General features: G+C 66.5%; 203 protein-coding genes, 1 tRNA gene, 1 pseudogene and 1 riboswitch (2 of these 206 running past the window's edge). Of the genes and pseudogenes, 72 read left to right on the top strand and 133 right to left on the bottom strand.

The window, feature by feature from the left end; all coding sequences use genetic code 11:
* The 10 genes from tssI to tssB all read right to left on the bottom strand — a co-directional run.
* Window positions 1–629 carry the start of a type VI secretion system tip protein TssI/VgrG gene (gene tssI / locus AB4850_RS05745; RefSeq protein WP_414441637.1) on the bottom strand. It extends 1,258 nt beyond the left edge of the window, so the window shows 629 of its 1,887 coding nt (coding positions 1–629); it begins with the start codon at window positions 627–629; its stop codon lies off the left edge, out of view.
* A 108-nt stretch (window positions 630–737) separates the two neighbouring features.
* Window positions 738–1,754, bottom strand: a complete 1,017-nt coding sequence (locus tag AB4850_RS05740; protein ID WP_414441636.1) for a TcdA/TcdB catalytic glycosyltransferase domain-containing protein — start codon at window positions 1,752–1,754, stop codon at window positions 738–740.
* On the bottom strand, window positions 1,751–4,597 hold the full coding sequence (gene tssH, locus AB4850_RS05735; RefSeq protein ID WP_414441635.1) for a type VI secretion system ATPase TssH: 2,847 nt from the start codon (window positions 4,595–4,597) through the stop codon (window positions 1,751–1,753). The genes AB4850_RS05740 and tssH overlap by 4 nt, the downstream gene beginning before the upstream one ends.
* Before the next feature lie 116 nt (window positions 4,598–4,713).
* Complete coding sequence (tssG, locus tag AB4850_RS05730) at window positions 4,714–5,757, bottom strand: type VI secretion system baseplate subunit TssG (protein WP_414441634.1); 1,044 nt, start codon at window positions 5,755–5,757, stop codon at window positions 4,714–4,716.
* A complete protein-coding gene (tssF, locus tag AB4850_RS05725) occupies window positions 5,721–7,610 on the bottom strand; it encodes a type VI secretion system baseplate subunit TssF (RefSeq protein WP_414441633.1) in 1,890 nt (629 codons plus the stop codon). The genes tssG and tssF overlap by 37 nt, the downstream gene beginning before the upstream one ends.
* Before the next feature lie 5 nt (window positions 7,611–7,615).
* Window positions 7,616–8,128 carry a type VI secretion system baseplate subunit TssE gene (gene tssE / locus AB4850_RS05720; RefSeq protein ID WP_414441632.1) on the bottom strand — a complete coding sequence of 171 codons (513 nt, stop codon included), beginning with the start codon at window positions 8,126–8,128 and terminating at the stop codon, window positions 7,616–7,618.
* A 10-nt stretch (window positions 8,129–8,138) separates the two neighbouring features.
* Complete coding sequence (locus AB4850_RS05715; RefSeq protein WP_414441631.1) at window positions 8,139–8,951, bottom strand: type VI secretion system accessory protein TagJ; 813 nt, start codon at window positions 8,949–8,951, stop codon at window positions 8,139–8,141.
* 102 nt (window positions 8,952–9,053) lie between these two features.
* Entirely contained in the window at window positions 9,054–9,557 is a 504-nt protein-coding gene (locus AB4850_RS05710) for an Hcp family type VI secretion system effector (RefSeq protein ID WP_414441630.1), read from the bottom strand.
* Between the two features lie 105 nt (window positions 9,558–9,662).
* A complete protein-coding gene (gene tssC, locus AB4850_RS05705; RefSeq protein ID WP_414441629.1) occupies window positions 9,663–11,159 on the bottom strand; it encodes a type VI secretion system contractile sheath large subunit in 1,497 nt (498 codons plus the stop codon).
* Between the two features lie 7 nt (window positions 11,160–11,166).
* A complete protein-coding gene (gene tssB / locus AB4850_RS05700; protein ID WP_414441628.1) occupies window positions 11,167–11,688 on the bottom strand; it encodes a type VI secretion system contractile sheath small subunit in 522 nt (173 codons plus the stop codon).
* A gap of 348 nt (window positions 11,689–12,036) precedes the next feature.
* Between tssB and AB4850_RS05695 the strand changes: the two genes are divergently transcribed.
* The 5 genes from AB4850_RS05695 (at window position 12,037) to AB4850_RS05675 (ending at window position 16,031) form a co-directional block, all read left to right on the top strand.
* A complete protein-coding gene (locus AB4850_RS05695) occupies window positions 12,037–12,984 on the top strand; it encodes a hypothetical protein (RefSeq protein ID WP_414441627.1) in 948 nt (315 codons plus the stop codon).
* A complete protein-coding gene (locus AB4850_RS05690; protein WP_414441626.1) occupies window positions 12,981–13,901 on the top strand; it encodes a DUF3365 domain-containing protein in 921 nt (306 codons plus the stop codon). The genes AB4850_RS05695 and AB4850_RS05690 overlap by 4 nt, the downstream gene beginning before the upstream one ends.
* The gene (locus tag AB4850_RS05685; RefSeq protein ID WP_414441625.1) at window positions 13,898–15,313 is read left to right on the top strand and encodes a serine/threonine-protein kinase; all 1,416 of its coding nucleotides are present in this window, start codon (window positions 13,898–13,900) and stop codon (window positions 15,311–15,313) included. Before AB4850_RS05690 ends, AB4850_RS05685 begins: the two co-directional genes overlap by 4 nt.
* Before the next feature lie 124 nt (window positions 15,314–15,437).
* Window positions 15,438–15,716, top strand: coding sequence for a type II toxin-antitoxin system RelE/ParE family toxin (locus AB4850_RS05680; RefSeq protein ID WP_414441624.1), 279 nt, complete (start codon window positions 15,438–15,440; stop codon window positions 15,714–15,716).
* 18 nt (window positions 15,717–15,734) lie between these two features.
* On the top strand, window positions 15,735–16,031 hold the full coding sequence (locus AB4850_RS05675) for a HigA family addiction module antitoxin (RefSeq protein WP_414441623.1): 297 nt from the start codon (window positions 15,735–15,737) through the stop codon (window positions 16,029–16,031).
* 185 nt (window positions 16,032–16,216) lie between these two features.
* On the opposite strand, the gene AB4850_RS05670 is transcribed toward AB4850_RS05675, so the two are convergent.
* The 8 genes from AB4850_RS05670 to AB4850_RS05635 all read right to left on the bottom strand — a co-directional run bounded on the left by AB4850_RS05670 (window position 16,217) and on the right by AB4850_RS05635 (window position 27,338).
* Window positions 16,217–16,312 (bottom strand) — tRNA-Sec (locus tag AB4850_RS05670).
* Window positions 16,313–16,355: 43 nt separating this feature from the next.
* On the bottom strand, window positions 16,356–18,266 hold the full coding sequence (gene selB / locus AB4850_RS05665; protein ID WP_414441622.1) for a selenocysteine-specific translation elongation factor: 1,911 nt from the start codon (window positions 18,264–18,266) through the stop codon (window positions 16,356–16,358).
* Entirely contained in the window at window positions 18,263–19,699 is a 1,437-nt protein-coding gene (gene selA, locus AB4850_RS05660; RefSeq protein ID WP_414441621.1) for an L-seryl-tRNA(Sec) selenium transferase, read from the bottom strand. Before selA ends, selB begins: the two co-directional genes overlap by 4 nt.
* Window positions 19,700–19,713: 14 nt before the next feature.
* Window positions 19,714–20,649, bottom strand: a complete 936-nt coding sequence (fdhE, locus tag AB4850_RS05655; protein WP_414441620.1) for a formate dehydrogenase accessory protein FdhE — start codon at window positions 20,647–20,649, stop codon at window positions 19,714–19,716.
* 576 nt (window positions 20,650–21,225) lie between these two features.
* Window positions 21,226–21,870 carry a formate dehydrogenase subunit gamma gene (locus AB4850_RS05650; RefSeq protein ID WP_414441619.1) on the bottom strand — a complete coding sequence of 215 codons (645 nt, stop codon included), beginning with the start codon at window positions 21,868–21,870 and terminating at the stop codon, window positions 21,226–21,228.
* Window positions 21,867–22,781: a formate dehydrogenase subunit beta gene (gene fdxH / locus AB4850_RS05645; protein ID WP_414441618.1), complete on the bottom strand. Its 915-nt coding sequence runs from the start codon at window positions 22,779–22,781 to the stop codon at window positions 21,867–21,869. Before fdxH ends, AB4850_RS05650 begins: the two co-directional genes overlap by 4 nt.
* 12 nt (window positions 22,782–22,793) lie before the next feature.
* Window positions 22,794–25,865 (bottom strand): formate dehydrogenase-N subunit alpha, encoded by a 3,072-nt coding sequence (fdnG, locus tag AB4850_RS05640; RefSeq protein ID WP_414441617.1) that lies wholly within the window; start codon window positions 25,863–25,865, stop codon window positions 22,794–22,796.
* 447 nt (window positions 25,866–26,312) lie between these two features.
* Window positions 26,313–27,338: a succinylglutamate desuccinylase/aspartoacylase family protein gene (locus tag AB4850_RS05635; protein ID WP_414441616.1), complete on the bottom strand. Its 1,026-nt coding sequence runs from the start codon at window positions 27,336–27,338 to the stop codon at window positions 26,313–26,315.
* A 299-nt stretch (window positions 27,339–27,637) separates the two neighbouring features.
* On the opposite strand from AB4850_RS05635, the gene AB4850_RS05630 reads away from it, so the two are divergent.
* Together AB4850_RS05630 and AB4850_RS05625 are read left to right on the top strand one after the other, a co-directional pair.
* Window positions 27,638–28,570: a YihY/virulence factor BrkB family protein gene (locus AB4850_RS05630; RefSeq protein WP_414441971.1), complete on the top strand. Its 933-nt coding sequence runs from the start codon at window positions 27,638–27,640 to the stop codon at window positions 28,568–28,570.
* Between the two features lie 400 nt (window positions 28,571–28,970).
* A complete protein-coding gene (locus AB4850_RS05625) occupies window positions 28,971–30,122 on the top strand; it encodes a porin (protein WP_414441615.1) in 1,152 nt (383 codons plus the stop codon).
* Window positions 30,123–30,393: 271 nt separating this feature from the next.
* Here AB4850_RS05625 and AB4850_RS05620 read toward each other — a convergent pair whose 3' ends face one another.
* Window positions 30,394–30,840: an HU family DNA-binding protein gene (locus AB4850_RS05620; protein ID WP_414441614.1), complete on the bottom strand. Its 447-nt coding sequence runs from the start codon at window positions 30,838–30,840 to the stop codon at window positions 30,394–30,396.
* Between the two features lie 256 nt (window positions 30,841–31,096).
* Between AB4850_RS05620 and AB4850_RS05615 the strand changes: the two genes are divergently transcribed.
* Complete coding sequence (locus AB4850_RS05615; RefSeq protein ID WP_414441613.1) at window positions 31,097–32,236, top strand: acyltransferase family protein; 1,140 nt, start codon at window positions 31,097–31,099, stop codon at window positions 32,234–32,236.
* Between the two features lie 291 nt (window positions 32,237–32,527).
* Here the strand turns inward: AB4850_RS05615 and galU are convergent, their stop codons facing one another.
* On the bottom strand, window positions 32,528–33,415 hold the full coding sequence (gene galU, locus AB4850_RS05610; RefSeq protein WP_414441612.1) for a UTP--glucose-1-phosphate uridylyltransferase GalU: 888 nt from the start codon (window positions 33,413–33,415) through the stop codon (window positions 32,528–32,530).
* 115 nt (window positions 33,416–33,530) lie between these two features.
* Window positions 33,531–33,668 (bottom strand): hypothetical protein, encoded by a 138-nt coding sequence (locus AB4850_RS05605; RefSeq protein WP_414441611.1) that lies wholly within the window; start codon window positions 33,666–33,668, stop codon window positions 33,531–33,533.
* A 236-nt stretch (window positions 33,669–33,904) separates the two neighbouring features.
* Between AB4850_RS05605 and AB4850_RS05600 the strand changes: the two genes are divergently transcribed.
* Entirely contained in the window at window positions 33,905–35,071 is a 1,167-nt protein-coding gene (locus AB4850_RS05600) for an acyltransferase family protein (protein ID WP_414441610.1), read from the top strand.
* A 156-nt stretch (window positions 35,072–35,227) separates the two neighbouring features.
* On the opposite strand, the gene AB4850_RS05595 is transcribed toward AB4850_RS05600, so the two are convergent.
* Genes AB4850_RS05595 through AB4850_RS05585 form a run of 3 tightly spaced genes read right to left on the bottom strand, consistent with a single transcriptional unit; the run spans window position 35,228 to window position 41,355 of the window.
* Window positions 35,228–37,648 (bottom strand): glycosyltransferase family 4 protein, encoded by a 2,421-nt coding sequence (locus AB4850_RS05595; RefSeq protein ID WP_414441609.1) that lies wholly within the window; start codon window positions 37,646–37,648, stop codon window positions 35,228–35,230.
* The gene (locus AB4850_RS05590) at window positions 37,645–39,111 is read right to left on the bottom strand and encodes an oligosaccharide flippase family protein (RefSeq protein WP_414441608.1); all 1,467 of its coding nucleotides are present in this window, start codon (window positions 39,109–39,111) and stop codon (window positions 37,645–37,647) included. Before AB4850_RS05590 ends, AB4850_RS05595 begins: the two co-directional genes overlap by 4 nt.
* Window positions 39,112–39,168: 57 nt before the next feature.
* Window positions 39,169–41,355 carry a hypothetical protein gene (locus tag AB4850_RS05585; RefSeq protein WP_414441607.1) on the bottom strand — a complete coding sequence of 729 codons (2,187 nt, stop codon included), beginning with the start codon at window positions 41,353–41,355 and terminating at the stop codon, window positions 39,169–39,171.
* Between the two features lie 509 nt (window positions 41,356–41,864).
* Between AB4850_RS05585 and AB4850_RS05580 the strand changes: the two genes are divergently transcribed.
* From AB4850_RS05580 to AB4850_RS05570, 3 genes are read left to right on the top strand one after another with little or no spacing between them, the layout of a single operon-like run.
* Window positions 41,865–42,941 (top strand): acyltransferase family protein, encoded by a 1,077-nt coding sequence (locus AB4850_RS05580; protein ID WP_414441606.1) that lies wholly within the window; start codon window positions 41,865–41,867, stop codon window positions 42,939–42,941.
* Window positions 42,938–43,984: a GDP-mannose 4,6-dehydratase gene (gmd, locus tag AB4850_RS05575; RefSeq protein ID WP_414441605.1), complete on the top strand. Its 1,047-nt coding sequence runs from the start codon at window positions 42,938–42,940 to the stop codon at window positions 43,982–43,984. The genes AB4850_RS05580 and gmd overlap by 4 nt, the downstream gene beginning before the upstream one ends.
* The gene (locus AB4850_RS05570) at window positions 43,971–44,975 is read left to right on the top strand and encodes an NAD-dependent epimerase/dehydratase family protein (protein ID WP_414441604.1); all 1,005 of its coding nucleotides are present in this window, start codon (window positions 43,971–43,973) and stop codon (window positions 44,973–44,975) included. The genes gmd and AB4850_RS05570 overlap by 14 nt, the downstream gene beginning before the upstream one ends.
* Window positions 44,976–45,056: 81 nt before the next feature.
* Here AB4850_RS05570 and AB4850_RS05565 read toward each other — a convergent pair whose 3' ends face one another.
* The 13 genes from AB4850_RS05565 to asd form a co-directional block, all read right to left on the bottom strand.
* A complete protein-coding gene (locus tag AB4850_RS05565) occupies window positions 45,057–46,247 on the bottom strand; it encodes an O-succinylhomoserine sulfhydrylase (protein WP_414441603.1) in 1,191 nt (396 codons plus the stop codon).
* Between the two features lie 253 nt (window positions 46,248–46,500).
* Window positions 46,501–48,033 carry an amidophosphoribosyltransferase gene (gene purF, locus AB4850_RS05560; protein ID WP_414441602.1) on the bottom strand — a complete coding sequence of 511 codons (1,533 nt, stop codon included), beginning with the start codon at window positions 48,031–48,033 and terminating at the stop codon, window positions 46,501–46,503.
* A 46-nt stretch (window positions 48,034–48,079) separates the two neighbouring features.
* Window positions 48,080–48,574, bottom strand: a complete 495-nt coding sequence (locus AB4850_RS05555) for a CvpA family protein (RefSeq protein WP_414441601.1) — start codon at window positions 48,572–48,574, stop codon at window positions 48,080–48,082.
* A gap of 7 nt (window positions 48,575–48,581) precedes the next feature.
* Complete coding sequence (locus tag AB4850_RS05550) at window positions 48,582–49,406, bottom strand: SPOR domain-containing protein (RefSeq protein WP_414441600.1); 825 nt, start codon at window positions 49,404–49,406, stop codon at window positions 48,582–48,584.
* 23 nt (window positions 49,407–49,429) lie between these two features.
* Window positions 49,430–50,740, bottom strand: a complete 1,311-nt coding sequence (folC, locus tag AB4850_RS05545) for a bifunctional tetrahydrofolate synthase/dihydrofolate synthase (RefSeq protein ID WP_414441599.1) — start codon at window positions 50,738–50,740, stop codon at window positions 49,430–49,432.
* 120 nt (window positions 50,741–50,860) lie between these two features.
* A complete protein-coding gene (gene accD / locus AB4850_RS05540; RefSeq protein WP_414441598.1) occupies window positions 50,861–51,733 on the bottom strand; it encodes an acetyl-CoA carboxylase, carboxyltransferase subunit beta in 873 nt (290 codons plus the stop codon).
* 108 nt (window positions 51,734–51,841) lie between these two features.
* Entirely contained in the window at window positions 51,842–52,654 is an 813-nt protein-coding gene (gene trpA, locus AB4850_RS05535) for a tryptophan synthase subunit alpha (protein WP_414441597.1), read from the bottom strand.
* Window positions 52,655–52,692: 38 nt separating this feature from the next.
* The gene (locus tag AB4850_RS05530) at window positions 52,693–53,553 is read right to left on the bottom strand and encodes a DNA-methyltransferase (RefSeq protein WP_414441596.1); all 861 of its coding nucleotides are present in this window, start codon (window positions 53,551–53,553) and stop codon (window positions 52,693–52,695) included.
* 6 nt (window positions 53,554–53,559) lie between these two features.
* Window positions 53,560–54,753 carry a tryptophan synthase subunit beta gene (gene trpB, locus AB4850_RS05525; RefSeq protein ID WP_414441595.1) on the bottom strand — a complete coding sequence of 398 codons (1,194 nt, stop codon included), beginning with the start codon at window positions 54,751–54,753 and terminating at the stop codon, window positions 53,560–53,562.
* 49 nt (window positions 54,754–54,802) lie between these two features.
* Entirely contained in the window at window positions 54,803–55,486 is a 684-nt protein-coding gene (locus AB4850_RS05520) for a phosphoribosylanthranilate isomerase (protein ID WP_414441594.1), read from the bottom strand.
* 77 nt (window positions 55,487–55,563) lie between these two features.
* Window positions 55,564–56,394, bottom strand: coding sequence for a tRNA pseudouridine(38-40) synthase TruA (truA, locus tag AB4850_RS05515; protein WP_414441593.1), 831 nt, complete (start codon window positions 56,392–56,394; stop codon window positions 55,564–55,566).
* Window positions 56,394–58,604: a FimV/HubP family polar landmark protein gene (locus tag AB4850_RS05510; RefSeq protein ID WP_414441592.1), complete on the bottom strand. Its 2,211-nt coding sequence runs from the start codon at window positions 58,602–58,604 to the stop codon at window positions 56,394–56,396. The genes truA and AB4850_RS05510 overlap by 1 nt, the downstream gene beginning before the upstream one ends.
* A gap of 381 nt (window positions 58,605–58,985) precedes the next feature.
* On the bottom strand, window positions 58,986–60,107 hold the full coding sequence (gene asd, locus AB4850_RS05505) for an aspartate-semialdehyde dehydrogenase (protein ID WP_414441591.1): 1,122 nt from the start codon (window positions 60,105–60,107) through the stop codon (window positions 58,986–58,988).
* Here asd and AB4850_RS05500 point away from each other — a divergent pair.
* A pseudogene (locus AB4850_RS05500) lies at window positions 60,106–60,268 on the top strand (3-isopropylmalate dehydrogenase). The gene asd and the pseudogene AB4850_RS05500 sit on opposite strands and share 2 nt — an antisense overlap.
* Before the next feature lie 212 nt (window positions 60,269–60,480).
* On the opposite strand, the gene leuB reads toward AB4850_RS05500, so the two are convergent.
* The 5 genes from leuB to AB4850_RS05475 form a co-directional block, all read right to left on the bottom strand.
* Window positions 60,481–61,548: a 3-isopropylmalate dehydrogenase gene (gene leuB, locus AB4850_RS05495; RefSeq protein WP_414441590.1), complete on the bottom strand. Its 1,068-nt coding sequence runs from the start codon at window positions 61,546–61,548 to the stop codon at window positions 60,481–60,483.
* Window positions 61,549–61,620: 72 nt separating this feature from the next.
* On the bottom strand, window positions 61,621–62,271 hold the full coding sequence (gene leuD / locus AB4850_RS05490; RefSeq protein WP_414441589.1) for a 3-isopropylmalate dehydratase small subunit: 651 nt from the start codon (window positions 62,269–62,271) through the stop codon (window positions 61,621–61,623).
* A 17-nt stretch (window positions 62,272–62,288) separates the two neighbouring features.
* The gene (locus AB4850_RS05485) at window positions 62,289–62,438 is read right to left on the bottom strand and encodes an entericidin A/B family lipoprotein (protein ID WP_414441588.1); all 150 of its coding nucleotides are present in this window, start codon (window positions 62,436–62,438) and stop codon (window positions 62,289–62,291) included.
* A gap of 7 nt (window positions 62,439–62,445) precedes the next feature.
* Complete coding sequence (gene leuC / locus AB4850_RS05480) at window positions 62,446–63,852, bottom strand: 3-isopropylmalate dehydratase large subunit (RefSeq protein ID WP_414441587.1); 1,407 nt, start codon at window positions 63,850–63,852, stop codon at window positions 62,446–62,448.
* Window positions 63,853–64,033: 181 nt separating this feature from the next.
* The gene (locus tag AB4850_RS05475) at window positions 64,034–64,687 is read right to left on the bottom strand and encodes an alanyl-tRNA editing protein (RefSeq protein WP_414441586.1); all 654 of its coding nucleotides are present in this window, start codon (window positions 64,685–64,687) and stop codon (window positions 64,034–64,036) included.
* Between the two features lie 177 nt (window positions 64,688–64,864).
* On the opposite strand from AB4850_RS05475, the gene AB4850_RS05470 reads away from it, so the two are divergent.
* Entirely contained in the window at window positions 64,865–65,932 is a 1,068-nt protein-coding gene (locus tag AB4850_RS05470) for a threonine aldolase family protein (protein WP_414441585.1), read from the top strand.
* Between the two features lie 46 nt (window positions 65,933–65,978).
* Here AB4850_RS05470 and AB4850_RS05465 read toward each other — a convergent pair whose 3' ends face one another.
* From AB4850_RS05465 to AB4850_RS05415, 11 genes are all read right to left on the bottom strand, one after another.
* Window positions 65,979–66,788: an AraC family ligand binding domain-containing protein gene (locus AB4850_RS05465; protein ID WP_414441584.1), complete on the bottom strand. Its 810-nt coding sequence runs from the start codon at window positions 66,786–66,788 to the stop codon at window positions 65,979–65,981.
* 120 nt (window positions 66,789–66,908) lie between these two features.
* Entirely contained in the window at window positions 66,909–67,298 is a 390-nt protein-coding gene (locus AB4850_RS05460) for a hypothetical protein (RefSeq protein WP_414441583.1), read from the bottom strand.
* 46 nt (window positions 67,299–67,344) lie between these two features.
* The gene (locus AB4850_RS05455; RefSeq protein WP_414441582.1) at window positions 67,345–67,872 is read right to left on the bottom strand and encodes a hypothetical protein; all 528 of its coding nucleotides are present in this window, start codon (window positions 67,870–67,872) and stop codon (window positions 67,345–67,347) included.
* 89 nt (window positions 67,873–67,961) lie between these two features.
* Window positions 67,962–68,351, bottom strand: coding sequence for a VOC family protein (locus tag AB4850_RS05450; protein WP_414441581.1), 390 nt, complete (start codon window positions 68,349–68,351; stop codon window positions 67,962–67,964).
* Between the two features lie 195 nt (window positions 68,352–68,546).
* Window positions 68,547–69,848, bottom strand: a complete 1,302-nt coding sequence (gene gltA, locus AB4850_RS05445) for a citrate synthase (RefSeq protein ID WP_414441580.1) — start codon at window positions 69,846–69,848, stop codon at window positions 68,547–68,549.
* Window positions 69,849–69,901: 53 nt separating this feature from the next.
* Window positions 69,902–70,174 (bottom strand): succinate dehydrogenase assembly factor 2, encoded by a 273-nt coding sequence (locus AB4850_RS05440; protein WP_414441579.1) that lies wholly within the window; start codon window positions 70,172–70,174, stop codon window positions 69,902–69,904.
* A gap of 11 nt (window positions 70,175–70,185) precedes the next feature.
* The gene (locus tag AB4850_RS05435; RefSeq protein WP_414441578.1) at window positions 70,186–70,887 is read right to left on the bottom strand and encodes a succinate dehydrogenase iron-sulfur subunit; all 702 of its coding nucleotides are present in this window, start codon (window positions 70,885–70,887) and stop codon (window positions 70,186–70,188) included.
* Window positions 70,888–70,908: 21 nt separating this feature from the next.
* Window positions 70,909–72,684 (bottom strand): succinate dehydrogenase flavoprotein subunit, encoded by a 1,776-nt coding sequence (gene sdhA / locus AB4850_RS05430; protein ID WP_414441577.1) that lies wholly within the window; start codon window positions 72,682–72,684, stop codon window positions 70,909–70,911.
* Window positions 72,685–72,687: 3 nt separating this feature from the next.
* The gene (gene sdhD / locus AB4850_RS05425; protein WP_206128919.1) at window positions 72,688–73,056 is read right to left on the bottom strand and encodes a succinate dehydrogenase, hydrophobic membrane anchor protein; all 369 of its coding nucleotides are present in this window, start codon (window positions 73,054–73,056) and stop codon (window positions 72,688–72,690) included.
* 4 nt (window positions 73,057–73,060) lie between these two features.
* Complete coding sequence (gene sdhC / locus AB4850_RS05420) at window positions 73,061–73,477, bottom strand: succinate dehydrogenase, cytochrome b556 subunit (RefSeq protein ID WP_414441576.1); 417 nt, start codon at window positions 73,475–73,477, stop codon at window positions 73,061–73,063.
* A 192-nt stretch (window positions 73,478–73,669) separates the two neighbouring features.
* Window positions 73,670–74,488, bottom strand: a complete 819-nt coding sequence (locus AB4850_RS05415; protein WP_414441575.1) for a GntR family transcriptional regulator — start codon at window positions 74,486–74,488, stop codon at window positions 73,670–73,672.
* A 280-nt stretch (window positions 74,489–74,768) separates the two neighbouring features.
* Between AB4850_RS05415 and AB4850_RS05410 the strand changes: the two genes are divergently transcribed.
* The 5 genes from AB4850_RS05410 (at window position 74,769) to acnA (ending at window position 81,140) form a co-directional block, all read left to right on the top strand.
* Window positions 74,769–75,752 carry a malate dehydrogenase gene (locus AB4850_RS05410; RefSeq protein ID WP_414441574.1) on the top strand — a complete coding sequence of 328 codons (984 nt, stop codon included), beginning with the start codon at window positions 74,769–74,771 and terminating at the stop codon, window positions 75,750–75,752.
* Window positions 75,753–75,942: 190 nt separating this feature from the next.
* A complete protein-coding gene (locus AB4850_RS05405; RefSeq protein WP_414441573.1) occupies window positions 75,943–76,947 on the top strand; it encodes an HpcH/HpaI aldolase/citrate lyase family protein in 1,005 nt (334 codons plus the stop codon).
* A gap of 265 nt (window positions 76,948–77,212) precedes the next feature.
* On the top strand, window positions 77,213–77,731 hold the full coding sequence (locus AB4850_RS05400) for a hypothetical protein (protein WP_414441572.1): 519 nt from the start codon (window positions 77,213–77,215) through the stop codon (window positions 77,729–77,731).
* A gap of 58 nt (window positions 77,732–77,789) precedes the next feature.
* Entirely contained in the window at window positions 77,790–78,368 is a 579-nt protein-coding gene (locus AB4850_RS05395) for a hypothetical protein (RefSeq protein ID WP_414441571.1), read from the top strand.
* A 54-nt stretch (window positions 78,369–78,422) separates the two neighbouring features.
* Entirely contained in the window at window positions 78,423–81,140 is a 2,718-nt protein-coding gene (gene acnA / locus AB4850_RS05390) for an aconitate hydratase AcnA (RefSeq protein WP_414441570.1), read from the top strand.
* Between the two features lie 272 nt (window positions 81,141–81,412).
* Here the strand turns inward: acnA and AB4850_RS05385 are convergent, their stop codons facing one another.
* From AB4850_RS05385 to AB4850_RS05325, 13 genes are all read right to left on the bottom strand, one after another.
* Entirely contained in the window at window positions 81,413–82,762 is a 1,350-nt protein-coding gene (locus AB4850_RS05385; protein WP_414441970.1) for an MFS transporter, read from the bottom strand.
* 297 nt (window positions 82,763–83,059) lie between these two features.
* Entirely contained in the window at window positions 83,060–84,082 is a 1,023-nt protein-coding gene (locus AB4850_RS05380; protein ID WP_414441569.1) for a lipase secretion chaperone, read from the bottom strand.
* Window positions 84,082–85,158 carry an alpha/beta hydrolase gene (locus tag AB4850_RS05375; RefSeq protein ID WP_414441568.1) on the bottom strand — a complete coding sequence of 359 codons (1,077 nt, stop codon included), beginning with the start codon at window positions 85,156–85,158 and terminating at the stop codon, window positions 84,082–84,084. The genes AB4850_RS05380 and AB4850_RS05375 overlap by 1 nt, the downstream gene beginning before the upstream one ends.
* A 376-nt stretch (window positions 85,159–85,534) precedes the next feature.
* Window positions 85,535–86,071, bottom strand: coding sequence for a cytochrome b (locus AB4850_RS05370; RefSeq protein WP_414441567.1), 537 nt, complete (start codon window positions 86,069–86,071; stop codon window positions 85,535–85,537).
* 318 nt (window positions 86,072–86,389) lie between these two features.
* On the bottom strand, window positions 86,390–87,169 hold the full coding sequence (locus AB4850_RS05365) for a peptidoglycan DD-metalloendopeptidase family protein (protein WP_414441566.1): 780 nt from the start codon (window positions 87,167–87,169) through the stop codon (window positions 86,390–86,392).
* Between the two features lie 104 nt (window positions 87,170–87,273).
* Entirely contained in the window at window positions 87,274–87,585 is a 312-nt protein-coding gene (locus tag AB4850_RS05360) for a cupin domain-containing protein (protein ID WP_414441565.1), read from the bottom strand.
* A gap of 335 nt (window positions 87,586–87,920) precedes the next feature.
* Window positions 87,921–88,250 carry a DUF4148 domain-containing protein gene (locus tag AB4850_RS05355; protein WP_414441564.1) on the bottom strand — a complete coding sequence of 110 codons (330 nt, stop codon included), beginning with the start codon at window positions 88,248–88,250 and terminating at the stop codon, window positions 87,921–87,923.
* A 205-nt stretch (window positions 88,251–88,455) separates the two neighbouring features.
* On the bottom strand, window positions 88,456–89,868 hold the full coding sequence (gene gndA / locus AB4850_RS05350; protein WP_414441563.1) for an NADP-dependent phosphogluconate dehydrogenase: 1,413 nt from the start codon (window positions 89,866–89,868) through the stop codon (window positions 88,456–88,458).
* Between the two features lie 107 nt (window positions 89,869–89,975).
* Window positions 89,976–90,599: a DUF938 domain-containing protein gene (locus tag AB4850_RS05345; protein ID WP_414441562.1), complete on the bottom strand. Its 624-nt coding sequence runs from the start codon at window positions 90,597–90,599 to the stop codon at window positions 89,976–89,978.
* A gap of 124 nt (window positions 90,600–90,723) precedes the next feature.
* On the bottom strand, window positions 90,724–91,623 hold the full coding sequence (locus AB4850_RS05340) for an NAD-dependent protein deacetylase (RefSeq protein ID WP_414441561.1): 900 nt from the start codon (window positions 91,621–91,623) through the stop codon (window positions 90,724–90,726).
* 443 nt (window positions 91,624–92,066) lie between these two features.
* Entirely contained in the window at window positions 92,067–93,635 is a 1,569-nt protein-coding gene (locus tag AB4850_RS05335) for a purine-cytosine permease family protein (RefSeq protein WP_414441560.1), read from the bottom strand.
* Between the two features lie 200 nt (window positions 93,636–93,835).
* Window positions 93,836–95,227 carry an NAD(P)/FAD-dependent oxidoreductase gene (locus tag AB4850_RS05330; RefSeq protein WP_414441969.1) on the bottom strand — a complete coding sequence of 464 codons (1,392 nt, stop codon included), beginning with the start codon at window positions 95,225–95,227 and terminating at the stop codon, window positions 93,836–93,838.
* A gap of 183 nt (window positions 95,228–95,410) precedes the next feature.
* Window positions 95,411–95,755 (bottom strand): cupin domain-containing protein, encoded by a 345-nt coding sequence (locus AB4850_RS05325; protein ID WP_414441559.1) that lies wholly within the window; start codon window positions 95,753–95,755, stop codon window positions 95,411–95,413.
* 199 nt (window positions 95,756–95,954) lie between these two features.
* Between AB4850_RS05325 and AB4850_RS05320 the strand changes: the two genes are divergently transcribed.
* From AB4850_RS05320 to AB4850_RS05300, 5 genes are all read left to right on the top strand, one after another.
* A complete protein-coding gene (locus AB4850_RS05320) occupies window positions 95,955–96,785 on the top strand; it encodes a helix-turn-helix transcriptional regulator (RefSeq protein WP_414441558.1) in 831 nt (276 codons plus the stop codon).
* Window positions 96,786–96,948: 163 nt separating this feature from the next.
* Window positions 96,949–98,442: an aldehyde dehydrogenase family protein gene (locus tag AB4850_RS05315; RefSeq protein ID WP_414441557.1), complete on the top strand. Its 1,494-nt coding sequence runs from the start codon at window positions 96,949–96,951 to the stop codon at window positions 98,440–98,442.
* 203 nt (window positions 98,443–98,645) lie between these two features.
* Window positions 98,646–99,392, top strand: coding sequence for a hypothetical protein (locus AB4850_RS05310; protein WP_414441556.1), 747 nt, complete (start codon window positions 98,646–98,648; stop codon window positions 99,390–99,392).
* A gap of 87 nt (window positions 99,393–99,479) precedes the next feature.
* Window positions 99,480–99,785 (top strand): YciI family protein, encoded by a 306-nt coding sequence (locus AB4850_RS05305; RefSeq protein ID WP_414441555.1) that lies wholly within the window; start codon window positions 99,480–99,482, stop codon window positions 99,783–99,785.
* A gap of 500 nt (window positions 99,786–100,285) precedes the next feature.
* Entirely contained in the window at window positions 100,286–102,442 is a 2,157-nt protein-coding gene (locus tag AB4850_RS05300) for a TonB-dependent receptor family protein (RefSeq protein WP_414441554.1), read from the top strand.
* A gap of 73 nt (window positions 102,443–102,515) precedes the next feature.
* On the opposite strand, the gene uilS is transcribed toward AB4850_RS05300, so the two are convergent.
* On the bottom strand, window positions 102,516–103,376 hold the full coding sequence (uilS, locus tag AB4850_RS05295) for a UilS family quorum-quenching N-acyl-homoserine lactonase (protein WP_414441553.1): 861 nt from the start codon (window positions 103,374–103,376) through the stop codon (window positions 102,516–102,518).
* 226 nt (window positions 103,377–103,602) lie between these two features.
* Window positions 103,603–104,196 carry a cytochrome b gene (locus AB4850_RS05290; RefSeq protein WP_414441552.1) on the bottom strand — a complete coding sequence of 198 codons (594 nt, stop codon included), beginning with the start codon at window positions 104,194–104,196 and terminating at the stop codon, window positions 103,603–103,605.
* Window positions 104,197–104,348: 152 nt separating this feature from the next.
* Between AB4850_RS05290 and AB4850_RS05285 the strand changes: the two genes are divergently transcribed.
* Window positions 104,349–104,876: a MarR family winged helix-turn-helix transcriptional regulator gene (locus AB4850_RS05285; protein ID WP_414441551.1), complete on the top strand. Its 528-nt coding sequence runs from the start codon at window positions 104,349–104,351 to the stop codon at window positions 104,874–104,876.
* 41 nt (window positions 104,877–104,917) lie between these two features.
* Here the strand turns inward: AB4850_RS05285 and AB4850_RS05280 are convergent, their stop codons facing one another.
* From AB4850_RS05280 to AB4850_RS05250, 7 genes are all read right to left on the bottom strand, one after another.
* On the bottom strand, window positions 104,918–106,396 hold the full coding sequence (locus AB4850_RS05280; protein ID WP_414441550.1) for an aldehyde dehydrogenase family protein: 1,479 nt from the start codon (window positions 106,394–106,396) through the stop codon (window positions 104,918–104,920).
* 127 nt (window positions 106,397–106,523) lie between these two features.
* A complete protein-coding gene (locus AB4850_RS05275) occupies window positions 106,524–107,747 on the bottom strand; it encodes a porin (protein ID WP_414441549.1) in 1,224 nt (407 codons plus the stop codon).
* 140 nt (window positions 107,748–107,887) lie between these two features.
* Window positions 107,888–108,796, bottom strand: coding sequence for an intradiol ring-cleavage dioxygenase (locus AB4850_RS05270; RefSeq protein WP_414441548.1), 909 nt, complete (start codon window positions 108,794–108,796; stop codon window positions 107,888–107,890).
* Window positions 108,793–109,914 (bottom strand): maleylacetate reductase, encoded by a 1,122-nt coding sequence (locus AB4850_RS05265; protein WP_414441547.1) that lies wholly within the window; start codon window positions 109,912–109,914, stop codon window positions 108,793–108,795. Before AB4850_RS05265 ends, AB4850_RS05270 begins: the two co-directional genes overlap by 4 nt.
* Window positions 109,911–110,900 carry an amidohydrolase family protein gene (locus tag AB4850_RS05260; RefSeq protein WP_414441546.1) on the bottom strand — a complete coding sequence of 330 codons (990 nt, stop codon included), beginning with the start codon at window positions 110,898–110,900 and terminating at the stop codon, window positions 109,911–109,913. Before AB4850_RS05260 ends, AB4850_RS05265 begins: the two co-directional genes overlap by 4 nt.
* A 144-nt stretch (window positions 110,901–111,044) precedes the next feature.
* Window positions 111,045–112,478 carry an MFS transporter gene (locus AB4850_RS05255; RefSeq protein WP_414441545.1) on the bottom strand — a complete coding sequence of 478 codons (1,434 nt, stop codon included), beginning with the start codon at window positions 112,476–112,478 and terminating at the stop codon, window positions 111,045–111,047.
* A 306-nt stretch (window positions 112,479–112,784) separates the two neighbouring features.
* Window positions 112,785–113,099 carry a GntR family transcriptional regulator gene (locus tag AB4850_RS05250; protein WP_414441544.1) on the bottom strand — a complete coding sequence of 105 codons (315 nt, stop codon included), beginning with the start codon at window positions 113,097–113,099 and terminating at the stop codon, window positions 112,785–112,787.
* A 761-nt stretch (window positions 113,100–113,860) separates the two neighbouring features.
* Between AB4850_RS05250 and AB4850_RS05245 the strand changes: the two genes are divergently transcribed.
* Together AB4850_RS05245 and AB4850_RS05240 are read left to right on the top strand one after the other, a co-directional pair.
* Window positions 113,861–115,471 carry a DUF2957 domain-containing protein gene (locus AB4850_RS05245; protein WP_414441543.1) on the top strand — a complete coding sequence of 537 codons (1,611 nt, stop codon included), beginning with the start codon at window positions 113,861–113,863 and terminating at the stop codon, window positions 115,469–115,471.
* Between the two features lie 303 nt (window positions 115,472–115,774).
* Entirely contained in the window at window positions 115,775–116,278 is a 504-nt protein-coding gene (locus AB4850_RS05240; protein ID WP_414441542.1) for a hypothetical protein, read from the top strand.
* Window positions 116,279–116,398: 120 nt separating this feature from the next.
* Here AB4850_RS05240 and AB4850_RS05235 read toward each other — a convergent pair whose 3' ends face one another.
* Window positions 116,399–116,677, bottom strand: coding sequence for a hypothetical protein (locus AB4850_RS05235; RefSeq protein WP_414441541.1), 279 nt, complete (start codon window positions 116,675–116,677; stop codon window positions 116,399–116,401).
* Window positions 116,678–117,048: 371 nt separating this feature from the next.
* Here AB4850_RS05235 and AB4850_RS05230 point away from each other — a divergent pair, with 371 nt between their 5' ends.
* Window positions 117,049–117,231 carry a hypothetical protein gene (locus AB4850_RS05230; RefSeq protein WP_414441540.1) on the top strand — a complete coding sequence of 61 codons (183 nt, stop codon included), beginning with the start codon at window positions 117,049–117,051 and terminating at the stop codon, window positions 117,229–117,231.
* Window positions 117,232–117,258: 27 nt separating this feature from the next.
* Here AB4850_RS05230 and AB4850_RS05225 read toward each other — a convergent pair whose 3' ends face one another.
* On the bottom strand, window positions 117,259–117,585 hold the full coding sequence (locus AB4850_RS05225) for a DNA-binding protein (RefSeq protein ID WP_414441539.1): 327 nt from the start codon (window positions 117,583–117,585) through the stop codon (window positions 117,259–117,261).
* Window positions 117,586–117,909: 324 nt separating this feature from the next.
* Between AB4850_RS05225 and AB4850_RS05220 the strand changes: the two genes are divergently transcribed.
* Both AB4850_RS05220 and AB4850_RS05215 read left to right on the top strand, forming a co-directional pair.
* Complete coding sequence (locus tag AB4850_RS05220; protein ID WP_414441538.1) at window positions 117,910–118,296, top strand: hypothetical protein; 387 nt, start codon at window positions 117,910–117,912, stop codon at window positions 118,294–118,296.
* 135 nt (window positions 118,297–118,431) lie between these two features.
* Window positions 118,432–118,818, top strand: coding sequence for a copper-binding protein (locus tag AB4850_RS05215; protein ID WP_414441537.1), 387 nt, complete (start codon window positions 118,432–118,434; stop codon window positions 118,816–118,818).
* On the opposite strand, the gene AB4850_RS05210 is transcribed toward AB4850_RS05215, so the two are convergent.
* On the bottom strand, window positions 118,819–119,709 hold the full coding sequence (locus tag AB4850_RS05210) for a dienelactone hydrolase family protein (protein WP_414441536.1): 891 nt from the start codon (window positions 119,707–119,709) through the stop codon (window positions 118,819–118,821).
* 564 nt (window positions 119,710–120,273) lie between these two features.
* Here AB4850_RS05210 and AB4850_RS05205 point away from each other — a divergent pair.
* Window positions 120,274–121,686 (top strand): glycerophosphodiester phosphodiesterase family protein, encoded by a 1,413-nt coding sequence (locus tag AB4850_RS05205; protein WP_414441535.1) that lies wholly within the window; start codon window positions 120,274–120,276, stop codon window positions 121,684–121,686.
* 267 nt (window positions 121,687–121,953) lie between these two features.
* Window positions 121,954–123,210 carry a multidrug effflux MFS transporter gene (locus AB4850_RS05200; RefSeq protein ID WP_414441534.1) on the top strand — a complete coding sequence of 419 codons (1,257 nt, stop codon included), beginning with the start codon at window positions 121,954–121,956 and terminating at the stop codon, window positions 123,208–123,210.
* Between the two features lie 62 nt (window positions 123,211–123,272).
* On the opposite strand, the gene AB4850_RS05195 is transcribed toward AB4850_RS05200, so the two are convergent.
* Window positions 123,273–124,082 carry an alpha/beta fold hydrolase gene (locus AB4850_RS05195; RefSeq protein WP_414441533.1) on the bottom strand — a complete coding sequence of 270 codons (810 nt, stop codon included), beginning with the start codon at window positions 124,080–124,082 and terminating at the stop codon, window positions 123,273–123,275.
* Window positions 124,083–124,138: 56 nt separating this feature from the next.
* Window positions 124,139–124,501, bottom strand: a complete 363-nt coding sequence (locus tag AB4850_RS05190) for a DUF4148 domain-containing protein (protein WP_414441532.1) — start codon at window positions 124,499–124,501, stop codon at window positions 124,139–124,141.
* 334 nt (window positions 124,502–124,835) lie between these two features.
* Between AB4850_RS05190 and AB4850_RS05185 the strand changes: the two genes are divergently transcribed.
* The 3 genes from AB4850_RS05185 to AB4850_RS05175 all read left to right on the top strand — a co-directional run bounded on the left by AB4850_RS05185 (window position 124,836) and on the right by AB4850_RS05175 (window position 127,997).
* Window positions 124,836–125,603, top strand: coding sequence for a FadR/GntR family transcriptional regulator (locus tag AB4850_RS05185; protein ID WP_414441531.1), 768 nt, complete (start codon window positions 124,836–124,838; stop codon window positions 125,601–125,603).
* An 83-nt stretch (window positions 125,604–125,686) separates the two neighbouring features.
* Entirely contained in the window at window positions 125,687–127,000 is a 1,314-nt protein-coding gene (locus AB4850_RS05180) for an MFS transporter (RefSeq protein ID WP_414441530.1), read from the top strand.
* 31 nt (window positions 127,001–127,031) lie between these two features.
* Complete coding sequence (locus tag AB4850_RS05175) at window positions 127,032–127,997, top strand: 3-hydroxyacyl-CoA dehydrogenase family protein (RefSeq protein WP_414441529.1); 966 nt, start codon at window positions 127,032–127,034, stop codon at window positions 127,995–127,997.
* A 161-nt stretch (window positions 127,998–128,158) separates the two neighbouring features.
* On the opposite strand, the gene AB4850_RS05170 is transcribed toward AB4850_RS05175, so the two are convergent.
* On the bottom strand, window positions 128,159–129,433 hold the full coding sequence (locus AB4850_RS05170) for an epoxide hydrolase family protein (protein ID WP_414441528.1): 1,275 nt from the start codon (window positions 129,431–129,433) through the stop codon (window positions 128,159–128,161).
* A 558-nt stretch (window positions 129,434–129,991) separates the two neighbouring features.
* Between AB4850_RS05170 and AB4850_RS05165 the strand changes: the two genes are divergently transcribed.
* The 5 genes from AB4850_RS05165 (at window position 129,992) to AB4850_RS05145 (ending at window position 133,602) form a co-directional block, all read left to right on the top strand.
* On the top strand, window positions 129,992–130,471 hold the full coding sequence (locus AB4850_RS05165) for a DUF3331 domain-containing protein (protein ID WP_414441527.1): 480 nt from the start codon (window positions 129,992–129,994) through the stop codon (window positions 130,469–130,471).
* Window positions 130,472–130,677: 206 nt separating this feature from the next.
* Window positions 130,678–132,426 (top strand): cytochrome c biogenesis protein DipZ, encoded by a 1,749-nt coding sequence (locus tag AB4850_RS05160; RefSeq protein ID WP_414441526.1) that lies wholly within the window; start codon window positions 130,678–130,680, stop codon window positions 132,424–132,426.
* Between the two features lie 286 nt (window positions 132,427–132,712).
* On the top strand, window positions 132,713–132,946 hold the full coding sequence (locus tag AB4850_RS05155) for a DUF4148 domain-containing protein (RefSeq protein WP_414441525.1): 234 nt from the start codon (window positions 132,713–132,715) through the stop codon (window positions 132,944–132,946).
* A 79-nt stretch (window positions 132,947–133,025) separates the two neighbouring features.
* Window positions 133,026–133,259: a DUF4148 domain-containing protein gene (locus tag AB4850_RS05150; RefSeq protein WP_414441524.1), complete on the top strand. Its 234-nt coding sequence runs from the start codon at window positions 133,026–133,028 to the stop codon at window positions 133,257–133,259.
* A gap of 73 nt (window positions 133,260–133,332) precedes the next feature.
* Entirely contained in the window at window positions 133,333–133,602 is a 270-nt protein-coding gene (locus AB4850_RS05145; protein ID WP_414441523.1) for a hypothetical protein, read from the top strand.
* A 68-nt stretch (window positions 133,603–133,670) separates the two neighbouring features.
* Here AB4850_RS05145 and AB4850_RS05140 read toward each other — a convergent pair whose 3' ends face one another.
* The 6 genes from AB4850_RS05140 to AB4850_RS05115 all read right to left on the bottom strand — a co-directional run bounded on the left by AB4850_RS05140 (window position 133,671) and on the right by AB4850_RS05115 (window position 143,486).
* Window positions 133,671–134,750 (bottom strand): sensor histidine kinase, encoded by a 1,080-nt coding sequence (locus AB4850_RS05140; RefSeq protein WP_414441522.1) that lies wholly within the window; start codon window positions 134,748–134,750, stop codon window positions 133,671–133,673.
* 131 nt (window positions 134,751–134,881) lie between these two features.
* Entirely contained in the window at window positions 134,882–135,271 is a 390-nt protein-coding gene (locus tag AB4850_RS05135) for a response regulator transcription factor (protein ID WP_414441521.1), read from the bottom strand.
* Window positions 135,272–135,417: 146 nt separating this feature from the next.
* Window positions 135,418–136,080, bottom strand: coding sequence for a response regulator transcription factor (locus tag AB4850_RS05130; protein ID WP_414441520.1), 663 nt, complete (start codon window positions 136,078–136,080; stop codon window positions 135,418–135,420).
* A 102-nt stretch (window positions 136,081–136,182) separates the two neighbouring features.
* Window positions 136,183–141,246 carry an AAA family ATPase gene (locus AB4850_RS05125; protein ID WP_414441519.1) on the bottom strand — a complete coding sequence of 1,688 codons (5,064 nt, stop codon included), beginning with the start codon at window positions 141,244–141,246 and terminating at the stop codon, window positions 136,183–136,185.
* 105 nt (window positions 141,247–141,351) lie between these two features.
* The gene (locus tag AB4850_RS05120) at window positions 141,352–141,708 is read right to left on the bottom strand and encodes a hypothetical protein (protein WP_414441518.1); all 357 of its coding nucleotides are present in this window, start codon (window positions 141,706–141,708) and stop codon (window positions 141,352–141,354) included.
* Window positions 141,709–141,872: 164 nt separating this feature from the next.
* The gene (locus AB4850_RS05115; RefSeq protein WP_414441517.1) at window positions 141,873–143,486 is read right to left on the bottom strand and encodes a methyl-accepting chemotaxis protein; all 1,614 of its coding nucleotides are present in this window, start codon (window positions 143,484–143,486) and stop codon (window positions 141,873–141,875) included.
* Between the two features lie 259 nt (window positions 143,487–143,745).
* On the opposite strand from AB4850_RS05115, the gene AB4850_RS05110 reads away from it, so the two are divergent.
* Window positions 143,746–144,630, top strand: coding sequence for a hypothetical protein (locus AB4850_RS05110; RefSeq protein WP_414441516.1), 885 nt, complete (start codon window positions 143,746–143,748; stop codon window positions 144,628–144,630).
* A 43-nt stretch (window positions 144,631–144,673) separates the two neighbouring features.
* On the opposite strand, the gene AB4850_RS05105 is transcribed toward AB4850_RS05110, so the two are convergent.
* Complete coding sequence (locus AB4850_RS05105) at window positions 144,674–146,227, bottom strand: methyl-accepting chemotaxis protein (protein WP_414441515.1); 1,554 nt, start codon at window positions 146,225–146,227, stop codon at window positions 144,674–144,676.
* 240 nt (window positions 146,228–146,467) lie between these two features.
* Here AB4850_RS05105 and AB4850_RS05100 point away from each other — a divergent pair, with 240 nt between their 5' ends.
* Window positions 146,468–147,454 carry a LysR family transcriptional regulator gene (locus AB4850_RS05100; RefSeq protein WP_414441514.1) on the top strand — a complete coding sequence of 329 codons (987 nt, stop codon included), beginning with the start codon at window positions 146,468–146,470 and terminating at the stop codon, window positions 147,452–147,454.
* Between the two features lie 31 nt (window positions 147,455–147,485).
* Here AB4850_RS05100 and AB4850_RS05095 read toward each other — a convergent pair whose 3' ends face one another.
* From AB4850_RS05095 to AB4850_RS05080, 4 genes are all read right to left on the bottom strand, one after another.
* Window positions 147,486–148,724 (bottom strand): alpha/beta fold hydrolase, encoded by a 1,239-nt coding sequence (locus tag AB4850_RS05095; protein ID WP_414441513.1) that lies wholly within the window; start codon window positions 148,722–148,724, stop codon window positions 147,486–147,488.
* A gap of 267 nt (window positions 148,725–148,991) precedes the next feature.
* A complete protein-coding gene (locus AB4850_RS05090; protein ID WP_414441512.1) occupies window positions 148,992–149,759 on the bottom strand; it encodes a DNA-binding transcriptional regulator in 768 nt (255 codons plus the stop codon).
* Between the two features lie 109 nt (window positions 149,760–149,868).
* Window positions 149,869–150,585 (bottom strand): HpcH/HpaI aldolase family protein, encoded by a 717-nt coding sequence (locus AB4850_RS05085; RefSeq protein ID WP_414441511.1) that lies wholly within the window; start codon window positions 150,583–150,585, stop codon window positions 149,869–149,871.
* A gap of 57 nt (window positions 150,586–150,642) precedes the next feature.
* Window positions 150,643–151,962 carry an MFS transporter gene (locus tag AB4850_RS05080; protein ID WP_414441510.1) on the bottom strand — a complete coding sequence of 440 codons (1,320 nt, stop codon included), beginning with the start codon at window positions 151,960–151,962 and terminating at the stop codon, window positions 150,643–150,645.
* Between the two features lie 322 nt (window positions 151,963–152,284).
* Between AB4850_RS05080 and AB4850_RS05075 the strand changes: the two genes are divergently transcribed.
* The 4 genes from AB4850_RS05075 (at window position 152,285) to AB4850_RS05060 (ending at window position 155,992) form a co-directional block, all read left to right on the top strand.
* Window positions 152,285–153,466 carry a porin gene (locus AB4850_RS05075; protein ID WP_414441509.1) on the top strand — a complete coding sequence of 394 codons (1,182 nt, stop codon included), beginning with the start codon at window positions 152,285–152,287 and terminating at the stop codon, window positions 153,464–153,466.
* A 67-nt stretch (window positions 153,467–153,533) separates the two neighbouring features.
* Window positions 153,534–154,496 carry an amidohydrolase family protein gene (locus AB4850_RS05070; protein WP_414441508.1) on the top strand — a complete coding sequence of 321 codons (963 nt, stop codon included), beginning with the start codon at window positions 153,534–153,536 and terminating at the stop codon, window positions 154,494–154,496.
* Between the two features lie 29 nt (window positions 154,497–154,525).
* Window positions 154,526–155,152, top strand: coding sequence for a flavin reductase family protein (locus AB4850_RS05065; protein WP_414441507.1), 627 nt, complete (start codon window positions 154,526–154,528; stop codon window positions 155,150–155,152).
* 24 nt (window positions 155,153–155,176) lie between these two features.
* Window positions 155,177–155,992 (top strand): hypothetical protein, encoded by an 816-nt coding sequence (locus AB4850_RS05060; RefSeq protein WP_414441506.1) that lies wholly within the window; start codon window positions 155,177–155,179, stop codon window positions 155,990–155,992.
* 39 nt (window positions 155,993–156,031) lie between these two features.
* On the opposite strand, the gene AB4850_RS05055 is transcribed toward AB4850_RS05060, so the two are convergent.
* Window positions 156,032–157,030: a ketopantoate reductase family protein gene (locus AB4850_RS05055; protein ID WP_414441505.1), complete on the bottom strand. Its 999-nt coding sequence runs from the start codon at window positions 157,028–157,030 to the stop codon at window positions 156,032–156,034.
* A 154-nt stretch (window positions 157,031–157,184) separates the two neighbouring features.
* On the opposite strand from AB4850_RS05055, the gene AB4850_RS05050 reads away from it, so the two are divergent.
* Both AB4850_RS05050 and AB4850_RS05045 read left to right on the top strand, forming a co-directional pair.
* A complete protein-coding gene (locus tag AB4850_RS05050; protein WP_414441504.1) occupies window positions 157,185–158,063 on the top strand; it encodes a fumarate hydratase in 879 nt (292 codons plus the stop codon).
* Window positions 158,060–158,668 (top strand): fumarate hydratase C-terminal domain-containing protein, encoded by a 609-nt coding sequence (locus AB4850_RS05045; RefSeq protein ID WP_414441503.1) that lies wholly within the window; start codon window positions 158,060–158,062, stop codon window positions 158,666–158,668. Before AB4850_RS05050 ends, AB4850_RS05045 begins: the two co-directional genes overlap by 4 nt.
* Window positions 158,669–158,755: 87 nt before the next feature.
* Here AB4850_RS05045 and AB4850_RS05040 read toward each other — a convergent pair whose 3' ends face one another.
* Window positions 158,756–160,060, bottom strand: a complete 1,305-nt coding sequence (locus AB4850_RS05040; protein WP_414441502.1) for a hypothetical protein — start codon at window positions 160,058–160,060, stop codon at window positions 158,756–158,758.
* Between the two features lie 262 nt (window positions 160,061–160,322).
* On the opposite strand from AB4850_RS05040, the gene AB4850_RS05035 reads away from it, so the two are divergent.
* On the top strand, window positions 160,323–161,465 hold the full coding sequence (locus tag AB4850_RS05035) for a helix-turn-helix transcriptional regulator (RefSeq protein WP_414441501.1): 1,143 nt from the start codon (window positions 160,323–160,325) through the stop codon (window positions 161,463–161,465).
* A 134-nt stretch (window positions 161,466–161,599) separates the two neighbouring features.
* Here the strand turns inward: AB4850_RS05035 and AB4850_RS05030 are convergent, their stop codons facing one another.
* From AB4850_RS05030 to AB4850_RS05020, 3 genes are all read right to left on the bottom strand, one after another.
* Window positions 161,600–162,697 carry a porin gene (locus AB4850_RS05030; protein WP_414441500.1) on the bottom strand — a complete coding sequence of 366 codons (1,098 nt, stop codon included), beginning with the start codon at window positions 162,695–162,697 and terminating at the stop codon, window positions 161,600–161,602.
* Between the two features lie 143 nt (window positions 162,698–162,840).
* Window positions 162,841–164,142: a dicarboxylate/amino acid:cation symporter gene (locus AB4850_RS05025; protein ID WP_414441499.1), complete on the bottom strand. Its 1,302-nt coding sequence runs from the start codon at window positions 164,140–164,142 to the stop codon at window positions 162,841–162,843.
* Between the two features lie 159 nt (window positions 164,143–164,301).
* Window positions 164,302–165,165 carry an amidohydrolase family protein gene (locus AB4850_RS05020; RefSeq protein WP_414441498.1) on the bottom strand — a complete coding sequence of 288 codons (864 nt, stop codon included), beginning with the start codon at window positions 165,163–165,165 and terminating at the stop codon, window positions 164,302–164,304.
* A 128-nt stretch (window positions 165,166–165,293) separates the two neighbouring features.
* Here AB4850_RS05020 and AB4850_RS05015 point away from each other — a divergent pair, with 128 nt between their 5' ends.
* The 6 genes from AB4850_RS05015 (at window position 165,294) to AB4850_RS04990 (ending at window position 172,278) form a co-directional block, all read left to right on the top strand.
* Window positions 165,294–166,199, top strand: coding sequence for a LysR family transcriptional regulator (locus AB4850_RS05015; RefSeq protein WP_414441497.1), 906 nt, complete (start codon window positions 165,294–165,296; stop codon window positions 166,197–166,199).
* 176 nt (window positions 166,200–166,375) lie between these two features.
* Window positions 166,376–167,407 carry a TRAP transporter substrate-binding protein gene (locus tag AB4850_RS05010; protein WP_414441496.1) on the top strand — a complete coding sequence of 344 codons (1,032 nt, stop codon included), beginning with the start codon at window positions 166,376–166,378 and terminating at the stop codon, window positions 167,405–167,407.
* 4 nt (window positions 167,408–167,411) lie between these two features.
* Window positions 167,412–169,340, top strand: coding sequence for a TRAP transporter large permease subunit (locus AB4850_RS05005; protein ID WP_414441495.1), 1,929 nt, complete (start codon window positions 167,412–167,414; stop codon window positions 169,338–169,340).
* 19 nt (window positions 169,341–169,359) lie between these two features.
* Window positions 169,360–170,400 (top strand): LacI family DNA-binding transcriptional regulator, encoded by a 1,041-nt coding sequence (locus tag AB4850_RS05000; RefSeq protein ID WP_414441494.1) that lies wholly within the window; start codon window positions 169,360–169,362, stop codon window positions 170,398–170,400.
* 16 nt (window positions 170,401–170,416) lie between these two features.
* Window positions 170,417–171,451 carry an NAD(P)-dependent oxidoreductase gene (locus AB4850_RS04995; protein ID WP_414441493.1) on the top strand — a complete coding sequence of 345 codons (1,035 nt, stop codon included), beginning with the start codon at window positions 170,417–170,419 and terminating at the stop codon, window positions 171,449–171,451.
* A complete protein-coding gene (locus tag AB4850_RS04990) occupies window positions 171,448–172,278 on the top strand; it encodes an amidohydrolase family protein (protein WP_414441492.1) in 831 nt (276 codons plus the stop codon). The genes AB4850_RS04995 and AB4850_RS04990 overlap by 4 nt, the downstream gene beginning before the upstream one ends.
* 34 nt (window positions 172,279–172,312) lie before the next feature.
* On the opposite strand, the gene aqpZ is transcribed toward AB4850_RS04990, so the two are convergent.
* Entirely contained in the window at window positions 172,313–173,017 is a 705-nt protein-coding gene (gene aqpZ / locus AB4850_RS04985; protein WP_414441491.1) for an aquaporin Z, read from the bottom strand.
* Window positions 173,018–173,502: 485 nt separating this feature from the next.
* On the opposite strand from aqpZ, the gene AB4850_RS04980 reads away from it, so the two are divergent.
* A complete protein-coding gene (locus tag AB4850_RS04980; RefSeq protein ID WP_414441968.1) occupies window positions 173,503–175,416 on the top strand; it encodes a phosphatase PAP2 family protein in 1,914 nt (637 codons plus the stop codon).
* Window positions 175,417–175,573: 157 nt separating this feature from the next.
* Here the strand turns inward: AB4850_RS04980 and AB4850_RS04975 are convergent, their stop codons facing one another.
* Window positions 175,574–175,870: a DUF1330 domain-containing protein gene (locus tag AB4850_RS04975; protein ID WP_414441490.1), complete on the bottom strand. Its 297-nt coding sequence runs from the start codon at window positions 175,868–175,870 to the stop codon at window positions 175,574–175,576.
* Window positions 175,867–176,544 carry a GntR family transcriptional regulator gene (locus AB4850_RS04970; RefSeq protein ID WP_414441489.1) on the bottom strand — a complete coding sequence of 226 codons (678 nt, stop codon included), beginning with the start codon at window positions 176,542–176,544 and terminating at the stop codon, window positions 175,867–175,869. The genes AB4850_RS04975 and AB4850_RS04970 overlap by 4 nt, the downstream gene beginning before the upstream one ends.
* Before the next feature lie 375 nt (window positions 176,545–176,919).
* On the opposite strand from AB4850_RS04970, the gene AB4850_RS04965 reads away from it, so the two are divergent.
* From AB4850_RS04965 to AB4850_RS04930, 8 genes are all read left to right on the top strand, one after another.
* Complete coding sequence (locus AB4850_RS04965; protein WP_414441488.1) at window positions 176,920–177,522, top strand: amino acid synthesis family protein; 603 nt, start codon at window positions 176,920–176,922, stop codon at window positions 177,520–177,522.
* Window positions 177,491–178,312 (top strand): alpha/beta fold hydrolase, encoded by an 822-nt coding sequence (locus AB4850_RS04960; RefSeq protein ID WP_414441487.1) that lies wholly within the window; start codon window positions 177,491–177,493, stop codon window positions 178,310–178,312. The genes AB4850_RS04965 and AB4850_RS04960 overlap by 32 nt, the downstream gene beginning before the upstream one ends.
* A gap of 24 nt (window positions 178,313–178,336) precedes the next feature.
* Complete coding sequence (locus tag AB4850_RS04955; protein WP_414441486.1) at window positions 178,337–179,263, top strand: flavin reductase; 927 nt, start codon at window positions 178,337–178,339, stop codon at window positions 179,261–179,263.
* An 11-nt stretch (window positions 179,264–179,274) separates the two neighbouring features.
* Window positions 179,275–180,312: an LLM class flavin-dependent oxidoreductase gene (locus tag AB4850_RS04950; RefSeq protein WP_414441485.1), complete on the top strand. Its 1,038-nt coding sequence runs from the start codon at window positions 179,275–179,277 to the stop codon at window positions 180,310–180,312.
* A gap of 12 nt (window positions 180,313–180,324) precedes the next feature.
* Entirely contained in the window at window positions 180,325–181,794 is a 1,470-nt protein-coding gene (locus AB4850_RS04945) for an aldehyde dehydrogenase (protein WP_414441484.1), read from the top strand.
* A 124-nt stretch (window positions 181,795–181,918) separates the two neighbouring features.
* Window positions 181,919–183,337 (top strand): purine-cytosine permease family protein, encoded by a 1,419-nt coding sequence (locus AB4850_RS04940; protein ID WP_414441483.1) that lies wholly within the window; start codon window positions 181,919–181,921, stop codon window positions 183,335–183,337.
* A 248-nt stretch (window positions 183,338–183,585) separates the two neighbouring features.
* Entirely contained in the window at window positions 183,586–184,599 is a 1,014-nt protein-coding gene (locus AB4850_RS04935) for a hypothetical protein (RefSeq protein ID WP_414441482.1), read from the top strand.
* A 12-nt stretch (window positions 184,600–184,611) separates the two neighbouring features.
* Window positions 184,612–184,974, top strand: a complete 363-nt coding sequence (locus AB4850_RS04930; RefSeq protein WP_414441481.1) for a hypothetical protein — start codon at window positions 184,612–184,614, stop codon at window positions 184,972–184,974.
* Between the two features lie 67 nt (window positions 184,975–185,041).
* Here the strand turns inward: AB4850_RS04930 and AB4850_RS04925 are convergent, their stop codons facing one another.
* The gene (locus AB4850_RS04925) at window positions 185,042–185,410 is read right to left on the bottom strand and encodes a hypothetical protein (protein ID WP_414441480.1); all 369 of its coding nucleotides are present in this window, start codon (window positions 185,408–185,410) and stop codon (window positions 185,042–185,044) included.
* A 220-nt stretch (window positions 185,411–185,630) separates the two neighbouring features.
* Window positions 185,631–186,572: a LysR family transcriptional regulator gene (locus AB4850_RS04920; protein WP_414441479.1), complete on the bottom strand. Its 942-nt coding sequence runs from the start codon at window positions 186,570–186,572 to the stop codon at window positions 185,631–185,633.
* Window positions 186,573–186,674: 102 nt separating this feature from the next.
* Here AB4850_RS04920 and AB4850_RS04915 point away from each other — a divergent pair, with 102 nt between their 5' ends.
* A complete protein-coding gene (locus tag AB4850_RS04915; protein WP_414441967.1) occupies window positions 186,675–187,154 on the top strand; it encodes an N-acetyltransferase family protein in 480 nt (159 codons plus the stop codon).
* 143 nt (window positions 187,155–187,297) lie between these two features.
* On the opposite strand, the gene AB4850_RS04910 is transcribed toward AB4850_RS04915, so the two are convergent.
* The 12 genes from AB4850_RS04910 to AB4850_RS04855 all read right to left on the bottom strand — a co-directional run bounded on the left by AB4850_RS04910 (window position 187,298) and on the right by AB4850_RS04855 (window position 202,251).
* Window positions 187,298–189,088 carry a hypothetical protein gene (locus AB4850_RS04910; RefSeq protein ID WP_414441478.1) on the bottom strand — a complete coding sequence of 597 codons (1,791 nt, stop codon included), beginning with the start codon at window positions 189,086–189,088 and terminating at the stop codon, window positions 187,298–187,300.
* A 423-nt stretch (window positions 189,089–189,511) separates the two neighbouring features.
* The gene (locus tag AB4850_RS04905) at window positions 189,512–190,315 is read right to left on the bottom strand and encodes a hypothetical protein (RefSeq protein WP_414441477.1); all 804 of its coding nucleotides are present in this window, start codon (window positions 190,313–190,315) and stop codon (window positions 189,512–189,514) included.
* 39 nt (window positions 190,316–190,354) lie between these two features.
* Window positions 190,355–190,504 (bottom strand): hypothetical protein, encoded by a 150-nt coding sequence (locus tag AB4850_RS04900; RefSeq protein WP_414441476.1) that lies wholly within the window; start codon window positions 190,502–190,504, stop codon window positions 190,355–190,357.
* A gap of 648 nt (window positions 190,505–191,152) precedes the next feature.
* A complete protein-coding gene (locus AB4850_RS04895) occupies window positions 191,153–191,959 on the bottom strand; it encodes a hypothetical protein (RefSeq protein WP_414441475.1) in 807 nt (268 codons plus the stop codon).
* 870 nt (window positions 191,960–192,829) lie between these two features.
* Window positions 192,830–193,396 (bottom strand): hypothetical protein, encoded by a 567-nt coding sequence (locus AB4850_RS04890; RefSeq protein WP_414441474.1) that lies wholly within the window; start codon window positions 193,394–193,396, stop codon window positions 192,830–192,832.
* Between the two features lie 73 nt (window positions 193,397–193,469).
* Window positions 193,470–194,150: a response regulator gene (locus tag AB4850_RS04885; RefSeq protein WP_414441473.1), complete on the bottom strand. Its 681-nt coding sequence runs from the start codon at window positions 194,148–194,150 to the stop codon at window positions 193,470–193,472.
* Window positions 194,143–195,639 carry an ATP-binding protein gene (locus AB4850_RS04880; protein ID WP_414441472.1) on the bottom strand — a complete coding sequence of 499 codons (1,497 nt, stop codon included), beginning with the start codon at window positions 195,637–195,639 and terminating at the stop codon, window positions 194,143–194,145. The genes AB4850_RS04885 and AB4850_RS04880 overlap by 8 nt, the downstream gene beginning before the upstream one ends.
* A gap of 88 nt (window positions 195,640–195,727) precedes the next feature.
* Complete coding sequence (locus AB4850_RS04875) at window positions 195,728–196,297, bottom strand: TolC family protein (RefSeq protein ID WP_414441966.1); 570 nt, start codon at window positions 196,295–196,297, stop codon at window positions 195,728–195,730.
* A gap of 6 nt (window positions 196,298–196,303) precedes the next feature.
* On the bottom strand, window positions 196,304–197,230 hold the full coding sequence (locus AB4850_RS04870) for a TolC family protein (RefSeq protein ID WP_414441471.1): 927 nt from the start codon (window positions 197,228–197,230) through the stop codon (window positions 196,304–196,306).
* On the bottom strand, window positions 197,227–200,391 hold the full coding sequence (locus AB4850_RS04865; protein WP_414441965.1) for an efflux RND transporter permease subunit: 3,165 nt from the start codon (window positions 200,389–200,391) through the stop codon (window positions 197,227–197,229). Before AB4850_RS04865 ends, AB4850_RS04870 begins: the two co-directional genes overlap by 4 nt.
* Window positions 200,392–200,407: 16 nt before the next feature.
* The gene (locus tag AB4850_RS04860; RefSeq protein WP_414441470.1) at window positions 200,408–201,634 is read right to left on the bottom strand and encodes an efflux RND transporter periplasmic adaptor subunit; all 1,227 of its coding nucleotides are present in this window, start codon (window positions 201,632–201,634) and stop codon (window positions 200,408–200,410) included.
* A gap of 197 nt (window positions 201,635–201,831) precedes the next feature.
* Complete coding sequence (locus tag AB4850_RS04855) at window positions 201,832–202,251, bottom strand: tautomerase family protein (protein ID WP_414441469.1); 420 nt, start codon at window positions 202,249–202,251, stop codon at window positions 201,832–201,834.
* A gap of 93 nt (window positions 202,252–202,344) precedes the next feature.
* Here AB4850_RS04855 and AB4850_RS04850 point away from each other — a divergent pair, with 93 nt between their 5' ends.
* Complete coding sequence (locus AB4850_RS04850; protein WP_414441468.1) at window positions 202,345–203,199, top strand: LysR family transcriptional regulator; 855 nt, start codon at window positions 202,345–202,347, stop codon at window positions 203,197–203,199.
* Between the two features lie 28 nt (window positions 203,200–203,227).
* Here AB4850_RS04850 and AB4850_RS04845 read toward each other — a convergent pair whose 3' ends face one another.
* Window positions 203,228–204,223 carry an aldo/keto reductase gene (locus tag AB4850_RS04845; RefSeq protein ID WP_414441467.1) on the bottom strand — a complete coding sequence of 332 codons (996 nt, stop codon included), beginning with the start codon at window positions 204,221–204,223 and terminating at the stop codon, window positions 203,228–203,230.
* 142 nt (window positions 204,224–204,365) lie between these two features.
* Here AB4850_RS04845 and AB4850_RS04840 point away from each other — a divergent pair, with 142 nt between their 5' ends.
* Window positions 204,366–204,947: a TetR/AcrR family transcriptional regulator gene (locus AB4850_RS04840; RefSeq protein ID WP_414441466.1), complete on the top strand. Its 582-nt coding sequence runs from the start codon at window positions 204,366–204,368 to the stop codon at window positions 204,945–204,947.
* 369 nt (window positions 204,948–205,316) lie between these two features.
* On the top strand, window positions 205,317–205,793 hold the full coding sequence (locus AB4850_RS04835; protein WP_414441465.1) for a hypothetical protein: 477 nt from the start codon (window positions 205,317–205,319) through the stop codon (window positions 205,791–205,793).
* 19 nt (window positions 205,794–205,812) lie between these two features.
* Here AB4850_RS04835 and AB4850_RS04830 read toward each other — a convergent pair whose 3' ends face one another.
* Entirely contained in the window at window positions 205,813–205,935 is a 123-nt protein-coding gene (locus AB4850_RS04830) for a hypothetical protein (protein ID WP_414441464.1), read from the bottom strand.
* Window positions 205,936–206,010: 75 nt separating this feature from the next.
* Window positions 206,011–206,439 (bottom strand): winged helix-turn-helix transcriptional regulator, encoded by a 429-nt coding sequence (locus tag AB4850_RS04825; protein ID WP_414441463.1) that lies wholly within the window; start codon window positions 206,437–206,439, stop codon window positions 206,011–206,013.
* Window positions 206,440–206,546: 107 nt separating this feature from the next.
* On the opposite strand from AB4850_RS04825, the gene AB4850_RS04820 reads away from it, so the two are divergent.
* Window positions 206,547–207,320 carry an SDR family oxidoreductase gene (locus AB4850_RS04820; RefSeq protein ID WP_414441462.1) on the top strand — a complete coding sequence of 258 codons (774 nt, stop codon included), beginning with the start codon at window positions 206,547–206,549 and terminating at the stop codon, window positions 207,318–207,320.
* Between the two features lie 109 nt (window positions 207,321–207,429).
* Here the strand turns inward: AB4850_RS04820 and AB4850_RS04815 are convergent, their stop codons facing one another.
* The 8 genes from AB4850_RS04815 to AB4850_RS04780 form a co-directional block, all read right to left on the bottom strand.
* The gene (locus tag AB4850_RS04815) at window positions 207,430–207,813 is read right to left on the bottom strand and encodes an ATP-dependent protease (RefSeq protein ID WP_414441461.1); all 384 of its coding nucleotides are present in this window, start codon (window positions 207,811–207,813) and stop codon (window positions 207,430–207,432) included.
* A gap of 82 nt (window positions 207,814–207,895) precedes the next feature.
* Window positions 207,896–209,320: a DEAD/DEAH box helicase gene (locus AB4850_RS04810; protein WP_414441460.1), complete on the bottom strand. Its 1,425-nt coding sequence runs from the start codon at window positions 209,318–209,320 to the stop codon at window positions 207,896–207,898.
* 109 nt (window positions 209,321–209,429) lie between these two features.
* Window positions 209,430–209,627 (bottom strand): YqaE/Pmp3 family membrane protein, encoded by a 198-nt coding sequence (locus tag AB4850_RS04805; protein WP_414441459.1) that lies wholly within the window; start codon window positions 209,625–209,627, stop codon window positions 209,430–209,432.
* Between the two features lie 93 nt (window positions 209,628–209,720).
* Window positions 209,721–210,398 (bottom strand): hypothetical protein, encoded by a 678-nt coding sequence (locus tag AB4850_RS04800; protein ID WP_414441458.1) that lies wholly within the window; start codon window positions 210,396–210,398, stop codon window positions 209,721–209,723.
* 187 nt (window positions 210,399–210,585) lie between these two features.
* A complete protein-coding gene (locus AB4850_RS04795) occupies window positions 210,586–211,617 on the bottom strand; it encodes a FecCD family ABC transporter permease (protein WP_414441457.1) in 1,032 nt (343 codons plus the stop codon).
* A gap of 3 nt (window positions 211,618–211,620) precedes the next feature.
* Window positions 211,621–212,619, bottom strand: a complete 999-nt coding sequence (locus AB4850_RS04790; protein ID WP_414441964.1) for an ABC transporter substrate-binding protein — start codon at window positions 212,617–212,619, stop codon at window positions 211,621–211,623.
* A 19-nt stretch (window positions 212,620–212,638) separates the two neighbouring features.
* The gene (locus AB4850_RS04785; protein ID WP_414441456.1) at window positions 212,639–213,430 is read right to left on the bottom strand and encodes an ABC transporter ATP-binding protein; all 792 of its coding nucleotides are present in this window, start codon (window positions 213,428–213,430) and stop codon (window positions 212,639–212,641) included.
* A gap of 13 nt (window positions 213,431–213,443) precedes the next feature.
* Complete coding sequence (locus AB4850_RS04780) at window positions 213,444–215,675, bottom strand: TonB-dependent receptor (protein WP_414441455.1); 2,232 nt, start codon at window positions 215,673–215,675, stop codon at window positions 213,444–213,446.
* A 376-nt stretch (window positions 215,676–216,051) separates the two neighbouring features.
* Window positions 216,052–216,131: riboswitch (cobalamin riboswitch) on the bottom strand.
* Between the two features lie 294 nt (window positions 216,132–216,425).
* On the opposite strand from AB4850_RS04780, the gene AB4850_RS04775 reads away from it, so the two are divergent.
* Window positions 216,426–218,510 (top strand): putative bifunctional diguanylate cyclase/phosphodiesterase, encoded by a 2,085-nt coding sequence (locus AB4850_RS04775; protein ID WP_414441454.1) that lies wholly within the window; start codon window positions 216,426–216,428, stop codon window positions 218,508–218,510.
* Between the two features lie 102 nt (window positions 218,511–218,612).
* Here AB4850_RS04775 and AB4850_RS04770 read toward each other — a convergent pair whose 3' ends face one another.
* From AB4850_RS04770 to AB4850_RS04760, 3 genes are all read right to left on the bottom strand, one after another.
* Window positions 218,613–218,957, bottom strand: a complete 345-nt coding sequence (locus AB4850_RS04770) for a hypothetical protein (RefSeq protein ID WP_414441453.1) — start codon at window positions 218,955–218,957, stop codon at window positions 218,613–218,615.
* A 186-nt stretch (window positions 218,958–219,143) separates the two neighbouring features.
* Window positions 219,144–219,626 carry a hypothetical protein gene (locus tag AB4850_RS04765; protein WP_414441452.1) on the bottom strand — a complete coding sequence of 161 codons (483 nt, stop codon included), beginning with the start codon at window positions 219,624–219,626 and terminating at the stop codon, window positions 219,144–219,146.
* Between the two features lie 13 nt (window positions 219,627–219,639).
* On the bottom strand, window positions 219,640–220,215 hold the full coding sequence (locus AB4850_RS04760; RefSeq protein WP_414441451.1) for a hypothetical protein: 576 nt from the start codon (window positions 220,213–220,215) through the stop codon (window positions 219,640–219,642).
* A gap of 175 nt (window positions 220,216–220,390) precedes the next feature.
* Between AB4850_RS04760 and AB4850_RS04755 the strand changes: the two genes are divergently transcribed.
* Window positions 220,391–221,575: an iron-containing alcohol dehydrogenase gene (locus tag AB4850_RS04755; RefSeq protein ID WP_414441450.1), complete on the top strand. Its 1,185-nt coding sequence runs from the start codon at window positions 220,391–220,393 to the stop codon at window positions 221,573–221,575.
* Here the strand turns inward: AB4850_RS04755 and AB4850_RS04750 are convergent.
* Entirely contained in the window at window positions 221,551–222,456 is a 906-nt protein-coding gene (locus tag AB4850_RS04750; RefSeq protein WP_414441449.1) for a LysR family transcriptional regulator, read from the bottom strand. The genes AB4850_RS04755 and AB4850_RS04750 overlap by 25 nt on opposite strands.
* Before the next feature lie 122 nt (window positions 222,457–222,578).
* Between AB4850_RS04750 and AB4850_RS04745 the strand changes: the two genes are divergently transcribed.
* Window positions 222,579–223,469: an NmrA family NAD(P)-binding protein gene (locus AB4850_RS04745; RefSeq protein ID WP_414441448.1), complete on the top strand. Its 891-nt coding sequence runs from the start codon at window positions 222,579–222,581 to the stop codon at window positions 223,467–223,469.
* A 309-nt stretch (window positions 223,470–223,778) separates the two neighbouring features.
* Here the strand turns inward: AB4850_RS04745 and AB4850_RS04740 are convergent, their stop codons facing one another.
* The 4 genes from AB4850_RS04740 to cysC form a co-directional block, all read right to left on the bottom strand.
* Complete coding sequence (locus AB4850_RS04740) at window positions 223,779–225,212, bottom strand: TolC family protein (protein WP_414441447.1); 1,434 nt, start codon at window positions 225,210–225,212, stop codon at window positions 223,779–223,781.
* Window positions 225,202–226,620: an HlyD family type I secretion periplasmic adaptor subunit gene (locus tag AB4850_RS04735; RefSeq protein WP_414441963.1), complete on the bottom strand. Its 1,419-nt coding sequence runs from the start codon at window positions 226,618–226,620 to the stop codon at window positions 225,202–225,204. Before AB4850_RS04735 ends, AB4850_RS04740 begins: the two co-directional genes overlap by 11 nt.
* Before the next feature lie 11 nt (window positions 226,621–226,631).
* Entirely contained in the window at window positions 226,632–228,734 is a 2,103-nt protein-coding gene (locus tag AB4850_RS04730; RefSeq protein WP_414441446.1) for a type I secretion system permease/ATPase, read from the bottom strand.
* Window positions 228,735–228,832: 98 nt separating this feature from the next.
* On the bottom strand, window positions 228,833–229,008 hold the final stretch of the coding sequence (cysC, locus tag AB4850_RS04725) for an adenylyl-sulfate kinase (RefSeq protein WP_414441445.1). 391 nt of this gene lie beyond the right edge of the window; only the last 176 of its 567 coding nucleotides appear in the window; its start codon lies off the right edge, out of view; the stop codon is at window positions 228,833–228,835.

Genomic DNA, 229,008 nt, shown 5'->3' with positions numbered 1-229,008 from the left:
GCCTTCATGCGCTTGCCGCGCTCGGTGGGCGGCGCGTACGGAATCTGCTCGAAGCTCGGCACCGTGGTGTGCGCGCCGAGCGCGTCGGCCAGCACCATCGTGTGGGTGCCTTCGGTGTGCGTGAAGAAGTAGTAGATGCCTTCCTGCTCCATCAGGCGGCTGATGAAGTCGAAATCGCTCTCGCGGTATTGCACACAGTAGTCGCGCGGCGGATAGCTGCCGGTCAGGCTCGGCTTGAGGTCGCTGTAGCCGATGTCGCCCAGCACCGATTGCACGATCTGCGGCACGCTCTTGCCGCGATAGATGCGGCAATCGCGCCGCCGCGTGGCGAGCCACGGCTTCGGCACCAGCACGAAGCGGTACACGGCGTAGCGCACGCCGTCGATATTGACGAAGCCGGCCTGCTCGCCCTCGCACACGATGCCGTTGAAATAGCGCGTGTAGCCCTGCGGCGTGACCAGCTTGACCGTCATCGGCGTGCCGAGCAGCGCGCGCAGGTCCACCGCCGTGTTCTTGCTGATCGCTTCGAGACGGTAGGAAAACAGCCTGCCAAGCGCCTCGGTCGCGCTCAGGTTCGAGAACAGCAGGCTGCTGCCGACGTTGGAACCGAGTGTGATTGCGTGAGCCATGGAATGATTCGCGTGCCTGTGTCGATGAGCTTCACGACCAATAACAACCGGGGGCGGCGATCTATTCCATCGAGTTTTCGGCGCCGCCCGCGCGCGGGCGGCGGCGCTTCACAACCAGTCGTGAAAATACTGGTCGCGCACCTTGTACATGGGGAAGTACCAGTTGTCGCGCAGGAAGCGGGAATCCTCCAGCCGCTGGCCGGCGTCGGGCGACTGCAATTGCCGGTCGCCGAACGCGTCGCGGATTTTCTTGAAGCCCGAGCTTTCGGCCGCCGCGGTCGGGCCGGTCATCTTGACCGTGGAGTGGCGCACGCTCGCCGCATACAGGTCGCGCAGCTCGCCGGGCTTCTTCAGCGCCTTGTAATTGCTGTGGATCAGCGATTTGTAGGCGGTCAGGCCCCGGCAGCCCGCGTGCGACGCGATCACCGAATTGCTGATCTGCGGCTGGTCCGCGCCGGTGACGGTGCGTTGCCACCACTCGTCGCTGTTCCAGCCCTGCTCGTCGACGGTCTTCCAGCTCGCGCTGGCATAGCTGGACGAGAAGCGCGGGTACGACTGGTGGCAGATGATCTCGCCGAGCGCCTGCACGCAGCGGATGTCGGTATCGACGTAGATGCCGCCGTGTTGCAGCAGGATCTCGATGCGCAGGATGTCGCTGGCGGCGCCGAAGTTGCCGCCGCGATTGACCAGTTCCTGGCGGTAGATCGGCGCGTTCTTGCCGATCTTCAGGTCGCGCTGCACCTCGCGCAGCTTGATCCGGTTGGCCTCGCAAAACATCATGATCGAATTGGCGTTGCGGCTGCGTTTGCCCTCCAGCGCCTCGCCGCGCCGGCCCAGGTAGGTTTCGAGATAATCGATCGTGGCGTTGTCGCCACCCCGCTCGCCGAGCGTGTCGGCCGACTGTTGCCAGTGGGCAGCCGGTACCGCCGCGCCGTTGTGCGCGGCCTTGTATCGCTCGCTGATCTGCTGGCGGCGCTCGCCGGTCAGCAGCTGGTTCGCGTCGATCCACAGGTTGATCTCCCAATCGGGGTTCAGCTTGGTGAACGACGTGATGCATTCGCGGTTGCGCGTCGGGATGTCGCCGCCGATCCAGATGATGTGGAGGCGCTTCGGAATGGCTTTCATGCGGTGGCTCCCGATTCGATGATTGGCGCCTCGAACCGGTAGGCGAAATCGCCGCCCTCGACGCTCACGCTCACGCATTCGAGCGCGTCGCCTTCCAGCGTGCGCGTCAGGAACGCGCGGCTGACGGCCGGCAGCAAGGTGTTCGTCAGGATCGCGTCGATCATCCGGCCGCCCGATTCGCTTTCGGTGCAACGGCTCACCACCCGTTGCACGACGGCGTCGTCGTACGTGAACGGCACGCGGTAGCGCGCCTCCACGCGCCGCTTGATGCGGTCGAGCTGCAGGCGCACGATGCGCGCCAGCATCTCGCCGCTGAGCGGGAAATACGGGATCGTCACCAGCCGGCCGAGCAGCGCGGGCGGAAACGCCTCGAGCAGCGGCGCGCGCAGCGCCTGCGCCAGGCCGTCGGCGTCGGGCATCAGGTCGGGGTCCTGGCACAACCGGGCGATCAGGTCGGTGCCGACATTGGTGGTCAGCAGGATCAGCGTGTTGCGGAAGTTGATGGCGCGGCCCTCGCCGTCCTCCATCGCGCCCTTGTCGAACACCTGGAAGAACATCTCGTGCACGTCGGGGTGGGCCTTTTCGACCTCGTCGAGCAGCACCACCGAATACGGCTTGCGGCGCACCGCCTCGGTCAGCAGGCCGCCCTCGCCGTAGCCGACATAGCCCGGCGGCGCGCCCTTCAGCGTGGAGACGCTGTGCGCCTCCTGGAACTCGCTCATGTTGATCGTGATGAGGTTGTGCTCGCCGCCGTACAGCGCGTCGGCCAGCGCCAGCGCCGTCTCGGTCTTGCCGACGCCCGAGGTGCCGGCCAGCATGAACACGCCGATCGGCCGGTCGGGGTTGTCGAGGCCGGCACGGGAGGTCTGGATGCGCTTGGCGATCGCCTCCATCGCGTGATCCTGGCCGATCACGCGCTCGCCGATCAGGCTCGCGAGGTTCATCACGGTGCGCAGTTCGCTGCGCATCATCCGGCCGACCGGGATGCCGGTCCAGTCGGACAGCACGGCCGCCACGGCCTGGTAATCGACGCTCGGCAGGATCAGCGGCGTCTCGCCCTGCAAGGCGGCCAGCTCGGCTTGCAGGCGTTGGAGATCGGCAAGTGTGGCGGCGCGGGTGGCGGCGTCGAGGGGGGCGTCGGCCAGCGTTTCGGTCAGTGCTTGCGGCCGTGCTACGGCGGGCATTTCAGCCAGTGCTTGCGGCCGTGCCGTGGCGGGCGCTTCTGCCGACGCGGCGTCCCGCGCTTCGTTCGCCACCGCCTTCGTTGCGCTGCCAACGTCGTCCACCGCCTCCCCATCGCCGCGCAATTGCGCACGCAGCGCCAGAATCCGCTCGACCAACGCCTTTTCCCCGGCCCACGCCGCCTCGCGCAGCACGAGCCGCGCGCGCTGCGCATCGAGCGCATCTTGCACCTGCGCCTCGCGCGCGGCCGTGTCGATGCCGATCCGCGCCTCGCGCGCGATGATCCGCTGCTCGGTTTCGAGCGCCTCGATGCGCTTGAGCGCATCGTCGATCTCGGCCGGCACGGCGTGCTGGCTGATCGCGACACGCGCGCAGGCGGTGTCGAGCAGGCTCACCGATTTGTCGGGCAACTGCCGCGCCGGGATATAGCGATGCGACAGCCTGACGGCCGCCTCCAGCGCCTCGTCGAGGATCTGCACGCGATGGTGGCGCTCCATCACGCCGGCCACGCCGCGCATCATCAGGATCGCCTTGTCCTCGCCCGGCTCGTCGACCGGCACGGTCTGGAAGCGCCGCGTCAGCGCCGGGTCCTTCTCGATGTGCTTGCGGTATTCGGCCCAGGTGGTCGCGCCGATGGTGCGCAGGTTGCCGCGCGCGAGCGCCGGCTTCAGCAGGTTCGCCGCGTCGCCGGTGCCGGCCGCGCCACCCGCGCCGACCAGCGTGTGCGCCTCGTCGATGAACAGAATGACCGGTTGCGGCGAGGCCTGCACGGCTTCGATCACGAGCCGCAGCCGGTTCTCGAATTCGCCCTTCATGCTCGCGCCGGCCTGCAACAGCCCGATATCGAGCGTGCGCACCACCACGTCCTTGAGCGGCGGCGGCACGTCGCCGCGCGCGATGCGCAGCGCGAAGCCCTCCACCACCGCCGTCTTGCCCACGCCGGCCTCGCCCACCAGCATCGGGTTGTTCTGCCGCCGCCGCATCAGGATGTCGACCACCTGCCGGATCTCGCCGTCGCGCCCGACGATCGGATCGAGGCTGCCGTCGCGCGCCTGCGCGGTCAGGTCCACGGTGAACTGCCGCAACGCCTGCTGGCCGCTCGCCTGCGGCGGCGCGAGCGCGCCGCTGGCGTCGCCGGGCGCGGCCGCCTCGGCGCGAAAGCCGTCGGTGGCGGGCAGGCTGTCCTCGGGCGAGCCGGCCACGATTTGTGCGAAGCCGTCGGCCAGCGCCTCGGGCTTGAGCTTCGCGAATTCCGCCGACAGCGCCTGCAACGCGTGACGCAGATGGCGCGTGCGCAGCAGCCCCACCAGCAGATAGCCGGTGCGCACCTGCGATTCGCCGAACATCAGCGTGGCGAACACCCAGCCGCGCTCCACCGCCTCCTCCACGTCGGCCGACAGGTCGGAGATCGACGTGCTGCCGCGCGGCAGCCGGTCGAGCGCGACGCTCAGGTCGCGCGCCAGATTCGACGGGTTCACGTCGAAGTGCCGGACGATGCGGTGCAGATCCGAATCCTGCAATTGCAGGATCTGATGCAGCCAGTGCGCCAGTTCGACATCGGGGTTGCCGCGCAGCTTGCAGAACACGGTGGCGCTTTCGATCCCGCGGTAAGCCAGCGCATTGAGCTTGCCGAACAAGGCGCCGCGACTGATTTCGGCCATGATCCATCCTGTAGACAGTGAGGCGGCCGCTCGGCGGCCACCGGTTCAAAGTGACGAAGCGCCGGCCGCGCCGCGCTTCATTGCGTTCCACCCGGGGCAAGCCGGGCCGCCCGGCGCTAGTCCACCGGCGTCAATACCACCTCGTCGGCGTCGGCCGGCTTCGGATAGCGGCCCATCCAGGTGCTGAAGCCCATCCGCCCGGCGCGGCCCAGGTGCATGCCCGGCACGTCTTCCTTCTTCAGCACCAGTTGCACGTCCCAGCCCTTTTCGCCGCCCACGTACAGCCGCACGGCCGCCACCAGCTCCTCGAGCGCATCGCCGCCGGGCAGGAAGCGGTTGAACTGGTTCAGGCTCAACGGCCCGATGCGCAGCCGGAAGCGGTGCTGCGCGCCGCGCACCTGCGCGCCGAGCGTGGCGTTGCGGCCCATCTGCGCCATCGCGCCGCCCATGCGCAGGTGCGCTTCCGGCGGCAGCGCCATCCAGCCGATCACGAACTCCTGCACCGCCACCGGCACCTCGAAGTAGTGTTCGAGCAGGCCCTCGAGGCCTTCGGCGTTGCGCGCCTGCGGCACCAGCCGCCCGGCGAAGAAGCGCTTGTAGGCATCGGGCAGCGCGTCGCGCCCCTCCAGTTGCGGCGAGCCGATGCCGATCAGCGCGCCGACATAGGTGCGAAACCGGTCCTGCGCCGGGCGGTCGAACTGCACGGTCGGCTGCGCGTCGGCCCAGGCGCGGTAGAACAGGCTCAGCATCCGGTGGTGAAACAGGTCGGCGAACGCCACCAGCGTCGGATCCTTGGCGTTGCGCTGCCGATCGACGGCGTGCTCGGTCAGGTGCAGCGGCAGCGGCCCGTTCGGCCCGAACAGCCCGAGGAACAGCCCGTGCAGCCGCCCCGGCTCGCCGTTTTCGCTCGGCTCGAAGCGCTCGATGCTGCGCGCCGGGAATTCGAGCGAGGCGGCGTGGGCAAGCCGCACCGGGTCTTCGGCCGGCTTGATCGAATGGCCGAAGCGCGGCTGCGCCGGATACGCGCATTCGAGCCGCCGCATCGCCTCGAAGAATTCGAAATCGAACGGACGCGCGTGCAGCGCCGCCTCCAGCTCGGCGGCGGCCTCGCCGGCGCGGGCCGTCACAGGATCGGACGCTTGCCGGGGGTCGCGGGCCATCGGGCTACCTCGTTGCGTTCGAAGGTGCGCAGCGCCGTTTCGGTGAACGAATTCAGCGAGACGTAGCGCGCGAAGAAGTGCTGGAGCACCGAGCCGAGCAGGAACGCGCTGCCGCCCTCGAACGCGGCGTCGGCGCAGGTCAGCGTGATTTCGAGCCCGCGCCCGTAGGTGATCGGCCCCGGCACCGGAATGCGGCGCGTGGCGGGCCGCGCGACTACCTGCTTGATGCCCTCGATCTGCCGGCGCGCGGCGGCGTCGAACTCGTCGTGATAGAGGCCGAGCATCTCGCGCAGCGCCGCCGCGCCCTGCTCGCCATCCTCGCCGAGCAGCGAGAGGTAATTCAGTTGCAGATGGCTGATCAGCCGCCAGGCGGTGTCGCCGATCGCGGTGGGCGCGCGCGGCCGGGTCGGGCCGGCCACGCAGCGGATCGAGGCCACCGGCGCATCGGTATCGAGCGTGAAATCGGTGTACGACTTGCCCACCGGCATGTGCAGCGGCAGATCGCGGTTGGTGCACAACACGCGCAGGCCGAGCTGGCGCAGCGAGGTGGCGTACGGCGCGTCGTTGGCGTCGACCAGCGCGATGAAGGTCTCGCTGCCGACGTAGCTCGACCGCGCGCCCTTCTCCTTCTGGCGGCTCGACAGCAGGCGCGGCTCGCGGCGCAGCGTGTGGAACGCCGCCTGCCCGCCGTGCCAGGTGCGCGCGTTGCCGCCGTAGAACGGCAGGAAGCTTTGTTCGGGCTCCTGGCGATCGCCGTAGCCCTGCACGTCGAGCACGCTGTGCACCTCGAAATCCATCGGCCGCGTGCGATCGCCGATCACGTGATATTCGGTCTTGCCCGTCTGCAGATGGATGCGGTCCGCGCGCCGCTCGAACAGGTTGACGGCGGGCGTGCAGAACAGCCGGAAATTGCCCGCGTCGATCGCGTTGTGCAGGCGCGGCACGCTGCGATCGAGCCACACCACGATCTCGAACTCCGTGCCGCGCGCACGCGCGAGCAGCGCGCGCAGCCCGGTGAACTCGACGAAACGGAAGCGCTCCGGGCACGCGAAATACTCCTGCAACAGCCGGTAGCCGCTGAACGAGCGATCGCCGTACGGCAGCATGCCCTCGTGCTCGTCGAAGCCGAGCGGGCGCAGCGCCGTAGCGTCGTGGTGGTCGGCGAGCCATTCGCCTTCACTGGATGCCGCGGTACGCACCGTGTAGCCGGCGCAGTTCGCCAGCAATTGTTCGTGGATCAGGCCCGGCAGTTCGTCGGCACCGGCCAGAAATACCGGCAGCCGGTCGAGCGCGAGCATGTTGGCCTGCACGCCGGCCAGCGTGCGCAGCCGCAGCCGCAAGCCCGCGCGCACCGGGCGATGGCGCGGCGGCACGAGGCCGGCGGCGGCCAGCGCGGCCGGCGTATCGAAGTAGCGCGCCTCGCTCAGTTCGAGCGGCCACAGCGTCACCTCGTGCGCGCTGCGGTATTCGCAGGCGGTGCGCTCACCGAAGCCGGTCAGGCTGCGCATCACCGTGTGCCGCGCCACCGCGTGCCCGGCCGGCGGCAAGTCCTCGCTCGCATCGGGATGCAGTTGCACCACCGCCATCGACGGAATCGGCGCGAGGTAATGCGGATAGATCATCTCCAGCAGATGCTGGGTGAACACCGGGTATTGCGCGTCGAGCTTCAGTTGCACGCGCGCGGCCAGGAACGCGAAGCCTTCGAGCAGGCGCTCGACGTAGGGGTCGGCGCATTCGAAGCCTTCCATGCCGAGCCGGCCGGCCACCTTCGGGTAGGCGCGCGCGAATTCCGCGCCCATTTCCCGGACGTGCTGCAATTCGCGGTTGTAGTAACGAAGAAGACGAGGATCCATAGCCATCAGCCGAAATGTTGCGCGACGCGGAACTCGCCGGTTTCGAGATCGACGTCGGTGCGCAGGTAGAGGCCGAGCGGCATCGGCTGCGCCCACATCTGTGCGTCGATGCGGAAGCTCAGCGAACGGCTGTCCATGCGTGCCTCGTCGGCATGCACGCTCACCTGCACGGTGTCGGCGATCAGGCGCGGCTCGAAATCGAGCAGCGCGACGCGGATGCGCTCCTGCAAGGTGCCCGCGTCGATGCCCGACAGCGTCGCGCCGGCCAGGTCGGGAATGCCGAAATTCAGCACCGAGTTGCGCACCTGGTCGAGGCCGTCGAGTTCGTCGAGCCGCTCGCCATCCCATTGGCGCGTGCAGTTCAGCAGCGCGGCGATGTCGCGCGTGACGCACTCGCGCAGCCGCGCGGCGGTGATCACGCGCTGCTCGCGGCTTTCGTCGGGCTCGTGCGGCGCGAGGTCGGTGAGCCGGTCGAGCAGCGACGGCTGCAGGCGCTCCTGCGGGGTGAGTTCGGCCATGGCCGGGCGCCTAGCGCGCGTCGAACGTGATCGAACGCACGTCGAGCAGCGAATGCTCGGCGCGGTCGGTCACCAGCATGCGCTGGCCCTGGCCCACGAAGCAGTCCGCATCCTGCTCGACCCAGGCGGTGCGCGCGGCCAGCGTCAGCGCGGCGACGCTGCAATGCTCGCTGCCCGGATAGCGGCACGGCACGAAGCCGACCGCCTCGCCGCCGGCCTGCCAGCCAATGCGCACCGGCGCCCAGATCTTGTCGCGCAGGTCGCTGGGCGCTTCGAAATCGAGCGAGCGGACCTGCGAGAACGGCACCCAGGTATAGCCGGCCTTGAGAATCACTTCGAGGCACGGGCCGAAGCGCGGGTCGGCATCGGCGATCCACTCGAACGGCTCGCCGTCGATGTGCCCCGCCACCGTGGGCGCGGCGTCGAACGCATCGTTGCGCAGCGCCAGCGCGGCCTGCACGTGGCCGCTGCACAGCGCCGCCAGCGATTGCACGAGCGGTGCGTGCCATGGCTCCTCCGAGCCGACGAGCGGCGGCAGCGCGCTGCCGGCCATCACGGCGGCGCGCTCGATCTCGCCGTGCAGCGCGGTGCCGTAGGCGCTCGCCATCAGCGCGTTCTGCGCATCCAGCTCGTGCGCGACTGCCAATTGCCGTTCGGCGCGCGCCCAGTCGCCGAGCAAGGCCAGCAACTGGAACAGGAACACCCGCAAGCGGGCGTCGGCCGGACGGCTTCGAACCTCGGCGGACAGCGCGCGCAGCGCTTCGTCCAGTTGCCCGTTGGCGAGCAGCGTTTCGGGGCTGGCAGTGACAGGAAGGGGGCTCACGGCGAAACATTCCTTGATGGGCGGGCTGGGAACGGAGCCGGGCGCGAGGCCCGGCTCCGGCGCGCCGCATCCGCCGTCGCGGCGCGGATGCGGCTAGGCGGCTTACTGCTTGGCGACCTGCTGGATGTCGTACGTGAAATCCTTGGTGCCGCCGCTCGCCTTGCCTTCGTCGTCCTGCGGCTGGAACGAATACTTGAACTTGCCGAAGTGCAGCGTGATGTTCTCGGTCAGCCGTTCGTCCGAGCCGGTGCCGCCGGTGGACACCGAGGTGATCAGCACGCCTTCGCTCAGTTCGAGCGTCAGGAAGTCGGTCTGCTGGCCGGTGGCGTTGGTCACGTACAGGTACGCGTTGTCGAGGCGCGCGCCGGTGCAGCAGGCGTTGAGGATCGCGTTCGAGCAGCTGTCGATGTACTTCGTGATGGTGATGTCCTGGATGTTGGCCTTGCCGCCCGACGCGTAGCCCGCGCCGGTGTGCAGGTTGCCGGTATTGCTGACGCCCCACGACCACGCGATGATCGGCACCTCGTTCTTGTGCTTCGAGTGGTTGGATGCGCCCTGGATCGTGACCGAACCAGAGCCGAATTTCAGGTGCATGTCGAATGCCATAGTTGCCTCTGTGCGTTGCTGATGAGATTGCTCGCCGGTTCGACGAACGAGGGGACCGGCGCGTCGCCGCGCCGGCCGGAATGCCGGTTAGACCGCTGGAACCATTCAGGCCGCGCGCCCGGACGGCAGCCGCGACACGAGGCGCAGCGACACGGTCAGGCCTTCGAGCTGGTAATGCGGCTTCAGGAAAAACTTCGAGGTGTAGTAGCCGGGGTTGTCTTCCACTTCCTCCACCACCACTTGCGCGGCCGCCAGCGGCTTGCGTGCCTTGGTTTCCTCGCTGGAATTCACCGGGTCGCCGTCCACATAGTTCATGACCCAGTTCGACAGCCAGTTCTCCATCTGCTCGCGCGTGCTGAACGAGCCGATCTTGTCGCGCACGATGCACTTGAGGTAGTGCGCGAAGCGGCAGCACGCGAACATGTACGGCAGCCGCGCCGAGAGGTTCGAGTTCGCGGTGGCGGCCGGGTCGTCGTATTCCTCGGGCTTCGCCACCGACTGCGCGCCGATGAACGCGGCCACGTCCGAGTTCTTGCGATGCACGAGCGGCATCAGGCCCATCTTGTCGAGTTCCGCCGAGCGGCGGTCGGTGATGGCGATCTCGGTCGGGCATTTCATGTCCACGCCGCCGTCGTCGCTCGGGAACGTGTGCACCGGCAGGTTTTCCACCGCGCCGCCCGATTCCACGCCGCGAATGCGCGTGCACCAGCCGTACAGCTTGAACGAGCGATTGATGTTGACCGCCATCGAATACGCCGCGTTCTGCCAGGTGTACTTGGCCGAATCCGCGCCTTCGGTGTCTTCCTCGAAATCGAATTCCTCGACCGGGTCGGTCTTCGCGCCGTACGGCAGGCGAGCCAGCGTGCGCGGCATGGTCAGCGCCAGGTAGCGCGCGTCGTCCATCTCGCGCAGCGAGCGCCAGCCGGCGTAATCGGGCGTGGTGAAGATCATCGACAGATCGCGCGGGTTCGCCAGCTCGTTCCAGTTCTCCATGCCGAGCAGCGACGATTCGGCCGCCGAGATGAACGGCGCGTGCGAGGCGGCCGCGATCTGCGAGATGCCGCGCAACAGTTCGATATCCTGAGGACTGTGGTCGAAGTAATAATCGCCGATCAGGCAGCCGTAAGGCTCGCCGCCGAGCTGGCCGTATTCTTCCTCGTACACGCGCTTGAACACCGGGCTTTGATCCCAGGCCACGCCCTTGAAGCGCTTGAGGTTCTTGCCGAGTTCCTTCTTCGACACGTTCATCACGCGGATCTTCAGCATCGGATCCGTTTCGGAATTCGTCACGAGGTGATGCAGGCCGCGCCACGCGCCTTCCAGCTTCTGGAAATCGGCGTGATGCATGATGCGGTTCAATTGTTCGCTGAGCTTGCGATCGATTTCGGCGACGTAGGCGTTGATGGTTTGCGTCACGTCGTCGGACACGATGTTCGCGTCCTGCAGCACCTGCTCGGCGAGCGTGCGCACCGCGGCTTCCACTTCCTCTTTCGCGCGCTCGTTCTTCGGCCGGAATTCCTTGTTCAGCAGGGCCGCGAAATCGCTTGCGCCGCTCGTTTCGAGCTGCGCGCCGGCCGGGGCGAGTTGTTGCTGGCTGTCCATGTCGCCATCACTCCTGTTCGGGTTCGGTGCCGGCGGGCTTCGGCGCCGCGCTCAGCGATTGCAGCAGCGCCGGGTCCTTGAGCGCGCGCTCGATCAGCTTTTCCGCGCCGGCCTTGCCGTCGAGATAGGTGCCGAGGTTCGCCAGTTGGGTGCGCGCCTCCAGCAGCTTGGCGAGCGCTTCCACCTTGCGCGCCACGGCGGCCGGCGAAAAGTCGTCCATGCTCTCGAACGCGATGTCCACTTCCAGGTTGCCCTGGCCCGTCAGCGTGTTCGCCACGTTGAAATTGACGCGCGGCTTCATCGACTGCATGCGGCTGTCGAAATTGTCGACGTCGATCTCCAGCGCCTTGCGTTCCTCGATCGGCGGCAGATCGCCGGCATTGGCGCCGGACAGATCCGACATCACGCCCATCACGAACGGGATCTGGACTTTCTTCTGCGCGCCGTACAGCTCGACGTCGTACTCGATCTGTACGCGCGGCGCCCGATTGCGGGCAATGAATTTCTGACTGCTCTGCCTCGTTGCCATGCGCTGGTTCCTTTCAGGTGCATTGGGTTTCAGGGATTCGACGCGGCCAGCCGGCACGCCCCGATCGCGGTGGACTTGCGTCGTGCCGCGACCGTCGTCCACGTTCACAGAACAACGCAGGCTCGCCGTCTATTCCACTTTTTTTCACTCGGCCGAACCCGCGTGGCCTGCGTGCCGGGTTGCGTGAATCAGAACACCCGGGAAGCGCCGGATATTCCGTGGCGGGGTGCAACGCATGCTTTTCGGCGCTTTTCGTCACATCGCACGCCGATGGAATAAACCGGCGCGGCCGGCTGTTCAGTCAGTACCCGCGCGTCAACCGGGCGCGGATTCACTGCATCGCACGTCATGAAACTTTCAGGAACCTTCGAACGGATGGCAGGCAATACGGCGCTGCGGCTCGCGCCGCTGGTGTTGCTCGCTATCGCGCCGCTCGCGCGGGCCGACTGGACGCTGGTGCGCGCCGAGCCGTCGGGCGCGCCCGTCACGGCGATCCACGCGGCCAGCCTGTATACGGCGCAGGCGGGCCAGCGCTTTGCGCCGGACGACATCGTCGAGACGCCGCCCGACAGCGCGATCCAGCTTCAGGATGGGAACGGCAACCTGCTCGCGTTCGGCCCCGGCACGCGTGCGATGCTGACGCGCGATGCGCACGTCGCGCTGCTGCGCGGCTGGCTCAAGCTGGTGCGGGCGTGTACGGGGAATGGCGCGGGCTGCGCCGCGCCGGTGGTCGAGACGGCCGACACGCGCATCGTGCCGGCCAACGCCACCGCGCTCGTGATCGCCTCCGCGCCCGGCAGCGGCGGCGTGGACGCCGTGTTCTGCGAACGCGGCGCGGCGCAGGTGGTCACGCTCGGCACGCCGCATGGCAAATCGTCAGTCATCCATATCGATGCGCAAGGCGCCGCCTACGCCAGCCATCCGCGCCAGGGGGCGACGCTGCCGCTGTCGCGCGGCCCCGACCCGGCCTTCGTGGCCGCGATGCCGGTGGGCTTCCGCGACGCGCTGCGCCCGCTGCCGATGCCGGCCGCCACGCACGGCACGCCCGCGCGCGGCCTGCGCCCGGTGACTTATGCCGATGTGGCCGACTGGCTCGACAGCGCGCTCGCCGTGCGCACCGATCCGGCCACGCGGTTCGCGACGCGCTTCCGTTCGCGGCTGTCGGACCCGGCGTTTCGTGCCGAGGTGAAGCAGCACGTCGATGCGCTGCCCGACTGGCGCGCGCTGGTGTTTCCACCGCCGCGCCCGCTTCTCAAGCCGATCTCCGTCTACCCCTCGCTCTCCGGCCACCCATGAAGCTGTCACTCGCCATCAAGTTCAACCTCGTGTTCGTCGCGATCTTCGCGATCGGCCTGACCGCGGCCGGCATCGTCGCCGACCGCGTGCTGCAACAGCAGGCGCTCGACGAAACGCGCCACGACGCCAACGTGCTGATGAGCGCGGCCGAAGCGATGCAGAACTACACGGCGCAGCACATCACGCCGCTGCTGTCGACGCAGATCCAGTATTCCTTCGTGCCCGAATCGGTGCCGGCGTTCTCGGCGATCGAGATGCTCAACACGCTGCAAGGCACGTTTCCGAACTTCTCGTACCGCTCGACCATGGTCAACCCGACCAACCCGCGCGACCGGCCCAGCGATTGGGAGGCCGAAGTGATTGCGCATCTGCACGATCAGCCGGCCTTGCAGGAAGTGACCGGGCAGCGCCGCACGCCCGGCGGCGAACATCTGCTGTTCCTTGCGCGGCCGAGCCGCATCACCGATTCGAGCTGCATGCAGTGCCACAGCACGCCCGCCGCCGCGCCGCGCACCATGCTGGAGAAGTACGGCCCCGCCAACGGCTTCGGCTGGAAGATGAACGACGTGATCGGCGCGGAGTTCGTGTCGGTGCCGATGTCCGAATCGATCGCGCGAGGCCGCGCGCTGTGGCGCAGCTTCATGGCGGCGTTGAGCGTGGTGTTCGCGGTGGTGCTGATCGTGCTGAACGTGATGGTGCATCTGCTCGTCACGCGGCGCTTGCAGGCGCTGTCGCGCGCGGCCGACGAGGTGAGCCTCGGCCAGCTCGGCGAGGTGGCGTTGCCCACCCGTGGCAGCGACGAGATCGCCTCGCTGGCCGTCTCGTTCGGCCGCATGCGCACCAGCCTCGTGACCGCGTTCGAGATCCTCGACGAAACCGGCGCGGGCGACACCGCCCCGCCCGGCTCGCGGCCATGATCGCGCGCACCGAGGCGCTGCCGCTGCGGATCGGCCGCTACCAGGTCGAGCGCGTGCTCGGCCGGGGCGCGATGGGCACCGTCTATCTCGCCACCGATCCGCATATCCAGCGGCAGGTCGCGCTGAAGACGATCCGCACCGAGCTGCTGCACGACACCAGCGGCGCGGCCGCCGAGGCCGAGCTGCCGGCGCGCTTCATCAACGAGGCGCGCGCGGCCGGACGGCTCGTGCATCCGCATATCGTCGGCGTGTTCGACTACGGCGAGGCCGACGGCGTCGCGTTCATGTCGCTCGAATACGTGCGCGGCGAGACACTCGCCGCCCGGCTCGCGCAGCATGCCGCCAGCGGCACCGTGATGCCGCTGCCGCGCGTGCTGGTGTGGTTCAGCCAGTTGCTCGACGCGCTCGCCTATGCGCACGAAGCCGGGGTGGTCCATCGCGACATCAAGCCCGCCAACCTGCTGATCGCGCCGCGCGGCGAATGCAAGATCACCGATTTCGGCATTGCCCAGCTCGATACCGGCCGGCTGACGCAGGCCGGCATGATGATCGGGACGCCGAACTACATGTCGCCCGAACAATATGCCGGGGCCGAGGTCGATGCGCGCAGCGACCTGTTTTCCGCCGGCGTGGTGCTCTACGAAATGCTGACGGGGCGTTGTCCGTTTTCGGGTTCGTCGGCGGCGGCGATGCATCAGGTGCTGACCGCGATGCCGCCCGCGCCTTCGTCATGCGTGCCGGGCTTGCCGGCCGTGCTCGATGCGATGGTGCTGAAGGCGCTGGCGAAGGCGCCGGCGGAGCGTCATGCGTCGGCGCACGGCTGGCGCGTCGAACTGCTGGCGCTGCTCGACACGCTGGCCGCGCCGCGCGATCCCGATCAGACGGTGGTGGCCGTGCCGCTCGCGCGGCAGGCGCTGGCGCCGCCCGATCTGGCGAGCGCGCCTGCGCACGTGCCCGATTGGCCCGCGGAATTTTTGTCGCGGATCGAGCGGCAACTCGCGAGCCATGTCGGCCCGGTGGCGTCGCGGCTGGTGCGGCGCGCGGCGGCGCATGCCACCGATTCGCACGGGCTGGCCGCCGAACTGGCGCGGCATCTGCCCGACGATGCGGCGCGGCATGCGTTCGCGGCGCTGTTGGCGCGCGATGCGACGGCATCGGGGATTACGTCCGTGCGGGCGGCGCGGCGCGATGGCGGCGGGCTGGGTACGACGGTGGCGGCGGTGGCGGCTGTCGATCCGGCGTTGGTGGAACGCACCGCGCGGCGGCTCGCGACACATATCGGGCCGATCGCGCGCATCGTGGCGCAACGCGCGGCAGTGGGGGCGGATACGGCGGTGTTTCGGACAAGGATTGGGGAGGCGTTGCCGGAAGCGGTGGATCGGCGGGGGTTTTGGGAGGGGGTGGGGGGATGAGTGGGGTGGCGGAAGGCAGCGGGAGTCGAACCGATCCGGGAAACGAAGAAAACATCGCCAAGGGTGGCTGCAGTCTGATTAATATCGTTTGACGACACTACCGCCACGCGATAGCATTTACCTCATGATCTCGGACTTCAAATGCCCCGACACCGCGGAGATGTTCGCTGGCAAGCGCGTAGCGCGATTCGCCGACATCGAGACGGTTGCCATGCGCAAGCTTGCGATGCTCCAGCGTGCGGCGAACGTGAATGACTTGCGCATCCCGCCGAACAACCGGCTCGAAGCACTCAAAGGTAACCGCAAGGGCCAGTTCAGCATTCGCATCAATGACCAGTGGCGCGTGTGCTTCAAGTTCGAAAACGGCACCGTGTCCGACGTCGAGATCGTCGATTACCACTGATTGACTGGAGAAAACACCATGCCACGCGAAGTCAAATATCCGACTCCGGGCGAGATCCTTCAGGAGGAATTCCTGACCCCGATGGGGATCACCGCCTACCGGCTCGCCAAGGACATCGGCGTCACACAGATCCGCATCGGTGAAATCATCGCCGGCAAGCGCGCCGTGACTGTCGATACCGGCCTGCGCCTATCCCGCTACTTCGGGACGAGCGATGAATTCTGGACAGGCCTGCAACTCGACCACGACACCGCGACAGCCAAAGACCGCCTGGCGGAAGAACTGGAGAAGATTCCGCACTACGAACCGGCCTGACAAGTCCGCTTGTCGAGTGCCTTCGTGTGTGTGGCGACGCGCAAACAAAGGGGTTGATCGAGGAATACCGGCAAACGCGGTGCGGAGTCAAAAACCGACGCGCTGATCTCTTTTGCGGAACAGCGCATATTTTGCGGAACACGAATGGGGCGAAATTCCGAAACGGGAAACCCCGCAAAGCCTTGTGGCGGAAGGCAGCTGGAGTCGAACCAACCCAGGAACGTTTGACGTCCCCAACCAGATTTGAAGTCTGGCCGCACCACCGGATACGAATGCCTTCCGCGAACTTGAAGCTGAAACCTGAAGCAGCACTTGCCACCGCAATCAACCCGACTCCACCGCCGAACCTTCGGCGCGCAGCAAATGCCGGTCGCGGTGAAAGCGAGTATACCCAACGCGATCGAAGAACTCGAGAATCTGGATCGCGCGCTTGCGGCCCAGCCCCGTGCCATCGCGAAACGTAGCGGCATCCACACCGCCCGTGCACCCCGCCGCCAGCCCAGTCACAAGCTGCGCCAACTTCGCCACCACCGCCTTGTCGTAGAACAGGTCGCGCACCACCTGATGCACGTCGCCGCGCCGCGCCAGCTTGCGCAGCAGCACGCGCACGGCGTCTTCCGGCGCGCCGGTCGCGGCGGCCAGATCACGCACCCACGGCGGATCGAAACGGCCGGCCGCGATCAGCGGCAGCAGGCGCTGCGCGAGCGTCTCGTCGGCCGGATCGAGGCTCGCGGTATGCGTGACCAGGCGCACCCAGCGCCCCTCGCGCACGAGGCTGCCCTCGCCCGCCATCGTCTCGATCAGCGCACGCCACAAAGCGGCGTCGGCCAACGGCAACGCCATCCGGCGCAAGCGGTCGAGATCGGGGCCTGGCTCGTCGGGCGAGCGCTCGTGGAACGCCGCCAGCACCTCGATCACGCGCGCGCGGAACGCCGCGCGGCGGCGCGGTGCGATCGCGCGCGGGCCATCGGTGCCCGGCACCACCACGGCGTTTTCCGGCAGCGGCAACCGCTCGGCCGGCAAGCCGGTCAGGTGCATCAGCGTGGCGATCGGCAGGCCGAGCGGCGCCTCGTCGAGCAGCGCATCGATGCGCCCTTCGTCGAGCCACGCGGCAATCGCGCCGAGCCACGCCAGCCGCGCCGGCGCACGCCGCTTGTGCGTAGGGCCGAACGGATCGAGCACGCGGCCGCCGCCCACGGTGCGCGTCGCCTGGGCGTTGCGCACGATGAAGCGGTCGCCCGGCATCGCGAACACCGGCACGTCGAACACGAGTTGCACACGCCCGCGCTGGCCGGCCGCCAGCGTATCGATGTCGATCGGCGCGACGTGCGCCACATGGTGCTGCGTGCCCAGATGCACATGCAGCGGCGACCAGTGCGCGAGCGTCAGATCGGCATCGGCCAGCAGGCTCAGTTCGACGTCGATACGCGGTGAAGTGGCGGCGAGCCGCGCGTCGGCGATCACGTCGCCGCGCGACAGCGCCGCCTTGTCGATGCCGGCCAGATTCAGCGCGCAGCGCTCGCCGGCATGGCCGATTTCGGCAGGCCGGTTCTGCGCATGCAGGCCGCGCACGCGGACCGGCTCGCCGGTGCGCGCAACGTTGAGCGTCTCGCCCACGCCAACCCGCCCCGCGAACGCGGTGCCGGTCACGACGGTGCCCTGCCCGGCCAGCGTGAACACGCGATCGACGGCGAGCCGGAACAACCCGTCGTCGCGCCGCGCGCGCCACTGCGCGGCCAGCTCGCGCAACGCCGCGCCGAGCGCCGCGACGCCCGGGTCGCCGGGCTGCGTCGCGCAGGTTTCGACGATCGGCGCACCGGCCAGCGCCGTGGCATCGAGCCACGCGCGAATCTCGTCCGATACCTGCGCGCGGCGCGCGGCATCCACGCGATCGCATTTGGTCAATGCAACGATGCCGTGCGTGACGCCGAGCAATTCGAGGATCGCCAGATGCTCGCGTGTTTGCGGCATCACGCCGTCGTCGGCGGCGATGACCAGCAGCGCGACATCGATCCCGCACGCGCCGGCCGCCATCGTATGCACGAGCCGCTCATGGCCCGGCACGTCGATCATGCCGAGCACCTCGCCGTTGTCGAGCGGCGTGTACGCATAACCGAGCTCGATCGAGATGCCGCGCGCCTTCTCTTCCTTGAGGCGATCGGTGTCGACGCCCGTCAGCGCGCGCACCAGCGTGGTCTTGCCATGATCGATATGGCCGGCGGTCCCGACGATCATGAGCGTGCATCTCCGGCCGCGAGTTGTGCCGCGAAGGCCGGCTCGTCGCCGGCTTCGAGGCAGCGCAGGTCGAGCCGCAGGGCGTCGTCGGCAATCCGGCCGATGACGGGCCGCGGCAGCGCCCGCAGCCGTGCTTCGAGCTGACCGAGCGCGCGCCCGGCGCGCTTGCCCGAGGCGAGCCGCATCACGAGCCCATAGCTCGGCAGCACGTCCACCGGCAAGGCCCCGCTGCCGATCTGGCTGAACATCGGCTCGGCGCTGACGACAAAGGCCTCGCCCACCGCCCGCTGCATGGCCGGCAGCATGCGCTGCGCGGTGTCGGCGATCTCGGCCTGCGCACGCGTGAGCAGGCGCAGCGTGGTCAGCCGTTCGCGCAGGAATTCGGGCGCACGGTAAAGCCGCAGCACCGGTTCGAGCGCCGCGAGCGTCAGCTTGCCGACTCGCAACGCGCGCTTGAGCGGATGCTTCTTGATTTTCGCGACAAGCTCGCGCGATCCGACGATCAAGCCCGCCTGCGGGCCGCCGAGCAATTTGTCGCCGCTGAACGTGACGAGATCCGCGCCGGCCGCGATCGTGTCGCGCACGGTGGGCTCGTGCGGCAGCCCCCATTGCGCGAGATCGACGAGCGTGCCGCTGCCGAGATCGACCGCCACCGGCACGCCACGCTCGCGGCCGATCGGCGCGAGTTCGTCGATCGTCACTTCGCGCGTGAAGCCGGTAATCGCGTAGTTGCTGCAGTGAACCTTCATCAGCAGCGCGGTGCGCGGGCCGATCGCCTCGGCGTAGTCGCGCGCGTGGGTGCGATTGGTGGTGCCGACCTCGCGCAGCCGCGCGCCGGCGCGGCTCATGATGTCGGGAATCCGGAACGCGCCGCCGATCTCCACCAGCTCGCCGCGCGACACCACCACCTCCTTGCGCACGGCGAGCGCGGACAAGGTGAGCAGCACGGCCGCCGCGTTGTTGTTGACGACAGTGGCCGCCTCGGCGCCCGTCAGCTCGCAGATCAGCGCGTCGATCAGGTCGTCGCGATCGCCGCGGCGGCCCGTTTCCAGATCGAATTCGAGGTTCATCGGCCGCGTCAGCGCGGCCATCACGGCCTGCACGGCCTCGTCGGGCAGCAGCGCGCGACCCAGGTTGGTGTGCAGGACCGTGCCGGTCAGGTTGAAGACGGCCCGCATCGCGCTCGCGTCGGCAGCCGCGAGCCGGGCGCGCACGTCGGCGGCGATGCCGGCCTCGTCGGGCGTGGCGGCGCTTGCCGGATCACGCCGCACCGTCTCGCGCCATGCGTCCAACGAGGCGCGCACGGCAGCCAGCACACGAGTGCGGCCATGCGCCTCGACGAGCGGCAACACGGCCGACGACGACAGCACGCGATCGACGGACGGCGCGCGCGCGAGACGCGCGTTCAGGTCGTTGACGCCGGTATCGCTCAAGGGCGCCTCTCCGTTCACGCGTCGGACGACGGCAGTTCAGGCCACAGCAGCGGATTCGGCGAACTGCGCCGGTAGCCGGCCTCGTTCATCAGCAGATCGAGCGTGAGGCTGGCGAGATCGTCGGCCAGCGGCTCGAACGCGAAATCCTTGTCCTGATAGCCGATCTTCCGATAGGTGTGGCATTCGTCGCAGGATTCGGCCTTGATCGCCTCGCTGCCGCCTTCGATGCCGTGATACGCGATGCCCTTGGTTGAATCGCAGTGCGAACATTTGGTGCGCACCATGTGCCATTCGCTCGTGCACAGCGAGCATTGCAGGAAGCGATAGCCCTGATACTTGCCGCCGATGCGGATCACGCTCGCGACCGGATGCGAGCCGCACACGGGGCACAGGCCGGGTTGATCGAGATACGGCACGTCGGCGGGCTGCACGCGCGAGGCGAGATCGGTCCAGACCACCTGCAGCGCGGCCGCGATGAACGGCGCGGAGGCCGGCTCCACTTCGGCCACGCGCAGCGCGACGATCGCATCGGCCTGCGCGTCGAGCTGCTCGGCGGTTTTCAGGCGCAGCGCGTCGATCAGCTTGGCGAGCGGCGGCGTGACCAGGCCGCCCTGTTCGACGCTGTCGAGCAGGCGTTGCAGCACGTCGCGCCAGCGCGGATCGCGTGTGCCCGTCATGGCGGGCAGGATCGGCATCGAATGGGTTTGCGCGTGACGGATCGCGTCGGCATCGGGCAACGGCGCGTCGAGCGTGCCGAGCACCGCATGCTGCGCGTCGGCCAGCGTCGCCATCAGGCGCAGATAGCCCGAGATCGGATTGAGGTCGGCCAGCTTGCGCAGGCGCGCGGCGCGCTCGGCAAAGGCGCTCGCGCGCTCGGGCAGACGAAAGCGGGGAATCGCCGAATGATCGAGGGCCGTGATGTCATTCGGGTCGAGTATGCGTTGTGTCACGAGAATCACCTGAAACTGTCTGACCGGCGCCGCGATTTGCGCGCCGGAATCGGCTGCCGCCACCAGCCTGCGCGGGACGCGGCAGCCGCTGCGAAAGGGTTGACCGATCGGAAATGCACGCCGGCCCGCGAGCCGGCTTGGCGGCGGAGGCTGATGCATCATCGCCGTGAAGAATACAGCTTCCTGCAAGCATTCGCCAATGCGAGGCCAGGAATCGCCCGAATAGGCGAACACAGCTCGCGCAACGCGTTAGATCGGAGGAAGACATCGGGACGAATGGCTTTGGCAGGACGCGACCGCGCAAGGAAAGCACATGGGAAGCGAGTCGCACAACAAAATATCGCGCCAAATCATCGTTAGCAATTCAGTGCGACTCTTTTCACATTTCACGCATTGCAACCGCCTTGAACGGCAACGCGGTGAATGAAAACCGAGGACGCTAAACTAGCATGCAGGCACGAATCGACGCCGAAAACAGCCGATGAAATTTGATTCACTGCAAGGTGAAACCGAATGAAAAAGGCCATCCCGAGGGATGGCCTTCGCGTGCCGACCTCAATGCACCGGAACGCCGCGCTAACGCGTGCGCCTCGATTCCTTGACGGTCTGGCGGAACCATTTCGGATGATGCTTTCTCGCCCAGCCAAGCGTGGTGGTGCCGCGCACCATCGCGCCGATCGAGCCCTTCACCCACAGCGCCGCATAGATGTGGGTAATGATGCTGGCGATCAGCACGAAGGCCGCCGCCGCATGGGCCAGCGCCGCGAGACGGATCACCTCGATCGGGAAATAGATCGAGAAATACCGCCGCCAGATCACCACACCCGACAGCAGCAACACCAGCAGGCAGCACACCAGCGTGAAGAACAGCAGCTTCTGCCCGGCGTTGTAGCGCCCGACCGGCGGCAGGTTCTCCTCGCGGTTGTTCAGCACGTCGCCGATCTGCATCATCCACCGGCGGTCGTCGGCGTCGATCAGGTTGTGGTGCCAGTAGCGCACCACCATGATGATGAACGACACGAACATCACGACACCGGCGAACGGATGCAGAATGCGCGTCCACTGGCCACCGCCGAACAGCGCGGTCAGCCAGAACATCGACGGGTGAAACAGCGCCAGCCCCGACAGCGCGAGCAGCACGAACGTGATGGCGGTGATCCAGTGGTTCGAGCGCTCGTTCGCCGAGTAGCGGACGATCAGGTTCGGGTCGTCGTGGCTCATTTCACGTCCTCCTTGATCCGGCGTGCTTCGTCCCGGGCAGCAGCCTCCTCGCCCTCCGTCACCTCGTTCGGACCGACCCGCGTGTAGTGGAAGAACCCGGCCAGCGCGGTCAGCGCAATCCCGGCCATCGCGAGCGGCTTGGCGATGCCCTTCCAGAGCTTCACGAACGGGCTGATCGACGGATTCTCGGGCAGGCCGTGGTACAGCGTCGGCTTGTCCGCGTGGTGAAGCACGTACATCACGTGCGTGCCGCCCACGCCCTGCGGGTCGTACAGCCCCGCGTTGGCGAACCCGCGATCCTTGAGGTCGACGATCCGGTCGGCCGCCTGCTGCTTCATGTCCTCCTTGGTGCCGAACATGATCGCCCCGGTCGGGCAGGTCTTCACGCAGGCCGGCTCCTGGCCCACCGCCACGCGATCGGAGCACAACGTGCACTTGTACGCGCGGTGATCGGTCTTGGAGATCCGCGGGATGTTGAACGGGCAGCCGGTCACGCAATAGCCGCAACCGATGCAGTTCTCCTCGTGGAAATCGACGATCCCGTTGTTGTACTGCACGATCGCGCCCGGCGACGGGCAGGCCTTCAGGCAGCCCGGATCCTCGCAGTGCATGCAGCCGTCCTTGCGGATCAGCCACTCGAGGTCGCCGGCCGGGTTCTCGTATTCCGAGAACCGCATGACCGTCCAGGAATGCTCGGTCAGGTCGGCCGGATTGTCGTAGACGCCGACGTTCTCGCCGATCTCGTCGCGCAGGTCGTTCCACTCCATGCAGGCCGTCTGGCACGCCTTGCAGCCGATGCATTTCGATACGTCGATCAGCTTGGCGACGGTGCCCGTGACCGGGTCCCGCGCCGTGGGCGGCGGCGTGGTGGTGGCGGACAGCCGTTTGATGTCCAGCGATTGCAATGCCATCTCGTTTCCCCTTTATGCCTTTTCGACATTCACCAGGAACGACTTGAATTCCGGTGTCTGCGAGTTGCCGTCGCCCACGGACGGAGTCAGGGTATTGGCGAGATAGCCGGGCTTGGCCAGCCCCTTGAAGCCCCAGTGCAGCGGAATGCCGACCGTCTGCACCTTGCGCCCGTCGACCATCAGCGGCTTGATCCGCTTGGTCACGACCGCCACCGCGATGATGTAGCCGCGATTCGACGACACCTTGACCCTGTCGCCGTGCACCACGCCCACCTCCTTGGCGAGATCTTCCGAAATCTCGACGAACTGCTGCGGCTGCACGATCGCATTCAGCCGTGCGTGTTTCGTCCAGTAATGGAAGTGCTCGGTCAGGCGGTAGGTGGTGGCCGTGTGCGGGAACTTGTCCGGCTTGCCGAGCGCGGCCCGGTCGTCCGGGAACACGCGGGCGGCCGGGTTGTTCAGCGCTCGCGGGTTGCCGGGGTGGAACGGGTTCGCGGCCAACGGCGTTTCGAACGGCTCGTAGTGCTCGGGGAACGGGCCTTCGTTCATGCCGTCGCGGGCGAAGAAGCGCGCCACGCCTTCCGGATTCATGATGAACGGCCCCATGCCGTTTTCAGGTGGTTCATCCACCTTGAAATCGGGCACGTCGGCGCCGCCCCAGGCGCGGCCGTTCCAGCCGACCAGCTCGCGGGTCGGATCGAACGGCTTGCCGGCCGGGTCGCACGAGGCGCGGTTGTACAGAATGCGCCGGTTCGCCGGCCAGGCCCAGGCCCAGCCGAGCGTCTGGCCGATGCCGGTCGGATCCGAATTGTCGCGCCGCCCCATCTGGTTGCCTGCCGCCGTCCACGCGCCGCAGAAGATCCAGCAGCCGCTCGCGGTCGAGCCGTCGTCCTTCAGTTGCGCGAAGCCGGCCAGTTGCTCGCCGCGCTTGACGAGCACCTTGGTCGGATCCTTGGCGTCCGTCAGATCGACCAGCGCACGGCCGTTGAACTCCATCGCCAGTTCTTCCGGCGTGGGGCTTTCCGGGTTTGCGTACGGCCAGGTCAGGTTCACGATCGGATCGGGGAACTTGCCGCCGTCCTTCTTGTAGGCCTCGCGCATGCGCAGGAACAGGCCCGACATGATCTCGAGGTCGCTGCGTGCTTCGCCCGGGCCGTCCGCGCCCTGCCAGTGCCATTGCAGCACGCGGGCCGAATTGACGAGCGAGCCGCGTTCCTCGGCGAAGCAGGTCGTCGGCAGCCGGAACACTTCCGTCTTCACGGCGGCCGGATCGACGACGTTGAAATCGTCGTGCGGCTTCCAGAATTCGGAGGTTTCGGTGGCGAGCGGGTCCATCACCACGAGCCATTTGAGCTTGCCGAGCGCTACCGCCGTCTTCGCCTTCGCTGGTGCTGCCGCCAGCGGATTGAAACCCTGGCAGATATAACCGTTCATCTTGCCCTGGGCCATCAGCTCGATGGTTTGCAGCAGGTCGTACGGTTTGTCGAGCTTCGGCAGGTAGTCGTAGCCGAAGTTGTTCTCGGCGGTAGCCGCATCGCCCCACCACGACTTCATGAAGCTGACGAAGAACGCGCGGTAGTTCTTCCAGTAGCTGAGCTGGTTCGGCCGCAGCGGCTGCGAGGCGCGCTTCGCGATGTAGGCCTCGTAATCCTGCTCGGCCTGCGACGGCAAAGTCATGTAGCCCGGCAGCAGGTTCGACATCAGGCCGAGGTCGGTCAGCCCCTGGATGTTCGAGTGCCCGCGCAGCGCGTTCACGCCGCCGCCGGCGATGCCGACGTTGCCGAGCAGCAGTTGCACCATCGCGCCGGTGCGGATGATCTGCGCGCCGACCGAATGGTGCGTCCAGCCGAGCGCGTAGAGGATCGTGCCGGCGCGGCCGGGCACCGCCGTGCTGGCCAGCATCTCGCACACCTTGAGGAACTTGTCCTTCGGCGTACCGCAGATGCGCTCGACCATCTCGGGCGTGTAGCGCGAATAGTGCTGCTTGAGCAGGTTGTAGACGCAGCGCGGATGCGAAAGGGTTGGATCGACCTTCGCGAAGCCATCGTCGCCACGCTCGTAATCCCACGTCGATTTGTCGGGATAGGTGTGCGTGTCGGGGCTGTAGCCCGAGTAGATTCCGTCGTTGAACGCGAAATCGTCACGGACGATGAACGGGAAATCCGTGTAATTCTTGACGTACTCGTGCTGGATCTTGTCGTTCGTCAGCAGGTAGTTGATCACCCCGCCGAGGAATGCGATGTCCGTGCCGGTACGAATCGGCGCGTAGTAATCCGCCACCGATGCCGTGCGCGTGAAGCGCGGATCCACGACCACGAGCCGCGCCTTGCGGTGCGCCTTCGCTTCCGTGACCCATTTGAACCCGCAAGGATGGGCTTCGGCTGCATTGCCGCCCATGACCAGGATGATGTCTGCGTTCTTGATGTCGACCCAATGGTTCGTCATCGCGCCGCGGCCAAACGTCGGGGCAAGACCTGCCACCGTCGGGCCGTGTCAGACACGTGCCTGGTTGTCGAATGCGAGCATCCCCATGCTGCGGATGGTTTTGTGCGTCAGATAGCCGACTTCGTTGCTGCCGGCCGAGGCGGCCAGCATGCCGGTGGTCAGCCACCGGTTGACCTTCTTGCCATCGTCCGAGGTTTCGACGAAATTCGCGTCGCGATCTTCCTTCATCAGCTTCGCGATGCGGTCGAGCGCCGCGTCCCACGAGATCGGTTCCCACTTGTCGGAACCGGGCGCGCGGTATTCGGGCTGCGTGAGCCGGCTCGGGCTGTGGATGAAGTCGATCAGGCTCGCGCCCTTCGGGCACAGCGTGCCGCGATTGACCGGGTGGTCGGGATCGCCTTCGATGTGGATGATGCTCGATTTGGCGTTCTTGGCGCCGTCTCCGAGCGAGTACATGAGAATGCCGCAACCGACCGAGCAATACGGGCAGGTGTTACGGGTTTCGACGCTGCGCGCCAGCTTGTATTGGCGAACTTCCGCGAGAGCGTCGTCGGGCGAGAATCCCAGCAGGGCGAGACTCGATCCGGCGAGCGTAGACGCGGTCACCTTCAAGAACTGGCGCCGGGACATGTGGAGCATGGTGGTCTCGGCGAGGAGGTATTGAGGAACGTAATTCGTATGACGACGGAATTGCACGACGATTTTACGCCGTCCACTCCACGGTCGCATGTCGAAAAAATCAACATTACGCCATTTTGTTTATAGGAAATGGCGTTGCCGATGGAAAGTCGGATCGACACGAATTCATGGCCCCGGACATCGGCCTGCATGCGCACCGCCGCCTTCAAACCCTTGTCGACAAAGGATTTCAGCGAATTTCACCCCCTTCGCTGTATTTTTAAATACATAACGCCCCACGCCGATTTAACGATTCTCCACATCGTTTGACATTCAATTCGCGACGAATGCGATTGATTTCAGTCGGTCTCGTTGTATATATAAAAACATAACGAGCCATTAAGGCGGCCAAAAACAAACAGGCCGGCGACAATGCGCCGGCCTGCCGATTCGAAACGCCCCACAGCCTCACTGCGCGTCGCGCGGCTCCGCAATCTGGAACAGGCAATCGCCGCGCTGGGTTTGCGCGGGCACGCGGCGACACACCACCTCGCCGTTCGCCTCGAACACATGCACGACCGGCTCGCGCAGCGGCGTATCGGGGAAATGGATGCGCGCGGCGGGCTGCCCTTCGCGCACCACATCGCCAAGCTCGACGAGCGGCTCGTAGACACCCTGCTCGTAGGCGAACACGAAATGACTCGGGCCGCTCGTGCTCATAAAGCGCGTGACGGCGGGCGGGCCGTCCGGCACCAGCGGGCCGTGCACCGCGCCGATGAAGCCGAGGAAGTTGAGCAAGCCCTGCCAGCCCTGGCGCAGCAGCGTGGCATCGGTCATGCCGGCGCCGCCCAGTTCGGTCAGGATCGAGATCGCGCCCTGACGGCGCGCGGCGGCCGATGCATAGGTGGGGTTCGGCGCGGTGAGGTACGCGCGCGGCATGCCGAACGCGCTCAACACCGCCTTCACGTGCCGCGCCTCGTCGGCGTCGCGCGGTTCGAGCGCGATCAGGTTGCCGCCGTGATACAGCAGCGAGCTGCCGCCCGAATGCAGATCGACGAGGTAATCGGCACGCGCCAGCAACACGTGCTCGATATAGTCGGCAATGATTTGCGTGGGTGTGCCGGCAGGATCGCCGGGGAAGGTGCGGTTCAGGTTGCCGCCGTCGAGCGGCGACGTGCGCAATCCGGCCTCGGCGGCCGGGTAATTGGCCATCGGCAGCACGATGATCTGGCCGCGCACCTGCTCGGCCTCCAACTCGCGAATCAGCCGCGAGGTGAGGATCTGCCCTTCGTATTCGTCGCCGTGATTGCCCGACATCACCAGCACCACCGGCCCCTCGCCGTTGCGAATCGACGCGACCGGCACCGGCAGCCAGCCGTATGCGGAACGGTGCACCGAATGCGGCAGGCGCAGATAGCCCGCGTGCTTGCCATCGGCGTCGAGATCGATTTCACAGCGAATCGGGTTCGGATGTCGGGGGGATACGTCGGTCATGATCGGTAGGATCGGTTGGCATGCGCGAAATCAATCCCGCAGCTTACCGGCATTCGCACGGTTTCGGGGCGCGAGCCGCCGCGCCCTACCGCACCGAGCGCGGGCACGGCGTTTGCGCGCCAAATGGGCGACCGGCTGCCTTGTACCGGCCGCCCGTGTTTCGCCCGTGCTTCGCCTCGATGGCCTATGCTCATGACGCGGCCGGTTTCGCCCCCGATCGAATAAACTTTTCGGGACAGAATGCGTCCGATAGCAAAACAACTTTTCAGGCGCGCTCGCCGCGCCCCGCGCTCAAGCCCATGAAGCCCCTGCTCTCGCAACCACCGCAAAAGCTCGTCAAGACCAACGTGAACTGGGCGCTCGACGCGTTCAAACGCTTCTCGAACGACCACTGCACGACGATGGCCGCGAGCATCGCGTTCTATTCCGCGTTTTCACTGGCGCCGATGCTGGTAATGGTGATCGCCGTGGCCGGCTGGTTCTTCGGCGCGGACGCCGCTCGCGGCGAAGTGTTCAACCAGGTTCACAGCCTGATCGGCAACGAGGCGGCCGCCGGCGTGCAGACCATCGTCGAGAACGCGCATCGGCGCGACAGCAACGGCGGGGTCGCCGCCGCGATTTCGTTCGCCATGCTGGCGATCGGCGCATCGGCCACGTTTTCGTCGCTGAACACGGCGCTCGGCATCGTGTGGCCGACCAGCGAAAAGCGCTGGTCGTCGATGTTCGGGTTGGTGCGGGTGCGCTTGATCTCGTTCGGTCTGGTGCTGGGCGTGGCCTTCCTGCTGATCGTGTCGCTGCTGCTCGACACGGCGATCACGATCGTCGGCAAATGGCTGTGGGGCACGACGCGTTTCGTCGTGATAGGCAACGTGATCCAGTTCACGGTCGGCATCGCGATTCTTGCCTGCGCGTTCGCCGCGCTGTTGAAATTCCTGCCGGACGCACATGTCACGCGGCGCGATGCGCTGACCGGCGGCGTCGTATCGGCCGTGCTGTTTTCGGCGGGCAAGAAGCTGTTCGCGATTTACCTTGCGCATGCGGGTACCGCCAGTGCGTTCGGCGCGGCCGGCTCGCTCGCGGTATTGCTGATGTGGCTGTATTTCTCGGCGGCGGTGCTGCTGCTCGGCGCCGAATTCGCGGCGGCCCGCGGCGACGCCGAACACGCTCGCGCCGAGGCGCGATTGGCGCAATCGAACCCGCCATCTCCCCCGCAACCGCCCATCTCGTCCTGATTCGGTGACGGGTGAATCGCCCCGGATTCGCCCCACTCGAACCTCTCGGGGTTTTCCCTTAATCAATCGACGCATTCGCCGCCGTATCGACGGGATGCGCTCGCGACAAGGCACCGAAACATCGCGCGCAAACGTTTGGCATCGTGCTTTTTCGCCTCGAAACCGCCACCTTACGCCCCGCCGACACTACGATCCCCAATTCTCACAACAATCTCAGCGAGTCAATTCGCCTTTATTCCCGCAATTGCAATAATTTCGCAATTGCTTGATACCAAAGGACTTTTTACCGTTGTGACGTTTTGGAGACACTTTATTTTTTTGGGTTTCTTGCGCGATACGCACTGCGCTATTCTCCATTTCGCAACAAATAACGAATCACTTTGCGTGGAGAAAACTACCTATGAAAAAACTCGCTCTGTCTACCCTCTCGTTGGCACTCCTCGGCGCTGCCGGCGCAGCCCATGCTCAATCGAGCGTGACGCTGTACGGCGTGATCGACACGGCAATCCTGTATTCGCACGGCAATAACGGTACGGGCAACAACGGCTGGCAGATGAACAGCGGCAACATTCAGGGCAGCCGCTGGGGCCTGAAGGGCGCGGAAGATCTGGGCGGTGGCCTGAAGGCAGTGTTCCAGTTGGAAAACGGCTTTAACTCCAACAACGGCACGCTGGGCCAAGGCGGCAAGATGTTCGGCCGTCAGGCATTCGTCGGCCTGCAAAGCGACCAGTTCGGCACCGTGACGCTGGGCCGCCAATACGACCCGCTGGTCGACATGGTCCAGGCCGTGACGGCAGACAACTACTTCGGCAGCGTGTTCGCAACGCCGGGCGACGTCGACAACAACGACAACAGCCTGCGCGTGAACAACGCCATCAAGTACACGTCGCCGGTGTACGCCGGCCTGCAATTCGAAGGCTTCTACGCCCTGGGCGGCGTGGCAGGCTCGAACGGTTCGGGTCAAACGTGGTCGGCAGCCGTGGCCTACAACAATGGCCCGATCGGCATCGCCGGCGGCTACTACCAGGCTTCGAACCTGTACGGCACGGCACGTGGCGCAAACTGGGGCGGTTCGTCGGACGCGATCTTCGACGGCCCGATCAACAGCGGCTACACGAACGCGAAGTCGATCGGTATCGGCCAGGTTGCAGGCCAATACGCATTCGGCCCGTTCACGGTCGGCCTCGGCTACTCCAACGCACAATACAAGCGTGACAGCTTCTCGTCGTTCGCATCGACCGAGAAGTTCAACACGGGCCGCGCATTCGCCACGTACCAGGCAACGCCGGCTATCCTGCTGGGCCTCGGCTACTCGTACACGAAGGCAAGCGGCGACACGGAAGCCAAGTACCACCAAGCCTCGCTGGGCGCGGACTACTCGCTGTCGAAGCGCACCGACATCTACCTGGTCGGCGCGTACCAACACGCAAGCGGCACGCAACGTCTGGCCAACGGCACGACGCAAACGGCACAAGCTTCGATCGGTTCGTACGGCCTGGCCGGCACGAGCTCGCAAGAGATCGTCGCCCTGGGTCTGCGCCACAAGTTCTAAGCCATACCCGCTTCACGGCAATACGGCGGCGCCTTCGGGTGCCGTGCGTTGCCGGAGCGATCAAACCAGCCCGAGGCTTCGCCGACGGCTGGTTTTTTTTCGCCCGCGCGTTTTGCGCCGCTGCGCTCGCTCGTCCACTGCCTTCGCTCGCGCCGCGCGCGCATAAAAAAATCCCCGCGCGCTTGCCGCACGCGGGGATCTTTTTGGGCTGCGTCGATGGCACCGTGTAGCTGGGCCTCTCGGCAATTCCCCGTCCTGCTCGACGCTTCGCTTACGCTGCGGCGTCCTTCAGCTTCTTCAGCGCACGTGCCTTGACGCGCACGCTTGCCGGCTTGGCCGGGAACCAGCGCTCTTCACCCGTGAACGGGTCCTTGCCGAAGCGCTTCTTCTTCGCTGCGACTGCCGTTGCCGAGATCTTCAGCAGGCCCGGCAGCGTGAATTCGCCCAGACCCTTCTTGTGGATCGAGCCGAGAATCACGTTTTCGAGCTGGGCCAGCACGGCCTTGACCGTCTTCAGCTCGACTTCAGCCTTTTCGGCGAGGTGCGTAGCCAGCGAAGCCTTGGTGAAGCTGTCCTTGATCGGCGTCGGAGCGGCAGGCGCCTTCGCGACTGCCTTCTTCGCCACTACTTTCTTAGCCGGCGCGGCTGCCTTCTTTGCCGTCACTTTCTTCGCCGGTGCGGCAGCCTTGGTAGCCACCTTTTTTGCGGAAGTCGCCATTTTTCTCCTACCTGGTGTGGTCGTTGGATACGAAGCACGCAATGTGCATGCTCCAAGGCCGGATTCTACAAGCGGCGTGACGCTTCGTGCAGCACTTTTATGCGTAATTCACGGGTTTTCGGCAGGTTTTGTTGTCTTGTGCCGGCGCGATGCCCTGCCACGCGCGCTGGATGCGCCAAAACGCAAGCCGGGCGCGTCGAATTATGTTCGATATTTGCATCCCTATACTGAGGACGTTTTCCGCCCGGACATTCGCATGCGCAACCTCAAAACCGTGAGAGGTCTGGACGGCCTGCGCGCCGTCGCCGTCATTCTGGTTTTCCTGTCTCACAAGGCCCACGTCGACGCGATCGATGTCGGGCAGCTCGGCGTGTGGCTGTTTTTCCTGATCAGCGGCTACCTGATCATCGGCGAGCTGCACCGCGCGCGGCTCGCCGTCGAACACGGCACCTCCACCCGCCGCTACGCGTTGAGCCTGTTCCTCGCCAAGCGCGCATTGCGCATCTACCCCGTCTATTACCTGCTGCTCGCCGCGCTCGCGATCGCGCACGCCACGGTGTACCAGCGCGGCGTCGATCTCGGCCTCGCGTGGCATGCGGTGTTTCTGTCGAACTTCTGGATCGGCGTCGTCAAACAGGGCTGGCCGGGCAGCACCTCGCATTTCTGGAGCCTGGCCGTCGAGCAGCAGTTCTATCTGGCCGCGCCGGTCGTGCTGCTGACGACGCGCGCCTCGCGCCATCTGGCGTGTTGCGCGGTGGCCGTCGCGCTGGGTGCGGCCGGCCATCTGCTGCTGTACGACGCGAACGCGTCGCAGGTGCTGATCTATGCGTTCTCGCCTTGGAATTTCTCGTTGATCGCGCTGGGCGGCCTCGGCGGGATCGCCGCGAACCGGGCCGGCGGCCTGGCCGGCCTGCGCATCATGCGTGCGCCGCTCGCGCATTGGCTGCCGTGGCTCGCGACGGCCGCCGTGGCGCTGCTCGTCACGCTGCCGGTATGGGCGCCGCCGCTGTCGGGCATCGACGACGGGCTCGCCGACGTCGGCCTCGGCGCCGCACTCGGCGCACTGCTGCTGTGCGTGGTGGCGCTGCCCGATCATCCGATGGTCGGCGGGCTCGAATGGACGCCGCTCGCCTACCTCGGCACGATCAGCTACGGCTTCTACCTGTTCCACAACCTGATTCCGTCGCACTTCGGCGTGTGGCCGGCGCTCGACGCGCGGCTGGATTTTCCGCCGGCGGTGAACGACGCATTGCCGGTCGTGCTGCAGTTCGCCGTGGCGGTGGGCCTCGCGCATCTGTCGTGGCGGTATTTCGAGCGGCGGCTGCTCGGCTATCGCGAGCCGGTCAAGCGCGGGCTGCAGCGCGCGTTTCCGGCGACGGCCGTGCGCGGTCAATGATGCGGTGTGCGAAGCGACTGGCGAGGGCGGTGTCGTAGCGCCATGCCGGGCGCATTGCAGGCGCACCGGCCTGCTCGCACCGCCTGCATGCCGTACCACCACGCATCGTCGCTGCCGACATCGCAGGCCCTGTCGGCAAGCCGCGTCCTTCACGCCACCGCGATCGGCGGCTTGCGCCCACTGCCCGGCAATGCCTTCCCGAACAGCACCCACAAAAAAGCCCCGGCGCGAAGCCGGGGCGAATGCAACAACCACACCACATGGACGTGAAGAAACAGTAAGTGCGGCCCGTCAGGCGGCCTGGGCCAGCACGGCCAGACAGGTGCGCAGGTAGGCCTCGAATTCGCGGCTGACTTCCGGATGCTGGAGCGCCAGCTCGACGGTCGCCTTCAGGTAACCGATCTTGCTGCCGCAATCGAAACGCGTACCGAAGTAGCGATACGCCAGCACCTGCTCGTCGGCCAGCAGCGACTGCACCGCATCGGTCAGTTGCAGCTCGCCGCCCGCGCCCGGCTTGATCCGGCGCAGATGATCGAAGATGCTCGGCATGAACACATAGCGGCCGACCACGCCGAGGTTCGACGGCGCGTCTTCCGGCGCCGGCTTCTCGACGATGCCCGACAGCTTGATCACGTCTTCTTCCCACTCGCGGCCCTCGACGATCCCGTACGAACGGGTGTCCTCGCGCGCGACGGTTTCGACGCCGATCACCGAGCTGTGATAGTGGTTGAACACGTCGACGAGCTGCTTGAGCACGGGCTGTTCGCCGTGCAGCAAATCGTCGGCGAGGATCACGGCGAACGGCTCGCCGTGCACCAGCTTCTCGGCGCACAGCACGGCATGGCCGAGGCCGAGCGCCTCGGGCTGGCGCACGTAATAGCAATCGACGTTGCTCGGCTTGATGCCGCGCACGAGTTCGAGCAGCTTGTCCTTGCCGCGCGCTTCGAGTTCGGCCTCGATCTCATACGATTTGTCGAAGTGATCCTCGATCGCGCGCTTGCTGCGCCCGGTCACGAAAATCATTTCGGTAATACCGGCATTAATCGCCTCCTCCACCGCATATTGAATCAGCGGTTTATCGACGACCGGCAACATTTCCTTAGGACTGGCCTTGGTCGCCGGTAAAAAGCGCGTGCCGAGTCCGGCAACGGGAAACACGGCCTTTTTGACTTTGAGCATGGTGATGAAATCCCGGATAAATTGCGGGCCGCGACGGCGGCGCGGCCCGTTGATACGGCGTGTGCGTCGGCGCGCCGGGATGCGCCACCAGAGCGGCCCCGGCGAACCTCGGCGATCAGTCGAACTCCTCGACGAGCGCGTCGCCCTCGAGTCCGAAACGGCTGATCGGTTCGTTCTTCAGTGCATCGCGATAGGCCGACAACACGACCATCACGAGTAATACGGCGCCGCTGGCGATCCAATTCATATCCATGATGCATTCCTCGTCTGATTCGACCCGAAGCCAAACTATCAAAAAAAAATCGAGAAATAATTGGGCCGATTTCGCAACCCGGAATAGCACGCCTGTCGAAACGTCTTGTTGCAATTTCGTGGGTGTTTTTTTATTTCAATGTTCGATTTCTCACGCCTTAGGATGAACGCGCGCCCGCTGCGAGCCTTCGCTCGCGGCGGGCTTCCGATCCACTCTCAGGCCGAGGAATCCGACGCATGAACGCTCTCAGCGCGCCGACGCTCGCGCGCCCCGCCGCCCCCGACAACAAGGACGCCCTGATCGACGCGCTGCGCGGCTTCGCGGCGTTGCTCGTGGCCTATTTCCATTGCCGGCAGGTTGTATGGATCGGCATGCAGGCCTTCCATCACGGCCATCCCAAGCTGCACGATCCGGGCACGCTGCTCGCCTATCTGACGTTTCCGTTCGCGTGGGGCTCGGCCGGCGTGCCGGTGTTCTTCGTGATCAGCGGCTACTGCATCCATCGCAACATCGCGCTCAAGCAGGCCGCGTCGCCCGACTACCGGCTCGATACGCCGAACTTCTGGGCGCGGCGCTTCGCCCGCATCTATCCCGTGCTGCTGGCCGCGCTGCTGATCACGCTGGCGCTCGACCTGATCAGCCTGCAGTTCGCGCCGGTCAGTCACAAGATCCGCGAGATCGGCTGGACGGCGTTCGCGGTCAACCTGCTGTCGCTGCAGGGCATTGCCGGGCAAACCTACGGCTCGAACGGCGCGCTCTGGACGCTGTCGCTCGAGGTGCAGTTCTATGCGGTGTATCCGCTGTGGTTCGCGCTGCGCAAGCGGATCGGCATCGCGCCGCTGGTGGTGGCGGTGGCGCTCGTCAATCTGGCGTCGGCCTGGCTGTTCGAGCGTCACGACGTGCAGATCTTCACGTCGTATTGGCTGTCATGGACGCTCGGCGCGCTGATCGCCGACCTGCGCGCGCGCCGCACGGCCGGCACCGCGCCCTCGCGCCTCTGGTATCTGGCGGGCGCGGCCGGCATCGCGCTGGGCTGCGTGGTGTTCCATTTCGGGCAATACGGCGCGTTCCAGCTCTGGTCGATCGGCTTTGCCTGCTACCTGCATGCGGCGATCGCGCGGCCCGCGCCGGCCAATCTCGCCGTGCGCGGCTTCGCGTGGCTCGGCGATTTCAGCTATTCGCTCTATCTCGTGCATTTGCCGCTGTTCGTCTGCCTCGGCTCGGTGCTGTTCCGTTCGCAGTTGCAGACCTCGATCTGGCCGTCGTTCGCGTTCATGGCGGCCGCGATTCCGGTGGCGTGGGTGGTCTACCAGGTCGTGGAACGGCCCGCCATGCGCTGGGCGGCCAGCTTCAAGCCGTCGGCCAAGCCGGCGCGCACGGCGGCGCCGGCAGCGACGGTCTGAACCGCGTGAGTTGAGCGGGCATGCAGCGGCCGGGCGGAAACGTCCGGCCGCTTTTTGCGTGGATCGTGGATGGGCCTGCACGTAAAAAAGCGCGTTGCGCGGCTCCTGCATGCCGCGCAACGCGCTTTCGATTCGCGTCCTGCCTTCTGCCCCGTGTCAGCGCTTCTTGCACGCCACCTCGACCAGAATCCGCTCGACCGCCTCCACATAACCGCTCGTGCCGAAGCGGCGCACGGCCGTTTCGAAGCCGTTCGCCACGAGCCGCTCGCGGCGCTCGTGGTCGTAGCGCAGCGCGCCGAGCGCCTCCGACAGCGACACCGCGTCGCCCGGCTCGCAGAGCAGGCCGTTCACGCCGTCGTCGACGATCTCGACCACGCCGCCCGCCCGCGCCGCCACCACCGGCCGCCGCGCCAGCATCCCCTCGACGATCACGCGCCCGAACGGCTCCGGCGTGATCGAGGTGTGCGCCACCACGTCGACGGCCTTCATCCAGGCCGCGATGTCGCGCTGGAAGCCGGCGAACGTGACGCGATCGCCGAGCCCGCGCTGCGCGACGAGATCCTGCAGCTCGGCCGCGTATTCGTCCTCGCCGAACAGCGGTGCGCCGACCAGCACCACGTGCAGATCCGGGTCGCGCACGGCCGCGTCGAGCAGCAGGTGCTGGCCCTTCCAGCGCGCGAGGCGGCTGAACGAGCCGACGATCCACGCCGTTTCGGGCAGGCCGAGCCGTGCCCGCAGGGCGGCTTGCGGCGTGGCTTCGAGCGCCACGAACGGCGCGGCGTCGATGCCGTTGAACACCACGTCGACCGCTTCCTCCTCGCCGCCCGTCAGCGCCAGATACGCCTGCGCCGACGCGTTCGAATTGGCGATCACGCGCGTCACGCCGAGCCGCGCGCAATGGCGGATCGCGAACAGTTGCTTCGAACCGAAATGCTCGTGGCTGACGATGTCGCGCAGATGCCAGACCACCGGCTTGCGCGCGATCCGCCCGGCCAGCGCGCCCACCACCATCGCCCGCTGCGTGTTGGCGTAGATCACGTCGACGTCGCGCGCGCGACGCACCACCTCGCGCACCAGCGACAGCAGCCCGCCCACCGCGCGCAGCGATGCGCCGCCCTTCTTTTTCACGCGATCCATGCCGCGCGACTTCATCACGCTGACATCGACGCCGGCCTCGTCGAGCGCATCGCGAAACGGGCCTTCGTCGAACAGCAGCACGCTCGCGGTGCCGCGCCAGTGCGTCACGAATTCGAACAGCGACAACTCCGCGCCGCCGAGCACGCCGCTCTGGTCGAGCACCAGCGCGCGCACCTGGCTGGCCGCCACCGTGCCGGCCTCGCGTGCACCGGCGCGGGCGCGCGCCTGCGCGTTCGGCAGCAGGCTCTCGATCTGCTCGACCAGCCGGCGGCGGAAATGCGAGGTCGCGAAACGCTCGGCGTTCGCGCGGCAGGCCTCGGGCCGGAAGCGCGCGGGATCGGCCTCGAATGCGTCCACCGCGGCCACGATTGCCGGCACCTTCTGCTCGTCGAAGAAGATCCCGGTGGGCGCGGGATCGGACGCGGCGTCGCGCACCGTTTCCAGCGCGCCGCCCTTGCCGAACGCGATCACCGGCGTGCCGCAGGCCTGCGCCTCGACCACCGAGATGCCGAAATCCTCTTCCGCCGCGAACACGAACGCCTTGGCGCGGCGCATGTGATCCTGCAGCACCGAGAACGGCTGGTAGCCGAGAATCTCCACGTTCGGGCCGGCCTTGGCGCGCACCTTGCTCATTTCCGGGCCATCGCCGATCACCACCAGCCGCCGCCCCGGCATGCGCGCGAAGGCCTCCACGATCAGGTCGATCTTCTTGTACGGCACCATGCGCGAGGCCGTTACGTAGAAGTCCTCTTTTTCGGTCGACAGCGAAAAGCCGTCCACGTCCACCGGCGGAAACACCACCGCCGCGTCGCGCTGATAGACCTTGCGGATGCGCCGCGCAATGAACGCCGAATTGGCGATGAAGCCGTCCACCGAATTCGAGGTACGGATATCCCAGTTGCGGATGTAGTGCAGGATCAGCCGCGCCATCATCGACTTCATGCCGCGCGTGAGCTGCGATTGTTCGAGGTACTGATGTTGCAGATCCCACGCATAGCGGATCGGCGAATGCACGTAGCTGACGTGGATCTGGTCCGGCCCGGTCAGCACGCCCTTGGCCACCGCGTGGCTGCTGGAGATCACCAGGTCGTAGGCAGAGACATCGAGCTGCTCGATCGCCAGCGGCATCAACGGCAGATAGCTGCGGTACTTGGTGCGCGCGAACGGCAGCTTCTGGATGAACGAGGTCGTGACCGGCCGGCCGTGCAGGAAGCTGCGATCGTCGAGGAAATCGACCAGGCTGAACAGGTCGGCGTCGGGAAAGCACGCGATGATCTGCTCGAGCACACGCTCGGCGCCCGCATAAGTGACCAGCCAATCGTGGATGATCGCCACCCGCAGCGGGCGGCCGGCGGGCCTGCCGAGCGGGCGCGCCGCGCTGGCCGGCTGGATCTGGCGCGCGAGCGGCGCCGCCGTGCGTTCTACGAGTTCGCCTTTCATACGCTTTTCCCCGGAATGAGCCGCCCGATCACGCCGCGCACGAGTGCGCGCAGGCCGGGCGTCGTCAGAAGTGACCACGCGATGTTGAGCGCGGCAACGAGTGCGCAGAGCGCGATGGCTTCGAGCAGCGTCGGGCCCGTCCAGGCCAGCGCGAGGCTCGCGAACAGGAACGCCAGGTGGGCGAGCATGTCGAGTACGATGCCGCGCTGGCGCACCGAGGCCAGCACCAGCAGCACGCCGTAATCCACCAGCGCGCGCGCCACCACCACCACGGCCGCGCCGATCAGCCCGAACTGCGTGACGCCGAACCACAACGCGCCGACGAAGAACGGCAACTGGATCACGCCGGCCAGGCCCGCACGGGCCGGATTGAGTTGCGACTGGATCAGGATCCGCATCACGCTGGCCTGCCCGACCAGCCAGATGCCGATCACGAGAATTCGCCCGACCGGCGCCGACTGCATCGCCAGATCGTGGCCGACCCACAATTCGAGGAACGGCTGCAGCGCGAAGATCGCGGCGATCATGATCGGCGTGAACACGCCGTTCAGGAATTCGAGCGACTGGCGCACCAGATGATCGGCATGATCGCGATCGACGGCCGACAGGCGCGGAAACAGCGTGCGCACCACCGCGTTCGGCAGCATGTTCAGGCGCGTGACGAGGTTCTGCGGCACCGTGTAATACGTGACGTAGCGCGCGCCCAGATGCGCGCCGAGCAGCACGCGGTCGAGCGAATCGGACACCATGCTCGCGGTGCTGGCAATCAGCATCCAGCCGCCGAACGTGAACAGCTCCTTGGCGGTTTGCCAGCGCGGCGGCGCGACGCGCCGGATGTTCAGCACGCGCAGGCTGGCGCGGAACAGCAGCAACGCCGCGATCAGCCGCGCCAGCACGGCGGCGGCCAGCACGGCCGGCAGGCTCGGCGCGATCAGCCAGGCCGCGAACAGCGGCAGCAACTGGAACAGGAACGTGCCGAACGTCTGGTTTGCGTTGTAGATGCCGAAGCGTTCCGCACCGTTGATCGCGCCCGAGAACACCCACGACACGTTGGCGATCGGAATCGCGCAGGCCAGCCACGGCAGCGCGTGATACACCTCGTGCTGCAACTGCCCCGATACCTTGGTGAAATACGCCGTGTAGATGAACGCGCCGAAGTAGATCAGCAGCCCGCCCACGATGCCGGTGATCAGGTTCAGCCAGGTCGCGCTCCAGAACACGCGCTCGCACTGCGCCGGGTCGCCGCTGGCGATCGCCTTCGAGATCTGGTTCTGCGCGGCCATGCTCATGCCGAGATCGAGGATTCCGAAATAACCGATCAGCGTCCACACGAGGCTCACCACGCCGTAGCGATCGACGCCCAGCGCGTGAATATAGGCCGGCACCGTCACCAGTGAAACGAACGTCGGCAGGATCAGCCCGACGAAGTTCACCGCGACGTTCTTCAACATCCGTTTATCCATGCTTGCGTTTCGAGCGGATACGACGATCCGCTCTCCTCATTGATTCACGTCGATTCATCATCGCGGCGTCCAGCGGTACATCATCACCTTGCCGCGTGCGTCTTCCTCCACGAAGATCAGGTACTCGCCGTTATCGCGGCGATGCGCGCTGATCCCGAACGGCACGTCCACCCAGCCCGACGCTCGGCCCACTTCCGGCCCCGGCTTGATCACGCCGACCTCCTTGCCATTCTCCTTGTCGTACACGTGCACGATGCCGACCGGCTCCACGCCGAACAGGTAGCGCCCCTCCACGGTCAGGCCGATCAGGTTCAGGATCGGCTTCGCGTCGGGCGCCCACGGCAACGCCACCTGGTAGCGTTGCACCGGCTTGTCGCTCGACCATTTGTCGTAGCGCACCAGCACGCGGCCCACTTCCTTGTTGATGCCCGGCTTCGGCTGCGCGTCGGCCGTGTAGCCCGTCACGTAGAGCGTGTCGGTGGCCGGCTCGTAGATCGCGCGGCGCAGCTCGGTAAACGGCGCGGGCGTCGGGTAATTGGTCAGCTTGTCGTACGAATAGATCGGGTTGCCGGCCTTGTCGAGGCCGCCATAGCGGAAGCGGTGGATGCCGCGCGTCTCGCTGGCGCGCCAGATGTCGCCGTTGGTGTCGACCCACCAGCCCCAGCCGCCCGCGCGTGCCTTGGTGTCGGTGTTGATCGCGAATTCGTCGGCGTCGAAGCTGCCGTTGCCGTTCTTGTCGCGCCAGATCCAGTCGCCGCCCGAGGGCCGGTTCGGCACCTTGTCCACCGGCCGCGCGCGCCCGGCGATGAAGCCCGACGGAATCGCCGTTTCGCCATCGCGCTTGGCGTCGAAGCGGTAGATCTTCAGGTGATCGGCGTACATGTCCGTCAGATACAGGAACGTGTGGCCATCGAGCTGACGCGCGGTCGGCAGGCCAGGCCATTGATCGGTGTTGAACACCGGGTCCTGCGGATACTTGAAGCGATTGGACAGGAATCCGACATATTTCCATTCGTGCCCGGCCGGCTTCGAGAAATCGAGCTCGAAGCGCTTGTTGCCGGTGTAGACGCTGTTCGGCCGCGCCGGGTCGATGAATGCGCCGTCGACGAACAGCAGGCCGTCCACCTGCCAGCGCAGCTTGTCGTCGGCGCCATAGCTGGCGAGCGTCGCGCCGAGGCCCGCGCCGAGCGTGCCCTGCTTCGGGCCGATGCCGTTCATCGCCACATAGATATTGCCGGCGCGATCGGCGCCCACGCCCGTCAGGCCGTTGAAGCGCAGCGGGCCGGGCCGCCCCGCCACGCCCGAGAAGATGCCGCCGCGCTCGCCGAGCGTACCGCTCATCGCGTAGCTGCCGCCCTGCGCCGGCTTCGAGAAGATCAGGACCTGCTGGCGCGGGCCGTTGTCGGCGATCAGCACGCGGCCCTTTGCATCGACCGCCACGTCGACCGCGTCGCTGCCGGACGGCAGCGCGGGCGCATCATCGATCGCACGGCCGTCGGGGCGCACGTGCGCGAGCTTGGCCGGGCCGCCGAGCGTATCGGTCAGGAGCCACAGCGTGCCGTCGTTATCGAGCGCGATGCGGCCCGGTTGGTGCGCGCTGAACGTCGACAGCTTGTCCATCGATTCGGCGTCGTACACGTCGACGCTGTCGTGTTGCGGATCGGTCGCGTAAAGCCGCTTGGCCGAGGCCGCGAGGCCGGCCACTTCGGCGCGCGTATCGACCGGCGTGTCGTTGACCTTCAGGAAGCTCGCGGCCATCTTCGCGCGCGCATCGCCGGCCGCCGCGGCACGAAACGGCGCGGGCTGGCGCATGTCGCCGATCGCGCGGCGCGAGATGCCCCACCACTGACGGCCCTTGTCGGGCCACACGCCCGGGCTGACCAGCCGGCCCTTTTCATTGCCGACGCCGATCGCCACGTAGGCGTAGCGGTCGTTGACCGCGATCGCGCTGCCGCCCGCATTGCCCCAGCCGTGCGTGCCGCCGGCGAAGCCGAGCATTTTGCCGTCCTGATAAACGCTGGCCTCGGCGCCGCTCTCGTCCCAGGGGGCATTCGTATACACCTTGCCCTGCGGGGTGACTGCGATCGCGCGGATGTCGATCTGCGTCCAGCTACCGTCGCCATAGCCATGGGTATTGCCGATCCACGACGTGGTGGCGTCGAGCACGGCTTCGGCCGAGGTGCGGCCGGGCAGACACACGGCGGGAACGATGACGGCAAGGGCGATCAGGAGCGAACGTCGCAATGCAACTCTCCGGAGTGGACGGATGGACGGACGGCCCATATCCGGCCGAGCGGTTCGCGGCAATGCACCACGATACGGCGCAACGTCGGACCGGCCCGGGCGGCAGGGTGCGACGCAGGTTACAAGCGAAAATAATCACAAGAAATTCCGAATTCTTTTCCGCGGCGCATCGTTACATGTGGTTTCGAATTCGCATGAAAAACCCGCAGGCTTTCAGCAAATTCGAGGCATGTCGCATTTAATCGGCCGTAACTTGTACCGATAACAGCCACGGGATAGCTCCCTTAAAAGCCGTGCACGCCATCACCGCTCCGCTTGGCAGCCGGTTTTATATCGCCATTTTTTATCGATTTCTTTTCCCTAGAATCCCACACGGATCATTCCCGGATTTACAGATTGCATTCGCCCGCCCTTGGGACCTACGCAATTTGACTTTCAGATTCGTCCAATTGACCCGGAGTAGTCGCCCAGACATGATGCGCGACGCGCCATAACCCTGACAGGCCACGATGTCGCTCGACACACCCGCTTCACCGCCCCGCCATACAAGCCGCATCGTTCAGCTCGATGGCTTGCGCGCGATCGCCGTGATGGCCGTGTTCCTGCAACACGCGGTCAAGGCGCCGCTCTGGATGGGCGTCGATCTGTTTTTCGTGTTGAGCGGCCTGCTGATCACCGGCATCCTGCTCGACCGCAAGGAGCGCGGCCTGCCGCTGTTCCGCCATTTCTACGTGCGTCGCGCGCGCCGCATCCTGCCGTCGTACGTCCTGCTGTTGATTGTCTCCACGCTGCTGTTCGGCGCGGGCTGGCTCGCGCACTGGCCTTGGTATGCGTTCTTCTCGACCAATATCGGGCTGTCGATCGGCGGCATCGGCCATGAAAGCCTGAACGTGCTGTGGTCGCTCGCGGTGGAGGAGCAGTTCTATATTTTCTGGCCGTTCGTGGTGCTGTTCTGCCCCGAGCGCGTGCTGGCCTGGGTCGCGGCCGCGCTGGTGATTGCGGCGCCGCTGCTGCGTGCCGTAGCCACGCCGTGGTTCGATTCGTTCTGGCCGATCTACTACCTGACGCCGTTCCGCATGGATCTGCTCGCCGCGGGTGCGCTGCTGGCCGTCGTGCTGCGCCGCGACCGACGCGCGCTGGAGCCGTACACCGGCCTCGCCGTGGCGGCCGCCTGCGTCGCGCTCGCGTTGCTCGCGTGGCTGCATCTGTCGAACCCGCGGTTCCGCGCCGCCAATACGCCGCTGTCGAACGCCGCGCTCTACAGCATCTCGCTGGTGCTCTGCACCTCGATCGTGGTGATCGCGCTGCGCGGCCGCGGCATCGTGCAGCGCGTGCTGACGAACCCGGTGCTCGTCTATATCGGCACCATCAGCTACACGATTTATCTCGTTCACCTGAGCGTTTTGTATGCGCTCTGGCCATGGCATCTCGGCCGTTACCCGACCGCCGCGCTCGCGTTGGCCGTCACGCTCGCCTACGCGACGCTCACCTGGTTCGGTTTCGAACGCCGGCTCACGCGTGGCCCAGCGCCATCCGTGCCGGCAGTGCCCCAGCCCTCCACTCGCTCCCTCAGGAATCCGTTATGAGTTCAGCACGCAAGAAGGCGATCATCACCGGCATCACCGGACAAGACGGCGCCTATCTGACGAAACTCCTGCTCGACGCCGGCTACGAGGTCACCGGCACCTACCGGCGCACGAGTTCCGTCAATTTCTGGCGCATCGCCGAACTTGGCGTGGCCGATCACCCGAATCTGTCGCTGGTCGAGCACGACCTCACGGACCTCGGATCGAGCCTGCGCCTGATCGAACGCGTCCAGCCCGACGAGCTCTATAATCTCGCCGCGCAAAGCTTCGTCGGCGTCTCGTTCGACCAACCGGCGACCACGGCCAGCGTGACCGGGATCGGCGCACTGAACCTGCTGGAAGCGCTGCGCGTGGTGAGCCCGCGCACGCGCTTCTATCAGGCCTCGACGTCGGAAATGTTCGGCAAGGTGCAGGCGATTCCGCAAATCGAGTCGACGCCGTTCTATCCGCGCAGCCCGTACGGTGTCGCCAAACTCTACGCGCACTGGATGACGGTAAATTACCGGGAGTCGTACGGCCTGTTCGCGTCGAGCGGCATTCTGTTCAATCACGAATCGCCGCTGCGCGGCCGCGAATTCGTCACACGGAAGATCACCGACACCGTCGCCAAGATCAAGCTCGGCAAGGCCACGCGGCTCGAACTCGGCAATCTCGATGCCAAGCGCGATTGGGGCTTCGCATTGGAATACGTCGACGGCATGCGCCGCATGCTGCAAGCCGACGAACCCGACACCTTCGTGCTCGCCACCAACCGCACCGAAACAGTGCGCGACTTTGCACGCATGGCGTTTGCCGCGGCCGGCTTCCAGATCGAATGGTCCGGCAAGGACGAGCACGAACGGGGCATCGACATGGCAACCGGCAACGTGCTCGTTGCGATCAACCCGCGCTTCTATCGGCCCGCCGAAGTGGAGCTGCTGATCGGATGCGCGGACAAGGCAAAGGAAAAACTCGGTTGGCAGCCGCACACAAGCCTGGAACAACTGTGCACTATGATGGTTGAAGCGGATCTCACGCGGAATCTTCATCATGAAACCTTCTGATCTGCCGCACGCTCGCCGCGCGCTCGTTACAGGCCTCACTGGATTCACCGGCCGCTACGTCGCGCAAAGCCTCGAAGCCGCCGGCTACGAGGTGTGGGGCACCGTCGCCCCCGGCACCGCGGCGCGACGGCGCGCGCAGATCGGACATCGCAGGGTCGTCGAAGCCGACCTGCTGGACCTCGCCTCGCTTCGCTCGGCGGTTGAGCAATCAAGGCCGGACGCCGTCATCCATCTGGCCGCGTGCGCACACGTCGCCAACAACGATCCGCGCGATCTCTACCTCGTCAATGTGGTCGGCACGCGCAATCTGCTGACGGCACTGGTCGACGCCGGCGCGGCACCGCGTTGCGTGCTGCTTGCGAGCAGCGCCAATGTCTACGGCAACGCCGATGTCGAATCACTGGACGAAAGCGTGCCGCCTCAGCCCGCAAACGATTACGCGGTCAGCAAGCTCGCCATGGAACACGCGGTTCGTCAGTGGTATGACAAGCTGCCGATCGTGATTGCGCGACCCTTCAACTACACCGGCGTCGGCCAGCTCGACACCTATCTGCTGCCAAAACTCGTGACGCATTACGCGAATCGCGAGCCGCGCATCTCGCTCGGCAACCTCGACGTGAGCCGGGATTTCTCGGACGTTCGCGATGTGGCCGCGGCCTATGTGCGCTTGATCGAGGCGGCACCGGCCGGCCAGACGTTCAACGTCTGCTCGGAACACGCCTATTCGCTGAAGGAAGTCATCGCGATGCTGTCGAGCATGGTCGGCTACGTGATCGACGTGACGATCGATCCACGCTTCGTTCGTGGCAACGAAGTGAAAAAGCTGGTGGGTTCGCGTGAAAAGTTGCGCACCTGCCTGGGCGAGTTGCCCGTGACGGCGCTCGACGAGACCTTGCGCTGGATGGTCGATGCGCTCAGGCCTCGCCCGTCGCCGAGCGATATGGCCTCCCAGGCGGGCGGAGGCTTCCAGCAACGCATGGCGGCCGGCTGAATCGCAACCGCCGACGTTCCCGCGTGAAGCATATGCAAAAAGGCCGGCAAACGCCGGCCCTTTGCATTCCAACCTGCCGACTTACTGCCCCAACCCGCGCGCCAGATCGTTACGCAGGTCATCCACCCCTTCCAGCCCCACCGCAACCCGCAGCAGCCCTTCGCTGATGCCCGCCGTGGCCCGCGCTTCCGGCGTGATGCGCGAATGCGTCGTGGTGGCCGGGTGCGTGATGGTGGTACGCGTGTCGCCGAGGTTGGCCGTGATCGATACGATCTTGGTGTTGTCGATCACGCGCCAGGCGTTCGCGCGCTGCACCTCGGGCGACTCGCCCTTCAGTTCGAACGACACCACCGCCCCGCCCGACTTCTGCTGGCGCTTGGCGATCGCGTACTGCGGATGCGATTCGAGGCCCGGATAGAACACGCGATTGACGGCCGGATGCTGTTCGAGCCAGCGGGCGATTTCGAGCGCGCTGGCCGACTGGCGGTCGACCCGCAGCGACAGCGTTTCCATGCCCTTGAGCAGCACCCACGCGTTGAACGCCGACAACGTCGGGCCGGCGCTGCGCACGAACGGGAACACCTTGCCCGTGATGAATTCCTTCGAACCGACCAGCGCGCCGCCGAGCACGCGGCCCTGGCCGTCGAGGAACTTGGTGGCCGAGTGCATCACCACGTCCGCGCCGAGCTTGAGCGGCTGTTGCAACGCCGGGCTGCAGAAACAGTTGTCGACCACGAACAGCGCCTTGACCGACTTCGCGATCGCGGCGATCGCCTCGATGTCGGCGATTTCGGTCAGCGGGTTCGACGGCGTTTCGAGGAAGAACATCTTCGTTTCGGGCCGCACGGCCTCGCGCCACGCGTTCAGATCGGTCGGATCGACGAACGTGGTGGTGATGCCGAACTTGCTGAAGATCTGCGAGAACATGCCGAGCGTCGAGCCGAACAGGCTGCGCGAGCTGACCAGGTGATCGCCCGCCTGCAGCGCCGACATCACGACCGACATGATGGCCGCCATGCCCGAGGCCGTTGCGATGCACGCCTCGCCACCTTCCAGCGCCGCGAGGCGGTCCTGGAACATCGTGACGGTCGGGTTCGTGAAGCGCGAATACGTGTAGTTGTCCTCCGAATTCGCGAAGCGCGTCGCGGCGTCCTGCGCGCTCGTGAAGCAGAAGCTGGAGGTCAGGAACAGCGCTTCGGAATGTTCGTTGTATTCGCTGCGCAAGGTGCCCGCGCGGACGGCGAGCGTATCGAGGCTAAAGGAGTCGTCCATGGTTCGGTCATCCGGTTTCATGTGCGTCGCGCCGCAGGCGCGCCGCTTTTGGCGAAAAGCCAACGAAAAAGCCCGCGACGCGTCGGCATCGGCGGGCTTCAGATAGGCGGTCAACAGCGTTCGACTCGGGCCGGCATAACACACCCGGCCTCCGCTTTAGCTGTTTCGGGGCATCGCCCCACGTCCGCAAGCTGATATCAAATCGACGCAGGGCACATCGTAACACGCGAATTCCAACGATGCGCCCCGGGCCTCATTCGACCGACAGTTGCAGGTTCATCTGCGAACGCGCCACGTCGCCGTTCTGGTCGCGGTCCAGCTGCGAAGCCGGTGCGAGACGCGCGCGTTCGAGCGAGTCGAGATATTCCGGCGTGACGTGGCCCGTGATGTAGTTGCCGTCGAAGCACGACGCCTCGAAGCTGGTGATCTCGGGGTTGATGTCGCGCACCGCGCGGCGCAGGTCATCCACATCCTGATAGATCAGGTAATCGGCGCCGATCATCTTCGCCACTTCTTCGTCGGTGCGGCCATGGGCGACCAGCTCGTTGCGGGTCGGCATGTCGATGCCGTACACGTTCGGGAATTTCACGGGCGGTGCGGCCGACGCGAAGATCACCGATTTCGCGCCCGAATCGCGCGCCATCTGCACGATCTCGTGCGAGGTGGTGCCGCGCACGATCGAATCGTCGACGATCAGCACGTGCTTGTCCTTGAATTCGATGCTCATCGCATTGAGCTTCTGGCGCACCGACTTCTTGCGTACGGCCTGGCCCGGCATGATGAAGGTGCGGCCGACGTAGCGGTTCTTGAAGAAGCCTTCGCGGTATTCCACGCCGAGCTTGTTCGCCACCTGCATCGCAGCCGGCCGCGACGAGTCGGGGATCGGCATCACGACGTCGATCGGCACGCCCTTCAGCTCGCGCTTGATCTTCTCGGCGAGGTAGTCGCCCATGCGCAGGCGCACGTTGTAGACCGGCACGCCGTCGAGGCAGGAATCCGGGCGGGCCAGGTAGACCCACTCGAACATGCACGGGTTCAGGCTCGGATTTTCCGCGCACTGCTGGCTGTGGAAGCTGCCGTCGTTGCTGATGAAGATCGCCTCGCCCGGCGCAACGTCACGCACGAGTTCGAAGCCGATGCCTTCGACCGCCACCGATTCCGACGCCACGATCCACTCGACGCCCTGCTCGGTTTCGAGCTTGCCGATACACAGCGGGCGGATGCCGAACGGGTCGCGGAACGCCACCATGCCGTGGCCGGCGATCTGGGACACGATCGCGTACGAGCCTTGCGCGCGGCGGTGCACGCCCGACACGGCCTTGAACACGGCGGCCGGATCGAGTTCGAGGCCGGTGGTCGCCAGTTGCAGCTCGTGCGCGAACACGTTCAGCAGCACTTCGCTGTCCGAATTCGTATTGATGTGACGGCGATCGATGCGGAACATCTCGTCCTTAAGCTGTCCCATGTTCGTCAGGTTGCCGTTGTGCGCAAGCACGATGCCGAACGGCGCGTTGACGTAGAACGGCTGGGCCTCGGCTTCGCTCGACGCCGAACCGGCCGTCGGATAACGCACCTGGCCGATGCCGCTGGCACCCGGCAGGCTGCGCATGTTGCGCGTGCGAAACACGTCGCGCACCATGCCATTGGCCTTGTACATATGGAAGTTGCTGCCGTCCGCGGTCACGATGCCGGCTGCGTCCTGACCGCGATGCTGCAGCAGCAGCAGGCTGTCATAGATGAGCTGATTGACCGGGGAATGAGAGATAACGCCTACGATGCCGCACATGGCATGGTCCTTCAAGGATACAAAAACGGTTTCGGCTGCTGCGTACTCAAATATGGATATACGCAGCCAGCCCGTCGGGCAAGTATGGCTTCAGCTCATGCACGCCTTGCACGGCGAGGGGACGCAACAGCGCGTTGCGCCAGAAATCCTGTTTCGGCAGATCGGTCAGCCCCGCTGCCGCCACCAACGCCAACACCAGCAGCACGCCGCGCATCAGCCCGAACAGCAGCCCGAGCGAGCGGTCCACGCCGCCGAGGCCGGTGGCCTGCGCCAGCCGCGAGAGCAGCGCATTCGCCACGCCCGCCACCAGCACCACGCCGATCACCAGCCCGCCGAACGCGATGACCCACTGGGTCAGCGCGCCGCCCGGCCAGTTGGACGGGATGAACGGCAGCACCACGCCGACGTAGCGGCACGCGATGATGAACGCCGCGATCCAGCCAATCAGCCCGAACACCTCGGACACGAAGCCGCGCCACGCACCGCGCAATGCCGACAGCAGAATCACCGCCATCACGGCGTAATCGAATACTGTGAACATCGCCGCCTTACTGAGTCAGGCCCGCATCGCGCACCTTCGCGATGGCGGCCGATGCCGCCGCGCGATCGGCGAACGGGCCTGCACGCAGCAGTGTAGCGACGCTGCCGTCGGCCTGCTTGCGACGTTCGACATATGCGGGTACCCCCGCCGATTTCAACTTGGCAGCCCAGCCGCGGGCCGTGGCCTCATTCGTAAACGAACCCAGTTGCACCGCGAATCGCGCGCCGGCCGGCGAGGACGGCGAGGCGCCGTTGGCTGCCGCGGCCTGCTCGGAATCGGGTTGGGACTGGGGCTCGACGGGCGGCTTGGCCTGCGCGACCGGCGGCTTCACCGCGGGCGCCGGCTTGGCGGCGGCCTGCTGCTGCGGTTTTGCGGCCGGTGCGGCGGGCGGCGCGGCCTTCGAGCCCGCGCTCGCCACGTCGGGCGCCTGCGCCGTCTGGGTGTCGTCGGTTGCACCGGGCGGCGCGTCGTGCGCGACGCCGGCCTGCGTGTCGACGGGATCGTCGTCGCGGGCCGGGGCCGCTTTCGCCGGCTTGTTCGGGATATCGATCGCGATGTCGCTGGTGACCGGCTTCGGATGCGCATCGAGCATCATCGGCAGCACGATCACGGCGGCGACCACCAGCGCGATCGCACCGACGAGACGCCGGCGCGCGCGTTGTTTCTCGGGGAGGGTCGGATCGAGCAGCAACGCGTCCGATTCAGGACGCTCCGCGCGACGCGTGCGCCGCTCCGGGCGTTCTCCGCGAGCGGCCCGTGAGGAGCCGGACCTTGACCCGCGCCGGGGCGGCGCGTCGTCGTCTTTCTTTTTGCCGAACGAGAAGATTCCCATGTATGGCTGATCCGAACTGCCCGTCAGTGTTGCTGCGATTTACGGTAGGCGATCACACCCGCTACCGTATAAAAACTACCAAAGACCACGATTCTATCATTCTCCGAGGCCCGTTTCAGGGCATCTCGAAAAGCGTCCGCGGGCGTTGCGTAATGCGTGACGCTGCTGTCGGGCCCTTCCTCGACACCGGCTTCGCGCAACGCAGCCTCGAGCGACGCGGCCGAGGCCGCGCGCGGCAACGGCAGATCGGTCACGCACCAGTGATCGATTTCGCCCTTCAACTGCTTGAGCACGCCCGCGATGTCCTTGTCGCGCATCGCGCCGAACACCGCGTAAGTGTACGGAAAGAAACCCATATTGCCGAGGTTTTGCGCGAGAACGGCCGATGCGTGCGGATTATGCGCAACATCGAGCACGATCGCGGGCTTGCCCGGCAACACCTGGAAGCGTCCGGCCAGCTCGACGGTCGCCAGACCGAGACGGATGTCCTGCGCCGACACCGGCAGGCGCGAGCGCAGCGATTCAAGCACGGCCAGCGCGGCCGAGGCGTTGATCAGCTGGTTCGCGCCGCGCAGCGCCGGATAGGCGAGCGCCGGATAGCGCTTGTCGCGGCCCAGATAGCTCCACTGCTGGCGCTCGTTGCCGGCCTGCGCTTCATAACGGAAATCGCGCCCGACCAGCCACAGATCGGCGCCGATCGCGGTGGCATGATCGATCAGCGTCTGGGGGGGCGACGGATCGCCGCAGATCGCCGGCGTATCGGCGCGGAAGATGCCGGCCTTCTCGAAGGCAATCTTCTCGCGCGTATCGCCGAGGTATTCGGTGTGATCGATGTCGATGCTGGTGACGACCGCGCAATCGGCGTCGAGGATGTTCATCGCGTCGAGCCGCCCGCCCAGCCCCACTTCGAGGATCACCGCGTCGAGCCCGCTTTCGGCGAACAGGCGCAGGATCACCAGCGTCGTGAATTCGAAGTACGTGAGCGTGACCGGCTGCGCCAGGCTCAAGCGCGCCGCCTCGACGGCCTCGAAATGCGGCAGCAGCACGTCGTCGGCCACGTTCTCGCCGCCGATTCGCGCGCGCTCGTTGAAGGCGATCAGATGGGGCGACGTATGGCAGCCGACGCGATAGCCCGCCTTGAGCAGGATCGTTTCGAGAAACGCGCAGGTCGAACCCTTGCCGTTGGTGCCGCCGACCGTGATCACCGGGCACGAAAACGACAGCCCGAGGGCGTCCTTGACCTGGCTGATACGGTCGAGGCCCATGTCGATGCCGACCGGATGCGCGGATTCGAGATGCGAAAGCCACGCGTCGAGAGTAGGAAATGTGCTCATCTGTGCGACTGCGAACCGGAAAAGAAGCGGGAAAAATGCGAATCGGCGAATCACGCCGAAAAACGAAAAACGCGCCGCCCGGCCGGGCCGGACGACGCGTCGGCGGATGCCGCGCGGCGCTTACGCCAGCGCGTCGGCCGGCTGGCGCTGCAGCAGCGCCAGCAATTGCGCGATTTCATCGCGCATCTTGCGGCGGTCGACGATCATGTCGATCGCGCCCGACTTCAGCAGGAATTCCGCGCGCTGGAAGCCTTCCGGCAACTTCTCGCGCACCGTCTGCTCGATCACGCGCGGGCCGGCGAAGCCGATCAGCGCCTTCGGCTCGGCGATCACCACGTCGCCGAGGAACGCAAAGCTGGCCGACACGCCGCCCATGGTCGGATCGGTCAGCACCGAGATGAACGGCAGCTTGGCTTCGGCCAGCTTGGTCAGCATCGCGGTGGTCTTGGCCATCTGCATCAGCGACAGCAGGCTTTCCTGCATGCGCGCGCCGCCCGAGGCCGTCACGCAGATGAACGGAACGTGCTGCTCGAGCGCGTTCTGCGCGCCGCGCGCGAAGCGCTCGCCGACCACCGACCCCATCGAGCCGCCCATGAACGAGAACTCGAAACAGGCCGCGACCACCGGCAGCGTGCGGATCGCGCCGCCCATCACCACCATCGCGTCGGTTTCGCCCGTCTCGTCGATCGCTTCCTTCAAACGATCCGGATACTTGCGGCTGTCCTTGAACTTCAGCGTATCGACCGGCAGGACTTCCTGGCCGATTTCATAGCGGCCTTCCGGATCGAGCAGCGCATCGAGGCGCTCGCGCGCGCCGATCCGCATGTGGTGATCGCACTTCGGGCACACATGCAGATTGGCCTCGACGTCGGAGCGGTACAGCACCGCCTCGCAAGACGGGCACTTGACCCACAACCCCTCGGGGATGCCCTTGCGGCTCTTGGGGTCGGTCTGCTTGATCTTCGGCGGCAACAGCTTGTCGAGCCAGCTCATGTGTGGTTTCCCTGTTCAAGACGGGCCGGATCGATCCGGCTCGTATTCGGTGTTTCTGATGATGCGCGTGGCGGCCGGGGCCACCCTGCAACAACCCCGGCGGCCTTTTTACGTGGCCTTGGCCTCGCCGTCCAGCGCGGCACGCAACTCGGCGATGAACGCCTTCAGCGTGCCCACGGCCGCTTCCGGCGTGGCTTCCTCGAGCAGTTGCACGAGGCGGCTGCCGATCACGACGGCATCGGACACTTCGGCCACCGCGCGCGCCGTGGCGGCGTCGCGAATGCCGAAGCCGACGCCGACCGGAACCGGTACGCGCGACTTGATGGCCGGGATTTTACCTGCAATGTCGGAAACATCCAGATTTCCGGCGCCGGTCACCCCTTTCAGCGACACGTAATACACGTAGCCGCTCGCGATCCGCCCGACTTGCGCCATGCGTTCCTCGGTAGAAGTGGGCGCCAGCAGGAAAATGGGGTCGATGCCGGAAGCGCGCATCGTGGCGGCGAACTGCTCCGCCTCCTCGGGCGGATAGTCGACCACCAGCACGCCGTCCACGCCGGCCGCGCCGGCAGCTTCGGCGAAGGCTTGCGCACCCATGCGCTCGATCGGATTGGCATAGCCCATCAGCACGACCGGGGTGGCGTCGTCGCGCTCGCGAAAGCGCTTGACGTCGTCGAGCACGTGCTTGAGCGTGACGCCGCGCGCGAGCGCGCGTTCCGACGAGCGCTGGATCACGGGGCCATCGGCCATCGGGTCCGAGAACGGCACGCCGAGCTCGATCACGTCGGCGCCGCCTTCAGCCAGCGCATGCATGAATTCGACGGTTTTCGCCGGGTCCGGGTCGCCGGCCGTCAGAAACGGAATCAGGCCCTTACGGCCCTGGGCGGCGAGTGCTGCGAATGTTTTCTGGATACGGGACATGGTGTCACTTTCCTGGATTCGGTCGCGATCGGCGGGCGTCAGTCGTCGACTGGCGCAGCCGCCGGCGCGGCGAGCGCGCTCACGCGTTCGCGCGCGATCGCGCAATAGCTTTCATTGATCTCGTAGCCGACGAAGCGGCGTCCGTGTCGCGCGCATGCCACGGCCGTCGTGCCGCTGCCCATGAACGGGTCGAGCACGAGGCCGCCCGGCGGGCAGCTCGACAGCACCATCCGCTCGACCATCTCGAGCGGCTTCTGGGTCGGATGGTCGACGCGCTCCGCGTGCTGCCGGTGCAGGCGCGAAATCGACCAGACGTCCTTCGGGTTGTAGCCCATCTCGAGCCACTTGCTGCCTTCGAACAACTTGCGCGAACGGGCCTTCTTCGTTTCGGCGTCGTAGGGAATGCGGATCGGATCGAGATCGAAGTAATAGCCCTTCGACACCGCGAAAAAACCGATGTTGTCGTGCACCGACGTGTAGCGGCGCGTGGTGCCGCCCATGCTCGGCACGCGCCGATCCCAGATGATCTCGTTGATCATCGTGAGGCGGGTCTTCAAATAGCTGAAGATTTCGGGCGCGTATTGCCACGTGCAGAACACGTAGAGCGAGCCGCTCGGCTTGAGCTTCGGAATCGCCAGGTCGAGCCACTGGCGCGTCCACGCGAGATGCGCGTCGCCCTGCAGCTTGTCCGAGTCGTTGCCGTAGTCCTTGCCGAGCCCGTAGGGCGGATCGGCGACGATCAGGTCGATCGACGCATCCGGCAGGTTCGCCGCATCGGTCAGGAAATCGCGGTGATGAAGGTCGAAGCCGGGCGGCAACGCGCGCGAGGGCGCCGCGGCCGAAGCCGCATCGCTCTCGCTTGCCGCGCCGCCGCCCGGCGCATCGATCAGATCACGCACCGGGCGTCAGAGCACGATGCCGCCGCGCTCGGCGACGGTATGCATGTCCTTGTCGCCTCGGCCCGACAGATTGACGAGGAGGATCTTGTCCTTCGGCAAGGTGGCGGCAAGCTTCGCACCATAGGCGATCGCGTGGCTCGATTCGAGGGCCGGGATGATGCCCTCGATCCGGCAGCAATCGTGGAATGCCTTCAGCGCTTCCTCGTCGGTGATCGGCACGTACTGCGCCCGGCCGCTGTCCTTGAGCCAGGCGTGTTCGGGGCCGACGCCCGGATAGTCGAGGCCCGCCGACACCGAATGCGTCTCGATGATCTGGCCGTCCGCATCCTGCAGCAGATAGGTGCGATTGCCGTGCAGCACGCCGGGGCTGCCGCCCGTCAGCGAGGCCGCGTGACGGCCGCTGTCGAGGCCGTCGCCGGCCGCTTCGACGCCGATCAGTTGCACCGAGGTGTCGTCGATATACGGATAGAAGATGCCCATCGCATTCGAGCCGCCGCCCACGCAGGCGATCACGGCGTCGGGCTGACGGCCCGTCATTTCGGGCATCTGCACCTTGCATTCGTCACCGATCACGCGCTGGAAATCGCGCACCATCATCGGGTACGGGTGCGGGCCGGCCACCGTGCCGATGATGTAGAACGTCGATTCGATGTTCGTGACCCAGTCGCGCATCGCTTCGTTGAGCGCGTCCTTCAGCGTGCGCGAACCCGATTCGACCGGCACCACGGTCGCGCCGAGCAGCTTCATGCGGTAGACGTTGGCGGCCTGGCGGCGCACGTCCTCGGCGCCCATGTAGACCACGCACTCCATGCCGAAGCGCGCGCAGATGGTGGCCGTGGCCACGCCGTGCTGGCCCGCGCCGGTTTCGGCAATCACGCGCTTCTTGCCCATCCGGCGCGCGAGCAGCGCCTGGCCGATCACGTTGTTCACCTTGTGCGCGCCCGTGTGGTTCAGGTCTTCGCGCTTCAGGTAGAGCTGCGCGCCGCCGAGCATTTCGGTCCAGCGTTGCGCGTGGTAGATCGGCGACGGACGGCCGACGAAATGCTTGAGTTCGCGGTTGTATTCGGCGACGAATTCGGGGTCGGCCTGGTAGCGCTCGTAGGCGGCACGCAGCTCGTCGAGGGCGTGAATCAGCGTTTCGGCGACGAACACGCCGCCATACGGGCCGAAATGGCCGCGATCATCAGGAAGGTTGTACATGCTTGTCTCTCTATCGGACGGCGCGGCAGGCGCCGCGCCGGCATTCAGCTCACCGGGCGTCCGCATCGCGCACTGCGCTCACGAACGCCGCCATCCGGGCGTGATCCTTCACGCCCTTCTCGCCCGGTACTTCGATGCCACTGGAGACATCGACCGCGTACGGGCGGATCTGGCGTATTGCGTCACCGACGTTTTGCGCGGCCAAGCCACCACTCAAAACGGCCCGACGCGCGAGCTCTGCGGAAATAAGAGACCAATCGAAGACCTTGCCGCTGCCGCCGTAGTCCGGCACATGGGTGTCGAACAACAAACCGCAGGCTGTCGAATAGTGAAGTGCCGATTCTACCAAATCGGCGCGCTGCGTCGAGATGCCAATGCGCAACGCGCGCATCCACGGCAAACGCGCCGCACCGGCCAGCTCGATGCATTGCGCCGGGGTTTCGTCGCCGTGGAACTGCAGCATGGTGAGCGGCACGGCGTCGAGCACGCGCGCGAGTTCGTCGGCCGTCGCGTTGACGAACAGGCCGACCGCCGACACGAACGGCGGGATGCGCCGCACCAGCTCGGCCGCCTGCTCGATCGTCACCGCGCGCGGGCTTTTCGGGTAGAACACGAAGCCGACCGCATCGGCGCCGAGCGCGACGGCGTGATCGACATCGGCGGGACGGGACAGTCCGCACAGCTTGATGCGGGTGCGGGCCTGGGGAGCGGTGGCAAGCGGCGTGGCGGTCATCGTGGTGCGTCCTGCGAGGGGTACGGCGGATTCGATTGCAACGGTGTTCTGGCGCTCAAAACGGCGCGGGGCATCGATCAGGGGCCGGCGAGCCCATCCGGCGGCGCGTCGAGATCGGCCCAGACGGTGCTCCACGGCACGCTGCCGAGCTGCGCCGGGGGCACGGCGAATTCGTCAGGATAGCCGACATGCGCGAGATACAGGCCATCCGGCATGAAGGTCGGCGCGGCGCGGTCGCGGTTGCGCGCGGCCAGCACCTCCGCCATCCAGTCGGCAGGATAACGGCCGCGCCCTACCGCCACGAGGCAGCCCATCAGGTTGCGCACCATGTGATGCAGGAACGCGTTGGCGCGAAACCGGAAATGGATGAAGCTGCCCGACGGCCGGATATCGATCTGGTACAGATGCTTGACCGGCGTTTTCGACTGGCACTCCGACGAGCGAAACGACGAAAAATCGTTTTCGCCGATCAGGTGCTGCGCCGCTTCGCGCATCGCGTCGACGTCGAGCGGCGTGTGAACCCAGCCCGCGCGCGCGTTCAGCATCGGCGAGCGGAACGCATGCACGTAGAGCGCGTAGTAATAGGTGCGCTCGAACGCGGCGAAGCGCGCATGGAACGCGTCCGGCATCGGCTTGGCCCACTGCACGGCCACCGTTGCCGGCAGGAACGCATTGGTGCCGCGCACCCAGGAAAAATCGGCGCGCGAAAGCTCGGTGTCGAAATGAACGACCTGGCCGAGGCCATGCACGCCCGTATCGGTCCGCCCCGCCACCACGGTTTGCAGCGGCACCAGCGCGAATGCCTTCAGCGCCTGTTCAAGCGTGTCCTGCACGGTGTTGCGGTGCGGCTGGGATTGCCAGCCGCAGAACGCGGCACCGTCGTACTGAATGCCCAGTGCGATTCGCATTACGTGGCGTCGGCGAGCTTGGCCAGCAGGGCGCGTGCTTGATCCCGCGTGCCCGGGCGGTTGGCGTCGATCACTTCGCCGAGCAGCGCGCGCGCGCCGTTCAGATCGCCGAGTTCGACGTATTCGGACGCCAGGTCGAGCTTGTTGTGGGCGATGCGATCGAGCACGGCATCACTCGGCGGCGGAATCGACGCACCCGGGCCAGCCGGCAGATCCAGATCGAAGTCGAGGCTCAGCGCGCCGAACTGCGCCGCGCCGAGCGGCGCAAAGCCGGCTGGCGCGTAACTGCCGGGAGCCGATGCCGCGGCATCGTCGTCGAGCGGTAGTTCATCGTCGAGCGGGTCCGGCAGCGAATCCAATCGATGCGGATCGCTACCCGCCTGCCCTGCAGGCTCGGTGGCCGCCGACGATGCGGACAAATCGCGACCGAATGCCGGAAGGGTCGACGCGGATAGACTGTTAGTTGCGTTGCGGGGCGTGAAATCAAAGTCCGCTGCCGGCGTGCCCGTGCGCGGCGGCAGGGGCATGTCGAGGCTGTCGAGCGCGGAAATCGCATCGGCCGGGAATTCGTGCGTGGGCACGCCGGGCGAGGCGCTACTGGTCAATTCGTTCAATTCGGTCAAGGTGGTGAGATCGATGGGCGCCGCCGGCGCTGCCTCGATCGGCGCGGGTGCGGTCCCGTAATCGGGTTGGCCCGGCTGCGGTGCGATCGCGTCGGGCGTGTCGTCATGGGCGGCTGCTTCGGCCGCCGGTACCGCGGGTTCAACCACCGCGGGCGGCGGCAGTGAGTCGGAAACGGCAAGGATGGCGTCCGGGATCGGGGAAACGGGTTCTTCCGCCGGCGCCTCGTGATGCGCCGTTTCGGGCGGTTCGACGTGCGTTGCCACCGGCGTTTCGGCAGGTGCCGACGGCGACGGTACTGCATCCTGTTGATGCGTCACGGTTTCGGCCGCGACCGCTGCGGCAGCAACGGCGCCTGCGGCCGTCGCCGGAGACGATGGCGGCGGCGTATCCGTACCCGTTTGCGGCTCGACTTCCGGCTCGGCACGCTTGCGGCGGCGGAACAGGAAACCGAGAACCAGCGCAGCAGCCGCAACGCCGACGGCGATCGCGGCTGTCCGGTCGAACGGCACGGCAGGTGCTGAAGGCTGAACGGCGGCCGGCTTGGCAGCCGGTGCCGAAGCAGGCTTGGCGACCGGTGCCGACGCAGCCGCTGCGGGCACCGACGCGCCCGACGCCGCATCCGCCGCGCTGCCGGCCGTCGACGGCGCGGCAGCCGGTGCGGGTTTCGCTTCCGGCGCCGTGGCTTCCGGCGCCGGCTTGCCGATGCCGTGCTTCTGCAGATCCATCAGCACACGATTCTTCAGTGCCAGCAGTTGCTGGAGGCTCGACGGCCGAGCCTGCGCGGCCGACGCCTCGGCGTTGCCGCTGGTCGCCGCGCGCGCTCCGCTGCCCGGCGCCAGCAGCGCGGCTTCCGCCTCGCTCGACCCGACCGGCGGCGCGGTCTGGATCGACCCGCTCCAGCTGTGCGGACCGGTCGAACCGGTGGTCGAGCCGCTGTTCGCGGCATTCGCATGCGGAGCGGCAACGGCCGGCGCCGCTTGCGCCGCGGCCGCTGCAACCGACGAGGACGGCGCGACGATCGCCGCCGAAGCACCCGGCGCAGCCGCCGGCGCCGAAGCGCCCGCGGCAACGGCACCGCTCACGGCATTGGCCGGATGCGGCGCCGACCCGCCGATGGGCGCAGCCGGGCTGGCGCCATGCGCGGCCGACGCGCTCGCAACCGGCGCCGCGGCCGGCACGGCGGGCGCCGAAGCACCCGCCACCCGCGCCGGCGCAGCCGCCGTCGCGCCGGAAGCAGGAGCAGTACTCGTGGCCGCCGGTGCACTCGCCGGAGCGGCAACGGCCGCGCCGGTCGCATCGAGCGGCGGCACGGTCAGCGTCGCCCCGAGCCGCAGCCGGCTCGGATCGTTTTTCATGAACGCCCGCGGGTTCGCGGCGAACAGTGCGCGACCGGCCCGGCCCAGCACCACGGGATCGTGCGATTGAGTGACGGCGATGGCGAGATCGTTGAGCGACTGGCCCGGCCGGACCGTGACCGATTGCGGCGCAGCCGCGAGGGCCGGTGCCGCCGCGTCCGATGCCGCGGCCTGCGCGAGCGGCGCGGCGGCCGACAGCAGCGCAACGGCGGCGGCCGCGATCGCACGCATCGCTAACGCGCGGGAAATCAGGGCGGGAAACGAGGCAACGGAAGCCTTACCGGGGGGAAATCGCAGCATCATCGGTACATTCGCCGCGGCAGCGCGCGGCCCTGGTTCACGTTGGAGGGAGGACAGGATTCGGGACGTTCGCGCCGGCGCACCGAGAGAAAGGCCGCACCACGCGACGCCGGATTGCGTCGTAGCCGCGTAGTTTACTTTACCCGCCGCCCGTTTCGTCGGAATTGTCTTGCGCGGCATGACACAAGCAAACTGCAAGCCTTGCTCACCTCCCGCCGCGCGACCCAAAACAAAGCGGCGTTCGCCGCGCCCGGCTTGGCACCGGGCACCACGAACGCCGCCGTCGTCCTTACGGACGCGAGCCGCGCCGGCTTACTTGTCGAGCAGGATGCGCAGCATGCGGCGCAGCGGCTCGGCAGCGCCCCACAGCAGCTGATCGCCAACCGTGAACGCGGACAGGTATTCACCACCCATCGCCAGCTTGCGCAGGCGGCCGACCGGCACCGACAGCGTGCCCGTCACCACGGCCGGCGACAGATCGCGCATCGACGCTTCGCGCTCGTTCGGCACGACCTTCACCCAGTCGTTGGCCGAGGCGAGAATGCCGTGCACTTCGTCGAGCGGCACGTCCTTCTTCAGCTTGATGGTCAGCGCCTGCGAATGGCAGCGCATCGCGCCGATCCGCACGCACAGGCCGTCGACGGGGATCGAACCCGGTTCGCCCATGGCCGGCTTGCCGAGGATCTTGTTGGTTTCCGCGCCGCCCTTCCATTCTTCCTTCGACATCCCGTTGCCGAGATCCTTGTCGATCCAGGGGATCAGCGAACCGGCCAGCGGCACGCCGAACTGGCTGGTGGGCATGGCGTCGCTGTTCATCGTGGCCAGCACGCGGCGGTCGATGTCGAGGATCGCCGACGACGGATCGGCCAGTTGCTCGGCCACGGCGCTGTTCAGCGCGCCCATCTGCGCGAGCAGTTCGCGCATGTTCTGCGCGCCGGCACCCGACGCGGCCTGATACGTCATGGCCGTCATCCAGTCGACCAGGTTTTCGCGGAACAGGCCACCCAGCGCCATCAGCATCAGGCTGACCGTGCAGTTGCCGCCGACGAAATTCCTGGTGCCCTTGACGAGCGCGTCCTTGATCACGTCGAGGTTGACCGGATCGAGAATGATGACGGCGTCGTCCTTCATGCGCAGCGACGAGGCCGCGTCGATCCAGTAGCCGTTCCAGCCGGCCGAGCGCAGCTTCGGGAACACCTCGTTGGTGTAGTCGCCGCCCTGGCACGTGATGATCACGTCGCACTTGCGCAGCTCGTCGATGTTCGTCGCGTCTTTCAGCGTGGTCTCGTTCTTTGCGAAGGCCGGCGCCTTGCCGCCCGTGTTGCTGGTGCTGAAAAACACCGGCTCGATCAGATCGAAATCGCCTTCTTCCTGCATGCGCTGCATCAGCACGCTGCCGACCATGCCGCGCCAACCTACGAGACCTACGTTCATGACTAACCCTTTGCTTGAGAGCTTCCCCGCCTTTTCCGTCCCCCGGCGCAACCGCGCGGGGAAATCAGGCGGGCACGACGGACGACGATCAGCTTTTCGTGATCGTTTTCGTGATGATGATTTTCGTGGAGACGATGGCGCGCGCACCTGCACGGGCTTGAGTGCCGTGGAGGTTCAGGACCGGGGAGATCGAGAGATTCTGCGCCATGCGAAGGAGTCTACACAAACCTGATGGGCCGTACAACGACCCGCCGAAACTATCGTGCCCGATGTTGTTCGCACACCCCGCAACCGGAGCCCGCGCACGAAAAACGTACCGGAACACCTCTGTCGAACGGAGCGTCACCCGCGCGGGTGCCGCCCCGCCCTGGCCTTACAGCGCCGCGATAACCGCGTCGCCCATCTGCGCCGTGCCCACCTGCCGGCAGCCCGGCGTGGCGATGTCGCCCGTGCGGTAACCCTGCTCCAGCACCTTCTGCACCGCGCGCTCGATGCGCTCGGCCTGCTCGCCGCGATTCAGCGAATAGCGCAGCAGCATCGCCGCCGACAGGATGGTGGCCAGCGGATTGGCGACGCCCTTGCCGGCGATGTCCGGCGCCGAACCGTGCGACGGCTCGTACAGGCCCTTGTTGTTCTTGTCGAGCGAGGCCGACGGCAGCATGCCGATCGAACCCGTCAGCATGGCCGCTTCATCGGACAGGATGTCGCCGAACATGTTGCCGGTGACGATCACGTCGAATTGCTTCGGCGCCTTGGCGAGCTGCATGGCCGCGTTGTCCACGTACATGTGCGACAGCTCGACGTCCGCGTATTCCTTCGACACGTCGATCATGATGTCGCGCCAGAACTGCGAGGTTTCGAGCACGTTCGCCTTGTCCACCGACAGCAGCTTCTTCTGGCGCTTCTGCGCGGCCTGGAACGCGACGTGCGCAATGCGGCGCACTTCCGGCTCCGAATAGCGCATCGTGTCGAAGCCTTCGCGCGCACCGGCGAACGGGCCGTCCGGCGCTTCGCGTGTGCCGCGCGGCTGGCCGAAGTAGATATCGCCGTTCAGTTCGCGCACGATCAGGATGTCGAGGCCCGAGATCAGTTCCGGCTTCAGCGGCGAGGCGTCGACGAGCTGCTCGTAGCAGATCGCCGGGCGGAAGTTCGCGAACAGTTCGAGGTGCTTGCGCAGCCCGAGAATCGCCTGCTCAGGACGCAGCGCACGTTCGAGCGAGTCGTATTTCCAGTCGCCCACCGCGCCGAACAGGATCGCGTCCGCTTCCTTGGCCAGCTTCAGCGTGGCGTCCGGCAGCGGATGGCCCGCGGCCTCGTAGCCGGCGCCGCCGACCGGCGCCTGTTCGAGTTCGAACTTTTCGTCGAGGGCGTTCAGCACCTTCACCGCTTCGGTGACGATCTCCGGGCCGATGCCGTCGCCCGGCAGCACTGCAATCTTCATGCGATTTCCTGATATGGGTTGGTTCGAATCGGGAGCGTACGATGCGTGCCGCGCATCACGCGCGGCACAGCATCATCCGATCAGGCGGTTGTTGAGCCAGGGCTGCTTGGCGAGCCGCTCCGCCTCGAACTGGCGGATCTTGTCGGCGTGGCGCAGCGTCAGGCCGATATCGTCGAAGCCGTTCAACAGGCAGTACTTGCGGAACGCCGCGACCTCGAATGGATACTCGCGACCGTCGCCGGAGCGCACCAACTGTGCCTCGAGATCGATCGTCAGCTTGAAGCCGTTGAACGCGTACGTCTCGTTGAACAGGTGATCGACCTGCTGTTCGCTCAGCACGATCGGCAGCACGCCGTTCTTGAAGCAGTTGTTGAAGAAGATATCGGCGAAGCTCGGCGCGATGATCGCACGGAAGCCGTATTGTTCGAGCGCCCACGGGGCATGCTCGCGCGAGCTGCCGCAGCCAAAGTTCTTGCGCGCCAGCAGCACCGAGGCGCCTTGGTAACGCGCCTGGTTCAGCACGAAATCGGGGTTCAGCGGGCGCTTCGAGTTGTCCTGGCCCGGCTCGCCGTGATCGAGGTAACGCCATTCGTCGAACGCGTTCGGGCCGAAGCCGGTGCGCTTGATCGACTTCAGGAACTGCTTCGGGATGATCGCGTCGGTGTCGACGTTTTCACGATCGAGCGGCGCCACGACGCCGGAATGCACTGTGAATTTTTCCATGATCCGTTTCCAGATTGTCAGCTCGCGGCGCGCGAGATCGCGCGGCCTGCGGCATTGATGTCCTCGCCGACGCCCGCCACCGTATTGCAGGCGGCCAGCCCGAGCACGACGCCCGCCAGGGCGAGCGCCGCGACCAGGCGGCTCACGATGATGCTGTTGCGGCGCATGCGTTTATCAGAGCCGGCGAATATCGACGAAATGGCCTTCGATCGCGGCGGCCGCCGCCATCGCCGGGCTGACCAGATGGGTGCGGCCGCCCGCGCCCTGACGCCCTTCGAAATTGCGGTTCGACGTGGACGCGCAACGCTCGCCCGGCTCGAGCCGGTCCGCGTTCATCGCGAGGCACATCGAGCAGCCGGGCTCGCGCCATTCGAAGCCGGCATCCCGGAACACCTTGTCGAGCCCTTCACGCTCGGCCTGCGCCTTCACGAGGCCCGAACCCGGCACCACCATCGCCAGGCGCACGTTCGACGCGACGCGGCGGTTCAGCTTCTTGACCACGTAGGCGGCCGCGCGGATATCTTCGATGCGCGCGTTGGTGCACGAACCGATGAAGATCTTGTCGACCTTGATCGACTCGATCGGCGTGTTCGGTTCGAGCGCCATGTAGGCCAGCGCGCGCTCCATCGCGCCGCGCTTGACCGGGTCCTTCTCGCGCTCGGGGTCCGGCACGCGGCTGTCCACCGCCGTGACCATTTCCGGCGACGTGCCCCAGGTGACCTGCGGCACGATATCGGCTGCCGTCAGCTCGACCACGCGGTCGAATTGCGCGCCGTCGTCCGACTTGAAGGTGCGCCAGTACTGCACGGCCTGATCCCACTCGACGCCGGTGGGCGAGAACGGACGATCCTTCAGGTACTCGATCGTGGTGTCGTCCACCGACACCATGCCGGCGCGCGCGCCCGCCTCGATCGCCATGTTGCAGACCGTCATGCGGCCTTCCATCGACAGCGAGCGGATCATCGAGCCGCCGAATTCCATCGCGTAGCCCGTGCCGCCGGCCGTGCCGATCTTGCCGATGATGGCCAGCACGATGTCCTTCGCCGTGCAGCCGCGCGGCAGTTGGCCGTCGACCTTGATCAGCAGGTTCTTGCTCTTCTTCTGCAGCAAGGTTTGCGTGGCCAGCACGTGCTCGACTTCCGAGGTGCCGATACCATGCGCGAGCGCACCGAACGCACCGTGCGTGGAGGTGTGCGAATCGCCGCAGACGATCGTCATGCCCGGCAGCGTCGCGCCCTGCTCCGGCCCGATGATGTGAACGATGCCCTGGCGCATGTCGTTCATCTTGAACTGGGTGATGCCGAAGCTGTCGCAGTTCGTGTCGAGCGTGTCGACCTGCAGCTTCGAGATCGGATCGGCGATGCCCTGCGTGCGATCGGTGGTCGGAACGTTATGGTCCGACACGGCCAGGTTCGCGCTGATCCGCCACACCGGGCGCTCGGCCATCTTCAGCCCTTCGAACGCCTGCGGGCTGGTCACCTCGTGCAGCAGATGACGATCGATGTAGAGCAAGGTGGTGCCGTCCTCTTCTGCGTGGACGACGTGCGAATTCCACAATTTGTCGTAGAGAGTCTGTGCCATGGTATGCGGGGTTGTAGTGACGACAAGTCCTTCTGGTGCAGACGATTATGCCACCAAGATGACGGCGCGGCACTACCAGGATGAGAAAAAACCCAATAAAAACAGTGAGTTGAGTAGTAGTTTCGATACCTGGATAAGTTTTACCGGGCAATCGGGGCCACCTTGGCGCACGCCGTCGCGATCAGGCGGCGACGTCGTACTGCACCGTCAGTTGCCCTTTCTTCTCCTTGACGCGGGCGATCGTGACCGCCCCCACCGCGGCGGTATCCGCCACGTGCGTGCCGCCGCACGGGCTGGCGTCGAGCGTGCCGTAGGCCAGCATGCGCATGCCGTCGCGCTCGGTCAGCACGCGCGGCAGCGCCGCCGCGATCAGTGCATTGACCGCATCGGCCAGCGCCTGCGCGTCCATCTCGCGGGCGTCGGCGTCGCGCTCCATCACCACGCGCGCCTCTCCGGGCCAATGGTGCCCCTTCACCGCGCGCCAGCCGAACGTGGCGCCCGCGTAGGCGATCAGATGGCCGGCCGAATGCAGCCGCGCATGCAATGCACGCGGCCCGGCATCGACCTCGATCGACACCTCGCCCGCCGGCACCGCGCGATCGGTGAAATGAACGACCGTGTCACCCTCGATGGCCACGTGCAGCACGTTTGCCTCGCCGATGCGGCCGGTGTCGGCGCGCTGGCCGCCGCCCTGCGGATGAAACAGCGTCTCGGCCAGCACGACGCGAAAGCGCGCGGCGCTCCCGCCCGGCTCGGCCGGCGCCTCCGGTTCGCTGGCAAGCACCTGCGTGGTCAAGGTCAGCGCATCGCTGTCGAAATAGCGGCGGATGGTCATCGTTACTCCTGCTGGCGTGGATTCGAGGCTCCGACTATGCGGGCGGCGCGCCCGTCGCTCAAGGGGGGCGCGCCCTTCAATTTTTTACAATCCCTGCCCGCTTCGCTCGGCTAGTGTGAGGCTCATTCCCCCGATTCCGCCCTCGATGGGCCTTTCTTCAGTCAGGATTCACGTCCCATGGAACACGCTTCGACGCCGGACCAGCCGGTCCTCAACTTCAGCAGCGACAACATTGCCGGTGCGTCCCCCGCCGTGCTCGACGCGCTGGTGGCCTGCGCGGCCGGCCACGCCGCCCCGTACGGCAACGACCCGTGGACAACGCGCGTCGAGCAGCGCCTGGCCGAACTGTTCGAGCACGAAGTGGCGGTGTTCATCGTCGGCACCGGCACGGCCGCCAATGCGCTCGCGCTGGCCGCGCTGACGCCGCCCTGGGGCAGCGTGCTGTGCCACCCGGACAGCCACATCAACAACGACGAATGCGGCGCGCCGGCGTTCTATGCCGACGGCGCGAAGCTGATCACGGTGGACGGCCCCGCCGGCAAGCTCGATCCCGATGCGCTGCGCGCGGCCTCCCGCGCAAAGCTCGGCGATGTGCACACCACGCAGCCGTCGGCCGTCAGCATCACGCAGGCCACCGAGATCGGCAGCGTCTACACGCTCGACGAAATCGGCACGATCGGCGAACTCTGCCGCGCCGCCTCGCTGCCGCTGCATATGGACGGCGCGCGCTTCGCCAACGCGCTGGTGTCGCTCGGCGCCTCGCCGGCCGACATGACCTGGCGCGCCGGGGTGGACGTGGTGTCGTTCGGCGCGACCAAGAACGGTGTGCCCGGCTCCGATGCGGTAGTGGTGTTCGATCCGCGCCGCGCCCAGGAGCTGGCGTTCCGCCGCAAGCGCGCCGGGCATTTGAGCTCGAAGATGCGCTTCCTGTCCGCGCCGCTCGACGCCTACCTGACCGACGACCTGTGGCTGCGCAACGCGCGCCACGCGAACGCGATGGCGCAACGGCTCGCGGCCGGGCTGGCGAGCGTGCCGGGCGTGGACATGACGGGCGGCGCCGATGCGAACATCCTGTTCTGCCGCCTGCCGCAGCCGGTGATCGCCGGCCTGCTCGCGGCCGGCGTGCGCTTCTATCACGATCGCTGGGCGCCGGGCGTGGCGCGCTTCGTCACGTCGTTCGCGACGACGACGCAGGAAGTCGATCGCCTGATCGAATTGGCGCGCGGCGTGAAGGGGGCGATGTGAAAAAATCGGCCTGAAGGTTTCGCCTGAAGCGCGGCCCGCGCGCGCCTCAGTAGCGCGACGGCGCGCAGCCGAACGCGCGCCGGAATGCACGGTTGAAGTGGCTCTGGTCGTAGAAACCGACGGCCTGCGCCACTTCCGCGATGGATTGCGTGCCGCGATGCAGCATCATGCACGCACGTTCGAGACGCAGCCGCACGAGCCACGCGTGAGGCGTCATGGACGTGGTCTGCTTGAACAACTTCAGGAACGCGAAGCGATCGATCTCGCAAAGGGCCGCCAGTGCTTCGAGCGTGATCTTCTCGGCCAGATGCGCCTCGCAATAGTCGCGCACGCGCCGCCATTGCGCATCGGCCAGGCCACCGCCCACCTCGCGCAGCACGAAACCGCGCGACTGCACGAATAGCCGTTCGAGCGCGAGCAGCCACGCCGACTGCAGGCCGAGCGGGCCGTCAAGATCCTCGCTGCGCAACGCCGTGTGAATCGTACTGAGCCGTTGCGCCAGAGCCGGATCGGTCAACGTCGCGCCGTGCAGCACCGGCCCGTTCGCGCCGCCTGCCAGCTCGTCCGCGATGTCGGCGAGCCATGCCGGCGGCAACCTGAACGTTTTCAGCGAATATGCGGCGTCGCCCACGCGTGTGCCGTCGTGCACCTCGCCGGGCGGCATCAGGGAAATGCTGCCGGGACCGAGCAGCAGGCTGTTGCCGCCGACCTGCTGGCGCTGCACGCCGTCGGTCACGATACCGACGTGGAAATCCAGGTGGTAATGACGATCGAAGCGGTATTCGCTGAAACGCGCGTCGCCGAGCACGAGTCCGGGGACATCGCGGCTGCGGGTGTATTCGACGCGGTCTTTCATCGGCGGCAGGCAAAAAACGGAGGGGAAGCAAAGCGCGCGCCGCGTTGCGGTGACATGCGGCGACCGAAATCGTGCTCGGCACGCATTGTCGCCGAGGCCATGCCGGCGGCGTGTTGCGATTTATTGCACGCGGTTGAACGACTTGCTCGGGAATTGTGACGGCGTGAGTTGCATCGCCAACGGATCAGTCCCATTGCTCGCCACCCCGGGCTTCGTCACGCATGGCGATTTGAGCAAGGCATCGGCATGCTTGCGCGAGGAGATCATCGACGCGATCGCCAGCGAAGCGAGCCCGAATCCCGCCGTGGCGAGCCCTTCCCCTGCACCCATTGAATGGTATTGATTCGGACGAAATGCCACCGGATCGCAGGTAGTGGACAAGGCTGGCGGCGCCACGAGCCCATTTGCGGCGTCGCGGACATTTTGCTCGGCGATGCCGGCATTCGCCGTCGACGCCGTTGCCAATATGGCGATAACGAGCAACGACGAGCGGATGAGTGAATTCTGCATGAACGGCCCCCAGTTTTTATTTGATAACGACCAACGTTGAATTGGATTAATTCCACCCCAAACGGACACCCGCCTTATTACCATCCTGATCGTAGCCGGCCCGGCGACGCACGCACAAATCACGATGATTCATGTTTTCCGGGCAATGCTGAGCAGCATACAGCCTGTCTTCGGCGCTCATCTCCCACGCATGGGATTGTTTCACCGTCACGCCCAACCCCGATTCAGCCGCCGGTAGCGTAATTTGCTTCCGTGCCGAGGTCAACGGGATCTCCTTCGCCACACACGGCGCATCCGCCACGGCGTTTCCCGCTTGCTGCGACATCGCCAACGCAGCAGGCGACAGCATGACATTGCCCGCCACCCCGGCAGCGCTGCCGCCTACGCCAGTCGCCGGAGCGGGGCGAAACTTCGGGGAATCGCAGGTCACCATCGTATTCGCTCGCGCCACGATACGTCCGTTCGCAGCGTCGTCGAAATTCTTCTCGATCGCGCCGGCCTGCGCGGCAGCCGAGACGATCGCCATCATACCGGCGATCATCGAAAACGACAGGAATTGAGCGTTGCGTTGCATACGGTTACCTTTCATCAGTGAATAACGAAAGTGTAATCCTGCGGTATGCCTCGATTGTCAAGATTTGTGATAGTTCTGTGCCGACGTATTTATTCAGGGTCGTGACAGCAAATACAGAGCTTATTACCGTCGGGATCACGAAAATAAGCGCCGTAATAATTCGGATGATAATGCGCACGCAATCCCGGCGGCCCTTCGCATACCCCGCCCGCCTGAAGCGCCAGGGCATGACATCGGTCCACCGTTTGCCGATCCGGCGCGAGCAACGCAATCATCTGACCATTTCCCGGTGTCGCGACCTGGCCGTCGAACGGCCGGCAAATCAGGAATAGCGGGCGCGGCGCGTCAGCCGGCATCCAGCCGGCCATCGTCGGCGGATCACGGAATTTCAACGGCATGCCGAGGGCGGCCATCAGCGGCGCATAGAACGCATGCGCTTGCTCGACATCGCGTACGCCGACACAGACATGAGACAACATGCGGCACCTCGTCGTGGGAATGACACCAATGATGCCACGGCGTCATGCCCACCACGTTGAACGCCAATCGGCAAACGCCGCGCGAGATTCCACCCCGCCAAAGCAACAGGCCCCGACCGCTTTCGCCGTCGGGGCCTGTTTTGCCGTTCAGTCAGGCGCGGCGCTCACGCACCTCGCTCGACCCTCGGAAATCGCTTAACGCTTGTCGATCGACGTCGCTTCGCGCGACGTTTCGCCGACGAACAGCTGACGCGGACGACCGATCTTCTGTTCCGGATCGGCGATCATTTCGTTCCACTGGCCGATCCAGCCCACCGTACGTGCCATCGCGAAGATGCAGGTGAACATGGCGGTCGGGATGCCCAGCGCGCGTTGAACGATACCCGAGTAGAAGTCGACGTTCGGGTACAGCTTGCGCGACACGAAGTATTCGTCTTCCAGCGCGATCTTCTCGAGCTGCATCGCGAGCTTGAACAACGGGTCGTCGTGCAGGCCCAGTTCGGTCAGCACTTCGTGGCAGGTTTCGCGCATCAGCTTCGCACGCGGGTCGTAGTTCTTGTACACGCGGTGACCGAAGCCCATCAGCTTCACGCCCGAGTTCTTGTCCTTCACTTGCTTGATGAACTCGGGAATGTTGTCCGGCGAACCGATCTGCTCGAGCATGTTCAGCGCGGCTTCGTTCGCACCACCGTGCGCCGGGCCCCACAGACATGCGATACCGGCGGCGATACAGGCGAACGGGTTCGCGCCCGACGAACCGGCCAGACGGACGGTCGAGGTCGATGCGTTCTGCTCGTGGTCGGCGTGCAGGATCAGGATGCGGTCGAGTGCGCGCACCAGCACGTCGTTGACCTTGTACTCTTCGCACGGGTTCGCGAACATCATGTGCATGAAGTTCGCGCTGTACGAGAGTTCGTTCTTCGGGTACACGAACGGCTGGCCGATCGTGTACTTGTACGCCATCGCGACCAGCGTCGGCAGCTTGGCGATCATGCGGATCGCCGACACATCGCGGTGACGCGGATCGTTGATGTCGAGCGAGTCGTGGTAGAACGCGGACAGCGCGCCGACTGCGGCGACCAGGATCGCCATCGGGTGCGCGTCGCGGCGGAAGCCACGGAAGAAGAAGTGCATCTGCTCGTGCACCATCGTGTGCTTCGTGACGGTCTCGACAAACTCTTCCTTCTCCGCGGCGTTCGGCAGTTCGCCCTTCAGCAGCAGAAAGCAGGTTTCGAGGAAATCCGCGTTTTGCGCGAGATTGTCGATCGGGTAACCGCGATACAGCAGCTCGCCCTTGTCCCCGTCAATGTACGTGATGGCCGAATTGCACGCCGCCGTGGACATGAAGCCCGGGTCGTACGTGAACTTGCCGGTCTGGCCGTACAGCTTGCGGATGTCGATTACGTCCGGGCCCAACGTGCCCTTGTAGATCGGCAGTTCGACGCTCGGCGAATTGTCGCTGAACGATAGCGTGGCTTTAACATCAGACGGAGTCATGGCACATCCTCAATCGAAAGTAGAAACGGGATTCGATAACGGGCGCGGCGTTGTTACGCGCTGCGCAGCATCTCCAGCAGCCGGGAAACATCCGGGCCGGCAAGGTCGCCTTCTGGTTCCTTGCGCGCGAGCAACAAGTCCATCAGGTCGTTGTCGGATAGTTCGAGCAGGCGGGTCAACGCGCCCACATCGGTATCGGTGAGGTCATGCTCGTATCGGTTGAGAAAACGATCGAGAATCACATCGTTTTCCAACAGACCCCGCCGCGCACGCCAGCGAAGGCGCGCGCGACGGTGCGGGTCGGACTGGTGCGACGAATCAGTCATGTCGTATCAGGTCAGACCGTGCGGCGAACCATCAATTCCTTGATCTTGCCGATCGCCTTGGTCGGGTTCAGCCCCTTCGGGCAGACGTCGACGCAGTTCATGATCGTATGGCAACGGAACAGACGGTACGGATCTTCCAGGTTGTCGAGGCGCTCGGCAGTGGCTTCGTCACGGCTGTCCGCGATGAAGCGATACGCCTGCAGCAGGCCGGCCGGGCCGACGAACTTGTCCGGATTCCACCAGAAGCTCGGGCACGACGTGGAGCAGCTTGCGCACAGAATGCACTCGTACACGCCGTCGAGCTCTTCGCGCTCTTCCGGCGACTGCAGACGCTCCTTCTCGGGCGGCGGCGTGTCGTTGATCAGGAACGGCTTGATCGAGTGGTACTGGTTGAAGAAGTGCGTCATGTCGACGATCAGGTCGCGCACGACCGGCAGGCCAGGCAGCGGGCGCAGCACGATCTTCTGCGGCAGGTCGTTCAGGTTCGTCAGACACGCCAGACCGTTCTTGCCGTTGATGTTCATCGCGTCCGAACCGCACACGCCTTCGCGGCACGAGCGACGGAACGACAGCGTTTCGTCCAGTTCCTTCAGCTTGACCAGCGCGTCGAGCAGCATGCGTTCATGCGTGATCTCGACTTCGTACGTCTGCATGCGCGGCGCCGCGTCCTTGTCCGGATCGTAACGATAGAGTTCAAAAATGCGTTTTGCCATTTCAAATTCCTTGGAGTCGGCTTAGAACGTACGCGCCTTGGGCGGCACCGATTCGACCGTCAGCGGCTGCATGTGCACCGGCTTGTAGTCGAGGCGATCGCCTTCGCTGAACCACAGCGTATGACGCATCCAGTTGTCGTCGTCGCGATGCGGATAGTCGTCCTGCGCATGCGCGCCGCGGCTTTCCTTGCGTGCCTCGGCCGACACCATCGTGGCGCGTGCCACTTCGACGAGGTTCTCCACTTCGAGCGCTTCGACGCGCGCCGTGTTGAACACCTTCGACTTGTCCTTCAGGTGGATGTGCTTCGCACGCTCCGTGACCTGCTTGATGTCCTGCACGCCTTCGGCCAGCAGCGCCGAGGTGCGGAACACGCCGGCATGCTTCTGCATCGAACCGCGGATCTCGTTGGCGACGCTTTGCGCGTATTCGCCCGAGGTCGAGCTGTCGAGCTTCGCCAGACGCGACAACGCGAAATCGGCGGCATCCTTCGGCAGCGGCTTGTGCTCGCGCTGCTTCTTGACGTGTTCGACGATGTGGTTGCCGGCCGCACGGCCGAACACCACCAGGTCGAGCAGCGAGTTCGTGCCCAGGCGGTTCGCGCCGTGGACCGACACGCACGAGCATTCGCCGACCGCGTAGAAGCCGTTGACCGGATCTTCGTGGCCCTTCGAGGTGCCCACCACCTGACCGTGGATGTTGGTGGGGATGCCGCCCATCTGGTAATGGATGGTGGGCACGACCGGGATCGGTTCCTTGATGCAATCGACGTTCGCAAACTTCAGCGCGATTTCGCGGATCGACGGCAGACGCTTCAGGATCGTCTCGGCGCCGATGTGCGACAGATCAAGCAGCACGTGATCCTTGTTCGGACCCACGCCGCGGCCTTCCTTGATTTCCTGGTCCATCGAGCGCGACACGAAATCGCGCGGCGCCAGATCCTTCAGGGTGGGCGCGTAGCGCTCCATGAAGCGTTCGCCGTCCGAGTTGCGCAGAATGCCGCCCTCGCCGCGCACGCCTTCGGTAATCAGCACGCCGGCACCGGCCACACCCGTCGGGTGGAACTGCCAGAACTCCATGTCCTGCAGCGCGATGCCCGAACGCGCGGCCATGCCGAGGCCGTCGCCGGTGTTGATGAACGCGTTGGTGGAGGCTGCGAAGATCCGGCCCGCGCCGCCCGTGGCGAACAGCGTGGTCTTGCCTTCGAGGATGTAGACGTCGCCCGTTTCCATTTCGAGGGCCGTCACGCCGAGCACGTCGCCGTCAGCGTCGCGGATCAGGTCGAGCGCCATCCATTCGACGAAGAATTGGGTCTTCGCCGCGACGTTCTGCTGATACAGCGTGTGCAGCAGCGCGTGACCGGTACGGTCGGCGGCCGCGCAAGCGCGCTGGACGGGCTTCTCGCCGTAGTTGGCGGTGTGACCGCCGAACGGACGCTGATAGATCGTGCCATCGGCATTGCGGTCGAACGGCATGCCGAAGTGTTCGAGTTCGTAGACGGCGTTCGGGGCCTCACGGCACATGAACTCGATCGCGTCCTGGTCGCCGAGCCAGTCGGAACCCTTGATCGTGTCGTAGAAGTGGTAATGCCAGTTGTCTTCGCTCATGTTGCCGAGCGAAGCGCCGATCCCGCCTTGAGCGGCGACCGTGTGCGAACGCGTCGGGAACACCTTCGACAGCACGCAGACCGACAGGCCCGCACGCGCCAGTTGCAGCGATGCGCGCATCCCGGAGCCGCCCGCGCCGACGATGACCACGTCGAACTTGCGACGCGGCAGGGAAGTATTGATTGCAGCCATTCTTTACACTCTCCAGAGAATCTGCGCAGCGTAGCCTGCGCACGCGAGCAGCCAGACGATCGTCAGCGATTGCAGCAGCAGCCGCACGCCGACAGGCTTCACGTAATCCATCCAGATGTCGCGAATGCCGACCCAGGCGTGATAGAACAGCGCCAGCAGCGTCACGAACGTCGCGAGCTTCATCCATTGCGTCGCGAAGATCGATGCCCAGCCGTCATACGAAAAATCGCGTGCCGTAAAGAACCAGGCGAGCAGGATCACGGTATAGACCGCCATGATCACGCCGGTGATCCGTTGCGCGAGCCAATCGCGCAGGCCGTAGTGAGCGCCGACGACGAGGCGCTTCGAGCCGATTCGGTTGTTGCCTGACATTTTCTTAGAATGCTCCGAACAGTTTGAGCGCGACGATGGCGGTCAGGGCCAGCGAGACGACGAACACGATGATGGCCGTGCGCTTGCCGCTTTCCTTCGTGACGGCGTCGTGGTTGACGTCCATCAACAGGTGGCGAATGCCGGCGCAGAAATGATGGAGGAACGCCCAGGACAGCACGAGGACGATCAGCTTGACGAGGATATTCGAGAGGAAGGCCTTGAAAACATCGAAGCTGAGCTCAGATGTCAGACTCTTGTCGAAGAGGAACAGCAGGAAAGGAAGAGCTAGGAACAGCAATGCGCCGCTGACTCGATGGAAGATCGACAATTGCCCCGCGATCGGCAGGCGATAGTTGCGGGTGATGTCTCCGATGCCGATATTCCGGTATTCCGGCCTCGGTTTTCTTACTGCTTCAGTCATGCTAGACCCCTACGATGTAGTCACACTAATCCGCGATTTTAGCGCCTTTTTATGTCGCGCTGCAGCGAAAACCTGCTCAGGATACTTGCTCTGCAGCGAACAAAAGGCGGCCCAAAACGTGCTTCGCATGTGGGCGCGAGCCGTTTCTCACTTGCCTCTCGGCCGTTTCGACGACGGCCTCGATCAACCCGATCAACTCAGATCGTTCTGATAGTAATACCCGGTTGTGACATACCAACCTCGCCGTACCTCGACCGGGCGGTCTCCATAGGTATAGGACACGCGCTCGACCGACAGCAAAGGAAATCCGCCGGACACGCCCAGCAATTCGGCCACCGCCGGCTCCGCCGCCACCGCGCGCACCTTTTCGGTCGCGCGAATCATGCGGGTGCCGAACTCCGACTCGAACATCGCGTAGAGCGGCCCTTTATACTCGCTCAACCGTTCGAACGTCAGCCCTCGAAAGGTCGCACCGGACAACCAGATTTCGTCGAGCACCGTCGCCACGCCGTCGAACTCCAGCAGGCGGCGCACCTGGATCACCGGATCGGCCGGCTTCAGGTCCAGTTGGCGTGCGATCTCAGCGGGAGCGCGGGTGCGACGGCATTCCAGCAGGCGGCTCACGTGCGGATGTTCGACGCCGTCCTCGGCCAACAGCCGCAGGAAACGGAACTGCGCGCGCTCCTCGCTGTGCGTGGCCACGAACGTGCCCTTGCCCTGCCGGCGCACCAGCAGGTTGTCGGCCGCCAGTTCGTCGATAGCCTTGCGCACCGTGCCCTGACTCACCTTATAGCGAGCCGCCAGTTCGACCTCGCTGGGAATGATCTCGCCCGGCTTCCATTCGCCCGATTCCAGCCCCTGCGTGATCAATGCCTTGATCTGCTGGTATAACGGGCTGAACGTGGCCGATGGCACCGGTGACGACGCAGGCGCTGGCTCGCCGCCAGCCGTGGCCGGGCCGGGAGCGTTCGGGTTCGCCGCATTCGCCTGGTTGGATGTCATGGCGCGCATTTCAACACAAAGCCGAGTTTTTCGTCCACTCATTTCCCGCAATACATCTGTCTTATATAAGACATATGTTACCGTTTGACTTTGACCCACCTCCCTCCTACACTCCGGGGCGAGCCGGGGATCGCGGTTCGAAAGCGTTCGGGCCTTGTCCCAGGCCGGTTTCCGGCCACGGCGCGACGGCATCGCGAATCCTCCGCCCTGCTTCAACGCATTGCTACGCGTAACGCGCATAGAATGGCGTTCTGTTAGTTTCCTACGCTCATCGTCTCGGAGATTTCTCATGGCTAAGCCCGCAAAGCGCGTTGCCGTTACCGGCGCCGCAGGTCAAATCGCATACTCGCTACTGTTCCGCATCGCGAACGGCGACCTGCTCGGCAAGGATCAACCGGTCATCCTGCAACTGCTCGACCTCCCGCAAGCACAAGGCGCCGTCAAGGGCGTCGTGATGGAACTCGACGACTGCGCGTTCCCGCTGCTGTCGGGCGTCGTCATCACCGACGATCCCAAGGTTGCGTTCAAGGATGCCGACGTCGCGCTGCTGGTCGGTGCCCGTCCGCGTTCGAAGGGCATGGAGCGCAAGGACCTGCTGTCGGCCAACGCCGAGATCTTCACGGTCCAGGGCGCCGCGCTGAACGAAGTCGCCAGCCGCGACGTCAAGGTGCTGGTGGTCGGCAACCCGGCCAACACGAACGCCTACATCGCCATGAAGTCGGCGCCGGATCTGCCGAAGAAGAACTTCACGGCCATGCTGCGCCTGGATCACAACCGCGCGCTGTCGCAACTGGCCGCCAAGGCAGGCAAACCGGTCGCATCGATCGAAAAGCTGGCCGTGTGGGGCAACCACTCGCCGACGATGTATCCGGATTTCCGTTTCGCATCGGCCGAAGGCGAATCGCTGCTGAAGCTGATCAACGACGACGTTTGGAACCGCGACACGTTCATCCCGACGGTCGGCAAGCGCGGCGCGGCGATCATCGAAGCGCGCGGCCTGTCGTCGGCTGCGTCGGCCGCCAACGCAGCGATCGACCACGTCCGTGACTGGGTCCTCGGCACGAACGGCAAATGGGTCACGATGGGTATCCCGTCGGACGGCACGTACGGCATCCCCGAAGACATCATCTACGGCGTGCCGGTGACCTGCGAAAACGGCGAATACAAGCGCGTCGAAGGCCTCGAAATCGACGCGTTCTCGCGCGAGAAGATGGACGGCACGCTAGCCGAGCTGCTCGAAGAGCGCGACGGCGTCGCCCATCTGCTGAAGTAAGGCAGCCCGGCGCGCGCGGCCCCGCCCCTGGCGGCCCGCGCGCCACACCGGCCGGCGCCCTCCCCCGTGGGGTGCGCCGGCCGGCCGGTTTACCGCGATCCGCAACCGATCCGCACACGCTTTGCCCGCCAAGCAGAGCCTGTCCGAATCCGGTGCCTTTCCGATCCTCACGATCCGACGCGTAACGACGATGCCCGCACTGTCCCCCGCCGAAGTGCTGTACGAGGGCGCTTCGCCCCCCGCGATCCTGCCCTGCTGCGATCATTACGCGGGCAGCGAAAAGCTGATGCGCAAGTCGTTCGCGCTGCAGGCCGAACTGGGCCCCGTGTTCGACATCACGCTCGACTGCGAAGACGGCGCCGCGGTGGGCCGCGAAGCCGAGCACGCCGAGCTGGTCGCCGCAATGCTCGGCGACCCGGCCAACCGCCACGGTCGCGCCGGCGTCCGAATCCACGATTTCAGCCACCCGCACTGGCGCGACGATGTCCGCATCGTGCTGCGCGCCGCCCGCGCGCCGGCTTACATCACACTGCCCAAAGTCACCCACGCGGCCGATGTCGCCGAGGCCTGCGCCTTCATCGAAGGCACGCGCCGCGAGCTCGGCATCGCGCAGCCGATCCCGGCCGACGTCCTGATCGAAACCCACGGCGCGCTCGAACAGGTGGCCCGGATCGCCGCCCTGCCGAGCGTCTCCACGCTGAGCTTCGGGCTGATGGATTTCGTGTCCGCGCACCACGGCGCGATTCCCGACAGCGCGATGCGCGCGCCCGGCCAGTTCGACCATCCGCTCGTGCGACGCGCCAAGCTCGAAATCGCCGCCGCCGCCCACGCGCACGGCAAGACGCCTTCGCACAACGTCACCACCGAAATCCGCGACATGTCGGTAGTGGCCGACAACGCGCGCCGCGCCCGCGACGAATTCGGCTACACGCGCCAGTGGAGCATCCATCCCGCGCAGATCCCCGAGATCGTGGCCGCGTTCGCGCCGCGCGACGAGGCCATCGCGCTCGCCGCCGAGATCCTGCTGGCCGCAGCCGCTGCCGACTGGGGGCCGACGCGTCACCGCGACACGCTGCACGACCGCGCCAGCTACCGTTTTTACTGGTCGGTGCTGCGCCGCGCCCATGCGACGGGCCGCGCGCTGCCGGCCGAGATCGCGCGCTGGCTGCCGGCGCCGGCCGGGACGCAGGCATGAGCGATGCCTGCCGCGTCTGCCGGGCGCCGATCGCGTGCCACCCGCACCATCCGCACGATGTGCGTGCCGGCGGCGCAGCAGCCGGACGCGAGATATCGTTGCATTCGCAAAATCGAGACAAACGCCGTGAATTCCCTGCAAAACATCGCGCGAATTAGGAGAAAATAGCGGCCGCTGCGCACATCGGGCGTGCGGTATTCCCCCCTCGAAGAACGGGCCGGCCGCGCTCCCTCACTCACCGTATCCAGAAAAAGGCTTTGAGCACATGAACAAACTGTTGATCGCCACCGCCATCGGCGCCTTGTCCGCGACGCTGCTGACCGTTGCGCCGGAAGCCTCGGCACAATCGACCACCACGACCACGGCCAAGAAGGCCGTCGCCAAGCGTCCGGCGCCGAAGCGCCACCTGATCCCGCGCAGCAAGCGCGCGCGGGCTGCGGCAGCGGCGAAGGTCGATCCGGCACCGGAAGGCGCGGTCAAGTGGACCTGCAAGGACGGCCTCTCGTACGAACTGGCCGGCGACATGAAGCGCGACCAGATCGTCACGGTGCACTGGGCGAACAAGAACTACAAGCTGCCGCGTCAGGCCACCACCACGGGCGCCGACGTGTTCTACGATCCGGCCAGCGGCCTGAAGCTGGTGGTGATCCCGACCAAGGGCATGCTGTTCAGCGACAAGGAAGACACCCGCCTGGCCGACGAATGCGTGACCGCCGAGATGGCCTCGAACGGCTCGCCGGCACCGACGCAGTCGAACGAACTGGCGCCGAACGTCCAGAAGTAAGCCGCCAGGCACCCCGCAGCACCCCGACCAGACAGGCTCCCCCACGACAGGAAACCTGATGTCCGCCCCGCAAACGACTGCCCGGCCCACGCCGGGCGCGGTACGCGTCGAAGCCCTCGACGCCGTGCCGGGTTTCGAGATCGGCCGTGCGATCGCGCCGGAAACGGCGCACCACGGCCGGCTCGGCACATGCGATGGCGGCATGAATATCCTGTTGCGGCGGGCCTGCCCGCGCCGGCCACGGCTGCCCGGCAACCTGCCGGGCGCCGTGCCCCGCCCCGATTTCGATCCCGCACCGTACGACGGCAAGCCGTCCCGCCTCCGGTGCACGATCCGGCGCCACGCCATCGCGAGCGCCTCGTTCGGCGATCTCGCGCCCCGCCCCGTATTCCGTGAATGGCCCGCCGCACGCCGGGCCGACTCGCGTTGCGCGCGCTTCGGCGCGCAGCATGCGATGATCCACGGCTTGCCCGCCGCCGGCACGACGCGGCGGGCTTCCGTTTTCTCGCCGGACGCCGCCGCGGCCAGCCCGCGCAGCGGGTTCCGGCGAAACCGCGACAAGCGATTCTCGACGTGTCGCTGGACCCGGCCCGGCTCGCTGCCGTGCCGGTCAATGAATACGTCGACTTGTATGTGATCCAGCCTTCAGATACAGGACTTCTTTCCTCGCCTTCACCCCAGGAAAAACATCATGGCCCACAATCTCCACAAGACCCTCAAGGAATTCGACAGCGGTTCCGGCAAAGGCAAGTTCTATTCGCTGCCCCAACTCGGCAAGGAACTGAAGATCAAGATCGAACGCCTGCCGGTGTCGATCCGTCTCGTTCTCGAGTCGGTGCTGCGCAACTACGACGGCAAGAAGATCACCGAGGAACACATCGAGCAACTGGCGAACTGGAAGCCGACCGCCAAGCGCGTCGACGAAATCCCGTTCGTGGTGGCCCGCGTGGTGCTGCAGGATTTCACGGGCGTGCCGCTGCTCGCCGACATCGCGGCCATGCGCGGCGTCGCGCTGCGCGCCGGCCAGGATCCGAAGAAGATCGAACCGCTGGTCCCGGTCGATCTGGTCGTCGATCACTCGGTGCAAATCGATTATTTCCGCCAGAAAGACGCGCTCGATCTGAACATGAAGCTGGAATTCCAGCGCAATAACGAGCGCTACCAGTTCATGAAGTGGGGCATGCAGGCGTTCGACACGTTCGGCGTGGTGCCCCCGGGCATCGGCATCGTCCACCAGGTCAACCTCGAATACCTGGCGCGCGGCGTGCACAAGAAGTCCGAAGGCGCGGACACCGTGTACTACCCGGACACGCTGGTCGGCACCGACAGCCACACCACCATGATCAACGGCATCGGCGTGGTGGGCTGGGGCGTGGGCGGCATCGAGGCCGAAGCCGGCATGCTCGGCCAGCCGGTGTACTTCCTCACGCCGGACGTGGTCGGCGTCGAGCTGAAAGGCAAGCTGCGCGAAGGCGTGACGGCCACCGACCTGGTGCTGACGATCACCGAAATGCTGCGCAAGGAGAAGGTCGTCGGCAAGTTCGTCGAATTCTTCGGCGAAGGCACGGCCTCGCTGTCGCTGCCGGACCGCGCGACGATCGGCAACATGGCGCCCGAATACGGCGCGACCATGGGATTCTTCCCGGTCGACGAGAAAACCATCGACTACTTCGAAGGCACCGGCCGCACGAAGGCCGAAATCGACGCGTTCGAAAGCTACTTCAAGGCGCAGAAGCTGTTTGGCGTGCCGAAGGCCGGCGACATCGACTACTCCAAGTCGGTCACGCTCGACCTCGCCACCGTCGCCCCGTCGCTGGCCGGCCCGAAGCGCCCGCAGGACCGTATCGAGATCACCAACGTGAAATCCACGTTTACAGACCTGTTCTCGAAGCCGGTGGCGGAAAACGGCTTCAACAAGAAGGCCGACGACCTGACCAAGCAGTTCACCACGAGCAACGGCGTGGACGTGAAGAGCGGCGACATCCTGATCGCCGCGATCACCTCGTGCACCAACACCTCGAACCCGAGCGTGCTGCTGGCCGCCGGCCTGCTGGCCAAGAAGGCGGTAGAAGCCGGCCTGACGGTTGCGCCGCACATCAAGACTTCGCTGGCCCCGGGCTCGCGCATCGTCACCGAATACCTGACCAAGACGGGCCTGCTGCCCTACCTGTCGAAGCTCGGTTTCGAACTGGCCGCCTACGGCTGCACCACCTGTATCGGCAACGCGGGCGACCTGACGCCGGAACTGAACGAAGCGATCGTCAAGAACGATATCGTCGCGGCGGCCGTGCTGTCGGGCAACCGCAACTTCGAGGCGCGCATCCACCCGAACATCCGCGCCAACTTCCTGGCTTCGCCGCCGCTGGTGGTGGCCTACGCGATCGCCGGCAACATCACGCGCGACCTGATGACCGAGCCGGTCGGCAAGGGCAAGGGCGGCCGCGACATCTACCTCGGCGACATCTGGCCGAGCAGCGACGAAATCCACGCGCTGCTGAAGTACGCGCTCGATCCGAAGGCGTTCGAATCGAACTACTCGAAGCTGACCAAGAAGGGCGACCTCTGGAGCAAGATCGAGGGCGAAACGGGCCAGGTCTACAACTGGCCGAAATCGACCTACATCGCGGAGCCGCCGTTCTTCGGCAAGGATTTCTCGATGCAGCCGTCGGATTCGATCGCGCCGGTCAAGGGCGCGCGCGCGCTCGGCGTGTTCGGCGATTCGGTCACGACCGACCACATCAGCCCGGCAGGCTCGATCAAGGAAGATTCGCCGGCCGGCAAGTGGCTCAAGGAAAACGGCGTGCAGAAGGCCGATTTCAACAGCTACGGCTCGCGTCGCGGCAACCATGACGTGATGATGCGCGGCACGTTCGCGAACGTCCGGATCAAGAACCTGATGATCCCGGCGAAGGCCGATGGCTCGCGCGTCGAAGGCGGCCTGACGATCCATCAGCCGAGCGGCGAACAGCAGTACATCTACGACGCCGCGATGCAGTACATCGCCGACGGCGTGCAGACCGTGATTTTCGCGGGCGAGGAGTACGGCACGGGTTCGTCGCGCGACTGGGCCGCCAAGGGCACGCAACTGCTCGGCGTGAAGGCCGTGATCGCGCGCAGCTTCGAGCGCATCCACCGTTCGAACCTGGTCGGCATGGGCGTGCTGCCGCTGCAATTCAAGGGCACCGACAGCGTCCAGTCGCTCGGCATCACCGGCGAAGAAACGTACGACGTGGAAGGCCTCGGCGACGACTTCAAGCCGCAGCAGGACGTCACGCTCGCGATCCACTTCAAGAACGGCGAAACGAAGCGCGTGCAGGTGCTGCTGCGCGTCGACACGCCGATCGAAGTCGATTACTACAAGCACGGCGGGATTCTGCCGTTCGTGCTGCGCTCGCTGCTGGCGGCGTAAGCGCGGTTTTTGCAGGGGCCGCGCACCGGCAACGGTGCGTGGCCGATTCGAGCCCGGCTCCGGCCGGGCTTTTTTTATGTCTGCGTCAAGGGGTTGGGGGTTTGCCGGCGGGGGGTGCCGGTGGAACGGCAGGGTCGGAGGCGGCGTGTGCGCCGCGAGCGGGCGCACCAGGCGCGATGTCCGGAGTTGATCGCTCGACAACCGACAAGCCGTGCCGATCCCGCCCCTTCCCGCGCCCCGCGAGGCGGCGCGCGCGTTGCGTTACTTGCGCGTTACTTCCCGCCCCGCTCCGACGCCACGGCCTGCCCCGAGCGATGCGACGGCGCGAACAGCCGCATCCCGCTCGCCAGGCTGGCGGCGGCCGAAAAGCCCGCGCCGATGCCGAGCGCCAGCGTCGGGCCGTGGCGCGACGCGATGCCGAAGCACAGCGCGACGAGCGCCGCGCCGGTCGCCTGGCCGATCAGCCGCGCGGTGGCGACGATGCCGCTCGCGCCGCCGCTGCGCTCGGGCGGCGCGCTCGCCATCAGCGCCTTCAGGTTCGGCGACTGGAAGAAGCCGAAACCCGCGCCACACAGCGCCATGCGCCAGATGATGTCGCCGACCTGCGGATACGGCGGCAGCATCGCCAGCAGTGCCATGCCGAGCGCCAGCAGGGCCAGGCCGATCGCGCCGAGCAGGCCCGGCGGATAACGGTCCGACAGGCGGCCCGCGATCGGCGCGGACAGCGCCACCACGGCCGACCACGGCGTCATCAGGAAGCCGGTTTCGACCGCGCTGCGATGCAGGACATCCTCGAAATAGAACGGCAGCGACACGAACGCCAGCCCCTGCGCCGCGAACGAGCACACCGCCGTGACCGCCGACAGCGCGAACACCGGCCGCCGGAACAGGTCGACCGGCAGCATCGGCGACGGGTGGCCGTGCTCGCGCCGCATCAGCAGCCAGCCGAACAGCAGCGCGACGCCCGCCGCGATCAGGCTGATCGACACCGGCCCGCGCTGCGCCGTTTCGCCGAGCGCGAAGATCAGCGCCGAGAACGTCACGACGTTGAACAGCGCCGCGACGCGGTCGAACGTGTGGCCGCCGCGCGCGGTTTGCGGCAGCGACGGAATCGCCACCGCCAGCGCGAGCACGCCGAGCGGCACGTTGACCGCGAACAGCCAGGGCCAGTCCGCCACCGACAGGATCAGCGAGGCGATGGTCGGCCCGATCGCGAACGAGGTGCCAACGATCAGCGCATTGAGCCCGAGCCCGCTGCCGAGCCGCTTGGCCGGGTACAGATAACGGATCAGCGCCGTGTTGACGCTCATGATCGCCGCCGCGCCCAGGCCCTGCACGACGCGCGCGGCGGTCAGCATCGGCAGCGTCGACACCAGCGCGCAGGCCAGCGACGCGCAGGTGAACACGATCAGGCCGCCGATATAGATGCGCCGGTGGCCGACGATGTCGCCGAGCGCCGCGAGCGGCAGCAAGGTGGCCACCATCGCGAGCTGGTAGGCGTTGATGATCCACACCGAGGCGGCGGGCGCCGTGTGGAGGTCGGCGGCGATGGCCGGCAGCGCGGTGTTGGCGATCGCGGTGTCGAGCGTCGCGAGCGCGACCGCGAGCAACAGCGCGAGCATCGCGCGCCAATTGAACGCCGGCTCCGCGGAGCCGCCGGCGAGGAGGGTTTCGGACAAGGCTGGACTCGGTGGGACGAGCGATGCGCGACGCGCATCGCGAATGGAACGGTACGGCGGTACGCTGCCGCTCCCGCATTGTTGCAGAGCGGAGCGAATCGTGCAGGCCCGCGTGATGCGAGAAAGCTGACCGAAAGGCAAGGACCACGAAATGAATGCGGCCTTGCCGACAGCCGTCGCTCAGGAAGACGAATCGATATCATGCGAGCCGGCCGCCGGGCATGCGCCTCGCCAACAACGCTACCCGCCCCGTCCGCTCGCGCCCGGCGCGGCCCGATCGAGCGCAGCAGCGCGGATCGCATCGCCCGGCGCGGTGAACGTCTGCTGCCGCAATTGCGCGATCTGCGCGTCGCGATCCTGCGGGGCCTGCGCCTGCGCGGCGATCCGGTCGCGCTCGGCCGCATAGGCACGGTACTTCGCCTGCCATGCGTCATCGTCGCGCTGCAATTGCGCGACGCGCACGGCGGCCTCGGGGCCGAGCGTCTGCGCGATCTGCGCGCGCATCGCGTCGGGCGTCGCGCCCGATTGCTGCAAGGCCGCGATCGCCGTCACCGCGTCCTGCTGCGCCTGCAACGCGTCGCGCCGGGCGCGCTCGGCCGGCGTCAGTTGCGTATCGAGCGCGGCGAGCCGCGCCGCCTTCTGCGCGTCGTTCAACGACGGATCGCGTGCAACGCGAATGCGTTCGAGATCGAGCCGCTGGTGGCGCTGCTCGTCGCCGAAAAACGGCGCCGCCCACTCGCCGAGCGTGCGGTTCGCCAGGTCCGAACGCTGGTCGAGCGCCAACTGCATGGCCGCCGGATCGAGCTTGTCGCCGAGCACCGCGCCGCCGCCGGCCAAGCGTGCGAGGCCGTCGAAATAGGCGCGGTAGCGTTGCCAGACGTCGAGCGCGTCCGATTGCGCCGGGCTGCCGTCGAGTTGCGCCGCGATCTCGCGGCGCACCAGCGTGTCGAGCGCGGCCGGCGTGAGCTGGCTCTGTGCGCTCAGGCAGTAATCGAAGAAATCGCGCACGGCGCGCGTCCTCGCGAGCCGGCCGCCCGCGTCGAGCGGCAAGCGCGGCGCTTGCGAGCCGGCCAGCGCGCTCGGCAACGACGCGGCCAACGTGGCCGGTACGCCGGATGCGTCGGGCGGCGCGCCGGCAACGGCAGCCTGCGCACCCGCCCCGCCCGCCTGCTCTTGAGGCGCCGGCGGCACCAGCCAGAAAACGATCGCGCCGGACGCGGCCAGGCCGCAGGCCGCGTACAGCGCCAGGCGGGCCACGCCCATCAGATGCCCTGCAGCTTCAGACGGTTCACGTGCGTGCGGATCACCGCGACCGGGTCCTCGGCCTTCGCGCCGCGCACGCCGAGCAACTGGTTGATCTCGTCGAGATGGTTCCAGTGATAGCTGGTGCCGATCACCTGCCCGAACAGCGCGCTGCATCGCGAAACAAGGCCGTCGTTCTGACCCGAGCCGCGATTGATCATGACCGCGCCGGTGCCGAGCAACGCCAGCGTGGACGGGTCGGTCAGATTCGCCGAATCGATCAGGTTGACGCTGGTATCGCTCGCGCCCGTCACGCCGAGCACCGTGGCGGTCGGCTGGATCGCCGTGCCGCCCCACGAATACAACAGATGGGTGTTGCCGCCGACGGTTTCGGTCGACGCGCCCGTCTGGCACGAACCGGGTGCGCCCAGGCCCGCGCTCGGGAAGTTCCGGTTGTAGGTGGCGGTCTGCGCCGTGGTCAGCGTCTTCAGCGCGGCGAGCGCGTCCTGGTTCGTGTTGTGCGAACTGCTGATCAGCGCGCCGAACGCATTGACGAAGCCCGCGATCACCGTCGACGAGAGGCCGGTCGGGTCGGTCTTCAGCACGTCCTGCACGAAATCGGCGAATTCGGAGCCGCGATGCGGCGTGCCGATGGTCGTGACCGACGCCACCAGTTGCGGCGCGACGGCCGCGACATAGCGCGAGGTCAGCCCGCCCTGGCTGTGGCCGATCAAATTCACCTTGGTCGCGCCGGTGGCGGCCAGCACCTGCTTCACGTAGGCCAGCAGTTGCTCGCCGCGCCCGTTCGGGCCGTCGTCGCTCTGGAATCCCGACACGTTGGCCACGTACACCTGCGCGCCGTGCGATTGCAGATCGCTCTGGATTCCGTACCAATAATCGACGACGTTGGCGAACTTGTCGGTGCCGGACAGGCCGTGCACGAGGATCACCGGATAACGCGTCGCCGCGTAGGTATCGGCCGCCACGGCCGCCGGGGCCACGGCCATCGTCACCGCTGCCACGCCCGCCAGCGGCATCGCCGCCACGGCCCACGCCACTGCCCTCGCCACCAGCCTGGAACGCATCGATCTGCGCATGCTTGTCTCCATCGTTATGAGATGTATCGATGTGGATGCAACAAGTGCGGAGTGAAACACGGTGGGGCGCGGCTTGTCCGCACTCGGACGGCTGTTTGGAAGCGCGTCTCTACTCGATTGACGGGGGCGGTGCGATCGGGCGGGCACGCGCGAGGCCGCGTGGTGTTGCGATGCCGCATCGATTCATGTGGGAATGCGAAACGATTCGAGGAAGGCGCATCGTGAAGCGCGGCAAGCGCGAGATGCGATCACAGCCGGGGGCGACCCGCCGTTTGAACCCGACGATATGTTGCGGGCGCAACATCCCGCGATGGCGCGGCCCCGGAAAACAGGCCCCGTATACGGAAACCGAAACGATCGGGCCGTGCTGTCGCGCTTACGGCAGGATTCGGCGCAAGGTGGTGTCGCGCTTCACGAAGTGATGCCAGAGCGCGGCCAGCGCATGCAGGCCGATCACGTAATAGAACAGGTTTCCGAGCAGCTCGTGGGTTTCCTTGAGCGGGCCGCGCAGGGCCGGATTGGCGTCGAACAGCGTGAACGACAGCCCGAGCGGCGCGATCGTGACCGGATGCCCACCCATGTTGACGAACGCCATGCCGAGCAGCGGCTGGCCGAGCGTGAACAGATACAGCGCGAGATGCGAGAGCTTGGCGAGAAACCTCAACACGGCCGGCTGCGGCAGCGGATCGGGATGACGCGAGCCGAACCGCCAGAACACCCGCAGCACCGACAGCAGGAACACGGTGGTGCCCGCGCAGAAATGCACGTTCATCCAGAACGTGCGGCTATCGGTGCCCTTCGGCCCCCGGATCTCGATCGCCAGGTAGGCCAGCGCGATGCCCAGCACGATCGCCCAGTGAAACGCAATGGCCGGGCGGTTATAGCGAGGCTGGGTCGCTAGGATGTTCTTCATCGGGGCTCCGTTGGTCTTTCTTTATTGTGGAATCGCCTCCGGCGCTTGGCGGGCCGGGGCTGAAGCCGCGATTGTACCGGGCCGAAATGACGCGAGGCAGATCGAAACGCAAGGAATTCGGCGAGAGAAAACGCGCTGCGACAAGACGCCGGGGGATGGGCCGCGTGCAGCATCGAACGTTCCGTCAACGTCGCGCCGCGGGGCCTTTCGGGATGCGCCGCGAGTGGCGCTGCGGGAACAAAAAACCCGCATCGCGCGAGCGCACGATGCGGGCAGATCGAAGCGGAACGGGCACGCGGTGGCGCGTGCCCGCCTGCCTCAGTTGTTGCGCGGCAGGAACGTGATCGGATCGGCCGGCTTGCCGTCCTGGCGCACTTCGAAGTCGAACGACGCACGGCCATCCGGATTGGTCGCCATTTCGGCGATCGGCTGGCCCGCTGTCACGGCATCGCCTTCGTTGACGAGCAACTGGCCGTTATGGCCGTAGGCCGTGATCAGGCCGCTTTCGTGCTTGAGGATCACGAGCGGGCCGTACTTCGCGACACCGGTGCCGGCATACACGACGCGGCCCGGCGCGGCGGCGCGCACGGTCTTGTCGCCCGTCGAGGTGATCGTGATGCCGCGCGTCTTGCCGGGGATGAAGCGCGAGGTCACGGTGCCCTGCGCGGGCCAGGCCAGCGGCGTGGTCTGGGTTTGCGCCTGCGCCGCTTGCGTGTCCGGCAATGCGGAGACGGACGGCGCGGCGCCGGACGGCACGGGCGACGTCACGACGGTCGCACCGGGCGGCGGCGAGACGCGCAGCACCTGGCCCGGCGTCAGCATGTCGGTGGGCGCAATGCGGTTCCAGCTCGCCAGATCCTGCACGCGCTGGCCGAAGCCGGCCGCGATCGACGGCAGCGTATCGCCGGGATTGACGCGGTAATAGCCGGCCAGCACGCCGGCTTGCCGGGTGGGTTGCGGCGCGCTCGACGGCTGGTACGAGTCCGTCCACGGCGTCATCGTGCAACCGCCGACGAGCGCGGCGCCCGCGGCGAGCAGCGTCGCACGGGACACGGCGCGACGGTACGTGGTGGTTTCGGTGAAGATCGTTCTTCTCAAGCTGCCTCCCTGGTTTCGCTTCGCTTCGCTGCGCCCGGCCGCGCATCGCATACGCGAGCCGGACGCGTGGCCCGGATCGGGCCGCCCCCGTGGGTGTGGGGGCTTCAGACGCTGCCTTCGGTTTCCACGACGAGAATACGAGCTTCTCCGCGCGGATGGGCGACGTGCTCCGTGCCCACCGTGGCATGAAAGATGTCGCCGGTTTCGAGCAAGGCTACCTGCTCGCCGGCGGCATCGCGATAGTGCATGTCGACTTGTCCGTCGAGGACGACGAACACTTCCTCGCCGTCGTTCACATGCCAGATGTAGGGCTGGTCGGTCCAGTGGAGCCGCGTGGTAATGCCGCGCATATTGGCGATATCGAGCGCGCCCCAGGCGCGTGACGCGGTAAAAGTCTTGCTGCGAATGAGCTTCATGTCGGATTCCGGCATGGCGGCGGTGGCGCCGCCTTCTCGCCGCGCGGCCCGGCCAGGCCGCTGCGTGCCCGTCGGATAGTACCTGCTCGGCGCGAATTTCGGAACCATCGCACCCTGATTCCCCGCACGGTTGGACAATTTTGCATCGTTTCCGGACCGGTAGCGGCATCGTTCGCCGTTCGGCCAGGACGGCTGAACCGGGATGATTCACGCAGCAAAAAACAAGCCCGCGGTTCCTTTCGGAAACCGCGGGCTATGACTGCGACGTACTGCTACCACGTCAACCGGCTATCGGTGCGGATGGCTCGGCCTTGCGGCGCGCCACCCGCTTCCGATCAACGACCCTTGTAGATCGGGGCGCCGTCGGCGATGCGGCGAACCTTCGACGGCGTGCCCGATTCGGCGGCAGCGGCCGGTTGCGAACCGTAGCCGCTGGTGTCGGCGTTGGCGTAGTTTTGTTGCGGGTTGACGCGGGCTTCAGCAGCCTGGATGCCGGCCGGGTAGTCGGTGCGATCCGTACCCGGTTGGTAGCCGGCCTTTTCCAGTTGAACCAGTTGCGCCTTCACTTCAGCGCGGGTCAGCGGGCCGTTCGATTGTTGGGCGAACGAAATGGCCGGCACGGACAGAACAGCAGCGGCAGCAACAGCAGCGATCAGCGTTTTCATGATTAAACCTCCGAGACATTTTTTTTGCTTCACCGCACACACCATGTGGGCAGCGAGTGATGTGAAGTCTAGTCTCGTTCGAACCTAGGGAAAACCACTAATCGCCGAAAACACTGTTCTTCGAACGATAACAATCCGCCGATACCGGGGCTATAAACCCTATTGATGTTGCTGGTATCTGCAACAATTACCGTTCGTGTCCGCCTTACGCCCAATCGGCGTGGAAGCTGCCGGGCTTGTCGGTACGCTCGAACGTGTGCGCGCCGAAGAAATCTCGCTGCGCCTGCACAAGGTTCGCCGGCAGGCGTTCCGAGCGATAGCTGTCGAAGTACGCGACCGCCGACGAGAACGCCGGCACCGGCACGCCGGCCTTCACCGCGGCCACCACCACGTCGCGCAGCGCTTCCTGGTAATTCGTGGAGATGTCCTGGAAGTACGGATCGAGCAGCAGGTTCGCGAGTTCCGGGTTGGTCGTGTAGGCATCGGTGATCTTCTGCAGGAAGCGCGCACGGATGATGCAACCGGCGCGGAAGATGCGCGCGATTTCGCCGAGATCGAGCTTCCACTCGTATTCCTTCGAGGCCGTGTCGAGCTGCGCGAAGCCTTGCGCGTACGAAATCACCTTGCTCAGGTACAGCGCGCGGCGCACCGCTTCGACAAAGGCCGCGCGATCGCCGTCCGGCTTGGCCGGCGACGGCCCCTTGAGCACCTTGCTGGCGGCCACGCGCTGCGTCTTCAGCGACGACAGCACGCGCGCGAACACCGATTCCGTGATCAGCGGCAGCGGCACGCCCAGGTCGAGCGCGTTCTGGCTGGTCCACTTGCCGGTGCCCTTTTGCGCGGCGCGGTCGAGGATCACGTCGACCAGGTATTCGCCGGTCTCGTCGTCCTTCTTGTCGAAGATCTTCGAGGTGATCTCGATCAGGTAGCTGTCGAGCTCGCCCTGGTTCCACTCGGTGTAGACCTTGCCGAGTTCCTCGTTCGACAGGCCGGCCACCTGCTTGAGCACGGCATAGCTTTCGGCGATCAACTGCATGTCGCCGTATTCGATGCCGTTGTGGACCATCTTCACGAAATGGCCCGCGCCGTCCGGGCCCATGTAGGCCACGCACGGCTCGCCGTCGCCCGGCGCCTTGGCGGCGATCTGCTTGAGGATCGGCTCGACCAGGTCGTAGGCGTCGCGCTGGCCGCCCGGCATGATCGACGGGCCGTGCAGCGCGCCCTCCTCACCGCCCGACACGCCCGTGCCGATGAAGTGCAGGCCCGATTGCGCGAGTTCCTGGTTGCGGCGGATGGTGTCGGTGAAATGCGTGTTGCCGCCGTCGATCAGCACGTCGCCCTTGCCGAGCAGCGGCTTGATCGCCGCGATGGTGGCATCGGTCGGCTCGCCGGCCTTGACCATCAGCAGGATGCGGCGCGGCGTTTCGAGCGACGCGACGAACTCCTCGAGCGTGTAGGTCGGAACCAGCTTGCGATCGGGGAATTCGGCGATCAGCTCGTCGGTCTTGTCGCGGCTGCGGTTGTACACGGACACGGCGTGGCCGCGGCTCTCGATGTTCAACGCCAGATTGCGGCCCATCACGGCCATCCCGACTACGCCGATTGCTTGTTTGCCCATGGTTCATTCTCCGAAAAAATCCTGGCGCGGCCCGGCCGAGCCGCGCGCCTAGCCGTAAAGGATAAGGGAAAACCTGTCGGCGGCGCTTGGTCGCGCCGCGCAGGTGTTCAGCGCGCGCGGCGGCGAAACGCGACGCTCAGGTTGTTGGCCGGCATCTCGACGACGCGTTCCGGCTCGAATCCGTCAGCCTGCGCGAGTTCGGTCACGGCCTCCAGGTCGCGAATGCCCCATGAAGGGTCGCGGCGGCGCAACTGCGCGTCGAACGCGGCGTTCGACGGCGCGGTGTGCTCGCCGTTGCGACGGTACGGGCCGTACAGCAGCAGTACCCCGCCGTCGCCCAGCACGCGCGACGCGCCCGCGATCAACGCGCAGGCCGCGTCCCAGGGCGCGATATGGATCATGTTGATGCAGACCACCGCATCGGCCGCGTCGAGCGGCCAGGTGGTGGCGCGCACGTCGAGCTGGCGTGGCGCGAGCAGATTGGGCAGCGCGGCATCGGCAGACCAGGCGGCGATCGAGGCCAGCGCGTCGGGATCGGGGTCGGTCGGCTGCCACGCGAGATGCGGCAGCGCGGCGGCGAAATGCACGGCGTGCTGGCCGCTGCCGCTCGCGATTTCGAGCACGGTGCCCTGGGCCGGCAGCACCTCGCGCAGCACCGCGAGGATCGGCTCGCGGTTGCGTTCGGCGGCCGGCGCGTGCAGACGTTCGGGGGGCGTGATCGGGTGGCTCATGCGGGAAGCGCCTCGGTGCGAAAGGATGCGAAGCGCGCAGTGTGCCGGATTGGCGCGAGGCGCGATAGCGGGCGGGCGCGCGCCCTGCCCGCGCGGCCGCTTCGGGGCTTCGGGGCTTCGGGGCTCAGGCGCCGGCTTGCTCGCCGTGCGCCGTGTCGGCCAGGCCGAGCCGCGCGGCCAGCGCATCGAGCGCCGAGCCGCACGCCGCCTCGATCTTCAACGCGAGCAACGGATCGGCGCGCGTGCGGCCGAGGTTCAGCGCGGCGACGGGCTTGTCGCGCTGCTGCGCCCAGACGCAGAATCGGTAGCCCGAATAGACCATCAGCGACGAGCCGACCACCAGCACGGCGTCGGCTTCGTCGAGCGATTGGCTGGCGGCCGCCACGCGCTCGCGCGGCACGTTTTCACCGAAAAACACCACGGCCGGTTTCAGCATGCCGCCGCACAGCGGGCAGGCCGGCACGCGGAACGCGTCGAGCGTATCGAGTTCGAGTTGCGCGTCGCCGTCGGCCAGCGGCACGGCCTCCATCGCGAGCAGCGCGGGGTTGTCGGCCTCGAGCATCGGCTGGATCGCGGCACGCGCGTGATGGGCGCCGCAGCCGAGGCAGGTCACGCCGTCGATGCCGCCGTGCAGCTCGATCACGCCGGTGCTGCCGGCGCGCTGATGCAGGCCGTCGACGTTCTGCGTGACCAGCCGGCCCACTCGCCCGGCCGCGCCGAGCCGGGCCAGCGCACGATGCGCCACGTTCGGCCGGGCACGCCCGACAACCGGCCAGCCGAGCATGCTGCGTGCCCAATAACGGCGGCGCGCGTGCTCGGAACCGACGAATTCCTGGTACTGGATCGGTTGGGAGCGCATCCATTGGCCGTTGCGATCGCGGTAGCCGGGGATGCCGGAATCGGTGCTGATGCCGGCGCCGGTCAGCACGAACAGGCGCGGATGGCGTTCGACGAAGGTATGCAGCGCGTCGAGCGCTGCCGGGTCCGCCGTGTTGGCGTCGAACGTCGTATCGAGGTGGGTCATGGCTGGGTGGGGTGGTCCTGCCGGCGGCTTCGGGCGGAACGCCGCCTCGTGCGCCAGCGAGCGATCATCATACCGAAGCAGGTTGGCCCGCGTGACACGCCGCGCCAAGGCTCGATTACAACGGGGCCGGAACGAAAACGAATGGGATCGATGCCGGCTGAAACGCCCGAACGGCAGGCCTGGCAGGGCTTTGTCGTTGCACCAACACAACGAATGACGAAATCGCTTGCCAAGCCTAGTACTAACCCTTAGTATTGCGTCTGTCTCCTCCATGTCTCCAACATGGATTCAGCCCGCAACAGTGTTGCGGGCTTTTTCTTTTGTGCCGCCGGTTCTCTTCGGCACCGTTCCCCCGCCTACCCTCCGCCCAGCGCCACGGCGATCCCGAGCACGCTCCACTACGCAAACGCGACGATCGTGCCTACGCCTGAAGGCCCACGCGCCTACAGGGCGCCACGGCCGATCCGGGCCGCGCTGTCCGTTTCGCCTTCGCCGCGTGCGCTGCCGATATCACCACCGGTGCCGCCATGCAGCGCGCCGCGCACCAGCCGCCGCCCGGCCGGGCCGTAAACCGCATCCGGTTCCGGAAACATCGTCAGGAGTGCCAGATACAGCGCGCCGCCGAGCACCAGCGACACCGGCACGCTGAGGTCGAGCCCGCCCGCCAGGTTGCCGAGCACGCCCACGAACTGCCCCGGCAGATTGACGAAGGCCAGCCCGAGCAGCGCGGCCGGCAGCCACGCGCCCATCGCGCGCAGGTTCCAGCCGTGCGTGAACCAGTAATGACCGCCGCGCCCGCCGCGATTGAACACCTGCAGATCGTCAGCCAGGTAGAAACCGCGCCGCGTCACGTAGCCGATCACCATGATCGCCATCCACGGGCAACTGAACGTGCCGATCAGCGTCGAGAAGGTCGACACGCTCTCCACCAGGTTGAACGCGAAGCGCCCGACGAAGATGAAACCGATCGCCAGCGTGCCGATCAGCAGCGTCGCGCGCACCCGGTTCAGCCGCTTCGGGAACATGCTCGACATGTCGAGGCCGGTGCCATACAGCGCCGTGGTGCCGGTGGACATGCCGCCGATGATCGCGATCACGCAGGTCGGCAGCAGGAACCAGCGCGGCGACACGGCGAGCAGGCCGCCCACGTAGTCGTTCGACGCGATGAACGACGGCGCGTGGGTGGCGATGATGGTGGCCGTGGCCAGCCCGAAGAAGAACGGCACGAAGGTGGCCAGTTGCGCGACGAACACCGCGCCCACCACGCGATGGCGCGGCGTGGTGTCGGGGATGTAGCGCGTCCAGTCGCCGAGCGTCGAGGCGAACGACACGGGGTTGCTCATCGCCACCAGCGCCGCGCCGCAGAACGCCGCCCAGAAGCCGGGGCCGCCGGCGTGCAGCGTGCCCGCGTAAGCGGCGTCGAAGGCACCCGAGAACGCGAACGCGCCCACCACGAACATCAGGCTCGCGGCCCACACGGCGATCTTGTTCACCCACAGCATGAAGCGGAAGCCGTAGATGCAGACCACCAGCACCAGCACCGCGAACACCAGGTAGGACAGCCCCACCGTCGCGCCGTTGACGGGCAGCCCGACCAGGCTGTGCGCGCCGCCCACCAGCGCATCGCCCGAGCTCCAGACCGCCAGCGAGAAGAACGCCACCGAGGTCAGCAGCGCCAGGAACGAGCCGACGATCCGGCCATGGATGCCGAAGTGCGCGCCCGACGACACCGGATCGTTGGTGCCGTTGCGCGTGCCGAACAGGCTCATCGGCGCGAGGATGCAGGTGCCGGCCAGCACCCCGAGCAGGATCGCGAGCGCACTGTCGCGAAACGACAGCCCGACCAGGATCGGAAAGCTGCCGAGCACGCAGGTGGAGAACGTATTGCAGCCGCCGAACAGCAGCCGGAACAGGTCGATCGGCCGCGCGTAGCGCGAGGCGTCGGGAATGCGTTCGAAACCGAAGGTCTCGACCCGCGTCATGCTGGTGTCGTGGTGGGAGGTGTCGTTCATTGTCTCGCTCCATTCGGGCGTCGGTCCGGCCGCGTTCGCGGCCTGGCCGGCGTGTTGTGCCGATCGCTTGTCATGCGGATGCGCGCGGGGCGTCGCGCCCGCGCGGGTCGTGCGGTGTCAAAAACATCGGAGAACGAATCGATGGCCCGATGCGGGCGTGGCGCGGCGGCCTGCCGGCCCACCACGCCACGCGCCACGCGTCACATCGGGAAACCCATCGCCTTGATGCCGCGAATCCAGGCGCGCTTCCAGCCGCCCTCTTCATCCGCGCCATCGAACGCATGGAACGTGAGCTTCGCGGCCAGCCAGCGCACCGGCTCGGGCGGGATGTAGGTCGGGCTCTGGTTCGCGATGTCGAGCCCGCGCTCGGGGCTGTCGCGATCGAACAGGATGTTCAGGCCCATGAACGCGCCGAAGCGGCTGGCCGCCACGCCGAAGCCCGTATAGCCGGCCACGAACACGGCCTTGTCGCCAAGATAGCGCTTGGCGAACACCGAGCCGCGCGAGCAATAGTCGATCGGGCCGCCCCAGGCATGCGAGAAGCGCACGTCGGCCAGTTGCGGAAAGGTGCGGAAGAACGCCTGCGCGAGCCGCGTGTAGGTGTCGTGCCGGCCGTCCTGCTCGGGGTTCGGGTTGCCGTCGAAGTGATAGCTGACCAGCCCGCCGAAGATGATGCGGTTGTCCTTCGTCAGCCGGAAATAGTTGAGCTGGGTACGCGTGTCGTAGATGCCCTGGCGGTTGCGCCAGCCGATCCGCGCCAGTTGCGCCTCGCTCAGTGGCTCGGTGGCGAGCACATGGTCGCGCACCTGCAGCACGCGGCGGTTGATGTCGGGAATCCCGACTTTCGCCGTGCCGCTGCCGAACAGCACGCGCGGCGCGCGCACGCTGCCGTTCGGCGTGGCCGCCAGCACGGTGGCGCCCTCGTCGCGCACGTCCTGCAACGGCGTGTGCTCGTAGAGCCGCACGCCGAGCGACAGCGCGGCGCGCTTGAGGCCCCAGGCCAGCTTGGCCGGATGCACGATGCCGCTGCGGTTGCGCGACCACAGCGCGCCGGCGAACAGCGGCGAGTTCAGTTGCTCGAGCGTCTGCTGCCGGTCGAGCAGCACCACGTCGTGGCCGTAGCGCGTGTGCAGCGCATGATCGTCGCGCAGGTGCGCGACATGCTCCGGCTCGACCGCCACCGTCATCTCGCCGTTCCATTCGATATCGGCATCGATGCCGTAGCGCTCGAGCGTGGCCTCGAAGCCGTCGAGGTTGTGATGGCCGAAACTTTCGAGTTGCGCGATGTCGTTCGGAAATACGCGCACCGCGTTCGGCAAGCCGTGCATCACCGAGGTCGAGATGATCCCGCCCGCGCGGCCCGACGCGCCATGCGCGACGCGCCCCGCTTCGATCACCACCACGTCCAGCTCCGGCATCTGCTCCTTGGCCTGCACGGCGGCCCACAGGCCGGTGAAGCCGCCGCCGACGATCAGCAAGTCCGCCGTGGTGTCGCCCGACAGCGCGCCTTCGGCCGGCGGCTCGGCCGGATTGTCGAGCCAGTACGGCATCAGCTTCGCACCGGACAGCGCGCGCGCCGCGTCGGCCGGCATGGCCTCGGGCGCGGTGGATGGGGATGCCGTCGCGCGCGACGGTTCGGCGCCGGCCCCGAGGCCGGCTTCACGATGGTTCGCAGTGTCGAGCATCGCGAGCCTCCTGACGAAAAACGCCGCCGCCGGCGGCGCGGGTGGAACGGGATCGCGTGGCGCGGCGCGCGAGGCGCCGCACCGCCGCGCTCAGGCCTTTTCGAGCACGACGTAGAACTTCTTCGCGTCTTCCAGCGTTTCCCAGCGGCCCGCGAAGCCGGCCGGCAGCAGATAACCCTGCCCCGCCGCGAATTCCTTGCGCGTGCCTTCGGCATCGGTCAGCGCGATGCGCCCTTCCACCAGCCACACCGCCTCGTCCGCTTCGGTGGCGGGGAAATCGACCGCACCGACCTTGCCCTCCCACCAGCCGACCACATGGCCGCCGCTCTTGCCGGCGCTCGCGCGCCAGTCGCATTCGTCCATGCCGTAGTCGAGCCGCGTGAAATCGCCGAGGCCGGCGCCGAGGGGAACGATGTCCTGAACCAGTTTGCTCATGTGCGTGATTCCGTGAATGAAGTGTGGTGAGGACTGTACCCACGAGGCGCGGGCCGGTATGCCCCCCCTCAGGGGGGGCAAGCCGCGTTTCGTCGGTGCGCGATGCGCGCGGGGCGCGGCGAATGCATTGGAAAACCCTGCTTGCCGGTGCCACCGGAGCGTGCTCTATAATCGGTTCGCCTCCATTCCGGCACGCATCATGGCCGTTCAAGCCCTTTCTTCTCCCGCCGATTCCGCCCCGATCCCGATCTCGTTCCAGACGCTCGGGCGCGTCATCGATTCCGTCGGGACACCTGAATTCGTGCCGCGCCTGACCGTGCTGCTCAACGAGATCGTGCCGGTCAACGTGGTCCATATCGAGCGCTCGCGCACCGATTCAGCCATGCCGAGCGGGTTTCGCGCCGAATGGGTCGGCAGCGGCGGCGTGGGCATGGACACCAGCACGATCGCCGACGTGATGACGCTCTACTACGACCGCTTCTACGATCGCGATCCGCTGTTCGCCGGGATTCGCGGCGAGGTGGGCACGCTGCTGGTGGTGCGCGACGTGGGCGCGATTCCGCCCGGCGAATTCCGCCAGCGGCTCTACGACGAGGTGCAGATCGCACACGAATGCGTGCTGGCGCGCGGCACGCGCCACGCCCAGCACTCGATCGCGCTCGAACGCGACACGCGGCAGCCGGCCTTCTCGCTCGCCGAAATGCAGCGCTTTCGCACCGTCAGCGATTGCCTGTTCCCGCTGCTCGAATTGCACGCCTCGACCACCGCCGCGCGGCGCATCGCGCATTTCACGCCGCATCTGCACCCGCTCGCGCAGTTCGATGCACGCATCGCGCGCGACGGCTTGCGGCTCTCGAAACGCGAATACGAGATCTGCGCGCACCTGATCGGCGGCAAGACGGTGCCCGAGGCGGCCGACATCCTGAGCGTGCGCGTGGCGACGGCCGAATCCTATGTGAAGCGCGCGTTCGCCAAGCTCGGCGTGCGAACCAAGCGCGAGCTGATCACCTGGGGCCAGCTCGAACGCTGACGCGGCCTTGCCCGACGTTCCACCGTTTAGCATTCCCGAACGCTTGCATCGATCCGTATCGATGTGGACATTGTCATTTCACGATTCGTCCGCCGTGCGAACTCCCCTACCATCGTCGCGACGCGGGCGCTCGCCCCGTGCATCGAACCACGGAGACATCCCGATGAGCCTTGTTCCGACCCGTCGCGCCCACGATGGGCTCACCGTCTATCCCGCCGCCACCATCGCCGGCACGCCGCGTTTTCTGAGCACCGATGCCAGCGAGGCGAGCGAGGCGCACACGCCGCTGCATCACGCAGCCACGGGCGCGGCCGCCGGCTGGCAGGAGCACGCGAACGCGGCACTGATCGGCGAGGCCGTCAGCACCGCGCGCGCTGCCTTGCCGGGCTGGCGCGCCACGCCGGCCGCCGAGCGCGGCCGCTTGCTGCGCGCGATCGCCGACGGCATCGACGCCGATCGCGAGGCCCTGGCCGCGCTGCAATGCCGGATCAGCGGCAAGCCGCCCATGGAAGCCGAGATCGACGCGAGCGACGCGGCGGCAACCTTCCGCTATTACGCCGGGCTGTGCGACGACACGGCGATGTTCGCGCCCGAGCCGATCGCGCTGGATGGCGCTGACGTATCGGCCGAACGCAGCTACGACGCGCTCGGCGTGGCCGCGCTGATCGTGCCGTGGAATTTCCCGATGGTGACCACCGCCTGGAAGCTCGCGCCCGCGCTGGCGGCCGGCTGCACGGCCGTGCTGAAGCCGTCGGAGCTGACCTCGCCGGTCGAGCATCGCCTGATCGCGTTGGTGCACGCGGCCGGCGTGCCGGCGGGCGTGGTCAACGTGGTGAACGGCGGCGCCGAGGTCGGTGCGCAACTGAGCACCCATCCCGGCATCGACAAGATCTCGTTTACCGGCAGCACCGCCGCCGGGCGGCACGTGATGCGCGCCGCCGCCGAACGGATGACGCGCGTCACGCTCGAACTCGGCGGCAAGTCGGCGCTGATCGTTCGTGAGGATGCCGATCTATCACTGGCCGTCTCGCTTGCGGTGGGCGGCGCGTTCACGAACGCCGGGCAGATGTGCTCGGCCACGGCGCGCATCCTGGTGCATCGCAACGTGAGCGCCGCGTTCATGGCGGCGTTCGAGGCGGCCGTGAAGGCGCTGGTGGTCGCGCCGCCGCACGTGGGCGGCGTGTCGATGGGGCCGCTGATTTCGGCCGCGCACCGCGCGCGCGTGGACGCCACCGTCGAGGCCGGCCTGGCGGCCGGCGCGCGCGTGGCGTTCTCGGGGCAACTCGATGCGGCCTGCGAGGACGGCTTCTTCCGCGCGCCGATGGTGGTGGCCGAACCGGCCACGGACAACCTGCTGTGGACCGACGAGGTGTTCGGCCCGGTGGCCTGCGTGAAGTCGTTCGAGCACGACGACGAAGCCGTCGCGCTGGCCAACGATACGGACTACGGATTGGTCGCCACGGTCGTCACGCGCGACGAAGCGGCCGGCCGGCGCATGACCCGGGCGCTGCGCGCGGGGCTGGCGTGGCTCAACACGCCGCAACTGATCTTTCCGCAGGTGTGCTGGGGCGGCCTCGGCCTCAGCGGCATCGGGCGCGAACTGGGCGTGGCCGGCTTGCGCAGCTATCAGGAACTGCGGCACCGGATTTCCGCCTGAGCGGATCGGAGCCAATCGGATCAGATCGGGCCGGCCGGGCGCCCCGCGGCGCAAAACCGGCCCGCGCCGCCGCCCTGCAATATGACGTCGTCATGTCGGCGGCGCACGCCGAGCACCCGCGCCACAGTCCCGCCCGATCGAAGGCCAGTCGAAAGCTGGCCTCAATAGAATCGGCGCCGGACCAACCCGGGATGCCCGAAACAATGAAATTGAAGACTTGCTGGATGCTGGCGCTGCTGGCCGCACCGATGCTCTCCCACGCCGAAACGATCGCCGCCCCCGCCATCAAGGCCGGCGATACGTGGGCCTACCTGAACACGCTGCAAACCGGCGCGGACACCACCAAGCAATCGCATGACAGCATCGTCGCCCTGCGCACCGATGCCGATCACATCTACTTCGAGATCGAGACGGCCGGCTCCACGCAACCGCCGCTGCAATCGGTGGCCGGTGCAAACTGGAGCCGCTCGCGCGAGCTGAACGGCGTCGAGACGGTGATCAGCGAGCCGCTGTCGTTCCCGCTGACGGCCGGCAAGCAATGGCGTATCAAGTACACCGAAGCGCAACCGAACGGGCAAGCGGTCACCCGTACCTACGACACCACGCTGCGCGTGGTCGGCCACGAGGCGGTGGACGTGCCGGCCGGCCATTTCGACGCGATCAAGATCGAAGGCAACGGCCAGTGGACCAACCACACCGCGCCGGCCCAGCCGAACGGCAAGCCGGCCGATGTGTCGGGCAAGCTCTACAAGGCGTTCTGGTACGTGCCGAAGATCAACCGCTGGGTGAAGTCGATCGAGCAGTTCGACAACCCCAACGGCAAGCACTCGCAACGCATGACTTCGGAACTGGAGTCGTTCCAGGCCGGCAACGGCAAGGTCGACGCCACTGCGGCGCCGGCCGCACCGGCCAGGAGCAAGGGCAAGACGCCCGGCGCCTCGATGATCTAAGCGCGGCGGCGCATCGCGGTGCTGCGCCGAGCAGCCCGCGGTGCTAGGCTTGGGGCCTTCGTCCCTTCTCCAGCCCCAAGGCCGCCCATGCTCTTCGCCATCACGCTGCTCGACCGTCCGAATTCGTTCGAACTCCGCACTGAAACCCGCCCCGCCCACAAGGCCTATTTGTCGGCCGCCGGCGAGCGCATCGCGTTTGCCGGCCCGCTGTTCGGCGACGACGGCAAGACCCCCGCCGGCAGCCTGCTGGTGATGGATTTCGACTCGCGCGAAGCCGTGCACACCTGGCTCGACGGCGAGCCGTACACGCGGGCAGGCGTGTATGGCTCGCGCAGCGTCCTCCCGTTCAGCAACCTGTATCCGCAGAAAGTCGGCTTCCCGCCCGAGGCCTGATTCGCCTGTCAACAAGCCGCCCGGCCCCGCGCCCGGCGGCCCCGCCCGATTCATCCACCGGGTAGATGGCAGTCATCAAAATATTTCATATACCGAAATAAAATCGATGGCATAGGGCCGATGCCTCGATTTCTCCCCGGTCGCTCGACCGCCGGGAACGCCCAGCCAGTTCGTCGCCGTACGACAGCCACGCATCGACCCATTCAGCCCGACCCGCGAACGACGCCACGACCGTCGAGCCCGCGGCGTCGTGCCGAGCCGTAGTACCTGCCGGCCTGCGCCGGTCGCTCGAACCCGGTGGTGCCCGGATCCCTGACCCGTCATCGCTTCACACTCGTCCGACCGGCCGCAATCCGTCTGCAAATAGACATGATTCTCATTCCGATAACGCCGATCATTCGCCGTCAAGCCCGGCGAACGATGCGCGGCCCGGCAGGTTCGCTACCCGCGAAGCCGGCGGCAACACCGTTTCGAAACACAACAACAGGACACACCGCATCATGGCAAGGACTGGCCGCCATTTCACCGACACCACCCGGCTGACCCGCTGCGCGGCGCTCGCCGCACTCGCCTGCGCGGCGCTGGTCGATCCGGCATTCGCTCAGGAATCCGACACGACGTCGCAGGACACGCCTCGGGAAGCACGCAAGGAAGCCCCGAAGGAAACGCTGAAGAACACCACGCTCGACGCCATCAACGTGTCGGGCGACTGGCTCGGCAGCGGCTTGCAGAACAGCGTGAAGACCTTCGCGGGCGCGCGCACCGTGGTGAACCACGACACGATCGAACAGAGCGGGGCGTCCAGCATCGGCGACGTGCTGCGCCGCGTGCCCGGCGTGCAGGCCACCGACAACTCCGGCTCGGCCGGCAGCGCGATCTCGCTGAACATCGGCGTGCGCGGCCTGACAGGCCGCTATGCGCCGCGCTCGACGATCCTGCTCGACGGCATCCCGCTCGCGTTCGCGCCGTACGGCCAGCCGCAGATGTCGTTCGCGCCGATCAGCCTCGGCAACATCGAATCGATCGACGTGGTGCGCAGCGGCGGCTCGGTGCGCTATGGCCCGCAGAACGTGGGCGGCGTGATCAACTTCCGCACCCGCGAGATTCCGAACACGCCGGGCCTGACCGCCGACGCCACGATGCGCGAGAACATCTACACGCACGGCGGCGCGAGCACCCAATACAGCACGTTCCTCGGCACGCAGCTCGACAACGGCCTCGGCGTGGCGCTGCTGTATTCGGGGATGGCCGGGCGCGACTGGCGCGTCGGCAGCGACGAGAGCGTCAACGATCTGCAATTGAAATGGCGCTTCGAGCTGACGCCCAGCTCCGAGCTGTACGGCAAGTTCTCGTACTACGACGTCAAATCGCACACGCCGGGCGGCCTGACGGTGGCGCAATACAACGCCGATCCGTTCCAGAACACGCGGCCCACCGACTTCTGGTACGGCGACCGCAAGGGCTTCGACGTCGGCTACCTGAACACCATCTCGGCCACCCAGGAATTCGAAGTCCGAACCTTCTACAACGAGAGCTACCGCACCAGTTCGCTGATCAATGCGGCGCGCACGCAGTTGCAGGACCAGCCGCGCACGTATTCGGTCTACGGCATCGAGCCGCGCTACACGCAGCGCCTGACGCTCGGCCCGACCGCGCACGACGTGACGGTCGGCTACCGCTACATTCGCGAGCGCGGCACCGACAACAGCTTCAACCAATCGATCCTGACCGGCCTGATCAGCAGCCCCACGCGCTTCGACAATTCGACCGATGCGAACGCCGTCTATATCGACGATCGCATCGCGTTCGGCCGCTGGCGCCTGACGCCGGGCATCCGCTACGAGCACATCGAATCGACGCGCCGCGACGACATCCTGAATCAGAGCTTCGGTTCGAAGAACAACAAGCCGCTGCCGGCCGTGAATCTGTCGTACCTGCTGACGCCGACGCTGACGCTGTTTACCGACTACAGCACCTCGTTCGGCCCGGTGCAGAACCTGCAGCTCAATTCGCAGTCGTCCGGCAACCCGTTGCAGCCGGAAACCGCGAAGACGTTCGAAGTGGGCGCGCGCTGGACCAGCCGCCAGGTGCATGCCGAAGTGACCGCGTTCAACATGCGCTTCGACAACCAGATCCTGCAGGTGGTGGGCTCGGTGCCCGCGACGTTCCAGAACATCGGCGCGACACATCACCAGGGCATCGAAACGGCGTTCGACTACGAATTCGCCGACGACGGCCCGCTGCGCGGCCTCGACGCCTACGTCAATTTCACCTACACGAAGGCGATCCAGGAATCGGGGCAGTTCGCGGGCCGCGACGTGCCGTTCTATTCGCGCTTCACCGACACGCTCGGCATGCGCTACAAAACCGGCGCGTGGACCTTCAACGTCTCGAGCACGCACCAGAGCGCGCAATACTCGGACACCGCGAACACGGTGGCCGAATCGGCCGACGGCAGCGTCGGGCGCGTGCCGGGCTTCCGCGTCTGGAACCTGCAGGCCGACTGGAAGATTCCGAAGATGAAGGGCAGCACGCTGACGGCCGGCATCAACAACGTGGGCGACGCGCGCTACTACACGCGCAACGTCGACGGCAACGCGGGCCGGATGGTCGGCGCGCCGCGCACGGTGTACGTGCAGGGGCGCTTCGTCTATTGAGCGTCGCATGAAAAACGGGGGCGCGCCGGCATGACCCGGCGCGCCCCCGCTGGCTCGAATGCTCAGGCGTGCTTCAGATATGCGCGCCGAACCATTCGAGCTGGCGCGCGATGCTGCTGTCGAAATGCGCGCCGTCATACATGTCGTAGTGGCCCGCACCGGCCTCCACGTGCAGCGCCTTGTTCGCCGCGCCCACCGCTTCGTACAGCGCCGTGCCCTGCTCGGGCGGGTTGACGCCGTCGTCGCCGGCCACCACCACCAGCACCGGGCACGCCACCTGGGCCGCATGCGCGGCCGGCCGGTAGTTCAGCATCTCGCGCACCGTCAGGAACGGGATCTTGATGTCCATCTGCGGATAGCGCTGGCGCGCATCCTCGACGAACGCCTTCGATTGCGGGTCGGTCAGCACCTTGGTGATGGCGACGAACATCTCGCGGCCGGTGGCCGCCTTCTTCTCGTGCATGCGCGCAAGCGTCGACACGAACGCCTGCTTTTCCTCGGCGCTCATGCTGCGCGTGACGACCTGCTCGCCGTCGGCGAAGCTCAACTGGCTCACCACCGCCTTGACGGCCGGATCGGCCGCCGCCGCGGCCAGCACGTGGCCGCCGCCGAGCGAGGTGCCCCACAAGCCGATACGCGCCGCATCGATGCCGGGTTGCGCGCGCACGAACGCCAGCACCGTGGCGATGTCCTCGATCTGCATCGCCGGCACCAGGCGCCCCTGCTCGCCGCCGCTCGCGCCGAAGCCGCGATAGTCGAACGTGACGGCGGCATAGCCGGCCGCGACGAACGCCTCGGCGAAGCGCGGCAGCAGCACCTCCTGGATGCCGCAGAAACCGTGACACAGCACGATGACGGGCGCGTCGCCCGCGGTTTCCGGGCGGCGCAGCGTGATCGCGATGTCGTTGTCGGTGCGATGAGTGGTAATCGGCATGGAATTGAAAGCTGGGAATGAAGGGGCGTGAAATCCGGCGGCGCGAAACGCTTCGCGATCCGAAGCGTCGCTCCGGCAAGGGCCTGGCGCCGGATGCGGACGACCATGATACAAGAGACCCGCGTTTCTCGGGCAGCGCCTCGTCATGCGCCGCTTCGTGCGCTTCGCCCCGCCGTCGCGCGGTTCGCACGACAGGAGCCGCCGGGCCGATGCCGGCGGGCGCCGGTCAGTCGCCGTCGCGCACGGCCGTGCCGAACGCCTGCGGCGAAGCGCGCCCCCGCCCCGGCAGCATCCGCACCAGGATCTCGTCGCGATCGATGAAATGATGCTTGAGCGCGGCCAGCACATGCACGACGATCACCGCGCCGGCGCTCCAGGCGAACGCGCGGTGAATCCACATCCAGCGGTCGTAGCTCGCGTGATCGACGGCCGCGAGCGGCGGCAGGTTGAACAGGCCGAGCACCGGCACGGGGTGCCCCGCCACCGAACTCCAGATCCAGCCCGACAGCGGCGTGGCCATCATCACGCTGGCATACAGCACGATGTGCACGCCGGTGGCGACCGCGCGCATCGGCGGCGAGAGGGTCGGCGGCAACGCCGGATAGGCGCGGCGCCTGAGCCAGCGATAGACGAGCCGCGCCATCACCAGGAACAGCACGGTCGAGGCGATCGCCTTGTGCACCAGCAACGGCGTGCCGCCGCGCGGTGCATCGCCGCGCCAGTGCGACGAGCCGAAGCCGATGAACCAGACGGTGACGATGATGGCCGCCATCAGCCAGTGAAACAGCCGTGCGCCGCCGGGGTATCGCGGTTGAGACATGATTTCTCCTCCTATATAATCGCCACGCGCAATAATTGAATTTGCAAACAGACGGCGGCCCGCTGCGCGTCGCGCCCTCGTCCCTATTCTTGCCCGGCGCCCGGCACCCGCCGACGCGCATCACTCCGCCTGCCGCACGCCGATATCCCGACATGCCCGATTTCGATCACTACCGGTTCACCGAAGCGTTTCCGTACCTGCTGGCCAAGGTCGGCGTGCGCATGGAACAACTGTTCACCGCCGAACTGCGCGAGGCCGGCCTGACGCTGCCGATGTATCGCGTGATGGCCGCCCTGCGCGAGCAGGAAGACCAGCGGCTCATCGATCTGGCCGAGATGGTGTCGAGCGAACTGTCCACGCTGTCGCGGCTGGTCGGCAAGATGATCACGATGCGTCACGTCACGCGCAAACGGCTGACCGACGACGGCCGCACCGTGTGCATCGCACTGACGCCGGCCGGCCGCGCGCTGGTCGAGCGCTGGATTCCGCGCGCGATCTACTACGAGCAACTCGCCACGGCCGGGCTCGAGGGCGCGCAGCTCAAGCAACTGAAGCGGCTGATGGATCACATCTTCACGAACCTGCACAGCGTCGAGATCGGCACGTCGCTGCCCGAGCCCGAACCGGCCGCGCCGGCGCGCAAGCGCGCAAGCCCGGCAGCGCGCAAGACGCGCGGCTGAGGCCGCTTTAGCCGCGTCAAGCGCGGTTCGTGGCCTGTGCCTCAGGCCGAAGCCGCGTACGTCTGCGTGATCTGCTTGCGCTCGACGAAATCCTCCAGCGACGCCACGCCGCCCAGCCGGCCCAGCCCGCTCGACTTGTAGCCGCCTTCCTCGAATTCCACGGCGATGTTGGCCCAGCCGTTGATCGAGATGAAGCCCGCCTCCAGCCGCCGCGAGACGCGCACTGGCCGATCGACGTCGCGGCTCCACACGCAGGCGCTCAAGCCGTACTCGCTGTCGTTCGCCAGCGCGACTGCTTCGTCCTCCGTATCGAATACCTGCAGCGTCTGCACCGGGCCGAACACTTCCTGTTGCGCGATGGCGATCGAGGCGTCGCTGATTTCCAGCAGCGCCGGCCGATAGAAGTTGCCGTCGGCCAGCGGCGGCTCGGTCACGATCCCGCCGCGCACGATGGCCTTGGCGCCGGCCGCCAGCGCAGCCTCGACCATCGCGTCGATGCGCGCCAGCGAGGCGCGGTCGATCAACGGCCCCATGTCGCTCGCCGGGTCGGCGGCCGGCCCCGGCCGCACGGCGCGCAGCCGTGCCGCGAGGCCTTCGCGCACGCGCTGCGCGATGCCGCGCTGCACCAGGATGCGGCTGCCGCACATGCAGAACTGCCCGGCGAACACCGTGGACGATTTCTCCAGCACCGGCAGCAGCGCATCGAGATCGGCGTCGTCGAAAATCAGATGCGGGGTCTTGCCGCCCAGTTCGAGGCCCACCCGCTTCAGCCGCTCGGCGGCAGCCACGCCGATGGCGCGGCCGGTACGCGTGCTGCCGGTGAAGCTGACCGTTTGCACGTCTGGCGCCTCCACCAGATGCCGCGCACCGTCGGCGCCCGATTCGATGAACACGTTGACCGCGCCGCGCGGCAGCTCCGCCACCGAGCCGATGATCTCGCTCATCAACGCGGCCGTTTGCGCGGCCTGCATCGGCATCTTGACGACCGCCGTGCAGCCGGCCGCCAACGCAGGCGCGAGCGAACGCACCGATAGATAAGCCGGCGAATTCCACGGCACGATCAGTCCCGCCACGCCGATCGGCTGGACGATGCTCATGCCCTGGAAACCCGGGTAAGGATCCATCACGCGCCCGAAGTTCTGCAGCGCCAGGCCAGCCGCGAAGCGCAGCCCGCGCACGATCAGGCCCGCTTCGAAACCGGCCTCGTAGCGCAGCTTGCCGTTCTCGCGGCACAAGGTGTCGACGATGTCGTCGCGGCGCGCTTCATATGCGTCGGCCAGGCGCATCAGCGCCACCGCGCGGCGCTGCGGGTCGGCCGTCCAGCTCGGGTCCTGGAACGCACGAGCGGCGGCGGCCACGGCGCGCGCCGCTTCCTCGGCGCCGCCATCGTGATAGATGCCGATCGGCCGTCCCGTGGCCGGGTTCACGCTCTCGCCAGTGCGGGCCGAACCGACCCATTCGCCGTCGATCCAATGGCGCGCCTCGATCGGCGCACCGCCCTGTTGCTTGTCAATTTCCATTGCACTGCACTCCTCAGCTTCGGTGATTCCGTGAATCGGCAAATCGGTCCGGGGCATCTTACCCAGCAATCACAATAGTTGCAATTGCAAATGTAAGGCGGTTATTGCATGCCCCGGCGTACCACGCTCAGAACCGCTGCCGCAAGCCGACGCGCACCACCACCTGCTTGTTGGTGGCCGATGGCGTGAAGCCGCCGATCGTCGCCACGGCCGGTTGATTGAGCGAATCTCGCCCGCTCGCGCGTTGCAGGATCGCGGCCAGATACACATCGGTGCGGCCCGAGAACGCGTAATCGGCAATCGCGTCGAGTTGCAGATATTTCGCGCCGCCGTCGCCGTCCACCGAGCTGCGGCGCGTGTAGTCGAACGCGATGCCGGTTTGCAGCGCGGGCGTGATCAGGGTGCGCACGCCGAGTTCGGCGCTCGTAAACACCGCATTGCCGGTATAGCCGAACGGGTTCGGCCCGGAAGCCGAGCCGAGCGAATCGAAGCGCGTGCGCGTCAGCACCCCGCTCACGGTGGTCGTGCCGAACGTGTAGCTGCCGCCCAGCCCCATGATCTCGAGCGTATTGGCCGATGCATAGCCGGCGAAGGCCGGCATCGATTCGGGCGCGGTGGCGGAGCCGGCCGAGCCGATGTTGTTGGCGGAGGTCAGCCCCTTGTTCGGCGTATTGCCGTAGAACGACACGTTGGGATTGCGAGCGTTCAGGTAGCCCGCGCCGAACCCGAACGGGCCGTGCTCGTAGCTCGCACCGAGCGACCACACCTGGTTCTGGCCCGACGCGCCGGGCACGCCGCCGAAGCTGTAGAGCGCGCTCACGCGCAACCCGCCGAACACCGGCGTGACGTACTTCACGGCGTTGTTGATGCGGTACAGCAGGCCGAGGTCGTCGACGTCGCCCACGTGCGACGACATCCAGCCGGCCCACGCGGGCGCCGAGAAACGCTGGATCGAATCGAGCAGCGTGTCGTACTGGCGCCCGAACGTCAGCGTGCCGAGGTGCGACGACGCCAGCCCGACGAAGGCCTGCCGGCCGAACTCCGCGCCGCCCTGGGTCAAGGCGCCGTTGTTGATGGTGAAACCGTTCTCCAGCGTGAAGATCGTCTTCAGGCCGCCACCGAGATCCTCCACGCCGCGAAAGCCCCAGCGGCTACCCGACAGGCCGGCCGTCAGGCCGTCCGCGAACGCCACGCTGCTCGCGCCCGTCGGCCGGCCGCCCGGCTTCGCCGTCTGCACGTCGTTGGTGTACGCCACGCCGGCGTCGATGATGCCGTACAGCGTCACGCTGCCTTGTGCCTGCGCGCAGACGGCAAAGAGCGCAGCGACGGCGCCCGCAATGCAATGCTTCATGACCAGTTGTCTCCGTCTTCATCTTAATAATTAGTTGTATTGAGTATTACGGTCTTGCCAGGGCGATGCGATGGGCGAGTATCGGTTCGATCACCTCCTTGCGGGCATGGTCAGGTCATGGCGGCGGCGTCAATCGAGCATCAATCCGCCTTGCGTTGCAGGACGAACGGGCGCGAGGTGCGCCAGCACGGCGCACCGGCGTCGAAGCCGTAGGCGGCCGCTTCCTCGGCGCGCTCGATCCGCTCGAACTCGCCGATCAGGCTTTCCTTCACGCCGAACACGGTGTCCTCGGCGAGCCACGGGCAATCGGGAGAGAAGATGTGCGTGATGACGGTTTCATAGCCCGCCGCGCGGATCATGAAATGAATGTGCGCGGCGCGGTTCGGATGGCGGCCCAGCGTGGCGAGCAGCTTGCCCACCGGCCCGTCGTCGGGAATCGGGTAATCGCGCGGGCGCACGCTGCGGAACCAGAACGCGCCGTCCGGCCCGCTCTCGAACTTGCCGCGCAGGTTGCCGTCGGGCTGCACGCCCTGCTGCTGCACGTCGTAGTAGCCGTCGTCGTTGGTCTGCCAGACGTCGATCGTCGCGCCGGCCACCGGCTGCCCGTCGGTATCGGTCACCGTGCCCGTCACGACCAGCGGCTCGCCCTTGCCGTCGAGGCAGATGTTCGCGCCGGCCGGCAGCACCGGCAGGCCATCCACGTAGAACGGCCCGAGGATGGTGTTCTCGGTGGCATTGCCGGGGCGGCGGTGGTTGATCGCATCGACCAGCATCGACACGCCCAGTACATCGGACAACAGAATGAATTCCTGGCGCCAGTCGGTGCACATCTGCCCCGTCTCGGTCAGGAAGCGGATCGCGGCGAACCACTCCTCGTGGGTCGGCTCGATCTCCTTCACGGCCGCATGCAGATGCCGCACGATCGCCGCGGCGATGCGGGCGGTGCGCGGTTCGACATCGGGGCCGATCCGCGCGTTGACGGCCTCGGCCGAATGTTCTTCGGAAAACAACGGGTAGTGGCGGTCGGGACGTCGGGAGGTATCGGTCATGATGCGGGTCCATCGTTGCAGAGAATCGCGAGCGGCTCGGCGCCGCGCCAGGCGCGATCGAGCAGCCCGTGCAGGCCGGCCGCGTCGAGCGGTTGCGGATTCCAATAGGGGTTCGCGAGCGTCAGTTCGACCGCGCGCGCAATGCCGGATTCGGGCATGCCGATCTCGGCCAGCGAACGCGGCGCGCCGATCGCCGCATTGAGCCGGTGCAGCGCGCGCCCGGCATCGTCCACGCCGAGCGCCGCCGCCAGCCGCGCGGTCACGTCGGGAATCGCCGGCGCGTTGTAGGCCAGCGCATGCGGCAATACCAGCGCGTGGGTTTGCGCATGCGGCAGGTCGAACGCACCGCCGAGCACGTGGCACAGCTTGTGGTGCAGCGCCATGCCGACCGAGCCCAGGCAGACGCCGGCCAGCCATGCGCCGTAGAGCGCATCGGCGCGCGCCGCACGGTGGCCCGGCTCGGCCGCGATGACCGGCAGCGCCGTGAACAACGCGCGCACGCTGTCGAGCGCGAGCGCGGCGATGATCGGGTTGGTGTCGCGCGCATAGAGCGCCTCGACCGCGTGCGCGATCGCGTTCATGCCGCTCACGCCCGACATCGACGCCGGCAGGTCCAGCGTCAGATCCACGTCGTACAGCACGCACTCGGGCAGGATGCGCGGGCTGCGCTGGGTGGTCTTGACGCCGTCGCACGTCTCGCCGAGGATCGGCGTCATCTCCGAGCCGGCATAGGTGGTGGGCAGCACGATCTGCGGCAGGTCGGTGCGTAGCGCGAGCGCCTTCGACAAGCCGGTGGTCGAACCGCCGCCCACCGACACGATGCCGTCGATGTCGTGCGCCTCGACGATCGCCATCGCGGCATCCGTCACGTCCACCGGCGTATGCATGCGCGCACCGTCGAAACGGGCCGCATGGCGCGTGCCGAGCCGCTCGGCCAGCTCGTCGGCCAGTTGCGCGTGCGGCGGCCCGTAAAGCAGCAGCGCGCGCGAGATGCCGAACCGGGCGGCCGCCTCGCCCACCAGGGCGCGCGTGCCGTGGCCGAAGCTCACGCTGCCCGGCAGGCTCTCGTGGACGAACGGCAGCCGCGCGTTCACGGCCACATAGTTCGGGGTACTCATCGCGCCAGCTTCAGCAGTTGCTCGGCGTTGGTGCGGCCGATCTTGACGCGGTCGTTCTCGCTGATCGAGGCCGCATCGAACCAGTCGGCTGCGTGATCGATGTTCTCGAACGGCCAGTCGGCCGAGAACAGGATGCGGTCCGAACCGATTTCGAGCATTGCGTCGATCAGCGTCTGGGTGCGGAAATTGCCGGACGTGGTCAGCCAGAAATGCTTGCGGAAATATTCGGCGATCGGCTTCTCGGCCGGGTAGTTCGGCCGCGCCGACACCCAGGCGTTGCGATTGTCGATGCGCCACATGCTGTAGGGCAGGCCCTCGCCGAGGTGCCCGAGGATGATCTTCAGGCCCGGGTGTGCATCGAACAGGCCCGAGCCCATCAGGCGCAACGCATGCACGGCGGTTTCCTGACCGAACGCCCAGGTCGGCCCCATCAGCCACGGATGGCCGTCGTAGATCGGCGCGCGGCCCGGCAGCGGGTTGCGCGGGTGCAGGTAGAACGGCACGTCGAGCGCTTCGAGCGCGGCCCAGAACGGGCGATAGCGCGGCAGGTCGTAGTACAGCTCGCCGCCTTCGGCCGAATCGGTGAAGCCGTTGACGAGCGCCCCCACGAAGCCGAGCTCGCGCACGCAGCGCTCGGCCTCGCGAATCGCCAGCTCCGGCTCCTGCATCGGCAGCGCGGCAAACGCGCGGAAGCGGTCGGGGCGCTTGGCGACCTGCTCGGCCAGGAAATCGTTGGCGCGGCGCGCCAGCTCGTCGGCACGTTTCGAATCGCGAATCGCCTGCACGGCCGGCGCATTCAGCGACAGCACCATCATCTCGATGCCGCCACGGTCCATCTCGGCGATGCGGCGTTCGTGGATGTCGAGCAGCCGGTGGCGAAGTTCGACCCAATCGTCGTGCGGCACGAAGCCGGCCGAATCCTCGATCGTTTCGGCGATTGCGAAATGTTCCTCGAGCGCGATTTTTCCTACCTTGCTGAAAGCCATGCCATTCTCTCCAAGTTCAAGCAGCCGGTGTCGCCGCCGGGCCTCCGGCTCGGCGGCGACGCGATAAATCATCAGTACAACGAATTTCAAGCGTGATGCATCGAGATCCTGAACGCCACCCGGATCAGCGCCGCACGCGTGCCGTCACGAGCCGCACGACGAAGCCGTGACGCCCTCACGCGCCGCAGCCGGCGAGGCATCCGCCGCATCGTCGGGACGGAGCGCGCGGCGGCGGCGCGCCAGCGCCAGCGTCATCGCGCACGAGGCCAGCGCAATGGCGGCCGAGGCGACGAACATGATGCGGTCCGAACCGCCGAGCACCGCCAGTTGCCCGGCCGCCATCGGGCCGAGGATCGAACCGGCGCGGCCAATGCCGAGCCCCCAGCCGATGCCGGTGGCGCGAATGTGGGTGGGATAGACCGAAGCCGTCAGCGCATTGATCGCGGGCTGACCGCCGACGATGCACAGGCCGCTGACCGTCACCACGGCCAGCAGCGGCACGAGCGGCAGCCCGGGCAGGCCGATCGACACGATGGTCGCGGCCGCCACGACGAACGCCGGCACCAGCACGCGCGCGTAGCCGGCGCGATCGATCAGCAGGCCCATGCCGACGGTGCCGAGCGTGCCGCCAACCTGCAGCAGCGTGCCCACCGCGATCGCGACGCCGCGCGTATGACCGAGGTCGACGATGATGGTCGGCAGCCAGTTCGACAGGAAGAACAGGTTCAACAGGTTCGCGAAGTTGAGGCCCCAGAGCAGCAGCGTGATGCCGGCGCGGCCGCCTCGAAACAGTTCGGCCACGGGCGCGCCGGACGGCTTCGCTGCGCGCGTGCCGGGCAGGACGCCGCCGCTCGCAAGGCCGGGCGCTACCGCCGCGCCGCCGACGATACGCGCCACCAGCCGCGCCACCTGTTCGGGCCGACGGCCGCGCAGCACCATGAACTGCACCGATTCCGGCAACCACATCGCCATCAGCATGCCGATCGCGAGCGACACCGCCCCGCCCGCCAGGAACACGGCGCGCCAGCCGGCCAGCGGAATCAGCCAGCCCGACACCAGGCCGCCGAGCACCGCGCCGGCCGTGAAGCCGCACGACACCAGCATCATGGTCGACGCGCGCCGCCGCGCCGGGCTGTACTCGCTGACCAGCGCCATCGCGTTGCCCATGATCGCGCCCACCCCTAACCCGGTCAGCGTGCGCATCGTCAGCAGTTGCGCAACGCTGTGCGTGTGCCCGGTGCCGAGCATGCACACGCCGGCGAACAGCATGGACACCACCAGCACGGGCCGCCGGCCGATCCGGTCGGCCAGCACGCTCAACGCCAGCGAGCCCAGCAACATGCCGACCAGGCTCGCCGAGAACACCGAGCCGAGCGCGCCGCGCTCGATGCCCCAGTCGCGCACCAGCTCGGGCGCGACGAAGCCCATCGATTGCACGTCGAAACCGTCGATGATCATGGCCGCGCCGGCCAGCAGGAAGATGCCGAGCTGAAAGCGCCCGACCGGGCGCGCATCGATCAGGGCCGGGATGTCGATCGCCGTCGCCGGCTGCGCGTGTTGCGGGGAAGAAGTGTTCATCGTGATCGTCCGACTCGTCTGGCGGTGATGCGCGAAGCTTGACGCAATGGCCGGCAGCTTGCTGCCGCCAGCCGACATTTATTTGCAAACGCAAACATGTGTCGAAGTATATATTTGCTTTTGCAAGTAAATATAGGCGTTTACGCGGAGGCGCTCAGGCTTCCGAACGGAAGCATTCCGAAAGGAAAACAGGGAGGACGGCACGAGCGGCATGACAGCGGCAGCCGGCACGCCGTGATCAGTCACGCGTGCCGGAAACCAGGAAGGCGGGGATGCCGGTTGGTGCGCACCGGCGAGCGCGCGCGGTCAGCTCAGCGCAGGGTCGAGCACGAGCGTGCCGCGGCCGGCGAAGCCCTTGATCAGGCCGCGCCGCGCGACCTCGCGAAATGCGGCGTAAATCGTGTTCGGGTGAAAGCCGAGCGAATCGGCGATCGCCTGCTGGCTCGGCAGGCGATCGCCGGGGCGAAACAGGCCGGCGCGAATCGCTTCCTCGATCTGGTCGGCAATCGCCAGCGCGACGTGGCCGCGAATCCGGGAAAAATCGGGGCGCCAATCTTGCGCGAGCCGCGGCCCGCGCGCACCGTTCGTGCGGCCGAGTGCGGGTTCGGAGCATCCTTGCATGCGTCCTCCACGGTGCGAGTGTCCGTTCATGCCGGCGGCAAAAACCGGAAGCGGCGCGAGATTTGCCGGGGCGCCCAGCGTGCTGCCATGACGGTATCAAACCGTCATCGGAATCCAGCGTCAAGCGTCTTTGCCGATCTGTCGCGCAATCGACTCGCCCGGCGCTGAACAGACGCGCACCGTGTTTTCGCTTCACTGCACAATCGCGCCGGATTGATTGGCAGTCGAAACGATTGGTGCTCGCCCGCGCCTCGTGCCCCCGCAAGCTCGCCCCTGCTTCGTTTTAATTCCGCGCCAAGCCCTTCGATTTAAAGGGAAACGAGAATATCGATCCGTTTGGAATTGCCTGACCATTTACTTGCCATGCGGTCCGTATCATAGTTTCGCGAAACAAGTTTCACCAATAACGTGCAGCGCGTACCGACGGAGACATCGATGTTACGCACGCCAACACGGGGCCAACCGGGCGCTTGTCGCTCGTCATTCCCGCAGGATCGGACACCGCGCTCGAGGCGCAACGTGTCCGCCCTTTCGCCGACCCGGCATCCTTTTCCGCTTTTCAGCCGACGCACCGCTACCCGCGACGCGAACGGCGCCCGACTCATGCTTGCGTAATTCCAAGTGCGATCGCCGTCCGGCACCACCCGTGCCGCCGGCATCGCGCCCGGACATCGTCGATCGACCGCCGCACCGACGGGTCATTCCAAGGCCCGCGCCCCGATCGACATCGAGACACCCGGAATCATCAACAAGGAGGGGGTATGCCCCGTATCACCAAGCCGCGCACCGCGCTGCTGTCCTGTTTCGTGCTCGCGATTCCGTTCTTCGCCGGTTGTGGCGGCGGCGATGGCGGCGATCCGCCGGCAGCGATCCAGGTCCCGCAATGCTCGGGCAGCAGTTGCCCGGCCAGTGGGTCGACCACGACCCCGACCGTCACCAACAAGCTCTGCCCCGATACGCTCGACTACACCACCGTCTATACCGGCGGCTCGGGCAGCGGCGAATACGTGAAGCTGCAATTCGATTCGACCAAGCTCACGTATCAGATGCGATTCATCCTGTCGTCGGTGCCGACCAGCGCCGGCCAAGTCAACACCACGCGCGCCGGCCAGACCATCACCGGCACGTTCCACCGCGCCACCACGCTGCCGACGGCCGAACAGAACCGCTGCGCGTTCGTGCTCGACAACGGCGCGTCGGCCGATGGTTCGTACTCCGTGACGGTCAATCCGGCCGATCCGCCGATGCTGTTCGTCGGCAACGGCGTGGTGGGCGGCGGGATTCCGGGTGCCACCATCGAATTCGACGGCGTGGCCCTGCTCGGCAACCTCGGCGCCGTGCCGTCGCGCACGTTCGACTTCTTCCCGTTCATCGGCTTCACCGACACCGAAACCGATTTCACCAAGGTCGCGGGCAACTACAACGAGCTCGGCATCCATCTGTCGCCGACCGGCACCTCGTATCAGACGGCCAAGCCGGAAGGCTGGCAGCCCGATGTGGTCAACTGGAACGAGACGCTGAACGGCGACGGCTCGTGCACCATCACGCCGGGCAGCGACTACTCGTGCCGCACCACCGGCACGCCGTGGGCGCTGCGCACCAACACCGACGGCTCGGCCGACAACGTGTTCGTCAGCAAGCCGACCTCGTCGGGCTCGCCGTATCCGAGCGCCGGCCAGGGCCAGCCGATCGTGCTGCTCGCACCGAGCCAGGCGCAGGGCATCATGATCGTCGGCAGGCTGCGCGGGGCGTTGATTCCGATCGTGATTCGCGTCGGGCAGGCGTTCGTGCCGACCGACCCGGCAGCCCTGCTGAACACGGTGGCCGATGCGGAAATCGGCATCTCCGCGCTGGCGCCGGCCACCACCGTGGCCAAGAACTCGTTCACCGGCGGCTACATCGGCGCGACCAGCGCGTCGGCGTGCGGCATCGTGGCGAATGCGGGCAACTCCGGCGCACCGGCGGTAGGCGACGCGAGCTTCAACGCGTCGGTGGCGCATCCGAACCTGCCGGGCATCTACAGCGGCACGTTCTTCGAGCCGACCGCCGGCAACTGCGTGGACAACACGGCCGTCTCGACGCTGGCCGCGAACTACACCTCCACGCTGTTCAGCGGCGCAACGGCCGGCTTCATCGATCCGCAAACCTCGGCCGGCACCAGCACGTTCTCGCTCGACTACACGCAGGCCACCCCGGGCCTGATCGGCGTGACGGCGCTGCAGGATTTCAACGCCGGCAACAGCAGCGGGCCGGTCGCGATCTTCCACAAGGGCGACACCGGCTGGGCGATCAAGATCGGCGAGGTGTACGCGATGGTGGTGAACAACAACCAGTACAACCCGTTCTTCACGGTGGGCGCGTTCGTGCAGTAAGGCAGTCGAACCCGCGCAGGCAGACACGCAGCAAGACGGCAACGACCGGCGGCAGCATTCCTGCCGCCGGTCCGCCGAGTGAATAAATCAATAGGATACCTATTGATTCAATAGAACCTGAGAGACGCAGGGCCGTGCATCGCACGGACGGCTTACCAGCCAGCCCGACCTGCGGGGGTGCGGTTTCTACCGGGCGAGCCTGAGGGGGCGCCCGGTTTTACGCGCAACGCGGTAGCCGGAGGGCCGCCCGCATTGCGCTTACCCACGGCGGTTCGCCGCCATTCGTCAATTGAGGCACGCATCATGACTATTCGAAAAGTGGCTTCCCTTGTCGTTGCACTCGCTGTTTCGTCGGCGCTCGCCGCGCCGGCTTTCGCCGTCACGGTGTCGCTGGCCAACGGCAACCCGATGAATCCCAACGGTGAACCGTTCTCGGCCACCGGCAGCACCACACTATCCAAAGGATCGATCAACACCAGTTGTACCGCCACCTTCAACGGCACCATCACCTCGACCGGCATCGTCAACATCACGTCGACGACGTTCGCCGGTGGCGGCCTCTGCTCGCTGATCACCGGCAGTGCGACCAGCATGAACCCGTGGACGGGCCAGGCCGACACGCCGACCCAATTGACGATCAACAATGCGCAGGTCAGCGCATCGCTGCTCGGCACCTGCGGCCCGAGCTCGGTGGTGACCGCCTGGAACAACACGGCGTCGTCGCTGACGTTCAACAACGCGGTGCTGACGCCGAACTGCACGGTGACCGGCACGGTCACCACCTCGCCGGCCTTCAAGGTGCAATAAGCGGCCGCGCCGAGGTTCGGCAGGCCGTAACGAAAACGGGGTGGCGTCGCGCCACCCCGTTTTTCATGGAAGAAAAAACAACGGCGGGCCCGGATGGCCCGCCGCGATACCGTCAACCTGTCAGCGCGACAGCGCCGCAGCCGGCGCCGCAGCCGGCTCGGTGGCGAGCGAGATCATCAGCGCGATCAGCTCGACGAATTCGTCCTCGGGCAGCAGGCCCGCCCATTCGTGATATTCGTCCTCGGACATGTCGAAAAAACCCTGCCCGAGCGCACGGGTCTTGGCGACCACCCGGTCGCGCGCCTCGGCGTCGTCGAGCGACGCCGGCAAATTGTTGCCCAACTGCTGGAAACGATCCTGGATCCGCAGCTTCAGTTTGTACCCCGTAATACCTCTCATCGCCGGCCTCGATTATGGATTTCTGGCTCTGCCATCACGCGAACAGGGCCGCCGGTGCATCGTGCGGACTCCTGCACGACGCGCCTGCGGCCCTTCCGCCCCTCGGAATGACGCCCCATACCGGCCGGTATTCCGGCCACGCCGGGGCGACTCCCCAGTTAATCCATGGTGCTGCGATTGCGCAATCGGCCCGGCCAATTAGATTTGATCCAAATCAATTATTAGGTCAGCACAAAAAGGCGGGGTCAGACGGCCGCCGGCGCTGCAATCAGAAAACCTGAAGGCTCGAATAAAAATTACTCGCTTGGTTGCGGGCCGCGGTTCTGGGATAGTGGGCGCCATTCCATCCAGCCCGCACCGGAGACACCACGATGTTCGCCTTCCCGCCGCTCGACCGCGATTCCGCTCCCGCTGCCTCGCCGCAACCGGCCGCCCGCACCGCGCCCGCGTTCACGTCGTATCGCGCCGCGCTGCAAAATCCGACCTGCGCGCTGGCGTCCCACACCGGCGATCGTCCCGACATCGCGACCAGCGCGATCCTTGGGTACAACTAAGCAAGCCGGCGGGCCGCACCGGCCTGCTCACTCGGGATAGTTCGCATTCACCTCGAAGCGCGCCAGCTTCAGGATCGTGCGCAGCGTGCGCGGATGAATATCGCGGCAGGCAGCCAGCGACGTCAGGATGAAATCGAGCGCCCTGCCGTAGCGATAGAGCGTCAGCCAGCTTTCGGTGTCGCCCGGTTGCGCGTGCAACTGTTCGGCCACGCGCAGCATGTGGGTCGACAGCGCGCGTGCCATGTCGAGTTCGATCTGTTGCTTCTCGCTCCATTCGACCGGCTGCGGCTGGGCCAGCAGCTTCGTTAGGAAGGCCTGGAATTGGGTATCGGACTGGTTCGGCAGCGTATTCATGATTCGTTCCGTTCTGCGTTGGACGGGTCGCCGTGCGGCGCGCTCATGCCTGCTATCAGCAGAATTCGTACCAGCCTGCGGCGAGCGTGCCCGCGCGCCGCGCGATATCCGGCAAGTCCAGTCAGGATAAGGCTCCGCGCGAGATGCCAACGTGCGCTCGGCCGCATAGGCGGCAACCGCGGCGGCCGCTTTGTTGCGTCGACGTAACGTGACACGCATGTAAAAGCCGGAACATCGCCGCCCACGCGCCACCGTGCGCGATTTCGCCAGCCGCCATTTTTTTTGCGTGGCCGCCTGCCCGGCCCGGCCGCTATACTCCGGCCCATGCGATTGCTCCGAACCCTGCTCGTCCTGCTGCTTTGCATCGCGCTGCCGCTCGACGCGCTGGCCGCGAGCGGGCTGACGGGCGCGTGCCCGATGCACGACGGGCACGCGATGCACGGCGCGATGCCGGCGATGACGGCGATGACGGCGATGACGGCCATGTCCGATTGCGACGGCATGGCTACGCCGCCACCCGGCAAGCAGAAAACCTGCGACCACGCCTGCGGGATGTCGGCGCAATGCCAGTTCGGCAGCCTCCATCACCCGGCCATGCTCGCCGAAGTGCGCCGCCCCGCCGCGCTGATCCTCCCGGTTCGCTTCCATTACGCCGCCTCGCTCGCCGTGCGCGACCCGAACGGCCTGTGGCGCCCGCCGCGCGCCGCCTGACTTTCCTCCTCCCCTGTCGAACCCCGACCGACCGCGCCGGCCCGCCGCCCGCGCGGGTGCGTCGTCGCCTGTCATGCGCATGCCGGCCATGCCGGCGCCGCACTTCTCATTTCTTGTTTCAGACGGAGCCTGACCATGAATACGCTGTTCGCCCAATCCGCCCTCCTGCTCGCCGCCGCAACCAGCCTGGCCGCCGCGCCGGCCTTCGCCGACGACATGGCCGGCATGAAGATGGCCGCCCCGGCCAAATCTCAGCCCCAGGCGCAGTCCCAAACGCAGCCCCAGGCGCAGGCCGACGACGGCCTGACCGACGCCGTGGTGCGCAAGGTGGACCCCGCCACCGGCATGATCACGCTGAAGCACGGCACGCTCGCCAACATCGGCATGCCGGCGATGACGATGGCCTACAAGGCTGGCGACGCCGCGATGACGCAACACGCGCATGCCGGGGACAAGGTGCGCGTGCGCGTCGAAAACCTGAACGGCACGCCGACGATCGTCAAGCTCGACGATCCGTCCTGATCAGCGCCGCGCGCCGGCCGGATCGAACGGCAGGCCGAGCGCGCGGAAGAACGCCGCGACCTGCGGCAGCCAGATCGCCACCCCGGCCGGGGTATCGAAGAAGTCGTGCGAACTCCGGCCGAACACGCCGATGTCGACAAAACGCGCGGCGGCGGCCGGCCCGCGCGCCTGCGCGAGGTAGGCGTCGAACATGCGCCGCGGCAGTGGTTGCGGCCACAACGAATCGTTATCGCCGTAGAACCAGAGCGACGGATAGCGCGCGGCGCGGCCATAGCTCGCGTAGGCCGCCACCAGCGTGTCGTCCCAACCCTGGCAGGCGGATTTGCGCACGCCGCCCGAGAAATTGATCAGCCCGAGCACGCCCGGCATCGCCCGCGCGCCGAACGCGATGGTCGCCAGGCCGCCATCGGACTGGCCCGCGACCACGATCCGCGAGCGGTCGACGAAGGGCAGCGCGCCGAGCGCCGCGATCGCGCCGGCCACATCGGCCGCCTCGTCGATGCCGTGACGGCGGCTGTCGCAACCATCGCCGTGATAGAAGCCGCCCGAACCGGCAAACCCTTCCCGCATCGGAATCGCCACCGCATAGCCGCGCCGCACGAACACGGCCGCCACGCGCAAGTGCCGCGAGCGCGGCTGCCGGCTCGCGTCGCCGGGGTCCTTGCCGTGATTGAGCACGACCAACGGGAACGGCCCCGCGCCGGGCGGTTTGAACAGCGTGGTTTGCAGTTGAACGATCGCGCCGTTGCTGCGCACCGGCAGCAACAGCACCTGCTCGCCGAGTTGCGTGGCGAGCGGCGGCGGGTTGAGCGCGAGGCCATCGGCGCGCGAGGCCGGCGCATGCAGGCAGGCGGCGACGCCGATCGCGAGCGCCGCCAAGGCAGACACCATCCTGTTCAGGCTGCGTAGGCCGCGCAGGCGTGACGGCCGCGCAAGGCGACCGAGAGAGTCCGTCGATTTCAATGCCTTGGCGTGTCCGGTGGTGAAGCGACCGCGATTATTTCATCGATTCGGTGTACTGACGGCCACGCGCCGCCCGATGCGCCTGCCCCGCTTCGCATGGCGATACGCGCCTGCGGATCGGCCAGCCACGATCGATCGCACAGCGATTGAATGAAAACGAAAGAAAAATCGAACGCCGGAATGCCCCGACGCAATCGTCAATTCAGAAAAACAAATACAAATGAAAGACATGAGCACCCGCCGCAACTTCCCATCACGCTTGCTGGAAAACGATTTCACCGATGCACGTTGCCTTCCGACGTTCTGTCACATTACAAAAGTAGCATTCGCAAAATTACATAAAACGCACCGATAAAACCTATCCGTCAGGAAAGCGCACCACCCCGCATCTCCAGCTTTCAATGTTTACCGAATTCCGATTGCCGTTTAGTAACAGCAAACCCGCGTGTTGACGTTCGATAACCACTCAAACTGATGAAAAAGAACACCACCATGACTCTTTCAAGGACCGGTATTTCGTGTCTGATGCTGGCGCTCGTCGCCAGCATCACCCTGGCCGCTTGCGGCAACGACGACGATCCCGCACCGGCCACGTCGACGCAGGCGTCCACCCCGAGCGCGCTGAAGACGCTCGACGGCAACGCGCCGCTCGTGATCGGCCACCGCGGCCTGCCGGGCCTGTATCCGGAAGAAACGCAGGTGTCCTACGAAGGGGCCGCCAACGCCGGCGCCGATTCGCTGGAAGAAGACCTGCACCTGACCAAGGATTGCGTGCTGGTCGCGCGTCACAACCCCTGGCTCAGCGACAACACCAACGTGGCCGACGTGGCCAAGACCAACGCCACCGTGGCCGCGCGCAAGCGCACCGTGCCGGGCGTGCGCGTGCCGGTCAGCTGGACCACCACGGCCACCACCGGCCCGTCGAGCTACCTGAGCGACCTGACCGATCCGGCCGATCCGAAATCGGTGCTGAAATCGCTGATCGTCGACGGCGAGGATCACACCAACGACTGGTCGATCACCGATTTCACGGTGGCCGAGCTGAAGGCATGGATTCGCGGCACCACGTACGACGCCAAGGACGTGCGCCCGACGGCGCTGAACGGCCAGTACCCGATCCTGACGATGCAGGAGGTGTACGACATCGCGCGCGCGAAGTCGGCCGTCACCGGCAAGACCTTCACGATCTATCCGGAATCGAAGAACCCGATCTGGAATAACGAGCAGGCGATCGCCAACGGCTGCGGCGCAGCCGGCACGCGTCCGTTCGAGGAAGCCATCATCAAGTTCCTCAACGACAACAACCTGAACAGCCGCACCGCGCCGATCCTGCTGCAGAGCTTCGACCCGGCCAGCCTGAAGTACTTCCGTTCGCGCGGCGTGCTCACGCGCATGGTGCAGCTGATCGACGGCAACGCCGTCAACTACCAGACCGGCGCGATGATCTACCAGACCAACGACGACTACGCGTTCGTCGACGGCCGCCCGTACAGCTGGACCCTCAACGGCGATTCGCGCTGGTTCGGCGACATGTTGACGCCGGCCGGCCTCGCCGAGATCAAGACCTACGCCGACGGCATCGGCCCGTGGAAGCCGCAGGTGTTCGCCTGGAAGGTCACGCCGTGGAAGGACAAGAACGCCGACGGCACGGCCTACACCGGCTCGCTCACCGACGTGAACTCGGTCGAGCCGACCAGCCTGATCGCCGATGCGCACAAGGCCGGCCTGTTCGTGCACGCGTACACGTTCCGCAACGAAGCGCGCTACCTGCCCGGCAAGTACAAGGGCGATCCGGTCGGCGAGTACCTCGACGCCTATCGCGCCGGCATCGACGGCGTGTTCTCGGACTTCGCGAACACGGCCGTGGCCGCCCGCGCGCAGTACCTGAAGGAAACCGGCCGCTAAAACGCGCCGCCCCGCCCCGCTCGCCGGCGGCGGCTTTCGAGCCGCCGCCGGTCCCGCCCGCGTTTTTCATTCCGCGTTTTCATTCCGAATATTTCGTTTAGCTTGCGATTCGGCCGTGCCAAGCACGCGCGACCCCGGGTCCGCAATGGGGATTCGTATCGAGTTTCGAAACGACAGGCACAATACGCCCCGGCGACATTCGCGCCGAAGCCGTTCGGATATCGAACCGCCTCGGCGCCCCGCCGGTCCCGCCCTCACGATGCCGTCATGAACAACGAAACCCCGAGCCGTCCCGCCGAACGCGCCGTCAATTCGCCGCGCTTCCTGCTGTGCCTGATCTGCCTGCTGGCTTCCGCCGGACAACTGGCGATCGATATCTACGTGCCCGCGCTGCCGGCCATGGCGCATGCGTTCGGCGCCTCGCCGCAGGCGATCCAGTCGAGCGTGTCGGGCTACATGGTCGCGTTCGCGCTCGGCCAACTGATCTTCGGGCCGGTGGCCGATGCCTACGGCCGCAAGCCCGTGCTCGCGTTCGGCCTGATCATCTACACGATCGGCTGCGTGCTCTCGCTCGGCGCGCCGAACCTCGAAACCTTCGTGCTGGCGCGCTGCCTGCAAGGCTTCGGCATCGCCACCACCAACCTGCTCGCCAAGGCGATCATCACCGATACGTTCAAGGGCCAGGCGCTGGTTCACGCGTTCACCTACATGGCCACCGCCTGGGGGCTCGCACCGATCATCGCGCCGGTGATCGGCGCGCACTTGCAGGAATGGTTCGGCTGGAAGGCCTGCCTGGTGTTCCTGCTGCTCTATTCGCTGATCATGTGGGCGGTGCTGTCTCGCTACAAGGAGACGCTGCCGAAGCCGGTCAGGCTCGAGGTGCGCACGCTGATCGCCAATACCGGCAAGGTGCTGTCGAGCCCGGTGTTCCGCTGTTGCTTCCTCGCCCAGGGCGTGTGCTACAGCATCCTGCTGGTATTCAACATCGTCGGGCCGTTCATGGTGCAGACCACGCTGCACAAGCCGCCGACCTACTTCGGCTATCTCGCGCTCGGCATCGGCGCGATGTATTTCTGCGGCGGCCTGTCGAACCGGATCCACAGCGCGGCGCTGCCGACCTCGGAACAGCGCGTGCGGATAGGTGCCTACACCATGGCCGGCGCTTCGGTGGCGATGCTGCTGCTGGCGCTGACCGTCGGCCTGCAAGTGTGGACGCTGGCCGTGCCGGTGCTGGTGATGGGCTTCTGCGCCGGCGCGATGTACCCCACGCTGATGGCCAAGGGCAATTCGCTGTTCCCGCACATCGCCGGGCTGACCAGCGCGCTGCTCGGCTGCGCGCTGCTGCTGGTGTCGTCGCTGATGATGGGGCTGGCCGGCTTCGTGTCGATCCACACGCTCACGCCGCTTGCGCTGTTCTTCGTGATCCTCGCGGGGATCGTGGTGGTGATGGTCAGGAAGCTGCTGCGCTATCTCGCGCAAAGCAAGCCGGCCACGGTCGCCAGCCGGTCGAGCGAAGCGGCCTGAGCGGCGCGGCGAGGCGCCGGTCCGGATCGTTCGCACACCGGAAGCGGCGCGGCCCGTCGCGTTCAGTGCGAGGCCGCCTCGCCGTGCTTCACGCGCTCGGCCGCCGCGATGATGGCATCGGCCACCGCGCGCGGCTGGCTCAACATCGCCACATGGCTCGCGTTCACACGGGTGACGGTCGCGCCGATCCGCGCCGCCATCGCCTGTTGCAGCGCCGGATCGATCATGCGGTCCTGCGTGGTCACCACGAAGGCCGACGGCTTGGTGTGCCAGGCCGCCTGCGTCACCTTCTCGGCCGCGCAACCGCCGAACCACGGACCTTGGGTGGCGGCCACCACGTTCTGCTCGACGCGCGGCAGGTCCGGCGCGAAATCCTCGCGGATCGCCTTGTCGGACAGCGTCATGAAGCCCGCCGAATCCTTGCGCAGCTCGCCGACCCAGGCCGGCGGCGGCGCATCTCGGGTCAGGTCGGCGATCGACTGGCCGCTGTCCGGCGCGAACGCCGCCACGTAGACCAGCGACTTCACCTTCTCGTCGTTGCCCGCCTCGCTGATCGCGACGCCGGCCCACGAATGCCCGACCAGCACCACCGGCCCGGTCTGCTGCTCGATCGCACGGCGCGTCGCGGCCACGTCGCCGGCCAGCGAAGCGAGCGGGTTCTGCACCGCCACCACATGCAGGCCCCGCGCTTCGAGCAGCGGAATCACCTTGCTCCAGCTCGAACCGTCGGCGAACGCGCCGTGCACCAGCACGACGTCGGTGCCCTTCAGGTCCGCCACCGGCGCGGCCAGCGCCGGCGTGGCCGCCACGGCCGAGACCAGGCCACCCGCCAGTGCGGCGGACATCACAATGCGTTTGATCGTCGAATTCATCAGGATTCCCTTTTATTCAGTCGTGGAGAGATTTGAGGCGCGGTGCGGGCAGAGGCTCAGGAATGCGCATAGACATCGCCGAAACCGGGGATCGCGTCGCCGGCCTGCGCAGCGTGGGCCTGCCGTGCGGCGTGCTTCGCGGCCGGGCGACGTGCGGCCGGCGCGGCGCGATCCGCATCGGCCTCGCCGTCGGCCTGCGACAGCGACGCGCCGTTCTGGTCGCTGCGGACCTGCACGAGCGCGGCCTCCAGATCGGCCGGATATTGCGCGTCGCCGCTGATCGGCTGATAGCCGGCCCGTTCGACGCGAACCAGATCGGCGCGCACATCGGCGCGGGTCAGCGCCTGGGGCGCGGCGGCAAACGACAGGGCGGGGGCGGCAAGCAGCGCGGCAACGGCGAGCAATCGGGCGGCATTCATCAGTGTTCTCCTGGATCGGGTGGGGTTCGGTGCCGCGTCGCGTTGCGTGCGTCGCCGGCATGACTGCATTTGAACCGCCCGATGTATCCCGGATGTTTCCGGGCAAGCCGCGCCGTGCAAGCCAGTTTTTCCGGCGCGCTCGCCGATACAGAACGCTACAAAACCCCGCGCCCGCCGGCCGATTGCTTCGCCCTCCCCTGGTTTTCCCTGACTTGTGCCGCACCGGCCGCAGTGCGATTCTTCGCAAACCGGCCAACCGTTCGAACGGTTGACCGGTTGAACCGATAACGATCCCGAACCCAGCAAAGCCGGCCCGACCATGAAGACTGCGACGATGGAATTGACGAAACTGGACAGCGTGCGCGCGGAATCGACCGTCGAACGGATCGCCCAGCGCCTGCTCGACTTCCTGTTGTCGGGCGCGGTCGAGCCGGGCGACCGGATTCCGTCGGTCACCCGCCTGTCCGAGCAACTGGGCATCGCCCGTTCGTCGGTGCGCGAGGCCGTCAAGCTGCTCGAATCGCGCGGCGTGCTCGACGTGCGGCAAAGCAGCGGCTGCTATTTCAAGGGCAACGATCCGAGCGCGCTGTTCAAGACGGTCGAATGGGCGCTGCTGTTCGGCACCAAGGACATCACCGAATTCGTCGAGGCGCGCTGGCACATCGAGATGCTGCTGGTGGATCTGGCCGCGCAGCGCCGCACCGACGCGGATCTCGAACCGATCAAGGCCGCGCTCGACGCGATGCGCGACGCGCAAAGCGGTGAGGCGTTCAGCGAGGCCGACCTGACGTTCCACTTCGCGATCGCCGAAGCCGCGCACAACGCCGTGCTGCGCGACGTGCTGCGCGGCATCCGCTCGCTGACGATGAGCTGGATCGGCCGCAACCTGTCGCGCGCCACCACACCGCAAGCCGCCTATGTCGACCACGTGCCGATCTACGAAGCGATCGTCGCGCGCGATGGCCGCCAGGCCCGCATCGCGATGCACGAGCACATGGTGCGCGCGACGCGCCGCCTGGTGCAGACCATGACGGCCGCCGACGGCGCGGCGCTGCAGGAACGCATCGAAGCGCTCGCGGCCCTGCCCGCCAGCGCGATCTGATACACCCGGGGCGGCCGCGCGCCGCTCCGTACCCCCATCGCACGGTTACGCAGAGAACCGGCGAATCAACCAGGAGATAGGCCGTGAGCCAGACAAGCGCCGTAAATATTAAGGATTCCCAATCTGATGACGCATTGCGCCGCCACCGGCGCAATGCCGCGCTGGCGAGCCTGATCGGCACGTCGATCGAGTGGTACGAGTACTACATTTACGGCGCGGCGGCCGCGCTGGTGTTCCCGCCTGTGTTCTTTCCGAACGTCAGCCCGCAGCTCGGCCTGCTTTATTCGTTTGCTTCCTATGCAGTGGCGTTCATCGTGCGCCCGATCGGCGGTGCGATCTTCGGCCATTTCGGCGATCGCATCGGCCGCAAGCGCACGCTCGTCATCACGTTGCTGATCACCGGCCTTTCCACCTTCCTGGTGGGCTGCCTGCCCTCGTCGGCGCAAGCCGGGGCCATCGGGCCGATCGCGCTGGTGATCCTGCGCGTGCTGCAGGGGATCGGCGTGGGCGGCGAATGGGGCGGCTCGGCGCTTCTGTCGATCGAATGGGGCGACCAGAAGAAGCGCGGCATGTCGGGTGCATGGCCGCAAATGGGCACCTCGGTCGGGCTGATCCTGTCGACCGTCGCGATGATCGCCGGCAGCGCCGTGGCCGGCGACGCGTTTCTCGCCTGGGGCTGGCGCATTCCGTTCCTCGCCAGCTTCGTGCTGATCGTGGTGGGCCTGGTGGTGCGCATGAAAGTGCAGGAAACGCCGGCATTCGCCAGGCAGCAGCGCACCGGCAACGTGGTCGCGAACCCGGTGCGCGAGGCGATCCGCAAGTTTCCGAAGGAGATCGTATTGTCTGCATTCCTGCGCATGTCGGAGCAGATGCCGTTCTACGTGTTCACCGCCTTCACGCTCGACTACGCCACGCGCCAGGTGGGCCTCGACCGCCAGTTCGTGCTGTGGTGCACCGTGGCCGCGGCCGTGCTCGACATGTTCCTGCTGCCGTATTTCTCGATCCTGTCGGATCGCGTCGGCCGCCGCCGCATGTATTACCTCGGCTGCGCCGCGCTCGCGCTGCTGGCCTATCCGTATTTCGCGCTGATCAACACCGGCAACCATGCGCTGGTGTTCCTCGCGATCGCGCTGTCGATGCTGCCGCACTCGCTGCAATACGGCGCGCAGGCCTCGCTGATCGCCGAGCAGTTCCCCGCCAACATCCGCTATGCGGGCGCCGGCATCGGCTACCAGCTCGCCTCGGTGGTGGCAGGCGGCCCCGCGCCGCTGGTCGCCACCGCCCTGCTCGCCTGGTACGGCAGCGGCTACGCGGTCGCCGCCTACCTGCTGTTCGGCGCGATCGTCGCGGCCATCGCGCTGCGCCTGATGCCGGACCGCTCGCATCTCGACATGTAAGGCTTCTTCCCCCACACACCGGATCTGACCGATGAAGACAAGCACCATCAAGACCATCGCCGTTGTCGGCACGGGTTACATGGGCGGCGGCATCGCACAATGCCTCGCACTGACGGGCCGCAAGGTCTACCTGACCGACGCCGACCCGTTGCGTGCGCAACAGGCGCGCGCCCGGCTGCTGGAAGAAAGCGCCGCGTTCGAGAAGGCCGCGCTGTTTCCCGAAGGCAGCACGGCCCTCCTCGAAACCCACCTGGTGGCCGCCGATTCGATCGAGGCCGTCGGCCACGAAGTCGATTACGTGGCCGAGGTCGTGCCCGAGAATCTCGACCTGAAACTGAGCGTGCTCAAGCGCATCGAGGCGGCCGTGCGGCCCGACTGCATCATCGCGAGCAACACCTCGGCGATCCCGATCCACGAGATGGCCCGCGCGCTCGACACGCCGCAGCGCCTGTTCGGCGTGCACTGGATGAACCCGGCGCCGTTCGTGCCGGCCGTGGAGATCATTCCCGGCAAGGACACGCCCGAGGCCATGCTCGAAGCGGCCGAAACGCTGGTGCAGGAAGCGGGCAAGGTGACCGCGCGCGTGGCCGACGTGGCCGGCTTCGTCGCGAACCGCCTGCAGTTCGCGCTGTTCAAGGAAGCCGTGGCGGTGGTCGAGGAAGGGCTGGCGACGCCCGAGGACGTCGACAAGGTGGTCAGCAATTCGTTCGGCTTCCGGCTCGCGCTGTTCGGGCCGTTCGCGATCGCCGACATGGCCGGGCTGGATGTGTACGCGGCGTCGTATACGTCGCTCGAGAAGCAATACGGCCCGCGCTTCACGGTGCCCGCCGGCCTCAAGGCGCGCGTGGAGGCGGGCGACTTCGGGCTCAAGAGCGGCGGCGGCTTTCTCGGCATCGCGCCGGACGCGGCCAAGCCGCTGGCGGCGTATCGCAACCGGGCGTATCAGAGCCTGATGCAGTTGCGCAAGACGTTGGGGGCGCCGCCGTTCGAGGGGTGAGCGGCGCAAACACCAAGGCCACGCACCCGAACGACCCGAACCGGTGCGCGCCGAGCCACGGCCGCCGCGTTCTCGCAACGACCCGGTGACAGGCGGCACCGCGCCGGCAGCATCCGCGAAATGGACGCCGCCGGCACTGCGCCACGAGCCGACACGCCCCCTCACCCCCGCCGCATCGGCCGAAAACCGGCCCGCACTTCCTGCGCGAACAGCAACGGTTCCTCCCACGCCGCGAAGTGCCCGCCCTTGTCGACCTCGTTGAAATACACGAGCCGGTGATAGGCCTGTTCGGCCCAACTGCGCGGCGCCTGATAGATCTCGCCCGGAAACACCGTGATCGCGGCCGGCAGCGAAATATCGACGGCGTTGAAGTTGTTCGAGTGATCCTCCCAGTAGATCTGCGCGGCCGAGGTGGCCGAATCGGTCAGCCAGTACAACGAAATATCGTCGAGGATCTCGTCGCGCGTCAGCGAGCGCTCGGGCACGCCGCCGCTGTAGGTCCATTGCGAGATCTTGTCGTACATCCATGCGGCCTGCCCGGCCGGCGAATCGGCCAGCGCATAGCCGACCGTCTGCGGGCGCGTGACCATCATGGCCGAGTAACCGCAGTTGTCGCGATAGAACGTACCGAGCTTCGCGTAGGCGGCCGCCTCCTTCGGCGACAGCCCGGCGGGAGCCGGTGCATCGAGCTGCAGCAGCCGCGCGATATCGGGCGGCACGGTCGCCGGCATGTTGACGTGAATGCCGGCCAGGCCCTGCACCTTCTGTATCGCCATCCGGTGCGAGATCACCGAGCCGCAATCGCCGCCCTGCGACACGAAGCGCGTGTAGCCGAGCCGCGCCATCAGTTCGCCCCAGGCGCGCGCGATATGGTTCGAATCCCAGCCGGTGCGGGCCGGCTTGCCCGAGAAGCCGAACCCCGGCAGCGACGGCACCACCACATGGAACGCGTCGTCGGCGCTCGCGCCGTAGGCGGTCGGGTCCGACAGCGGGCCGATCGCCTTGAGCAGTTCGAACACCGAGCCGGGCCAGCCGTGCGTCATGATCAGCGGCATCGCATTGGCGTGACGCGAACGAACGTGGATGAACTGGATGTCGAGGCCGTCGATCTCGGTGATGAACATCGGAAAGCCGTTCAGCCTGGCCTCGCCCTTGCGCCAATCGTAATCGCTGCCCCAGTACTGCAGCAGTTGCTGCATGCGCGCGAGGCGCACGCCCTGCGATTCGTCGGCGACGGTTTCGCGCGACGGCCAGCGCGTCGCGGCAATGCGGCGGCGCAGGTCCGCCAGATCGGCGTCGGGCACCCGCGCACTGAACGGACGAATCGTGGCGGCAGCGGCGGCGCGCGCGGCGGCGGGCACCAGGCCCAGCGCGCCGGCGGCCATGGAAGCCCCCAGCAGGTGGCGGCGCATCGGTGAGAACGCAGAGGAAGACATCGTTCGTTATCCTTTTTTCCAGTGATTGATCGAACCGCGTTGCCGGCTCATCGCGCCTCGGACGCGTCGCGATGCAAGGCAGCCGCTGCGGTGACAGCCATTGGAAAGATTCGATGTATCTGGCTTGTGTTCGGCACGTACCGGTTTGTATCCGCATGGCCGGCCGAACGCCGCGTTGAATGACATCTCCGCGAACGTTTCGCATGCACCCCGCTGCCGCATCGATCGAATTCCTTCTTTTCATTCAAGCGCTTCCGCGCAAGCGGCAGCGCCGCACTCGCGCGGCCGGCGATCGCCGCGCCGAGGCACGGCGCGCCCTGCTTCTCATACGAACGTATGAGCGCGTCGATATCAAGGCATGGGAACGGGCAGATGCAGGTCTCATGGAAGACAGGCCCATGCCGCCGCTATGCTTTCCTCACCGGTTCAACGGCGTTTCACGATCGATTCGCAGTGCCATGCAATCGCCATCCGCAACGATCCGCCTCCCTGATCCGGCCCGCCCGGCGTCGCGACCGATGCCACCCACTACACGCTGTGCCCACCGGAGAGAACTCGATGATGCTGGCCTCCCACGACCTGCCCACGCTCGCGAACGACGACATCGTGGCGCGCGCGCTGCTCGACATGCTGTTTCCGCCCGCCCGCCTGCGCTTCGAGCGGCCGGTCCGGCAACGCGCCGCCCGCCGTGCCGCACCGGCCGCCCGCAATCTGTCGCCGAGCTTCGATGCGCACTGCTGCCCCGATCACGTCGCCGTGATCGATCGGCTGCCGTCGGGTTCGATCACGGTGACGTGGAGCGATTCGCGCTTCGGCAAGTACACCGAACAGATCTGGCACGCGGCGCTGGCCCATGAGCATGCGGTGTGTGCGCTGACCGGCCGCGAGATCGCGCAGGGCAGCCGTGTGTTCCGGCCGCGCAAGCGCGACGCGAACGTGCCGGCCGAGTACCCGTGGATGATCCTGTCGTCGGCGCTCGACACCGGCATTGAGTTGCCGGTGGAAAATGCGCCGCGTCGTCACGCGCCGGCCGACTGAGTCTCGCTCGCGCCCTCCCGTCCCCGCCGATTTGTATCGCCATGTGTCTCGCCCCCGCGCCGTTACACGCGCTTGCGCCAGCGCGGCACGGCGGACATGCCCCGGATACATCCGCACGCTGAAATCGCTTCCGTGTCACCCGCGCCGCGCCGGCCGTCGCCATCGCGCCGCCGCGCGGCTCCCCGCCCCTGACCCGGATAACGATCATGTCGCTGCTCATCGTCGCCTTCTTTGCCGGCGCGCTCACGGTACTGAGCCCCTGCATCCTGCCGGTCGTGCCGTTCGTCTTCGCACGCACCGACGTTTCCTTCGTTCGCAGCCGCCTGCCGCTGCTGCTCGGCCTCGCGGCCAGCTTCGCGCTGATCACGGGGCTGGGCGCGGCGGGCCTCGGCGGCATCGCCCAGTTCAGCCGCTACGGGCGCACGATCGCACTGGCGAGCTTCGCGCTGTTCGGCTGCGCGCTGCTGTTTCCCACCGTGGCCACGCGCATCGCCGGGCCGCTGACCAACGCTGCGAACGGGCTCATCGGCCGCTCGCAACGACTCGGCCCGCGCTATCGCGTGGCGGCGGCGGCGTTGACCGGCATCGCCACCGGCCTGCTCTGGGCGCCGTGCGCCGGCCCGGTGCTCGGCCTGATCCTGAGCGGCACGGCGCTGCACGGCCTCGGCTGGCGGACCGTGGCGGCGCTGGCCGCCTATGCCGCCGGCGGCGCGGCCTCGCTGCTGATCGTCTCCGGCCTCGGCCGGCGCGCGCTGCATGCGCTCAGGCAACGCGCCGGCATGAGCGAGCGCCTGCGCCGCATCACCGGCGCGAGCGTCCTGCTCGCCAGCGGCGCGATCGCGCTGGGCGTCGATACGCAAGCGCTCGCGCAACTGCCCTCGCCGCCCACCAACCGGATCGAGACGCGCCTCGTCGGCCTGCTCGACCGGCCCCATGCCGATCGCACGCCGGCCGCGCAGGCCGCCGAAGCGCCGCTGCGCCTGCCCGACGAAGGCGAACTGCCCGCGCTCGACGGCGCGACGGCCTGGCTCGATTCGCCGCCGCTCACACGCGACGCGTTGCGCGGCAAGGTCGTGGTCGTCAACTTCTGGACCTACTCGTGCATCAACTGCCTGCGCACGCTGCCCTATCTGAAGGGCTGGGACGCGCGCTATCGGCGCGACGGGCTGGTCGTGATCGGCGTGCATACGCCGGAGTTCGGTTTCGAGCGCGAGGCGGGCAACGTGCGGCGTGCGTTGAACGACCTCGGCATCCGCTACCCCGTCGCGACCGATAACGATTACCGCGTCTGGCAAGCGTTCGACAACCAGTACTGGCCGGCCTTCTATATCGCCGATGCAAGCGGGCGGATCCGCTATCACCACTTCGGCGAAGGCGGCTACGACGAGGCCGATCGCGTGATCCGGCAGTTGCTGGCCGGCAGCGGCCGCACCATGCCGCCAGCGCCGGGCAGCGGCCTGGCGGCATCGGCCGGCGGCGCGCTGGCGCCGGCCGACGCCGACGATATCGGTTCGGGCGAAACCTACGTCGGCTACCGACAGGCGCAGGGCTTCGCCTCGCCCGAACCGGTCCGGCCCGATCGCGATGCACGCTACAGCGCACCGGCACAACCGGCGCTGAATACGTGGGGATTCGGCGGAACCTGGCGGGTCGGCGCCGAGGCGGCGGTGGCCGCGGCGCCGGGCGCGCGGATCGTCTATCGCTTCCATGCCCGCGACCTGCACCTCGTGCTCGCGCCCGGGGCCGACGGCCGGCCGGTGCGCATTCGCGTCGCCATCGACGGCGCGCCGCCCGGCGATGCGCATGGCGCGGACATTCACGCCGACGGCAGCGGCATCGTCAACGCCGCGCGCCTTTACCAACTCGTGCGGCAGCGCGGGCCGGTGCGCGACCACACGTTCACGATCGAATTCCTCGACCCCGGCGCGCAGGCCTTCAGCTTCACGTTCGGTTGATTCGCCCGCGCCTTGCGCGCCCGCCCTTCGCCCCGAATCGCGCCACACGCGGTTCGGGGCGAATGCATTCCTGCATGCGCCACGGCGCCCCACCGGACAGGCAATGTGTTTCGCAACGTATCCGCCCGAGCAGGCGATACATGCGCATGCAACAAACCCTCGCGCAGAAATACACCCGATACGTGGGCCGGTTGTAATGCTTTCACGCCGGCAGCAAACGCAACGCGCCGCCGAGCAAACGAAGCCCTCACCGTTGAATCATCCACCACGTTTCAGGAGAAACATCATGCAAGTCTCGAAGCTCGCCGTCTCGTTCGCCCTGGTCGCCTCGCTTGCCGCCGCATCGAGCGCGTTCGCCGCCGCACCGGCCCAATCGGCGCCCGCCCAGGGCTGCACCGCCGCCAAGGTCGCCCAGACCATGAACGCGCCGCTGACGCGCGCCGAGGTGCGCCAGCAACTGATCGAAGCCGAGCACGACGGTCAGCTCGCCGCGCTGCAAGACCTCTATCGCGGCGGTTGATCGCCGCACCAGCGCGCCACGCCTGCAAGACCCGCATCACGCATCTACGCATCCCCCTCATCCATCCAGGAGAAACATCATGCAAGTCTCGAAGCTCGCCGTCTCGTTCGCCCTCGTCGCCTCGCTCGCCGCCGCATCGAGCGCGTTCGCCGCCGCACCGGCTCAATCGGCACCCGCCCAGGTCAGCGCCGAGGAGCAGGTCTCGCGCGCCATGAACGCCCCGCTGACCCGCGCCGACGTGCGCCGTCAACTGGTCGAGGCCCAGCAGAACGGCCAGATCGCCGCGCTGCGCAGCCTCTATCGCGGCAGTTGAGCATCGCAGCGGCGCGCGCCGCCGCGCGCCGCTCTTTTTTCGGAATATTCAGGATAACTGGAGGAATCGCATCATGATCAAGATCGGATTCGCCGCGGCCATCGCCGTCGGCATGCTTGCCGCCGCTTCGACCGCGTTCGCCAGCGGCTACGGCCCCGCACCGCATTACGATCCGCTGGCCGGCGCTCCCGCGTCGCAACGCGGCCAAAGCGCCCAGACGCTGCATGCCGAAGCGGCGCAGTGGATGGCGACGACGTCCTACGGCTCGGAGGGCCTCGCCAGCTCCGAATCGGGCGTGCGCACGGCCTGGCAAGACACCGCCTCGACCTATGCGCATCACTGAAGATGTCGACCCACGGCGCGCCGTTCTGCTTCGCAGTGCTGGATGCAGGACGCGCGCCGCTTCGCCTCTCAGCCCGGCGCCAGCGGCAGGATCAGCCGCGCCTCCAGCCCGCCGGTGCAACGATTGCGCAGTTGAAGATCGCCACGCATGGCGCGCACCAGCCGCCGCGCGATCGCCAGCCCCAGCCCCGAACCTTTCGCCTTGCTCGCCGATTCCGGCGCGCGATACCACGGCTCGAACACGGCCGCCAGTTGCGACGGCGCGATGCCCGGCCCCGAATCGAGCACGGCCAGCACGAGCTGCCGGGTGTCCACCCGCACGCTGAGCCGCACGTCCGAGCCGTAGCGCAGCGCGTTGTCGATCAGGTTCATCAGCACGCGCCGCAGCGCATGCGGACACGACACGATCGGCCGGCCGACACATCCGTCGAGTTCGACGATGCGCCCCGCGTCGCGATAGTTGTCGATCAGCGCGGCGAGCATGCGGTCGGCATCGATGCGGCGCGGCGATTCGACACCGACCGACTGCGTGCGCGCGCAGGCCAGGCTCGCCTCAACCAGTTCGTTCATCTCGGCCACGTCGGCCGCCACCGCCTCGCGCAGCGCCGCGTCGTCGAGCATCTCGCCGCGCAGGCCGAGGCGCGTCAGCGGCGTGCGCAGGTCGTGCGCGTAGGCCGCCTGCACCACCAGCATTTCCGCTTCGCGCTCGGCGAACTGCGCGCATGCGCCATTGATCGCACCGATCAGCCGGTCGAGCACCGGCGTGCCGTCGGCCGGCAGGACACCGCGCGCGCCGTCCCGGCCGTGCGCGTCGATGCGCGCCGCGAGCCGCATCACGCGGCGGCGTTGGGCGCGCAGCCGCGCCAGGCTCGCCGCCGCGATCAGCGCGAAGCCGGTGCCCGGCACGATCGCCACCGCCATCATCAGCAGATGCGCGAGCGGACGATGCATGGCGATGGCCGATATGGCGTTGAGCGCGAGCGTGGCCAGCATGAAAGCGATTCGCAGCAGCGCGGCATAGCGATGCCCGCGACCGGCGGCGGAGCGCAGCCGCGCACGCCATCGCACGAGCGGCGTCGCGACCAGCGCGCGCGGACGCGCCAGCACTTCGGAGGCATTGAGGCGCAACAGCGTCAGGGTTCTGTTCATTCCGTTTCTCCCGTCTGGATGGGGTCTTAGGCACGGAATGCATGACACCATGCGCGCCCGGTGGCGCGCTATCAGACGTCAGGGCGCTTACCCCCTACCAAGGTTTATCCCGGCATGGCGGAGGTTCAGGTTCAGCTCGAAACGGGCGGTTGCCCCAGCGCGCGGCCGATCCATGCTTCGAGCTCCGAAGCATCGATCGGCTTCTCGATCAGGCACAGCGCGCGGCTCGCCTGGGCGCGCTCCAGCGTGCGGCCGGTGGCGAATGCGGTGATGAAGACGGTGGGAATAGTCACGCCGCGCGCGGCCAGCCGCGCGAGCAGGTCGATGCCGTCGAGGCCGGGCATCTGGATGTCGCAGACGAGGCAGGCCGTGTCGGCCAGCGCCTCCGACGCGAGGAACGCATCCGCGGTCTCGAACACGCGCGCCTGCCAGCCGAACGAGCGCACCAGGCTGCTGGTGGCGGCGCGCACGAACGGATCGTCGTCGACGATGGATACGAGCTGGTGGACGGCTACGGACAAAAGGACTCTCGCTCAAAACTCCGGGGAACGAGCCGGTCAGGCAGACCGTCGTCCGGGAGCCCAGAATAGCGGGCCGCCAGCCGGGCCGCCATCATATCGAAGTATAGGGTCGGGCTGGCGCGGCCCGGCGCGACCCGGCCCGCGCCTCAGCGCGCCGCCAGCCGCTCGATGCCGAGCGCCTCCATCTTGCGCACCAGTTCGGCCACCGAGCGCGAATTCATCTTGCGCATCGCCTGCCCGCGATGGATCTTGGCCGTGATCTCGGCGATCCCCATGCTGGCCGCGATCTGCTTGTTCATGAGCCCGTCGGCCACGTGCTGGAGCACCTCGCGCTCGCGCGGCGTCAGCGACGCCCAGCAGGTGCGCGTCTCGCCGAGCGCGAGATCGGACGCGCGCCGCGCCGCATCGCGCTCGAGCGCGGCGATCACCGCATCGATCATGTCCTGATCGCGATACGGCTTGGCCAGGAAATCGACCGCGCCGGCCTTCATCGCCTTGACCGTCATCGGGATGTCGCCGTACGCCGTCATGAAGATGATCGGCATGTGCGGCGCGCCGTCGTCGAGCAGCGTACGCTGGAACGCCAGCCCGCTCTGCCCTTTCAGGCGCACGTCGAGCACCAGGCAGGCAGGCCCGTCGTGGCGCGGCGCGGCGACGAACTCCTCGATCGAGGCGAACGCGCGCACCTCCAGATCGATCGAGCGCAGCAGCCCCGACAGCGAACCGCGCACGAGTTCGTCGTCGTCGACGATATGAACGATCCGGGCATCGGGTCGGGAAGCGGCATGGGAAGGGCGGGAAGATGGCATCGTCGCGTCGGTGTCGTCAGTGAAGCGGCCGCGCCAGGCGCGGCCCGAAATCGAAATGGCGAAATGGGCGCGCGCACCGCGAGACGGCGCGCGCGGCCCGGCTCAGGGCTGTTGCAGCGGCAGCACGAAGCTCGCATGGGTGCCGGCCTCGGGCTCGCGCCGCGCCAGCGTCAGCGTGCCGCCGTGCGCCTCGACGATCGAATGCGAGATCGCGAGGCCCATGCCCATGCCGTTCTCCTTGGTCGTAAACAGCGGTTCGAGCAGGCGGCCGGCAACCTCGGGATCGATGCCGCTGCCATGATCGAGCACGCTGACGCGCGCCCAGCCGGCCTCGTCGGCCGTGCATGCCAGCGCCAGCGGCCGCGGCCGGGCATCCAGCGCGGTCATCGCCTCGGCGCCGTTCATCAGCAGGTTGATGACCACCTGCTGAAGCTGGATCCGGTCGCCATGCACCTGCACCGGCTGGTCGAGCCCGCGCAGCTCGAGCGCCACCTCCAGCGTTTCGAGCTGGCCGGCCACCAGTGCCGCGGCCTCGCGCAGCGCATCGCACAGATCGAGCGTCGAGAATTGCGGTTCGGCCTTGCGCGCCTTGGCCCGCAGCGCCTCGATGATGGTCTTGGCCCGCGTCGCGCTCATGCTGATGTAGCGGAGCATCTCGCGCGTCTCGTCGATGTCGGGCGGCGTGCGGTTCAGCCAGCGCAGCGCGGCGCTGGCCGACGTGTCGACCGCCGCGATCGGCTGCCCGACCTCGTGCACGATCGACGCCACCAGTTCGCCCATCGCCTTGAGCCGGCTCGCGCGGCCCAGCTCGGCCAGCGCGTTGCGCAACTGCTCCTCGGCGCGGGCGCGCTGGTCGTACTGCTCGCCGAGCGCTTCGTAGAGCCGCGCATTTTCGAGCGCGAACGCGGCCTGCCCGGCGATCACCTCGATCACGGCCGCCTTGGCCGCCGTGAACACCTTCGACGCGAGCTTGTTCTCCAGATACAGCACGCCGACCAGCGTGGCGTAGCGCATCAGCGGCACGCACAGCACCGAGCGCGGGCGGTAGCGGCGCACGTAGTCGTCCTCGGCGAACGCCGGGGCATCGCGCAGATCGTCGATCACGAGGCCGTCCTGCTTGCGCGCGACGGCCTGCACCAGCGACACGGGCAACACGTCGGGCGTGAAGCCGGCCGGCTCCTGCGTGACGCTGACCTCGCCCTCGCGCACATAGGCCTGCGCGGGCACGCGCCAGCCGTCGTCGCGCCGCAGCGCCAGCACGCCGTAGCCTGCGCCGGAATTCTCGAGCGCGGTGCGCAGCACGGTATCGACCAGCCGCGCCGGCACGATGTCGCGCGCCAGCGCGTTGGAAATGCGCAGCACGGCCTGCACGTCGAGTTCCTGCAGACGGCTGGCCATCGAGGCGCGCGAATCGGATTCGAACGCCTCGGCGTGCGCGGCCTGCAACTGCCGCACCTTGGCTACCGCCCCCCAGCGCTGCCAGGCGCCGCGCGCGTGCCGCAGATAGGCGCGGGCCGGCACGTCCTCGTGGCGCGCCAGATGGAAACGCGCCGCACGCTCGGCCGCGAACGCCTCGACCTGCGCGAAGCCGTGCCGGCGCGCGTGGGCCACGGCCGCCGCGTAGGCGGCGCCCGCCTCCGCGGCCTGCCCGCTCGCGCACAGCGCCTCGGCCTGCACCAGTTCGCGGCGCGCCACGAAATTCTCGGGGCAGGCTTCGGCCCACTGCATCAGTTGCGCGCGATGACGCTGCAACGCCGCTTCCTGGGCCGCGCTGCGCGCCGGCAGCCCGATCAGCGCCAGTGCGCCGTAGTACGCCAGATCGCCGCTCTCGGCGAACGAACGCCCGGCCTGCGCGCAGGCTTCGGCACGCCGCAGCGCTTCGAGCGCCTCGGCCTGCTCGCCGAACATCACGGCCGCCTGAAGGCGGTACACCCAATACGCCGCATCGACCAGCGTGGCCGGCGCACCCTCGACCGGCACCGGCGCGGGCGGTTCGCGGCGCGCGGGCGGATCGTCCTGCAGGCGCGCCAGCAGCGCCGACTGCGCCAGCAGCGCGTTGATCACGAGCTGGAAATTCGAATCGCGCGCCAGCACCAGCCCGCGCTGCACGGTTTCGCGGATCTCGTCGAGATACTCGCCCGCGAAAATCATGCCGGTTGCTTCGTTGGGATTGCAGTAGTTCGCGAACGTGTGGTCGCCCGATTCGAGCGCCACCGCATAGGCCCGCCGCACGTAGTCGCGCGCCGAACGCGCCGGCAAGGTCCACGGCACCACGAACACGCCGAACACCATGTAGACGCGCGCGCGGTAGCGCGACAGCCCGCAATCGTCGACCAGATGCAGCGCGAGCCGGCCGAAGTCGAGCGTGTAGCGGTAATCGCCGTAACGCACGCCGAAAATCTGGTTCATGCAGGTGTAGACGTCGGCCGACGCGTCCGAGTGGCCGTACTCGATCGACAGCATCACGAGCCGCAGCACCATCATGTCGACGAGGTTCGCGTCGGTAAACAGCGCGGGCGGGATCAGGTCGGCGAAGATGTCCATGATCGCGCGGCGCAGCGGATCGTCCACCAGCGGCAGCGCGCGCAGGCCGTCCACGCCGTGCACGTCGAGCCAGCCGCGCACGCGCAGGTACTCCTCGTGCACGTCGGGCTCGCCGGGATGCAGCGGCACGTCGATGCCGGCCCGCCGCGCAAACGATAGCCCGACGGCCAGCGCGAGATCGTAGCGGCCGAGCGTGGTGTAGAGCGCCGCGCGCAGGCGCGCCAGATCCGCGCCGAAGATGCCGTCGCCGGCCAGCGGTTCGAGCGCGGCCAGCCGCGCCTCGGCCGCGTCGAGCGCGCCAGTCATGAATTCGGCCTCGCCGCACAGCCGCCGCGCGGCCAGCCCGGTTTCGCTGGTGTCGTGCTCGCCGAGGAAATCGAGCGCGGCGCGGAAATAGACCAGCGCCGAATGATGCGCGGTGGCCGCCTTGGCGCGCCGGCCCGCATCGAGATTGATCGCGGCGAACGCGGCCCGTTCGCTCGCGCTGTCGACCGCCGTGCGCGCGAGGTTGAGCTGCGCGGCCATCGCGAACGGGTCGGTTTGCGTGCCGGGGTGGTCGAGCAGCCGGCGGGCGATGCGCAGATGCAGCGGCGCACGCTGCGCTTCGGGGATCGACGCATAGGCCGATTCGCGCATGCTGTCGTGGCCGAACACGTAATCCTCGCCATCGCGCAGCACGCTGCCGGCATTGAGCGCCGGTTGCAGCTCGCGCGCCACCTCGTCGGGCGCCATGCCGGCCGCCACCGCCAGCAGGCCGCTGCCGGCGCGGTCGCCGAGGCAGGCCAGCAGGCGCGACAGCCGCTGCGCGGCGGGCGGCAATTGTTCCAGCGTGTGCGCGAGCAGGCCGGGCATGTCGTCGAGGCCGCGATGGCGCGTGATGCGTTCGAGGTTCCAGCGCCAGGTGGCGACGTCGTGGTCGTAGTCGAGCAGGCCGTCGTCGGCCAGCACGCGCAGCAGATGGCGCGCGAAGAACGGATTGCGGCCCGACTTGCGGTCGATCTCGGCCACCAGCGGTTCGAGCGCGGCGGCATCGCCATTGAGCGCGCCGGCCACCAGCTCGTGCAGCGCCAGCCCGTCGAGCGGCCCGAGCGCGATCGTGACGGCGGCGAGCCGCTCGGCGGCCAGCAACGCATGCAGCGCATGGCCTTCGCCGAGTTCGTGGCCGCGAAACGCGCCGATCATTGCGATCGCAGCCTCGCCGTGCTGCAGCAGCACGCGCTCCAGCACCTGCAGCGTGCCGGTGTCGGCCCATTGCAAGTCGTCGAGCAGCAGCACCAGCGGCCGTTCGGGCGTAGCGAAGCTGGCGATCAGGCGCGCCATGCCCTGCAGCACGCGCTCGCGCTCGAACGCGGGCTGCACCTCGTCGGCCGCCGGCAGCGGCTGCGCGCCGAGCACGGCGGCCAGCGTCGGCAGGAATTCGCTCAGGGTGTGGGACGCCGGGCCGGCCGCCTCGCGAATCCGTTGGCGCCAGGCCTCGAACGCGTCGTCGGGGCTTGCCAGCACGTATTGCAGCAACGGTTCGAGCGCCTGGATCAGGATCGCGTAAGGCGTGCCGCGCCGGCCCTCCTCGCTCTTGCCGCGCGCGAGCAGCGGCGTGCCCTCGCGCTGGATGCGCGCCACCGCCTCGCCGAGCAGCGTGGATTTGCCGATGCCCGACGGGCCGGACACCCACGCCACGCGCGACCGGCCGCGCGACGCCACTTCGCGGTACGACGCCACCAGCGCCTCGACCTCGTGCTCGCGGCCCACCACGCGGGCGCTCTCGCGCAGCGATTGCATGGCCGCGCGCGTATCGAGCGCGAACGGATCGATGCGGCCGTCGCGACGATACAGATCCTCGCAGCGCGCGAGATCGGCCAGCAGCCCGGCCGCATTCGCGTAACGCTGCTCGGGGGCCTTCTCCAGCAGTTTCAGCACGACCCGCGACAATTGACGCGGCACGCCGCCGGCCACCTCGGGCAGCGGGCGCGGACGGCGCGTGGCATGCGCATGGATGCGGGTGTTGGCGTCGTCGGCCTCGAACGGCGGCACGCCCGCCAGCAGTTCGTAGAGCACGCAGCCCACCGAATAGAGATCGGCGCGCGCGTCGACGCGCACGTTCATGCGCGCACCCAGTTCAGGCGCCATGTAGGCGAAGCTGTCGTCGTCCCATTCGAGCGCGTCTTCGTCGCGATGCAGCGCGCCCTCGCCGCGCCGCACCGCCGAACCGAAACCGGTCAGCACCACGCGGCCGTCGCGATCGGCCAGCATGCGCCGCGGCGTCAGCGCGCGATGGACGATGCCGGCCGCGTGCATCTCGCCGACCGACTTCACGATCGCGCCCGCCAGCGAGAAAAACGCCGGCAGCCCGACGCCGCCCTTCGGCAGCGGCTCGCCGCCGCGATCGGCCAGCACCAGCACCATGCCGTCGCCGTAAGGCAGCAGCGCCTGCGGCGCCGCGCTCCAGGCCCCATCGAGCACGTCGCGCAATGCGAACTCGTGTTGCAGCGCGGCCACCGCCGCCGGCGTTGCGCTGCCGCGCCCGGCCACCAGCACCGGTGTCGCGTCCGGCGCATGGGCACGTTCCACGCGCGGCGTGCCGGCGCAAAGCTCGATGAAACGACACTTGAAGAGATCAATCATGGGACGAATCGAAACATGACGACTGACATCGCGACATGGCGATGCCGGTGAGAAGACCAGCAGATCGAGCGGATTATAGCGGCGGCCGCGGCAGGTTTTCTCATTTCAATTAATATTTTCTGACAATTTTCGATTGGCTATGAAGCAATGAAAATCGCTCTTTGGGTCGCGCGACCGATAACCATGCATGCCATTTCCGGCCGCGACCCGGTGGCATTCCGGCACGCCACCATCTCGCCAGAACCGTTGCTGCTCCAGCTTATCCACGCGATTTCGGATCACGGCCAGGCGCTCTTCATTCATCGGCACAAACTCACGCGCACAGATGAATTCCTCAGTCGATTGAGTGATATTCAGGCGAATCGACATCGAATTGAATGCGCCATTCATGCGTCCCACATTCTGATCGGCAAACGCAATACGGCAATGCGCGTGAAACCCGTCCTTCAATCCAGGCTTCACTCGGAAAGATGTCCGACGTCATGTACTGAAATGTATCTGTGCGCCGCCCGTGCATGAAAACGCGATCTGGAAATAAAAAAAGCGCCGGCAGAACCGGCGCTTCATCCGCTGACAAGCGGCGAATCAAAACATGCATTCAGCGAAGCCGGCGTCGGCCCCGCCGCTCAACCAAAACGCGGCGACAAACGCGTCGCGCCACCGCCGTACATCGCCGCCCCACCGCCCGGCTGCATCACCGCGTCCGACACCTCGAACACCGACACCGCCGCCTTCAGATGCTCGGTCTGCTGATGCAGCGACGCGGCCGCCGCGGCGGCCTGCTCGACGAGCGCCGCGTTCTGCTGGGTCATCTCGTCCATCTGCGTGACGGCCTGGTTGACCTGCTCGATGCCGGTGCTCTGCTCGCGCGACGACGCGCTGATCTCCTCCATCGTCTGCGCCACGCGCGAGATCGTGGTGGACACGTTGCCCATTGCCGCGCCGGCGTTTTCCACCAGCTCCGCGCCGCCGCGAATCAGTTCGACCGATTCGTTGATCAGCGCCTTGATCTCCTTGGCCGATTGCGCGCTGCGCTGCGCGAGCCCGCGCACCTCGCCCGCCACCACCGCGAAGCCGCGCCCCTGCTCGCCCGCGCGCGCCGCTTCCACGGCCGCGTTCAACGCCAGGATGTTGGTCTGAAACGCGATGCCGTCGATCACCGCGATGATCTCGGCAATGCGGTCCGAGCTTTGCGCGATGCTGTGCATCTTGTCGACCACCTGATTGACCACCGCGCTGCCCTGCGCCGTGGCGCTCAGCGCGCTGGCGGCCAGCGTGTTCGCCTCGCGGGCGTGATCGGCGTTTTGACGCACGGTGGAGGTCAGTTCCTCCATGCTCGACGCGGTTTCCTCCAGCGACGCCGCCTGGCTCTCGGTGCGCGCCGACAGATCGGCATTGCCGGTGGCGATCTCGTTCGCGCCCAGGTGGATCGCGTCGGCCGATTCGCGCACCAGCTTGACCGTGCCGGCCACGCTGGCCTGCATGTTGGCGAGGCCGGCGAACAGGTGACCGATTTCGTTGCTGCCGCGCGCGCCGATCGGCGTGTCGAGCTTGCCCTGCGCGATGCGGTCGAAGTGACGCCCGGCTTCCTCCAGCGGCGCGACCAGCCCGCGACGCAGCCCCAGGTGAATCACCACGGTCAGCACCGCGAGCACCAGCAGGATCGCCGCACCGACCATCTTGAACACCTCCACGCGCGTGTCGATCGCGTCGAGCGAGGCGCGGCCCGAGCTCACGGCGAACGCTGCGAAGTCGTGCACTTCCTTTAAGTAGGCATCCTGAAAGCCTTGCGTCGGCTGATCGAGGAAGGCCTGGATGTTGTTGGCGTCGAGGAACTGCGCGAGTTCGCCGAGCGCGCCGTGCAGCTTGCCGTAGCGATCCGCCAGCGCGGCGGCGTTGGCCGAGGTGCTGCCCTCGCGGCTCGCGGCCACGTAGCGCGCGAAGCTCTGATCGGCGGCGGCGAGCTGCTCGCGCGCGTGCTGCACGATCTGGGCCGGCTCGCCGCCGCCCTTGACCATGCGCGTGCCGGCGCGCGAGAGATTGATGCGGGCGTCCATCAACTGCTGAGTCGTCTCGTTGACGGCATTCATTTGCCGCACGGCGATATTCGACAGTTCACCGACGTTGTCGTGAGTCCGCGTGAGCGCCCAGTACCCGAGCGCGGCCGTGACGAGCTGGAATGCGCAGAATGCGATCAGCACGCAGAGCAAGCCGGTTGAAACCTTGATTTTGCTGAACATTTTGGGGGACGGATGAGCGTCGATTTATTTAGGGATAACGCTCAGGGTTTACGGCAGATACGGTGGGGAGCTTGAGTGCGATTCGCGCGGGCCGCGCTGGGGCGCCGTTCGTGACGAACGGAAATGATTGCCGCATCGACACGCCTGCCCAAAAAGCAGAGAATCGTCCACCTCATCCGGCCCCGCGACGTACAGCGGCACGACGCGCCAATCCGGTGTCTCACGGCTTCGCCCGAAGCGTTCAACCGTCTCGACCGACATGAAACACACAATCCCCTTGCTTCTCGCCTGCTTGACGGCAGGCCTGGCCGGATGCGCACATCTCGACAAACCCGCCACCCATGCAGCACCGCCGGCTGCGGCCACCGCCCCTGCCCCGGCCACGCCGCTGTCGGCCGGCGTGCCGTTCGTGCTCGGCACGCCGTCGGGCGCCGGTGGCCCGAGCGGATTGGGCGGATTGGGCGCCGGCCTCGATCCGTCGAAGGCCAGGATCGTGAAGGCATGGGCCGAAGCCTTGGTGGCCGACCCGGCCATCAAGGCCTACTTCCTGAACGCCCCGGGCAACCCCGGCGACACGCGCCGGCTGGCCTTGATGCGCGCCTTGGGCATGCTCAACGGCATGGAACGCATTTCGCCGGACGATCGCGAACAATTGCTGCGCATTTCGCAGCGCGCCATCGACAATGCGCCGGCCGATTGCGGCGGCAACAAGAACCTCATCGCGGTGATCGCGCGCTACCTGTCGTTGAATTCGGAGAGCGACGCCGCGCTGCGGGCGCAGTTGGATGCGATCAGCCATATGCTGCACGAGGCAACGCAAACCTCACCCGCACCGCAAATCACGCCGGTCCAGCGCCTGCAAGGCCAGCTCGCCGTTTCCGCGTCGATCGCGGCGGCACTGAAGCAGAACCCCGACGCCGCCAACGATCTCGCGCTGCTGATGAGCGGCAAGCAGGCCACGATGTCGCCCGTGGCCTGGTGCAAGGCAACCCGCGTCTATCGCAATGCGCTTGTCGCGACGCCCCAGCCGGCCCGCGACTGGGCGTTTCTCGCCGGGCTCGACGATCAGAAGCGCTTGATCGCGCTGATGCTGGCGCTGCCGAAGGCTCCGGCAGCGGCTGCTCCGGCGCCGGCTCCGCGTTGACGTGATGCTCGGAGGCGGTCAACACCACGACCGCCCCGCCCCCTCAAGCCGGCAACGCGAACTGCGTCACCGCCTCCCGCAACACCTCCGCCTGATCCTTCAACGAATGCGCCGCCGCCGCGGCCTGCTCGACCAGCGCCGCGTTCTGCTGCGTGACCTGATCCATCTCGCCCACCGCGCGGTTGACCTGCTCGATGCCGGTGCTCTGCTCGGTCGCGGCCTGGCTGATCTCGCCGAGGATCTCGTTGACGCGCTTCACCGATTGCACGATCTCCTGCATCGTCGAGCCGGCGCGCGACACGAGCGTCGCGCCTTGCTCGACGGTGGTGGTCGAGGTGTCGATCAGCGATTTGATCTCCTTGGCGGCCGACGCCGAGCGCTGCGCCAGCGAGCGCACCTCGGCGGCCACCACCGCGAAGCCGCGCCCCTGCTCGCCCGCGCGCGCCGCTTCCACCGCCGCATTGAGCGCGAGGATGTTGGTCTGGAACGCGATGCCGTCGATCACGCCGATGATGTCGGCGATCTTGCGCGAGCTGCCGGTGATCTCGTCCATGGTGCGCACCACGTCGCCCACCACGTCGCTGCCGCGCGTCGCCACCTCGGCCGCCTGGCCCGCCAGCGCGGCGGCCTGCGAGGCGCTCTCGGCGCTCTGCCGCACGTGCGAGGTGATCTCGTCCATGCTCGATGCGGTTTCCACCAGCGCGGCGGCCTGCTGCTCGGTGCGCTGCGACAGGTCGGTATTGCCGGCGGAAATCTCGGTCGCGCCCACGTTGATGTTCTCGGTGCCGAGCCGCACGCGCGACACCATGTCGATCAGCCCGGCCTGCATGCTGTGCAGCGCATGCAGCAGGCTCGCGCGATCGTCGCGCTGCAGCGTGACGTGCGCCGTCAGGTCGCCCTGCGCGATGCGGCGCGCCGTATCGACGGCCGATTCGAGGTTGCCGCCGAGGCTGCGCCGCACGCTGCGCAGCACGAACACCATCAGCACCGTGGACACGATGCCGAGCGCGCCTGAGGCGGCCAGCCACAGCAGCACGTCGTGAATCATCGCCGCGCGGATGTCGTCCATGTACATGCCGGTCACGATGTACCAGTCCCACGGCGCGAAGCGGCGCACCACGCTCGATTTCTCGACCGGCGCGTCGGCGCCGGGCTTCGGCCACAGGTAGCCGACATAGCCCACCTCGCCCGGCCCGTTGCCGGCCTTGACGATGTCCACGAACAAATGCGCGCCGTTCGGATCGGTGAAGCTCGACAGATTCGTGCCGTTCAGCTTGGGCTTGATCGGATGCATGATCATCACCGGCTGCGAATCGTTGATCGAGATATAGCCGTCGCTGCCGTAGCGCATCGCGCCGATCGCATCGAGCGCGCGGTGCTTGGCCTCGTCCTCGCTGATCGCATGCTGCTGCGACTGCTTGTAGTAATAGTCGGCCACGCCATAGGCCTCGCTGATCAGCGAAGCCAGCGCATCGCGGCGGCCGTCGAGCATCGTCTGGCGCGCGTGCCACGCGCCGAATCCCGCGATCAGCAGCAGGCCGATCCAGAGGATCGCGATCATCGACGTCAGTTTCCGGTTCAGAGTGAAGGAATGCATGGGATGAATGTCCGCCGTCGGGTCGTCTGGTCGTCGTGTGGTCTTCGCCGGCCGTGTGCGCGCGCCGGCTCCTGTCTTGACGGCACACGCGGCGCGCCGGCGCAGGCGGGAATTCCCTGAGAGATGCGCTGAAAACCCGCGATGGGCGCGATTTTGACGGGAAATCATCTGATCAATCGCGCGCCGCTATACTGGCCGGCCCGCGCGGGGCGGGACACCTGAAAACGGAGCGAGGCGAAAATGGATCGTTTGACCGGCATCGGCGTGTTCGTGGCGGCCGTGGAGGAAGGCAGCCTGGCGGGCGCGGCCCGGCGCTTCGGGCTGTCGGCCGCGATGGCCGGCAAATACGTGGGCGCGATCGAGGCCGAACTCAACGCGCGGCTGCTCCAGCGCACCACGCGGCGCCTGAGCCTGACCGATATCGGTCAGGTGTACTACGAACGCTGCAAGCGCATCCTCGAAGCCTGGGACGACGCCAGCCGCGAAGCCAGCGACGCCCAGGGCACCGCGCGCGGCACCTTGCGCGTGGCCGCGCCGGTCACGTTCGGCGCGATGCATCTGGGCGCGGCCGTGGCGCGCTTTCTGGAGGCGCATCCGCAGGTCGATGTGGAGGTCGCGCTCTCCGACCGTTACGTGGACCTGCTCGAAGCCGGCGTGGACGTGGCCGTGCGCATCGGCCGCCTGCCCGATTCCGGTCTCGTCGCGCGCCGCCTCGCGCCGTGCCGGATGGCGATCTGCGCGGCACCGGCCTGGCTCGAACGGCACGGCACGCCGCATCATCCCGACGATCTGCGCCATGCGCAGCGGCTCGGCTTCAGCGAGGCGGTGTCCGGCGGCGACTGGACGCTGGCCGGCCGGGACGGCCGCCTGCATGTGATCGACGGCCCGTGCCGGCTCGCCGCCAACAACATGCAGATGCTGCTGGCGGCCGCGCTGGCCGGCGCGGGCGTGGCGTTCGGGCCGACCTTCGTGCTGGGCGAGCAGATTGCGCGCGGCGCGCTCGTCGAGCTGCTGCCCGACTATCGCGCGCCGGACCTGACGATCCAGGCCGTGTATCCGAGCGCGCGCCATTTGCCGCTCAAGGTGCGGCGCTTCGTGGATTGCCTCGCTGCCGAGTTTGGAGACGCGCCGGCGTGGGACCGGTTCGCGCCTGGGAGGGCAGCCGAGGCCGTGCCGACGGCGGCAGCAGCCGGCGGCACGGCCAAGGGCCATAGACGCGGCGGCTAGGCCTTATTGCCGTTCGAGCCGTTCGAGCCGTTCAGGCCGCCACGGCGTCGTGCACGTCGCCCGCGCCGTCGCCATCGGCGGTGCCGAGCGGGTTGGAAATCCGCAGCGCCCATCGGCCGTCCGCGCCGCGCGCCATCACTTGCGTGGCGGTGCCCGATTGCGTCGCCTCGCGGCCGTCGGGCAGCGTCATGCGCACCGTCCAGTCGAGCAGCACCAGCGCGACGTCGCCGCTCGTCAGCGTGCGCCGCACGCGGTTGACGATGTGCGGGCGTCCCGCCAGCAACGGCCCCAGCGCGGCACGCAGCGCGGGCTTGCCATGCGCGGTGTGGATGCCGTCGGCCATGCGCATCGTGGCGTCGTCATCGAACAACGCCAGCACCGCCTCGACGTCCCCGGCATTGAACGCCGCGTCGAATGCTTGCGGCACCTGCTCGGGCATGAGTCGCACATTTGCTTCGCAAGCCGAATCGAGTTCATCGAGAAACGCGCCAATGCGCTGCACGAGCGCGTCCGGCGCTTCGAGCGGCAGCAAATGCCCGACGTCCGGCAGGACCTCAAACCGTGCGCCCGCGATACGCGGCAGCAACTCGCGACGCAAGACCTCGACGCGCTCGACCTGATCGCGCTCACCCGCGATCACCCGCACCGGCACGTCGATCCTCCCCACCGCGTCGCCGATATCCTCCAGCATCCCCGCGCCAGGCCACGCGGCCTTGGCTTGCGGCGCGCCGCGCAGGCTGTCGGCGATCGCCTGCTCGCGCAACGCCGCCGGCAACGGCCGCGACGTCAGCACTGCGTCCAGCACCTGCCCCACCGACTCGCGCGACGCATAGGCCTGCGCCATCGCCGCGCGCTGCTCGGCGGGCACGGCCATCGGCGACGGCGGCGACGGTGCGACCAACACCACGCCGGCCAGGCCGCGCGGCTGCCACGAGGCCAGCAATTGCGCGACCTTGCCGCCCATCGAATGGCCGACCAGCACGTAGCGCGTCAGGGCGAGTGATTCGATCACCGCTTGCGCGTCGCGGGCGAGATCGGCCATCGCGTAGCCATCGGCTGGGGCCGAGGAGTCGCCCCAGCCGCGATGGTCGATCGCGACGGTCCGGCAACGGGCGCGCAACGGCGCGACGACGGCGTCCCAGGTGCGAGACGAACCGCCCCAGTAGTGGAGGAACACGAGTGCGGGGGCGTTTGCACGGCTGCCGGCGGCGCGGTTGCCGCTGTCGCTGACGTGAATGTCGAGGTGAAGGCCGTTGGTCTGGATCTGCATGGCGGTGCTCCCTGAGGCGGTGCGCTTTGGCGCGATGGCGGGCGGACGGTTTGCCCGTCCGGCATGGGAGGCATCGTAGGCAAAGGAGCGCGGTGCGATAAGCCGCGCTGTGCGATCGGTTGTCGATCGCGGGGCGATCGAATGGGAGCGCGAATCGGTTTCGAGCCGGCCCGATGCTCGTCTCTCGGGCGCCACCCGCCATGCATCGTCGACCGCTTTTCTCGCCATGCTCGAGGCCGGCGAACCCGACGTCGAGTTGTGGCCGAACTACGCCTGCAACTGCGCGGAAATCTGCCGCGACACGTCGCGCAATTGATCGAGATACCGCTCCACGACCAGATCGACCGTCAACGCCGACGAAAACCACGTCAGGCCGATCGACGCGATCACGAAATCGTTCGCGATCACCGGCACCGCGAGCGTGCCCGACACCGGTCGCACCGTGGTGTCGCGCAGCGCATAGCCGCGCTGGCGGGTGGCGTCGAGCATCGCCTGCACGGCGTCGCGGTCCTGCGCGAGATGATCTTCGGGATGATGACTCTGGCGCACGATCTCCAGCAGCATGGCCTGCTCGTCGGCCGAGCAGAACGCCAGATAGGCGCGGCCGAGCGCGCGCGAGACCAGGCTCAGGCGCATGTTGATCGACGAGTGCAGCAACGAGAGCGGCGAATACGGAATCGTGCTGTAGCGCACCACCAGCGCATCGACGTCGAGCATGCCGACGGCGATCGGCCATTTGATCTTCTCGGTCAGCGCGCGCACCAGCGGCCCGGCCACCTCGACCACGCGCGGCACGTGGTGATACCCCGAGTTCAGCGCGTTGACGCCATCGAGCAGGCGATATTCGCCGGGCCGCGCGCCGCGCGCGACCAACCCGAGCTCCTCGAAGGTGCGCAGCAGCCGCACCAGCGTCGGCTTCGGCAGCAGCGTCGATTGATGCAAGCCGTCGAGCGTCGAAATCGGCATCTGGTTCAGCGCGCGCAGCAGGGTGATGGCCCGCTCTACTGCGCGGATCGACGAATCGCGTTCCGCCATCGTGTCAACCCGGTGTGTGCCCGGCAGCTTTCGCGCGCGAGCCTTGATGAAGCGAGGAATTATCCGCGAAAAACGCCCGGACGATCGCGGTTTGCCGGCACGCGCGCCGTCAAGCCATCAGCCCGAGCGCGCCCTTGCGCAGCAGCGACTGATCCGAACCGACCACGAACCACGACGCCCCCATCCGCGCGAATTCCTCGCGCTCGCGCGCGTCGCCCAGCGCGACGCCGCCGATCTTGCCCGCCGCTCGCGTGATGGCGAGCACGTCCACGGTCGCCTGCATGACTTCGGGCGCGCGCGCATCGGTCAGGCCGAACGAGAGCGCGAGATCCGCGCGGCCGACGAACAGGCCGGCCACCCCGTCCACCGCGGCGATCTCTTGCGCGGCCGCGCAACCGGCGCGGCTCTCGATCTGGCACATGACGGCGGTGCCGTTGCCCGCCTCGACGGCGTTTTTCATCGTCATCGAGCCGTATCCCGCGAAGCGCGGCGAGCTGGAAAAGCCGCGCTCGCCGTTCAGGAAACGGGTGCGGGCCACCAGGCGGCGCGCGTCGTCGGCGGAATCGACGTGCGGCACGAGCAGGCCCGACACGCCCAGATCGAGCGCGGACTGCACCGTCGCGGGTTGAATGTCGGGAATCCGAACGAACAGCGGCAAGCCGACCGAGCGCGCGGCGATCACCATGATGTCGAGCGTGGCGCGGTCAAACGGCGCGTGCTCGGCGTCGACGACCGCGAAATGAAGGCCGGCGCCGCCGAGGATTTCGACGATTTGCGGCGCGCCGGTTTTGACGAACGTGCCGATCTGATGCGTGGAATCGTGCATGACGATAAGGCCTGGAAAAAAGAGGTGAAGAAGCGCGACGTTGCGGCGAACGCGCGATCAGCGCAGGGCCGGCGCGACGGCGCCACGCCGGCTCGCGCGTTCCATCGCGTAGGCGGTGACGCCGAGCAGCAGCAGGCACAGCGCGGGCAGCAGCATCGCGTAGCCGGCGTGGCCGAGCGTCTTGCCGATCCAGGGCATCGCGTTCTGCGCGAGGAAGCCGCCGAAATTCCCGATGCTGCTGATGGCGGCGAGGCTGGTGGCGGCACGCCGCCCGCTGAAGTATTTCGACGGCAGCGACCAGAAGCACGGCAGCAGCAGCGAGGTGCAAGGCGTGCCGAGCACGAGCGCGATATAGCGATACACCGGATCGTCCACCAGCATGCTGACGAAGAACGCCACGCAACCGATCACGCCGATCGTGGTGGCGGCCCGGCGCACCTGGCTGTCGCGCTTGAGCCGGCGCGGCACGGTCAGCAACAGCACCGAGGTCAGCGCCCACGGCAGCATCGTCAGCAGGCCGTTGAGCGAGCTGGACACGCCGAAGCCGCGAATCACGGTCGGAAGCCAGTAGATGACGCCATAGAGCGAGGTCAGCAGCAGCGTGTAGCCGAGCGCGAACACCATCACGATGCGATCGCCCAGCACGCTCAGGACCGTGCCTTCATGGTTCGTGGAGGGCGCTTCGTCGCGCACCATCCTCGCCAGGCGGCTGCGATCGGCGGGTTCGAGAAAGCGTGCGGTCTCGATGCTGCGCGGCAGGCACAGCAGCACGATCGGCGCGAGCACGAGGGCGAATACGCCCGTCACGATGAACACCCACTGCCAGCCCGCGTGATCGAACGTGCCGTCGAGCGACAGCAGCAGGCCGCCGAACGCGGAGCCGAGCATGTTGCCGAGCGCGCTGCCGAGCGTGAGCAGCGCGACGGCGCGCACCTGGTAACGGCGCGGCAGCCACACGGTCAGGTAATAGACCACGCCCGGATACAGCCCCGCTTCCGCCGCGCCCACCAGAAAGCGCAGCGCCGCGAACATCGAGCCCGAGCTCGTATAGGCCAGCAGCACCGTGGCGATCCCCCAGCTCAGCATGATGCGGAAGATCCATTTCGGCGCACCGAAACGATGCACGCCGAGCGCGCTCGGAATTTCGAAGATCAGATAGCCGATAAAGAACAGCGACGACGCGAGGCCGTAGGCGGTCTCGGTCAGGCCGATCTGGTGCACCATCTGCAGCTTCGCGAAGCTGACGTTCATCTTGTCGACGACCGACACCAGATAAGTCACCATGATCAGCGGCATGATCCGCCACCAGACTCGCCGGATCAGGCGCTCGTCGTACTCGGCCACGGGTTTGGCCGTCTCGGCCTGCGAAATAGTCATGTCTCCTCCAACGGGGCGTTCTGTTTGCGCAGCGCGCTCTCCCCACGGCGGGCAATACTACGCGCCGCCCATTTCGGCCACCAGCGTGAAATCCCCCGATTCCGCACCGCGAAATCCTGCTGCACCACGGCAACGGCGAGCCAGGCTTTCGGGCCCTGACATTTCGCCCTGCGAAATGTTGTCGAAACGCGCTTGGCTCGCCGCGGCGCGCATGAAAATATTCGTCGCGTAAAACCGGCCGTGCATCAAACCGCAAACCGCGCACCGGCTCGCTTACCGCACCGCCCGTCGTGAACGGGGCGGCATAACAGGAGGAGACATCATGAAGAAATCGATGACGTGGTTGGTGGGCGCCGCCGCGTACGGCGTCGCATGCAGCGCGTTCGCCCAGAGCAGCGTGACGCTGTACGGCATCGTGGATGCCGGCTATCGCTATCTCAGCAACGCGGGCGGCAAATCGCAATCCGCCATTGCGGGCGGCAACGAGAGCGCGTCGCGCTTCGGCGTGACCGGCAGCGAGGATCTCGGCGGCGGCTACCGCGCGGTCTTCACGCTGGAAAACGGCTTCACGACCACCACCGGCGCGCTGCAGGCCGGCCTGTTGTTCGGCCGCCAGGCTTACGTCGGGCTTGGCACGCCTTTCGGCACGATCACGCTGGGCCGCCAGTATCTGACGCTGTCGAGCTATCTCGGCCCGTTCGAAGCGGGCACCGACTGGGCGGCGCGCGGCGCGGGCTGGGGCTATCACCCGGCCGGGCTCGACGATGTGGACGGCACCGAGCGCGCGAACAACGCGATCAAGTACGTCAGCCCGCGCTATCGCGGCCTGCAGGTCGGCGCGACGTACAGCCTGGGCGGCGTCGCGGGCGCCGCGACGCGCAACGAGATCATGTCGGCCGGCGCCGACTATGCGCAGGGGCCGTTCAAGATGGCGGCCGCCTGGATGTATGTGAAGAATCCGAATTACGCGCTGTTCGGCAACAACGCCACCAGCAGCGCGACCGGGAACAACTTTACGAGCCCGATCTTCAGCGGCTATGCCACGGCGCGCTCGCAGCAGGTGCTCGGCGCGGGCACGTCGTACGACATCGGCCGGTTCACGCTCGGCGCGATCTACACGAACACCCGGTTCGCGGGCCTCGGCGCGACAACCGTGGCGGGTGCCGCCCTGCCCGCGGGCGAAGCCGGCAAGAGCGTGACGTTCAACACCGGCGAGGCGAACCTGAAGTACCGGCTGACACCGGCGCTGCTGCTCGGCGTGGCTTACGCGTATACCCGCGCCAGTTCGTTCAACGGGCAAAGCGGTGCGAGCTATCAGCAATGGAATCTCGGCGCAGACTATTCGCTGTCTAAGCAGACCGACCTCTATGCCGTGCTGCTGCATGAAAAAGCCGGCGGCTTCGATTCGACCGGGCACCGCGCCGTGGCCGCCATGTTCGGCACCACGGCCTCGGCCAGCGACGCGCAAACCGGCTTCACGGTCGGCATCCGCCACATGTTCTAGCGGTTCCTGTTTGAGAGCCCGGCCAGGCCGGGCGTGACGAAACACCCTGCATTTGAATGGAGACGACATGCGTTCCACGCAACCCTCAACGCCCGGCCAGCCCGGCCAGACCGTGAAGCTGTTCGATTCGCACGCGCACCTCGTGGCGGACGATCTTGCGCGCTACCCGCGCAATCCGATGAAACGCTCGCCCAATGCGCCGCCGCGCCTGCCGGGCGTGATCGGCCTGCCGGGGGGCCATCACGGCGCGAACCCGATCAACGAAGTGCCCGACGTCTCGCGCATGTTGCCGTGGATGCGCGAGGCGGGCGTGGTCGAAGCCGTCGCGGTGCAGAAGCGCATGGTCTACCGTTTCGACAACAGCTACATCCTCGATTCGTCGGATGCGCACCCGGAGCTTTTTTCCGCCGTCGTGATTCTCGATGCCGAGGACGAAAGCACGCCCGCGCTGGTGCGCCGCTACGTCGACCGGCACGGCCTGGCCGGCGTGCGCCTGTTCGGCGGACGCGAGCCGGATGGCACGATGCCGTGGCTGGAATCGCCGCGCGCGCTGGAAACCTGGGCCGCCGCGAACGAACGCGGGATCGTCATGGATATCGAAGTGCTTGCCGCGGGCGGCGGCGGCCCGTCGGTGCCGACCCTCATCGCGCTGGCGCGGCGCTTCCCGAATTTGCGCGTGGTGCTCGACCACATGCTCGAACCGGAAGCCGAGGACGAGAACTTCGGTTTCGACGAACGCTTCGTGCCGCTCGCCGCCGAGCCGAACCTCTACTTCAAGTTCACCTCGATCAATCTCGACATCTATCGGGAAACCGGCACGCCCGCCGATCAGGCGCTGCGCAGCGCGGTCGACATGTTCGGCGCACACAAGATCATGTGGGGCTCCGATATCGGCACCTCGTCGGGCACCTATCGGGACATGGTGCAACGCATGCTCGACGCGACGGCGCTGCTCACCGAAGCGGAACGCCATGCGGTGTTGTACGAAACCGGCAAGACCGTGTTCGTGAAGGGCGGCGCGCGCGCGTGATGCGTGCCGGAAAGGACAAGGAGACATCAATGTTTATCGATCCGGCGAACACGCCCGGCTTCAAACGCACGCTGTTCAACGCCATCGTCGCGCCGCGCCCGATCGGCTGGATCAGTACGATCAACGGCCAGGGGCAAGTCAATCTCGCGCCGTTCTCGCACTTCAATCTCGTCTCGACGGCGCCGCCCGTCGTGATGTTTTCGTGCAACGCACCGGCCGACCGGCACGAAAAGGACACCGTCACGAACATTCGCGAGACCGGCGAGTTCGTGACGAATCTCGTGTCATGGGCGTTGCGCGAACCGATGAACATGAGTTCGATCGACGCGCCTTACGGCACCGACGAGTTCGAGCTGGCGGGCCTGGAAAAAGCGCCGAGCGTGATGGTGAAGCCGCCGCGCGTGGCCGCCTCGCCGGCCAGCATGGAGTGCCGGCTGCTGCGGATTCTCGACATCGAGCCGACCGGCCCCGGCGAGACCTTCAGCCGGGTGGTGTTCGGGCGCATCGTGGGTGTGCATCTGGACGAGCGCTTCGTGGGCGCGGACGGCCGCTTCGACACCGTGCTCGCCGAACCGCTGACGCGCCTCGACGGCAATCGCTACGCGACGGTCGGCAAACTCGACGAACTGGGCCGCCCGAGCCCGCGCAACGCTTGATATTCGATCAATAAGGATTCCAACATGACTCTCTCCACGGATGCCGGCGTGCGCAGCACCGCCGTCTACGATCTCGCGCCGGGTGCTGTGGCGCGCGGCCAGAACTTCTTCGTGCAATGGCTGCAAGGTGACGGCGCGACGTTCGACGCGAACAGCCCGCGCGAAATGATGCTGCTGCTTCCCGAGGACGGCGCGGAAGTCAGCGTCGGCGGCGGCCCGGTGCAGGCCGTGCCGGGACGCAGCATCTGCGTGGTGCCGGCGGGCGCGGTCAGCGTGCGGCCCGCGAACGGCGGCCGCGCGGTGCTGCTCGCGTCGTCGCGGCCGGACCTGGCGGCCGATGCCGCGTGCAATGCGGCCGATTACGCGGTGCCCGATGCGCGCATCGCCGCCAGCGAAGCCGGGTATCGGCGCACGCACGGCGCGGGCGAATTGCAGGTGATCGAAATCGACCGCATCACGCCGCCCGCCGACAAGCCTCGGCTCAAGATGCTGCAAACCGACACGCTCAGCATCAACTGGGTCGAGTACCAGGACGCGCGCGACCGCTCGAAACTGAGCCCGCACAGTCACACGGATTTCGAACAGGGGTCGCTCGCCATCGAAGGGCATTTCATCCATCACCTGCGGGTGCAATGGGGCCCCGACGCGAACGCGTGGCGCGACGACGAGCATGTTTCGGCCGGGCCCGCTTCGATGATCACCGTGCCGGTGCAACTGATTCACACCACGGAAGGCGTGGGCGACGGCCGCCATCTGCTGATCGACGTGTTCTCGCCGCCGCGCCACGACTTCATCGGCAAGGGCTGGGTCGCGAACGCGGGCGACTACGTTCGCGATTGATTCGCAAAACGAATCATGACAAGCCACGGCGTGCGTGCATCAAGCATCGGCGGGCGTCGCGCGCAGACGGGTGAGCGCCAGCACGGCGTGCATCAGCGGCGCGTCGATGCCGAGCCGCGCCGCGCATTCGAGCGGCGCGCCGAGTATCGCGTCGAGTTCGAGCGCGCGGCCGGCTTCGAGGTCCTGCAGCATCGAGGTCTTGACCGCGCCGAGCGCGCGCGTTTGCGCGATGCGCTGCGCAACGTCGATATCGAGGGCCAGCCCCGCCGCCTTGCCGATGGCGAGGCACTCGTTCATCACCTGTTCGTAGACGTGCAGCGTGTGCGCGTCGTCGAGCAGGCGGTCGGTGCTCGCCTGGGTGAGCACGCTCAGCGGATTCGAGCATGCGTTGCCGAGCAGCTTGATCCACAGATCGCGCCGGATGTCGTCGCTCGCGGTGGTGGGCAGGCCGGCCTCGGTGAAGACTTCGGCCCACTCGGCGGCGCGAGCGCTGACACCGCCGCACGGCTCGCCGAGCGTGATGCGGCCGCCGCTGTGATGGTGCACGACGCCGGGCGCGGGCGCGCTGCACGACGCCATGACGCTGCCGCCGAGCACCTGGGCGAACGGCAGCGCCGCTTCGATGCCGCCCTGCGGATCGACGCTCGCCAGCCGCAACCCATGCAGCGGATGGCCGGGCGCGAGGCAGTACCACCACGGCAGGCCGTTGCCGACCGGCAGCACGACAGTATTCGCACCGATCAGCGGTGCGAGCGACGCGGCGAGCGCGGGCAACGCGTGCGCCTTGAGCGCGATCACGACGAGTTCCTGCGCGCCAAGCTCGGCGGCGTGCGCGCATGCGCTCACCGCGACGCTGCGTTCGGACTCGCCGGGGCAGGTGTAGCGCAGGCCGCGCGAGGCGATCGCGTCGAGCGTTCGGCCGCGTGCGAGCACCGACACGCGATGGCCGGCGAGCGCGAGGCGGGCTGCGAGATGGCCCCCGATCGCGCCTGCGCCGACGATGGCGATGCGGCGCGCGGTGTGGGAATGGACGTTCATGGCAAGCGTTTCAGGTGGGTTGGCGTTCGCGCATTGTCGCCGCAGGCCTTTGGCCGCATGTTCGCTTTCTGCAAGCTTTTCTCCAGGCGGAATCCGCCGCTGCCGATGGCGCGAGCGTTCCGCATGACTGCATCACTTATGAGGAATACCGACGATGTCGATTGACAGTGCGACAGTCCGGCGCGTCACCGCGCAACTCTACGAGCGCTCGCTCAAGGCGATTCCCGCCGATACGCGGGCGTTCCTGCAACAGGCGTCCGAGCGGGAAACCCACCCCACCGGCCGCGCGACGCTGAAGATTCTCGTCGAAAGCGCCGATGGCGCGCGCCGCGACGATTCGCTAGTGTGCAGCGACGTCGGCATTCCCACCTACAGCGTCAAGGTCGGCACGCGCGTGCAATTCGACGGGCCGGTGCGCGCGGCGATCCGCGACGGCTTTGCCGACCTGGCGGCGTCGATCTCGCCGCCGATCCTCAAGATGGTCACCAACCCGCTGACGCACGAACGCGGCTACGCGGGCAAGGACATGCCGATCGTCAGCTTCGACCTGATCGACGACGCCGATTACGTCGACATCGTGTGCTCGCCGAAGGCGATGGGCACGGGACGCTGGGAGGCGATCGAGGCGTTCGTCTACCCGACGCACGATCAGATCGAGCGCTTCGTGCTCGACACGATGTTGCGCGCCGGTTCGCAGCCGTGCCTGCCGCTGGTGATCGGGGTGGGCATCGGCGGCACGTTCGATTACGCCGCGCGTCTCGCGAAGGAGCAGATGCTGCGGCCGTTCGGGCAGACCAACCCGGAGCCGGCCCTCGCGAAGATGGAGCAACGCCTGCTCGATGCGGTCAATGCGATGGGATTCGGGCCGATGGGCACCGGCGGCGACACCAGCGCGATGGCCGTGCATATCGACTACGCGGCGAGCCACGGCTTCGTGCCGATCGCGGTCTGCTTCAACTGCTGGATCAACCGCCGCACGGCCGCGCGCATTCACGGCGACGGCCGCGTGGAATTCCTGGAGGGCGGGCAATGAGCCGCATGCACGATCTGACACTGCCGCTGCGCGCCGAACAGGTGCTCGATCTCCAGCTCGGCGACATGGTGCGGCTGTCGGGCGAGATCACCGTGAGCATCGGCTTGCCGACGCACAAGCGGCTCGCCGAATCGATCGACAATGGCACGCCGTTGCCGGTCGATCTGCACGGCGGCGCGTTCTTTCATCTGAGCACCTACGTGAACGAAACGGCCGACGGCCCTGAAGCGCTCTACCTGAATCCGAGCACCAGCACGCGCTACAACGCGTGGATGCCGACGCTGATTCGCGGCCTCGGCGTGCGGCTGGTGGGCGGCAAGGGCGGCCTCGACGACGCCAGCGCCGCGGCGCTGCGCGAATGCGGCTGCGCCTACCTGTCGTTTCCGGGCGGCGGGCTGAACCTGCTGTCGCGTGCGCTGCGCCGCGTGGTGGCGATGCACTGGACCGAATACATCTCGCAGTTCCGCCTGCTCACGCTCGACGTCGAGCAACTGGGGCCGGCGACGGTGGCAATCGACGCGCGCGGCAACAGCCTCTACGCGCAATTGCACGAGCAGGCCGTGGCGCGCATGCCCGACATCGTCGGGAAACTCGGCCATCGTTGAGCAGCCGTCGAACCGGTTGTCTTGCGCCGCATCGTGCCGCGACGCAACGGCGTTCGCGGCACGACGTCCGGCTTGCAACAGCGGCGCTTACGCCGGATTCGGCTGCTTCGTGCACAACCCCTGCACGAAGAAGCCGTCGCCGTTCGGTTCGTCGGTGTAGTAGATATTGGTGGACGACACCGGCAGGAACACCATCGTGCTCTGCACCTGCTTGCCGTTCGACACGTTCGGCAGCAAGCCGGCCATCAGGCCGTTCACGCCGGCGGCATAGGTCGGCGTGGTGGTCGAGGCGGCGGCGTTGAACGTGCTGTTCAGGTTCAGCGTCATCGGGCTGGCGCTGGTGCCCGACGGCGTGAGCGTGGTGCCCGAGATCGTGACCGTCGACGCGATGATATTGCCGAGCAACTGATCGTTGTCGTTGGTGTTCGGCTCCGAGCACACCCAGCGGCCGTCGTAGCTGCCGCTCGTCAGCGCGGCGGTGGTTTGCAGCACCCACGAGCCGGTGCGCACGGTGCCGCTGCTGTTGACGTTGGCCTGGTCGAGCAGGATGGTGTTGTTGCCGCCGCTGGTGCTGACGAACATCCGGCCGAGCGGCAGGCCGTTGACGCTCATGTCGAACGCGCCCGGGTAGGTGGTCTGGTCCGGATCGACGCTGACGGTGCCGGTATCGGCCACGTTCGGATTCTCGTCGTCCATGCAGGTGTTCGAATACGGCGCGCCCAGGCAGACGCGCAGCGAGCCGTCGGCATTGATGCGCATCTGGCCGGAATTCACGTCCTGGGTGCCGACCGGCACGCCGTTCGACGAATAATCGCCCGACAGCTTGATGAAGCTGTAGGTGCCGGCCAGGCCCGCCACGGTGGTCACGCCGTTGTTCGAGGCGCTCACCTGGCCGGCCAGCAGGCCGCTGCCCGCCGACACGTTCGGCACGTTGCTGAGCTGGCCGCTCAACACCCCGTGATTGGCCGCGTCGGCGCTCACCGTGAACTGCATGCCCACCGCGCTCGCGCCGGCCGACAGCGTGGCCGGCACGGTGCCGCTCGCCTGGAACCCGCTCACCACGTAGTTGCCGTTGGTCACGGTGTAGCTGCCCACCAGCTTGCCCGACAGGCCGAACTGCGAGCTGACGAAGGTGGTCGTCACCTGGCCCTTGGCGGGCGCGTCGATCTGCACCGAGATCGTGTCGCCGAAGCTGACCGAGCCGATGTAGGTCTGCTGCGCGGCCAGCGGCTGCGCGGTGGCGGCGGTGCCGCCCGTCGAGCCGCCCGTGGAGCCCGAGGTCACGCCCGACGTGCCGCCCGAATTGGCAGTCGCCCCCGAATTGTCGTCGCCCCCGCCCCCGCAGGCCGTCAGCACTGCGCACACCCCGAGGCAAATCCAAGTCTTTTTCATATTGGTCTATCGTTCCAGATTAAAAACCGTGGCGCTCACTCGCCGTTCCTATTGCCCGCTTTGAATCGCATCGCTTTCAATACGTAAACATTGCGGAATCGTTTTCGCCGACTTTGATTTATTTCGCATGGCATCGACGTTGTGGCATTCTGCGGAGTCGCAAATCGAGACGCATGATCAAAATGCGTCATGACAAAGCAGAGAAATCGCCACGCACGCCAGGATGCGGGCCGGGGTCGGGGGATCGATGGCATTACGGGAAGTGAAAACGGGTAAACCGGAAGCGCTCGAAGGGCTGCTGGCCGGGTTTTACGACGCGGTGCTGGAGCCGGATGCCTTGCTGGGCGCGCTCACGGCGTTCGACAACTGGATCGGCAGCAGCGTGGCCCATATGGTGGGCTGGGATCGCGTGACCGGCGCGGCGCCGATCAGCATCATGACGCGGCCCGAATTCCTGCCGGCCGGCGACGCTTATGCGAATTACTACGGCCATATCGATCCGCGCCGCCTGCTCGCGCAAGCGCGGCAAGTGGGTGAGGTATTTAGCTGCGAAGATTATTTCGACGCGCGCTTCGTCTCGCGCAACGAGTTTTATCAGGATTTACTGATTCCATTCGGCGTCCGTTATGTGCTCGGCAGTTGTGTTTATCGCGAAGGCGGGCTCGATGTTTATCTGGTCTTCAATCACGCGGTGGGGCAGCCGTCGTTTTCACCGATGCAACGGCAGGCGGTCGGACGCCTGATGCCGCACCTGCGCCAGACCATCCGCCTGATGATGCGCAACGCCTCGTTGCGGGCCGGCATCGCTTCGGGCGAGGCCGCGCTCGACGCGCTCGGGCAAGGTGTGATCGCAATCGATTCGCACAACGGCATCGTGTTCTGCAATCGCGGCGCGGAAGCCTGGCTCGGCAGGCAGCGTCAGGTCGAGACGGCCGGGCGCCGGCTCGAATCGACCGGCGCGTGGAGCCCGGCGCTCGGCGACGCGATCGCCCGCGTGCGCCTGGCCCATCACCCCGTCAGCCTCACGGCGCGCACCGGCCGGGACGTCTGGCACCTGAGCGTGCTGCCGATGCCCCACGCCGGCCGCACCCCGCACCCGCTCGCCGCGCGGCCGCTGCTCGCGCCGCTGCGCGCCGACCTGATGATCACGGTGCGGCACGCCGAGCGCGAGGCCGCCGCCAGCGAGGGCCAACTGGCGCAATTGTTCGGGCTGACGCCCGCCGAGGCGCGGCTCGCGCATGCGCTGGCGCGCGGAATGTCGCTCGACGAATTCGCGGCATCGGCGGCGATCACCGTCACTACGGCCCGCAATCAATTGCGCGCCGTGCTGTCGAAAAGCGGCCACCGCCGGCAGCAGGATTTCGTGCGCGCGGTGTCGTCGCTGCCGGCCTTCGAGGACGCCTGAGCGCCGCCTGAGCCGCCGCCTCGTTCGCATGACCGCGCGTCATGCGAAGCGCAAAAGAAAGCGCGTTGACGCTGTTTTTCGGCCCGTCGAACCGAGCGGCAGCCTGGAAGGCCGGATCGGCCGCCCCCTCCACTTCAGAACGTGTGCTGCATGCCCACGCCGAGCGTGTTGCCGGTGGGGTTGCCGCTGAGTTTGTCGTAGGAATACACGGCATACACGAAGGTGCGCCGCGACAGCACGTATTCGTAGGCCAGGCTCGCCGTGTTGCGCACGTCGCTCTGGTCGAGCGGCTTGCTGTGCGCGGTGCGCGCCCATTCGGCGAGGATCAGGTTGGTGGGCGTGAGCCGCACCGTCGCGCCCAGTTCATAGGTGTGCGAACCGGTTTGCGCGCTGACGTTGCTGGTGGTTTGCGCGGCGGCGTACAGCTTCACGTATTTCGTGTCGTAGGCCGCGCCGGCCAGGTACAGGTACTGATCCGAACTCGGCGCCACCACCGCCGTGCGCACGCGCTGCGCCGTGAACACGGCCGTCAGCGGCCCCTTCGCATAGGTCAGATGCAAGCCGAAGTTGTCCTTGCCCTGGTGGCCGGTGGTGCTGCTCACGCCGTAGATCGCCGTGGCGGTCAGCCCGCCCAGGTTCGGCGAGACGTATTCCACCGCGTTGTCCCACACGGTGTCGCCGATTTCCGTGTTGTCGTAGGTCGTGGTGTACGACTGCACGATCAGCGGCGAGAACACCACCGACGAGCCGAACGGGTTCACCAGTTGCTGGTTGATGTAGGTGGGGTTGGTCTGCTCGCCGATCCTGACGGTGCCGAAGCGCGCCGAACTCAGCCCCACGTAGGCGTTGCGCGAGAACAGGCCGTCGGTGGTGTTGCGCCCCATCTGCCCGGTGTTCGGCCGGAAGAAGCTCTCCAGCGAGAAGATCGCCGCATTGCCGCCGCCCAGTTCCTCGCGGCCGCGAATCCCCCAGAACGAGGTGGTCATGCCGCCGCCGCCGACCTGCGCGGTGCTGGCCTTCGAGGTGCTCAGTTTCGAGGTGTCCACGTACATGCCGATCAGGCCGTACATCTGCACCGAGCCCGAGGCGGTATCGAGCGCGGCGGCCTTCGCTGCGCTGTAGTCCTCTGCGTGCGCCGCGCTGCTCAGGCCAGCAATCAGGATTCCGAACCATGCCGGGTGCGGGCGGGCGTGGCGCGCGCGGCGGGCAGCCGCAGCCAGGGGTGCGTTCATGACGAAAGTCTCCAATATGATTTTTTATGAAGCGAGTTGCGCCGCCACCTGCGCCAAGCGCGGGCGGACGGGTCATGCCGTTCAGGGGATGCCCGGGCGTCGCGCCCGGGCCAATGCATCAGGACATCGAAGGAACCGGCCGATCAGGGCGATCGGCGGCGGGCCATCTCGGCGTTGAGCTTGTCGCGATCGAGCTCGCGCTCCCAGGCCGACACGGCCAGCGTGGCGACGCCGTTGCCGATGGTGTTGACGATCGCCAGGCCGGTGCCCATGAAGCGGTGGATGCCGAGGATCAGCACCATGCCCGACACGGGAATCAGCGGGAACACCAGCAGCGTGGAGGTCAACATCACGAACGCCGCGCCGGCCACGCCGCTCGCGCCCTTCGAGGTCAGCATCGCCACGCCGATCAGCGTGATCTGCTGGATCAGGCTCAGTTCCACATTGAAGGCCTGCGCGATGAACAGCACGGCCATCGTCAGGTAGATGTTGGTGCCGTCGAGGTTGAACGAATAGCCGGCCGGAATCACCAGGCCCACCACCGATTTCGAGCAGCCGAGCCGTTCGAGCTTCTCCAGCATCTGCGGCAGCGCCGCCTCCGACGAACTGGTGCCCAGCACGATCAGGATCTCTTCGCGGATATAGCCCATGAAGCGGAAGATGCTGAAGCCGAGCGCGCGCGAGATCAGCCCGAGCACCACCACGATGAACACCGCGAGCGTCAGGTAGAACGCGCCGATCAGCTTCAGCAGCGGCAGCACCGCGCCGATCCCGTAGGTGCCGATGGTGAACGCCATCGAGCCGAACGCGCCGAGCGCCGCCACCTTCATGATGATGTGGACGATGCCGAAGAACGAATGCGCCACCTGGTCGATCAGTTGCGTGAGCCCGCGGCCGCGTTCGCCGAGCGCGGCGAGCGCCGCGCCGAACAGCACCGACACCAGCAGCACCTGCAGCACGTTGCCCGTCACGAACGCGCCCATCACCGAATCCGGAATGATGTGCATCAGGAAATCGACGGTGTTCTGGTGATGCGCGGCGGTGGTGTAGCCGGCCAGCGCCTTGGTGTCGAGCGTGGCCGGGTTCAGGTCGAAGCCGGCGCCGGGCTTGAGCAGATGGCCGCCGATCAGGCCCACCACCAGCGACAGCGTGGACACCACCTCGAAATACAGCATCGCCTTGCCGCCCACCCGGCCGACCTTCTTCATGTCGCCCATGCCGGCGATGCCGGTCACCACGGTGCAGAAGATGATCGGGCCGATCACCATCTTGATCAGCTTGATGAACGCGTCGCCGAGCGGCTTCATCTGCACGGCGAGCGACGGCGCGAAATGGCCGAGCAGCACGCCCAGCGCGATGGCCACGAACACCTGGAAATACAGCGCGCGATAGAACGGCTTGCGAGGGCTGCGGGTGGCGGCGGTCATGGTGACGCTCTCGCTCATGACGCCACTCCCGTGCGGGACGTCGGCTTGTCGATGCGGGTCATACCTGTCTCCTTCATGGATGCGTCGGCGGCGCGCGTGCGCCGCCGGCCTTGCCTCGTCCGCCGTCTGACGCGGCGGATCTCCTTGAAACGGGGTCGTACGGGTGAATCGTGCGGCTTACCGGCCGTACAGCCGGAGCGGATTATCGACCAACAGCTTGCGGCGCAGTTCCGGATCGGGACAGAAGCGGAACATCAGGTCCACCAGGCCGCCGTCGTTCGGCATGTCGCGCGTGATGTTCGGATGCGGCCAGTCGGTGCCCCACAACACGCGGTCGGGCGCGGCCTCGATCAGCGCCTGCGCGAACGGAATCGCATCGTCGAACGGCCGCGTGCCGGCCGACACGCGCTCGCCGCCGCACACCTTGACCCACGCGAGCGGGTTGCGCATCAGTTCGAGCAGTTGCGCGAACGGCTGCTGATCGACGCCGGCCTCGGCGCGCACGCGGCCCATGTGGTCGATCACGAACGGCACCTGGATACGCGCGATGCGATCGGCATAGGCGACGATGTCCTGCGCGTCGAGGTGCAGCACGACGTGCCAACCCAGATGCTGGATGCGCTCCAGCACGCGGTCGAACACGTCCAGATCGGGCGCGCCGCCCAGGTGCGCGACGAAGTTGAAGCGCACGCCGCGCACGCCGGCCGCGTCGAGGTCGGCCAGTTCGTTGTCGGTCACGCTGCCGTCCACGATCGCCACGCCCATGTAGCGGCCTTCGCTGCGGGCGATCGCGTCGAGCATCGCGGCGTTGTTCGTGCCGTGGCAGCTTGCCTGCACGATCACGCCGCGCGCCAGGCCCAGGAAGTCGTGCAGTTCGACCAGGCGCTCGAACGGCGCGTCGGGCGGCGTGTAGCTGCGGTCCGGCGCGTACGGGAACACGGCGGCCGGGCCGAACACGTGGCAATGGGCATCCCAGGCGCCGGCGGGCAGCACGTGCGCGGGGCGGACCGGATGGGGATCGGGGGGCAGGCAGGATTTCATCGGCTGTCTCGTGGCTGGCCGCTCGCGGCGGCCGTCGTTCGGGAATGGTGTGCATTGTGGTGGCTCCGCTGCCTCGCTACAATCGCCATACCAAACTAGCTGTTATACACATTCCACATATCTCGATCATGGATCTCCGGCAGCTCGACGCATTTGTCCACGTGGCGGAACTCGGCAGCTTCACGCGCGCCGCCAACACGCTGAACACCAACCAACCCGCCCTGAGCCGCCTGGTGCGGCAACTGGAGGTGGAACTGCGCCACACGCTGCTGGAGCGCAACGGGCGCGGCGTGACGCTGACGCCGGCCGGCCAGCGCATGCTGGCGCATGCCAAGGGGCTGTTGCAGCAGGTGCAGCGCGCCTCGCAGGATCTCGACGAACTGCGCGGCACGCTCGGCGGCCATTTCGGCATCGGCATCACGCCGAGCTTCGCGCGGGTCGGCACGCTCGAACTGGTGCGGCACTTCCGCGGCACGTTTCCGGGTGCCACGCTGTCGGTCGCGCAGGGGCTGTCCACCTACCTGACCGAATGGCTGATGATGGGCCGCATCGACGTGGCCGTGCTGTACGACACGTTCGACACGCCCTCGATCGACAAGCGCACGATCCACACCGAGGAGCTGTTCCTGGTCGGGCCGGGCCACGCCGCGCCGGTCGAATCGATCACGCTGCGCGAGATCGTGCGCTACCCGCTGGTGATCCCGGGCCGCATGCACGCGATCCGCCACATGGTGGAGGCCGCCGCCGCCGAACAGGGCATCCGCCTGAACATCGAGCTGGAAGTGGACGGCGTGGCCTCGATCCTCGATCTGGTCAACGAGGGGATCGGCCACGCGGTGCTGTCGCTGAACGCGATTCCGGCCGACCTGCCGCCCGGCCATTTCCGCCTGACACGGATCACCGAGCCGACGCTGTACAGCCGCCTCGCGATCGCCACCAGCCGCCGCCATCCGTTGCCGCAACTGGCGCGGCAGGCGATCGCGATGCTGGAGGCGCAGGTGCTGCCGCTCTATGGGGCCGCGCGCGGGCGCTGAACGCGCCGCCGCCCTGCTCCGTCTCCGAACCGCCCCAAACGCGGGAAAACACCAATGCCGTGCAGGCGTTTCGACGTTTACTGTATCGATACACTAAATCGATACAGTCGCCGCGTGGCCGTCGCGCCGACCCAATAACCGGCTCGCGCAGCGCGCGGCACCCAGGAGACACCACCATGCAGTCGAATTCCCGCAGACGCTTTCTTCAAACCGCCTCGGCGGCCTCGCTGGCCGCGGCCGGCATCGGCCTGCCGGCCATCGTGCGCGCGCAGGCGCCGATCGCGCTGCGCGTGTCGTCGTCGATGCCGGCCAACGACAACGCCGCGCACTACGTCTGGTATCAGCACCTGGCGGCCAACCTGAAGGCGAGCGTGGGCGATCGCATCCGCATCGATTTCTTCCCGAACAACCAGCTCGGCAAGGAAAGCGACGTGGTGCAGCAGGTCAAGGTGGGCGCGGTGGACATGATGGTGTCCGGCTCGTCGATCTGGGCGACGGTGCTGCCCGAGCTGGGCATGCTCGACCTGGGCTACCTGTTCGACGGCTTCGACCACGTCGGCCGCGCGATGGACCGCTCGGTGGGCGCCTCGTTCGACACGCTGCTGCAACAGCGCGCCGGCTGCTCGGTGGTGGGCTGGGGCTATTCGTTCGGCGGGCGCAACGTGTTCACCAAGAAGCCGGTGCACACGCTGGCCGACATCAAGGGCCTCAAGCTGCGCGTGCTGCCCACGCCGGCGTTCATGGAAACCTTCAAGCTGATGGGCGCGGTGCCCACGCCGATTCCCGTCGGCGAGCTGTACATGGCCGCGCAAACCGGCGTGGTGGACGGCTTCGAGCACGACTGCGCGACGGTGCTGGCCAGCAAGTTCGACGAGGTGGTCAAGTCGTGCTGGGAAACCCAGCACGTGTTCAGCCCGATCGTGGCCGTGATGGGCCGCCGCTCGCTGGCCAAGCTGCCGGCCGACCTGCTGCCCGCGTTCCAGGCCGCGGCCCGCAATGCCACGCTGCAGCAGCGCCAGGCCGCGATCCAGACGGCCGCGCGCGCCGCCGACGCGCTCAAGCAGCGCGGCATGCAGTTCTCGCCGATGTCGGCGGCCGATCGCGCCACCGTGCGCGGCGAGATGCAGGCCAAGCTCTACGCCAGCTTCGCGAAGCAGTATCCGGCCACCGCGCCGCTGTTCCCGGCCATCGCGGCCGCGCGGAGCTGAGTTCATGCGCGCCCTGTCCACCGATTCCACGGCGGCGGCCACGGCTGCCGGCGTCGCCGCCGATGCAGCCACCGCTGCCGATGCCGCCAACGCTCCGCCCTCGACGCGGCTCGCGCGCGGCCTGAGCCGCCTGCTGCACGCGATCGAATACTTCTGCGCGGCGGTGCTGGCGGCCGACGTGGCCGTGGTGTTCATCTCGGTCGTGTACCGCTATTTCCTGCACGATCCGGTGGACTGGGCCGAGGAAGTGGCCGGGGCGCTGATGATCGTGCTGGTGTTCTGCGGCGCGGCCACGGTGCTGGCGCGCAGCCAGCACGTCGGCGTCGACCTGTTTCGCGGCATGCTGCCCGCGCGCTGGCAGCCGGTGCTGGTGCAGGCCGGCCACTGGGTGATCGCGGGCGTGGCGGCCAACCTGTGCGTGTCGTCGTACCTGCTGCTGCTCGATTCGTTCGGGCAGATGACGCCGAGCGGCCTGCCCGCCTGGATCAACGTCTATCCGCTGGTGGCGGGCAGCGCGTTCATGGCGCTGTTCGGCTTCGTCAACGCGCTGAACGGCCCGCGCCGCGCGGTGCTGCAGGCGCTGGCCGGCTGCGTGCTGGGCGTGGCCGCCGTGCTGGCCTGGAACGCGCTGGTACCCGCGCACGCGCTGCGGCCCGGCGTACTGCTGGCGATCGGCTTCTTCGGCGGGCTGCTGCTCGGCGTGCCGATCGGCTTCGTGCTCGCGTTCAGCGCGCTGCTCTACTTCCTCGCCGAGCCGTCGCTGCCGATGCTGGTCTACGCGCAGCAGGTGGTGGCCGGCACCGATCACTTCGTGCTGCTGGCGATCCCGTTCTTCGTGCTGGCCGGCCTGCTGATGGAAAGCAACGGCATGTCATCGCGGCTGATCGAGCTGCTGCTGCGCCTGTTCGGCCGCGTGCGCGGCGGGCTCGGCCTGATCACCATCATCGCGACCGCGTTCTTCTCGGGCGTGTCCGGCTCGAAGCTGGCCGACATCGCGGCGGTGGGCGGCGTGGTGATGCCGGCCGTGCGCCAGAGCCGCGAGGATCCGAACGAGGCCGCCGCGCTGCTCGCCGCCAGCGCCGTGATGGCCGAGACGATCCCGCCGTGCGTGAACATGATCATCATGGGCTTCGTCGCCAACATCTCGATCGCCGGGCTGTTCCTGGCGGGCGTGGTGCCGGCGGTGGTGCTGGCGGTGGCGCTGGCCGCCGTGGCCGTGATCGCGGGCCGCCGCATCGACCTGGCCGCCGCGCTGCCGAACCCGCGCACCTGGCTGCCGCTGCTGGGCGGCGCGCTGGTCGCGCTGATCATGATCGCGATGATCGGCAAGGGCGTGACCTCGGGCGTCGCCACCTCCACCGAGGTGTCCGCGTTCGCCGTGGTGTATGCGCTGCTGGTGGGCTGGCTGGCGTTCCGCGAACTGACGCCGCGCTCGATCGCCCGCGTGTTCGTGCGCTCGGCGTCGATGGCGAGCAGCATCCTGTTCATCGTCGCGGCCGCGTCGAGCGTGTCGTTCGCGCTGACCATCGAGCAGATTCCCGCGCTGGTGTCCGATTCGATGATCGCGTTCGCGCATCAGTACGGCCCGACCATGTTCATCCTGCTGTCGGTGCTGCTGATGATCGTGTTCGGCGCGGTGCTCGAAGGCGCGCCCGCGCTGATCATCTTCGGCCCGCTGCTCACGCCGATCGCGATGCAGTTGGGCATCAACCCGCTGCACTTCGGCACCGTGATCGTGGTGGCGATGGGCCTGGGCCTGTTCGCGCCGCCGATCGGGCTGGGGCTGTTCGCCACCTGCGCGATCACCGGCACCGACGTCAAGGCGGTGGCGCGGCCGATGCTCAAATATCTGCTGGTACTGTGCGCGGCTCTCGTGGTACTGATTCTGGTGCCGTCGTTTTCCCTGTGGTTGCCGACCCGGCTCGGCCTGTAACCGGATTTCACTGTCAGACATGAGCACCATTCAGGATGTCGCCCGCCACGCCGGCGTGTCCGTCAGCACCGTCTCGAACGTGCTCAACGGCCGCACCGACCAGATGCGCCAAGACACGCTGGCGCGCGTGCAGGCCGCGATGGACGCCCTGCAATACCGCCCGAGCACGCTCGCGCGGCAATTGAAGACGGGCCAGACGCCGCTGGTCGGGCTGCTGGTGCCGTCGATCGCCAACCCGATGTACGGCTACATCGCGCGCGAGGTGGAAACGCTCGCGCAGGAGCGCTACGGCCACCGCGTGCTGATCGGCAACACCTATCGCGATCCGCTCAAGGAAGCGTCGTTCTTCGAGGATCTGCTCTCGCAGGGCGTGCGCCGCGTGATCGTAATTTCGTCGCTGGCCGACGAGCGGCACCTCGAAACCGCCGCCGAGCGCGGCATGGTGGTGGTCAGCTACGACCGCCGCGCCACCGACGGCGAACACACCCGCATCGATCACGTCACGCCCGACAACTTCGGCGCGGCGCGCATGGCCACGCGGCACCTGATCGCGCACGGCCACACGCAACTCGCCTACGCCACGCTGGCCGGCATGACCATGAGCCGCCGCGACAAGATCGACGGCTTCCTGGCCGCCGCCGACGAAGCGGGCCTGGCCGGCAGCGCACGCGTGCTCGACAGCGGCACCGTCGATGAATACGGCGATTCGATGATCGCGCAGAACGGCCGCGCGCTCGCGCAGCGGCTGGCCGCGGATGCCGACCGGCCCACCGGCATCGTCGCCGTGAACGACCTGATGGCGCTCGGGCTGATGGCCGGCCTGCGAGAATCGGGGCTGCGCGTGCCGGAGGACATCTCGATCGTCGGCATGGACGGCCATTTCCTCGGCGCGATTTCGAACCCCGCGCTGACCACCGTGCAGTTGCCCGTGCCCGCGATGGCCGCCGCGATGGTCGAGCGCGTGATGCGCCAGGGCGACGCGCCCGCCGCCGCGCCCGCACTCTTCACGGACATCGCGCTGGTCGAGCGCGAATCGGTCGCGCCGCCGGCGCACCGCTGATTTCCAGGAACGCCCCATGAACAAGGTATTCGTGAGCCATCCGCGCCGGATGCTCGACCACTACTTCGGCGCGCGCGCCACCGCCGCACTGCGCGCCATCGCCGAGGTCCGCTTCAACCAGGAAGATCGCGAACTGAGCACCGCCGAGCTGGCGGCCGCCGCGCACGACGCCGACGTGATCATCGGCTACCGGCAGACGCCCGCGCCGCGCGCGCTGTTCGAGGCGCTGCCAGAGCTGGTCGCGTTCCTGCGCTGCGCCGTGGACATCCGCACCATCGACGTGGCCGCCGCCAGCGAGCACGGCGTGCTGATCACGCAGGCCAGCGCCGGGTTCGTGGCGTCGGTCAGCGAATGGGTGATCGGCGCGATGCTCGACCTCGCGCGCGACACCAGCGCCTACGCGCTCGCCTATCGCGCCGGCCAGGCCCCCGTGCCGCGCATGGGGCGCGAGCTGCGCGGCGCCACGCTCGGCGTGATCGGCTACGGGCAGATCTCGCGCTACCTGTGCGGCCTCGCGCTGGCGTTCGGGATGCGCGTGATCGTGTTCGATCCGTTCGCCGACGTGACCGACCTGCGGCTGCATCAGGTCGATCGCGACACGCTGTTCGGCGAGGCCGATTTCGTGGTGTGCCTCGCGCCGGCCAACGCCGACACCGCGAACCTCATGAACGCGCAGGCGTTCGCCGCCATGAAGCCCGACGCGTTCTTCATCAATGCCGCGCGCGGCGAGCTGGTGGACGACGCCGCGCTGCTCGACGCGCTCGAACGCGGCCATCTGGCCGGCTGCGCGCTCGACGTGGGCCGCGCGGCGGACCAGATGCCGTCGGCGGCGCTCGCCGCGCACCCGCGCGTGATCGCCACGCCACACGTGGGCGGCCTGACGCCCGGCGCGATCGAGCATCAATCGCTCGAAACCGTGACGCAAACCCGGGCGCTGTTCGACGGCCGCCTGCCCGACGGCGCCGTGAACGCCGCGCACGCAAGCCGCTTCGCGCAGCGGGTTGCCGCCCGATCCGCCACCCGATTCGACCTGCCGGAGCAAACCCGATGACCGCACCGCAAGCGGGCCGCCTCGACGGCGCCTGCGATTGCCATATCCATGTGTACGAAGCCGGCTACGCGCTCGCGCCGAGCGCGACGTTCACGCCGCCGCCCGCGCCCGCCTCCGCCTACCGCGAGGTGCAGCAGGCGCTCGGTTTCTCGCGCGTGATCGTGGTGCAGCCCACCGGCTATGGCTTCGACAACCGCTGCACGCTCGACGCGATCGCGCAGCTCGGCAGCGGCGCGCGCGGCGTGGCCGTGGTGCCGGAAAACATCGACGAGACGGAACTGCAACGGCTGCACGCAGGCGGCATGCGTGGCGTGCGCTTCATGATGCTGCCCGGCGGCCTGCAGGGCTGGGATGCGCTCGACGCGCTGGCCGCGCGCATCGCCCCGCTCGGCTGGAACGTCAACCTGCAATTCGACGGCCGCACGCTGCCCGAGCGCGAAGCGCAACTCCTGGCCTTGCCGGCGCGGCTCGTGATCGATCATCTGGGGAAATTTCTCGGGCCGGTGACGCGCGACGGCCAGGCGTTCGCCGCGCTGTGCCGGCTGCTCGATGCGGGGCGCTGCTGGGTGAAGCTGTCGGCGCCGTACGAAAGCTCGCGCAGCGGGCCGCCCGCCTACGACGACGTGGCCTGGATCGCCCGCGAACTCGCCGCGCGCTACCCGGAGCGCTGCCTGTGGGCCTCGAACTGGCCGCATCCGAACGTGAAGCCCACGCCCGACACGGCCCGGCTGCTCGATTGGGCGCTCGATTGTCTCGGCCCAGAAACGACACGCCGCCGGATTCTCGTCGAGAACCCGGCGGCGCTGTACGGCTTCGCGGCGGACTGACGCCGCCGCAAGAGGCGAGAGGAGTGGGCTGCGCTCAGTCCGACTGACGCCCCGCCACCCACGGGTAGATCACGCCCGCGATCGCCGCGCCGATCAGCGGTGCGACCCAGAACAGCCAGAGCTGCCCGATCGCCTCGCCGCCGACGAACAGCGCCGGGCCGGTCGAGCGAGCCGGGTTGACCGAGGTGTTGGTCACCGGGATCGAGATCAGGTGGATCAGCGTCAGGCACAGGCCGATCGCGATCGGCGCGAAGCCGGCCGGCGCGCGCTTGTCGGTCGCGCCGAGGATCACGAACAGGAACATGCCCGTCATCACCACCTCGCAGACGAACGCCGCCGCCAGCGAGTAATGGCCCGGCGAGCGCTCGCCATAGCCGTTGGTGGCGAAGCCGCTGCCCACCACGTCGAAGCCGGGCTTGCCGGTGGCGATCAGGTACAGCACGAACGCGCCGAGCGTGGCGCCCACCACCTGCGCGATCACGTAGGGCAGCAGGTCGCGCGCCGGGAAGCGCCCCGCCACCGTCAAGCCGAGGCTGACCGCCGGATTCAGATGGCAGCCCGAGACATGCCCGATCGCGAACGCCATCGTCAGCACCGTCAGGCCGAACGCGAGCGCGACGCCCGCGAAACCGATGCCGAGCCCGGGAAACGCCGCCGCCAGCACGGCGCTGCCGCAGCCGCCGAGCACCAGCCAGAACGTGCCGAATACCTCGGCCGCGAGACGATTGGAAAGCTTCATTGAGATAACCCCTGATTTGAATCGACAATCTTTAAACAAAATCAAATACTGCGCCAATTCGATTTATCGAATTGGGCAGGATTATAGGGCTCTCGGAAAGGCAGAGCGTTAATGATTGTCAGGCGGAAGCGCCTTTTATATGCGCTGGATCACGCTTCTTTCACACGCGCGATGATTTGACATGGATTAACGTAATTCGATAAAACAATTTAATCAGATTTAACTTAATTTTACTTATTTGAATCTGATTGACCTGAATCGATTCGGCTGAATTCCACTCGATGCAATCGAATGCGATTGAATCGGGCCGCCTGCGCGCTTGCCGGGGCCAAGCATGCATTTGCCCGACGGAATGCTGTCGAACCGCTTCAGTTGTCATAATTTAACCGTATGGTTCACGCTCCTCGCCACTTCCTTGGAGCCTTGCAGTGTCCGTCTCGTTCTTCAGCCGCCCCCGCACGCACGCGTTCGCGTTCGCCGCCTCGATGTCGTTCCTGCTCGCCGCGTGCGGCGGCGACGATTCCACCGGCAACGCGCCGGCCGCCGTCGTCTCGCAAGTGCCGGCCGCCCCGGCCGATCAAGGCTTCACGGACAGCGCGCCGGCGCCCTCGGTGGCAGCGTTCGTGGACAACGCTTACACCAACCAACGCGGCGACGCGCGCTACGCCACCCTGAGCACCAATGCCGGCGTGCGTGTGCTGGCGGGCTTCCGCGACCTGTGGCAGCCGCTGACCGACATCGTCGATGCCGGCGTGAGCGCGCCCGCCGTGACGGGCTTCCCGGCCGTGGTCGCCTCCACCTGGACCGGCCTGCCAAACGACGGCACCGCCAACGGCACCGCGCTGAACGCCGCCGTGCTCAACGCCAACGTGCAATACGTGGTGACCGCCACCACCACGCGCACCGCCGCGCAGGCCGACGCCGCCTATTACGACGACCGCCGCGGCAAGGGCTACAGCGTGACCGACGGCATGGGGCCGCTGACCTCGCTCTGGCGCACCGCCGCGCAGCAGACCACCACCATCACCACGATTCCGGCCGACGCCACCACCGTCGCCTACAACGACGGCGGCAACAACACCGGCGTGGGCGGCACCGCCAACGCCGGCTTCGGCGGCGTGGTCGATTTCATCAACACGATGGGCAACAACGCGTCGACCGAGCCGGCCAAGCGCTTCTACAAGTACGAACGGCCGTTCCGCTGGAGCAGCAGCGTGGCGGTCGTGCCCGCGCTGGTGCCGGCCGAGAGCACCACGCCCGCCACCGATGGCGGCTTCCCGAGCGGCCACTCCGCCGAAGCGATGCGCGATGCCGTGGCAATGGCCTACGTGCTGCCCGAGCGCTTCCAGGAGATGCTGAGCCGCGGCCTCGAACTCGGCGAGAACCGCATCCTGGCCGGCATGCATTCGCCGCTCGACGTGATCGGCGGCCGGATTCTCGGCGAGGCCTCGGTGGCCGCCAACCTGGCCGACGCCGCCAATGCCACGCTGAAGGCCACCGCCGTGACGCAGGCGCACACCGCCCTGTACGCCGCCACCAACACCACGTCGGCCGGCTTCCTGGCGCTCGCGCACTCCGGCACCACCGCCACCGACCGCTTCGCCGACTACGCCACCAACAAGGCGAACTACTTGCGCCGCCTGACGTTCGGCTTCGCCCCGATCGCCTCCACCGCGAGCCCTGCCGTCGTGCCCAAGGGCGCCGAGGCGCTGCTGGAAACGCGCCTGCCGTACCTGAGCGCCGACCAGCGCCGCGTGGTACTGAAGACCACCGCGCTCGCGTCCGGCTACCCGGTGCTCGACGACGCCGAAGGCTGGGGCCGCCTGAACCTGTTCTCCGCCGCCGACGGCTACGGCCAGTTCAACGGCAACGTCGCGATTTCGATGGACGCCAGCCAGGGCGGCTTCCAGGCCGCCGACACCTGGCGCAACGACATCGGCGGCACCGGCCGGCTGAACTTCGCCGGCACCGGCAAGCTGACGCTGGCCGGCAAGAACAGCTACAGCGGCGGCACGCTGGTTGCCGGCGGCACGCTCGCGGCCGGCTCGGCGAACGCGTTCGGCAACGGCGACGTGTATGTGAGCGGCGGCACCGTGGCAATCGCCGCCGCCGCGCGCGCCAGCATCGCGGGCAAGTACACGCAGTTGAAGGGCGGCACGCTCGAAATCGATCGCGGCGCCGGCGATGCCGGCCGCGTTGCCGTGACGGGCGCGGTGTCGATCGTCGGCGGCACGCTGCATGTGGCGTTCGCGCCGGGGTTCGCGCCGAAGGTGGGGGATACCGTCGCGTTGCTCGATTGCAGCCAGTTGGCCGGGCGCTTCGATTCCGTGGTGGTGGACGGGTTCAAGGCGACGGCGGTTTACGGGAATACGGGCGTGCAGGTCCGGATCGACGGGTAAGGCTTTTTACGTGACGCGATGCGCGGCGGGTCGAGGCCGCGCATCGCGTATCGAGCCTTCCGAAAAACAAAAAGCGCGCCCCGGTAACGCCCGGCGCGCGCCCTGCTTCCGCAACCCGACCGGCAGCGCTACGAACGACTGTCGGCCGCATCCGATCTCACTCCGGCACCCCTTCGACGATCGAAATGTGCGCCTCGCTGACCCCGTCCCGCGCCCGCTTCGCCTTCGCCGCCTGATACTCCGGCGAGTGATAGCACGCCAGCGCGGTCGCCATATCCGCGAAGCGGATCACCACATGCCGCTTGTAATCCGCGCCTTCGAGCACCTGTGCCTCGCCGCCGCGTGCAAGAAACACCGCGCCGTATTGCTTGAGCGCTTCGGGCGCCAGCTCCGTATAGCCCTTGTATTGTTCGGGGTCCAGAACGTTCACGTGGGCAATCCAGTACGCACTCATTTATTCACCTTTTCGTTTGCCAAAGCCTTCTGCGCGATACCGGCCGCTTCGCGGATATGTTCGGCCACCGCTTCCTTCGCCGCCGCCGCATCGCGCTGCCTGAAGATCGCCAGACAGATCTTCTCGATGCGCTGATAGCCGGTGCGGCTGCGTTCCGTCGATTTCATCGTCATCGCGCGCAGCCGGTTGATCCGGCCGTTCAGGCGCTGCACGACCTCCCACGCCACGCTGTGGCCGGCCACCGAGAAGATCTTCTCGTACAGCTTCGACGACACGCTGATGATCAGGTTGACGTCGTCGCCATCGAAGGCGCGCTTGAAATCGGCCAGCGCGGCCTCGATCTCGGCGGCCGTTTCGGGCGTCAGGTTCGCGGTGCAATCGGCCACCGCGCTCTGCTCCAGCAGCAGGCGGATCTCGTAGATCTGCGCGGCCACGTCCCAGGTCAGCGTCGCGACCGTCGGGCCTTTGCCCGACACCGTCTCCACCAGCCCTTCCGCTTCCAGGTAGCGAATCACTTCCCGCACCACCGACCGGCTCACGCCCATTTCTTCGCACAACGACCGTTCGATCAACCGCGTGCCGCCCGGGAAGTAGCCGCTGATGATCGCGTTGCGCAGCTTCTCGTGCGACAGCTCCCGCAACGTCACCGGTGGATTTTCAATAGTCAGATTCATGGATCTTCAATTTTGGTCAGTCGCGGGAACGGGTGCGTTCCGGCGGTTGGCGACGGCACATCGGCCCGGCCGGCTCGCGATGGCCATCGCGATGTCAACCGCCGCCGCATGCTCGCCGGGCAAGCGAAGAACGGCGTGCCACCGCTGCAGGCGGCCCCTCGGATGGCGGCCATTATACGGCCACCAATACGGGCACGAACGCGGCCACGACTTGCGCCGAAGCCTTGCCCACCTTAGCGCGGCACGCCTCGCCGCCATCGCCTCCCCGCCCTCGGAACCACTCCCGTCGACTCGATTCAGGGTTAACTCTTATGGAGTACCGTAAGATGGTATACCACAATGAATCACGCTATCAATGCCCGAAAGGAAATGCCCATGAGCCTCATCCGCAAGTCGATCCTGCACGTCGAGAACGTGTTCGTGGACGGCGCGAAAGCCGCCGCGCAACCGCTGAAAATGATCGGCGCCGTCGCCGTGATCAAGAACCCGTGGGCCGGCCGCGGCTATGTGGACAACCTCTCGCCGGAAATCCGCGAGCTGGCGCCGCAACTGAGTGCGCACCTGACGAAGCTGATCATCGACGAAGCCGGTTCGGGCGAAGCGATCGAAGCGTTCGGCAAGGCTGCGATCGTCGGCCTCGATGGCGAGCTGGAGCACGCCTCGGCGCTGATCCACACGCTGCACTTCGGCAACACGTATCGCCACGCGGTCGGCGCGAAGTCGTACCTCGCGTTCAACAACACACGCGGCCCGGCGAACGCCCCGCTGCTGATCCCGATGATGGACAAGAACGACGAAGGCCGTCGTTCGCACTACTTGACGCTGCAATTCGCGATTCCCGACGCACCGGCCGCGGACGAACTGGTCATCGCCATCGGCGGCGCGACCGGCGGCCGGCCGCATCACCGCATTGGCGATCGCTATCAAGACCTCGCAGAGCTCGGAAATGACGTCAAGAACCCTGCAGCTGTCAAGTAAGCGCGTCGCGCACTACCTCGAGCAAGGCGCCGGCGAGCCGCTGGTGCTGATTCACGGCGTGGGCATGCAGGCGCACGCGTGGTATCCGCAGATCGAAGCGCTGGCGCCCGAGTTCCATGTGATCTCGGTCGACATGCCGGGCCACGGCCACAGCGATCCGCTCGACGCCGGCGCGGGGCTGCAGCAGTTCGTGGCCTGGGCGATCGAGTTCATCGAGGCGCTGGCGCTCGGCCCGGTGAACCTGGCCGGCCATTCGATGGGCTCGCTGATCGCCGCCGGCGTGGCCGCCACGCGGCCCGACCTGGTCAAACGCGTGGCAGTCCTGAACGGTGTGTACCGGCGTACCGAAGCGGCCCGCGAAGCGGTGCTGCAACGCGCCGCCGAGCTGCGCTCCGGCACGATCGACGTGGACACGCCGCTGCGCCGCTGGTTCAACAGCGAGGAAGCGCAGCAAGTGGCGGCAAGCAAGGTGGCGTCGTGGCTGCAATCGGTCAGCCTGCCCGGCTACGCCACGGCCTATACGGCCTTCGCGAGCGGCGACGCGGTATATGCGGACCGCTGGCCCGCCATCGCGTGCCCGGCGCTGGTGCTGACCGGCTCGGACGATCCGAACTCCACCGCGACGATGGCGCAACAGATGGCCGAAGCCGCGCAGAACGGCCGGGCCGTCGTGATCGAGAACGAGCGCCACATGGTGAACCTGACAGCGCCCGAACGCGTCAACCGCGCCCTGCGCGACTGGCTGCAGACCACCACGCAAGCCGGCGCGCCGGCCGCGGCGCAGGCATAACCCCCAAGAAATCGGAAGTGTGACATGAGCCAAGAGACAGCCCAGATCAACACGCGAGAGCTTCGCGACGCGTTCGGCGCCTTCATGACGGGCGTGACGATCGTCACCACCACCCGCGACGAAGACGGCAAGCCGCTCGGCTTCACCGCGAACTCGTTTTCGTCGGTGTCGCTCGACCCGGCGCTGCTGCTGGTCAGCATCGCCAAAACCTCCAGCAACTACGCCAGCTTTTCGACCGTCAAGCACTTCGCGATCAACATCCTCGCGGAAGGCCAGAAGGATCTGTCGAACACCTTCGCGCGCCCCAGCGAGGATCGTTTCGCCAACGTCGCCTGGCGCATGAGCGAGCGCCGCAACCCGCTGATCGACGACGTCAGCGCCTGGTTCGACTGCACCGTGCACGCGGTGATCGACGCGGGCGACCACGCGCTGCTGGTGGGCAAGGTGGAAGCATTCCACTCGGCAGGCTACGCGGGTCTCGGCTACTATCGCGGCGGCTATTTCACGCCGGCCAAGGTGTCGACCGAAGTGATCGCGGGCCCGAAGGTGATCGTCAGCGCGATCATCGCCCGCGAAAACAAGGTACTCCTGACCAAAACAGCAGACGAAAAATGGGGGCTGCCGTCGAAGGAAATCGGCAAGGAAGGCGCGGACAAGGCGCTCGTCGAGCTGTTCGACCAGTACCAGCCCGGTGCGTCGGCCAACTTCATCTACTCGGCGTACAACAACACCGAGACGCACTATCAGTACATTTCGTTCCTGTGCAGCGTGCCGGAGGATACCGCCTCCGCGGGCGAGTTCGTCAGCCTCGACGAGCTCGGCGCCGACGATTTTCAGGACCGCGCGCTGGCCAGCATGCTCGAGCGCTATCGTAAGGAAAGCCAATTGAAAAGTTACGGCATGTACTTCGGCGACCATAGCAACGGCACCGTTCGCCCGCTTCATTCTTGAAAGGTCACATCATGCGTTTTTCGCTTTTCGTTCACATGGAGCGCGTCTCCGACGGTACCAGCCAGAAGCAGCTTTACGACGAGATGGTCGAGCTGTGCAAGATTGCAGATCGCGGCGGCATGCACGCCGTCTGGACCGGCGAGCACCACGGCATGGATTTCACGATCGCGCCGAACCCGTTCCTGAACCTGGCCGACCTGGCCAACAAGCTGCCGAACGTGCGGCTCGGCACCGGCACGGTGGTCGCGCCGTTCTGGCACCCGATCAAGCTGGCCGGCGAAGCGGCGATGACCGACATCATCACCAACGGCCGCCTCGAACTCGGCATTGCGCGCGGCGCCTACGCGTTCGAATACGAGCGCCTCTCGCCCGGCCTCGACGCCTGGCACGCGGGCCAGAAGATGCGCGAGCTGATTCCGGCCGTGAAGAAGCTCTGGGAAGGCGATTACGCGCACCAGGGCGAGTTCTGGTCGTTCCCCGCCACCACCTCGTCGCCGCTGCCGCTGCAGCAGCCGCATCCGCCGATCTGGGTGGCCGCGCGCGATCCGAACAGCCACGAATTCGCCGTGTCCAACGGCTGCAACGTGCAGGTCACGCCGCTGCACATGGGCGACGAGGAAGTGGAAAAGCTGGTGGGCCACTTCAACGCCGCCTGCGAGAAGTTCAGCAACGTGCCGCGCCCGCAGATCATGCTGCTGCGCCACACCTACGTGGCCAGCGGCGAGGACGATGCGCAACTGGCCGCCGACGAGATCAACACGTTCTACAACTACTTCGGCGCGTGGTTCAAGAACGAGCGCCCGATCAGCCGCGGCATGATCAAGCCGCTGAGCCCGGACGAAATCGCGGCTCACCCGTTCTACACGCCCGAGGCGATGCGCAGGAACAATGTGATCGGTACACCTGAAGAAGTGATCGCGCGCCTGAAGGCCTACGCGGCGCTCGGTTTCGACGAATACTCCTTCTGGATCGATACCGGCATGAGCTTCGAGCGCAAGAAGGCCTCGCTCGAACGGATGATCCGCGACGTGATGCCGGCTTTTCAGTGAGGTCCTGATTCCATGAACGGCGATTTTCAGCTGTATATCGACGGGCAGTTCGAAGCCGGCGCGGCGACGTTCGGCAGCGTCAACCCGGCCACCGGCCAAGTGTGGGCGCAGATGCCCGAAGCCCGCACCGAGCAGGTCGAGCGCGCCGTGGAAGCCGCCAGCCGCGCGCTGTCGGATGCCGCGTGGGCCGGCCTGACGGCCTCGGCGCGCGGCAAGGTGCTGCATCGGCTGGCCGATCTGGTCGAGAAGGCCGCGCCGCGGCTGGCGGAAATCGAGACCACCGATACCGGCAAGATCATCCGCGAAACCGCCAGCCAGATCGCGTACGTGGCGGAGTACTACCGCTACTACGCGGGCCTGGCCGACAAGCTCGAAGGCGCAACCATCCCGGTGGACAAGCCCGACATGCAGGTCTGGCTCGAACGCCAGCCGGTGGGCGTGGTGGCCGCGATCGTGCCCTGGAACAGCCAGTTGTTCCTGTCGGCGGTCAAGGTCGGCCCGGCGCTGGCCGCCGGTTGCACGGTAGTCCTGAAGGCTTCCGAGGAAGCGCCCGGCCCGCTGCTCGAATTCGCGCGGCTGGTGCACGAGGCCGGCTTCCCGGCCGGCGTGGTCAACGTGATCACCGGCTTCGGCCCGGAATGCGGCGCGGTGTTGAGCAGCCACCCGAAGGTGGCCAAGGTCGCCTTCACCGGCGGCCCGGAAACCGCCCGGCATATCGTCTCGAACACCGCGAACAATCTGGCCAGGGTGTCGCTGGAACTGGGCGGCAAATCGCCGTTCGTCGTGTTCGCCGACACCGACCTCCAGAGCGCGGTGAACGCCCAGGTGGCGGCGATCTTCGCGGCAAGCGGCCAGAGCTGCGTGGCCGGCTCGCGGCTGCTGGTGGAAGCCTCGGTCAAGGAACGCTTCCTCGCCATGCTGATCGAGCGGGTCGGCCGAATTCGAATCGGCTCGCCGAACGAGATGACCACCGAATACGGCCCGCTCTGCACCGAGCGCCAGCGCCGCCACATCGAAACCGTGGTGGCCGAATCCGTGCGTCAAGGGGCCAAGGTGCTGACCGGCGGCCATGCGCTCGATCGCGATGGCTACTTCTACGCGCCCACTCTCCTCGATTGCACGGGCGTCGATCGTCCGGACTGCATAACGAAAGAGCTGTTCGGGCCGGTGTTGTCGGTTGATACGTTCAGCACCGAGGCCGAGGCGATCGAGAAGGCGAACAGCACGGCCTACGGCCTCGCGGCGGGCATCTTCACGAGCAACCTGACGCGTGCGCATCGTGTTTCGAAGCGGATCCGCTCGGGCATCGTCTGGATCAACACCTATCGCGCGGTGTCGCCGCTCGCGCCGTTCGGCGGCTTCGGCCTGTCCGGCCACGGCCGCGAAGGCGGCCTGAGCGCGGCGCTCGAATACACCACGACGCGCACCGTCTGGTTGCGCACCTCGGACGAGCCGATCAGCGACCCGTTCGTGATGCGCTGAGTGCGGGCGGCCCGGGGGCCGCCACTTCGCTCACCCGCTGTACGCCGTAGCGGTGGCCCCTCGCCTCGCGCATCCCGCGCGCGGCACGGTGCTGCCTGCCCATGAAGCTGGAGATGGAGACACCATGAAAAACTCGGAGAACGACAACAGCGTTCTTGCCATAGAAAGCAATTCGATCGAGTACGTCGCGCCGGAGAACCGGCACGGCAAACCCGGAGACCTCTTCACCCTGTGGTTCTGCACCAATGTCGCGCCGCTGGCCGTGATCTCGGGCGCGACCTCCGTGCTGGTGTTCCATCTCGATCTCGTCAGCGCGATTCTCGCGATCGCCGCGGGGCAATTTTTCGGCGCGCTGTTCCATGCGCTGACCTCGGCGCAAGGCCCGCTGGTCGGCGTGCCGCAGATGATCCAGAGCCGCGCGCAGTTCGGCCGATACGGCTCGCTGCTGGTGGTGGGCTTCACCACGCTGATCTACCTGGGCTTCTTCGTTTCCAACATCATCCTGGCCGGCAAGACGCTGCACACCGCGGCGCCAGAGATTCCGGTGCAGGTGGGCACGGTGCTCGGCGCGGCGCTGGCCACGCTGGTCGGCGTGATCGGCTACAACTTCATCCACCGATTCAACAAGATCGGCGCGTGGTTCATGGGCGCGGCGCTGGTGGTGGGCATCGCGATGATCGTGCCGGGGCTCGATGCCGGCGTGCTGCATCGCGGGAAGTTCGAGATCGGCAACTGGTTCGCGATGTTCGGGCTGTGCGCCGTATGGCAGATCAGCTTTGCGCCTTATACCTCGGACTACTCACGATACATGCCGCTTACGGCAGGCTTCGGCAAGACCTTCGCCTGCACGTTCCTCGGCACCTCGCTCGGCACCATCTTCGCGTTCATCTTCGGCGTGCTGGCCGTCAGCGCCGGCAACGGCGCCACCGATGCGATGGAAGCGGTGCGTTCGCAAACGGGCGTGTTCGGTTACGTGCTGATCGTGCTGTTCCTGATCAACATCATCGGCCACAACGGCATGAACCTGTACGGCGCGGTGCTCTCGATGATCACCGCCGCGCAGACCTTCCGCCCGAACTGGGTGCCGGGCCGGCAGGTGCGCGTGATCGTCTCGGCGGTGCTGCTGATCGCCTCGACCGTCACCGCGTTGTGGGCGTCGAAGAACTTCATCGGCATCTTCCTCACGGCGATCTTCGCGATGCGGATCGTGCTGGCACCGTGGGTGGCGATCAACCTGGTGGATTTCTACCTGATCAGCGGCAAGCATTATCAGGTCAACGAAATCATCAGCAGCAACGGCGGCACGTACGGTGCGTTCAACACGAAGGCCGTGGGCATCTACCTGCTGGGTATCGCGGTGCAGGTGCCGTTCTTCGAGGAAAGCTTCTTCCGCGGCCCGTGGGCCGGCATCATGGGCGGCGCAGACATCTCGTGGATGGTCGGGCTGGTGGCGACGGCGGTGGTGTATTACGTGCTGGCGTCGAAGCGCAAGGGCGTGAGTGCCTCGCGGAACGCGGCGGTGGGGGTGCACGCGTCGGAGTGAGGGGTGCCCTTCCCTGTTGTCCGCATGCAAAAAAGCCGGCTTTCGAGCCGGCTTTTTTGCATGTGCGTCATCGGTCGATGTCGTTCAGCCTTGATGTCAACAGTGCGTATTTCTGTTGTGAGGTATCGGCCCGTGTCGTCGTACGGAGCGCGAGCGCGGCAGAATTGTTAGCCAAGATCAAATTCCGCCTCAGATCATGCCGCTACGATTGACGCCCCGTCAGACAACAGTACGAGGCAGATACGCCGATGTACAACACGCTTTATGTTCCGCTGAATATCGGCACATGGCAGTGCATGCTGGTGCCGCGCAGGCAATACGACGCTAACAACATGGAAATCCGATGGATGCGCGAGCGTCGGCAGCGCGACTCCCGGCGGAGCTGGGCCCGCAACGATCGATCGCTGATTTCGCGAGATCGGGCAGTCGGATGGTCCGGATCGGAGGCCGAGGAGCAACGCCAGCGCGACGAAGACCGGCGGGCCTTCGACCTCTACTTTCGTCCGAACTGGGACTTGCACTCCATCACCGGAGCGGCCGCACTGGGCGAGGTTCAGACCTTCCTGAGCGAGCTGTTGCATGTCGCGCACATGAACTTGCCTACCGACAATACCGGCGCCGAGCGTGCGCTCCGGCGGGCAGTCGAGGACGGAAGCCTTGTGCCGTTCGTGAATCGCGAACGGATCATCAGCGCATCCACCTATCGACCGACGCCCGCGCCGTTGAGTTGGCCGCCGATCGGCACGAGCGGCGGCCAGATGCAACCGACCTACTATGGCCTGAAGGCGGCGATGGCCGGTGGTGAAGCGGGAGCCGGCTCGTCTGGCTGCATCGCATTGGCACCTGAGCTAGGTTCAGTGCTCGACACGGGTACCGGTGGTGCAACCAACGCGGCTGGCGGATTCGACTGGCTCGGCGTGGCCAAGACCATCGCCGGGGCTGCACTCGGCGGCGTCGATAGCGCTGCAACCGACGCGATGACGATGCCGCTGGGCGATGCACAGCCGTTCGAGTACGTGCCGGACTTTCCCGACGGCGTTCCTTTTGACATCGCCAAGACGCCAAACACCGGTGAGCCGGGCACGTGGTACACCAACCCAGGAAGTGGCCAGATGCGGCTGTTCGGTAACGACGGAGCACCTGTTGTGGATCTCGACTTCGATCACTTCCACAAAGGAATCAAGCCCCATGCGCACAACTGGAGCGGAGGCGCGAGAGACGGAGGGAGCGACGTCGTGCCCTTCAGCCCCTGGAACCCTTGATGGACGAACGCAATGACAAATATCGAAAAATACGAATCGTTTCACGACTGGTATCTACTCGGCTTGGCCGCCGACATGGACAAGCAGGTGGTCGAGCTTCACTTGATGTTCGACGACAAGAAAGACCGGGTTCATCTGATGTTTAAAGGCGCGACACGATGCTGGTGCAACGACTTCCTGATACAGAACATCATCTCTTCGATCAAGGTGCTAACCGACTTCAACTCCGACGAGTACAGACAGGCGTTGGCCGCGCTGGACAAGTCGTACTCTTGGGGAAAGGGCAAGCCACTGAAAAGCATCGCTTCCGTTCAGGCCACGCTCGGCGCCGAACTGTTCGTTGAGTTTGATTCTCTGGAGATCAAGCCTGAATGATGAAAATGCCGTTCGGTTTCCTGACTGAACGGCATTTCGATTTTCAATCTGGTTTTTTAAGCGTGCGTCACCTGCCGACCTCGTTCAACCGCGCCGTCAGCAATGCGTATTTTTCATGCGAGGTATCGCCCAACGCCATCTCGCGCGTGGACGGCGTGTCGTCGTACGGAATCGGTTCGGAAAACTGACCAACCGTCAAATCCCAGCGCCTGCCGTCGATAAGGTTATAGAAGTGCGTGCCGCCCGGCGTGCGCGTGGAGAGAAGCTCCCCGCCGAAGCAATCCTGCACGACCAGCGCGGTGACGCTGCAATGATTCAGAGCGGGATTCGACGCCGACCAGGCATGCGCAGGGCTCGACGTATCCGCCGCCCAGACGCGTGAAATCGCCCGGTACAGGTCGAGGGGGGTCGCAAAGGTTTTCGATGCTGACATCATCGGTCTGGCTCTCTCGTTGAGCCGGCCATCGACGGAGTGTCACCCAACAAAAAGCCCCGTCGCTACCGGCGGGGCTTCGAAGCGGGTATCGCTCGAATATCTGGCCTAGGCACGCCCCATTGGCAATTCCGCATGGAAATGCCAATGATGATGGATCGCGAGGGCGAGGGACGTGAAGGCGTTCATGGGGAAGGAGTCTGCCATCCGCAGGCGAAACCTGTCAACGGATCTCGCCTTGCTGACCGATGGCGTGCGCCGAGCGCAGCAACTGATCGCGTACCCAGACATGCGCGGGCGTGCCCGCATGCCGGGTGTGCTGATAGAGCTTCAGCGTGTAGCGCGGCACGTCGAACGGCGCCGGATAGATCGTGACCGGCGCGGCATCGCGCAAAATCAGCGCCGCGTGACGCGGCACGGTCATCAGCAGGTTCGAGCGCGCGACGATGAACGGCGCGACGAGCACGGCCGGCAACTGCACGGCGACGTGCCGCGCCAGGCCCAACCGGTCGAGCACGCGATCGATCGCGCCGCGCGAATCGTCCCACGGCGTGACCACCACATGCTGTGCGGCGAGATATTGGGCCATGCTCAGCTTGCGTCGGATCGTCGGATGCTGCCGGCTCGCGATCACCACGTAATCGTCGGAGAACCCATCGACGCTTTCGACGCCGGCCGGCAACGTTAAGGTTTCCTCTTCATATCCGAGCGCGAAATCGATCCGGCCCGACGCCAGTTCCTCCGCCGATTCCCGGCCGCGCGACGCGACGATTCTGAATCGCAGCGAAGGCGCCACCTCCTGCATCCGCGCGATGAACGCGGGCAGCATCGCGAACGCCGTGTAATCCGTCGCGGCGAACGTAAAGGTGCGTTCGCTGCTGGCCGGATCGAAACGGCGAGCCGGGGCCAGCCCGGCGTGCAACAGGTCGAGCGCGTCGCCAACCGGGCGCATGATGCGCTCGGCGGCAGCGGTCGGCCGCATTTCATTGCCGATGCGCACGAACAACTCGTCGGCAAGCGCATCGCGCAGCCGCGCAAGCGCGTGGCTGACCGCCGACGCGCTCATGGCCAGTTCGTCCGCCGCCAGCGTGACCGAACGGTGACGCACCAATGCGTCGAATACCAGCAGCAGGTTCAGGTCGAGGCGGCGCAGGTCGTAATGCATGACATTCAATTCGTGATGAACAGAATGCAGTATATGCATGCCACTGGTCGGCTACCATCGGAATCCCGTTACCGCTTCACTGCTCTGGAACCGCTCACGCTCATGGCACTGACCATCCGGCCCGCCACCGCCGCCGACGCCCCGCTCATCCTGCGTTTCATCATCGAACTCGCCATTTACGAAAAGGCCGAGGATCAGGTGGCCGCGACGGCCGACACCATCCGGGCGTCGCTGTTCGGCGCGCCGTCGCCGGCAAAGGCATTGATTTGCGAACTCGATGGCCGCCCCGTCGGTTACGCCGTGTATTTCTTCTCATACTCGACGTGGCAGGCGAAATCCGGGCTGTATCTGGAGGATTTGTACGTGTCGCCCGACGCGCGCGGCGTGGGCGCCGGCAAGCGCCTGTTGCAATATCTCGCGGGCGTGGCCCTGGAAAATGGCTGCGGGCGCTTCGAATGGAGCGTGCTCGACTGGAACGAACCGGCCATCGCGTTCTATCGGTCGATCGGCGCCGAGCCACAAGACGAATGGGTTCGCTATCGGCTTGAGGGCGACGGGATTCGGGCGCTGGCGAAAGGCTAACGGCGGTTCAGCACCTGCGCCAGATCGCCGAGCAGCCGGGCAGCCGAGCAACCGGTCGATCGCCGTGCCAGGACCGCAGGATAGCTGAATGACGCACGACCGATCCCACCGGCGCGTCATTCAGCCAGCCACGCCCCCAACGCTTACGACGCCGCGCTCGGCACCACCACGACCCCGCGCAGAAGCTGACCGAACGGCGCCGTCTGCATGACGGAGAAACCGCTACCGGCCGCCGTCACCGTCGAGCCGTTGACCGTTACCGTGATCTTTACCAACTGGTTCGAATCGGCGCCCGGATCGAATGCCGAACCGAGGCTGTTGCCGATCGTCGAGGTGGTGGCGTAAAGCGTGTATGTGCCGTCGCTGTTGAGCTGCCCCGTGACGTGGCGCAGGCCGTCCGGTGCGGTGGTGTAGCTCGCGCCGGCCGTGCCGTAGGTGCCGGCGGCGTCGGTCACGGTGTATGCCGTGCCGAGGTTCAGGCCGGCCGTCAGGTGCGCGATCGGCGTCCAGGTGCCGCCCTGGTTCTGGTACACCCACAGGCCGCCGCTGCCGTTCGGTGCATACGACACGGTGCCGCTGTCGTCGTAGTCGCCTTCGTCGGCCACAAACATCAGGTTCGTGTTGTTCTTCGGCACCCAGACGTCGGACGGGAAGCCCACGCCCTTGGCGAGCGTCCACGGGTTCGGGAACGACGATTCCGATTGCGCGGCCGTCGAGGTCGAGGTCGGGAAGCCGGCCGCGATGGTGACGGCGGTGTTCTGCGGCAACGCCGCGCCATTGGCCAGCGCACCCACCGCGCCGACCTGGTACACCGTATCCACGCCGTTGCTGCCGCTGTCCTTGGTCACGTACATCGTGCCGTTCGCATCGACGAACACGCTGCGGAAGTTGTCGTCCTTGCTGGTCTTGTCGAAGGTCTGGCCGCTCAGCGAGGCGAGCGAGAAGCCGAACTGGTTGCCGCCCATGCTGGTTTTCTTCGCGTAGGTCTGGCTCGACAGCGCGTCGGTCACGGTGCCGAGCGCGCAGCTGCCGGCCGCTGCCGGGGTGTAGGTGCTGCCGTTGCCCGACTGGAACGCGCCGATCACCTGCGTGAACGCGCAAGCGCTGCCCGGCGTGATTCTCTGCAGGCCGGTATCCATCGACAGCATGTCGAGCGCGCCATAGGTGGGATTCGGGCTGGAGCCCGAGTTGCCCGAGCCGCCTACCATGTAGTACTGACCATTGACGAGCACGGCCGCGCGCGCGTCGTCGCCGCTGTAGGCGTTGGTGTGCGTGAACGCCACCTGGCCGGTGGCGAGGCTCACCTGGCCGACCGTGCGATAAGTGCTCGTCTGAATGTCGGTGTTGCTCGCATCCACCGCACCCGGCGTGTTCGTGTTGGTGATGTCGAGCTTGTTCGGCGTTGCGTTGTAGCCCATGAACGTCAGCGTCTTGCCGTCGGGCGAGACGTTCAGCCCCATCCCCGATTGCGAGGCGAAGCTCACCGAGAAAATCTCGGGCGTCGCCAGCGCGGCGGCGGCGGCCGTGACGTTGGTGCTCGATGCGGCGCTGGCGGCGGCGGCCGGCCACTGATCGAGATACATGTTGGTCATGACGCTGAAGGCCGCGTCGTTCGTGTCGTTCGTGAACACGTTCGGGAACGTGCCGGGCGTGACCGCGTTCACGGTCGACACGGGCGGATTGGTCGCCTCCGGCGTGGCGTCGAACGGCAGCGCGCCGCTCACCACGAGCGCGGGGTCGTACACGGTGCGCGCCACCACCAGATTGCCGGCGGCAAATGCGCTGCTGGGCGTGGAGGTAACGGGCGGCGGCGTGGAGATTGTCGAAGAAGAAGCCGGCGACGACGAATCGGAACCGCCGCATGCGGCCAGTGCGCACGCCGCAGCGATGATCGTCAGGCCGAGCACGGCGTGGCGGGTAGGATGAGAATGCATGTCGGTGGTTTTCTGATGGAAAACCGGCATTCTTTTCCCCGGGCGTGTCACAAACGTTACACGGCCTTGCCTTACAGATTACTCAAATTTACAGGGCTGCCCGCCAGCTTTTCACAGGCCTTCCGCAGCATGGCATTCGCCATGAACTATCGACCCTTGTCACCGACAGCGGCACCCAAAACAAGCAAAAAATCCGGCCGAACCGCACCGGATAGGTCCTCAACATCTCTGCCGTATTTCGCAACGAACAGTTCACACCCGATACGCAACGTCTCGGCAAACACGGCCCGTAACTGATCTGATAACGTTCCATCGTCATCCGAGCAACAGTGATGGATGAAATGCCCGATCGCGAAAAGCAAGCTCGACGCGAACAAACCACTGAAGCCCGAATTGGAAAGTCAGCCTGTAAAGGCTATCTCATTACCAAGTGTTGTTGATAATAAACCCGGTGAGCGTCCGCCGAATGTTCCCATGAGCCAGAGGGACACCCGCACCGCCGCACATATAGCTCCCGGTTGCGCCCGGGGCGGGGTGGTATTCCTTAACCAATTTACTGTAAACGGAATTGTTATACAGCACACTTCCATAGTCCACACGCATCGGAGGAACATCCGCGCATGACGTCACATTGAATTTTTCGTTCGAGTACCGCTCGGACGTTGCTACTACCGAGGGAGTCAAGGCACCAACGCTAACCGGGACAGTCCACGAGCCGATGTCGATCCAAAATCCCCCTAAGTGGTCGGTTACCGTGGCGGCATATGTTCGAAACTGGCCATTTTCAGCCGTTTTCTTTACTTCAACGGTATATACCCTGCTATTCATGTACGACGCCGGAGCGGTAATTTCACATGTCACACCATCCGGGCTGCCATCCGATCCCGCGTGGCACGACTGTTGATTGACCGCTTTCGCCCCTTTTGCAGAGGTCGAAAATCTAAAACCAACCGTGTTATCCGAATGAGGCAGAATGCCTGATTCGTATGACTCACCGTTGCTGAAATTCTGGCTTACCTTGTAATACACATTATCGATCGATGCTTTGGTACCAACCTGCACCACGTACTTGAAATCCTGAACATCGCCGATTGGAGTAGACGAAGTCAGATAGTTCGTAGTGAAATCTATCGGCCCACTGGTTTTCAGGCTACCAGGATCAACATTTCCCGCAAACGCAACATTTCCCGAAACCAAAAGCCCGATCAGCAATCCTGCTTTTTTCATCGCACACATAAAACACCCCTCGATTCAAAAGAAATCGAATTATTGCAGTTGATTGAAATCCTTTTGCACTTCAAGCAACAAAGCAAGGGCAAGCCTGGGCGTGGCGCATATGAACACCCCACAGCCAGCCGCACTTTCATTTTCAGCCGGACCAGTTTGATGCAGCCTTACAATAATAAAATTATCCATCTTCCGAAAGCCATATAACCCACCACACTGATTCCAGTCAAATAACTTAAATTAATAAATTAATTACATGGACTTAAAACGGGATTTTTAACTTCGAAAATTGATTCGGTCGCCGACGGTTGCCGCGATCAATGCGTTCGTCGGAGGGCAGAGCTGGGACGTAACCCGTCACTCATGTTTGCCAAGGTTTGCCGGGCACCCGCCCAGGATTGAGCGCCGCGATGCCTCGCACCATTGCGACCCGCGACGCCTCATCGCGCTGGACCGACACCCCGAAATGGATATCGTGGCCGGGCGGATAAAAAAGCCCCGATTTCACCGTGAAATCGGGGCTTTAGGCGGGGGTGTATTCCAAAGTCACCGGCCAGCGTGACATTCGTACCCCGCAACGATATGCGGATTAGCCATCCACGATCGCCATGAACACATCCACGTCTTCCGCCCGCAGCACCTCCGCCACGCGTTGCCGCAGTTCAAGCAAAAAATCCGGCCGAACCGCACCGGATAGATCGTCAACATCCCCACCGTATTACGCGACGAACAGTCCGCGTCAGATGCACGACACCTCGATCAAGACGGCGCGTATCTGATGGACCGTGCGATAGGTGCACGTATTTGGGAAGTCAACCGGTCAGGGCTGTCTGATTATCAATCGTTCGTGACAACAAATCCGGTTTGCGTCGGCCGATATTTGCTAATAGACAGAGGGACGCGTGCAGAGCTGCACATATAGGGTCCCGACGCCTCGGGGTCGGGTTGGTTCGAAGCCAGCGTGCTGTAAACGGAATTGTTAAACAGCACGTTCGAATAGTCCACGAAAATGGAAGGAATATCCGCGCATGACGTCACCTTGAATTTTGCGTCGGAGTATCGCACGGAAGACGCGTTTACCCAGGGGCTCAAGGCGCCAACGCTAACCGGAACAGACCACGAACCGATATCGCTCCAAAATCCCCCAAGTTGGTCGGTTACCGTGGCGGAATAGGTTCGAAGCTTGCCGTTGTCAGCCGTTTTCTTTACTTCAACGGTGTAAGCCCGGCTATTCATGTACGACGCCGGCAGGGTAATTTCACATGTCACCCCGTCCGGGCTGCCGTCCGTTCCTGCGTGGCACGACCGTTGATTGGTCGCCACCGCCCCTTTGACTGAAGTCGAAAACCTGAAACTGACCGTGTCATCTGAATGAGGCAACATCCCTGAGTCGTAGGTGCCGTCTGTGTTAAACGCTTGGCTTACCTTGTAATACACATTGTCGATCGATTTCTCGGTACCAACCTGCACCGTGTACTTGAAATCCTCAACATCCGTAATCGGTGTAGACGAAGTCAAAAGGTTCGAAGCGAAATCGATCGGGCCACTGGTTTTCAGGCTACCAGGATCAACATTTCCTGCAAATGCAACATTTGCCGAAACCAAAAGCCCGACGAGCAAACCTGCTTTTTTCATCTCATTCATGGAACACCCCTTCATTTCAAAATATTGAATTATTACGGCAGCCAAGACCCATTTACATTCCAAGCAACAAAGCAGCTTGGGTGTGATACCTATGAACACCCGACATCCAGCTAAGCGTTCATTTTTTAATGGGCCAATCTCAGGCGACTCCACATTAATAAAATTAATCATTTTACGAAAGCGCTATAACCCATAAAATTGATCACCCTCAAATTCGTCAAATTAATTTTACAAATTAATAACAAACTCCTCGGACGGGATTTTTATCTTCAAAAATTGATTCGTCATCGAAGGTTGTTGAACCGAAGCCCGCTCCTGCATGTGGCCATCCAGTGCTTGATGCTTTCATCCATCTTTGTGCTCATCGTCTTTCCTTTCGTTATGACGTGAGCAGATTTTCATTGGATTGGTGCACAAGCCCTCGATTTCTAAGCACTCGCTCTGCTCGGAAATAGGCTGCCCTCCGTTGACAAAAGGGCCTGCTGGCCGACATGCGATGACGGCTTCTCGGACGCCGCCCGTCATTGGAGCCGACGTCCCCGGGCAGCGGATGAACTTGAACGGCTCGTCCCGCGCGTCATCCGGCCCGCAACGCTTCATCGCGTCGGGACACGGCACCGATGCCGTAAATAGACACCGTGAAGGAACTGGCAAAGCCGGGGCAATACGGTGTGGGTATGGGACTACGCGCGCTTGCGCGTTGAATTGAAACGGTTCCGGGGCGGCCCATGGCAGCGCCATGTTCAGCACTGCGTGGAAAGCAAAAAGCCCCGATTTCGCCGTGAAATCGGGGCTTTCGGTAATGCGTGGTTGCGGGGATATTACGGGGTCACGGCCAGCATTACCTTCGCATTCCGTAACGATAGCGGATTAACCATCCACCATCGCCATAAACACATCAACCCCTTCCAGCGATAGCACCGCCCCCACACGCTGCCGCAACTCCAGCAAAAAATCCGCTCGAACCGCATTGGACGCGTCGTAAATGTCCCTGTCGTACTTCGCGACGAACAGTTCGCACCAGATGCGCAATGCCTCGGCAAACACGGCAGGTTCATTCGCGACAAGGTCGGCCTTCCACGCGCCTGCGCCATGACGGGCAAACCACACCGCGCATTGCCCATCGACCGACTGACCGATGATCGCATCGCCGAATAGCGTGCCGATCACGAACCAATCGTCCGGCCAACCCGGGAAGCGTGCGCCGGAGCGGTCGACGCGGTATCCGGTCTGTACGTCGTCGAAACCGGCGCCGGCTCCGTAGAGGTACAGATCTTCAGCAGTCCATGGGATCGCGAGATCCGTTCCTCCCAAGGCCGAGCGCCAGCGGCCTATTTCGGAGTTCGGTTCAACCGATGCAACGGCATCCGGTTGCGAATGCATATCCACATCGAGAATCGAGCGGATTTCCTGAAAGATGTCGTGAAGGTTTTGCATGTGGCATGTTTCCCCGATGGAGCGATCACTATCGAATGTTAAACAGTCCTCGATATCGTCGCCCCAACCCCGCTCACAACGCAAACCGGAACCCTGCCCCATACACCGACTGGATCACGTCCTCGTCCGGCTCCACCGCCTCGAACTTGCGCCGGATCTTCTTCACATGGCTGTCGATGGTGCGATCCTCGACAATGCGGCCGTCGGGATACAGCCGCTCCATCAGCGCATCGCGCGAAAACACCCGGCCCGGCCACTGCGCGAGCGTCTTCAGCAACCGGAACTCGATCGCCGTGAAATCGATCGGCACGCCACGAAACGTGGCTTGCAGGCGATCGTCGTCGAACGTCAGCGGCTCGCTTTCCGCCGAGCGTTCCACGCGCGCGCGGCGCAGGATGGCCTTCACGCGCGCCACCAGTTCCAGCAAGCTGAACGGCTTGCAGATGTAATCGTCTGCGCCGAGTTCGAGGCCGATCAGGCGATCCACCTCCTCGACCTGCGCCGTCACCATGATGATCGGCACGTCGCTATGGGCACGCAGGTCGCGGCACACGTCGCGCCCGTCGCGGCCAGGCAGCATCAGGTCGAGCACGATCAGCGACGGCATCTGCCGTGCCACCTCGTTCGCCACGGCGCTGCCGTCGGCGAGGCAACGCGTGGCGTAGCCGGCCGCCTGCAGGAAGTCGGCCATCACGCTGGCCAGCTTGGGTTCGTCCTCGACGATCAGGATGTCGAACGCGGTGTCTTTATTCATGCTCGTTGCGGTCCATGACCGATTCCCGAATGCGCGGCAGATCGATCGCGATGCGCAAGCCGCCTTGCGGCGCACGCGACGCCTCGATCCGGCCGTCGTGCGCCTCGACGATGCCCCGGCAGATCGGCAGGCCCAGCCCCGCTCCGCCGGTCGCGCGGCTGCGCGACGCCTCGACGCGATAAAACCGCTGGAACAACGACGGCAGGACGGCATCGGGCACGCCCGCGCCGCTGTCGTCGAACGCGATTCGCACCGTGCCGGCACGCTGGCTCGCCGTCACGAAAACCGTTGCGCCCGCATCCACATAGCGCAGCGTGTTCTCGATGATGTTGGTAAACACCTGATGCAAGCGCCGATCGTCGCCGCGGACCCAGAGCGGGCCATCGGGCAGCGCGGTGTGCAGCACCAGCCCCGCATCGGCGAAGCGGCGTGCGGCGCGGCGCAGTGCGGCGCGCAGCGTTTCGCACACGTCAAGCGGCTCGTGGTGATAGCGCAGCGCGCCCACGTCGGCGAGCGAGAGATCGTACAGATCGTCGACCAGCCGACGCAGGCGCTTGACCTCCACGCCGAGCGAACTGACCGCCTCCACGCTGACGGGCCGCACGCCCACTTCGATCGCCTCGATCTCGCCGCTCATCACGGCCAGCGGCGTGCGCAGTTCGTGCGAGATGTCGGCCACCAGCGCGGACCGCATGCGCTCGGTGCTTTCCAGTGTTTGCGCGAGATGATTGAAATCGTGTTCGAGCTGGCCGATGTCGCCGCTCGATACGGTCGGCACGCGCGTGCCGAGGTCGCCTCGCGCGAGCATGTGCGTGGCGCTCGCGATCCGGCGCAACGGCGACGCCAGCGTGCGCACCATCCACAAGGTCGTCAGGATGGCGAGCAAGGTCGCCACGATCGCGATGATCCAGCTCGATTCGCGCTGGGTTTTCTGGAAGCGCAAATCACCGGCCTCGGTGGCCCGCTCGAATGGCACCATCAGCAACCATCCCACCGTCTTGCCGTTCACGACGATGGGCCGCCGCGGCGACTCCGCCGCGAACGACGGATTGCCGAATACGTAGGTGCCCTGAGCATCGATCAGCGTGAAGCGCGTGTTGGTGCCGATCAGCGACGAGAGCGGCAGGCGCGGCAGCGGCCGGTGGCTCGACACCGGGTAGGAAGCCGGCCCGAACGGCCGCATGATCTCGTGCCAGAGGCTGCGGTTCTGTTGCAGGAAATCCCAACTGCCGTGATCGCGATACGCCGTCGCGAGCGGCTGCACGCTCGATTCGAGCCGCTTGACCTCCTGCCGCTCCAGATAGCCGAGGAAGCCGCGCTCGAAGCTCAGTTGCGCGCCCGCGGCCATCGCGCCGATCACGAGGATATTGACGATCAGCATCGCGGCAAACAGCTTGCCGGTCAGGCTTTCGCGGCGGATGCCGCGCATCACGCGCGTCAGCACGCCGGGCATGGCATCGATTCCGGGCACATGGCCTTGTTCACTCATCTTTTCTTTCGGAAACCTTCCTGTCCGGCGGGAACGACGCGCCGCTCCCGAAGCGGCTGCCCATCATACCCGCTCGATACCAGGCCACTCAGGGCCTGCCCACCGCTGCGGGGGCCGCCGCCGCGTTACCGGCGGGCTTGTTTTCCGCATCGACGCCGCCGCCCAGCGCCGCATACAAGGTGATCAGGCTGGTTTGCGCCGAAAGCTGCGTCGCCACCAGCGATTGCTGCGCCGAGTACAACAGGCGCTGCTCGGTCAGCGCATCGAGCAGGCTCTCGCTGCCCTGCTGGTAGAGCGCCATCGTCAAATCGTAGGCGTGCTGATCGGCCTGCACGGTGCGCGTTTGCGCGTCGAGTTGCTCGCCAATGGTCGCGCGCGTGGCCAGCGCATTCGCCACTTCCTCGAAAGCGGTTTGAATGGTTTTCTCGTAGGTTGCCACGTCGATCCTGAACGTCGCCTTCGAGGCATCGAGCGTGGCGCGGTTCGCACCGGCATCGAAGATCGGCAGGGTCGCCGACGGCTCCACCGACCAGCTCCGGTTGCCGCCCGTGAACAGATGCGCCAGCGCCGGGCTCTCGAAACCGAGCGCGGCGGTCAGGCTGATGGTCGGGAAGAAGTTCGCACGCGCGGCGCCGATGTTCGCGTTGTCGGCCTTCAGCGTGTGCTAGGCCGCCAGCACGTCGGGGCGGCGCTGCAACACGGCCGACGGAATGCCGGCCGGAATCGCCGTGATGCTGGCGACGGGATCGAGCTGCGCGTCGGGCAGATCGGCATCGGGCACGCGCGTGCCGGCCACCAGGTCCAGCGCGTTGCGGGCCTGCTCGGCGGTGGTTTGCGCCTGCGCGGCGCTGTTGCGCGCGGCCTGGAGGCTGGCCTGCGCCTGCGCCAGGTCGAGCGCGCTGGCCGCGCCGAGCGCATGCTCGCGGCTCACCAGGTCGAAGGTGCGCTGCTGGCTGGCCAAGGTCGCCTGCGCGATCGCCAGCAGGCGCCGGTCCGAAGCCAGCGTCAGCCAGTCGCTCGCCACTTCCGACACGAGGCTGATCTGCGTGCTGCGACGCGTCTCGACCGTCGACAGGTACGTTTCCAGCGCCGCCTTGCTCAGGTTGCGCACGCGCCCGAACAGGTCGAGTTCGTAGGACGTGAAGCCCAGGTTGGCGCTATAGACATGCGAGATCTCGCCGCTCTGGCTGTTCGTGGCCGATGCCGAGCCCGTTTGCGCGCTGCGCACCGAGGTGGGCGTGCGCTCGGCGTCTTCATTGCCGCCGAGGTCGATTTCCGGAAACAGCGAGGCGCGCTGAATGCGGTATTCCGCACGCTCCTTCTCGATGTTCAGGATGGCGATACGAAGGTCGCGGTTGTTCGACAGGGTCAAGGCGATCGTGTTCTGCAAGCGGGCATCGACGAAGAACGTGCGCCAGCCGATGTCGGCGGCCTGCACGTCCGGCGCCTGTGCAGCCGACGCCGACGCCGCATCGGGCCATGCGGCCGCCACCGGCGCGGGCGGCCGCTGGTAGGTGGGCGACAGGTCGATGCACGCACTCAGCGCCGTGGCGGCCGCACCGGCCAGCATCCAATGAATCGCGCGCTTCATGCGGCACCTCCTTGTTCCGGCGAGCCGGCCGGCGCATCGGCGCCACCGCCGCCGCCCGGGCCATCGGGCTTGCGACGCTTGCCGCCCAGCTTGCGCACCATGAAATACGACAGCGGCGTGAAGAAGATCGCGAGCACGGTGCCCACCAGCGTGCCGCCGAACACGCCGGTGCCGATCGATTGCCGCGCGGCCGCACCCGCCCCGCTCGCGATGACGAGCGGCGCGACGCCGAGCAGGAACGCCAACGAGGTCATGACGATCGGGCGAATGCGCAGCGCCACCGCTTGCTCGATCGCCTTCAGCGTGCCGGCGCCCTGCTTTTCGAGCATCGTTGCGAACTCGACGATCAGGATGGCGTTCTTCGACGACAAACCCACCGTGACGAGCAAGCCCACCTGGAAATAGACGTCGTTCGACAGGCCGCGCAAGCTCGTGCCGAGCGCCGCGCCGAATACGCCGAGCGGCACGATCAGCAGCACCGCGAGCGGCACCGACCAGCTTTCATAGAGCGCGGCAAGGCACATGAACACGAACAACACCGACACGGCATACAGATACGGCGCCTGCCCGCCCGACAGTTGCTCCTGATACGACAGTCCCGTCCACGCATAACTGATGCCCTTCGGCAACTGGCCGACCAGCTTCGCCATGGTATCCATCGCCTGCCCCGAACTGACGCCCGGCGCCGGGTCGCCGACGATCTCGAACGAGGATTGCGCGTTGTAGCGATCCAGCTCGGGCGGCCCGTATGTCCAGTGCGAAGTGGCGAACGCCGAGAACGGCACCATCGTGCCCGAGGCATTGCGCACATACCACTGCTCGAGCGATTCGGGCGTCATGCGGAACTGCGCATCGCCCTGCACGTACACCTTCTTGATGCGCTGGTTGTCGAGGAATTCGTCGACATACTCGCCGCCGAGCGCGTCCTCGATGGTGGTGTTGACATCGCCGGGCGCCAGCCCCATCGCGTTCGCCTTGCGGTCGTCGATGTCGAGCGACAGTTGCGGCGTGTCGCTGAGGCCGTTGAAGCGCACCTGGCGCACGATGCCGCTGCGGTTCGCCAGCGCGATCAGCTTGTCGCGCGCGGCGGCCAGCGCCGTGTGGCCGAGGTTGCCTTCGTCCACGAGCTGCATGTCGAAGCCCGAGCTGATGCCGAGGCCGCGCACGGTGGGCGGCTGCAACACGAATACCTTCGCATCCCGAACCTGTTGCGCGAGATCGCGCGACGCCTTGACGACGAAGCCCTGCGCCGTGTCGCTCGCGGCGGTGCGCTGGCTCCAGTCCTTCAGCTTCACCCACATCATGCCGACGTTCTGGCCGTTGCTGCCCACCGCGAAGCCCGCCACGTTGAACACCTCGGACACGGCCGGCTGCTTGAGCAGATAGTGCTCGACCGTCGCCATGGTCGCTTCCGTGCGCTCGCGCGTGGCGCCCACCGGCGCCGTGACCGTCACCATCAGCACGCCCTGATCCTCGGTCGGCAGGAACGAGGTGGGCAGGCGCATGAACAGGAAGCCCGCGCCAACCACCAGCACCACGTACACGAGCATCGCCGGCTTGCGGTGATGAAGGATCCTGTCGACGGTGCGCCGGTACTTGCTGGTGGACGCGTCGAAGCCGCGATTGAAACCGCTGAAGAACCGGCCCTTCGGCTTTTCGTGGTCGTCGCGCAGAATCGTCGCGCACAAGGCCGGCGTGAAGGTCAGCGCCACCACCACCGACAGCGCCATCGCGGACACCACCGACACCGAGAACTGCCGGTAGATGATGCCGGTCGAGCCGCCGAAGAACGCCATCGGCAGCAGCACCGCCGACAGCACCATCGCGATCGCCACCAGCGCGCTGCTGATTTCGGTCATCGATTTGCGGGTGGCCTCGCGCGGCGACAGATGTTCTTCGGACATCAAGCGTTCGACGTTCTCGACCACCACGATCGCGTCGTCCACCAGCAGCCCGATCGCCAGCACCACGCCGAACATCGTCAGCATGTTGATCGAGTAGCCGAACACGTCGAGGATGCCGAACGTTCCGAGCAGCACCACCGGCACCGCGATCGCCGGAATCAACGTGGTGCGCAGGTTCTGCAGGAACAGGAACATGATCGCCACCACCAGCACGATCGCCTCGATCAGCGTCTTCACCACCTCCGAAATCGAGGTCTTGATGAACGGCACCATCTCGTACGGATACTCGACCTTCAGGCCGCTCGGAAAGCTCGCCGCGCGCTTGTTCAGGAAGTCGTGCACGGCCTGATCCACCTGCACTTCGTTCGCGCCCGGCGCGAGTTGCAGGCCCAGCCCCGAGGCGGGCTTGTTGTTGAAGTTGGTTTCGACCGTGTAGGCCTGCGGGCCGAGATCGACGCGCGCCACGTCGCCCAGCAGCACCTGCGAGCCGTTCGTCTGCGTTTTCAGCACGATGTCGCGGAACTGCTGCGCCGTGGTCAGGCGGCTGCGCGCCGTGATCGTCGCGTCGAGTTCCTGGCCCTTGACCGCGGGTGCCGCGCCCACCTCGCCGGCGGCCACGTCGTTGTTCTGCGCGTCGATCGCCGTAACCACATCGGACGGCATCAGCGCGTATTTCTGCAGCTTGTTCGGATCGAGCCAGATCCGCATCGCGTATTCATAGCCGAACTGCTGCGCCTGCCCCACGCCGGGCAAGCGCTCGATCTGCTCCTCGAGGTTGCTGTAGAGATAATCGGCGATCGCCGCCTTGCTCATCTTGCCGTCTTCCGACACCAGGTTGAACACCAGGAACGTATCGGGCGAGGCCTTGCGCACGGTGACGCCGCTTTGCTGCACCTCGGTCGGCAGCAGCGCGTTGGCGGCCTGCAACTGGTCCTGCACCTGCACTTGCGCCGTGTTCGGATTGGTGCCCGCCCCGAACGTCAGCTTGATCGAGATATTGCCCTCGGAGTTTGCCGACGAAGACATGTACATCAGGTTGTCGAGGCCCACCATCTGCTGCTCGATCACCTGTACTACGGCATCCTGATTGGTTTGCGCCGACGCGCCGTTGTACGACGCCGTGATCTGGATGGTGGGCGGCGCGATGTCGGGATACTGGTCGAGCGGCAGTTGCGTGATGGCGAAGGCGCCCGACAGCGACACCAGCAACGCGAGCACCCAGGCGAAAACGGGGCGATCGATAAAGAAGTGTGCGATACGCATGCAGCCGCCCTCAGTTCGACGCGGGCGACGTGGCCGCCTGCGCCGATGCAGCCGATGCATTCGAAGCGTCCGACCCATCGGCCGCCGCCCGCTGGCTCGCGGCCTGGTCCTCGACCGGCTTCACCGTGTCGCCCACGCTCGCGAACTGCGAGCCGGCCACCACGATGCGCTCGCCCGCCGCCAGCCCGCCCGTCACGACCCACTGGTTGTTGTTCGCCGTGCCGCCAAGCGTCAGCGTGCGCTGCTCGACCTTGTTCTGGGCATCGACCACCAGCGCCGTGGCGTCGCCGCGCTGGTCGTGCGCGACCGACTGCTGCGGCACCAGGATCGCCGTCTCGTTGATGCCCTGATCGATGACCGCATGCAGGTATTCGCCGGGCAGCAGCAGCTTTTCCGGGTTCGGCACGATGACGCGCAGCGTGATGGTGCCGGTGGTCGGATCGACGCCCACGCCCGCGAATTGCAGCGTGCCTTCGTGAGCGTAGGTCGTGCCGTCTTCCAGCGTGATCCTGACCTTCGCGTTGCCGTTGGCGTCCGTTTTATAGGCGCCGCTCGCCAGCTTCTTGCGCAACGCGAGCACGTCGGTGCTCGATTCCGTCACGTCCAGATACATCGGATCGTAGGCGTAGATCGTGGCGAGCGCGGTGGTTTGATCGGCCGTGACGAGCGCGCCCGGCGTGTAGGCGGAGGCGCTGATGGTGCCCGTCACCGGCGCCCTGACGCGCGTGTAGCCGAGGTTGATGCGTGCGCTTTCGAGCGCGGCCTGGTCCGCATCGATGGTGGCTTCGTCCTGCTTGAGCGTGGCTTCGGCGGTTTCGAGCGTTTCCTTGCTGATCGCGTCGATCGCCGCGAGCGAGCGGTCGCGCTCGGCGATCGGCTGGGCCGACAGCAGCGCGGCCCGGGCTTTTTCCAGCTCGGCCTGATCGGCGTCGTAGGTGGCCTGGTACGGCGCCGGATCGATCTGATAGAGCACCTGCCCTTCATGCACCACGCCGCCTTCGTTGAACAGGCGCTTCTGGATCACGCCGGTGACTTGCGGCGTGACGGGCGAGGTCAGGAACGACGTGGCGCGGCCGGGCAAGGACACGGATTGCGCGAACGGAACGATCCTGACCGTTTCCACGTTCACCGTCTGCACCTTCTTTTGCGTGCTCTTCTGATCGTGCGAGCACGCCGCCAACGTGCAGGCCAGCAGCACGATGCCCGTGCGACGCGGTGCGGAAAACCGAATTTGCATGATGAAAGCCCCAATGCCGAGGGCGCGGTCCACGCCCGATGGGCCGAGTATGGGAAGCAAATTCGCAAGAAATTAGGAATGCCGGGCGCGGGCGATGGCCGGGCATTACGCGGGATTACTGGCGGATTCGTCATCCGCCGCGATGGATGGAGAACGGCGTGGCGGGGATCGTTCGCAAGTCCGCTTCGGTCTACTGATCAAACCACGCCTTGTCTTGCCACGGCTGCGGCGTCCGTCTCCCGCTGCCGCGCCCGATCCGCCTGCGTCCGCCCGTCATAGCCCCAATCGCTGCCGGCCACTTCCTTGATCACCACGTAGGTGGCGGCATCGAGCTGCGCGATGGTTTCGCGCAGCAAGGCCATCGCGGCGGCAATGAAGGCGCGCTTCTGCGCCTCGTTGTTGGTGCCGGCGGTCACGCACACCTCGAGATGCGCCGCCGTGTGCCGCAGGCTCGCGCCGATGGTCCAGCGGTTCGAGATCGGCGTCTCGATCAGCACCGAGGTCAGTTCGTGCTGCTTCGCCAGTTCGTCGGCAATCAGCCGGGTCAGTTCGGTGGACAGATATTGGGCGTCGTCGGCGGACGGGGTTTGCGACAACGTCAAGCGGGCAAAGGGCATGGTCTTGCTCCTCAAAAGATGGTGCTGTCATATTATTTGAGGAATTCGCAAGCTTGCTTGCGCTCCATACCCACTCAGATTTGAGTTTTCCTCATGATTCCCGACATCCCCTCCCCCTTGCTGCGCACCTTCGTGGCCGTGGTCGATTGCGGCTCGCTGGCGGCGGCGGCCCAGCGCATCGCGCGCAGCGAATCGGCGGTCAGCCTGCAGCTCTCGCGTCTCGAAGCGATCGTCGGGCAGGCGCTGTTCGATCGCGACGGCCGCGCGCTGCGGCTCAATGGGTTCGGCGGCCTGCTGCTGTCGCATTCGCGCGCGATCCTCGGGCGCATCGACGCGGCCCGCGCCGAGCTGGCGCCCGATGCGGTGGCGCCGGTGCGAATCGGCGTGGTGCAGGATTTCGTGCCGGGCGTGCTGCGGCCGACGCTGGCCGAGGTGCGCGCGCTGACGCCCGAGGCCGCGTTCACGATCGTGATCGGCAGCACGGCGGAATTGCTGCAGGCGATGAGCGAGGACCGCATCGACGTGGCGCTGTGCGCCGGCGAGCCGTTCGGCGGCAACGTGGTCGCGCGCCTGCCGATGCGGTGGTTCGGCGATGCGAACCTGCTCGACGGCGAGGTGGTGCCGCTGATCAGCATCGCGCCGCCGTGCCCGTTCCTGCTGGCGGCGCAACGCGTGCTCGATGCGGTGGGCCGGCCCTGGCGCGTGGCGCTGACCACGCCGAGCCTCGACGGGCTGCGCGCAGCCTGCGAAGCCGGCATCGGCATCGCCTGCCGCACCGTACCGGGATTCGGGCTGCCGGTGTTGGCCGGCACCGCGCTGCCGCCGTTGCCCGAGATCGCGTATTCGACCATCGAGCGCCGTCACGACGGCGCCGAGCCGGGGCCGGCCGCGCGTGCGATGACGGCGCATCTGGGTGCGCTGGTGGCGGGGATTCGAGCGGGAATGTGAGACCGCTCGACACCCCGGCCACCAACGCTCAACGCCCCGCGTCGCCCTGCCGGTACACCGCCGTCAATTCATCGAGCTGCGCCTTGAGCGCAGGCTCCAACGCGTAATCGGCGGCGGCCAGCGTATCGGCCAGTTGCTCGCGGCGGCTCGCCCCGAGAATCACCGACGTGATCGCCGGGTTCGCCAGAATCCACGCCACGCCAAGCGTGGGCAACGCCACGCCGGCCGCCTGCGCCATCGCCTGCACCTGCTCGACCGTGCCGAACTCGCGGTCGCGCCAATAGCGGCTCTTGTACATCGCGCCGAACTGGCCCATCTCCGGCGAGAAGCGGCCCGCGCCCGGATCGTCGCTCCGCCGGTAGCGGCCGGTCAGCAGCCCGCCCGCCAGCGGGTTGAACGGATTGACGGCCAGCCCCTCCTCGTGCGCAAGCGGCAGCAACTCGCGCTCGATCTCGCGAAACAGCAGGTTGTAGCGCGGCTGCACCGAAACAAACCGCGTCAGCCGCAGCAGATCCTGCCGGCCGATCGCGCGCGCGAGCCGATACGCGAGGTAATTCGACACGCCGATATAGCGCGCCTTGCCCGAGCGCACGATGGCGTCCATCGCTTCGACCGTCTCTTCCAGCGGCGTGGCCGCGTCGTCCACATGCAGTTGATAGAGATCGACGTAATCGGTATTCAGGCGGCGCAGCGACGCGTCCACCGCATCGAGCAGATGCTTGCGCGAGCCGCCCCGGTCCCACGGCAGCGGCCCCATCGGCGCGCCGCCCTTGGTCGCCAGGATGAAGCGCTGGCGCTTGTCCTTGAGCCAGCGCCCGGTGATCTCCTCCGAGCTGCCCACCTCGTGCGGCAACGCCCCGCCCGGGTACATGTTCGCGGTGTCGATGAAGTTCACGCCGGCCTCGGCCGCCGCGTCGAAGATGCGAAACGATTCGGCCTCGTCGGTCTGGTGCCCGAACGTGCCGGTACCCAGACACAGCCGCGACACCGACAAACCCGTACGTCCCAGTTGCGTGAACTGCATGACCACCTCCATGAGGAAACCCGCGAATCCCCCATGGACTCGCAAATATATCGATCACTATATTTCGAGCACGGAGCCGTCGTCAAACGTTTTATATTGAATGCTATATTTGAGCCCGACGCCCGCAAACGAAAGGAAACGCATGATCCGGCCACGCATATTCGATGTCGACGCCGCGGTGGACACCGCCACCGACCTGTTCTGGCGGCAGGGCTACGAAGGCACCTCGCTGTCCGACCTGACGGGCGCGCTCGGCATCACGCCGCCGAGCTTCTATCACGCGTTCGGCAGCAAGGAGGCGCTGTTTCGCACCGTGCTGGAGCGCTACGGCGCGACGCGCCTGCAATACGCGGAAGACGCGGTGCAATGCGCGACGGCCCGCGAAGTGGCCGAGCAGATGCTGACGCGCTGGGCCGAGCTGTACACCGAGCCGGGCTTTCCGGCCGGCTGCCTGGCGTTCAATTGCTCGCTGGCGGGCGGTGGCCCGGAAAGCCTGATGGCGCAGGAGTTGGTCAGGCATCGCGACGCGCGGCGCGCGCGCCTGCGCGCGCGTTTCGAACAGGCGCAGCAGGCGGGCGACCTGGCCGCCGACGCGAACCCGGAAGCGCTGGCGCGCTATCTGATGGTGCTGGGCTGGGGCATGGCCTCGGACGCCCGCACCGGCGCGAGCCGCCAGGATCTGCTCGAGATGGTGGCGGTGGCCATGCAGGCGTGGCCGGCCTGACGGATCGGACGGGTCGAAAGGCCCCCGCCATCGCGTAGGTCACCTGATTACATTTCTCCCCGCACGTCCACGCATCCATCGGATCGAGGATCGATTCCTGCTTAACCGCCCGCCTCGCCGCGCTGCCGCCGCCGAGGAAAGGAACGGTCACGCAAACGCCGCACATTCCCCTGAACTTTGCGCACACCGCTCACTCAGGTCCATGTACGCGCAACCAATTTCCCTCGTGCAAGCACGCTGCAAGCCGTTTGCAATGCATGCGTGGCGCGTCGTCTCGTGGCACCGTCCGCCATCGTGCCCGGCGGCATCCCCCTGGCCGCCCCGTCAATCCCGCATCGGCTGTCCGATGCGCCAACCGGAGGGTTTCCCATGCGAATCCTGACACTTCCCCTCGCCGCGCTTTGCATCTCGCTGACAGGCTGCGCCGCTTATCGCACTCACGAAGCACGCGAAGTCCAGGACGGCAAACTGGTCGGCGCCAACATCCTCGACCTCGTGCAATCGGTCGGCATTCCCGACAAGACGATGAAGCTCGTCAGCACCGGCGGCGCCGACGACCGCATGACCGCGCAATGGAATTTCTCGAACGCCGACGCCGCGCTCGACCTCAACGTCGTGCTGCTCGACCTGAAGGTGGGCGGCGCGGGCAAATGCACCATGACGGCCACGGTCGACCGCTGGGGCGGCAAGGTGATGGCCGTGAATTTCCCGCAGGCGCACAGCGACAGCATCGGTTCGGACTACGGCGCCTGCGAGCCGCTCGTCGAGGAAGCGCTCAACCACATGCCGCACACGCCGATCAATCCGAAGTACGACGCGTTCGCGCTGGTGGGCGCGGCGAAGTAGCCCGGCCGCGCGCTCGCGTTCAGGCGGGCGCGGCCTCCTCCTCGATGCCGAGCGCCGTCGGCAGCCACGCCTTGAAGGTCTCGAAGGCCTCGTGACGATGCGGGCGGCGCGGATGCACGAGGTAATGCCCGATGTAGTTCACCTCGCGCGTGGTGCCGGACGGCTTCGGCGTGCCGTAGACGATGTCCAGATCGAAATCGTCGTCGAAGCGCGCGTATCATGGCCGTTGATCAAAATCTCGACGCGCGTTTTCTATCGCGTCCAGATTGTTGGCCGCCCACACCCAGACTCCGCAAAATGCAGCGCCCAATGTGATCCCGAGGTCGGTGAGTTTGTATTCGACCTTCGGTGGCACGACCGGATACACCGTCCGTATCACCAGGCCATCACGCTCCATCGTGCGTAGGGTTTGCGTGAGCATTTTCTGGCTGATTCCCTCCACCAATTCGCCAAGTCGGCTGAAACGCAGCGGCGACTTTTCCGCGAGCGTGTCGAGGATCAGCATTGTCCATTTGTCGGCAACGCGGCCGATGAGATCTCTGACCAACGAAGCGATGCGAGGATCAAGATCGATCGGCGGGGTCAGGCTCGCGTAATACTGCGCGGCGGCGATCTGTTCCTTGGTGAACTCCGGGACTCGTTCCACTTTCACACTCTCTTTTTGGTACGTATAGAACTTTCAGGTGCCTTCTTTCTTTTGAAGAGTGTACCGGGCAGACTACGCTCGTGCTCGACAAAACAGGGAGTGACATCATGAAAATGACAGGAAGAACCGTATTGATTACCGGCGGAACAAGCGGGATCGGCATGGAGTTGGCACGGCAACTCATCGCCAAGGGCAATACGGTGATCGTCACCGGGAGAGACCCGGGCAAGCTGAAAGATGCACAGCGGGCCGTGCCGGGGCTGCATGCTTTTCAAAGCGATGTCAGCGATCCGGCGGATATCGCGTCGATCTACAAAATCGTGTCCGAGCAGTTCCCGGCGTTGGACACCCTGGTGAACAACGCGGGAACGATGCGCAACATCGGGCTGGATCGGCAGTATCAGTTAAGTGACCTGACCACTGAAATCGATGGAAATTTGAAGGGCCCGATGTGGATGGTTCAAACTTTCCTGCCCTTGCTCATGAAGCGGAAAAACAGCTTGATTGTGAATGTCTCATCGGGTCTGGCATTTATTCCCTTCCCCGCGGCGCCGATATACAGCGCGTCCAAAGCCGCACTCCATGCCTATACGCAGTGCCTGCGAGCGCAGTTGGCCGGCACCGGTGTGTCCGTAGTCGAATTGGCGCCCCCGGGCACCGAAACGCCGCTGTTTCGAGGCGAGTTTGCCGAGGCGATGAAAAATGAAAAAGGCATGAACGTCGGCGTGCTCGCGAAACGCGCCATTGCAGGTATCGAAGCCGGGAAACTCGAGATTCGTCCTGGTGTAAGCAATGTCCTGAAGATCGCCAGCCGCGTTGCGCCGCAGTTCATGTTTCGGCAAATGGTCAAGCTCGGCCGTCCGAAACCGTCTGGAGCCTGAGACGAGATGTCGTTGTGGCGATAGGGCAGGAACGGGAGAAACGGGTCGAAAGCCGAAAGCCAGGATTGACGGCTTCGACCCGGGGCGGCCGTTCGCGGAAAGCAAAAGATCAAAGATCCCCCCGAACCTCCCCCGTCCCCAACGCATTCCGCTGCCGATTGACCTCATCCCACAGCGCATCGCTATCGTCATCGCGCAGCACGATCACCCAATCCAGTTGCTCTTCGGTCACACCGAAGTACTCCAGAATTTCCTTGCGCGCGCCGTCCATGAACTGCGCGTACTCCGGCGTCGTCTGCGCTTCGGCATGCAGCGCGTCGTATTCCGAATCGTCCTCGCCGCCGCCGGCCTCGTCGATAAAGCGCGAGATCCACTGATCGCGTTCGTAGTCGTAATCGGCTTCGGCGCGCATCGCTTGCGCAGCCGTTTCGAAGTCCAGTTGAGCGAACGCGGCGATCGCCGCCATCGTTGCTTCGTCGAATGTCGTTGTCATTGCATCCTTCCCAGTCGTCGCGCCGCATCATCGCGCGGCACGGTCCAAAACCCACGCGGCGCCTCCGCTCCGCGCCACTCGATCAGCGCTTCCCCCGCCCACCACCCGCCTTCCCCTGCGGCTTCCCCGCAGAAGACTTCCCCGCCGCAGACTTCCCACCCCCAGCCGGCTTCCCCGCCACCTTCGCACGCGGCTTCTGCGTACTGAACGGGCTGCCGACCAACAACCGCCAGTCATACCCCTCGTCCGCATCCCCTTGCGCGCCGGAGCCGGTACCCGGCGCCACACCCGCCGCCTGCCCGCCCTTCGGCTTCTTCGGTTTCTTAGGCTTCTTGATGAGCTGCCCCGCCGCGCTGGTTTCCGGCACGCGATGCTCGGCCAAAAACCCCGGCTCCTCCTCGCGCGGCAGCGTCTTCCCGATCAGCGCTTCGATCGCGGCCAGATACGGCGCTTCATCCGCGCACACCAGCGATACCGCCACGCCGCTCGCGCCCGCGCGGCCGGTGCGGCCGATGCGGTGCACATAATCCTGCGCCACGATCGGCAGATCGACGTTGATCACGAGCGGCAGATCGTCGATGTCGAGCCCGCGTGCCGCCACGTCGGTGGCCACCAGCATCTGCACCTCGCCCGTCTTGAAACGCTCCAACGCACGCAGGCGCGCGGGTTGGGGCTTGTCGCCGTGGATGGTGTCGACCGCATAACCGGCCTCGTCGAGCATGCCGGCTAGGTAATCGACGCCGTTGCGCGTCTTGACGAACACCAGCGCGTGCTTCCACTTGTTCCGCGCCACGAGGTGCATGAACAGGTCGGGCTTGTTGCGCTTGTCCACGGTCACCACCCACTGCTTGATCCGGGTGGCGGTGGTGTTGGGCGGGCTGACGCTGATGTCGACGGGGTTACGCAGAATGCTCGCGGCCATCGCGCGGATGTCGTCGGTGAACGTGGCGGAGAACAGCAAGGTCTGGCGCTGCGCAGGCAAGGCCGCGAACACGGCGTTCAGCTCGCGCGAGAAGCCGAGATCGAGCATGCGGTCGGCTTCGTCGAGCACCAGCGCCTGCACCTGATCGAACTGCACGGCGTTCTGGCGATTCAAATCGAGCAAGCGGCCCGGGGTGGCGACCAGCACGTCCACGCCCTTGCGCAGCTTCATCATCTGCGGGTTGATGCTCACGCCGCCGTAGGCGGCCAGGAAGCGCAGGTCGAGCCCCTTGCCGTAATCGGCGAAGCTCTGCAGCAGTTGTTCGGCCAGCTCGCGCGTGGGCACCAGCACCAGAACGCGCACACGGTTGCTGGACACGGCCGGGCCGTTTTGCACGAGCCGCTGCAGCAGCGGCAGCGCGAAACCCGCCGTCTTGCCGGTGCCGGTGTGCGCCGCGGCCATGACGTCCTTGCCGCCGAGCACGGCGGGAATCGCCTTGGCCTGCACCGGGGTGGGCGTCTGGTAATTGAGATCCTGCACATTACGCAGCAACGGTGCGATCAGGCCGAGCGAGGCAAAAGACATGGGGGGTGTTCCGGGCGAAAACCGCAATTCTAGCGGTTGCCGCGCCGGCAGCGGCTGGCGCGGCACGAATCCGGCCGCCGAAGGCAGAAAGCCGGAGCCGCCCGGCCGGTCAATCGTTGCGGCCGCCGAATGCCCTGGCGATCTTCCGATCGGTGTTGTATTGGCTCAATGCATACACCGACCAGATCGCGGCCGGCAGCCAGCCGATGATAGTGATCTGCAGCAGCAGGCAGATGATCCCGGCGAACGGCCGGCCGATCGTGAAGAACTGAAACCACGGCAACAGGATGGCAAGGACGAGGCGCATCGATTCGCTCCAGAGTGAAGTGCATCGATGTTACGTCAACCGCCTCGGGCCGGCCCGGAATCCGCCATCGCTTCGTGATCCGATGCTTCGCAATCAGAAGCGATCGGTCATCACCACCTTCACCACCGGATAGAAGCGCAGGTCGTGCGCCTTGTCGCGCAGTTGCTGCTCGGCCGCCGCCACGTTGTTCGCGCCGGCCGCGGTCGCGACCAGCGGGGGCACGTCGAAGCTGACGTGCGGCGTGCCATAGGCCACGCCGATGTCGGCAGCCACCGACAACCCGGCCTTGCCGGTCGGGCTATGGCCGAAACCGAAGCCGATGTAAGGCCGCACGGTCGGCCACTTGAGCTTGGCGGAAACCGTCTGGCCGAAGCCCGGCACGGTCACGCCGTTGAGGCGGTAGGTGCCGTTGGCGCCCGGCTCGGCCTCGCCCGTTATCTGGTCGCCGCCGATCAGCGCGCCCACCGTCAGGTGCAGCGGCACGTGCGTGGGGAACGGGAACACGTCGGCGAACACGCCGCCATGAATCAGCCGCACATGCGCGTTGTAGTCCTGCCCGTCCGACGAGAACTTGTGCGACAGCGCGAAGCCGCCCACTTCACCGCGCAGCGCGGTGTACGAGTTGAACGCGTGGCCGACGCCGACGCTGACGCCGTCGGTGCCGACGCCGCCATACACCTCGTTGGATTGGGCGCGCGCGGCCTGGCAGCCGAACGCAAGGGCGGCCAGCGCAGCAAGCGCGCACAGCCGGTTGAAACGCGGGACATTCATCGGATCATTCCTCAACGGGGCGAATCGAACTGGATTTATTTCGCAGTTCACAACAATCGGCGAGACTATAGCCGCCGATCCATTGACCGATTGCCCCGGTATGGAGGAGAAAACCCGCGCATTTCATCGAATGGTTTGACATTTCGGTGTCATACGATCCGGCACGGCGAAGAGGCCTCCGCGAGCGTCAGCCGCGCCGCACCAACGCCACCAGCAACGCGCCGCCGATCAGCGCGGTGATCACGCCGATCGGCAGGTCGTCGGGCGCGATCAGCGTGCGCGCCAGCACGTCGGCCCACACCAGCGCGATCGCGCCGCCCAGCCCCGCCAGCGGCAGCAGCCGCCCGTGCTCGGCGCCGAACAGGCGGCGGCACACATGCGGCACCACCAGCCCGACGAAGCCGATCGCCCCGCTGACGGCCACCGTGGCGGCGGTCAGCAGCGAACACACCACGAACAGCTCGCGCCGCCGCGCCGAGACATCCACGCCGAGCGCGGCGGCGGCCACGTCGCCGCTGGTCAGCGCGTTCAGCTCGCGCCGCCGTCCGATCAGCAGCAGCGCACCCGCCGCGAGGCACACGGCCGGCACGGCCAGCAATGCCCAACGCGCGAGGCCAAGACCACCGAGCATCCAGAACAGCACCGACTGCGCCGCGCGCGGGTCGCCGAGATAGATCAGCAAGTTGGCCATCGCCATCATCGCGAACGACACGGCCACGCCCGACAGCAGCAGCCGCGACGAATCGAGCCGCCCGGCCCGCGCGCCCAGCACGATCACCAGCGCGGTGGCGGCCAGCGCGCCGGCAAACGCGAACACCGACAGCGTGAGCCAGCCGAACGCCGCGCCGAACCAGACGGTGGCCGCCACCGCCCCGAGCGACGCGCCGGAACTGACGCCGAGCAGATGCGGATCGACCATCCGGTTGCCGGTGGCGGCCTGCAGCGCCACGCCGACCATCGCCAGCGTGGCGCCCACCAGCGCGCCGAGCAGCACGCGCGGCAGCCGGATCAGCCAGACGATCGTGTCGATGCCGGGCGCGACGCCGGCCGCCGCATGACCGCCGACGTGGGCCAGCAGCACGCGCGCCACCGTGCCGGGCGCGATCGCCACCGGCCCGAGGCCGGTGGCGATCAGCATCGATGCGAGCAGCAACAACCCGCCGAACCCGCCCACGGCCCGCATGCGCCCCGCCGCGCCCGTCATCGCCTGTCGTGCCATCGCTTATTTCTCGCCTTGCGCCGCGAACGCGGCCGGATGCAGGCCGCGCGCGAGCGTGTCGACGGCGTCGGCGTTGCGCACGCCGGGCGTGGCCTCGTCGTAAGGCAGCACGACGAAGCGTCGCGCGCGAATCGCGGCGACGTTCGCCAGCGCCGGGTTGCCGGTGAGATAGGCGATCTTCTGGGCGGCCGTCTGCGCGCCGTAATCGACGATCACGATCGCCTGCGGATCGCGCGCCACCACGCTTTCCCAGCCGACCGCCGCCCAGCTTTGCGCGAGGTCGTCCATCACGTTGACGCCGCCTGCCGCGCGGATCAGCGCGTCGGGCATGGCGTAGCGGCCGGCGGTGAAGGGCTTGTCGCCGCCGCTGTCGTAGACGAACACGCGCACCGGCTCGACGCGCGGCCCGAGCACATGCGCCACCGCGGCCACGCGCGCCTGCATCGCGGCGATCGTCTGCGCGGCGCGCGGCGCGACGTCGAAGATCGCGCCGAGATTGCGCAGGTCGGCATACACGTCGTCGAACGACGCGGGCGGGCGCGGCATCACGTGCGAGCACGATTCGGTCAGCTCGTAGGACGCGATGCCGAAGCGCGCCAGCGAATCGGGCGTGACCGGCCCGCCCACCCGCATCCCGTAGTTCCAGCCAGCCACGTACATGTCCGCACCGGCCGCGAGCAACGTCTCCAGCGCCGGGTACTGGCGCGCCAATTCGGGCAGCCCGGCCAGTTGCGCGCGCAGCGCGGGCGTGGCGGTCTTCCAGCCGCCGATGCCGGTGTAGCCCGCCATCCGGTCGCGCAGGCCGAGCGCGAGCATCATCTCGGTCAGGTTCACGTCGTTGCTGACGGCGTGCGCGGGCGCCTGCGTGAACGTCACGCTGCGGTTGCAGCTGTGCACGGTCACCGGGTAATGGCCGGCCGCGAACGCGGGCAGGCCGGTCAGCAGCGCGGCAATACGAACGGCGTAGGCGGCATGGCGAATTCGCCGGGCGCGCGGCCTCATCGGCGCGGTCTTCATTTCGTCAGTTTTCCTCATCGATGATCAACGTGACGCGCGGGTAGCCGCCGCGCGGGTGCCGGTCCACCAGCGCATCCACGCCGTACACGGCCTTCAGCAGCGGCGCGGTCAGCACCGCCTCGGGCGTGCCCTGCGCGACGATCTCGCCGTCGGCCAGCACGAACAGCCGGTCGCAGAACGCGGCGGCGAGGTTCAGGTCGTGAAGGGTGGCCAGCGTGGTGATGCGCAGCCGCTTCACGAGCGCGAGCAGCGCGATCTGGTGGCGCGGGTCGAGGTGGTTGGTCGGCTCGTCGAGCATCAGCAACTCGGGCGACTGCACCAGCGCGCGCGCCAGCAACGCGCGCTGCCGCTCGCCGCCCGACAGCGTGGCGAACGCGCGCGCCTGCGCATCGGCCAGCCCGACGTCGGCCAGCGCCCGCGCGATGCGCGCCACGTCCTCGGCCGTGTCGCCGTCGAGCATGCGCTTGTGCGGCGTGCGCCCCATCGCCACCACCTGCCCGACCGTCAGCCCGAACTCGTCGGGCGGGTCCTGCAGCACCACGGCGATGCGCCGCGCGGCCTGGCGGGCGCTCAAGGCCCACACGTCCTCGCCGCCCACCGTCACGCGGCCCGCGTGCGGGCGCTCGTAGCGGAACGCGCAGCGCAGCACGCTGGTCTTGCCGCTGCCGTTCGGGCCGATCAGCCCGACCAGTTCGCCGGGCCGCGCATCGAGCGCGATCTGCCTCAGCAGCGCGCGCGCCGCGCCGGCCGCGCCGTCGGGCGTCCAGCTCAGGCCATCGATGTGCAGCTCGCTCATCGCGCGTCCTCGTTCAGAACTTCAGCGTGGCGGTCACGCCGCCCGAGCGCGGCGCGCCGAGCAGCCACTCGCCGCCGTCGTTCTGGCTGGTTTCCGCGTAGACGCGGTTGGTCAGGTTGTGCAGATACAGCGACAAGGTCAGATCCTTGGTGGCGCGCCACGACGCCGAGGCGTCGAGCAGCGTGTACGACGGCAGATGCACGCTGTTGGCGGTGTCGCCGTAGCGGCGGCCGACGTAGCGCAGGCCCGCGCCCGCACGCCAGCCCGGCGCGAAGGCCCAGTCCACCCAGAGGTTGGCGGTCTGCTGCGGGATGTTGATCGGCACGTTGCCGGCGCGCGATACGCTCGCGCCGCCCACCGATTCGTCGAAGTTGTCGTAGCGCGCGCGCAGGAACGCCGCGTTCGCATCGATCGACAGGCCGTGCGGCAATTGCAGCGCGCCGGTCCACTCCACGCCGCGCGACGATTGCTTGCCCACCTGGATCGTCTGCCCCGGGTTCTGCGGATCGGCGCTCAGGATGTTGCGCTTGACGATCTGGTAGAACGCCAGCGTCCACGACCCACGCCCGCCCGCGAACGCCTGCTTGAGCCCCGCCTCCCACTGCTCGCCGGTCGACAGGTTGAACGCGCTGCTCGACTTCGACAGCGTGATCAGCGAGCCGACGCCGTCGGTGCCGGTGGTGTACTGGCCGTACAGCGAGACGTCGGGCGTCAGCGAGAATACCAGCCCGGTGCGCCAGCTCGTGTGGCCGAAGGTCTTGTCGAACGACGACGCGCCGGCCGTGGCGGTGGCAAACGTGTCGCGATGGAAATCGATGTAGTCGTAGCGCAGGCCCGAGATCCACGACAGCCGGTCGCTCAGTTCCACGCGATCCTCGGCGAACACGCCGGCCTGGCGCGTATGCGTGCGGAACACCGGCACGGTGGCGTCGGGGCTGGCGAACACGCCCGGATCGAAGCCGAACGCGGGCACCACCGATTGCCCGCTGAACGGCGTGTTGCTGCCGTCCACGAACGTCACGTCGTTGAACTCCGCGCCCACCACCAGCCGGTTCTGGCGGCCGGCCAGATGGCCGTCGAACGTGGCGTCGAGCCGGTCGCCCACCTGCCGCTCGTGGTGCGTGATCTCGATGTAGTCGCTGCGCAGCACCGAGCCGTCGTTCTGCAGCGCGTAGCTTTCCGAATCGTGCCAGTGGCGGTCGGTCAGCATGCCGTACAGGCTGTTGCGCACCGTCACGCCGGGCGCGGCGCGCCAGGTGGCGCCCAGGCGCGCCCAGCGGTCGAAATACGAAATCGACGCGTCGCCGACGTTGTAGTTCTGCCGCGCGAACGCCGGGTTCAGCGCGCCGCCCTCGGTCGGCACGCCGAAATAGGTCATCGGCTTCTGGCGCGCGAAATCGTAGTCGAGCGTGAACGACAGCGCCGGATTGACGTCGAGCTTCAGCGCGCCGCCCACCGACGTGATGTGCGATTCGCCGCGCGGCACCCAGCCGTTCCGGCGGTCGTCGTTGACGTAGAAGCGGTACGACAGCATCGGCCCGAGCGCGCCGGTGGTGTCGAGCGCCACGCGTTTCTCGCCGTAGCTGCCCGCGCCCACCAGCACGGTGGTCGAGCGCTCGCGCTGCGGGGCCTTCGGCACCACGTTGATCACGCCGCCGATGCCGCCCTCGCCGTACAGCACCGAGGCCGGCCCGCGCAGCACCTCGATGCGGTCCACCTGCCAGGTGTCGGCCGGAAACGTCACGGTGCCCGCGCCGACCATCATGCGCGTGCCGTCGTACAGCGTCGTGACCGATTCGGGGCCGCTGAAGCCGCGCACCGACATCGCCGTGCCGCCGTTGCCGGGCGCGCCGTCGGCGGCGAAGCCGGCCGCGCGCGTGACGGCGTCGAGCACGGTGGTGTCGCCGCGTTCGCGCACGCGGTCGCCGGACAGCGTCTCGACGCTGGCGGGCGTGTCGAGGCTCGACAGCCCGAGCCGGCTGCCGGCAGCGACCGGCGTGCCGAGATCGGACCCGGCGGTGGCCGCGCGCGACGCGCCCACGGTGACGGCCGGCAAGGCGGTGGCGCCGTCGCGCCGCGCGGACGAAGCCGACGATGCCGACGACGGCTGCGCCGGGGCGGCCTCGTCGGCCAGCACGACGCGCGGCGCGCCGAGCAGCGAGGCGACGGCGACCACGCCGGCGCAGGCGTGACGGGAGGCGGCGCGCGGCGCGCGGGTGGAATGGATGCGGAACGTGCGTTTCATGGTTGTCGGGGTGTCGGCGTGTAGCGGGCGCACCGGAGCCGGGCCGCGCGCATCGAGGCGCGGCCGCCGGCCAGTGCGGGAGATGACGGAACGGGCATGGCGATTCGCCTCCGTCATCGCAGTCGATACGACGCAATGACGGCGAATCCGGCTGATCGGCTAGGCCGCCGAGCCACCATGCCTCGCACGGCGGCCTAGGCCATCGGCCCGGCTGGCCGGCACGCACACACGGAAAACACGCGACACGACAGGAAACACATCGGCGCGGCGCGCGCACGAAGGGCGGGCGTCGCGATATCGGACAGCTTGGATCACGCGGAAATCTCCTGGGGTTTCGCGCCCCGTTGGACAAACGAATGGACAAGGCGAAGCTCAGGTCTGACTTCCGGCACGGCCGTCGGGCGACGGCACGACCGGTCACAGTGGCGCGACCGCGCGGGATTTGCACCCGCTTCCAAGCTAGGCGGCCGCCATTCTGGGGGAACAGAAACGGGGCCGCAAGCGCCGACAATCGGCGGACGTGGCGAAAAACCACCATTGCGCGCGAGATCAATTGTTAAATCGAGGGATTTCGCGGCGTTTTCGTTTCGTATGGCCCCGAATCGGCGCAAGCAACGGCTATGATGCTGGACCCGCAATAATCGTTGCGAGTGTTGCATCCACCCCTATTTATCGCTGCGCAGTGCCTGCGCGCGATCCGGTGGCCGCGTGGCGCCGAAGTCGTCACGCGCCGGCTGCCGTTTTTAAAACATGCACGGTTCGTACAATTTTTTACTGGTAGTCGTGTCGTTCGCGGTCGCCACCCTTGCGTCCTACACCGCGCTCGATCTGACCAGCCGCATCGCCCTGCTCGGCCGCTCGCCGCTGCGCCATGCCTGGCTGGCCGGCGGCGCGGTGGCGATGGGCACCGGCATCTGGTCGATGCACTTCATCGCGATGCTGGCGTTCACGCTGCCGATCCCGCTCGGCTACGACATCGTCGATACCGCCTACTCGCTGGCGCTCGCGGTGATCGTCTCCTACCTGGCGCTCTACTACACCACCCACAACCACGCCAACCGGCTCGACCTGGCGATCAGCGGCACGCTGATGGGCGGCTGCGTGGCGGGCATGCACTACACCGGCATGGCCGCGATGCACATGCAGCCCGGCATCCGCTACCAGACCGGCTGGCTGGCCGCCTCGCTGGTGATCGCGGTGGCGGCCTCGATCGCCGCGCTGTCGATCGCGCGCACGTTGCGTCACGATCAGCGCCAGTCGGCGATGCGCGCGCGGATCGGCGCGGCGCTCGTGATGGCGGTGGGCATCAGCGGCATGCACTACGCCGGCATGGCCGCCGCCGAATTCCCGCTCGGCAGCGTGTGCGGCGCGGCCAGCGGCATCGATTCGGCGTGGCTCGCCACCACCGTCTCGCTGTTTACCGTGGTGATCCTGGTGGTCACGCTGCTGCTGTCGCGCATCGACGCGCGCAACACCCGCCTGTCGCGCGCCGTCACCAACCTGAACGGCGAGATCGTGCGGCTCGCCACGCTCGACACGCTGACCGGCCTGCCGAACCGCAGCACGCTGAATTCGCGGATCGTCGAGGCGATCGACCAGGCGCGCCGCCATCAGACCGGCTTCGCGGTGCTGTTCATGGATCTCGACGGCTTCAAGGCGATTAACGATTCGCTCGGCCATTCGGTCGGCGATCAGGTGCTGGTGTCGTTCGCGAACCGGCTGCGCGCCTGCGTGCGCAACATCGACACCGTGGCGCGGCTCGGCGGCGACGAATTCGTGGTGCTGGTGGAGCCGATCAACGGCGCGGTGGACGCGCGCCTGATCGCCGAAAGCGTGCTCGACCGCACCCGCGACAGCGCCTGGAGCAGCGAAGCGCCGCTGCTGGTCACGCCGAGCATCGGCATCGCGCTGTACCCGCGCGACGGCGACAGCGTCGATACGCTGCTCAAGCACGCCGACGCCGCCATGTACGAGGCCAAGCGCGCCGGCCGCGGCACGTTCCGCTTCTTCGAAGTGGGCATGAACGACGCCGCGCTGCGCACGCTGCAGATCCAGCAGGCGCTGCACGAGGCGCTGTCGAACCATTACTTCTCGCTCAACTTCCAGCCGAAATTCCACGGCGCCACTCATGCGCTGACCGGCGCCGAGGCGCTGATCCGGCTCCATCACCCGACGCTCGGCACGCTCGCGCCGCTCGATTTCATCCCGATCGCCGAGCGCTCGGGGCAGATCGTGCCGATCGGCTATTGGGTGGTGCGCGAGACCTGCCGCCAGATCCGCGCCTGGGCCAAGGCCGGGCTGCCCGAGATGAAGGTGGCCGTGAACCTCTCGACGCGCCAGCTCGCGCAGCCGGGGCTGGCCGCCGCGATGCTGGAGATCGTGCGGCACGAGGAGGTCGCGCCGCAGCAGATCATCTTCGAGATCACCGAAACGATGGCGATGCAGGACGCCGAGCACACCATCGTGGCGATCCGCGATTTCCAGACCAACGGCTTCGAGATCGCCATCGACGATTTCGGCACCGGCTATTCGAGCCTGGCCTACCTGCAGCGCTTCCGCGTCAAGCAACTGAAGATCGACCGCTTCTTCACGAACGGGCTGGATCGCCACGGCAAGGAAGGCGCGGCGATCGTCTCGGCGATCATCGCGCTCGCGCATTCACTCGACATGGACGTGGTGGCCGAGGGCGTGGAAACCGTCACCCAGCTAGACAAGCTCAAATCGCTGGACTGCGATGAAATGCAGGGCTTCCTGCTCGGCCTGCCGCTGACGGCCGAGGCGTTCGAGGCGCTGATCCGCGAGCGCTCGGGCAACGGCGCGGCGACGGTGGCCTGAGCGGGCACGCGCCGGGATCGGAAGGGAAGAAAGGGAAAGGGTCGAAGCGGGAACACTGCGAGACAGCAACGGGGACGGCGAACGCCGCCCCCTTCAAACCGGTTACAGCGCCTCCTGGCACAGCACCATCATCCGCTGCACCATCGTGGACGCCTCGTTCAACTCCATTTCACTCGTGAACAGGGCGGTCACGCTCGACAGGCGCACCGCGATGCCCGCACCGAGCAGATCGCGGCTGGCGATCTTCAACGCAAGCTGGCCGATGCGCACGCGATCGAGCCAGCCCATCGTGACCTGCTGCTTGTCGAGCCAGCGGCGGCAGCAATCCACCACGTGGTCGACGCGCCACTCCTGCGTCAGGGCATACGACGCGGCGGCAATCGCGACGAGATAGCACAGCAGCTCGGGCCGCGCGCTCGCCATATCGCTGAATTCGGGTTTGTTCATGCGGTGGACCTTCGATGTGTTGCACGACGTCGGCGTCAAGTATGACCGAACCCCGGTAAAACAAGCCCGAAGGCGTTGCGCGCGAGAGACGGCCCGCGTGCGCCGCTTGCCAGGCCCCAAAACAAAGCGCCGGGCCAGCGCGCTCGCGCAGGCCCGGCGGTGTGCCGGCGGGGTGTGCCCTGTCGCTCAGCTTCCCGGTTTCCCCGGCTCGGCGTCGCCGCGCAGCAGGGTGAAGCGATTCTGATCGAATAGATAGTAGTAGGTTCCGTTGCCGGTTTCATCGCGATTGCCGCGCACGATCACCAGCTTGCTGTCGCGCCGGAAGCCCACCGGCTCCTCGACGTCGGGATTCCAGCAGCACACGGTGAACGGCAGCCAGACGGTCAAGCCGGTGTTGGCGTCCACCGCCACCGCCATCACGCACGACGCCCCACAGCCCCAGGTGCTCAACGTGTAATGCCCGGCGAAATTCGGCGCCTTGCCGCTCAACTCGCGCAGCCGCGATGCGAAGCGGCGATCCTGCGTGGAGCGGATCGCCGTGGCGACGATCGTGCCGTGCCAGTCGGCCGCGGGGAAATTGTCGAAACGCGGTACCGGGTTGGCCGCCAGCGCCAGTTTCGCCAATCCGGCGAACACCAGCACGGCGGCGCCAAGGCGCAGGACAGGCATCGCGTTCAATCGCTCAATACCAGTGGTGAATTTCCCAGAATTTCCTGGCATGCGCCGCGCTGTGATAACGGCCGTAGATATACCGCAGCCCGCCCTGCGCTTCCTGCACCGCAATCCCGAACGAACTCACGCCATTCGGATTCAAACCATACTGCGCGCGCAACAAGCGGAACAGGCCGCGCGCCGACGAATCCTGGCTGCGCGAATTGACCACACCGCTCGATTCCTGCGCCATGATCCACAGCAAATCGCCAAAATCGGTCGGCGGCGCCTTTTCAAGCGCGATCGCATTGCGCAGCGCCATTTGCGAAGCCGGCGGCACCGTGGACGGATCGACCGTCACCCAGCCCTGCTTGCCGGACGGGCGTGGAGAAAGGGGATTCGATTGTGTGCTCGGTGCGTCGGCCATCGTCGTATTCCTGAGTGAATTGCGGTCATTCCGAATCGGTCGACGGCGACTATAAACGTAAATATCTTCAGCGTAAATCCAACCACCGGCCTTGAAATCGTTTCGATGATTACCGGTTCTTTGAATGGGGAAAAATTGCCGCGCGATTTTAAGATTCCATTTTGAATCGGTAAATTTCACTTTTTAATCGATGCGCATCGAATCGATATGACATACCGGTTAATCGCGCCGAATAGCGAACATTCGCTTTCGGGTTGAAAGCCGCGCGGCAATCAGCGCGGGCCCCGCCCCGCCGGTATCATGATTCGACTCGCGCGGCCCGACCGCCCCCTCACAACAGCCGGAGACATCGCCCATGCAATCGTTCTCGTTTCAGACCGTTCCGCATATCGTGCTCGAACCCGGCATCGCGCGCCGCCTCGGCCAGACGCTGCGCGAACGCTACGCGGGCAGCCGCGCCTGCGTGGTGACCGACGCGTTCCTGCATCGCGGCGGCACGCTGGCCCCGGCGCTCGAAAGCCTCGCGCTGGCCGGCTGGGACACGCTGGTGATCGACGACGTGGTGGCCGATCCGCCCGACCACGTGGTACGCGAGGCCGCGCTTCGCGCGCGCGGCTTCGGCGCGGACCTCGTGATCGGGCTGGGCGGCGGCTCGTCGATGGACGTCGCCAAGCTGGTGGCCACGCTGTGCGCGGGCGATCAGCCGCTGGAGGAGATGTACGGCGTGAACCGCGTGCGCCAGGGCCGCCTGCCGCTGGTGCAGATTCCCACCACCGCCGGCACCGGCTCGGAAGTCACGCCGATCTCGATCGTCACCACCGGCGCCACCACCAAGAGCGGCGTGGTCGCGCCGCAGCTCTACGCCGATGCGGCCTATCTCGACCCGGAACTGACAGTGGGCCTGCCCGCCGCCGCCACCGCCGCCACCGGCATCGACGCGATGGTGCATGCGATCGAGGCCTACACCAGCAAGCGCCTGAAGAACCCGCTGTCCGATCATCTGGCCTGCAAGGCGCTGCAACTGTTGACCGCCAACCTGCTGCCCGCCTGCCGCGACGGCGGCGATCTGGCCGCGCGCTCGGCCATGCTGCTCGGCGCGATGCTGGCCGGGCAGGCGTTCGCCAACGCGCCGGTGGGCGGCGTGCATGCGCTCGCCTATCCGATCGGCGGGGTGTTCCATGTGCCGCACGGGCTGTCGAACGCGCTGGTGCTGCCGCATGTGCTGCGCTTCAACGTGCAGGCCGCCGCGCAGCAGTATGCGGAACTCGGGCAGTTGATCGGGCTCGCGCCGCACGGCAGCGTGGACGAGCAGGCCGAGGCGTTCATCGCGCATCTGGTGTCGCTCGCGCGCGATGCGGGCCTGCCCGCGAACCTGCAGGCCGTGGGCATTGACGTGGGCGACCTCGCCGGGCTGGCGGCCGACGCGATGAAGCAGGAGCGGCTGCTGATCAACAACCCGTGCGAGATCGACGAAGGCAGCGCGCTGGAGATCTACCGGCGCGCGTTCGAGCATGTCTACGACGAGGCCGCCGGCGCGTAGGGGCGCATCCCGCCCAACTGCTGCAACAGATCGAGGAACGCGCGCACCTTGGCACTGAGCAGCCGCCGCGAGCTGTACAGCGCCCAGATTTCCACCGCCGGCCCGGCATCCACGCCGAGCTGCACCAGCCGGCCGGCGCGCACTTCCGCCTCGGCCAGCAGCCCCGGCAGCAGCGCCACGCCCGCACCGTCGAGCACGGCCTGCTGCACCATCAACAGCGACGACATCCGCAACACCGGCCGTGGCGCGATCACGCACGGCCGGCCGTTCGCCAGTTCCACCGGCCAATGCGTCTGGCCGGCCGCGTTGCTCATGATCACGGCCGGCAGCGCCAGCGGCGCGTCGGGGTCGCGCGGCGCGGCCGGCAGCGCGAACCCTGGCGACGCCACCAGCACGCGGCGATCGGTGGCGATGCGGCGGCCCACCAGCAACGCGTCCTGCGGCGGGTTCACGCGAATCACCAGATCGAACGCGTCCTGCACCGGATCGACCATGCGATCTTCCGCGACGATCTCCAGCTCCACCTGCGGATAGGCCCGTGCGTAGGTCGGCGCGATCCGGCTCAACACCACATGCCCGAACACCATCGGCGCACTCACACGCAGCCGCCCGCTCGGCACCGGCGCGCGCGCCGCCACGGCCTCGCCCGCCTCGCTGATTTCGGCCAGCAGGCCACGCGTGCGCTCGTGCAGCGCCAGGCCCTCTTCGGTCAGACGCAGGGTGCGCGCGCCGCGCTCCACCAGCCGCACGCCGAGCGCGCGCTCCAGTTCGGCCACGTGACGCGACAAGGTGGCCTTCGGGCGATCGAGCGCGCGGCTGGCCGGGCCGAAGCCCTTGTGCTCGGCGACGGCGTTGAAATCGGCCAGGGCAGCGAGATCCATGATCGTTCCATCCACGAGACGAAAGGTCTCGATTATCGGCCTTTCGGTGCTTTAATGGAACGCATATCGTTCTGTCTACCGGGCCGCGCTTCCGCGGCTCTCAACCGACTCAGGAGTACGACATGACGATTCTCGTAACGGGCGCCACCGGCGTGGTGGGCCAGCAGGTCATCGCCCATTTGCAGGCCCAGGCGCCGGCCGGCACCGCGATCCGCGCGCTGACGCGCTCGCCGGAAAAGGCCCGCTTCGACGACCAGCGCATCACGGCAGTCAAGGGCGAACTGGCCGATCTCGACGCGATGCGCACCGCGCTGCAAGGCGTGGATACGCTGTTCCTGCTCGCACCGAACGCCGCCGACGAACTGACCCAGGCGCTGCAGGCGCTGGGCCTGGCGCGCGAGGCGGGCGTGAAGGGCATCGTTTATCTGTCGGTGTTCAAGGGCGCGGACTACGTGGACGTGCCGCACTTCACCGGCAAGCACACGGTGGAACGCATGATCGAGCGGATGGATCTGCCGGCCACGGTGCTGCGCCCTGCCTACTTCATGCAGAACGACGTGCGCCTGAAGGATGCGCTGCGGGAACATGGTGTGTACGGCATGCCGATCGGCCGGAAGGGCATCTCGATGGTGGATGTGCGCGATATCGGCGACGCCGCCGCGCGCGAACTGCTGCGCCGCGAGCACGCCGCCGGGCCGCTGCCGCGTGCCACGTTCGAGCTGGTCGGCCCCGAGGCGCTGACGGCCGATGCGATTGTGGCGATCTGGGGCGAGGCGCTGCAACGTGTCGTGCGCCATGGCGGTGACGATCTCGATGCGCTGGATGCGCGGCTCAAGGCATTCGCGCCCGGCTGGATGGTTTATGACATGCGGCTGATGATGCAGCGGTATCAGCAGGACGGTGCGGTGGCGACGGCGGGGGACGTCGATGCGTTGACGGCGTTGTTGGGGCGCGCGCCGCGTGGGTATCGGGAGTTCGCGGATGCGTGTGCGGTGGGGTGGGCGGCGGGTTGAGTGGTGAGTGCGGCGGCGGTGGTAGGCCGCCGCTCGTGAACCGCCATCGGCCTAAAGCTAACGCTGTGAATTAAATCACTACGGCGCTCAATGTGGCGCAAGGCACAAAGCTCAACGGCATAAGGTCGAGGAATTCATCCGCCTTAGAGCTCGATTGGAACCATATGCCAAACGCCTACTCACCATTGTCGATCCGACCACTCTTGACTGGATTCTTTCTCATCATCTCGTTTGAATTTTTTGTAAAGCGATCGAGTCACGATGACCCCGATGACAATAGCTACCACCAAGATTAAATAAGCGATCATGTTATAAAAAATTAATGAATGTTTCATCAAGCCGCCCCAGCTTGGCGGCAAGCTGCAATTTCGCCGTACGCCAATCGGCGATGGCTTGAATTTTGCGCTGCCGTGCATTTGCAAGGGCAGTTTGCGTGTTTAGTAGCTCCAGTATGCTGCCGACTCCAGATACATATCGGTGTTGCGCGGCATCAAATGCTTGGTTAGCGATTTCAACCAATGCTTCGCTATGCTTTTCATTTTGAGAAGATGTTTCAAGCGAGTGATAGGCGGTCCACACATCGAGAGAAACTTGACGGATGGTGTCGTCCAGCGCAGCAGCCTGATGTTCTGCCTCAGCACTCGCCTGCGCGACCTGATAATGACGTTGAAATCCCTCGAATAGCGGAATGCTGACTTGAACGCCGATATAGGCATCGTGCCCGGTCGCTGGAAAGGTCGGCACCCCAAGGCCAAGAGTCGCCGGTTGGTTGTTGCGGCTATATTTGGCGGTCAGGCTGATACTCGGCAAACCCGCTGCGCGAGTTTGCGACACTTTGGCAAGCGCTGCGTCATATTCTCGTTCCGCGGCAATAACCGACGGATGTGATTGCCTGACGTCGTCGATTAGCTGGGCAAGCGATTCGTTCCAGGTCTGATCCGGTAACGGGGTACTCTCCACGGATGGCAATTGGATGGCAGCACCGGGGGGCAAGCCCATATCCGATGCCAACGTACCGATCGCGATTTGCAAGTCACCTTTCGCTTTGGTTTCGTTAAAGACGGCTTCATCGTGTTGGGTTTCGGCCTGCAAGGCATCGGTAATCGGCGCGATACCTCGATCAACACGTTGTTGAGCCGCACGCATGCTATTCCCGGTGAGCATTTCGACGTCATGCGCAGCTTGCAATGTGCCCAAGGCAGCCTGAGCCGCGAAATAGTCTTTGCTGACTGTTCCGAATTCTTCCTGCAAAGCCGCACTTTGAGTGGCGCGCGCCGCAGCCAGCAAATCCGACGCGTTTCTCAAAGCCGCCTCTCGACCTCCAAAATCAAAGAGCAGCCAATTGAGCTCGATGTCTTCGGTTCGAATGGTTGCGTTGGTCTTCGAGCTGAGGTCAGGATGGCCAGTGACATTCGTCTCGGAATTATCTTTGACACCTTGCCAACTTGCCGAGAGGGTCGGTAAATAAGCGCCACGGGCAGCACCGACCGCCGCCGCTTGCGCCTTGACATCGGCCCAGGCCTCTCGCGTCTTCGGGTTGTTGCACAAGGCCCGCTCGACGGCCTCCTCAAGTTTTAGAGGATTGCCGGGCGTACCGAACGCACAAGGTGTCATCCCCGGAAGCATCTCCGCACTTGCTTGTGCTGCGACAGCGTGATTCGCCAACAGTGGATCAAACGCCTCGGCGCGCGGAATGCAAATGACACATGTGACGACGGTCGCGAAGAGCAGCTTAACGTTCATGCATGCTCTCCTGCATACCCTCGACGAGCGGGCCGAGCAGATATTGCGCGACAGTCTGCTTGCCGGTCTTGATCTCTGCCTTGACGGTCATGCCCGGCGTCAGCGATATCCACCGATTGTCGATCCACATGCGATTTGCGTTGAGCCGGATACGTGCGGTAAACGTCAGCCCAAGCTTTTTGTCGGCTACCGCGTCATTCGACAAATCGACGACCGTGCCGTCGAGCATCCCGTAGCGTGAATAAGGGAAGGCATCGAGCTTGATTGCTGCGCGTTGGCCTATCTTGAGGAAGCCCACATCCTTATTTTCAATTGTTGCCTCCACCTCCAGTGCATCGTTGGGAACGATTTCCATCAAGGACTGAGCAGTTGTCACCACGCCACCGAGCGTATGGGTCGCCAACTGCTGGATCGTCCCGTTAACGGGGGCAGTCAGGCTCAACAGCGCCCTTCGGGTTCGCGCCTTGGTTTCGTCGTTACCGCTTTGAGTCAGTTGCTCTGTAGCCTTCTCTAAATCGTCGAGACATTGGCGACGAAATTCAGAGGTCGTTTGAGCAACGGTCGCACGTTGTTCAGCAATGCCCGCCATCAATTCTTGAGCGTGACTACGCTGTGCGGCCAGCTCATGCTCTTGGTCCAGCGCGGTTTGCTCCTTGTCCAAGTAGTCGCTTTTGGCGACGTATTTGTCGACGGATAAGGCCTTGTAGTCGTCGGCTTGAACACGCGCTAGTGGCGAGGTCGCGGCAAGTTTCGAAATTTCCTGCCGAGTTTCATCAAGGTCGGATTGTCGCTTTGCAAGCTCGGCCATTGCGGTGCCGAGTTTGTCCTCGTACTCGCGATACGCTCCATCCACGAGATGTTGCGCCTCAGCTTGACGCTCCATGGTGGCGTCATCGATTACCCCGACCTTCGGCGGTTTTCCGCTCGCGAGCGCATCGAGCAGCGCTTGAGCGCGAGCCGCCGCGAACGCGGCATCCAGGCGTGAAGACTTCGCATTCTCTTCGTCTGCCGTGGCTTGCGTGGCATCGAGCTTGACCAGTAGATCGCCTGCCTTGACCCGCTGGCCGTCATGCACCGCGATCTCGCGGATCACGCCGGTTATCGCCGGTTGAATAATCTTGACGCGCGCGTTGGGTATCAGCTTCCCTTGTGCCGTCGCGACAATATCGAGCTTCGCGAAGCAGGTAATTGCCAATGCAATGACAACCAGAAGAATGATGATGCGTGCTGCCCACCTGGGCGCAGGATGAACCGGCGACTCCACCAGCTCAAGGTGAGCCGGTTGAAATGCCAGCTCGTATTCCAGTTTTGCCGGGCCGTCCAGTTGCTGCCGGATCTGCCAGGCCGCACGCCAAACGGATCGATATCGACGCGCGAGATCGAGTAATGCATGAAAACGCAATGAGATGGACATGACGCTCACCCGTGCTGCAGCGAAAGCAGATGAGCGTAGTAGCCCGCCATGGCATGCAACGAGTCGTGCGTGCCGCGTTCGATAATGCGTCCTTGGTCCATCGCGAATATCTGATCTGCGTGACGAACGGTGCTGAGCCGATGCGCGATGATGATCACCGTTCGGCCAGCACAAATTGCCCGCATATTATTCTGGATCACGCGCTCGGTTTCGAAGTCGAGTGCGCTGGTGGCTTCGTCGAAAATCAGGATGCGAGGGTTCGTCAGCAATGCCCTGGCAATGGCGATACGTTGGCGTTGGCCGCCCGACAGGTTGCCGCCGTGCTCCTCGATCTGCGTGTCATAGGCTTGGGGCAATTCGCAGATGAAATCGTGTGCGCCTGCCAGCTTCGCCGCATGAATAACGGCCGCCATTGGCGCGCCGGGGTCTGACAGGGCGATGTTCTCTCGAACAGACCGATTGAACAGGTAGTTTTCCTGAAGAACGACGCCGATATGACGACGCAACCAAGCCGGATCGGCGAGCGACAGATCGATGCCATCGATTCGCACGGTCCCCTGCTCCGGAACATAAAGACGTTGCAGGAGTTTGGTGAGCGTGCTCTTGCCGGACCCGGAGCGCCCGACGATGCCGATAATTTGTCCTGCGCGAATATCGAGGGAAACGTCGTCGAGGATCGGTTTTCCATCCGGGCGATATCGAAATCGCACATGCTCGAGTCGGATGTCCCCTTTGAGCGGAGGCATGGCCTGAGCGCTCTGGCGCATTTCGGTGCGCGTGTTCAGGATATCGCCAAGGCGGCTCATCGATATCCCGACCTGCTGGAAATCCTGCCAGAGTTGCGCGAGTCGCAGAACCGGCGCCGCCACGCGCTGCGACATCATGTTGAAGGCGATCAATTCACCGATCGTCAGCTTGCCGTCGATGACGAATTTGGCCCCCAGCAACAATGTCGCGAGCGAGACGAGTTTGCCGATGTACTGGATCAGTTGTTGACCGATGTTGCCCAACTGCGTCACACGAAAACCGGACGCCACATAGGCAGCCAGTTGCATCTCCCACTTCTTCGTGAATTGCGGTTCGACCGACATGGCCTTGACGGTTTCCACGCCAGACACGGCCTCTACGAGAAATGACTGATTATCAGCACCTCTTGCGAATTTCTCGTTAAGCCGCTGCCGTAGTACTGGCACGAGCGCTGCCGAAACGCCGGCGTAAAGCGGGAGGGACAGCACCACCACCGCCGTGAGCCAGACACTGTAGAAGCACATGACTGCAATGAAGACGATCGAAAAGAATAGATCGATCACCGCTGTCAGTGCCTGGCCGGTCAAGAAATTCCGGATGTTTTCGAGTTCTCGCACGCGAGCGATCGTATCGCCTACCCGCCGCACGCCAAAGTAGGACAGTGGCAATGCGATCAAATGCCGAAACAGGCGTGCGCCGAGTTCGACGTCGATTCGATTCGTCGTGTGCGAGAAAATGAAGTTTCGCAGCGCGGTGAGTATCACTTCGAACGTCGAACAGACGAAAAGCGTGACGCCGACGACAGCGAGCGTATTGAAGGTGTGGCTTACCAGCACCTTGTCCATGATCACTTGGAACATCAGCGGTGTCACGAGCCCGAACACCTGGAGGATGAGCGAGATGCCAAGCACTTCCAGGAGCAAGCGTCGATATTTGACGACGGCGGGAATGAACCATGAGAAATCGAACTTCGCCAGTTCGCCTGTCAATGAGGCGCGGGAGGCGAATACGATCATGTGGCCCGTTGATCGCCGAGCGATGTCGTCCTTCGATAACAGCACCGGTTGCGTCGAATGGGCTTCGAAAGCCAGTACGGCATCCCCGTCCTTGCGAGCCGCGATGAAGTGTTTGCCGTCTCGGTCAATGCAAAGCGCCGGCAACGGGGATCGGTCGAGACGATCCTGCCTGAACGGCACGAGCCGTGCCTTCAAGCCAATCGAGCGCGCGGTCAGAATGAGCGCGTCGCTGTCGAACGGTTGATCGCCTCGGGCTGCCGCGTGACGTAGTTGAGCGGTATCGGTGGCGATGCCATGAAATCTGGCGATGACGACGAGGCAGGCCAACGCCGGGTCGTCTTGCATGCGTGCGATTTCCGCGTTGTTATCTGGGGCGTTCACTGCGTTCTCTTGTTTTGGTCTCTCGTTTTCGCGCACCGTCGTCAGTGCTGGCGGAGTTGCGTTTAGATCAGTGTGTCGGCACTCATGCGTAATCGATGCTCGAAATGTGTCAACAGAAGATCGACACCATCTGCGTCAGGGCGATCGTCGGTGACGATATGCAACGTCGGTGCATCGGGTCTCTCGTACGGAGAGCTGATGCCGGTAAATTCGGGAATCAGACCGGCCTGTGCTCGCT

The organism is Burkholderia sp. 22PA0106 (assembly GCF_047497155.1).
Lineage (GTDB): Bacteria > Pseudomonadota > Gammaproteobacteria > Burkholderiales > Burkholderiaceae > Burkholderia.
The sequence above is the reverse complement of the archived record's forward strand: the minus strand, read 5'-3'. Positions and strand labels throughout refer to the sequence as shown.

Bases quoted from the DNA above. Each gene is read 5' to 3' on its own strand.
- AB4850_RS05740 (WP_414441636.1), bottom strand. From the start codon at position 1,754: ATGAAAGCCATTCCGAAGCGCCTCCACATCATCTGGATCGGCGGCGAC.
- tssH (WP_414441635.1), bottom strand. From the start codon at position 4,597: ATGGCCGAAATCAGTCGCGGCGCCTTGTTCGGCAAGCTCAATGCGCTG.
- tssG (WP_414441634.1), bottom strand. From the start codon at position 5,757: ATGGCCCGCGACCCCCGGCAAGCGTCCGATCCTGTGACGGCCCGCGCC.
- tssF (WP_414441633.1), bottom strand. From the start codon at position 7,610: ATGGATCCTCGTCTTCTTCGTTACTACAACCGCGAATTGCAGCACGTC.
- tssE (WP_414441632.1), bottom strand. From the start codon at position 8,128: ATGGCCGAACTCACCCCGCAGGAGCGCCTGCAGCCGTCGCTGCTCGAC.
- AB4850_RS05710 (WP_414441630.1), bottom strand. From the start codon at position 9,557: ATGGCATTCGACATGCACCTGAAATTCGGCTCTGGTTCGGTCACGATC.
- tssC (WP_414441629.1), bottom strand. From the start codon at position 11,159: ATGGACAGCCAGCAACAACTCGCCCCGGCCGGCGCGCAGCTCGAAACG.
- tssB (WP_414441628.1), bottom strand. From the start codon at position 11,688: ATGGCAACGAGGCAGAGCAGTCAGAAATTCATTGCCCGCAATCGGGCG.
- AB4850_RS05695 (WP_414441627.1), top strand. From the start codon at position 12,037: ATGAAACTTTCAGGAACCTTCGAACGGATGGCAGGCAATACGGCGCTG.
- AB4850_RS05690 (WP_414441626.1), top strand. From the start codon at position 12,981: ATGAAGCTGTCACTCGCCATCAAGTTCAACCTCGTGTTCGTCGCGATC.
- AB4850_RS05685 (WP_414441625.1), top strand. From the start codon at position 13,898: ATGATCGCGCGCACCGAGGCGCTGCCGCTGCGGATCGGCCGCTACCAG.
- AB4850_RS05680 (WP_414441624.1), top strand. From the start codon at position 15,438: ATGATCTCGGACTTCAAATGCCCCGACACCGCGGAGATGTTCGCTGGC.
- AB4850_RS05675 (WP_414441623.1), top strand. From the start codon at position 15,735: ATGCCACGCGAAGTCAAATATCCGACTCCGGGCGAGATCCTTCAGGAG.
- selB (WP_414441622.1), bottom strand. From the start codon at position 18,266: ATGATCGTCGGGACCGCCGGCCATATCGATCATGGCAAGACCACGCTG.
- AB4850_RS05650 (WP_414441619.1), bottom strand. From the start codon at position 21,870: ATGAGCCACGACGACCCGAACCTGATCGTCCGCTACTCGGCGAACGAG.
- fdxH (WP_414441618.1), bottom strand. From the start codon at position 22,781: ATGGCATTGCAATCGCTGGACATCAAACGGCTGTCCGCCACCACCACG.
- AB4850_RS05635 (WP_414441616.1), bottom strand. From the start codon at position 27,338: ATGACCGACGTATCCCCCCGACATCCGAACCCGATTCGCTGTGAAATC.
- AB4850_RS05630 (WP_414441971.1), top strand. From the start codon at position 27,638: ATGAAGCCCCTGCTCTCGCAACCACCGCAAAAGCTCGTCAAGACCAAC.
- AB4850_RS05625 (WP_414441615.1), top strand. From the start codon at position 28,971: ATGAAAAAACTCGCTCTGTCTACCCTCTCGTTGGCACTCCTCGGCGCT.
- AB4850_RS05620 (WP_414441614.1), bottom strand. From the start codon at position 30,840: ATGGCGACTTCCGCAAAAAAGGTGGCTACCAAGGCTGCCGCACCGGCG.
- AB4850_RS05615 (WP_414441613.1), top strand. From the start codon at position 31,097: ATGCGCAACCTCAAAACCGTGAGAGGTCTGGACGGCCTGCGCGCCGTC.
- galU (WP_414441612.1), bottom strand. From the start codon at position 33,415: ATGCTCAAAGTCAAAAAGGCCGTGTTTCCCGTTGCCGGACTCGGCACG.
- AB4850_RS05605 (WP_414441611.1), bottom strand. From the start codon at position 33,668: ATGGATATGAATTGGATCGCCAGCGGCGCCGTATTACTCGTGATGGTC.
- AB4850_RS05600 (WP_414441610.1), top strand. From the start codon at position 33,905: ATGAACGCTCTCAGCGCGCCGACGCTCGCGCGCCCCGCCGCCCCCGAC.
- AB4850_RS05595 (WP_414441609.1), bottom strand. From the start codon at position 37,648: ATGAAAGGCGAACTCGTAGAACGCACGGCGGCGCCGCTCGCGCGCCAG.
- AB4850_RS05590 (WP_414441608.1), bottom strand. From the start codon at position 39,111: ATGGATAAACGGATGTTGAAGAACGTCGCGGTGAACTTCGTCGGGCTG.
- AB4850_RS05580 (WP_414441606.1), top strand. From the start codon at position 41,865: ATGTCGCTCGACACACCCGCTTCACCGCCCCGCCATACAAGCCGCATC.
- gmd (WP_414441605.1), top strand. From the start codon at position 42,938: ATGAGTTCAGCACGCAAGAAGGCGATCATCACCGGCATCACCGGACAA.
- AB4850_RS05570 (WP_414441604.1), top strand. From the start codon at position 43,971: ATGAAACCTTCTGATCTGCCGCACGCTCGCCGCGCGCTCGTTACAGGC.
- AB4850_RS05565 (WP_414441603.1), bottom strand. From the start codon at position 46,247: ATGGACGACTCCTTTAGCCTCGATACGCTCGCCGTCCGCGCGGGCACC.
- purF (WP_414441602.1), bottom strand. From the start codon at position 48,033: ATGTGCGGCATCGTAGGCGTTATCTCTCATTCCCCGGTCAATCAGCTC.
- AB4850_RS05555 (WP_414441601.1), bottom strand. From the start codon at position 48,574: ATGTTCACAGTATTCGATTACGCCGTGATGGCGGTGATTCTGCTGTCG.
- AB4850_RS05550 (WP_414441600.1), bottom strand. From the start codon at position 49,406: ATGGGAATCTTCTCGTTCGGCAAAAAGAAAGACGACGACGCGCCGCCC.
- folC (WP_414441599.1), bottom strand. From the start codon at position 50,740: ATGAGCACATTTCCTACTCTCGACGCGTGGCTTTCGCATCTCGAATCC.
- accD (WP_414441598.1), bottom strand. From the start codon at position 51,733: ATGAGCTGGCTCGACAAGCTGTTGCCGCCGAAGATCAAGCAGACCGAC.
- trpA (WP_414441597.1), bottom strand. From the start codon at position 52,654: ATGTCCCGTATCCAGAAAACATTCGCAGCACTCGCCGCCCAGGGCCGT.
- trpB (WP_414441595.1), bottom strand. From the start codon at position 54,753: ATGTACAACCTTCCTGATGATCGCGGCCATTTCGGCCCGTATGGCGGC.
- AB4850_RS05520 (WP_414441594.1), bottom strand. From the start codon at position 55,486: ATGACCGCCACGCCGCTTGCCACCGCTCCCCAGGCCCGCACCCGCATC.
- truA (WP_414441593.1), bottom strand. From the start codon at position 56,394: ATGCGAATCGCACTGGGCATTCAGTACGACGGTGCCGCGTTCTGCGGC.
- AB4850_RS05510 (WP_414441592.1), bottom strand. From the start codon at position 58,604: ATGCGTGCGATCGCGGCCGCCGCCGTTGCGCTGCTGTCGGCCGCCGCG.
- asd (WP_414441591.1), bottom strand. From the start codon at position 60,107: ATGAACGTAGGTCTCGTAGGTTGGCGCGGCATGGTCGGCAGCGTGCTG.
- leuB (WP_414441590.1), bottom strand. From the start codon at position 61,548: ATGAAGATTGCAGTGCTGCCGGGCGACGGCATCGGCCCGGAGATCGTC.
- leuD (WP_414441589.1), bottom strand. From the start codon at position 62,271: ATGGAAAAATTCACAGTGCATTCCGGCGTCGTGGCGCCGCTCGATCGT.
- AB4850_RS05485 (WP_414441588.1), bottom strand. From the start codon at position 62,438: ATGCGCCGCAACAGCATCATCGTGAGCCGCCTGGTCGCGGCGCTCGCC.
- leuC (WP_414441587.1), bottom strand. From the start codon at position 63,852: ATGGCACAGACTCTCTACGACAAATTGTGGAATTCGCACGTCGTCCAC.
- AB4850_RS05475 (WP_414441586.1), bottom strand. From the start codon at position 64,687: ATGACCATCCGCCGCTATTTCGACAGCGATGCGCTGACCTTGACCACG.
- AB4850_RS05470 (WP_414441585.1), top strand. From the start codon at position 64,865: ATGGAACACGCTTCGACGCCGGACCAGCCGGTCCTCAACTTCAGCAGC.
- AB4850_RS05465 (WP_414441584.1), bottom strand. From the start codon at position 66,788: ATGAAAGACCGCGTCGAATACACCCGCAGCCGCGATGTCCCCGGACTC.
- AB4850_RS05460 (WP_414441583.1), bottom strand. From the start codon at position 67,298: ATGCAGAATTCACTCATCCGCTCGTCGTTGCTCGTTATCGCCATATTG.
- AB4850_RS05455 (WP_414441582.1), bottom strand. From the start codon at position 67,872: ATGCAACGCAACGCTCAATTCCTGTCGTTTTCGATGATCGCCGGTATG.
- AB4850_RS05450 (WP_414441581.1), bottom strand. From the start codon at position 68,351: ATGTTGTCTCATGTCTGTGTCGGCGTACGCGATGTCGAGCAAGCGCAT.
- gltA (WP_414441580.1), bottom strand. From the start codon at position 69,848: ATGACTCCGTCTGATGTTAAAGCCACGCTATCGTTCAGCGACAATTCG.
- AB4850_RS05440 (WP_414441579.1), bottom strand. From the start codon at position 70,174: ATGACTGATTCGTCGCACCAGTCCGACCCGCACCGTCGCGCGCGCCTT.
- AB4850_RS05435 (WP_414441578.1), bottom strand. From the start codon at position 70,887: ATGGCAAAACGCATTTTTGAACTCTATCGTTACGATCCGGACAAGGAC.
- sdhA (WP_414441577.1), bottom strand. From the start codon at position 72,684: ATGGCTGCAATCAATACTTCCCTGCCGCGTCGCAAGTTCGACGTGGTC.
- sdhD (WP_206128919.1), bottom strand. From the start codon at position 73,056: ATGTCAGGCAACAACCGAATCGGCTCGAAGCGCCTCGTCGTCGGCGCT.
- sdhC (WP_414441576.1), bottom strand. From the start codon at position 73,477: ATGACTGAAGCAGTAAGAAAACCGAGGCCGGAATACCGGAATATCGGC.
- AB4850_RS05415 (WP_414441575.1), bottom strand. From the start codon at position 74,488: ATGCGCGCCATGACATCCAACCAGGCGAATGCGGCGAACCCGAACGCT.
- AB4850_RS05410 (WP_414441574.1), top strand. From the start codon at position 74,769: ATGGCTAAGCCCGCAAAGCGCGTTGCCGTTACCGGCGCCGCAGGTCAA.
- AB4850_RS05405 (WP_414441573.1), top strand. From the start codon at position 75,943: ATGCCCGCACTGTCCCCCGCCGAAGTGCTGTACGAGGGCGCTTCGCCC.
- AB4850_RS05400 (WP_414441572.1), top strand. From the start codon at position 77,213: ATGAACAAACTGTTGATCGCCACCGCCATCGGCGCCTTGTCCGCGACG.
- AB4850_RS05395 (WP_414441571.1), top strand. From the start codon at position 77,790: ATGTCCGCCCCGCAAACGACTGCCCGGCCCACGCCGGGCGCGGTACGC.
- acnA (WP_414441570.1), top strand. From the start codon at position 78,423: ATGGCCCACAATCTCCACAAGACCCTCAAGGAATTCGACAGCGGTTCC.
- AB4850_RS05385 (WP_414441970.1), bottom strand. From the start codon at position 82,762: ATGCTCGCGCTGTTGCTCGCGGTCGCGCTCGCGACGCTCGACACCGCG.
- AB4850_RS05380 (WP_414441569.1), bottom strand. From the start codon at position 84,082: ATGGGCGTGGCCCGCCTGGCGCTGTACGCGGCCTGCGGCCTGGCCGCG.
- AB4850_RS05375 (WP_414441568.1), bottom strand. From the start codon at position 85,158: ATGCGCAGATCGATGCGTTCCAGGCTGGTGGCGAGGGCAGTGGCGTGG.
- AB4850_RS05370 (WP_414441567.1), bottom strand. From the start codon at position 86,071: ATGAAGAACATCCTAGCGACCCAGCCTCGCTATAACCGCCCGGCCATT.
- AB4850_RS05360 (WP_414441565.1), bottom strand. From the start codon at position 87,585: ATGAAGCTCATTCGCAGCAAGACTTTTACCGCGTCACGCGCCTGGGGC.
- AB4850_RS05355 (WP_414441564.1), bottom strand. From the start codon at position 88,250: ATGAAAACGCTGATCGCTGCTGTTGCTGCCGCTGCTGTTCTGTCCGTG.
- gndA (WP_414441563.1), bottom strand. From the start codon at position 89,868: ATGGGCAAACAAGCAATCGGCGTAGTCGGGATGGCCGTGATGGGCCGC.
- AB4850_RS05345 (WP_414441562.1), bottom strand. From the start codon at position 90,599: ATGAGCCACCCGATCACGCCCCCCGAACGTCTGCACGCGCCGGCCGCC.
- AB4850_RS05340 (WP_414441561.1), bottom strand. From the start codon at position 91,623: ATGACCCACCTCGATACGACGTTCGACGCCAACACGGCGGACCCGGCA.
- AB4850_RS05335 (WP_414441560.1), bottom strand. From the start codon at position 93,635: ATGAACGACACCTCCCACCACGACACCAGCATGACGCGGGTCGAGACC.
- AB4850_RS05330 (WP_414441969.1), bottom strand. From the start codon at position 95,227: ATGCCGGCCGACGCGGCGCGCGCGCTGTCCGGTGCGAAGCTGATGCCG.
- AB4850_RS05325 (WP_414441559.1), bottom strand. From the start codon at position 95,755: ATGAGCAAACTGGTTCAGGACATCGTTCCCCTCGGCGCCGGCCTCGGC.
- AB4850_RS05320 (WP_414441558.1), top strand. From the start codon at position 95,955: ATGGCCGTTCAAGCCCTTTCTTCTCCCGCCGATTCCGCCCCGATCCCG.
- AB4850_RS05315 (WP_414441557.1), top strand. From the start codon at position 96,949: ATGAGCCTTGTTCCGACCCGTCGCGCCCACGATGGGCTCACCGTCTAT.
- AB4850_RS05310 (WP_414441556.1), top strand. From the start codon at position 98,646: ATGAAATTGAAGACTTGCTGGATGCTGGCGCTGCTGGCCGCACCGATG.
- AB4850_RS05305 (WP_414441555.1), top strand. From the start codon at position 99,480: ATGCTCTTCGCCATCACGCTGCTCGACCGTCCGAATTCGTTCGAACTC.
- AB4850_RS05300 (WP_414441554.1), top strand. From the start codon at position 100,286: ATGGCAAGGACTGGCCGCCATTTCACCGACACCACCCGGCTGACCCGC.
- uilS (WP_414441553.1), bottom strand. From the start codon at position 103,376: ATGCCGATTACCACTCATCGCACCGACAACGACATCGCGATCACGCTG.
- AB4850_RS05290 (WP_414441552.1), bottom strand. From the start codon at position 104,196: ATGTCTCAACCGCGATACCCCGGCGGCGCACGGCTGTTTCACTGGCTG.
- AB4850_RS05285 (WP_414441551.1), top strand. From the start codon at position 104,349: ATGCCCGATTTCGATCACTACCGGTTCACCGAAGCGTTTCCGTACCTG.
- AB4850_RS05280 (WP_414441550.1), bottom strand. From the start codon at position 106,396: ATGGAAATTGACAAGCAACAGGGCGGTGCGCCGATCGAGGCGCGCCAT.
- AB4850_RS05275 (WP_414441549.1), bottom strand. From the start codon at position 107,747: ATGAAGCATTGCATTGCGGGCGCCGTCGCTGCGCTCTTTGCCGTCTGC.
- AB4850_RS05270 (WP_414441548.1), bottom strand. From the start codon at position 108,796: ATGACCGATACCTCCCGACGTCCCGACCGCCACTACCCGTTGTTTTCC.
- AB4850_RS05265 (WP_414441547.1), bottom strand. From the start codon at position 109,914: ATGAGTACCCCGAACTATGTGGCCGTGAACGCGCGGCTGCCGTTCGTC.
- AB4850_RS05260 (WP_414441546.1), bottom strand. From the start codon at position 110,900: ATGGCTTTCAGCAAGGTAGGAAAAATCGCGCTCGAGGAACATTTCGCA.
- AB4850_RS05255 (WP_414441545.1), bottom strand. From the start codon at position 112,478: ATGAACACTTCTTCCCCGCAACACGCGCAGCCGGCGACGGCGATCGAC.
- AB4850_RS05250 (WP_414441544.1), bottom strand. From the start codon at position 113,099: ATGCAAGGATGCTCCGAACCCGCACTCGGCCGCACGAACGGTGCGCGC.
- AB4850_RS05245 (WP_414441543.1), top strand. From the start codon at position 113,861: ATGCCCCGTATCACCAAGCCGCGCACCGCGCTGCTGTCCTGTTTCGTG.
- AB4850_RS05240 (WP_414441542.1), top strand. From the start codon at position 115,775: ATGACTATTCGAAAAGTGGCTTCCCTTGTCGTTGCACTCGCTGTTTCG.
- AB4850_RS05235 (WP_414441541.1), bottom strand. From the start codon at position 116,677: ATGAGAGGTATTACGGGGTACAAACTGAAGCTGCGGATCCAGGATCGT.
- AB4850_RS05230 (WP_414441540.1), top strand. From the start codon at position 117,049: ATGTTCGCCTTCCCGCCGCTCGACCGCGATTCCGCTCCCGCTGCCTCG.
- AB4850_RS05225 (WP_414441539.1), bottom strand. From the start codon at position 117,585: ATGAATACGCTGCCGAACCAGTCCGATACCCAATTCCAGGCCTTCCTA.
- AB4850_RS05220 (WP_414441538.1), top strand. From the start codon at position 117,910: ATGCGATTGCTCCGAACCCTGCTCGTCCTGCTGCTTTGCATCGCGCTG.
- AB4850_RS05215 (WP_414441537.1), top strand. From the start codon at position 118,432: ATGAATACGCTGTTCGCCCAATCCGCCCTCCTGCTCGCCGCCGCAACC.
- AB4850_RS05210 (WP_414441536.1), bottom strand. From the start codon at position 119,709: ATGGTGTCTGCCTTGGCGGCGCTCGCGATCGGCGTCGCCGCCTGCCTG.
- AB4850_RS05205 (WP_414441535.1), top strand. From the start codon at position 120,274: ATGACTCTTTCAAGGACCGGTATTTCGTGTCTGATGCTGGCGCTCGTC.
- AB4850_RS05200 (WP_414441534.1), top strand. From the start codon at position 121,954: ATGAACAACGAAACCCCGAGCCGTCCCGCCGAACGCGCCGTCAATTCG.
- AB4850_RS05195 (WP_414441533.1), bottom strand. From the start codon at position 124,082: ATGAATTCGACGATCAAACGCATTGTGATGTCCGCCGCACTGGCGGGT.
- AB4850_RS05190 (WP_414441532.1), bottom strand. From the start codon at position 124,501: ATGAATGCCGCCCGATTGCTCGCCGTTGCCGCGCTGCTTGCCGCCCCC.
- AB4850_RS05185 (WP_414441531.1), top strand. From the start codon at position 124,836: ATGGAATTGACGAAACTGGACAGCGTGCGCGCGGAATCGACCGTCGAA.
- AB4850_RS05175 (WP_414441529.1), top strand. From the start codon at position 127,032: ATGAAGACAAGCACCATCAAGACCATCGCCGTTGTCGGCACGGGTTAC.
- AB4850_RS05170 (WP_414441528.1), bottom strand. From the start codon at position 129,433: ATGTCTTCCTCTGCGTTCTCACCGATGCGCCGCCACCTGCTGGGGGCT.
- AB4850_RS05165 (WP_414441527.1), top strand. From the start codon at position 129,992: ATGATGCTGGCCTCCCACGACCTGCCCACGCTCGCGAACGACGACATC.
- AB4850_RS05160 (WP_414441526.1), top strand. From the start codon at position 130,678: ATGTCGCTGCTCATCGTCGCCTTCTTTGCCGGCGCGCTCACGGTACTG.
- AB4850_RS05155 (WP_414441525.1), top strand. From the start codon at position 132,713: ATGCAAGTCTCGAAGCTCGCCGTCTCGTTCGCCCTGGTCGCCTCGCTT.
- AB4850_RS05150 (WP_414441524.1), top strand. From the start codon at position 133,026: ATGCAAGTCTCGAAGCTCGCCGTCTCGTTCGCCCTCGTCGCCTCGCTC.
- AB4850_RS05145 (WP_414441523.1), top strand. From the start codon at position 133,333: ATGATCAAGATCGGATTCGCCGCGGCCATCGCCGTCGGCATGCTTGCC.
- AB4850_RS05140 (WP_414441522.1), bottom strand. From the start codon at position 134,750: ATGAACAGAACCCTGACGCTGTTGCGCCTCAATGCCTCCGAAGTGCTG.
- AB4850_RS05130 (WP_414441520.1), bottom strand. From the start codon at position 136,080: ATGCCATCTTCCCGCCCTTCCCATGCCGCTTCCCGACCCGATGCCCGG.
- AB4850_RS05125 (WP_414441519.1), bottom strand. From the start codon at position 141,246: ATGATTGATCTCTTCAAGTGTCGTTTCATCGAGCTTTGCGCCGGCACG.
- AB4850_RS05115 (WP_414441517.1), bottom strand. From the start codon at position 143,486: ATGTTCAGCAAAATCAAGGTTTCAACCGGCTTGCTCTGCGTGCTGATC.
- AB4850_RS05110 (WP_414441516.1), top strand. From the start codon at position 143,746: ATGAAACACACAATCCCCTTGCTTCTCGCCTGCTTGACGGCAGGCCTG.
- AB4850_RS05105 (WP_414441515.1), bottom strand. From the start codon at position 146,227: ATGCATTCCTTCACTCTGAACCGGAAACTGACGTCGATGATCGCGATC.
- AB4850_RS05100 (WP_414441514.1), top strand. From the start codon at position 146,468: ATGGATCGTTTGACCGGCATCGGCGTGTTCGTGGCGGCCGTGGAGGAA.
- AB4850_RS05095 (WP_414441513.1), bottom strand. From the start codon at position 148,724: ATGCAGATCCAGACCAACGGCCTTCACCTCGACATTCACGTCAGCGAC.
- AB4850_RS05090 (WP_414441512.1), bottom strand. From the start codon at position 149,759: ATGGCGGAACGCGATTCGTCGATCCGCGCAGTAGAGCGGGCCATCACC.
- AB4850_RS05085 (WP_414441511.1), bottom strand. From the start codon at position 150,585: ATGCACGATTCCACGCATCAGATCGGCACGTTCGTCAAAACCGGCGCG.
- AB4850_RS05080 (WP_414441510.1), bottom strand. From the start codon at position 151,962: ATGACTATTTCGCAGGCCGAGACGGCCAAACCCGTGGCCGAGTACGAC.
- AB4850_RS05075 (WP_414441509.1), top strand. From the start codon at position 152,285: ATGAAGAAATCGATGACGTGGTTGGTGGGCGCCGCCGCGTACGGCGTC.
- AB4850_RS05070 (WP_414441508.1), top strand. From the start codon at position 153,534: ATGCGTTCCACGCAACCCTCAACGCCCGGCCAGCCCGGCCAGACCGTG.
- AB4850_RS05065 (WP_414441507.1), top strand. From the start codon at position 154,526: ATGTTTATCGATCCGGCGAACACGCCCGGCTTCAAACGCACGCTGTTC.
- AB4850_RS05060 (WP_414441506.1), top strand. From the start codon at position 155,177: ATGACTCTCTCCACGGATGCCGGCGTGCGCAGCACCGCCGTCTACGAT.
- AB4850_RS05055 (WP_414441505.1), bottom strand. From the start codon at position 157,030: ATGAACGTCCATTCCCACACCGCGCGCCGCATCGCCATCGTCGGCGCA.
- AB4850_RS05050 (WP_414441504.1), top strand. From the start codon at position 157,185: ATGTCGATTGACAGTGCGACAGTCCGGCGCGTCACCGCGCAACTCTAC.
- AB4850_RS05045 (WP_414441503.1), top strand. From the start codon at position 158,060: ATGAGCCGCATGCACGATCTGACACTGCCGCTGCGCGCCGAACAGGTG.
- AB4850_RS05040 (WP_414441502.1), bottom strand. From the start codon at position 160,060: ATGAAAAAGACTTGGATTTGCCTCGGGGTGTGCGCAGTGCTGACGGCC.
- AB4850_RS05030 (WP_414441500.1), bottom strand. From the start codon at position 162,697: ATGAACGCACCCCTGGCTGCGGCTGCCCGCCGCGCGCGCCACGCCCGC.
- AB4850_RS05025 (WP_414441499.1), bottom strand. From the start codon at position 164,142: ATGAGCGAGAGCGTCACCATGACCGCCGCCACCCGCAGCCCTCGCAAG.
- AB4850_RS05020 (WP_414441498.1), bottom strand. From the start codon at position 165,165: ATGAAATCCTGCCTGCCCCCCGATCCCCATCCGGTCCGCCCCGCGCAC.
- AB4850_RS05015 (WP_414441497.1), top strand. From the start codon at position 165,294: ATGGATCTCCGGCAGCTCGACGCATTTGTCCACGTGGCGGAACTCGGC.
- AB4850_RS05010 (WP_414441496.1), top strand. From the start codon at position 166,376: ATGCAGTCGAATTCCCGCAGACGCTTTCTTCAAACCGCCTCGGCGGCC.
- AB4850_RS05005 (WP_414441495.1), top strand. From the start codon at position 167,412: ATGCGCGCCCTGTCCACCGATTCCACGGCGGCGGCCACGGCTGCCGGC.
- AB4850_RS05000 (WP_414441494.1), top strand. From the start codon at position 169,360: ATGAGCACCATTCAGGATGTCGCCCGCCACGCCGGCGTGTCCGTCAGC.
- AB4850_RS04995 (WP_414441493.1), top strand. From the start codon at position 170,417: ATGAACAAGGTATTCGTGAGCCATCCGCGCCGGATGCTCGACCACTAC.
- AB4850_RS04990 (WP_414441492.1), top strand. From the start codon at position 171,448: ATGACCGCACCGCAAGCGGGCCGCCTCGACGGCGCCTGCGATTGCCAT.
- aqpZ (WP_414441491.1), bottom strand. From the start codon at position 173,017: ATGAAGCTTTCCAATCGTCTCGCGGCCGAGGTATTCGGCACGTTCTGG.
- AB4850_RS04980 (WP_414441968.1), top strand. From the start codon at position 173,503: ATGTCGTTCCTGCTCGCCGCGTGCGGCGGCGACGATTCCACCGGCAAC.
- AB4850_RS04975 (WP_414441490.1), bottom strand. From the start codon at position 175,870: ATGAGTGCGTACTGGATTGCCCACGTGAACGTTCTGGACCCCGAACAA.
- AB4850_RS04970 (WP_414441489.1), bottom strand. From the start codon at position 176,544: ATGAATCTGACTATTGAAAATCCACCGGTGACGTTGCGGGAGCTGTCG.
- AB4850_RS04965 (WP_414441488.1), top strand. From the start codon at position 176,920: ATGAGCCTCATCCGCAAGTCGATCCTGCACGTCGAGAACGTGTTCGTG.
- AB4850_RS04960 (WP_414441487.1), top strand. From the start codon at position 177,491: ATGACGTCAAGAACCCTGCAGCTGTCAAGTAAGCGCGTCGCGCACTAC.
- AB4850_RS04955 (WP_414441486.1), top strand. From the start codon at position 178,337: ATGAGCCAAGAGACAGCCCAGATCAACACGCGAGAGCTTCGCGACGCG.
- AB4850_RS04950 (WP_414441485.1), top strand. From the start codon at position 179,275: ATGCGTTTTTCGCTTTTCGTTCACATGGAGCGCGTCTCCGACGGTACC.
- AB4850_RS04945 (WP_414441484.1), top strand. From the start codon at position 180,325: ATGAACGGCGATTTTCAGCTGTATATCGACGGGCAGTTCGAAGCCGGC.
- AB4850_RS04940 (WP_414441483.1), top strand. From the start codon at position 181,919: ATGAAAAACTCGGAGAACGACAACAGCGTTCTTGCCATAGAAAGCAAT.
- AB4850_RS04935 (WP_414441482.1), top strand. From the start codon at position 183,586: ATGTACAACACGCTTTATGTTCCGCTGAATATCGGCACATGGCAGTGC.
- AB4850_RS04930 (WP_414441481.1), top strand. From the start codon at position 184,612: ATGACAAATATCGAAAAATACGAATCGTTTCACGACTGGTATCTACTC.
- AB4850_RS04925 (WP_414441480.1), bottom strand. From the start codon at position 185,410: ATGATGTCAGCATCGAAAACCTTTGCGACCCCCCTCGACCTGTACCGG.
- AB4850_RS04920 (WP_414441479.1), bottom strand. From the start codon at position 186,572: ATGCATTACGACCTGCGCCGCCTCGACCTGAACCTGCTGCTGGTATTC.
- AB4850_RS04915 (WP_414441967.1), top strand. From the start codon at position 186,675: ATGGCACTGACCATCCGGCCCGCCACCGCCGCCGACGCCCCGCTCATC.
- AB4850_RS04910 (WP_414441478.1), bottom strand. From the start codon at position 189,088: ATGCATTCTCATCCTACCCGCCACGCCGTGCTCGGCCTGACGATCATC.
- AB4850_RS04905 (WP_414441477.1), bottom strand. From the start codon at position 190,315: ATGAAAAAAGCAGGATTGCTGATCGGGCTTTTGGTTTCGGGAAATGTT.
- AB4850_RS04900 (WP_414441476.1), bottom strand. From the start codon at position 190,504: ATGGATAATTTTATTATTGTAAGGCTGCATCAAACTGGTCCGGCTGAA.
- AB4850_RS04895 (WP_414441475.1), bottom strand. From the start codon at position 191,959: ATGAATGAGATGAAAAAAGCAGGTTTGCTCGTCGGGCTTTTGGTTTCG.
- AB4850_RS04890 (WP_414441474.1), bottom strand. From the start codon at position 193,396: ATGCAAAACCTTCACGACATCTTTCAGGAAATCCGCTCGATTCTCGAT.
- AB4850_RS04885 (WP_414441473.1), bottom strand. From the start codon at position 194,150: ATGAATAAAGACACCGCGTTCGACATCCTGATCGTCGAGGACGAACCC.
- AB4850_RS04880 (WP_414441472.1), bottom strand. From the start codon at position 195,639: ATGAGTGAACAAGGCCATGTGCCCGGAATCGATGCCATGCCCGGCGTG.
- AB4850_RS04870 (WP_414441471.1), bottom strand. From the start codon at position 197,230: ATGAAGCGCGCGATTCATTGGATGCTGGCCGGTGCGGCCGCCACGGCG.
- AB4850_RS04860 (WP_414441470.1), bottom strand. From the start codon at position 201,634: ATGCAAATTCGGTTTTCCGCACCGCGTCGCACGGGCATCGTGCTGCTG.
- AB4850_RS04855 (WP_414441469.1), bottom strand. From the start codon at position 202,251: ATGCCCTTTGCCCGCTTGACGTTGTCGCAAACCCCGTCCGCCGACGAC.
- AB4850_RS04850 (WP_414441468.1), top strand. From the start codon at position 202,345: ATGATTCCCGACATCCCCTCCCCCTTGCTGCGCACCTTCGTGGCCGTG.
- AB4850_RS04845 (WP_414441467.1), bottom strand. From the start codon at position 204,223: ATGCAGTTCACGCAACTGGGACGTACGGGTTTGTCGGTGTCGCGGCTG.
- AB4850_RS04840 (WP_414441466.1), top strand. From the start codon at position 204,366: ATGATCCGGCCACGCATATTCGATGTCGACGCCGCGGTGGACACCGCC.
- AB4850_RS04835 (WP_414441465.1), top strand. From the start codon at position 205,317: ATGCGAATCCTGACACTTCCCCTCGCCGCGCTTTGCATCTCGCTGACA.
- AB4850_RS04820 (WP_414441462.1), top strand. From the start codon at position 206,547: ATGAAAATGACAGGAAGAACCGTATTGATTACCGGCGGAACAAGCGGG.
- AB4850_RS04815 (WP_414441461.1), bottom strand. From the start codon at position 207,813: ATGACAACGACATTCGACGAAGCAACGATGGCGGCGATCGCCGCGTTC.
- AB4850_RS04810 (WP_414441460.1), bottom strand. From the start codon at position 209,320: ATGTCTTTTGCCTCGCTCGGCCTGATCGCACCGTTGCTGCGTAATGTG.
- AB4850_RS04805 (WP_414441459.1), bottom strand. From the start codon at position 209,627: ATGCGCCTCGTCCTTGCCATCCTGTTGCCGTGGTTTCAGTTCTTCACG.
- AB4850_RS04800 (WP_414441458.1), bottom strand. From the start codon at position 210,398: ATGAATGTCCCGCGTTTCAACCGGCTGTGCGCGCTTGCTGCGCTGGCC.
- AB4850_RS04795 (WP_414441457.1), bottom strand. From the start codon at position 211,617: ATGGCACGACAGGCGATGACGGGCGCGGCGGGGCGCATGCGGGCCGTG.
- AB4850_RS04790 (WP_414441964.1), bottom strand. From the start codon at position 212,619: ATGAGGCCGCGCGCCCGGCGAATTCGCCATGCCGCCTACGCCGTTCGT.
- AB4850_RS04785 (WP_414441456.1), bottom strand. From the start codon at position 213,430: ATGAGCGAGCTGCACATCGATGGCCTGAGCTGGACGCCCGACGGCGCG.
- AB4850_RS04780 (WP_414441455.1), bottom strand. From the start codon at position 215,675: ATGAAACGCACGTTCCGCATCCATTCCACCCGCGCGCCGCGCGCCGCC.
- AB4850_RS04775 (WP_414441454.1), top strand. From the start codon at position 216,426: ATGCACGGTTCGTACAATTTTTTACTGGTAGTCGTGTCGTTCGCGGTC.
- AB4850_RS04770 (WP_414441453.1), bottom strand. From the start codon at position 218,957: ATGAACAAACCCGAATTCAGCGATATGGCGAGCGCGCGGCCCGAGCTG.
- AB4850_RS04765 (WP_414441452.1), bottom strand. From the start codon at position 219,626: ATGCCTGTCCTGCGCCTTGGCGCCGCCGTGCTGGTGTTCGCCGGATTG.
- AB4850_RS04755 (WP_414441450.1), top strand. From the start codon at position 220,391: ATGCAATCGTTCTCGTTTCAGACCGTTCCGCATATCGTGCTCGAACCC.
- AB4850_RS04750 (WP_414441449.1), bottom strand. From the start codon at position 222,456: ATGGATCTCGCTGCCCTGGCCGATTTCAACGCCGTCGCCGAGCACAAG.
- AB4850_RS04745 (WP_414441448.1), top strand. From the start codon at position 222,579: ATGACGATTCTCGTAACGGGCGCCACCGGCGTGGTGGGCCAGCAGGTC.
- AB4850_RS04740 (WP_414441447.1), bottom strand. From the start codon at position 225,212: ATGAACGTTAAGCTGCTCTTCGCGACCGTCGTCACATGTGTCATTTGC.
- AB4850_RS04730 (WP_414441446.1), bottom strand. From the start codon at position 228,734: ATGCAAGACGACCCGGCGTTGGCCTGCCTCGTCGTCATCGCCAGATTT.